Source organism: Cellulomonas sp. P22 (genome assembly GCF_044392165.1).
On the sequence record NZ_JBISBW010000003.1, the window covers coordinates 1 to 220,791 of the forward strand.

199 protein-coding genes, 6 tRNA genes, 1 other RNA gene and 1 riboswitch are annotated in these 220,791 nt (G+C 73.2%); of the genes, 68 read left to right on the forward strand and 138 right to left on the reverse strand.

Annotated elements, in window-relative coordinates:
* Positions 1–53 precede the first annotated feature (53 nt).
* Positions 54–233 (reverse strand): SPOR domain-containing protein, encoded by a 180-nt coding sequence (locus tag ACGIF2_RS03060; RefSeq protein ID WP_396043369.1) that lies wholly within the window; start codon positions 231–233, stop codon positions 54–56.
* 57 nt (positions 234–290) lie between these two features.
* Between ACGIF2_RS03060 and map the strand changes: the two genes are divergently transcribed.
* The 3 genes from map (at position 291) to ACGIF2_RS03075 (ending at position 3,019) form a co-directional block, all read left to right on the forward strand.
* Positions 291–1,163 (forward strand): type I methionyl aminopeptidase, encoded by an 873-nt coding sequence (gene map, locus ACGIF2_RS03065; protein WP_396043371.1) that lies wholly within the window; start codon positions 291–293, stop codon positions 1,161–1,163.
* Entirely contained in the window at positions 1,160–1,993 is an 834-nt protein-coding gene (gene ppgK, locus ACGIF2_RS03070; RefSeq protein WP_396043373.1) for a polyphosphate--glucose phosphotransferase, read from the forward strand. Before map ends, ppgK begins: the two co-directional genes overlap by 4 nt.
* A gap of 219 nt (positions 1,994–2,212) precedes the next feature.
* Positions 2,213–3,019 carry an MBL fold metallo-hydrolase gene (locus ACGIF2_RS03075; RefSeq protein WP_396043375.1) on the forward strand — a complete coding sequence of 269 codons (807 nt, stop codon included), beginning with the start codon at positions 2,213–2,215 and terminating at the stop codon, positions 3,017–3,019.
* 9 nt (positions 3,020–3,028) lie between these two features.
* Here ACGIF2_RS03075 and ACGIF2_RS03080 read toward each other — a convergent pair whose 3' ends face one another.
* The 3 genes from ACGIF2_RS03080 to ACGIF2_RS03090 all read right to left on the reverse strand — a co-directional run bounded on the left by ACGIF2_RS03080 (position 3,029) and on the right by ACGIF2_RS03090 (position 4,422).
* Positions 3,029–3,472, reverse strand: a complete 444-nt coding sequence (locus ACGIF2_RS03080; protein WP_396043377.1) for a VOC family protein — start codon at positions 3,470–3,472, stop codon at positions 3,029–3,031.
* 33 nt (positions 3,473–3,505) lie between these two features.
* Positions 3,506–3,685: a hypothetical protein gene (locus tag ACGIF2_RS03085; RefSeq protein WP_396043379.1), complete on the reverse strand. Its 180-nt coding sequence runs from the start codon at positions 3,683–3,685 to the stop codon at positions 3,506–3,508.
* A 146-nt stretch (positions 3,686–3,831) separates the two neighbouring features.
* Positions 3,832–4,422 carry a hypothetical protein gene (locus ACGIF2_RS03090; RefSeq protein WP_396043381.1) on the reverse strand — a complete coding sequence of 197 codons (591 nt, stop codon included), beginning with the start codon at positions 4,420–4,422 and terminating at the stop codon, positions 3,832–3,834.
* A gap of 218 nt (positions 4,423–4,640) precedes the next feature.
* Here ACGIF2_RS03090 and ACGIF2_RS03095 point away from each other — a divergent pair, with 218 nt between their 5' ends.
* The gene (locus ACGIF2_RS03095; RefSeq protein WP_396043384.1) at positions 4,641–5,474 is read left to right on the forward strand and encodes a pentapeptide repeat-containing protein; all 834 of its coding nucleotides are present in this window, start codon (positions 4,641–4,643) and stop codon (positions 5,472–5,474) included.
* Positions 5,475–5,512: 38 nt separating this feature from the next.
* Entirely contained in the window at positions 5,513–5,914 is a 402-nt protein-coding gene (locus ACGIF2_RS03100; RefSeq protein WP_396043386.1) for a RidA family protein, read from the forward strand.
* A gap of 33 nt (positions 5,915–5,947) precedes the next feature.
* Here ACGIF2_RS03100 and ACGIF2_RS03105 read toward each other — a convergent pair whose 3' ends face one another.
* Together ACGIF2_RS03105 and rnpB are read right to left on the reverse strand one after the other, a co-directional pair.
* Complete coding sequence (locus tag ACGIF2_RS03105; RefSeq protein ID WP_396043388.1) at positions 5,948–7,243, reverse strand: D-alanyl-D-alanine carboxypeptidase family protein; 1,296 nt, start codon at positions 7,241–7,243, stop codon at positions 5,948–5,950.
* Between the two features lie 57 nt (positions 7,244–7,300).
* An RNA gene (gene rnpB / locus ACGIF2_RS03110) (RNase P RNA component class A) lies at positions 7,301–7,685 on the reverse strand.
* Positions 7,686–7,787: 102 nt separating this feature from the next.
* Here rnpB and ACGIF2_RS03115 point away from each other — a divergent pair.
* On the forward strand, positions 7,788–8,564 hold the full coding sequence (locus ACGIF2_RS03115) for a YaaA family protein (protein WP_396043390.1): 777 nt from the start codon (positions 7,788–7,790) through the stop codon (positions 8,562–8,564).
* Positions 8,561–9,736, forward strand: coding sequence for an SLC13 family permease (locus ACGIF2_RS03120; protein WP_396043392.1), 1,176 nt, complete (start codon positions 8,561–8,563; stop codon positions 9,734–9,736). The genes ACGIF2_RS03115 and ACGIF2_RS03120 overlap by 4 nt, the downstream gene beginning before the upstream one ends.
* A 16-nt stretch (positions 9,737–9,752) precedes the next feature.
* Here ACGIF2_RS03120 and ACGIF2_RS03125 read toward each other — a convergent pair whose 3' ends face one another.
* The 7 genes from ACGIF2_RS03125 to ACGIF2_RS03155 all read right to left on the reverse strand — a co-directional run bounded on the left by ACGIF2_RS03125 (position 9,753) and on the right by ACGIF2_RS03155 (position 14,992).
* Positions 9,753–10,973, reverse strand: a complete 1,221-nt coding sequence (locus ACGIF2_RS03125; protein ID WP_396043394.1) for a bifunctional RNase H/acid phosphatase — start codon at positions 10,971–10,973, stop codon at positions 9,753–9,755.
* Positions 10,973–11,713, reverse strand: coding sequence for a zinc ribbon domain-containing protein (locus ACGIF2_RS03130; RefSeq protein WP_396043396.1), 741 nt, complete (start codon positions 11,711–11,713; stop codon positions 10,973–10,975). Before ACGIF2_RS03130 ends, ACGIF2_RS03125 begins: the two co-directional genes overlap by 1 nt.
* The gene (locus ACGIF2_RS03135) at positions 11,710–12,930 is read right to left on the reverse strand and encodes a Nif3-like dinuclear metal center hexameric protein (RefSeq protein WP_396043398.1); all 1,221 of its coding nucleotides are present in this window, start codon (positions 12,928–12,930) and stop codon (positions 11,710–11,712) included. The genes ACGIF2_RS03130 and ACGIF2_RS03135 overlap by 4 nt, the downstream gene beginning before the upstream one ends.
* Positions 12,931–12,939: 9 nt before the next feature.
* Positions 12,940–13,794 carry an MOSC domain-containing protein gene (locus tag ACGIF2_RS03140; RefSeq protein ID WP_396043400.1) on the reverse strand — a complete coding sequence of 285 codons (855 nt, stop codon included), beginning with the start codon at positions 13,792–13,794 and terminating at the stop codon, positions 12,940–12,942.
* Positions 13,795–13,963: 169 nt separating this feature from the next.
* Positions 13,964–14,037 (reverse strand) — tRNA-Val (locus ACGIF2_RS03145).
* 56 nt (positions 14,038–14,093) lie between these two features.
* Positions 14,094–14,567: a peroxiredoxin gene (locus ACGIF2_RS03150; RefSeq protein WP_396043403.1), complete on the reverse strand. Its 474-nt coding sequence runs from the start codon at positions 14,565–14,567 to the stop codon at positions 14,094–14,096.
* A 2-nt stretch (positions 14,568–14,569) separates the two neighbouring features.
* The gene (locus ACGIF2_RS03155; RefSeq protein ID WP_396043405.1) at positions 14,570–14,992 is read right to left on the reverse strand and encodes a DUF3052 domain-containing protein; all 423 of its coding nucleotides are present in this window, start codon (positions 14,990–14,992) and stop codon (positions 14,570–14,572) included.
* A 304-nt stretch (positions 14,993–15,296) separates the two neighbouring features.
* Between ACGIF2_RS03155 and aceE the strand changes: the two genes are divergently transcribed.
* Positions 15,297–18,041: a pyruvate dehydrogenase (acetyl-transferring), homodimeric type gene (gene aceE / locus ACGIF2_RS03160; RefSeq protein ID WP_396043407.1), complete on the forward strand. Its 2,745-nt coding sequence runs from the start codon at positions 15,297–15,299 to the stop codon at positions 18,039–18,041.
* A 143-nt stretch (positions 18,042–18,184) separates the two neighbouring features.
* Here aceE and ACGIF2_RS03165 read toward each other — a convergent pair whose 3' ends face one another.
* Entirely contained in the window at positions 18,185–18,874 is a 690-nt protein-coding gene (locus ACGIF2_RS03165; RefSeq protein WP_396043409.1) for a hypothetical protein, read from the reverse strand.
* A gap of 117 nt (positions 18,875–18,991) precedes the next feature.
* Here ACGIF2_RS03165 and ACGIF2_RS03170 point away from each other — a divergent pair, with 117 nt between their 5' ends.
* From ACGIF2_RS03170 to ACGIF2_RS03190, 5 genes are all read left to right on the forward strand, one after another.
* Positions 18,992–20,239 (forward strand): PucR family transcriptional regulator, encoded by a 1,248-nt coding sequence (locus ACGIF2_RS03170; protein ID WP_396043411.1) that lies wholly within the window; start codon positions 18,992–18,994, stop codon positions 20,237–20,239.
* 96 nt (positions 20,240–20,335) lie between these two features.
* Positions 20,336–21,322: an ACP S-malonyltransferase gene (locus tag ACGIF2_RS03175; RefSeq protein WP_396043413.1), complete on the forward strand. Its 987-nt coding sequence runs from the start codon at positions 20,336–20,338 to the stop codon at positions 21,320–21,322.
* On the forward strand, positions 21,319–22,323 hold the full coding sequence (locus tag ACGIF2_RS03180; RefSeq protein WP_396043415.1) for a beta-ketoacyl-ACP synthase III: 1,005 nt from the start codon (positions 21,319–21,321) through the stop codon (positions 22,321–22,323). The genes ACGIF2_RS03175 and ACGIF2_RS03180 overlap by 4 nt, the downstream gene beginning before the upstream one ends.
* A 91-nt stretch (positions 22,324–22,414) precedes the next feature.
* Entirely contained in the window at positions 22,415–22,663 is a 249-nt protein-coding gene (locus ACGIF2_RS03185) for an acyl carrier protein (protein ID WP_396043417.1), read from the forward strand.
* A 114-nt stretch (positions 22,664–22,777) separates the two neighbouring features.
* The gene (locus ACGIF2_RS03190) at positions 22,778–24,022 is read left to right on the forward strand and encodes a beta-ketoacyl-[acyl-carrier-protein] synthase family protein (RefSeq protein ID WP_396043419.1); all 1,245 of its coding nucleotides are present in this window, start codon (positions 22,778–22,780) and stop codon (positions 24,020–24,022) included.
* A gap of 64 nt (positions 24,023–24,086) precedes the next feature.
* On the opposite strand, the gene ACGIF2_RS03195 is transcribed toward ACGIF2_RS03190, so the two are convergent.
* Entirely contained in the window at positions 24,087–24,587 is a 501-nt protein-coding gene (locus ACGIF2_RS03195) for a DUF3145 domain-containing protein (protein WP_396043421.1), read from the reverse strand.
* Positions 24,588–24,755: 168 nt separating this feature from the next.
* Positions 24,756–25,244 (reverse strand): peptide deformylase, encoded by a 489-nt coding sequence (def, locus tag ACGIF2_RS03200; RefSeq protein ID WP_396043423.1) that lies wholly within the window; start codon positions 25,242–25,244, stop codon positions 24,756–24,758.
* 199 nt (positions 25,245–25,443) lie between these two features.
* Here def and ACGIF2_RS03205 point away from each other — a divergent pair, with 199 nt between their 5' ends.
* From ACGIF2_RS03205 to ACGIF2_RS03215, 3 genes are read left to right on the forward strand one after another with little or no spacing between them, the layout of a single operon-like run.
* Positions 25,444–26,241 (forward strand): AAA family ATPase, encoded by a 798-nt coding sequence (locus tag ACGIF2_RS03205; protein ID WP_396043425.1) that lies wholly within the window; start codon positions 25,444–25,446, stop codon positions 26,239–26,241.
* Between the two features lie 52 nt (positions 26,242–26,293).
* Positions 26,294–28,429 carry a YhgE/Pip family protein gene (locus ACGIF2_RS03210; protein WP_396043427.1) on the forward strand — a complete coding sequence of 712 codons (2,136 nt, stop codon included), beginning with the start codon at positions 26,294–26,296 and terminating at the stop codon, positions 28,427–28,429.
* A 12-nt stretch (positions 28,430–28,441) separates the two neighbouring features.
* The gene (locus tag ACGIF2_RS03215) at positions 28,442–29,047 is read left to right on the forward strand and encodes a TetR/AcrR family transcriptional regulator (protein ID WP_396043429.1); all 606 of its coding nucleotides are present in this window, start codon (positions 28,442–28,444) and stop codon (positions 29,045–29,047) included.
* Positions 29,048–29,142: 95 nt separating this feature from the next.
* On the opposite strand, the gene ACGIF2_RS03220 is transcribed toward ACGIF2_RS03215, so the two are convergent.
* A complete protein-coding gene (locus tag ACGIF2_RS03220; protein ID WP_396043760.1) occupies positions 29,143–29,331 on the reverse strand; it encodes a BldC family transcriptional regulator in 189 nt (62 codons plus the stop codon).
* Positions 29,332–29,390: 59 nt separating this feature from the next.
* A riboswitch (cyclic di-GMP riboswitch) is annotated at positions 29,391–29,465 on the reverse strand.
* A 238-nt stretch (positions 29,466–29,703) separates the two neighbouring features.
* Here ACGIF2_RS03220 and ACGIF2_RS03225 point away from each other — a divergent pair.
* The 6 genes from ACGIF2_RS03225 (at position 29,704) to ACGIF2_RS03250 (ending at position 36,856) form a co-directional block, all read left to right on the forward strand.
* Positions 29,704–29,777: transfer RNA gene (locus ACGIF2_RS03225), tRNA-Ile, on the forward strand.
* Positions 29,778–29,834: 57 nt separating this feature from the next.
* Positions 29,835–30,344 (forward strand): hypothetical protein, encoded by a 510-nt coding sequence (locus tag ACGIF2_RS03230; RefSeq protein ID WP_396043431.1) that lies wholly within the window; start codon positions 29,835–29,837, stop codon positions 30,342–30,344.
* An 80-nt stretch (positions 30,345–30,424) separates the two neighbouring features.
* A tRNA-Asn gene (locus tag ACGIF2_RS03235) sits at positions 30,425–30,497 on the forward strand.
* A 912-nt stretch (positions 30,498–31,409) separates the two neighbouring features.
* Positions 31,410–34,811 carry a VWA domain-containing protein gene (locus ACGIF2_RS03240; protein WP_396043433.1) on the forward strand — a complete coding sequence of 1,134 codons (3,402 nt, stop codon included), beginning with the start codon at positions 31,410–31,412 and terminating at the stop codon, positions 34,809–34,811.
* On the forward strand, positions 34,808–35,641 hold the full coding sequence (locus ACGIF2_RS03245; protein ID WP_396043436.1) for a hypothetical protein: 834 nt from the start codon (positions 34,808–34,810) through the stop codon (positions 35,639–35,641). Before ACGIF2_RS03240 ends, ACGIF2_RS03245 begins: the two co-directional genes overlap by 4 nt.
* A gap of 417 nt (positions 35,642–36,058) precedes the next feature.
* Positions 36,059–36,856 (forward strand): transglutaminase family protein, encoded by a 798-nt coding sequence (locus tag ACGIF2_RS03250; RefSeq protein ID WP_396043438.1) that lies wholly within the window; start codon positions 36,059–36,061, stop codon positions 36,854–36,856.
* A 9-nt stretch (positions 36,857–36,865) separates the two neighbouring features.
* On the opposite strand, the gene dnaG is transcribed toward ACGIF2_RS03250, so the two are convergent.
* The 6 genes from dnaG to ACGIF2_RS03280 all read right to left on the reverse strand — a co-directional run bounded on the left by dnaG (position 36,866) and on the right by ACGIF2_RS03280 (position 46,170).
* Entirely contained in the window at positions 36,866–38,854 is a 1,989-nt protein-coding gene (dnaG, locus tag ACGIF2_RS03255) for a DNA primase (protein ID WP_396043440.1), read from the reverse strand.
* A 65-nt stretch (positions 38,855–38,919) separates the two neighbouring features.
* On the reverse strand, positions 38,920–40,194 hold the full coding sequence (locus tag ACGIF2_RS03260; RefSeq protein WP_396043442.1) for a deoxyguanosinetriphosphate triphosphohydrolase: 1,275 nt from the start codon (positions 40,192–40,194) through the stop codon (positions 38,920–38,922).
* 166 nt (positions 40,195–40,360) lie between these two features.
* A complete protein-coding gene (locus tag ACGIF2_RS03265) occupies positions 40,361–42,214 on the reverse strand; it encodes a glycoside hydrolase family 13 protein (RefSeq protein WP_396043445.1) in 1,854 nt (617 codons plus the stop codon).
* A gap of 3 nt (positions 42,215–42,217) precedes the next feature.
* Positions 42,218–43,129, reverse strand: coding sequence for a sugar ABC transporter permease (locus ACGIF2_RS03270; protein WP_396043447.1), 912 nt, complete (start codon positions 43,127–43,129; stop codon positions 42,218–42,220).
* A gap of 1 nt (position 43,130) precedes the next feature.
* Positions 43,131–44,774, reverse strand: a complete 1,644-nt coding sequence (locus ACGIF2_RS03275) for an ABC transporter permease subunit (protein ID WP_396043449.1) — start codon at positions 44,772–44,774, stop codon at positions 43,131–43,133.
* A gap of 172 nt (positions 44,775–44,946) precedes the next feature.
* Entirely contained in the window at positions 44,947–46,170 is a 1,224-nt protein-coding gene (locus tag ACGIF2_RS03280; RefSeq protein ID WP_396043763.1) for an extracellular solute-binding protein, read from the reverse strand.
* A gap of 210 nt (positions 46,171–46,380) precedes the next feature.
* Here ACGIF2_RS03280 and ACGIF2_RS03285 point away from each other — a divergent pair, with 210 nt between their 5' ends.
* Positions 46,381–47,397, forward strand: coding sequence for a LacI family DNA-binding transcriptional regulator (locus ACGIF2_RS03285; protein WP_396043451.1), 1,017 nt, complete (start codon positions 46,381–46,383; stop codon positions 47,395–47,397).
* A 96-nt stretch (positions 47,398–47,493) separates the two neighbouring features.
* The gene (locus tag ACGIF2_RS03290; protein ID WP_396043452.1) at positions 47,494–49,230 is read left to right on the forward strand and encodes an alpha-amylase family glycosyl hydrolase; all 1,737 of its coding nucleotides are present in this window, start codon (positions 47,494–47,496) and stop codon (positions 49,228–49,230) included.
* A 144-nt stretch (positions 49,231–49,374) separates the two neighbouring features.
* Here ACGIF2_RS03290 and dusB read toward each other — a convergent pair whose 3' ends face one another.
* The 5 genes from dusB to ACGIF2_RS03315 all read right to left on the reverse strand — a co-directional run bounded on the left by dusB (position 49,375) and on the right by ACGIF2_RS03315 (position 54,273).
* A complete protein-coding gene (gene dusB / locus ACGIF2_RS03295) occupies positions 49,375–50,562 on the reverse strand; it encodes a tRNA dihydrouridine synthase DusB (protein ID WP_396043765.1) in 1,188 nt (395 codons plus the stop codon).
* 77 nt (positions 50,563–50,639) lie between these two features.
* The gene (locus ACGIF2_RS03300; RefSeq protein ID WP_396043454.1) at positions 50,640–51,257 is read right to left on the reverse strand and encodes a response regulator; all 618 of its coding nucleotides are present in this window, start codon (positions 51,255–51,257) and stop codon (positions 50,640–50,642) included.
* Positions 51,254–52,453 carry a sensor histidine kinase gene (locus ACGIF2_RS03305; protein WP_396043456.1) on the reverse strand — a complete coding sequence of 400 codons (1,200 nt, stop codon included), beginning with the start codon at positions 52,451–52,453 and terminating at the stop codon, positions 51,254–51,256. Before ACGIF2_RS03305 ends, ACGIF2_RS03300 begins: the two co-directional genes overlap by 4 nt.
* 45 nt (positions 52,454–52,498) lie before the next feature.
* Positions 52,499–53,302, reverse strand: a complete 804-nt coding sequence (locus ACGIF2_RS03310) for an ABC transporter permease (protein WP_396043458.1) — start codon at positions 53,300–53,302, stop codon at positions 52,499–52,501.
* Positions 53,299–54,273, reverse strand: a complete 975-nt coding sequence (locus ACGIF2_RS03315) for an ABC transporter ATP-binding protein (protein ID WP_396043460.1) — start codon at positions 54,271–54,273, stop codon at positions 53,299–53,301. Before ACGIF2_RS03315 ends, ACGIF2_RS03310 begins: the two co-directional genes overlap by 4 nt.
* A 261-nt stretch (positions 54,274–54,534) precedes the next feature.
* Here ACGIF2_RS03315 and ACGIF2_RS03320 point away from each other — a divergent pair, with 261 nt between their 5' ends.
* Positions 54,535–55,161 carry a TetR/AcrR family transcriptional regulator gene (locus ACGIF2_RS03320; protein WP_396043462.1) on the forward strand — a complete coding sequence of 209 codons (627 nt, stop codon included), beginning with the start codon at positions 54,535–54,537 and terminating at the stop codon, positions 55,159–55,161.
* A gap of 38 nt (positions 55,162–55,199) precedes the next feature.
* On the forward strand, positions 55,200–56,171 hold the full coding sequence (locus ACGIF2_RS03325; protein ID WP_396043464.1) for a DUF5692 family protein: 972 nt from the start codon (positions 55,200–55,202) through the stop codon (positions 56,169–56,171).
* A gap of 92 nt (positions 56,172–56,263) precedes the next feature.
* On the opposite strand, the gene ACGIF2_RS03330 is transcribed toward ACGIF2_RS03325, so the two are convergent.
* Together ACGIF2_RS03330 and ACGIF2_RS03335 are read right to left on the reverse strand one after the other, a co-directional pair.
* Positions 56,264–56,806 carry a DinB family protein gene (locus ACGIF2_RS03330; protein ID WP_396043466.1) on the reverse strand — a complete coding sequence of 181 codons (543 nt, stop codon included), beginning with the start codon at positions 56,804–56,806 and terminating at the stop codon, positions 56,264–56,266.
* 87 nt (positions 56,807–56,893) lie between these two features.
* Positions 56,894–58,276, reverse strand: a complete 1,383-nt coding sequence (locus ACGIF2_RS03335; RefSeq protein WP_396043468.1) for a glycine--tRNA ligase — start codon at positions 58,274–58,276, stop codon at positions 56,894–56,896.
* Between the two features lie 150 nt (positions 58,277–58,426).
* On the opposite strand from ACGIF2_RS03335, the gene ACGIF2_RS03340 reads away from it, so the two are divergent.
* From ACGIF2_RS03340 to ACGIF2_RS03355, 4 genes are read left to right on the forward strand one after another with little or no spacing between them, the layout of a single operon-like run.
* Entirely contained in the window at positions 58,427–59,353 is a 927-nt protein-coding gene (locus tag ACGIF2_RS03340) for a metal ABC transporter substrate-binding protein (RefSeq protein ID WP_396043470.1), read from the forward strand.
* Positions 59,350–60,126 carry a metal ABC transporter ATP-binding protein gene (locus ACGIF2_RS03345; RefSeq protein ID WP_396043473.1) on the forward strand — a complete coding sequence of 259 codons (777 nt, stop codon included), beginning with the start codon at positions 59,350–59,352 and terminating at the stop codon, positions 60,124–60,126. Before ACGIF2_RS03340 ends, ACGIF2_RS03345 begins: the two co-directional genes overlap by 4 nt.
* Complete coding sequence (locus ACGIF2_RS03350) at positions 60,123–61,043, forward strand: metal ABC transporter permease (protein WP_396043475.1); 921 nt, start codon at positions 60,123–60,125, stop codon at positions 61,041–61,043. Before ACGIF2_RS03345 ends, ACGIF2_RS03350 begins: the two co-directional genes overlap by 4 nt.
* Before the next feature lie 43 nt (positions 61,044–61,086).
* Entirely contained in the window at positions 61,087–61,659 is a 573-nt protein-coding gene (locus tag ACGIF2_RS03355; RefSeq protein WP_396043477.1) for a DedA family protein, read from the forward strand.
* Positions 61,660–61,722: 63 nt separating this feature from the next.
* Here the strand turns inward: ACGIF2_RS03355 and ACGIF2_RS03360 are convergent, their stop codons facing one another.
* The 19 genes from ACGIF2_RS03360 to ACGIF2_RS03450 all read right to left on the reverse strand — a co-directional run bounded on the left by ACGIF2_RS03360 (position 61,723) and on the right by ACGIF2_RS03450 (position 89,970).
* Positions 61,723–62,079 carry a VOC family protein gene (locus ACGIF2_RS03360; RefSeq protein ID WP_396043479.1) on the reverse strand — a complete coding sequence of 119 codons (357 nt, stop codon included), beginning with the start codon at positions 62,077–62,079 and terminating at the stop codon, positions 61,723–61,725.
* Between the two features lie 49 nt (positions 62,080–62,128).
* Positions 62,129–62,902, reverse strand: a complete 774-nt coding sequence (locus ACGIF2_RS03365) for an isoprenyl transferase (protein ID WP_396043481.1) — start codon at positions 62,900–62,902, stop codon at positions 62,129–62,131.
* The gene (gene recO, locus ACGIF2_RS03370; RefSeq protein ID WP_396043483.1) at positions 62,902–63,633 is read right to left on the reverse strand and encodes a DNA repair protein RecO; all 732 of its coding nucleotides are present in this window, start codon (positions 63,631–63,633) and stop codon (positions 62,902–62,904) included. The genes ACGIF2_RS03365 and recO overlap by 1 nt, the downstream gene beginning before the upstream one ends.
* Positions 63,634–63,640: 7 nt before the next feature.
* A complete protein-coding gene (locus ACGIF2_RS03375; RefSeq protein ID WP_396043485.1) occupies positions 63,641–65,227 on the reverse strand; it encodes a diguanylate cyclase in 1,587 nt (528 codons plus the stop codon).
* Between the two features lie 268 nt (positions 65,228–65,495).
* The gene (gene leuA / locus ACGIF2_RS03380) at positions 65,496–67,241 is read right to left on the reverse strand and encodes a 2-isopropylmalate synthase (RefSeq protein ID WP_396043487.1); all 1,746 of its coding nucleotides are present in this window, start codon (positions 67,239–67,241) and stop codon (positions 65,496–65,498) included.
* 174 nt (positions 67,242–67,415) lie between these two features.
* Positions 67,416–68,882 (reverse strand): PQQ-binding-like beta-propeller repeat protein, encoded by a 1,467-nt coding sequence (locus tag ACGIF2_RS03385; RefSeq protein WP_396043489.1) that lies wholly within the window; start codon positions 68,880–68,882, stop codon positions 67,416–67,418.
* 9 nt (positions 68,883–68,891) lie between these two features.
* A complete protein-coding gene (locus ACGIF2_RS03390) occupies positions 68,892–70,247 on the reverse strand; it encodes an RDD family protein (protein ID WP_396043491.1) in 1,356 nt (451 codons plus the stop codon).
* 31 nt (positions 70,248–70,278) lie between these two features.
* Positions 70,279–72,648 carry a transglutaminase family protein gene (locus tag ACGIF2_RS03395; RefSeq protein WP_396043493.1) on the reverse strand — a complete coding sequence of 790 codons (2,370 nt, stop codon included), beginning with the start codon at positions 72,646–72,648 and terminating at the stop codon, positions 70,279–70,281.
* Positions 72,645–73,790, reverse strand: a complete 1,146-nt coding sequence (locus ACGIF2_RS03400) for a DUF58 domain-containing protein (protein WP_396043495.1) — start codon at positions 73,788–73,790, stop codon at positions 72,645–72,647. Before ACGIF2_RS03400 ends, ACGIF2_RS03395 begins: the two co-directional genes overlap by 4 nt.
* Positions 73,791–73,792: 2 nt before the next feature.
* Entirely contained in the window at positions 73,793–74,749 is a 957-nt protein-coding gene (locus tag ACGIF2_RS03405; RefSeq protein WP_396043497.1) for an AAA family ATPase, read from the reverse strand.
* A gap of 73 nt (positions 74,750–74,822) precedes the next feature.
* Positions 74,823–80,864: an Ig-like domain-containing protein gene (locus ACGIF2_RS03410; RefSeq protein WP_396043499.1), complete on the reverse strand. Its 6,042-nt coding sequence runs from the start codon at positions 80,862–80,864 to the stop codon at positions 74,823–74,825.
* Complete coding sequence (locus tag ACGIF2_RS03415; RefSeq protein ID WP_396043500.1) at positions 80,861–82,495, reverse strand: serine/threonine-protein kinase; 1,635 nt, start codon at positions 82,493–82,495, stop codon at positions 80,861–80,863. The genes ACGIF2_RS03410 and ACGIF2_RS03415 overlap by 4 nt, the downstream gene beginning before the upstream one ends.
* Positions 82,492–83,835, reverse strand: coding sequence for an FHA domain-containing protein (locus tag ACGIF2_RS03420; protein WP_396043502.1), 1,344 nt, complete (start codon positions 83,833–83,835; stop codon positions 82,492–82,494). The genes ACGIF2_RS03415 and ACGIF2_RS03420 overlap by 4 nt, the downstream gene beginning before the upstream one ends.
* Positions 83,832–84,662 carry a PP2C family protein-serine/threonine phosphatase gene (locus ACGIF2_RS03425; RefSeq protein WP_396043504.1) on the reverse strand — a complete coding sequence of 277 codons (831 nt, stop codon included), beginning with the start codon at positions 84,660–84,662 and terminating at the stop codon, positions 83,832–83,834. The genes ACGIF2_RS03420 and ACGIF2_RS03425 overlap by 4 nt, the downstream gene beginning before the upstream one ends.
* 110 nt (positions 84,663–84,772) lie before the next feature.
* On the reverse strand, positions 84,773–86,269 hold the full coding sequence (locus ACGIF2_RS03430) for an acyl-CoA thioester hydrolase/BAAT C-terminal domain-containing protein (protein WP_396043506.1): 1,497 nt from the start codon (positions 86,267–86,269) through the stop codon (positions 84,773–84,775).
* A 65-nt stretch (positions 86,270–86,334) separates the two neighbouring features.
* Complete coding sequence (gene era, locus ACGIF2_RS03435; protein ID WP_396043508.1) at positions 86,335–87,246, reverse strand: GTPase Era; 912 nt, start codon at positions 87,244–87,246, stop codon at positions 86,335–86,337.
* Positions 87,243–88,523 carry a hemolysin family protein gene (locus tag ACGIF2_RS03440; RefSeq protein WP_396043510.1) on the reverse strand — a complete coding sequence of 427 codons (1,281 nt, stop codon included), beginning with the start codon at positions 88,521–88,523 and terminating at the stop codon, positions 87,243–87,245. Before ACGIF2_RS03440 ends, era begins: the two co-directional genes overlap by 4 nt.
* A complete protein-coding gene (gene ybeY / locus ACGIF2_RS03445) occupies positions 88,520–88,972 on the reverse strand; it encodes an rRNA maturation RNase YbeY (RefSeq protein ID WP_396043513.1) in 453 nt (150 codons plus the stop codon). The genes ACGIF2_RS03440 and ybeY overlap by 4 nt, the downstream gene beginning before the upstream one ends.
* On the reverse strand, positions 88,969–89,970 hold the full coding sequence (locus tag ACGIF2_RS03450; protein WP_396043515.1) for a PhoH family protein: 1,002 nt from the start codon (positions 89,968–89,970) through the stop codon (positions 88,969–88,971). Before ACGIF2_RS03450 ends, ybeY begins: the two co-directional genes overlap by 4 nt.
* 211 nt (positions 89,971–90,181) lie before the next feature.
* Between ACGIF2_RS03450 and ppdK the strand changes: the two genes are divergently transcribed.
* On the forward strand, positions 90,182–92,890 hold the full coding sequence (ppdK, locus tag ACGIF2_RS03455; RefSeq protein WP_396043517.1) for a pyruvate, phosphate dikinase: 2,709 nt from the start codon (positions 90,182–90,184) through the stop codon (positions 92,888–92,890).
* Between the two features lie 10 nt (positions 92,891–92,900).
* On the opposite strand, the gene ACGIF2_RS03460 is transcribed toward ppdK, so the two are convergent.
* The 4 genes from ACGIF2_RS03460 to ACGIF2_RS03475 are packed head-to-tail and all read right to left on the reverse strand — an operon-like array spanning position 92,901 to position 97,382.
* The gene (locus ACGIF2_RS03460) at positions 92,901–93,680 is read right to left on the reverse strand and encodes a 16S rRNA (uracil(1498)-N(3))-methyltransferase (protein ID WP_396043519.1); all 780 of its coding nucleotides are present in this window, start codon (positions 93,678–93,680) and stop codon (positions 92,901–92,903) included.
* 2 nt (positions 93,681–93,682) lie between these two features.
* Positions 93,683–94,807 carry a molecular chaperone DnaJ gene (gene dnaJ, locus ACGIF2_RS03465; RefSeq protein WP_396043521.1) on the reverse strand — a complete coding sequence of 375 codons (1,125 nt, stop codon included), beginning with the start codon at positions 94,805–94,807 and terminating at the stop codon, positions 93,683–93,685.
* Between the two features lie 39 nt (positions 94,808–94,846).
* Positions 94,847–95,866, reverse strand: coding sequence for a heat-inducible transcriptional repressor HrcA (gene hrcA, locus ACGIF2_RS03470; RefSeq protein WP_396043523.1), 1,020 nt, complete (start codon positions 95,864–95,866; stop codon positions 94,847–94,849).
* A gap of 52 nt (positions 95,867–95,918) precedes the next feature.
* Complete coding sequence (locus ACGIF2_RS03475; RefSeq protein WP_396043525.1) at positions 95,919–97,382, reverse strand: MFS transporter; 1,464 nt, start codon at positions 97,380–97,382, stop codon at positions 95,919–95,921.
* An 83-nt stretch (positions 97,383–97,465) separates the two neighbouring features.
* Here ACGIF2_RS03475 and ACGIF2_RS03480 point away from each other — a divergent pair, with 83 nt between their 5' ends.
* Positions 97,466–98,326, forward strand: coding sequence for a DUF3097 domain-containing protein (locus ACGIF2_RS03480; RefSeq protein ID WP_396043527.1), 861 nt, complete (start codon positions 97,466–97,468; stop codon positions 98,324–98,326).
* Positions 98,327–98,357: 31 nt separating this feature from the next.
* Here the strand turns inward: ACGIF2_RS03480 and ACGIF2_RS03485 are convergent, their stop codons facing one another.
* Positions 98,358–99,554 carry a hypothetical protein gene (locus ACGIF2_RS03485; RefSeq protein ID WP_396043530.1) on the reverse strand — a complete coding sequence of 399 codons (1,197 nt, stop codon included), beginning with the start codon at positions 99,552–99,554 and terminating at the stop codon, positions 98,358–98,360.
* Positions 99,555–99,770: 216 nt separating this feature from the next.
* Here ACGIF2_RS03485 and ACGIF2_RS03490 point away from each other — a divergent pair, with 216 nt between their 5' ends.
* Together ACGIF2_RS03490 and ACGIF2_RS03495 are read left to right on the forward strand one after the other, a co-directional pair.
* Positions 99,771–100,163: a DUF4870 domain-containing protein gene (locus tag ACGIF2_RS03490; protein ID WP_396043532.1), complete on the forward strand. Its 393-nt coding sequence runs from the start codon at positions 99,771–99,773 to the stop codon at positions 100,161–100,163.
* Complete coding sequence (locus tag ACGIF2_RS03495; RefSeq protein ID WP_396043534.1) at positions 100,160–100,543, forward strand: DUF4870 domain-containing protein; 384 nt, start codon at positions 100,160–100,162, stop codon at positions 100,541–100,543. The genes ACGIF2_RS03490 and ACGIF2_RS03495 overlap by 4 nt, the downstream gene beginning before the upstream one ends.
* A 72-nt stretch (positions 100,544–100,615) precedes the next feature.
* Here ACGIF2_RS03495 and hemW read toward each other — a convergent pair whose 3' ends face one another.
* Positions 100,616–101,854 carry a radical SAM family heme chaperone HemW gene (gene hemW / locus ACGIF2_RS03500; RefSeq protein WP_396043536.1) on the reverse strand — a complete coding sequence of 413 codons (1,239 nt, stop codon included), beginning with the start codon at positions 101,852–101,854 and terminating at the stop codon, positions 100,616–100,618.
* Between the two features lie 6 nt (positions 101,855–101,860).
* Entirely contained in the window at positions 101,861–103,720 is a 1,860-nt protein-coding gene (lepA, locus tag ACGIF2_RS03505) for a translation elongation factor 4 (protein ID WP_396043538.1), read from the reverse strand.
* A gap of 189 nt (positions 103,721–103,909) precedes the next feature.
* On the opposite strand from lepA, the gene ACGIF2_RS03510 reads away from it, so the two are divergent.
* The gene (locus ACGIF2_RS03510) at positions 103,910–105,760 is read left to right on the forward strand and encodes a putative bifunctional diguanylate cyclase/phosphodiesterase (protein WP_396043540.1); all 1,851 of its coding nucleotides are present in this window, start codon (positions 103,910–103,912) and stop codon (positions 105,758–105,760) included.
* On the opposite strand, the gene ACGIF2_RS03515 is transcribed toward ACGIF2_RS03510, so the two are convergent.
* From ACGIF2_RS03515 to ACGIF2_RS03525, 3 genes are read right to left on the reverse strand one after another with little or no spacing between them, the layout of a single operon-like run.
* Entirely contained in the window at positions 105,744–106,583 is an 840-nt protein-coding gene (locus ACGIF2_RS03515) for a transglutaminase N-terminal domain-containing protein (RefSeq protein WP_396043542.1), read from the reverse strand. The two genes, ACGIF2_RS03510 and ACGIF2_RS03515, sit on opposite strands and share 17 nt — an antisense overlap.
* On the reverse strand, positions 106,580–107,509 hold the full coding sequence (locus ACGIF2_RS03520) for an alpha-E domain-containing protein (RefSeq protein WP_396043544.1): 930 nt from the start codon (positions 107,507–107,509) through the stop codon (positions 106,580–106,582). Before ACGIF2_RS03520 ends, ACGIF2_RS03515 begins: the two co-directional genes overlap by 4 nt.
* Positions 107,503–109,098: a circularly permuted type 2 ATP-grasp protein gene (locus ACGIF2_RS03525; RefSeq protein ID WP_396043546.1), complete on the reverse strand. Its 1,596-nt coding sequence runs from the start codon at positions 109,096–109,098 to the stop codon at positions 107,503–107,505. Before ACGIF2_RS03525 ends, ACGIF2_RS03520 begins: the two co-directional genes overlap by 7 nt.
* 64 nt (positions 109,099–109,162) lie before the next feature.
* Here ACGIF2_RS03525 and ACGIF2_RS03530 point away from each other — a divergent pair, with 64 nt between their 5' ends.
* Entirely contained in the window at positions 109,163–109,690 is a 528-nt protein-coding gene (locus ACGIF2_RS03530; protein WP_396043548.1) for a type II toxin-antitoxin system PemK/MazF family toxin, read from the forward strand.
* A 162-nt stretch (positions 109,691–109,852) separates the two neighbouring features.
* Positions 109,853–110,113, forward strand: a complete 261-nt coding sequence (gene rpsT / locus ACGIF2_RS03535) for a 30S ribosomal protein S20 (RefSeq protein WP_396043550.1) — start codon at positions 109,853–109,855, stop codon at positions 110,111–110,113.
* Between the two features lie 82 nt (positions 110,114–110,195).
* On the opposite strand, the gene ACGIF2_RS03540 is transcribed toward rpsT, so the two are convergent.
* Together ACGIF2_RS03540 and ACGIF2_RS03545 are read right to left on the reverse strand one after the other, a co-directional pair.
* A complete protein-coding gene (locus ACGIF2_RS03540; protein ID WP_396043552.1) occupies positions 110,196–111,521 on the reverse strand; it encodes a helix-turn-helix domain-containing protein in 1,326 nt (441 codons plus the stop codon).
* A gap of 154 nt (positions 111,522–111,675) precedes the next feature.
* Positions 111,676–111,813: a hypothetical protein gene (locus ACGIF2_RS03545; RefSeq protein ID WP_396043554.1), complete on the reverse strand. Its 138-nt coding sequence runs from the start codon at positions 111,811–111,813 to the stop codon at positions 111,676–111,678.
* Positions 111,814–112,028: 215 nt separating this feature from the next.
* Here ACGIF2_RS03545 and ACGIF2_RS03550 point away from each other — a divergent pair, with 215 nt between their 5' ends.
* Together ACGIF2_RS03550 and ACGIF2_RS03555 are read left to right on the forward strand one after the other, a co-directional pair.
* Positions 112,029–112,757: an EAL domain-containing protein gene (locus tag ACGIF2_RS03550; RefSeq protein ID WP_396043767.1), complete on the forward strand. Its 729-nt coding sequence runs from the start codon at positions 112,029–112,031 to the stop codon at positions 112,755–112,757.
* Positions 112,758–112,820: 63 nt separating this feature from the next.
* A complete protein-coding gene (locus ACGIF2_RS03555) occupies positions 112,821–113,525 on the forward strand; it encodes an EAL and HDOD domain-containing protein (RefSeq protein WP_396043555.1) in 705 nt (234 codons plus the stop codon).
* On the opposite strand, the gene holA is transcribed toward ACGIF2_RS03555, so the two are convergent.
* The 13 genes from holA to ACGIF2_RS03620 all read right to left on the reverse strand — a co-directional run bounded on the left by holA (position 113,508) and on the right by ACGIF2_RS03620 (position 130,888).
* Complete coding sequence (gene holA / locus ACGIF2_RS03560) at positions 113,508–114,533, reverse strand: DNA polymerase III subunit delta (RefSeq protein ID WP_396043557.1); 1,026 nt, start codon at positions 114,531–114,533, stop codon at positions 113,508–113,510. The genes ACGIF2_RS03555 and holA overlap by 18 nt on opposite strands.
* On the reverse strand, positions 114,421–116,106 hold the full coding sequence (locus ACGIF2_RS03565) for a ComEC/Rec2 family competence protein (protein WP_396043559.1): 1,686 nt from the start codon (positions 116,104–116,106) through the stop codon (positions 114,421–114,423). The genes holA and ACGIF2_RS03565 overlap by 113 nt, the downstream gene beginning before the upstream one ends.
* Entirely contained in the window at positions 116,103–117,257 is a 1,155-nt protein-coding gene (locus ACGIF2_RS03570) for a helix-hairpin-helix domain-containing protein (protein WP_396043561.1), read from the reverse strand. Before ACGIF2_RS03570 ends, ACGIF2_RS03565 begins: the two co-directional genes overlap by 4 nt.
* Positions 117,258–117,346: 89 nt before the next feature.
* Positions 117,347–118,291: a DegV family protein gene (locus tag ACGIF2_RS03575; protein WP_396043563.1), complete on the reverse strand. Its 945-nt coding sequence runs from the start codon at positions 118,289–118,291 to the stop codon at positions 117,347–117,349.
* Positions 118,292–118,350: 59 nt separating this feature from the next.
* Positions 118,351–121,302 carry a leucine--tRNA ligase gene (gene leuS, locus ACGIF2_RS03580; protein ID WP_396043565.1) on the reverse strand — a complete coding sequence of 984 codons (2,952 nt, stop codon included), beginning with the start codon at positions 121,300–121,302 and terminating at the stop codon, positions 118,351–118,353.
* Positions 121,303–121,340: 38 nt separating this feature from the next.
* Complete coding sequence (locus ACGIF2_RS03585) at positions 121,341–122,354, reverse strand: fatty acid desaturase family protein (RefSeq protein WP_396043567.1); 1,014 nt, start codon at positions 122,352–122,354, stop codon at positions 121,341–121,343.
* 216 nt (positions 122,355–122,570) lie between these two features.
* Entirely contained in the window at positions 122,571–123,791 is a 1,221-nt protein-coding gene (locus tag ACGIF2_RS03590; RefSeq protein WP_396043569.1) for an MFS transporter, read from the reverse strand.
* A 93-nt stretch (positions 123,792–123,884) separates the two neighbouring features.
* Positions 123,885–124,586 (reverse strand): metal-dependent transcriptional regulator, encoded by a 702-nt coding sequence (locus tag ACGIF2_RS03595; protein WP_396043571.1) that lies wholly within the window; start codon positions 124,584–124,586, stop codon positions 123,885–123,887.
* Positions 124,583–125,572: a metal ABC transporter permease gene (locus ACGIF2_RS03600; protein ID WP_396043573.1), complete on the reverse strand. Its 990-nt coding sequence runs from the start codon at positions 125,570–125,572 to the stop codon at positions 124,583–124,585. Before ACGIF2_RS03600 ends, ACGIF2_RS03595 begins: the two co-directional genes overlap by 4 nt.
* Entirely contained in the window at positions 125,569–126,291 is a 723-nt protein-coding gene (locus ACGIF2_RS03605) for a metal ABC transporter ATP-binding protein (RefSeq protein ID WP_396043575.1), read from the reverse strand. Before ACGIF2_RS03605 ends, ACGIF2_RS03600 begins: the two co-directional genes overlap by 4 nt.
* A complete protein-coding gene (locus ACGIF2_RS03610) occupies positions 126,288–127,286 on the reverse strand; it encodes a metal ABC transporter substrate-binding protein (protein ID WP_396043577.1) in 999 nt (332 codons plus the stop codon). Before ACGIF2_RS03610 ends, ACGIF2_RS03605 begins: the two co-directional genes overlap by 4 nt.
* A 49-nt stretch (positions 127,287–127,335) precedes the next feature.
* Positions 127,336–129,033: a metallophosphoesterase gene (locus tag ACGIF2_RS03615; protein WP_396043579.1), complete on the reverse strand. Its 1,698-nt coding sequence runs from the start codon at positions 129,031–129,033 to the stop codon at positions 127,336–127,338.
* 55 nt (positions 129,034–129,088) lie between these two features.
* Positions 129,089–130,888 carry a hypothetical protein gene (locus ACGIF2_RS03620; RefSeq protein WP_396043581.1) on the reverse strand — a complete coding sequence of 600 codons (1,800 nt, stop codon included), beginning with the start codon at positions 130,886–130,888 and terminating at the stop codon, positions 129,089–129,091.
* A gap of 127 nt (positions 130,889–131,015) precedes the next feature.
* Here ACGIF2_RS03620 and ACGIF2_RS03625 point away from each other — a divergent pair, with 127 nt between their 5' ends.
* On the forward strand, positions 131,016–132,056 hold the full coding sequence (locus tag ACGIF2_RS03625; protein ID WP_396043583.1) for a glutathione S-transferase family protein: 1,041 nt from the start codon (positions 131,016–131,018) through the stop codon (positions 132,054–132,056).
* A 7-nt stretch (positions 132,057–132,063) separates the two neighbouring features.
* Positions 132,064–132,978: a CHAD domain-containing protein gene (locus ACGIF2_RS03630; protein ID WP_396043585.1), complete on the forward strand. Its 915-nt coding sequence runs from the start codon at positions 132,064–132,066 to the stop codon at positions 132,976–132,978.
* Between the two features lie 24 nt (positions 132,979–133,002).
* On the opposite strand, the gene ACGIF2_RS03635 is transcribed toward ACGIF2_RS03630, so the two are convergent.
* Positions 133,003–133,944, reverse strand: a complete 942-nt coding sequence (locus tag ACGIF2_RS03635; RefSeq protein ID WP_396043587.1) for a VOC family protein — start codon at positions 133,942–133,944, stop codon at positions 133,003–133,005.
* A 101-nt stretch (positions 133,945–134,045) separates the two neighbouring features.
* On the opposite strand from ACGIF2_RS03635, the gene ACGIF2_RS03640 reads away from it, so the two are divergent.
* Positions 134,046–134,390, forward strand: coding sequence for a DUF488 domain-containing protein (locus tag ACGIF2_RS03640; RefSeq protein ID WP_396043589.1), 345 nt, complete (start codon positions 134,046–134,048; stop codon positions 134,388–134,390).
* Here ACGIF2_RS03640 and ACGIF2_RS03645 read toward each other — a convergent pair.
* The 3 genes from ACGIF2_RS03645 to ACGIF2_RS03655 form a co-directional block, all read right to left on the reverse strand.
* Positions 134,375–135,697 carry an alpha-amylase family protein gene (locus ACGIF2_RS03645; RefSeq protein WP_396043591.1) on the reverse strand — a complete coding sequence of 441 codons (1,323 nt, stop codon included), beginning with the start codon at positions 135,695–135,697 and terminating at the stop codon, positions 134,375–134,377. The two genes, ACGIF2_RS03640 and ACGIF2_RS03645, sit on opposite strands and share 16 nt — an antisense overlap.
* An 89-nt stretch (positions 135,698–135,786) precedes the next feature.
* Complete coding sequence (locus tag ACGIF2_RS03650) at positions 135,787–136,416, reverse strand: NADPH-dependent F420 reductase (protein ID WP_396043593.1); 630 nt, start codon at positions 136,414–136,416, stop codon at positions 135,787–135,789.
* Between the two features lie 101 nt (positions 136,417–136,517).
* Complete coding sequence (locus tag ACGIF2_RS03655; protein WP_396043594.1) at positions 136,518–137,153, reverse strand: hypothetical protein; 636 nt, start codon at positions 137,151–137,153, stop codon at positions 136,518–136,520.
* 129 nt (positions 137,154–137,282) lie between these two features.
* Here ACGIF2_RS03655 and ACGIF2_RS03660 point away from each other — a divergent pair, with 129 nt between their 5' ends.
* Positions 137,283–138,083, forward strand: a complete 801-nt coding sequence (locus ACGIF2_RS03660; protein WP_396043596.1) for an MBL fold metallo-hydrolase — start codon at positions 137,283–137,285, stop codon at positions 138,081–138,083.
* A 9-nt stretch (positions 138,084–138,092) separates the two neighbouring features.
* On the opposite strand, the gene ACGIF2_RS03665 is transcribed toward ACGIF2_RS03660, so the two are convergent.
* Positions 138,093–138,746 (reverse strand): sigma-70 family RNA polymerase sigma factor, encoded by a 654-nt coding sequence (locus ACGIF2_RS03665; protein WP_396043599.1) that lies wholly within the window; start codon positions 138,744–138,746, stop codon positions 138,093–138,095.
* Positions 138,747–138,808: 62 nt separating this feature from the next.
* Between ACGIF2_RS03665 and ACGIF2_RS03670 the strand changes: the two genes are divergently transcribed.
* Positions 138,809–139,210, forward strand: a complete 402-nt coding sequence (locus ACGIF2_RS03670) for a VOC family protein (protein ID WP_396043601.1) — start codon at positions 138,809–138,811, stop codon at positions 139,208–139,210.
* 24 nt (positions 139,211–139,234) lie between these two features.
* Here ACGIF2_RS03670 and ACGIF2_RS03675 read toward each other — a convergent pair whose 3' ends face one another.
* The 6 genes from ACGIF2_RS03675 to ACGIF2_RS03700 form a co-directional block, all read right to left on the reverse strand.
* Positions 139,235–140,335 carry an ABC transporter permease gene (locus ACGIF2_RS03675; RefSeq protein ID WP_396043603.1) on the reverse strand — a complete coding sequence of 367 codons (1,101 nt, stop codon included), beginning with the start codon at positions 140,333–140,335 and terminating at the stop codon, positions 139,235–139,237.
* Positions 140,332–141,297: an ABC transporter ATP-binding protein gene (locus tag ACGIF2_RS03680; protein WP_396043605.1), complete on the reverse strand. Its 966-nt coding sequence runs from the start codon at positions 141,295–141,297 to the stop codon at positions 140,332–140,334. The genes ACGIF2_RS03675 and ACGIF2_RS03680 overlap by 4 nt, the downstream gene beginning before the upstream one ends.
* A 127-nt stretch (positions 141,298–141,424) precedes the next feature.
* Positions 141,425–142,111, reverse strand: a complete 687-nt coding sequence (locus ACGIF2_RS03685) for a response regulator (RefSeq protein WP_396043608.1) — start codon at positions 142,109–142,111, stop codon at positions 141,425–141,427.
* On the reverse strand, positions 142,104–143,429 hold the full coding sequence (locus ACGIF2_RS03690; protein WP_396043610.1) for a sensor histidine kinase: 1,326 nt from the start codon (positions 143,427–143,429) through the stop codon (positions 142,104–142,106). The genes ACGIF2_RS03685 and ACGIF2_RS03690 overlap by 8 nt, the downstream gene beginning before the upstream one ends.
* Positions 143,430–143,483: 54 nt before the next feature.
* Positions 143,484–144,011, reverse strand: coding sequence for a MarR family winged helix-turn-helix transcriptional regulator (locus tag ACGIF2_RS03695; RefSeq protein WP_396043612.1), 528 nt, complete (start codon positions 144,009–144,011; stop codon positions 143,484–143,486).
* Positions 144,008–144,478, reverse strand: a complete 471-nt coding sequence (locus ACGIF2_RS03700; protein ID WP_396043614.1) for a carboxypeptidase regulatory-like domain-containing protein — start codon at positions 144,476–144,478, stop codon at positions 144,008–144,010. Before ACGIF2_RS03700 ends, ACGIF2_RS03695 begins: the two co-directional genes overlap by 4 nt.
* Positions 144,479–144,604: 126 nt before the next feature.
* Here ACGIF2_RS03700 and ACGIF2_RS03705 point away from each other — a divergent pair, with 126 nt between their 5' ends.
* Positions 144,605–145,504, forward strand: coding sequence for a DMT family transporter (locus ACGIF2_RS03705; protein ID WP_396043616.1), 900 nt, complete (start codon positions 144,605–144,607; stop codon positions 145,502–145,504).
* 202 nt (positions 145,505–145,706) lie between these two features.
* Here the strand turns inward: ACGIF2_RS03705 and ACGIF2_RS03710 are convergent, their stop codons facing one another.
* Positions 145,707–146,687, reverse strand: a complete 981-nt coding sequence (locus ACGIF2_RS03710; protein WP_396043618.1) for a helix-turn-helix transcriptional regulator — start codon at positions 146,685–146,687, stop codon at positions 145,707–145,709.
* A gap of 118 nt (positions 146,688–146,805) precedes the next feature.
* Between ACGIF2_RS03710 and ACGIF2_RS03715 the strand changes: the two genes are divergently transcribed.
* On the forward strand, positions 146,806–147,204 hold the full coding sequence (locus tag ACGIF2_RS03715; RefSeq protein ID WP_396043620.1) for a VOC family protein: 399 nt from the start codon (positions 146,806–146,808) through the stop codon (positions 147,202–147,204).
* 135 nt (positions 147,205–147,339) lie between these two features.
* On the opposite strand, the gene ACGIF2_RS03720 is transcribed toward ACGIF2_RS03715, so the two are convergent.
* Both ACGIF2_RS03720 and ACGIF2_RS03725 read right to left on the reverse strand, forming a co-directional pair.
* Complete coding sequence (locus tag ACGIF2_RS03720; RefSeq protein WP_396043622.1) at positions 147,340–148,317, reverse strand: amidohydrolase family protein; 978 nt, start codon at positions 148,315–148,317, stop codon at positions 147,340–147,342.
* Complete coding sequence (locus ACGIF2_RS03725; protein ID WP_396043624.1) at positions 148,314–148,472, reverse strand: hypothetical protein; 159 nt, start codon at positions 148,470–148,472, stop codon at positions 148,314–148,316. The genes ACGIF2_RS03720 and ACGIF2_RS03725 overlap by 4 nt, the downstream gene beginning before the upstream one ends.
* A gap of 92 nt (positions 148,473–148,564) precedes the next feature.
* Here ACGIF2_RS03725 and ACGIF2_RS03730 point away from each other — a divergent pair, with 92 nt between their 5' ends.
* On the forward strand, positions 148,565–149,101 hold the full coding sequence (locus tag ACGIF2_RS03730; protein ID WP_396043626.1) for a TetR family transcriptional regulator: 537 nt from the start codon (positions 148,565–148,567) through the stop codon (positions 149,099–149,101).
* 724 nt (positions 149,102–149,825) lie between these two features.
* On the opposite strand, the gene ACGIF2_RS03735 is transcribed toward ACGIF2_RS03730, so the two are convergent.
* From ACGIF2_RS03735 to ACGIF2_RS03795, 13 genes are all read right to left on the reverse strand, one after another.
* Positions 149,826–149,898 (reverse strand) — tRNA-Ala (locus ACGIF2_RS03735).
* An 87-nt stretch (positions 149,899–149,985) separates the two neighbouring features.
* Complete coding sequence (locus ACGIF2_RS03740) at positions 149,986–150,660, reverse strand: histidine phosphatase family protein (protein ID WP_396043628.1); 675 nt, start codon at positions 150,658–150,660, stop codon at positions 149,986–149,988.
* The gene (rsfS, locus tag ACGIF2_RS03745; RefSeq protein ID WP_396043630.1) at positions 150,657–151,091 is read right to left on the reverse strand and encodes a ribosome silencing factor; all 435 of its coding nucleotides are present in this window, start codon (positions 151,089–151,091) and stop codon (positions 150,657–150,659) included. Before rsfS ends, ACGIF2_RS03740 begins: the two co-directional genes overlap by 4 nt.
* A 41-nt stretch (positions 151,092–151,132) precedes the next feature.
* On the reverse strand, positions 151,133–152,416 hold the full coding sequence (locus ACGIF2_RS03750) for a hypothetical protein (protein WP_396043632.1): 1,284 nt from the start codon (positions 152,414–152,416) through the stop codon (positions 151,133–151,135).
* Positions 152,409–153,011 carry a nicotinate-nucleotide adenylyltransferase gene (gene nadD / locus ACGIF2_RS03755; protein WP_396043634.1) on the reverse strand — a complete coding sequence of 201 codons (603 nt, stop codon included), beginning with the start codon at positions 153,009–153,011 and terminating at the stop codon, positions 152,409–152,411. Before nadD ends, ACGIF2_RS03750 begins: the two co-directional genes overlap by 8 nt.
* 245 nt (positions 153,012–153,256) lie before the next feature.
* Positions 153,257–154,585, reverse strand: a complete 1,329-nt coding sequence (locus ACGIF2_RS03760; RefSeq protein WP_396043636.1) for a glutamate-5-semialdehyde dehydrogenase — start codon at positions 154,583–154,585, stop codon at positions 153,257–153,259.
* Positions 154,586–154,683: 98 nt separating this feature from the next.
* Positions 154,684–155,715 (reverse strand): GNAT family N-acetyltransferase, encoded by a 1,032-nt coding sequence (locus tag ACGIF2_RS03765; protein WP_396043638.1) that lies wholly within the window; start codon positions 155,713–155,715, stop codon positions 154,684–154,686.
* Between the two features lie 44 nt (positions 155,716–155,759).
* Complete coding sequence (locus ACGIF2_RS03770) at positions 155,760–157,118, reverse strand: M20 family metallopeptidase (RefSeq protein ID WP_396043640.1); 1,359 nt, start codon at positions 157,116–157,118, stop codon at positions 155,760–155,762.
* On the reverse strand, positions 157,115–158,302 hold the full coding sequence (gene proB / locus ACGIF2_RS03775; protein WP_396043642.1) for a glutamate 5-kinase: 1,188 nt from the start codon (positions 158,300–158,302) through the stop codon (positions 157,115–157,117). The genes ACGIF2_RS03770 and proB overlap by 4 nt, the downstream gene beginning before the upstream one ends.
* A 57-nt stretch (positions 158,303–158,359) precedes the next feature.
* Entirely contained in the window at positions 158,360–159,874 is a 1,515-nt protein-coding gene (obgE, locus tag ACGIF2_RS03780) for a GTPase ObgE (RefSeq protein WP_396043644.1), read from the reverse strand.
* A 148-nt stretch (positions 159,875–160,022) separates the two neighbouring features.
* Positions 160,023–160,277 (reverse strand): 50S ribosomal protein L27, encoded by a 255-nt coding sequence (rpmA, locus tag ACGIF2_RS03785; protein ID WP_396043646.1) that lies wholly within the window; start codon positions 160,275–160,277, stop codon positions 160,023–160,025.
* Between the two features lie 61 nt (positions 160,278–160,338).
* The gene (rplU, locus tag ACGIF2_RS03790; protein ID WP_396043769.1) at positions 160,339–160,647 is read right to left on the reverse strand and encodes a 50S ribosomal protein L21; all 309 of its coding nucleotides are present in this window, start codon (positions 160,645–160,647) and stop codon (positions 160,339–160,341) included.
* A 176-nt stretch (positions 160,648–160,823) separates the two neighbouring features.
* Positions 160,824–164,372 (reverse strand): Rne/Rng family ribonuclease, encoded by a 3,549-nt coding sequence (locus ACGIF2_RS03795; RefSeq protein WP_396043648.1) that lies wholly within the window; start codon positions 164,370–164,372, stop codon positions 160,824–160,826.
* A 436-nt stretch (positions 164,373–164,808) separates the two neighbouring features.
* Here ACGIF2_RS03795 and ACGIF2_RS03800 point away from each other — a divergent pair, with 436 nt between their 5' ends.
* The 5 genes from ACGIF2_RS03800 to ACGIF2_RS03820 are packed head-to-tail and all read left to right on the forward strand — an operon-like array spanning position 164,809 to position 172,644.
* Positions 164,809–166,284 carry a cytochrome ubiquinol oxidase subunit I gene (locus tag ACGIF2_RS03800; RefSeq protein ID WP_396043650.1) on the forward strand — a complete coding sequence of 492 codons (1,476 nt, stop codon included), beginning with the start codon at positions 164,809–164,811 and terminating at the stop codon, positions 166,282–166,284.
* Between the two features lie 10 nt (positions 166,285–166,294).
* Positions 166,295–167,353 carry a cytochrome d ubiquinol oxidase subunit II gene (gene cydB, locus ACGIF2_RS03805; protein WP_396043652.1) on the forward strand — a complete coding sequence of 353 codons (1,059 nt, stop codon included), beginning with the start codon at positions 166,295–166,297 and terminating at the stop codon, positions 167,351–167,353.
* Between the two features lie 19 nt (positions 167,354–167,372).
* Positions 167,373–169,106 carry a thiol reductant ABC exporter subunit CydD gene (gene cydD / locus ACGIF2_RS03810; RefSeq protein WP_396043654.1) on the forward strand — a complete coding sequence of 578 codons (1,734 nt, stop codon included), beginning with the start codon at positions 167,373–167,375 and terminating at the stop codon, positions 169,104–169,106.
* Positions 169,103–170,944 carry a thiol reductant ABC exporter subunit CydC gene (gene cydC / locus ACGIF2_RS03815; protein ID WP_396043656.1) on the forward strand — a complete coding sequence of 614 codons (1,842 nt, stop codon included), beginning with the start codon at positions 169,103–169,105 and terminating at the stop codon, positions 170,942–170,944. The genes cydD and cydC overlap by 4 nt, the downstream gene beginning before the upstream one ends.
* On the forward strand, positions 170,941–172,644 hold the full coding sequence (locus tag ACGIF2_RS03820) for a GAF domain-containing sensor histidine kinase (protein WP_396043658.1): 1,704 nt from the start codon (positions 170,941–170,943) through the stop codon (positions 172,642–172,644). The genes cydC and ACGIF2_RS03820 overlap by 4 nt, the downstream gene beginning before the upstream one ends.
* A gap of 110 nt (positions 172,645–172,754) precedes the next feature.
* Here ACGIF2_RS03820 and ACGIF2_RS03825 read toward each other — a convergent pair whose 3' ends face one another.
* A complete protein-coding gene (locus tag ACGIF2_RS03825; protein ID WP_396043771.1) occupies positions 172,755–173,381 on the reverse strand; it encodes a response regulator in 627 nt (208 codons plus the stop codon).
* Between the two features lie 117 nt (positions 173,382–173,498).
* Between ACGIF2_RS03825 and ACGIF2_RS03830 the strand changes: the two genes are divergently transcribed.
* Positions 173,499–174,443 carry a phosphoglycerate dehydrogenase gene (locus tag ACGIF2_RS03830; protein WP_396043660.1) on the forward strand — a complete coding sequence of 315 codons (945 nt, stop codon included), beginning with the start codon at positions 173,499–173,501 and terminating at the stop codon, positions 174,441–174,443.
* A gap of 21 nt (positions 174,444–174,464) precedes the next feature.
* Here the strand turns inward: ACGIF2_RS03830 and mutM are convergent, their stop codons facing one another.
* The 11 genes from mutM to ACGIF2_RS03885 form a co-directional block, all read right to left on the reverse strand.
* Positions 174,465–175,391, reverse strand: a complete 927-nt coding sequence (gene mutM / locus ACGIF2_RS03835; protein ID WP_396043662.1) for a bifunctional DNA-formamidopyrimidine glycosylase/DNA-(apurinic or apyrimidinic site) lyase — start codon at positions 175,389–175,391, stop codon at positions 174,465–174,467.
* A 21-nt stretch (positions 175,392–175,412) separates the two neighbouring features.
* A complete protein-coding gene (rnc, locus tag ACGIF2_RS03840; protein WP_396043664.1) occupies positions 175,413–176,120 on the reverse strand; it encodes a ribonuclease III in 708 nt (235 codons plus the stop codon).
* Between the two features lie 69 nt (positions 176,121–176,189).
* A complete protein-coding gene (rpmF, locus tag ACGIF2_RS03845; RefSeq protein ID WP_396043666.1) occupies positions 176,190–176,387 on the reverse strand; it encodes a 50S ribosomal protein L32 in 198 nt (65 codons plus the stop codon).
* A gap of 2 nt (positions 176,388–176,389) precedes the next feature.
* Entirely contained in the window at positions 176,390–176,986 is a 597-nt protein-coding gene (locus ACGIF2_RS03850) for a YceD family protein (protein ID WP_396043668.1), read from the reverse strand.
* 132 nt (positions 176,987–177,118) lie between these two features.
* Positions 177,119–177,634: a hypothetical protein gene (locus tag ACGIF2_RS03855; protein ID WP_396043670.1), complete on the reverse strand. Its 516-nt coding sequence runs from the start codon at positions 177,632–177,634 to the stop codon at positions 177,119–177,121.
* Positions 177,631–178,131: a pantetheine-phosphate adenylyltransferase gene (gene coaD, locus ACGIF2_RS03860; RefSeq protein ID WP_396043672.1), complete on the reverse strand. Its 501-nt coding sequence runs from the start codon at positions 178,129–178,131 to the stop codon at positions 177,631–177,633. The genes ACGIF2_RS03855 and coaD overlap by 4 nt, the downstream gene beginning before the upstream one ends.
* A gap of 10 nt (positions 178,132–178,141) precedes the next feature.
* Positions 178,142–178,720, reverse strand: a complete 579-nt coding sequence (gene rsmD, locus ACGIF2_RS03865) for a 16S rRNA (guanine(966)-N(2))-methyltransferase RsmD (protein WP_396043674.1) — start codon at positions 178,718–178,720, stop codon at positions 178,142–178,144.
* Positions 178,717–180,378 carry a DUF6297 family protein gene (locus tag ACGIF2_RS03870; protein WP_396043676.1) on the reverse strand — a complete coding sequence of 554 codons (1,662 nt, stop codon included), beginning with the start codon at positions 180,376–180,378 and terminating at the stop codon, positions 178,717–178,719. Before ACGIF2_RS03870 ends, rsmD begins: the two co-directional genes overlap by 4 nt.
* A complete protein-coding gene (locus tag ACGIF2_RS03875; protein WP_396043678.1) occupies positions 180,375–181,067 on the reverse strand; it encodes an ATP-binding cassette domain-containing protein in 693 nt (230 codons plus the stop codon). The genes ACGIF2_RS03870 and ACGIF2_RS03875 overlap by 4 nt, the downstream gene beginning before the upstream one ends.
* Before the next feature lie 44 nt (positions 181,068–181,111).
* Positions 181,112–183,409, reverse strand: coding sequence for an ATP-dependent DNA helicase RecG (locus ACGIF2_RS03880; RefSeq protein WP_396043680.1), 2,298 nt, complete (start codon positions 183,407–183,409; stop codon positions 181,112–181,114).
* Positions 183,409–185,010: a DAK2 domain-containing protein gene (locus ACGIF2_RS03885; RefSeq protein WP_396043682.1), complete on the reverse strand. Its 1,602-nt coding sequence runs from the start codon at positions 185,008–185,010 to the stop codon at positions 183,409–183,411. Before ACGIF2_RS03885 ends, ACGIF2_RS03880 begins: the two co-directional genes overlap by 1 nt.
* A gap of 196 nt (positions 185,011–185,206) precedes the next feature.
* On the opposite strand from ACGIF2_RS03885, the gene rpmB reads away from it, so the two are divergent.
* On the forward strand, positions 185,207–185,398 hold the full coding sequence (gene rpmB / locus ACGIF2_RS03890; RefSeq protein ID WP_396043684.1) for a 50S ribosomal protein L28: 192 nt from the start codon (positions 185,207–185,209) through the stop codon (positions 185,396–185,398).
* 87 nt (positions 185,399–185,485) lie between these two features.
* Entirely contained in the window at positions 185,486–186,007 is a 522-nt protein-coding gene (locus tag ACGIF2_RS03895) for a GNAT family N-acetyltransferase (RefSeq protein WP_396043686.1), read from the forward strand.
* 31 nt (positions 186,008–186,038) lie between these two features.
* Here the strand turns inward: ACGIF2_RS03895 and ACGIF2_RS03900 are convergent, their stop codons facing one another.
* Positions 186,039–187,025 (reverse strand): thiamine-phosphate kinase, encoded by a 987-nt coding sequence (locus tag ACGIF2_RS03900; RefSeq protein WP_396043688.1) that lies wholly within the window; start codon positions 187,023–187,025, stop codon positions 186,039–186,041.
* A 134-nt stretch (positions 187,026–187,159) separates the two neighbouring features.
* On the opposite strand from ACGIF2_RS03900, the gene ACGIF2_RS03905 reads away from it, so the two are divergent.
* Complete coding sequence (locus tag ACGIF2_RS03905; RefSeq protein WP_396043690.1) at positions 187,160–187,696, forward strand: DUF3515 family protein; 537 nt, start codon at positions 187,160–187,162, stop codon at positions 187,694–187,696.
* Positions 187,697–187,756: 60 nt separating this feature from the next.
* On the opposite strand, the gene ACGIF2_RS03910 is transcribed toward ACGIF2_RS03905, so the two are convergent.
* A complete protein-coding gene (locus ACGIF2_RS03910; RefSeq protein ID WP_396043692.1) occupies positions 187,757–188,908 on the reverse strand; it encodes a D-alanine--D-alanine ligase family protein in 1,152 nt (383 codons plus the stop codon).
* 66 nt (positions 188,909–188,974) lie between these two features.
* Between ACGIF2_RS03910 and ACGIF2_RS03915 the strand changes: the two genes are divergently transcribed.
* Positions 188,975–190,132 (forward strand): trans-sulfuration enzyme family protein, encoded by a 1,158-nt coding sequence (locus ACGIF2_RS03915; RefSeq protein ID WP_396043694.1) that lies wholly within the window; start codon positions 188,975–188,977, stop codon positions 190,130–190,132.
* A 321-nt stretch (positions 190,133–190,453) separates the two neighbouring features.
* Positions 190,454–190,891, forward strand: a complete 438-nt coding sequence (locus tag ACGIF2_RS03920; RefSeq protein ID WP_396043696.1) for a hypothetical protein — start codon at positions 190,454–190,456, stop codon at positions 190,889–190,891.
* Positions 190,892–190,915: 24 nt separating this feature from the next.
* On the opposite strand, the gene ACGIF2_RS03925 is transcribed toward ACGIF2_RS03920, so the two are convergent.
* The 8 genes from ACGIF2_RS03925 to leuC all read right to left on the reverse strand — a co-directional run bounded on the left by ACGIF2_RS03925 (position 190,916) and on the right by leuC (position 199,791).
* Positions 190,916–191,974, reverse strand: a complete 1,059-nt coding sequence (locus tag ACGIF2_RS03925; protein WP_396043698.1) for an NAD(P)H-dependent glycerol-3-phosphate dehydrogenase — start codon at positions 191,972–191,974, stop codon at positions 190,916–190,918.
* Positions 191,971–192,696: a lysophospholipid acyltransferase family protein gene (locus tag ACGIF2_RS03930; RefSeq protein ID WP_396043700.1), complete on the reverse strand. Its 726-nt coding sequence runs from the start codon at positions 192,694–192,696 to the stop codon at positions 191,971–191,973. The genes ACGIF2_RS03925 and ACGIF2_RS03930 overlap by 4 nt, the downstream gene beginning before the upstream one ends.
* Before the next feature lie 34 nt (positions 192,697–192,730).
* Positions 192,731–194,032: a peptidoglycan-binding protein gene (locus ACGIF2_RS03935; RefSeq protein WP_396043702.1), complete on the reverse strand. Its 1,302-nt coding sequence runs from the start codon at positions 194,030–194,032 to the stop codon at positions 192,731–192,733.
* Between the two features lie 99 nt (positions 194,033–194,131).
* On the reverse strand, positions 194,132–194,653 hold the full coding sequence (locus tag ACGIF2_RS03940) for a GNAT family N-acetyltransferase (RefSeq protein WP_396043704.1): 522 nt from the start codon (positions 194,651–194,653) through the stop codon (positions 194,132–194,134).
* Positions 194,654–194,657: 4 nt separating this feature from the next.
* Complete coding sequence (gene murA, locus ACGIF2_RS03945; protein ID WP_396043707.1) at positions 194,658–195,974, reverse strand: UDP-N-acetylglucosamine 1-carboxyvinyltransferase; 1,317 nt, start codon at positions 195,972–195,974, stop codon at positions 194,658–194,660.
* Between the two features lie 72 nt (positions 195,975–196,046).
* Positions 196,047–197,483 carry an MFS transporter gene (locus ACGIF2_RS03950; protein ID WP_396043709.1) on the reverse strand — a complete coding sequence of 479 codons (1,437 nt, stop codon included), beginning with the start codon at positions 197,481–197,483 and terminating at the stop codon, positions 196,047–196,049.
* A gap of 148 nt (positions 197,484–197,631) precedes the next feature.
* Entirely contained in the window at positions 197,632–198,303 is a 672-nt protein-coding gene (gene leuD / locus ACGIF2_RS03955) for a 3-isopropylmalate dehydratase small subunit (protein WP_396043711.1), read from the reverse strand.
* 33 nt (positions 198,304–198,336) lie between these two features.
* The gene (gene leuC, locus ACGIF2_RS03960; RefSeq protein WP_396043713.1) at positions 198,337–199,791 is read right to left on the reverse strand and encodes a 3-isopropylmalate dehydratase large subunit; all 1,455 of its coding nucleotides are present in this window, start codon (positions 199,789–199,791) and stop codon (positions 198,337–198,339) included.
* 93 nt (positions 199,792–199,884) lie between these two features.
* Between leuC and ACGIF2_RS03965 the strand changes: the two genes are divergently transcribed.
* Together ACGIF2_RS03965 and ACGIF2_RS03970 are read left to right on the forward strand one after the other, a co-directional pair.
* Positions 199,885–200,604 (forward strand): IclR family transcriptional regulator, encoded by a 720-nt coding sequence (locus ACGIF2_RS03965; protein ID WP_396043715.1) that lies wholly within the window; start codon positions 199,885–199,887, stop codon positions 200,602–200,604.
* Between the two features lie 172 nt (positions 200,605–200,776).
* Positions 200,777–201,175: an HPF/RaiA family ribosome-associated protein gene (locus tag ACGIF2_RS03970; RefSeq protein WP_396043717.1), complete on the forward strand. Its 399-nt coding sequence runs from the start codon at positions 200,777–200,779 to the stop codon at positions 201,173–201,175.
* 93 nt (positions 201,176–201,268) lie between these two features.
* Here the strand turns inward: ACGIF2_RS03970 and ACGIF2_RS03975 are convergent.
* The 7 genes from ACGIF2_RS03975 to ACGIF2_RS04005 form a co-directional block, all read right to left on the reverse strand.
* Positions 201,269–201,341, reverse strand: a tRNA-Glu gene (locus ACGIF2_RS03975).
* A gap of 89 nt (positions 201,342–201,430) precedes the next feature.
* A tRNA-Gln gene (locus ACGIF2_RS03980) sits at positions 201,431–201,502 on the reverse strand.
* Between the two features lie 186 nt (positions 201,503–201,688).
* Entirely contained in the window at positions 201,689–202,426 is a 738-nt protein-coding gene (locus tag ACGIF2_RS03985; RefSeq protein WP_396043719.1) for an HAD family hydrolase, read from the reverse strand.
* The gene (locus tag ACGIF2_RS03990; RefSeq protein ID WP_396043721.1) at positions 202,423–203,352 is read right to left on the reverse strand and encodes a lysostaphin resistance A-like protein; all 930 of its coding nucleotides are present in this window, start codon (positions 203,350–203,352) and stop codon (positions 202,423–202,425) included. Before ACGIF2_RS03990 ends, ACGIF2_RS03985 begins: the two co-directional genes overlap by 4 nt.
* Before the next feature lie 124 nt (positions 203,353–203,476).
* Positions 203,477–204,994, reverse strand: coding sequence for a glutamate--tRNA ligase (gene gltX, locus ACGIF2_RS03995; RefSeq protein WP_396043723.1), 1,518 nt, complete (start codon positions 204,992–204,994; stop codon positions 203,477–203,479).
* A 65-nt stretch (positions 204,995–205,059) separates the two neighbouring features.
* Complete coding sequence (locus ACGIF2_RS04000; protein WP_396043725.1) at positions 205,060–205,845, reverse strand: fumarylacetoacetate hydrolase family protein; 786 nt, start codon at positions 205,843–205,845, stop codon at positions 205,060–205,062.
* A gap of 28 nt (positions 205,846–205,873) precedes the next feature.
* On the reverse strand, positions 205,874–206,695 hold the full coding sequence (locus ACGIF2_RS04005) for a methyltransferase domain-containing protein (protein ID WP_396043727.1): 822 nt from the start codon (positions 206,693–206,695) through the stop codon (positions 205,874–205,876).
* 163 nt (positions 206,696–206,858) lie between these two features.
* Between ACGIF2_RS04005 and ACGIF2_RS04010 the strand changes: the two genes are divergently transcribed.
* From ACGIF2_RS04010 to ACGIF2_RS04030, 5 genes are all read left to right on the forward strand, one after another.
* Positions 206,859–207,839, forward strand: a complete 981-nt coding sequence (locus ACGIF2_RS04010; protein WP_396043729.1) for a 3-methyladenine DNA glycosylase — start codon at positions 206,859–206,861, stop codon at positions 207,837–207,839.
* 392 nt (positions 207,840–208,231) lie between these two features.
* A complete protein-coding gene (locus ACGIF2_RS04015; RefSeq protein WP_396043731.1) occupies positions 208,232–209,722 on the forward strand; it encodes a methionine--tRNA ligase in 1,491 nt (496 codons plus the stop codon).
* Positions 209,723–209,957: 235 nt separating this feature from the next.
* Complete coding sequence (locus ACGIF2_RS04020) at positions 209,958–210,422, forward strand: hypothetical protein (protein WP_396043733.1); 465 nt, start codon at positions 209,958–209,960, stop codon at positions 210,420–210,422.
* The gene (locus ACGIF2_RS04025; protein ID WP_396043735.1) at positions 210,419–211,309 is read left to right on the forward strand and encodes an ABC transporter ATP-binding protein; all 891 of its coding nucleotides are present in this window, start codon (positions 210,419–210,421) and stop codon (positions 211,307–211,309) included. Before ACGIF2_RS04020 ends, ACGIF2_RS04025 begins: the two co-directional genes overlap by 4 nt.
* The gene (locus ACGIF2_RS04030) at positions 211,306–212,190 is read left to right on the forward strand and encodes a hypothetical protein (protein WP_396043737.1); all 885 of its coding nucleotides are present in this window, start codon (positions 211,306–211,308) and stop codon (positions 212,188–212,190) included. The genes ACGIF2_RS04025 and ACGIF2_RS04030 overlap by 4 nt, the downstream gene beginning before the upstream one ends.
* Before the next feature lie 18 nt (positions 212,191–212,208).
* On the opposite strand, the gene ACGIF2_RS04035 is transcribed toward ACGIF2_RS04030, so the two are convergent.
* The 6 genes from ACGIF2_RS04035 to ACGIF2_RS04060 form a co-directional block, all read right to left on the reverse strand.
* Positions 212,209–212,757 (reverse strand): RNA polymerase sigma factor, encoded by a 549-nt coding sequence (locus tag ACGIF2_RS04035; RefSeq protein WP_396043740.1) that lies wholly within the window; start codon positions 212,755–212,757, stop codon positions 212,209–212,211.
* On the reverse strand, positions 212,754–213,392 hold the full coding sequence (locus ACGIF2_RS04040) for a hypothetical protein (RefSeq protein WP_396043742.1): 639 nt from the start codon (positions 213,390–213,392) through the stop codon (positions 212,754–212,756). Before ACGIF2_RS04040 ends, ACGIF2_RS04035 begins: the two co-directional genes overlap by 4 nt.
* Positions 213,393–213,461: 69 nt before the next feature.
* Positions 213,462–213,923: a PTS glucose transporter subunit IIA gene (locus ACGIF2_RS04045; protein ID WP_396043744.1), complete on the reverse strand. Its 462-nt coding sequence runs from the start codon at positions 213,921–213,923 to the stop codon at positions 213,462–213,464.
* The gene (locus ACGIF2_RS04050; RefSeq protein ID WP_396043746.1) at positions 213,923–214,174 is read right to left on the reverse strand and encodes a PTS transporter subunit EIIB; all 252 of its coding nucleotides are present in this window, start codon (positions 214,172–214,174) and stop codon (positions 213,923–213,925) included. Before ACGIF2_RS04050 ends, ACGIF2_RS04045 begins: the two co-directional genes overlap by 1 nt.
* On the reverse strand, positions 214,171–214,446 hold the full coding sequence (locus ACGIF2_RS04055; protein WP_396043748.1) for a PTS transporter subunit EIIB: 276 nt from the start codon (positions 214,444–214,446) through the stop codon (positions 214,171–214,173). Before ACGIF2_RS04055 ends, ACGIF2_RS04050 begins: the two co-directional genes overlap by 4 nt.
* 49 nt (positions 214,447–214,495) lie before the next feature.
* The gene (locus ACGIF2_RS04060) at positions 214,496–215,287 is read right to left on the reverse strand and encodes a GntR family transcriptional regulator (RefSeq protein WP_396043750.1); all 792 of its coding nucleotides are present in this window, start codon (positions 215,285–215,287) and stop codon (positions 214,496–214,498) included.
* 253 nt (positions 215,288–215,540) lie between these two features.
* Here ACGIF2_RS04060 and ACGIF2_RS04065 point away from each other — a divergent pair, with 253 nt between their 5' ends.
* Positions 215,541–216,848: a PTS transporter subunit EIIC gene (locus tag ACGIF2_RS04065; RefSeq protein ID WP_396043752.1), complete on the forward strand. Its 1,308-nt coding sequence runs from the start codon at positions 215,541–215,543 to the stop codon at positions 216,846–216,848.
* Between the two features lie 16 nt (positions 216,849–216,864).
* On the opposite strand, the gene ACGIF2_RS04070 is transcribed toward ACGIF2_RS04065, so the two are convergent.
* Complete coding sequence (locus ACGIF2_RS04070) at positions 216,865–217,134, reverse strand: HPr family phosphocarrier protein (protein WP_396043754.1); 270 nt, start codon at positions 217,132–217,134, stop codon at positions 216,865–216,867.
* A 110-nt stretch (positions 217,135–217,244) separates the two neighbouring features.
* Between ACGIF2_RS04070 and ACGIF2_RS04075 the strand changes: the two genes are divergently transcribed.
* Positions 217,245–219,785 (forward strand): DEAD/DEAH box helicase, encoded by a 2,541-nt coding sequence (locus ACGIF2_RS04075; protein ID WP_396043773.1) that lies wholly within the window; start codon positions 217,245–217,247, stop codon positions 219,783–219,785.
* A gap of 53 nt (positions 219,786–219,838) precedes the next feature.
* Entirely contained in the window at positions 219,839–220,339 is a 501-nt protein-coding gene (ybaK, locus tag ACGIF2_RS04080) for a Cys-tRNA(Pro) deacylase (protein WP_396043756.1), read from the forward strand.
* 57 nt (positions 220,340–220,396) lie between these two features.
* Here ybaK and ACGIF2_RS04085 read toward each other — a convergent pair.
* The coding region (locus ACGIF2_RS04085; protein WP_396043758.1) for a PKD domain-containing protein at positions 220,397–220,791 on the reverse strand (395 nt) is incomplete at its 5' end.

Genomic DNA, 220,791 nt, shown 5'->3' on the forward strand with positions numbered 1-220,791 from the left:
GTGCGAGGGGCGGGTGACCGGTCGGTCACCCGCCCCTCGCACGTCCGGGACCGTCAGCGGTCCTCCTCGTTCTCCTCGTCCCAGGCCCTGGAGCGGGCCCGCGCGATGTCGAGCGCGTGCTGAGCGGCCTCACGTGTGGGGTACGGCCCCATCCGGTCCTGCCAGGCGGAGGCCTTGCCCTCCTCGACCTGGCCCGTCGCGACGTTGTAGTAGAACTCCACGTCCGAGGTCATGGTCCCCTCCCTGGTCCGGCCGCCCCTCGACGGCCCGTCCTCCGTAGACTGCCATCTATGCCCACCGTGCACGCGCCGAGAACAGCCCTGGTCCCGGGGACGGTCAGCCCTCAGCTGCACGTCCCGGCCTCGATCCCGCGACCCGAGTACGTGGGGCGCCCGGCGCCGGCGCACCACGCGGGCAGCGACGTCGTGGCACCCGAGACGATCGAGCGGATCCGGGTCGCCGCACGGATCGCCGCGCAGGCGCTCGAGGAGGTCGGCCGTCACGTCGCCCCCGGCGTCACGACGGACGCGCTCGACCGGGTGGGCCACGAGTTCCTCATGGACCACCACGCGTACCCGTCGACGCTCGGGTACCGGGGCTTCCCGAAGTCGCTGTGCACCTCGGTCAACGAGGTCATCTGCCACGGCATCCCGGACTCGACGGTGCTGCAGGACGGCGACCTGGTGAACATCGACATCACCGCCTACATCGGCGGGGTGCACGGCGACAACAACGCGACCTTCGGCGTCGGCGAGCTCGACGAGGAGTCCGCCCTGCTGATCGAACGGACCCGCGAGTCGCTCGAGCGCGCCATCAAGGCCGTCAAGCCCGGGCGTGAGATCAACGTCATCGGGCGGGTCATCGAGAAGTACGCGCAGCGCTTCGGCTACGGGGTCGTGCGCGACTACACGGGGCACGGGGTGGGCGAGGCGTTCCACACCGGCCTCGTGGTGCCCCACTACGACGCGGCGCCGCACTACGCGACCGTGATGGAGCCCGGCATGGTCTTCACGATCGAGCCGATGCTCAACCTGGGGACCCCGGACTGGGAGATGTGGGACGACGGGTGGACCGTCGTCACGGCCGACGGCCGCCGCAGCGCCCAGTTCGAGCACACCCTCGTCGTGACCGAGACCGGAGCCGAGGTGCTGACACTGCCATGAACCACCACGACCACAAGCGCGATCACGCGCACGACGGGCACGACCACAAGGAGAAGGCGCACCACCTGCTCGAGGCGCGGCCGCAGACGGCGTTCGGCGTCGACATCGGCGGCAGCGGCATCAAGGGTGCGCCGGTGGACCTGGGGACCGGGGAGTTCAGCGGCGAGCGCGTCCGCATCCCCACCCCGCAGCCCGCGACGCCCGAGGCGGTCGCGCGCACCGTCGCCGAGGTCGTCGACGCGTTCCACCTGCCGAGCGAGCTGCCGGTGGGGGTGACCTTCCCGGCGGTGATGCTGCACGGGGTGGCGCAGTCGGCCGCGAACGTCGACAAGTCGTGGATCGGCACCGACGTCGAGGACGTCATCTCGCAGGCGACCGGACGCCAGGTGGTCGCCGTCAACGACGCCGACGCCGCGGGGTACGCCGAGACGCTGTTCGGCGCGGCGAAGGGCGTCAAGGGCGTGGTGCTCGTGGTGACCCTCGGCACGGGCATCGGCTCGGCGATCGTGGTGAACGGGACGCTCGTGCCGAACACCGAGCTGGGCCACCTTGAGATCGACGGTCACGACGCGGAGAGCCGCGCCGCGGACAGCGCGCGCGACCGTGAGGACCTCGGCTGGGACCAGTGGGCCGAACGCCTGCAGCGCTACTTCTCGGTGGTCGAGAACCTGTTCTGGCCGGACCTCATCGTGGTGGGCGGCGGGGTGAGCAAGCACTACGAGAGGTTCCTGCCCCTGCTCGACCTGCGCACCCCGATCGTGCCGGCCACGCTGCGCAACGCGGCGGGCATCGTGGGTGCTGCGGCACTCGCAGCCGACGCGTCGTACTGACCGACCTCACGCCTGGTCGCGGCCTCCGGACGCACGTGACGGCGACATCCCTGGAGCGGGATGCCGCCGTCACGCTCGGTCCGGAAGACCGTGGCCTGAGCCTGCCGCGGGGGGGTGCGAGAGGCTCATGTCCGTAGCTCGACGATCCCAGAAGATGGCGCTCCCTGGGAACACTCCACGATGAGGGTGTTCTCATGTGCGCCGACCTAGGATCGAACGATGACGAGCGCGCAGACGTTCACGCAGGTGGCACCCGGCATCTGGACCGCGACCGCCGAGATCTGGTCGAGCCTGACCACCGCCGTCGTCGCCCCTGACGGCACCTGTCTGCTCGTGGACCCGGGCATCACGGTCGCCGAGGTCACCGCCCGGGCCGCCGAGACGCGGCGGCACGGCTGGCGCGTGACCGCGGGGTTCGCGACCCACCCCCACTGGGACCACGTGCTCTGGCACCAGGATCTGCCCGACGTCCCCCGGTGGGCCACCGCAGCTGCCGTGGCCGCGCAGGAGGCCACCCGGGCGGCCGACCTGGTCAAGGCCGAGGACATGGCACCCGGTCACGACCCTGCGCTCTTCGCACGCCTGACAGCGCTCCCCGCCGGCAGCGATCGGCTCCCCTGGCCCGGCAGGGACGTCGTGGTGGTCCGCCACGACGGCCATGCGGTGGGTCACGCGGCGCTCGTCGTGCCCGACGCCGGGGTGATGCTCGCCGGCGACATGCTCTCGGACCGCGAGATCCCGCTGCTCGACACCGACGCGGCCGACCCGATCGGCGACTACCGCACCGCGCTCGACGTGCTCGAGCAGGCCGCCACGGCCTACGACGTGCAGGTGCTGGTCCCGGGCCACGGCCACGTGGGCGACGCGGCCGATCTGCGCCGACGGCTCGACGCCGACCGCGCCTACCTCGACGAGCTGGCGTCGGGCCGTGACCCGCACGACCCGCGGCTGGCAGACCCGTGGCTCGCGGGCGAGCACCGGCGGCACCTCGAGCGGCTGCGGGGCGGAACACCCCGGGACGCCTGAGCGTCCAGGTCAGGAGCCGGTCGGGGCCGCGAGCGCGACCACCAGACCCCCGGGGGCGAGCACGTACGCGACGTCGTCTCCCCAGGGCTTGGTCTCGACCTCCCGCAGCAGGCGGGCACCCAGCGCGAGTGCCCGTCGCTGCGTCGACACGACGTCGTCGACCGCCAGGTACACCTCGGTCGCGGCGACCGGGCCGGCCGCCAGGTCGGCGACGTCGCACCCGAGGTTCACCACGAACGCGGTCCGGGCGTAGACGCCCAGCCGCACCCCCGACGGAGCCCGCAGCTCGCGGTAGACCGGGGCGTCCTCGGTCGTCTCCCACCCCGTGAGTGCGACCCAGAAGTCAGTCGCGGCGGACAGGTCGTCGACCGCGACGATCACCAGCGCGAGGTCGGGCGGGGTGAGAGCGGGCGGGGTGAGAGCGGGCGGTGATGCGGTCTGCGGCGTGGGCACGCCGCAGATGCTCCCAGAGATCCGCCCGGTGACCTACGGGTTCTTGTCGTCGCCGGACGACGTGAAGCCCTCGGCCTTGCTCTTGGCCGCGTCGCCGGCCTCCGAGGCCTTGTCCCGCGCCGCGTCGGCCGCCTGCTGGCCCTTGTCCTGCGCCTCGTCCTTGGCCTTGTCGGCCGCGTCACCCGCTCCGGACTTGATGTCGTCGATCCCCATCGTGCTGCCTCCTCGTGCTCGGCACACGGCCCGTTGAGGGCCACGTCCCATCGTCCGTCGACTCCGCGACTAGGGCACCTGGCGGAGACGAGCGGTGTCACTGTGCGAGACGGTGCGGGGTGCGGACGATCCGTGCAGGACGCACGTCACTCGTCGACGCCGCGTGCCACGGCCTCGACCCAGGCGGGGCTCGACAGACCCCGACGGCGGTCGGTCAGCACCTGACCGCGCGCGGCTGTCACCTCGGCCTGGGTGGGGCCGGTCGCCGCAGCCAGCGGGCGGACGCCACCGAGCAGCACTGCCCACGCCGCGTCGAACACAGCAAGGTCCTCGTCGGTGGCCAGGTCGCTCTGCGCCAGCCGGTACAGCACGGCGGTGCCGACGCGACGACGGGACGGGTCGTCAGAGAGCGCCTCGCCCAGCGCCCACTGCGTCCGTCGCCACCACTCGGCCGTCGCGTCGGCCCGACGCCGCTGGCCGAGCGCGAGGAAGGCGACCACCCCCGCGACGACACCCGCGCAGAGGGTGGCGGCGGGGCCGAGCAGAACCGCCCACGCGAGCCAGCCCGCCGACCCGCTCGTGGTCGCGACCGGGACGGCGACGGTCCAGGACGCAGGTACCGACGAAGACAGCACGGTCAGCAGCGGGGGCACACCGCGATCATCCCAGAACGGTCGCAACCGGACGCCGGACACGCGGTTGCCGACGACGTCGACCGTCCCTCTCGTCCACGTCATGGGACTCGTCGTGAGCCAGGTCGCGATCGACTGCGCCGATTCTCGTGAGCTCGCCGCCTGGTAGGACGAGGTGGTTCTGCCTGCTGCGCCTGACGCCGGCCCAGATCGCCGCAGACGAGGCTGCGGCCCGAGCGCTGCCCTGACCAGCTGCGCACGCGTGCGCCCCGCCCGGGCGCGGCGACGGCGTCCGTGGTGACGGGCACTGGTTGGATCACGACATGGTCCCCGCCCCGCTCCCCCAGCTGCGGGCCGACTGCGCCCGGTGCGCGGGGCTGTGCTGCGTCGCCCTGGCGTTCACGAGGTCGGCCGACTTCGCGATCGACAAGGCCGCAGGTGAGCCGTGCACGCACCTCGAGGGTGACCTGCGGTGCGACATCCACGCCCACCTGCGCGAGCGCGGGTTCCGGGGCTGCACGGTCTTCGACTGCTTCGGAGCGGGCCAGCGGGTCACACAGGCGTCCGGCGGGCGCGACTGGCGCGACGATCCGGAGACAGGCCGGTCGATGTTCGCCGTCTTCAGCGTGGTGCGCCAGCTCCACGAGCTGCTGTGGTACCTCACGCAGGCCCGCAACCTGGCGTTGCCGCCCGAGCTCAGGACCGAGGTCGAGCACGCGATCGAGGTGACGGACCGCCACGCGCAGGGTTCCGCCGAGGTGGTGCTGGCGCTCGACACGGGTGCGCACCGCGACACCGTCACGCAGCTCCTGGCACGGGTGAGCGAGGTCGTGCGGGCCGATGTCATCCGCCGAGGTGCGACCCCGCGCCGGATCCGGCCCGGTGCCGACCTGATCGGCGCTCGGCTGACCGGCACCCCGCTACGCGGCGCGAACCTGCGCGGGGCCTACCTCATCGCCGCCGACCTGCGCGGCGCGGACCTGACCGGCACCGATCTCATCGGGGCGGACCTGCGCGACGCGGACCTGCGCGGCGCGGACCTCTCCCAGGCCCTGTTCCTCACACAGCCCCAGGTCGACGCCGCCCGCGGTGACGCCGCCACCCGCCTGCCGCCAGACCTGACCCGCCCGGGCCACTGGGAGCGGACCGCCCGCTAGGCGCGTGCATGTCGGCGTCGTGTGGAACGGTGGATGCCATGGAGATCACCCGTCTGCAGCCTGCTGGCCTCGTCGCGAGCCCGGCGTTCAGCCACGTCGCCGTCGTGCCCCCGGGGGCGACGACCATCTACGTCGGCGGTCAGAACGGGGTCGACGCCACCGGTGCGGTCGTCTCGGACGACGTGGTCGAGCAGTCGGCCCGCGCGATCGACAACGCCGGCATCGCGCTCGACGCCGCCGGAGCCTCGCTCGCCGACGTCGTGCAGTGGACTGTGCTCATCGTCGCCGACGCCGACCTCGGCGCCGCGTACGGGGCCATCGCCCCACGGCTCGCCGTCGGTGGGGCCCCGCCGCTCGTCACCGCCGCCCGGGTCGCCGGGCTCGGTGTGCCGGGCGCGCTCATCGAGGTGAGCGCGATCGCCGCGGTGCTGCCGGCCTGACGCACACCTCCCCGGACGGGGTCGGCGCGCGCGTCAGCCGCCGTCGACGCTCCAGTGCCACGGCTCCGACGGCAGGTTCTCCAGGCCGTACTGCTCGGCGTGGGCCACGAGCCAGGCGAAGCCCGGGCTGTCCGCGGTGAGGATCCGGCCGTCCTGCGTGAAGTCGATCGCCAGGCCACGCTCGTGGCGCGACCGTCCCGGGTTGGCGGTGGCCGGGAAGCACTCCGAGGCCGCCTTCTCCCACACGTCGACCTCGCTCTCGCCGCAGTTGACCCGGCGGAGCTCGATCTGCGCCTCGGCGCTGCGCCACCCCCCGCCGCCGAGCTCGACGCCATCGACGAGCGCGTCGGCCACCAGCTGGTCCACCGCCCCGGCCAGGCACGGGTGGACCCGGAAGCCGCTGGCCACCACGGTGGACTCGCGCGGGACGGGACCGTCGACGTCGGCGCAGCTCGTGGCGACGACCTCGGCAGACGACGGAGCGAGCGTCGGGTGCGCGGGCGTGTGCCACCGCGCGGCACCCGTCAGGTCCGCCAGCACGAGCCGCCCGTCGTCCTCGAGCCGCAACGAGACGACCCCCGACCCCGCGGTGTTCGACCGCCAGACGATGCTCCCGTCGGCTGCGGTCAGGACCAGGTCACCGTCGGGCGCCACGGCGAGCCGCTCACCCCCCGACCCCCCGGTCTCCGACTCCCACGCCGGCCCCGCAGCGTCGCTCAGCACCAGGTTGCCGTCCTCGGCGAGCAGGAGCTCGTAGCCGCCGTCGGGCGACTGGAGTCGCTGATCCACGCCCAACGCGTCCCGCAGGCCGAGCCGCGCCGGGTGGTAGCTCGTGCCCGACGTCCACACGGGCTGGCCGCCGACCGCGACCACGTCGAAGCGGCCGTCGTCGTAGACCTGGAGGTACGCACCCGTGCCCACGGTGCCGCTCTGCCACAGGGTCTCCCCCGACGCGGCACGCACCACGAGGTTCCCGTCGGGCTGCATGACGAGCGTCGCCCCCGGGTGCCCACCCGTGCCCGCGCTCCAGCGTGGGGTGCCATCGGGAGCCTCGAGCACGACGTCACCGTCGGCCTGCACGACCAGGCTGATCGCACCGTTCGCCGAGGTGAGGAAGTCGTCGGCGAAGAGCCGATCCCCCGCGTGGAGGCGCGCCGCCGCCGCACCGGCCGGCGTCGCCGTCAGCAGCATCCCCAGCAGCCACACCACGACCACGAGCCCCGCTCCGCGACGCATCCAGCGGCCCGGCACGGGTCCGCGCACCTCGGTCATCCCAGCCCCCCGACCGGTGATCGCCCACGCCGACGAGACTCCGTCGTTGTGCACCATTTGTCAGGAATGCTACGTCAGGTCGGGCGAGGGCGCCGGGCCCGGCGACCGGGTGGGCGGATGAGCCAGTCGATACGCCGGGTTCTGTCCCCGCGCGCGGTTGCCCCCGCGCGGGTGGCGACCATCCATCTACGACGTACGTTGCCGCACGCCTCCAGCGGTCTACCCGGGAGCTCGGGCGAGCAGCCCTCGAACACTCCCTGTCTGACCTTGCTCCGGGTGGGGTTTACCTAGCCGCACCGGTCACCCGGCACGCTGGTGGTCTCTTACACCACCGTTTCACCCTTACCCCGCACGCTCCGAGGAGCGCACGTGGCGGTCTGCTTTCTGTGGCACTGTCCCGCGGGTCACCCCGGGTGGGCGTTACCCACCACCCCGCTCTGTGGAGCCCGGACGTTCCTCGGCGAACCCGAGGGTTCGACGCGGCCGCCTGACTGACTCATCCGCGGGGTCAGCCTACCCCGCGCGCAGGTCAGGCCTCCGACGTCGCCGCCGCCCGCGGCCACGTGCTGGGCGGGGCAGGTTCACCGCCTAGAGTCGTGGCGTGCTCGTGCTGCTGCCCCCGTCGGAAGGCAAGACCGCCCCGGACTCCGGTGCCCCCCTCGACCTCGGCGGGTTGTCCTCGCCGGGCCTGACGCCCTGGCGCGAGAAGGTGCTCGACGCCCTCGTCGAGGTGAGCGCCCGGCCCGATGGGGTGGCCACGCTGGGGGTCGGCTCGAGCCTGGCCGACGAGGTCGCCCGCAACGTGCGGCTGCGGACCTCCCCCACCGCTCCGGCCGCGCACGTCTACACCGGCGTGCTGTACGCGGCCGCGGGGCTGGCCGACCTGTCCGGCGAGCCGGCCGCGCTGGCCGCCCGTTCGGTGCGGGTCGTCTCGGCGCTGTGGGGGCTCGTGGCCCCCGACGACGCGATCCCCGCCTACCGGCTGTCGATGGGCACCGACCTGCCGGGCGTCGGCCCCCTGGCCCGCGCCTGGCGCGACGCGCTCGCCGACGAGCTCGACCCGCGGGCCGCCGACGAGCTGGTGGTGGACTGCCGATCGGCGGCGTACCTGGCGGCCTGGCGTCCGACCGGCGCGCCCGCGTGGGTCACCGTCCGGGTCGAGCGCGAGCTCGACGGGAAGCGGTCGGTCGTCTCGCACCACGCGAAGCACACCCGGGGGGTGCTCACGCGGCACCTCGTGACGCGACCGGGTCCGGTGCCCGCCGACGCCGAGCAGCTCGCGCACGCCGCGGGTGAGCTCGTGGGCTCCGAGCTCCACGACGTCGAGCTCGCGCCCGCCGGACGCGGCGCGCGGGTGCTCTCGCTCGTCGTCCGGTGAGGCTTCCCGGCGGCCGGCGCCTGCCCTGGTGGGTGCTCGCCGTGCTCGTCGTCGTCGGCGTGGTCGGCACGGGCGTGCTTCCGCTGCCCGACGCCCGCGAGCTGGTCACCCGGACCTTCCCGGTGCTGCTGTTCGTCGCCGCCCTGACTGTCGTCGCCGAGCTGTGCGCCGCTGCCGGGCTGTTCGACGCGGCGGCGGGGTTCGCCGCCCGGGTCGCGCGCGGCCGCAGGACACGGCTGTGGCTGCTGGTCGTGGGGATCGCGGTGGTGAGCACAGTGGTGCTCTCGCTCGACACCACGGCCGTGCTGCTCACGCCAGCGGTGATCGCGCTCGGCCGACGGACGGGCTTCTCGACACGCGTGCTCGCGCTGGCCGTCCTCGCGCTCGCGAACACAGCCTCGCTGCTCCTGCCGGTCTCCAACCTGACCAACCTCCTCGCGGACCACGTGCTGCGCACCCAGGGCGTGGGCTACGTCGCCCTCATGTGGGCACCGGCGCTGGCCGCGATCGTCATGACGGTGGTGTACCTGGCCGTCCGCGACCGTGGCGACCTGCGCGGCACGTTTGTGACCCTGCCCGCGCCCGCGGCGCCCGACGCGGTGCTGCTGCGCACCACGGCGCTGGTGACGGCCGCGCTCGGCGTGGCGTTCGCCGCGGGCGTCCCGGTCACGGTCGTCGCTGTCGTCGCCGCCCTGGTGCTGCTCGTGGTGACCCGGGTACGTCGCGGCGAGCTGCCGGGACCGGTGGGGCGCATGGTCCCGTGGCAGATGCTGCTGGTGGTGCTGGCCCTGTTCACCGTCGTCGAGGCCGCGCACGTGCACGGGCTCGGGGAGCTGCTCGCCCGGGTCGCCGGCACCGGCGACGGCCCGGGAGCGCTGCTGCGGCTCGCGGCGACCGGTGCCGTCGGCGCGAACGCGGCCGACAACCTGCCGGCCTACCTCGCGCTCGAGCCCACCGCGGGCGGCGAACCCCTGCGGCTTGCCGCGCTGCTCATCGGGGTGGGTGTCGGGCCGCTCGTGACGCCGTGGGGATCGCTCGCGACCCTGCTGTGGCTGCAGCGCTGCCGCCAGATGCTCATGCCCGTGAGCCCGTGGACAGTCGTACGGCAGGGCGCGGTCCTCGCCCCGCTCGCGGTGCTCGCCGCGGTGGGCGCGCTCGTCGCGACCCACTGACCGCCACCGGCACGCCTCAGCGCGCCCAGCCCTCGCTCGGCACCCCGACCACCGCCACCTCGCTGCGCCCGTCCTCGAACAGCCGCACGATGCTCACCGAGGCCGGCGCGACCCGCAGCTGGCTCCACGAGGACGGCTGGGCGCCCATCGCGGTGCCGACCGCGGCACGGATCGTCACGGCGTGGCTCACCACCACCACGGTCCGGTCGACACCCCCGGCGAGCAGGTCGTCGAAGACCTGCCGCACCCGTATGCCCACGTCCACGATCGACTCGCCGTCCGGGGGACGCACGTCAGCGCGCGAGTGCCACGGCTCCAGCTGACCGGGCCACCGCTCCTCGATCTCCGCGGCGGTCAGCCCCTGCCACGCCCCGAAGTCGGCCTCCTTGACGATCTCGACGACTTCCACCGGGAGCCCGAGCCGCGCACCGAGGATCGCCGCGGTCTCCTGGGTGCGCACCATCGGGGACGCGATGAGCTCGCTCGGGTACGGGATGTCGCCCCACATGTCCCGTCCGACGCGTTCGACCAGGTCCGCCGCCGCGGCGGCCTGGCGTCGGCCGTGCGCGCTCAGGGGCGGGCCCGGCTCGGACGACCCCGAGTACCCACCCGCGACGGTCATGGACGTCTCGCCGTGCCGCACGAGCACCACCGTCACCGGCTCGGCGTCGTCGAAGCGCGGCGCCGCACCCGAGGGTCGCCCGGCCCGTCGGTCCGTCGCGACGGCCGGTGCGGACGGCACGTCGCCCGGTGCGGACGGCACCGTGCCACCCGGCGCGGCTGGCACCGCGTCGCGCGCGATCGTGCGGCCCGAGTCCATGGCCTCGTTCGCGAGAGCGTCGGCCGCCGCGTTCTGCGCACGCGGCACCCAGGTGTAGAGGACCTGCTCGGCGGGCAGCACGCCCCGCGCGATCTCGGCGAGGCGACGCATCCCGTCCTGCTTGATCTGCCAGGTGCCCGACATCTGCTCGACGACCAGGCGCGAGTCGAGGCGCACCTCGACCTGGGCGGCCGGGTCGATCTCGGCGGCTGCCCGCAGGCCCGCGATGAGCCCCGAGTACTCGGCGACGTTGTTCGTGGTGCGGCCGATGTGCTCGGCGCGCTCCGCGAGGACCTCACCCGTCGAGGCGTCGCGCACGAGCGCGCCGTACCCCGCGGGGCCCGGGTTGCCACGCGAGCCACCGTCGGCCTCGACGATGAGGCGACGACGCCCGCGCGGCCCCCCGGTCGGGGTCATCAGTAGGCGTCCTCACCCCGCACGAGGATCCGACCGGAGTCCTCGCAGAACACGATCTCCTCGGGCGGGAGCGCCTTGATCCGCGCCAGCTCGGTGCCGGGGACCTGGAGCCCGCTGCCCTCCGAGCGCCCACGGCGCAGCGCCGCGACGGCGACACCACCCAGGCGTCCGCGCAGCCGCTCGTACAGCGCGACGAGCTTCTCGTCGAGGGGCGCGATGGTCTCGGCACGCTTGGCCCGGACCTGCTCGGCCTCGGTGTCGAGCTCCGCGAACGCGGCGTCCCGCTCGGCCTCGAGCTCGGTGCGCTGCGTGAGGAGCTCGCCGTGGGCCTTGGTGACCTCGGCGAGCGCACCCTCGTGCGCCTCGAGCCGCTCCATGACCTCGAGCTCGACGTCCTCGAGCTCGCTCTGCCGACGCCCGAGGGCGACGAGCTCGTGCTGCAGCGCCTGCAGGTCCTTGGGGCTGCCGGTGCCCGAGTTCAGCCGGGCCTGGTCCCGCTCGGCGCGCGTGCGCACCTGCTCGACGTCCGTCTCGGCCTTCTTCAGCTCGCGGCGGAGGTCGTTCGTGGCGGTGCGCGAGGTGACGAGGGCCGTCTCGAGGTCGGCGATGCGACCCTCGAGCTCGGTCAGCCGGGTCAGGACGGGCAGCGTACGGCGGCGGTGCGCGATCTGGTCCAGGCGCGTGTCGAGCTCCTGGACGTCGAGCAGTCGACGCTGCTCCTGGGGAGGTGCAGTGGTCACGGGGTAGGTCCTTCCGACAGCGGGGCATGGTCCGGGCTCGATACGCGGTCGGTCCACGGGTCGGTGCGCAGTGTGCTGACCCTGGTCTCCACCGTAGTCCCGGTGTTCTCGAGCGAGGTGCGGAGGTCGGCGGCGGCCCGGTCGAGCCAGGGCCACTCCGACGCGAAGTGGGCGACGTCCACGAGGAACGGGGTCGCGGGCCGCCCGGGGCCGGCCTCGTGCACGGCGCGTTCGCGCTGCTCGGAGGCCGGGTGATGACGCAGGTCGGCGGTGAGGTAGGCGTCGACGCCGCGGGCGCGGACCGCGTCGAACAGCGAGTCGCCCGATCCGCCGACCACGGCGACCGTCTCGATGAGCGCCCCGGGGTCGCCGGCGAACCTCACACCCTGCGGCGTCGCGGGCAGCGCCTGCGCGACACGCTCGGCGAAGCCGCGCAGGGTCGTGGGCTCGGCGAGCCGCCCGACACGGCCGGTCCCGGTCGGGCCGTCCCAGCGCGCCAGCTCGAGCACGTCGAACGCAGGCTCCTCGTAGGGGTGCGCGGCCCGCATCGCCGCGACGACGGCGTCGCGCAGGTGGCGCGGTGCGACCATCTCGACCCGCGCCTCGACCACGGCGCTCGCCTCGCCCGCCTGCCCGATGGTCGGCCGCGCGTCGGCGGACGGGGTGAACGTCCCCTCACCCGTGGTCTGCCACGCGCAGCGCGTGTACTCGCCCACCGCACCCGCACCCGCCGCCGCGAGCGCGTCGACCAGGCGCCCGGCGTCGGCCACGGGGACGAACACGACGTGCTTGTCGAGCGGCTCGGCGGGGAGCGCGACGAGCGGCGTCAGGTCGACCACGCCGACCGCGTCCGCGAGCGCCTCGGCCACACCGTCCGGGGCGGCGTCGGCGTTGGTGTGCGCGGCGTACAGCGCGACGCCCGCGCGGATCAGACGGTGCAGCAGCGCACCCTTGAACGTCGTGGCGGCGACCGAGTGCACGCCGCGCAGCAGCAGCGGGTGGTGGGTCACGACGAGATCCGCGCCCCAGGCGACGGCCTCGTCAACGACAGCAGCGACCGGGTCCACCGCGAACATCACCTTGCGCACCGGCTGCGCGGGGTCACCCGTGACGAGCCCCACCGCATCCCACGACTCTGCCGTGGCGGGCGGGTACAGGCGGTCGAGCACCCGGACGACCTCGGCCAGCGTCGGGGGTGCGGGAGGGGTGCTGCTCACGGGAGAACGCTACCTGGCGGACGGGACGCCGGGCACGACGACCGAGTCGCCCACAGCGATTGTCCCTGCCCGCACGGGGACGACCCGGATCCCGAACCAGACCTTGCCGTCCTCGCGGCGGTGCCGGGCCAGGGTGCGGAGCGGCTCGGGGCCCTTCCGCCGCGTCTCGGGGTCGATCGTGGTCAGCACGCACCGGTCGCATCGTTCGGCGAAGCGGTACTCGACGTCGCCGATGCGCAGCCGCGCCCAGGTGTCCTCGACGAACGGCTCGAGGTCGCCGTCGACCACCACGTTGGGCCGGAACCGCTCCATCGCGAGCGGGCCGGGAGCCTCACCACCGGCGGCGCCACCCCCGTCCGCGGCGTCGGCCACGCCCTGCGCGACCCACTCGTCCAGCTGACGCAACGAAGCCGTCGAGGTGAGCAGCAGCGGCCCGGTGTCGGCCAGGCTCAGGGGGTCGCCGGGATGTCCGCCGTGCACGGCGCTCATCGGGCGCCGGGCCGGGTCGTCGAGCCAGACAAGCCGCACGGCGCGACCGAGCACCTCGCTCAGCCAGCCGTCGGCCCGCGGACCCGCGGACGTGACCTCACCTACGCGCGAAAGCTGCACCGGCACGTCGGACGGCCCCTCCGGTTCGGGCACGACCAGCGGCTCCCGCCCAGCGGTCCGCAGCACCACGCCGCCGGGTGCAGGCGTAGCGGTCACCGCGAGCATCTCGGGGTGCTTGCGTGCAGTCAGGGTGCGACCGTCCTCGTCGACGACCATCCACCGCCGATCGCCACGCAGCCCCAGCCGCTCGACCTCGGCCACCTGGACCGAGCTGCCACGCAGCGACTTCACAGGAAACAGGTGGAGCGAGCTCACGTGCACGCCGGCGACCGTAGCAGGAGCGCGAACGTCCGATCGTGTTCTGGGCACCCCTGAAATCACGGTGTGATGAGCCACCGTCAAGCACGCTGGCGCCCCGGGGAGGGCTGCTCTAGCTCCGCTTACGGGCGCCGCGGACGGGTTGGTCCGGAGGTCGAAGACAGGGTGGGCCCGGCCGGTTTCGAACCGGCGACCTCCGCGGTGTAAACGCGGCGCTCTGACCAGCTGAGCTACAGGCCCCTTGGACGGTCGCACAGCCTATCGACCCGAAGGCTCGACAGGCCGTGCGACTGGTCTCAGCCCGCGAGGGCGGCGAGCGCCTCGCGGTATCCCGCCAGGTCACGCGCCTGACCGGCGGGGTTGACGACGCTCCAGCGCAGCACGCCGTCGGCGTCGATGAGGAAGCTGCCCCGGACCGCGCGGCCGCGCTCGGCGTCGAACACGCCGTAGGCGCTGGCGACGTCGCCGTGCGGCCAGAAGTCCGAGAGCAGGTCGAACGTGTAGCCCTCGTGCTCGGCCCACGCCCGCAGCGAGAACATCGGGTCGCACGAGACGACGAGCAGGCGCACGCCGGCATCGTCGAACGCCGCGATGTTGTCCCGCAGCTCGCACAGCTCACCGGTGCAGATGCCCGAGAACGCGAACGGCACGAACACGATCACGACGGGGGTGCCCCGGAGCGCAGAGAGCGTCACCGGGGTCCCGTGCGTGTCGGGCAGGGTGAGGTCGGGAGCGAGCTCACCGACCTGCGGCGACTTCTGCTCGACCACCGTCAACGTCCGCGCCCGCGGGTTCCCAGACGCGTCGCCGACCAGTCGGCGGCGATCGAGAACGTGCTCGTCACGTGCAGACCGGCCGTGGTGGCCGCCTCCTCGATCTCGCCGTGGTCGATGTGACCCGTGCGGCCCTTCTTCGGCGTGAAGATCCAGATGGTCCCGCCGTCGTCGAGCACGGTCTGCGCGTCGACCAGGGCGTCCGTGAGGTCGCCGTCGTCGTCCCGCCACCAGATGATGACGCCGTCAGTGACGTCGTCGTATTCCTCGTCGACGAGTTCGGCCCCAGTGGCCCCCTCGATCGCGCCCCGCAGGCCGCCGTCGACGTCGTCGTCATACCCGAACTCCTGGATCACCTGACCCGAGGTAAATCCGAGACGACCCGCCGCCTGCGTGGCCGCGTCGTCCGCGGTGGATGCCACGTCCTGACCCGTTCCCTTCCGTCACGACCGCCCGGGAGGGCGACCTGCTGATGCTCGCAAACCGTAGCCCACCGCACTCGACGGTGCTCTGGCAAGAGGCCCCGCCGTGTCGCAACGGGGTCGCTGTCGCGGACGTCACGTCCTCGGAAGGCGTGCCCGGTGTGACTTTCGGCCCATGGTGGACCGAGAATGGGTCGACTACCCGTACCCGTCCGAGGCGCCCCAGCGTGCCACGACGGGTCCGGGCCACGATGCGTGCCGAGGCCGACCGGGCCCCGCCGCAGACGAGAGGCGAGGAGCACAGGTGGCTTCGACCGAGGACAGGGGTCCGCTGATCAACGGCCTGCTGAGCCAGGTACCGGACATCGACCCCGAGGAGACCGGCGAGTGGGTGGACTCCCTCGACGGCCTGATCGACGACAAGGGTGGCCCGCGGGCTCGCTACGTCCTGCTCAACCTGCTCAAGCGGGCACGTGAGCGCAACGTCGCGATCCCCACGTCGCTGAACACCCCGTACGTCAACACGATCGGCGTGCACGAGGAGCCCTACTTCCCGGGCGACGAGGCCCTCGAGCGTCGTTACCGCTCGTGGATCCGCTGGAACGCGGCCGTCATGGTCACGCGAGCCCAGCGTCCGGGCGTCGCGGTGGGCGGGCACATCTCGTCGTACGCGTCGGTCGCGACGCTGTACGAGGTGGGTCTCAACCACTTCTTCCGCGGCAAGGACCACCCGGGCGGCGGCGACCAGGTCTACTTCCAGGGTCACGCCTCCCCCGGCGTGTACGCCCGCGGGTTCCTCGAGGGTCGGCTCTCGGCCGACCAGCTCGACGGGTTCCGCCAGGAGCTCTCGCACCCGGGTGGCGGCCTGCCGTCGTACCCGCACCCGCGTCTGGCCCCGGACCTGTGGGAGTTCCCCACGGTGTCGATGGGCCTGGGCCCGGCGTCCGCGATCTACCAGGCGTGGACGAACCGCTACCTGCACCTGCGGGGCATCAAGGACACGAGCCAGCAGAACGTCTGGGCGTTCCTCGGTGACGGCGAGATGGACGAGCCCGAGTCGCGCGGCATGCTCCAGCTCGCGGCGCAGCAGGGCCTGGACAACCTGACGTTCGTCGTCAACTGCAACCTGCAGCGGCTCGACGGTCCGGTGCGCGGCAACGGCAAGATCATCCAGGAGCTCGAGGCGCAGTTCCGCGGTGCGGGCTGGAACGTCATCAAGGTGATCTGGGGCCGCGAGTGGGACGTCCTGCTCAACGCCGACAAGGACCGTGCGCTCGTCAACCTGATGAACGTCACGCCCGACGGCGACTACCAGACGTACAAGGCGAACGACGGAGCCTTCGTCCGTGAGCACTTCTTCGGGCGCGACCCGCGCACGAAGGCGCTCGTGGAGAAGATGACCGACGACGAGATCTGGGCGCTCAAGCGCGGTGGTCACGACTACCGCAAGCTGTACGCGGCCTACGCCGCGGCAACCGCCCACACGGGTCAGCCGACCGTCATCCTCGCGCACACGATCAAGGGCTACGGCCTGGGTTCGGGCTTCGCCGGGCGCAACTCGACGCACCAGATGAAGAAGCTGAAGTCGGACGACCTCAAGACGCTGCGCGACTCGCTGCACATCCCGATCACGGACGAGCAGATCGACGAGAACCCGTACCTGCCGCCGTACTTCCACCCGGGGGCCGACGACCCGGCGATCCAGTACATGCTGGACCGTCGCCGCGCGCTGGGCGGTTTCGTCCCGGAGCGTCGCACCGAGCACACCCCGGTGAAGCTCCCCGACGCGTCGACCTACGACCTGCTCAAGAAGGGTTCGGGCACGCAGGAGGTCGCCACCACGATGGCGCTCGTGCGGCTGTTCAAGGACCTCGTCAAGGACAAGGAGTTCGGGCACCGCATCGTCCCGATCATCCCCGACGAGGCCCGCACGTTCGGGCTCGACGCGATCTTCCCGAGCGCGAAGATCTTCAACACGAACGGGCAGAACTACCTCGCGGTCGACCGCGACCTCATGCTCTCCTACAAGGAGTCCGAGGCCGGCCAGATCATGCACACCGGCATCAACGAGGCCGGTTCGGCAGCTGCGTTCCAGGCCGTCGGCACGTCCTACGCGACGCACGGCGAGCCGCTGATCCCGTTCTACTTCTACTACTCGATGTTCGGGTTCCAGCGCACCGGTGACCAGTTCTGGGCCGCCGGCGACCAGATGACGCGTGGGTTCCTGATCGGCGCCACCGCAGGCCGCACCACCCTCACGGGTGAGGGCCTGCAGCACGCCGACGGGCACTCGCCGCTCCTCGCGGGCACCCAGCCGCACGTCGTGCACTACGACCCGGCGTACGGGTACGAGATCCGGCACATCGTGCGTGACGGCCTCCAGCGCATGTACGGCGAGGACGACCCGCGCGACCCCGACGTCATGTACTACATCACCGTGTACAACGAGCCGATGATCCAGCCGGTCGAGCCGGAGGACGTCGACGTCGAGGGCATCCTGCGGGGCATCCACCAGGTCGCTCCGGCCGAGGGCGACGGGCCTCGTGCCCAGATCCTCGCGTCGGGCGTCGCGGTGCCGTGGGCGCTCGAGGCCCGTCAGCTCCTGGCCGACGACTGGGGCGTGCGCGCCGCGGTGTGGTCGGTCACGAGCTGGAACGAGCTGCGCCGCGACGGGCTCGCCGCGGACGCGCAGGCGTTCCTGCGTCCCGGCGAGGAGCAGCGCGAGGCGTACCTGACGCAGAAGCTGCGCGGGGCCGAGGGTCCGTTCGTCGCCACGACGGACTACGACCACCTCGTCGCCGACCAGGTCCGCGCCTGGATCCCCGGCACGTACGCGACGCTCGGGGCGGACGGCTTCGGCTTCTCCGACACGCGCGCCGCGGCCCGTCGGCACTTCAAGATCGACGGCCCCTCGACCGCGGTGCGCGTGCTGCAGCAGCTCGCGCGCGACGGTCAGGTCCCGGCGGACGTCCCCGCGAAGGCGATCGAGCGCTACCGCCTGCACGACGTGACGGCCGGGACGTCGGGCAACACGGGCGGCGACTCCTGAGTCGCTGACCGGCTGACGAACGAAGGGCCCGTACCGCCTCGGCGGTACGGGCCCTTCGTTCGTGCGGTCCCGGCTGCGTGCGGTCCCGGCTGGGTGCGGTCCCGGCTGGGTGCTGTCGCGGTGCGGTCGCACCGGGCGGCACCTCAGGTATCAGGGGTGGGCTGCTGCTCGGCGTCGGCGATGATCTCGACGAGCTCGACCCGCAGCGACGCGACGGCGCGCGCGTCGGGGTACATGTCGAGCGAGCCGAGGTGCTGCTTGGCCTCGAGCGGGCGACCGGCCTCGACCGCGGCGAGCACGAGCTGGCGCGCGACCTCGGGGTCGTGCTCGCGGGGCCGCCAGTGCCCGACGCCGAGCCAGAGGGCGTCGACCGGCAGATCGGCCTCCCGCAGCACCCGCAGGCCCTCGGCGAGCGCCCGGCCCGACGCCTCCCGCTCGGTGGCCGTCGTGAGGCGGCGCAGCGTCCCCTCGCGGTCGTCGCCGGCGGACAGCCGGGCGACCTCGATGAGCGGGTACCAGGCCCGCGGGTTGCCCGCGAGCTCCTCCCCGAGCGACCAGACGGCGAGGTCGGCGGCGCGCTGCCGTTCGCTCTCGGGCAGTGCCCGGACGAGCGGGTCGGTCTCGGGGTCCGGTTCGGCGGCACGACGCCGCACGATCTCGGCGAGGGCCCGGAAGGCGCGCTCGTTGTTGGGGTCGTCGCTGAGCACGGAGCGCAGCGCGTCCTCGTGCAAGGTGTCTCCGCGTCGTGCCGCCTTGGTCGGACGACGCGCGCCGACCCGGGACGCCGACGTGGGGCGCCTCATGAGCTGGCGGAGTCGGGGCAGCAGGGCCATGACGCGACCTTAGTCGCATCACGTCGCTGTGCGCTCCCCCAACGGGAGGCTTTCACACGGGACGCACCGACGACACCTTTGTCGACTTCCCACAACACGGCACCATATGCTCGGCCCATGGTCACGCAGCGCCGCCACCCCGCCAGCTCAGCAGCTGCGTCCCCGCTCGCCGCCGATCAGTCCACCGACGCCAGGGTCACCATCGCGCCGCCGCCGCCGGCCAGCAGCGAGACGCTGCGCCGGGTGCGGGACGGGAACGGGCTGCTCACCGCGGCGGCGATGCGACGCCTCGACGAGGAGCTCGAGTGGTACCGCGCACTCCCCGCCGAGGACCGCTCGTGGGTGGGGCTCGTCGCCCAGTCCGCCATCAACGCGTTCGTCACGTGGTTCAGCGACCCGACGAGCCCGCCGCACGCCGTGAGCGAGATCTTCGCGGCCGCCCCGCCCGAGCTGACACGGTCGATCTCGCTGCAGCACACGCTCCAGCTGGTGCGCATGATCGTCGACGTCGTCGAGATGCACAGCGACCAGCTCGCCGCGCCCGGGAGCGAGCGCGACCTGCGTGAGGCGGTGCTGCGCTATTCGCGCGAGGTCGCGTTCTCGGCGGCCGAGGTCTACGCCCGCGCGGCCGAGGTGCGCGGGGCGTGGGACGCCCGCCTCGAGGCCCTGGTGGTGGACGCGCTGGTGCGGGGCGACGCAGACGACTCGTTGCGCTCGCGCATCGCCGCGATCGGCTGGACCGGGCGGGGCTCGGCGATCGTCATGGTCGGCACCACCACCTCGCCGCTCGACGACGTGCGCGCCACCGACCTGCGACGGGCCATGCGCCGGGCCGCAGACGACACCCTCGTCGGGGTCCAGGGCGACCGCCTCATGGTGTTCCTCGGCGGTGACGGCGACCTGGTCGCCGCGGCGACCTCGCTCCTGCCCCGGTTCGGCCCCGGCCCCGTGGTGATCGGTCCTCCCGTGCCGCACGTGGCCGAGGCGGCCCGCTCGGTGCGCGCCGCGCTCGCTGGGCTGCTCGCCGCCCCCGCGTGGGACCAGGCCCCCCGCCCGGTGCAGGCTGACGACCTGCTCCCCGAGCGGGTCATGGTCGGGGACGTGGTCGCCCGCCGGGCGCTCGTCGCGCAGGCCTTCGTCCCGCTGGCCGCCAGCACGGGCTCGCTGCTCGAGACGCTCTCGGCCTACCTGGGGGCGGGGCGCTCGCTCGAGGCGGCCGCCCGCACGTTGTACGTGCACCCGAACACGGTCCGGTACCGCCTGCGCCGGGTCGCGGACGTCACGGGCTGGGACCCCCTGGACGCGCGCGAGTCGTTCGTGCTGCAGACCGCGCTCGCGCTCGGTCGGCTCGAGCCCGAGGCGTGATCGTCGGCTCTTTGTAGGGTCGACACAAGCGCCCCGTCGAAGGTTGGTGGGCGTCGTGGGGACCCTCCACGGCACGGAACACGGGATAGTCGACAAGTGCTCGCCATCGTGTGCCCAGGTCAGGGCTCCCAGACTCCCGGAATGCTCGCGCCGTGGCTCGACCTGGCGGGGGTCGCCGAGCGAGTCGACGCGTTCTCGCAGGCCGCAGGCCTGGACCTGAGGGCGCACGGCACCACGTCGGACGCCGAGACGATCCGGGACACCGCGGTCGCGCAGCCCCTGATCGTTGCCATGGCGCTCGTGGCCCTGCGCACGGTCCTCGACGGACGCGACGCCGCGGACGTGACGGATGTCACAGCAGGGCACTCGGTCGGCGAGCTCGCTGCCGCGGCGGTCGCCGGGGTGCTGAGCGACGAGGACGCCGTGTCGCTCGTGACGGTTCGCGCCTCGCTCATGGCCGCCGCCGCAGCCGCCACGCCGACCGGCATGAGCGCCGTCGTGGGCGGCGACCCCGAGCAGGTGCTCGCCGCGATCGAGGCCTTCGGCCTGTGGCCCGCGAACGTCAACGGCGGCGGCCAGGTCGTCGCCGCGGGCACGCTCGACGACCTGACCCGCCTCGCCGCCGAGCCGCCCGCCAAGGCGCGGGTCATCCCGCTCCAGGTGGCCGGCGCCTTCCACACCCCGTTCATGCAGTCCGCGCTCGAGGGCTTCGCGCCGGTCGCCGCGGCCCGCGACGCCCGCGACCCCCGGGTCGTGCTGCTCTCCGACGCCGACGGCCTGCCCTACGGCGAGCTGCCGGGCGACCACGGCCCGCTCGGCTCGGGCACCTCGGTGCTCGACCGCATCGCCCGCCAGATCGTGGCACCCGTGCGCTGGGACATGTGCCAGGCGACCTTCCAGCGCCTCGGCGTGACCGCCCTGCTCGAGCTCGCTCCGGGCGGGGTCCTCACGGGTCTGGCCCGGCGTACGCTGCCCGGGGTGGAGACGGTCGCGATCAAGTCACCGGCCGACGTCGAGGCCGCCCGTGACCTCGTCGCCCGCCACGCCCACCGGAGCCCGCTCAGCCAGGAGACCACCTCGTGACCCGACCGACCCTGACGCAGTCCACCGGACCCGCGCACTCCCGCATCCTGGGCCTGGGTGTGATGCGCGGCGAGCGCGTCGTGACGAACGACGACATCGCCGGCCCGATCGACTCGTCCGACGAGTGGATCCGCCAGCGCACCGGCATCGTCACGCGCCGTCGCGCGGCCGAGGGCACGGATGTGCTCGACCTCGCAGAAGAGGCAGCCAACGCGGCGATCAAGGACGCCGGGCTCACGGGTGCCGACATCGACGCCGTGATCCTGTCGACCGTCACCTACTTCCACCAGACGCCGTCAGCCGCCGCGATCCTCGCCGACCGCATCGGAGCGACCCCGGCGGCCGCCTACGACATCTCGGCCGCGTGCGCCGGCTACTGCTACGGCATCGGCCAGGCCGACGCCCTCGTGCGCTCGGGCGCGGCGCGCAACGTGCTCGTCATCGGCGCCGAGAAGATGAGCGAGTTCGTCGACCCGACGGACCGCAGCATCTCGTTCCTGCTGGGCGACGGGGCCGGTGCGGTCGTCGTCGGCGCGTCGGACTTCCCGGGCATCGGGCCCACGGTGTGGGGCTCGGACGGCAGCCAGGCCCAGACCATCCGCCAGACGCACTCGTGGCTCGACACGCGCGACAAGGGCGCGGGCTGGCCCACGCTGCGCCAGGAGGGTCAGAGCGTGTTCAAGTGGGCCGTGTGGCAGATGGCGCCGGTCGCCCAGCGTGCGCTCGACGCCGCCGGGGTGACAGCCGAGCAGATCGACGCGTTCATCCCCCACCAGGCGAACATGCGGATCATCGACCAGATGATCAAGCAGCTCAAGCTCCCCGAGTCGGTCGCGGTGGCCCGCGACATCGTCGACACGGGCAACACGTCAGCCGCCTCGATCCCGCTCGCCACCGAGCGTCTGCTCAGCGAGGGGCAGGTGTCGCGCGGCGCGCTCGCGCTGCAGATCGGCTTCGGCGCGGGCCTCGTGTACGCGGCACAGGTCGTCGTCCTGCCCTGACCTGATGAGCAGCGGCACCTCCGGGCTCTCGTCGCCCGGTAGCGTTCAGCACCGTCCAGACCCCCGTACCACCCACACCAAGGAGACACCGATGGCGCACAACGAGCAGGAGATCCTGGCCGGACTGGCCGAGATCGTCAGCGAGGAGACCGGCCTTCCCACCGACTCCGTCCTGCCCGAGAAGTCCTTCACCGACGACCTCGACATCGACTCGCTGTCGATGATGACGATCGTGACCCTCGCCGAGGAGAAGTTCGACGTGCGCATCCCCGACGACGAGGTCAAGAACCTCGCGACCGTCGGCGACGCCGTGAGCTTCATCAACGGCGCGCAGGTCTGAGACCCGCCTGCACCGCAGCATGACCGCGTCCGGGCCCCGGCCCACGGACGGACCCGTCACCGGCGACCGCCGACCGGGACCCGGACGCGTCCTCTCACCCCACTTGGAGCAGCCATGACCCCCGTCACCGACGTCGTCGTCACAGGCCTGGGCGCCACGACCCCGCTGGGCGGGGACGTGGCCAGCACCTGGCGCGCTGCCCTCGCGGGTGAGTCGGGTGCGCGCACCTTCGACAACGACTGGGCCGACACCTACGAGATCCCCGTGCGGTTCGCGGCGCAGATCAAGGTCCACCCCTCGGAGGTCCTGCCGCGCCCGGAGATCAAGCGCATGGACCCGTCGGCGCAGTACGCGATCATCGCCTCGCGCGAGGCGTGGGCCGACGCCGGCAGCCCCGAGGTCGACCCCGAGCGTCTCGGCGCGGTGGTGTCGTCCGGCATCGGCGGCATCTGGACCACGCTCGACGGCTGGGACACGCTGCGCGAGAAGGGCGGACGCCGCGTCCTGCCCATGACCGTGCCGATGCTCATGCCCAACTCCCCCGCCGCGTACGTCGAGCTCGAGCTCGGCGCACGGGCCGGTGCGCACGCCCTGGTCTCCGCGTGCGCGTCGGGCGCCGAGGCGATCGGGTACGCGGTCGACATGATCCGCTCGGGCCGGGCCGACGTCGTCGTGGCGGGCGGCACCGAGGCCGCGATCCACCCGCTGCCGCTGGCTGCGTTCGCGGCCTCGCGGACGGTGTCGCTGCGCAACGACGACCCGGCCGGTGCGTCGCGCCCCTACGACGTGAACCGCGACGGCTTCGTGCTGGGCGAGGGGGCCGGCATCGTGGTGCTCGAGAGCGCCGCGCACGCCGCTGCCCGTGGCGCCCGGGTCTACGCCCGGATCGCGGGCGTCGGCCTGAGCAGCGACGGGTACCACATCACGTCGCCCGAGCCGAGCGGCCGCGGGCAGGTCGCCGCGATGCGCCAGGCGCTCGCCGACGCGAAGGTCGAGACCTCGGACGTGGTGCACGTCAACGCGCACGCGACCTCGACGGTCGTGGGTGACCTCATCGAGGCCCGCGGGGTGCGCGAGGCGCTGGGGGCGGACGCCGACCGCGTCGCGCTCTCGGCGACCAAGTCCATGACGGGTCACCTGCTGGGTGGCGCGGGTGCGCTCGAGACGATCTTCACGGTCCTGGCCCTCGCCGAGCGCACAGCTCCCCCGACCATCAACGTGACCGACCCGGACCCCGAGCTGGTGCTCGACCTGGTCCGTGACACCCCGCGCGCACTGCCCGCGGGGCAGGTCGCCGCGATCAACAACTCGTTCGGTTTCGGTGGCCACAACGTGGCCCTGGTGGTCACGAGCGTCTGACCCCGCAGCATGACGAAGGCCCCCGACGCACAGGCGTCGGGGGCCTTCGTCGTGACCAGGTGGTTCAGCCGACGCGGTGCAGCCAGCGGACGGGCGCGCCTGCGCCCGCGTAGCGGAAGGACTCGAGCTCGTCGTCCCAGGCCTGTCCCAGCGCGAGGTCGAGCTCGGCCCGCAGCCGGGCCGGGTCGTGCGCGTGGACGAGCGCGGCGCGGATGCGGTCCTCGGGGACCACGACGTTGCCGTGCACGTCGGTCGCCGCGTGGAAGATGCCCAGCTCGGGGGTGTGGCTCCACCGCGCACCGTCGGAGCCGTGGCTGGCCTCTTCGGTCACCTCGTAGCGCAGGTGGGTCCAGCCGCGCAGCGCCGAGGCGAGCTTCGCACCGGTGCCCTGCGGCCCCTGCCACGAGTGCTCGGCGCGGTACATGCCGGGCGATGCGGGTTGCTCGGTCCAGTCCAGCGAGACGCGGGTCTCGAGGACGTTGCCGGCCGCCCACTCCAAGTGCGGGCACAGCGCACGTGGCGCTGAGTGCACGAAAAGTACACCGCGGGTGATCGCACCTGCCATGTCGCCCTCCTGTCGGATCGAGGTTCGTCTTCCCCAACGACCTCATCCCGTGACCGGGAGTGCGCACGGTCTCGCGGCGTGCTGAGCACAGCATGCCCGACGCGGGCAGCGGGGCGCCAGCGCTTGTCCGGATCGCCCCGCTCCGCCCGACGTCGCGGGCCGGTGAGGTCAGCCGAGCTGGTCGCGGATCGCGCGCATGGCCTTCTTGCGCACGGACCGGTCGAGCCGGTCGAGGTAGAGCATGCCGTCGAGGTGGTCCACCTCGTGCTGCAGGCACCGGCCCATGAGCTCGGTGCCCTCGACGATGACCTCGTTGCCGTCGAGGTCGACCCCGACGACCCGCGCGTACCAGGCGCGGCGCGTGGGGTACCACAGGCCGGGCACGGACAGGCATCCCTCGTCGCCGTCCTGGTAGTCCTCCGACAGCTCGACGATCGTCGGGTTGAGCACGTAGCCGACCTCGTCGTCGATGTTCCACGAGAAGGCGCGGAGGTTGACGCCGATCTGGTTCGCGGCCAGGCCGGCGCGACCCTCGAAGTCGACAGTGTCGACGAGGTCGGTCACGAGCGAGCGGACGCGGTCGTCGACGGTGGTGATCGGGTCGCAGGGGGTGCGCAGGACCGGGTCGCCGACCGTGCGGATCTCTCTCATCGCCATGCGTGGATTGTTTCACGGGTCGCGAGCACCTGGTCCGGGGTCGGGGCGTGGCGGACGGGTGGACCGCGACCCGGCCTGGGGCGGGCGCCGCGTCGTGTGACCCAGACAACAGGGGCACGACCCGCACGGGCTTGCTCTGGCCCGCACATGGTCCTACGTTTGTACTGACCGGTCAGTTTAACTTGCGAAGGGCACCTCAGTGCAGCACGCCATCCAGGGACGCCACGACGGCGCCGCCGCTCACCCCACCGAGCAGCTGGACCCCGACACCGGCACCCCGGCACCGGCACCCGAGAGCGCGCCCCTCGCCGTGACGGCACGCGCCCTGGCGCTGCACGGCAGCCGCGGCCTCGTGTTCGGCCCGCTGGACCTGGACGTCCGGCCCGGCGCGCTCGTCGTGGTCCAGGCCCCCCAGGGCGGCGGCCGCTCGAGCCTGCTCCTGACCCTCGCGGGACGCATGGTCCCCGACAAGACGAGCTCGCTCACGGTGCTCGGAGAGCCGCTGCCGGGCCGGCGCAACGCCGTGCAGCGGCGTGCCGCCATCGCGGGCTTCCACGGGATCGATGAGCTCGACGAGTCGGTCACCGTCGCCGAGACCGTGCGCGAACGGCTCGCCTGGCTCTCCCCCTGGTACCGCCGCGTACCCCGCGTCGACCAGCGCACCTTCGCGCGGCTCGCCACGCCGGTGTTCGGTGACCGGCCGCTGCCCCGCGTCGACAGCCTCGTGTGGGACCTCGACGAGGTCGACGCGATGCTCCTGCGCGTGACGCTCGCGATGGCCCAGCAGCCCGAGCTGCTCGTGGTCGACGACGTCGACCAGGTGCACGACTCGGTGCGCCGCCAGCTCGTCTGGACGCGCCTCGAGGCGCTCACGCAGCACGGCACCACGGTGATCGCCTCGGTCGCCTCGCTCGACGAGGTCACCCGCATGCGCTGGAACAGCCGCCCCGAGCAGATCACCCTCGCGACCGGGCCGCGCGCCCTGCACGCCGACTGACCCTCTTCCCCCGCCGCGCACCCCGTGCGCAGCCGCGTCCCGAAGGACCCCGATGCTCTCCCTCACCTCGACCGGAACCGAGCTCCGCCGGTTCCGCCGCGGCCGGCTCCCCCGGCTCGCCGTCGCCGCCATGATCCTCGTCCCCCTGCTCTACGGTGCGCTGTACCTCTGGGCCTTCTGGGACCCGACCGGCAACATGGACCGGCTCCCGGTCGCGCTCGTCAACGCCGACCAGGGCGCCGAGCTCGACGGCGAACCGCTCCACGCCGGCACCGACGTGACCACCCGACTGCTCCAGTCCGGCGACCTGGACTGGGCCGAGGTCGACGCCGACGAAGCCGCCGACGGCGTCGCCGACGGCACCTACTACTTCGCCGTCACCGTGCCCGAGGACTTCTCGGCCGACATCGCCTCGGCGGGTGGCGACACGCCCACCACGGCACAGCTGCTCGTGACGTACAACGACGCCAACTCGTTCCTGGCCTCGACGCTCGGTCGCAGCGCGATGACCCAGATCCAGTCCGCCGTCTCGACCACGATCGGCGAGCAGGCGGTGGACAAGGTCCTCGTCGGCCTCGGATCGGCCCGCGACGGGTTCGCCCAGGCCTCCGACGGCGCCCTCACGCTGCGCGCCGCGGGCGGCCAGCTCGCCGAGGGCGCGCACCAGGTGGCCGACGGCGCGACCAGCGCCGCCGCCGGTGCCTCGGCGCTGGCCGACGGCTCCCAGCAGCTCGTCTCCGGCTCGGCGTCGCTCGCCGACGGCTCGCGGCAGGTCGCCACCGGCGCCGGCGCGCTCGCGACCGGCGCGTCGTCCGCGGCCGACGGTGCCGCCCGGCTGTCCACCGGGGCGCAGTCCCTCGCCGAGGGTGCCGCGACCGCCGCGTCGTCCTCGACCACCCTCGCCGGCGGCGCCGCCGAGGTCGCCGCGGGCGTGCACACCACCGTCACGCAGGTGGGCGGCCTCACCGGGAAGCTGCCGGCGCTGCAGTCCGGCCTGACCCAGGTCGGCACCTACCTCGGGGCGCGCGCCGCCGCCGGGGACACCACCGCCGCGCAGCTGCTCACGGGGCTCCAGCAGGCGCAGTCCGGCCTCCCGAGCAGCGAGACGCTCACGTCGATGTCCGCGCAGCTCGCCCGGCTCGACGCCGGCGCCGGGAAGGTCGCCACGGGCGCCTCGGCGCTCAGCACGGGGCTCGGCACGCTCTCGGACGGAGCCGACGAGCTCGCCACCGGATCGCGCACCCTCGCCGACGGGACCGCGCAGGTCGCCGACGGCGCCCGGTCCCTCGCGACCGGTGCCGGGGCCCTGGCCACCGGCTCCTCGACGCTCGCGTCGGGCACCACCACGCTCGCCGCAGGCGCCGACGCGCTCGCCACGGGGACCAGCGAGCTCGCAGACGGCGCCGGCCAGGTCGCGGACGGCAGCGACCAGCTCGGCGAGGGCACCCAGACGCTCGCCGACGCACTGGCCGGTGGCGCGGACGCGATCCCCGACGACGACGCGAGCCTGCGCTCCGACCGCGCCGAGGTGATCAGCGCTCCGGTGTCGGTCCAGTCCGACCACGTCGCAGCCGCCGAGGGGTTCGGTGAGGGCTTCGCCCCGTTCTTCATCCCGCTCGCGCTGTTCGTCGGCTCGCTGATCACCTGGCTGCTGCTGCGGCCGCTCCCCTCGCGGGCCCTCGCGACCCGGGTCTCGGGCCTGCGCGTCGCGCTCGCCGGGTACCTGCCCGCGCTGCTCATCGGGCTCGGCCAGGTCCTGGTCATGCTGGGGGTGACGCACTACGGCGTCGGGCTCGAGATGCACACAGCAGCAGGAACCGTCGCCTTCACGCTCCTGATCGTCGCCGCGTTCCTCGCGCTGCAGCAGATGCTCACCGCGGTGCTCGGCGCCGCGGCCGGCAAGGTCATGATCCTCGCGCTGCTCATGCTGCAGCTGGCCTCGTCGGGGGGCACCTACCCCGTCGAGACCACACCGCTGTTCTTCCGGGTGATCCACCCGCTGCTGCCGATGAGCTACGCCGTGACCGGGCTGCGCCAGGTCATCACCGGCGGGGTCGACGCACGGCTGTGGGGCGCGGTGGCGTACCTCGGCGCGCTGCTGATCGGCTCGCTCGCCGTGACCGCCTGGCGCGCCGGCCGACTCCGGACCTGGAGCCTGGCCCGGCTGCACCCGGCCCTCGAGATCTGACAGGCTGCCCTCATGACCAGCGCGACTCCCGACCCCGCGGCCGCACCACGCCGACCCGAGCGTGGCGACCGCGGGGCCGGGACCCGCGACCTGATCGTGGACGCCGCCGTCTCGTTGATCGCCGACCGCGGCTTCTCCGCGACCTCGGTCGACGACATCGCGTCGGCCGCAGGGGTGGCCAAGGGCAGCGTCTACTACAACTTCGGCTCCAAGAGGGCCCTGTTCGAGGCCGTGATCGTCGAGGGCGTGGGCCGGCTCACCGCCGCCCTGCGGGCCGCCGCTGCGGGGCTCGACGGGCGCGAGGCGATCGAGGCGCTCGTGACCGAGCTGCTCGACCAGGTCCGGAACCACCCCGACTTCGCCAAGCTCATGGTCGCCGAGATCTTCCGGACCGGACGTGACTGGCAGGACTCGATCCGCCTGGTCCGGGAGGAGTCGATGGGCATCTTCGCCGGTGTGGTCGCGGCGAGCCGACCCGAGCGCGACCCGAGCATCACCGCCGCGGCGATCTTCGGCGCCACGCTCGTCACCGGTCTGGAGTGGCTCGCGTTCCAGCCGCACCGGCCGGCCGCCGAGGTGCAGCAGGCTGTGCTCGCGACGGTGCTCGACCGGTACTGACCCGCCCGGCCACCCACCACCACCCACGACACGCACGCACGACGAAGGCCCCGGGGTTCGTCCCCCGGGGCCTTCGACGACTGTGTGCGGCTGGCTCAGCTCTCGGTGCGCTGCTGCGGGACGCCCGTCAGCAGCTCACGGACCTCGGCCTCGTGGAAGCGGCGGTGACCACCCAGGGTCCGCACGGCGGAGAGCTTGCCCGCCTGGGCCCACCGCGTGACCGTCTTCGGGTCGACGCGGAAGAGGACTGCCACCTCACCGGGGGTGAGCAGCGCGCCCGGCATGGGAGCGGAGTTCTCGTTGCGGTGGGGGGAGGAAATGGCCATGACATGCGCTCCTGTCGTTCGGTAGCTCGGCTCACCCAGTGGGTTCCGTGGCTTTGCGTCCCCACCTCGCGGCGGGTTTGCCGTTGTCGCTAACGATGTGAACTATGCAGCAAACTGGACAACCGTGCAACAACCCCATCGGGTGAAACCACCCGGTCTGCCGCGCAACCGGTCGTTACCACCGCGCCTCCCCGGAACACGCGATGAAAACGGACACGCCCGGCACCCCTCGGCGACCCCGTCTCCGCGCCACGAGCGCACCTTCGGCACGCGACGCGGACCGGCGGTCATCTCGGCAGCGATGCCCGACCGGGTAGCCTGTGGCGTCGCGGGCCAGTAGCTCAGCCGGTCAGAGCAGCGGACTCATAATCCGTCGGTCGTGGGTTCAAGCCCCACCTGGCCCACCGTGCTCCTGAGGTCGCCGCGCCCGTCTGCTGTCCTGCGCGACTACGGTGGCCCTCGTGCCTCTGTTCTCGCGACGCCCTGCCCTGCCCGACGCGTACCGCCAGCGCCTGGCCCTGCCACGCGGCGACCGTGCCCTGGCGACGGTCGGGCTGGCCGACGGCCGGTGGGCCGTCGCGACACGGCTCGCCCTGTACGTGCTGACCGACGACGCCGTCGAGCGCCACCCGTGGCTCGACGTCGACCGGGCGAACCTCACGGCCGAGACGATGACCATCACCGTGCACCGGGTCGACGGCACGAGCGAGGACCTGCCGCTCACCGAACGGGGTGCCGAGACGTTCGCCCGCACCCTGCGCGAGAGGGTCCAGGCCTCCGTCGTGCACTCCGAGAGCATCGCGCTGCCGGGCGGCCGCACGGTGCGGGTGGCGGTGCGTCACGACGAGGACGGCTCGCTGTTCTCGCAGGTGGTCGGGGACCCCACGGTCGACCTCGAGGACCCGGCCGTGGCCCCGCTCGTGGACGCCGCCGAGCTGCGGGTGCGCCGGGCAGCAGGTTTGCGCGACTGACCCCGGAGCCGCCTCGCGCGCGCGTTTGCACGCGATTTCGGAGCACCCCCGGACGGCTGCTAGAGTTTTGCCCGCTGCAGTCCCTCGTAGCTCAATTGGCAGAGCATCCGACTGTTAATCGGACGGTTACTGGTTCGAGTCCAGTCGAGGGAGCAACGACCTAGGGCCCCTGACCTGCGAAAACGCAGGCGGGGGCCCTTCGCTTTGCCTCCGCGTGCAACAGCCGTGCCATAGGCAGGTTCCGGATCGCCGGTCATGGGCCGCTCCCGGGCCGTGTGGCCACCGGCTGTCAGACAGTGACGGCGCCGCGGTTGCGCACGGCCACCTCACCCTGGGGCGTCATCTGGCAGGCGGCCCGACGGGCGGTCCTCGGCGAGATCGTCTCGGCCAGGTACGGAATCGAGGAGTGCCAGGCTCGGAGCCTGGCCGCAGCGGCGAAGCGGGGCGAGCTGGCGCCGGCAGCGTCGCTCGACGCCCTCGCCGAGACGGGCTGGGAGCCCGCGAGCGCTGCTGTCGATCCGGTTGCCGGATTCGCGTGGCGGGAGACGCTACTCGCGTCGATGCGGCGCTCGTCGACGGGGGTTGGGAGCCGGCCATCGCATCGCGCATCGTCGACGCCGTGATCTGCATGCTCACCACTCCGGATGCGAGGTGCGCCATCGTGGGTTGGCGCCTGCTCGCTGTCGAGCTGGACGTCCCCAAGGCACACGCCGAGCGGCCCCACCGCGGGCGCGCCGGAGTTCAGAGGGGATCCCGGGTCGCCTCACGCCCCCGAGAACCGCAAGCCGTCAGGGTGAGTCTCGCCCGCTCCTGCGGAGCCCGGCTGGTCCGATCGGATCGCCGCGCATGGCAACCGGGTGAACCGCCAGCGTTGCTGCCACGCGGTGCGTCCTGGGCTGGCAGGTTCCCTCGTGCGGGCGGGGGGAGACGCGGCCGCAGGAGTACCTGGAGATCGCCGCGAAGGGAAGATCCATGCAGCTGCACGAACGTGTTCGCCGTCCGGTCCGAGGGATCGGTGCTGTTCTGAGCACCACACTCGCATTCACGTTGCTGACGTCCGTCCCCGTGGAGGCGGCAGAGCTGCCGGACGACCTCGCGGAGAGCGTGGTCGCCGGTCAGGGGTTCGATACACGCCTCGCCGCGTTGACGCAGCTGGCGGATCTGATGGGCGCGACCGGGGATGCGGCGGTGCAGGCGAGCCTGGAGACCGCGCTCGAGCAGTTCAAGACCGCGACGCAGTACGTCAGCGGTGACAGCGCGCAGGACGTTCAGCTGTTTGAGTCCGACATGCAGGCGCTCGCGACCCTGGCGTCGATCAGCGATGCGTCCGTGGCGGCAAGCATCGCGCAGATCACGAACGAGATCGTCGAAGCCGACCGCATCGCAGCGGTGCACGAGTGGCAGCTCGGCACCACACTCTCTGAGTCCGGCAGCTGCGGTGCCCCCGACCGGTGCGCTGACGCGCTGCGGCACTTCCGTCTCAAGTACGCCGAGGGCATCGACCTGGTCGAGCGCGGTGCGATCCGGGAGTCACTCGACCGGTTCCGCGACGCATGGCGACCGATCAGTCAACGAATCGACTCCTTCTTGCAGAATGCCGACAATGACCGGGACCTGATACCACGGTCTATCGAGAACCAGCTGGGTCTCGACGCCGGACGTGCCGACACCGACGGCGACGGTCTGGCTGACTCGATCGAGCTGTTCCGCACGATGACCGATCCCACGCTCACCGCCACCGACGGCGTCACCCGCGACGGCGACGCGGACGGAGACGGTGACAGCGTCACCAACGCGCGCGAGCTCGTCCTCGGCACCGATCCGGCCAACCCGGACACCGATGGCGACGGTCTGACGGACGGTCAGGAGGCACCGACTGCGTTCGACTCCGACCCGACGCTGGCAGACACCGACGCCGACGGTCTGGACGATGCGAGCGAGCAGCGTCTCGGCACGAACCCGCGCAACGCCGACACCGACGGCGACGGAACTCCGGATGGCCAAGAGACGTACACCTCGAGCATCGACGCCGCGAGCCTGGGAGTCGAGGGTGCGTCGCTGACCGTGGCGATGACCGGTGTCGGCGACGTGGCAGCGACGGTGCTCGCGTCCGACGAGAGCCAGGCCGTGGACTGGGACGGTGCACAGTCGCTGCTCTCCAAGCCCATCGATCTGCGCACCGACACCCCGTTCGACAGCGCTCAGCTGACGTTCGGGTTCGATCCCAACGCGGTGCCCGACGGGGACTTCGGGCACGTCGCGATCGGGTACCTCGACGTGCAGACCGGGATGCTCACGCCCATCGAGACGACCGTCGACGCGGCTTCAGGAACGGCAACTGCGACCTCGACCCACTTCACCACGTTCGTGCTGTTCTACGTTCCGAAGTGGCAGGCGGTCATGCTCGCCGAGGATCCGCGCGGAGACGGCGGCGGGGATGGCACCGCGAACGTCGACGTCATGCTCGTGCTCGACTCCTCGGGGTCGATGTCGAGCAACGACCCGACGGGGCTGCGTCGGACATCGGCGCAACGCTTCATCGACGCGCTCATCGCCGGCGACCGCGCGGGCGTGGTCTCCTTCGCCAGTTCAGCCAGCTTGCTCTCGCCCCTGACCGAGGACCTCGCCAGCGCGCGCGCCGCAGTCTCGCGGGTGGGCGCGAGCGGCGGCACAGACATCGGCGCGGGCGTCAGCGCCGCGCACTCCGAGCTGCTGAACAACGCGACGCCCGACCGGGCACGGATCGAGATCGTCCTGACCGACGGCCAGGGTTCCTACGACAGCACCCTGACCACCACAGCCGTGCAGAACGACATCACGGTCTACACCATCGGCCTGGGCAGCGCTCCGAGCGCCAGCCTGCTGCGCGGCATCGCCGATGCGACAGGCGGCCAGTACTTCGCCGTCGCTCAGGCGGCGGACCTGCCGAACGTGTTCTCCCGGATAGCCGACGACGTCGGCGCCGGCACCGACACCGACCGCGACGGCCTGTACGACACGTGGGAGCTCAACGGCATGCCCACCGGGACGGGGGTGATGATCCGATCCGACCCCACGCTCGCCGACTCCGATGGCGACGGGCTGCTCGACGGTGAGGAAATGCAGCCCTACCAGTACTACGGCGGGACCCTGTTCCGGATGGTCAGCCACCCCTACCGGGCTGACTCTGACGGCGACGGCCTGGCCGACGCCGAGGAGATCGATCTCGGCACCAACCCGCTCAACAAGGACATGGACCGCGACGGCGTCAACGACGGCGATGAGTACACCTACGGGTGGGACCCGGCCCTGGCGAACTCCGACGGCGACAGCTTCAACGACGGCGCCGAGCTCGCCCACGACCTCGACCCGTTCACCTACGACGCCACACTCCTCGAACAGGCACGCGCGTTCCTCGTCGGAGCCGTCCTCGGCGAGGTCGGCTACGCCCTCGCCGACCAAGGCGTCTCGGGTTCGACCAAGGTCGGCTGGACGACGATCGGTGGCCGCCCCTACCCGATCGCGGACATCGGCTTCGTCAAGCCGTGCTCGCTGCCCGGTGCCACATGCGTCGAGGTCGCGTTCTCGCCGATGCTCACCGAGCAGGTCACGTACGTCGTGGGGATGACGGTGGTCTCGTTCATCCCCGTCGCCGACGTCGTCGTCTCGGTCCGCGACGTCATCGGTCTGATCATGCAAGGCGATACCGTCGGCGCGATCATCGAAGCGGCCCTGGGCGTGGTGGGCCTGGCTGAGTGGGTCGGTGACGTCCCCGGCGTCATCGCCGACGTCACCCGTTGGGCCCGGCACGGCAAGAACTACCAGCGGATGATCGACGAAGCACTGACGTCCTTCGCTCGGATGGCCGACGACGCTGCGTCCGCACGTTCGGCTTCGGTGACGGTCTCCGCGGCCGGCGGGTCGATCGCGGACGATGCGTTCAGTGCGTCGGTCAGGGCCTTCCGCGGCTCCCAGCATGCCGTTCTGACCCAGCACCTCGCCGATGCCGACCTGCGCAAGCTCGCCGCTGGCCGACGCGGGGCCAGGTCGCTCGACGACCTCGCCAACGCGCTGAGCAAGGCCGACTCGGTACGCTCTGCAGGCAAGTGGTTCGACGACCCTGTGCCCACCGGGCTCGGGTTCGGACGACAAGCCGAGCAGCACCTGCAGAGCTTGTTCTCCGGGGTCGGCAAGCGGATCAACGTCAGCATTGGCGGGAAGACCGAGGCCCGCTTCATCGACAGCTTCTCCGATGTGGGCGGCACGCGCATCGCCCGTGAGTCGAAGACTGGCGACGGCAAACTGTCCTCGTTCGTCCGCCGACAGGTCGAGAAGGACAAGAAGATGCTGGCTGATGCGCAGGTCGCTGACGTGGAGTGGCACTTCTTCGCCAGCGGGCGAGGCAACAGCTTCGGACCGGATCCTGCACTCATCGACCTCCTGCAGGCGGGACCCAACCCGATCACGGTGGTCATATGGAACCCGTGAAGCAGCTGTTCTTCTCCGGGCCCGACTGGCCCGGCCCCCGTCGTCAGCAAGTCGCACAGGCGCGTCAGTGGTTCATCGAATGGCGCACTGCGCTGCCCGAACGACGAACGTGGCTAGCTGAGGAGCTGGCTGCGCGCGGCGGGCCGCCGGTGACCCGAAGGGTTGAGGGCCTGGACTCGATCGTCGAGTGGATCGAGCAACTCAGTGGTCCTTACGGAGCGCCGCCAGCCGACACGGACATCGCCTCGTTGCCTACAGCGCCGGAGTGGGGCAGCGGCAACGCTTGGTGGGACGCCGCTGCCGCGGGTTTGACCGCGCTGGTCGCCGAAGTGATGCAACGGGAGCGACCGCGGCTCGAGTTGGCGTTGTTCGAGCAGCGCGGCGATGCCGACGATCTGCGTCCGACCTGGGCCGGGCGGCCCGGGGTTCCCGGTCCTGCCACCCTCGTGGGAGGGTCGCTGGGAATGTTCCGACTTCGCGGTGCCCGCCGGTTGGAGACGGCTCTGCAGACCAATCTTCAGCAGATCGATCCGGGCACCTCATCGCCATCGAGCGAAGACGACTGCGTCACTGTCCAGGTGTACTTGGAGGTCGATCCGGCCGGTGACGACCCGCGCGAGGTTCTGGTCAACGTCGACGAGTGGGCGCAGGAAGCTCTCGGTGATGCGGTGTTCGTCCGGCTCGAGAACGTGTTCGCGTCGGTGGACGGCATCGAATCGATCGAGCAGACCGATCGCGACGAGTTCGAGGCCGTCCTGACCGCCGCCGGAGCGCTCGAGCTCGAGGCTGTGCGCGATCGACTGCAGGCAGCGCTCGACGCCCTGACCTGAAAGGCAGACCACCGCGAACGTCGAGGCACCGCGGAGGAGCCGGGCCCGATCCCGTCACTGCTGACCGTGGGCGGCGACGAACTCACCGACGCGCGCTGCTGTCGACCCACACCCGCACCGCGATGAACGAGAAGGTCGAGCCCGCGCAGCCACCCGCGCGACGTCGTCCACAGCGCACGGCTCGCTGACGTCTGTGCACAGTCCGCGACCACTGCTCTTGAAGGTTGCACCCGTTCGCGCCTACCTGTTCGTAGGGGGACACGACGAAGGCCGACCGCGGGCGCCCCGCTCCGCGCGTTCTGCTACTGGCGTGTACGCCCCGCTGGCCTCACACTCCAGGTGACAGGTGGTACATCCCGGTCCGGCACCGGCCGCCCGCTCCGCTCCCCTGCTCTCCCCGGAAGGACACCGACGTTCGTGCTGCGTACCGTCACGGCCCACCTCAGCCTCGACATCGGGGGCACACCCGACCTGTACCTCTCCGTCGCGGTCGCGGACGGCGCGTACGACCGCCAGGAGTACCTGACGGTGACGCACGAGAGCACCGCGCTCGACGTGGTCGAGCTCAAGGGCCCGCACGGTTCGCGGGTGCACAAGGTCAGCTCACCGCCCGGCCGTGTGGTCGTCGCGTACCGCGCGCAGGTCACCGGCGGTGCGGACCCGGCACCCGTCGAGGACGCGGCGCTCATGGAGTACCTGCGCCCGAGCCGGTACGCGCAGTCGGACCGGCTGCTGTCGTTCGCCCTCGACCAGTTCGACGGGCTCGCCGACGTCGAGCTGCTCGATGCGGTGGTCACGTGGGTCCGGGGGCACGTCACGTACCTGAGCGGGTCGAGCAGCCCGACCGACGGTGCGACCGACACGCTGCTGCGCCGGCGCGGGGTCTGCCGGGACTTCGCGCATCTCGTGGTGGCCCTCCTGCGGGCCCGGGACGTCCCGGCGCGGCTCGTGTCCGTCTACGCCCCGGGACTGCGTCCCATGGACTTCCACGCCGTCGTGGAGGCCTACGTGGCGGGGGCCTGGCACGTGGTGGACGCGACGGGCCTCGCCCCGCGCGGGTCCATGGTGCGGATCGCGACAGGGCGGGACGCCACCGACACCGCGTTCCTGTCGAACTACCACGGTCAGGTCACGCTGCGCTCGCTCACCGTCACGGCGACCGTCGAGGGCGATCTGGTGCTCGACGACGGGACCGCGCTCGCGACGCTGCGCTGAGGGCGAGCGTCAGGCGCTCTCGCGGAGCGTGCGGCGCCGGGCCTCGACCGCGACCAGCTCGGCGAAGGCCGCCTGGTATCCCGCGGGGTCGGCCGTCGAGTCCATGCGCTGCAACCGCCCCCGCAGGTCGGCGATGTGCCGCGTGAAGCCGATCTCGACGAGCGCGAGCACGACCCCGCGCACGTAGTCGGCCAGCGCCGCGGGACGGTCTTCGGGCAGCGGGGCCACCGCGAGCTCGGTGACGAGCCCGGTGACCGGCCCGGCGGCCTCCTCCTGGACGCGCGCGACCCAGGCGGCCGTCCCGGTCGCACCCGCCCCGGCGAGCACCTCACGGGCCCCCACGAGCCCGCCGGCTGCCCGGACGGCCTCGTGCACGGCCCGGTAGGCGGGGGCGGTGAACGCGTCGGCCTGGAGGTCGTCGAACTCGTCGGGCACCAGCAGCGGGTGCTGCAGGGCCACCTCGAGCACGGTCCGCTCGGTGCGGGCCACGGGGTCGCGCTGGTCGGGCTGCTGCATCCGGGCCACGGGCACCGGCACGCTCTCGCCGCGACGGTCGTCGGGGCGTCCGCGGTCACCGGCCCCCGGTCCGCCCCGCGCGTCCTGCGGTCGGCCGCGCGCCTCGTCGGGGCGTGCCGCTCGACGTCCGGCCGCACGCACGGCCTCGCTCACCGACGCGTGGTCCATCCCGAGCCACCCGGCGAGCAGCCGCGTGTACTCGGGGCGCAGCGCTGTGTCCCGGATCCCGGCGACGACGGGTGCCGCGGCCCGCAACGCGCCCACACGACCCTCGGCGGTGCCCAGGTCGTACGCGCGCAGCGTGGTGCGGATCACGAACTCGAACAGCGGCTGACGGTTGCCCACGAGCGCACGCACCGCATCGGGCCCCTGGGCCTGGCGCAGCTCGCACGGGTCCATGCCGCTGCGCTCGACCGCGACGAACGTCTGCGCCGAGAACGACTGGTCCTCCCCGAACGCGCGCATCGCGGCCTTCTGCCCGGCGGCGTCGCCGTCGAACGTGAAGATGATCTCCCCGCCGACGGACTGCCCCGAGGCGAGCTGCACGCCGCCGCTGGTCCCCGAGTCGCCGATGAGCCGCCGCACGATGCGCGCGTGGTCGGAGCCGAACGCGGTGCCGCAGGTCGCGACGGCCGTGCCGACCCCCGACAGGTGCATGGCCATGACGTCGGTGTACCCCTCGACGACCACGACCTGCTTCTCGCGGGCGATCTCCCGCTTGGCCAGGTCGATGCCGTAGAGCACCTGCGACTTGCGGTAGAGCGGTGTCTCGGGGGTGTTGAGATACTTGGGGCCCTGGTCCTCCTCGAAGAGCTTGCGCGCGCCGAAGCCGATCGTGTCGCCCGTGACCTCGCGGATCGGCCACACGAGCCGTCCACGGAACCGGTCGTACAGCCCACGGTTGTTCTGGCTGACGAGGCCCGACGCGGTGAGCTCGGCCTCGGTGAAGCCGCGGCCGCGCAGGTGGCGCAGCAGCGCGTCGAACCCTTGCGGGGCGTACCCGACACCGAACTGCTCGGCGGCCGTCCGGTCGAATCCGCGCTCGGCCAGGAACTGGCGCGCGGTCGCCGCACCCGGTGTCGTGAGCTGCTCGGTGAAGTACGCGGCGGCGACCCGGTGCGCCTCGAGCAGCCGCTGCCGTCGGCCGGGCTCCTCGCCGGGGCGTGGGGCGCCGCCCTCCTCGTAGCGCAGCTGCAGGCCGACCCGGCCCGCCAGGTACTCGACGGCCTCGGTGAACGGCAGACCGTCGATCTTCTGCACGAACGAGATGACGTCACCGCCCTCGCCGCAGCCGAAGCAGTGCCACAGGCCCACCTGGGGGCGCACGTGGAACGACGGCGAGCGCTCGTCGTGGAACGGGCACAGGCCCTTCGACGAGCCGACCCCGGCCGACTTCAGCGTGACGTGCTGACCGACGATCTCCTCGATCTGGGCACGCTCGCGGACCGCCTGCACGTCCTCCCGCCGGATCCGTCCTGCCACGGCCTGAGTCTAGGTGTTCCGGCTCGGGACTTCGGCGACGTTCCTGTGGGCACGGGTCGTGCGGCTCAGCGGCGCGGCGGGTGGACCAGCCGTGCGTGCATCTCGGCGGCCGAGACGTCGGTGAGCGAGGCGACCTGGTCGATCACCACGCGCAGGCGTGCGCCGTCGTCGGCCGCAGCGGCCCAGTCGGCCGCGAAGGGGGGTTCGAGGCTCGTGGGGGCGCGATCGGCCAGCACGTGCACCAGGTCCTCGAGGATCTCGCGCTGACGGTGGTAGAGCGGCTCGAGCTCGCGCGGCGCCATGACGTAGGCCACGGCCAGGCCCTTGAGCACGAGGATCTCGGCGACCGTCTCGGGCGGCACCACCAGGTCTGCGGCGTACCGCGTGAGCGGGCCCTCGCCGTACTCGGCGCGGGTCGCGGCCTGGGCGGCCCCGGCGAACCGGCCGATCAGCTGGCTCGTGGCGTCCTTGAGCATCGCGAGCGCACCCCGTGAGCCGTCGAAGCCGTTGACCCACAGGTCGGCCGCGTTGAGCCGGTCCATCGCGTCGAGCAGGCCGTCGCCGTCGATGTCGTCGCCGTACCAGGCCTGGATGCCCTCGACCACGCGGGCCCGCTCCTGCTCGCGGGTCAGCACCACCAGGTCGAGCCGACCGCCCACCACCGCGTCCTCGACGTCGTGCACCGAGTAGGAGATGTCGTCCGCGAGGTCCATGACCTGCGCCTCGAGGCACTTGCGACCCTGGGGAGCGCCCTCGCGCAGCCAGGCGAACACCGGGGCGTCGTCGCCGTACACGCCGAACTTGTGGGTGGGGCGGCCGTCGGGCATGAGCGGGCCCTGGCCCGCGGGCCACGGGTACTTGGTCGACGCGTCGAGGCTCGCCCGGGTGAGGTTGAGACCGACCGCCCTGCCGTCGGGCCCGACGACCTTGGGCTCGAGCCGGGTCAGCAGGCGCAGGGTCTGCGCGTTGCCCTCGAACCCGCCGATGTCACGGGCCATCCTCGCGAGCGCCCGCTCGCCGTTGTGCCCGAACGGCGGGTGGCCCAGGTCGTGCGCGAGGCACGCGGTGTCGACCACGTCGGGGTCGCAGCCGAGCGCCTTGCCGATCTCGCGGCCGACCTGCGCGACCTCGAGGGTGTGCGTGAGCCGCGTGCGCACGAAGTCGTCCGAGCCCGGGCCCAGGACCTGGGTCTTGGCACCGAGCCGGCGCAGCGCCGAGGAGTGCACGAGCCGCGCGCGGTCGCGCTCGAACGGGGACCGGGCGCGCGACTTGGGTGCTTCCTCGACCCAGCGCGCGCGGTCCACCTCGGTGTAGCCGTCCGTCAGGGTCTGTGCTGTCACGCGATCACCCTAGTTGGCGTGCCCTGGGAGGCACCTGCAGGGTCCACAGGCTGCGCCCGATCCGCAGGTCAGGACAGGCTCGCGTGCGCCAGGAGCACTCCCCCGGGCCGCACGCCGAGCGCGCGCAGGTCGTGCGCGAGCTGGGCGGGCAGCGCCGGGGCGGTCGTCACGCCAGGCGCCAGACCTGCACGCCGGGACCGTCGCCGGGCAGCACCAGGCCGTCGGGCAGCACCTTGAGGTCCGCGCCCCCGTAGAGGTTCTCGGCGTCCGCACCGGGCCGGAGCAGGTGCCGCGGCAGCACGACCCCCTCCCACGGGGCACGCGCGACGAGGACCAGCACACGTTCGTCGGCCGTCTCCCGCAGGTACGCCACGGCGTCGGGCTCGACGACCGCCCACCGCATGCCGCCCTCGCGCAGCGCCCGCGACGAGCGGCGGAGCGCGATGAGCGAGCGGTACACCTCGAAGGTCGCGGTGTCCCACCCGGGACCGCCACCCGCGTCGATCGTCGGCCACGGCATGGGCACGCGCGCGTGCTCGCCGTTCGTGCCGGTCAGGCCGCCCTCGTCGCCCGCGAACATCACGGGCGTGCCCGGGTACGTGAACAGCAGGCCCGCGGCGACCTCGACCTGCGCCGGGTCGCCGACCACCGTGCGCAGCCGCGGGGTGTCGTGCGAGCCGAGCATGTTCCACTGGTGGGTCGTGATCGACCACGGCACCGCCGCGTCGAAGTCACGCATGGTCGCGACCATCTCGGTGCCGTCGCGGCGCGGGATCGACGAGGGCAGCCCCAGGAAGCCCAGCGTGTTGTCCGGGTCCACGAGCCACGTCCACACCGGGCGCGTGAACGCCGAGTAGTTCATGTTCGTGTGCCAGCCACCGGCCCTCAGGTCGAGGCCCGCGTCGTGGAAGTGCTCGGAGACGAGCACGGCCTCGGGGTTGAGCTCGCGCATGGTCGCCCGGATCGCGCGCGCCACCTCGTGCGTGAGGTCGTCGGCGGCGTGGCGGCCCGTCATGTTCGCGACGTCGATGCGCCAGCCGTCGAGGCTCACCGGCTCGCGCAGCCAGCGGCCGATGATCGAGTCGGGTCCGGCGACCATGCGTGCCGCGAGCGTCGGGGCGTTGTAGTTGAGCTTGGGCAGCGAGTCGTGACCGAGCCAGCCGACGTAGCCGGGGGCCTCGTCCTGCCAGTAGTAGTACTCGGCCTCCTCGCTCGCGCGGTCGGCCTGCGCCCGGGCGAACCACTCGTGCCCGGCGCCCGTGTGGTTCGTCGTGAAGTCGCCGAGCAGCCGCATGCCGCGGGCGTGCACGGCACGGCTCAGCGAGGCCAGCGCGGCGTCGCCGCCCAGCAGCGGGTCCACGTGCGCGAACGTGCTCGCGTCGTACCGGTGGTTGGAGCGCCCCGGGAAGACGGGCGTGAGGTACAGCGCGTCGACGCCGAGCCGCTCGAGGTGGTCGAGCCGCTGCTCGATCCCGGGCAGGTCGCCGCCGTACAGCTGGGTCGCCACGCCCGGCCCGGAGCCGATCGGCTCGTCGGCCCAGTCGGCCGCCTGCGCCCACCCGGGCAGCTCGGCGGCCGGTGGCCCCTCGTGCCCGCTCGACCGCGCGAACCGGTCGGGGAACACCTGGTACACCACGGCGTCGTGCATCCACCCCGGGGCGGGGTCGTGCACCGTGAGGCGGAAGTCGTGCGTGTCGGGCACGTCGCGCGTGTGCACGCCGCGCCCGTCGAGCCAGCGGTACCCGCCGGGCTCGTCGAGGAACGCGCGGTAGCTCGTCACCGGGTTGTGCACCGGGACGTCCGCCACGTACCAGCGCTCGTGCTCGTCGGCGCTCTCGAGCCGGGCTGGCTCCATGCGCGGCTCGGCGTCCCGGACGGTGCGCACCCACACGGACCGCTCGGTGGCCGAGGCCGGCACCCGGAACCGCACGGGCACCACGTCGCCGAGCTGGGGGGTGCCCTGCGGGACGTACTGCTCCGACCCGTCGTGGTGCGGCTGGTCCAGGAGGTGACGCGCCACGCCTCAGCCCTTCACGGAGCCCGCGGTCAGGCCGCCGACGATGTACTTCTGCAGGTACAGGAACAGGGCGAGCACCGGGACCGCGGAGATCACAGCGCCGGCCGCGAACAGGCCCCAGTTGGCCTCGAGCAGGTCCGAGACCCAGTTGTACAGGCCGACCGCGAGCGTCCAGTTGCCCTCCGACTGCAGCACGGTGCGGGCGATGATGAACTCGCCGAACGTGCTGATGAACGAGAGCAGGCCCACGACCGCGAGGATCGGTGCGACCAGGCGCAGGATGATCGTCCAGTAGATCTGCGAGTGCGTGGCGCCGTCGAGCTTTGCGGCCTCGTCGAGCTCGCGCGGCACGGTGTTGAAGAACCCGTACATGAGGAACGTGTTGACCCCGAGCGAGCCGCCCAGGTAGATGCAGATCAGGGCGACCCGGCTGTTCAGGCCGAGCCCCGGCACCACGTTCCCGAGCGCGATGAGCAGCAGGAAGATCGCGACGAACGCGAGCATCTGCGGGAACATCTGGATGATCAGCAGCGTGGTCAGTCCCACGCGGCGACCGCTGAAGCGGAACCGCGAGAACGCGTAGGCCGCTGCCGCACCCATGAGCACGGTGCCGATCGCCGTGATCGACGCGATGAGCAGGGTGTTGCCGGCCCACTGCCAGAAGCGCGTGTCGCCCAGCGCCGCGTAGTTGGCGAAGCTGACCTGGGAGAACAGCTTGTTCGAGCCGGTCAGCGTCCCCTTCTCGCTGAGCGAGGCCGAGATGATGTAGACGATCGGGAAGGCGGCGTAGATCACGCCGATCACGCCCACGATGTGGCGCCAGCCCAGCTCCTTGAACCAGCGGCCGAAGCTCATCCGGTGCTTCAGCGCGGGTGCCGTGGTGCTCGTCGGGGCGGTGGTTGCGACGTCGGTGGCCATGTCAGCTGATCTCCTCGAGCGAGCGGGTCCGACGGAAGGCGATGGCCGAGACGGTCCCGACGATCACGAAGATCACGATCGAGAGCGCGCTGGCCAGGCCGAAGTTCTTCGGTGCCGTCCCGTCGATGCCGGAGACGGAGTAGACCATCGAGATCAGGATGTCGGTGTGCCCCAGCGGGACCGACGCGTCCGCGAACCGTGGGCCACCGCCCGTGAGCATGTAGATGAGCGTGAAGTTGTTGAAGTTGAACGCGAACGACGAGATGAGCAGCGGCGCGGTCGAGACCAGCAGCAGCGGCATGATCACCGAGCGCAGCGTGCGCAGCTTGCTCGCACCGTCGATCTTCGCGGCCTCGAGCACGTCACCGGGCAGCGACTGGAGCGCGCCGGTGCAGATGAGGAACATGTACGGGAAGCCGAGCCACAGGTTGACGCCGAGCACAGCGATCTTGGCCAGCCACGGGTCGGTGAGCCAGCCGATCTGCGCGCCGCCCAGCAGCACCTGGTTGATGAAGCCGTAGCTGCGGTTGAGCATGCCTGCCCACAGCAGCGCGGCCAGGAAGCCGGGGATCGCGTACGGGAGGATCAGCAGCGTGCGGTAGATCTTGCGGCCGCGCAGCCGCGGGTCGTTGAAGACCATCGCGAGGAGCAGCCCGAGCCCGAACGTCGAGACGACCGACAGGATCGCGAACGCGAACGTCCACGCGAGGATCTTCATGAACGGCTGCGAGTAGCGGCTGTCGGAGAACGCGGTGGTGAAGTTCTCGAACCCGACGCCCACCCGCCAGCCGACAGCGAGCTGGGAGCCGTCGGCCGCCTCGAACTGACCACGGTCGTTGGGCGTGTACACGGTGCCCGTGGTCGTGTCGGTCATCGTGTCGGCGGCCTCGTCGTGCACGAGCGTCGAGCTGTAGGCGTACCCGGTGCGGGCGTCCTGGGTGCGGATCGAGCCGTCCTCGGGGTCCTCCGAGATGGCGACCCGCAGGTTCGTGACGTCGTTCTGGCGCGCGAGGACCTGCTGGCGGTCGAGGACGTCGTAGCCCGGGACCTCGGTGACCGTGCCGTCGGTCACGACCGCGTCGTCGATCGTCTCGAGCGGCTGCTCGGCGCTGCCGACCCGGACGTCACCGTCCTGCGTGAGGATGCCGAACGCGAGCTCGTCGCCGTCGGCGAGCACCGTCAGCGGGTAGGAGTCGGAGCCCTCGACACGGCGCTCGTTCTGGATGAGCAGGGCCTCGATGGCCTGCTCCTTCGTCGAGTTGTGGCCGTCGCCGTAGTTGGTGAACGCGACGTAGCCGGTGTACGCGACGACGTAGATCTGGAAGACGAGCAGGAAGGCCAGGCCCGGGAGGATGTACTTCAGGGGCAGCGCCCGACGCGAGAAGTAGACCCAGTTCGCGGCGACCAGCAGGGCCGTCATCGCGGCGAGGATCCCCCACGCCTCGGCATTCCAGGCCGCGAACATCGCGTAGACCCCGAGCGCGTCCACGACCGCCATGACGACCATCTTGGCGACGAAGCCGCGCGTGAAGCTGCGGGCGTGGGAGCGGTCCGCCGGGCGGGAGCTCCGGGGGGCGGGCGGTTCACCGCTGCCGGGCGCGCCGGCAGTCACCGGGTCGACGACCGTGGGCTGGGGGGTGGACATCAAGGCCTCCGGGGCTGAGGTGCTGTGGTGCGGCGTGGGTGGTGCCGGGGGGACGGACGGGGCCGGGGTGCGGCGCAGGTCGCCGGTTGTTTCGCGCCGGTGGCGTGCGCGCGCGTCCGCGCCACGCACGCCACCGGTGGTCACGGTCGAGGACCGTGGTGGGGGGCCGTGATCAGGAGCCGATGGCGCCCTGGATGTCGACGACCATCTTTTCCCACGCCTCGACGGGCGCTGCGGCGCCGGAGATGATGTTCGCCTCCGTGACGCCCCAGAACGACCAGACCGAGTTCATGGCGGGGATGGACGGCATGGGCGCAGCGGTCGCGCCGACCTTGGCGAAGCCCGTCATGATCGGGTCGTCGGCGAACGTCTCGGCTGCGGCCGTCAGGGCCGGCGGGCGGTTGCCGGCCTCGGCCAGGGTGACCTGGGCCTCGGTCGTCGCCATGTAGTTGGTGATGAAGTCGTTCGCGAGGAGAGCGTTCTTGCTCTGCGCGCTCACGTAGAAGCCCTGCACGCCCGCGAACATCTCGGCGGGCTGGCCACCGGCCGACGGGATCGGGTCGATCGCCAGGTCGAGGCCCTCGAAGGAATCGATCATCCACGGGCCACCGATGATGAACGGCGACTCACCGTTCGAGAACGCCTCGACGGCGATGTCGTACGTGATGTCGGTGCTCAGCACGCCCGAGGCGCCCTGCGCCTGGAGCCACGTGGCGAACGCGTTGCCGTTCTCGCCGCCGAGCGCGAGCTCGTCGGTGTAGGAGCCGTCCGCGTTCTGCGTGAAGACGGGGGCGCCGAAGGACGTCTGCAGCGAGTAGTACGTGTAGGGGTCACCCTCGGTGCCGGTCTGGACCAGGATCGGGTACTTGGTGCCCGCGGCCTGACCGGCGGCGACTGCCTCGTCCCACGTCGCGGGGGCCGTGGCGGCCAGCGCGGTGTTGCGGATGAGGGCGATGTTCTCGACCGCGTACGGGACGCCGTAGACCTGGCCGTCCTGCGAGAAGGCCTCGACGGCCGTCGAGGTGAACTCGCTCGCCTTGTCGCCCAGCTCGACCGGTGCGACGACGCCGTTCTGCAGGAACGCGCCGAGCCAGTCGTGGCCGCCGACGGTGACGTCGGGGCCCTCACCCGTCGGGACCTGGGCGATGAAGTCCGCCTGGATGTCGCCGTAGTTCTTCAGGACGAGGTCGACCTTCGTGCCGGTCTCGTCCTCGAACGCCTTCGCGGCGTCGGCCACGGCCGCCTGACGGGTCTCGTCGACCCAGACCGTCAGCGCGCCGTCGTTGCCGGCGGGGGTCGTGGTCTCGGCAGCGGGCTCGTTGCTCGATCCCGAGCAGGCCGCGAGCGTCAGCGCGAGGCCGAGCGTCGCAGCGACTACAGGGATGCTCCGTCGCATCATCGTTCTCCAAGAAGTGGTGGGGAGATGCCGCCGCCGAGGGGACTCGCCCACCGACGCTGGCCTGATGGGCGGGACGCTAACGCGTTGGTGCACCGCCATGCAAACCGTTACGGTAACTTTCAGGCAACCGTTGCAGACGGCGATCGCGGGGCGTTCCGTCGGCCCAATCCCGGACGAGGAGGTCCTGTGTCCCTTACGCTGCCCCACGTGCGCACCCGTCTGACCGACCTGGCCGAACAGGCAGGCGTCAGCACCGCCACGGTCTCGCGCGTGCTCAACGGCAAGCACGGGGTGTCCGCCCAGACCCGCCAGTCGGTGCTGGCTGCCCTCGACCTGCTCGGCTACGAGCGACCCGAGAAGCTGCGCACCCGATCGGCCGGGCTCGTCGGGCTCGTGGTGCCCGAGCTCTCCAACCCCGTCTTCCCTGCGTTCGCACAGGTCATCGAGTCGATGCTGTCCGAGCGGGGCTACACGCCGCTGCTGTGCACGCAGTCGCCCGGTGGCACCACCGAGGACCAGTACGTCGAGATGCTGCTCGATCACGAGGTCGACGGCATCGTGTTCGTCTCGGGCCTGCATGCCGACACGTCCTCGAGCCTCGAGCGCTACCACCGGCTGCGCAGCCGCGGGATCCCGATCGTGCTGGTCAACGGCTACGCCGAGGGCGTGGACGCCCCGACCATCTCGAACGACGACCTCTCGTCGATGGAGCTCGCGTTCCGTCACCTCGTCTCGCTCGGGCACAAGAGCATCGGCCTCGCCATCGGTCCCGACCGGTTCGTGCCCGCACAGCGCAAGGTCGCCGGCTTCACGCAGAACCTCGAGCGGCACTTCGGCGAGACGGACCCCGCGCCGCACATCGTCACGACGCTGTTCACCGTCGAAGGTGGCCAGGCCGCCGCGGGCGAGCTCATCGACTCCGGGCACACCGCGATCATCTGCGGCTCGGACCTGATGGCCCTCGGCGCCGTGCGTGCCGCTCGTCAGCGCGGGCTCGAGGTCCCCGACGACCTGTCGATCGTCGGGTACGACGACTCGCCGCTCATCGCGTTCACCGACCCGCCGCTCACGACGGTCCGGCAGCCCGTGCTCTCGATGGGGCACGCGGCAGTCAGCGCGCTGCTCGCCGAGATCACCGGGACGAACGCCTCGCGCACCGAGCTCCTGTTCTTCCCCGAGCTCATCGTGCGCGCCTCGACGGGCGCCGCGCCCGTCATACGCTGACCAGCAGAACCCATCCCCCTTGCGCCGAGCTCCACCGGCGCGCGCTCCCCCCGGGCGAAGCAGCCCGAACCCTCCCCCGAAACGAGGCAGTTCTCCGTGACGACCACCGAAACCACAGCTCCGACCACGACCACGACGCTGGTTCACGCGCCGGGCTCGCCGTCCGGCGAGTGGTGGCGCCAGGCAGTGATCTACCAGGTCTACCCGCGTTCCTTCGCCGACGCCTCGGGCGACGGCATCGGCGACCTGCCGGGCGTCACCGCACGCCTGGACCACCTGGTCCGGCTCGGCATCGACGCGATCTGGCTCTCGCCGTTCTACCGCTCCCCGCAGGCCGACGCCGGCTACGACGTGGCCGACTACCGCGACATCGACCCGCTGTTCGGCACCCTCGCCGACTTCGACGAGCTGCTCGAGCGCGCGCACCGCCACGGCCTGCGGATCATCGTCGACCTCGTGCCCAACCACACGTCGGACGAGCACGTGTGGTTCCAGGCCGCGCTGGCCGCCGCCCCCGGCAGCCCCGAGCGCGAGCGCTACCTGTTCCGCGACGGCAAGGGCGAGAACGGCGAGCTGCCCCCGAACAACTGGGGCTCGATCTTCGGCGGTCCCGCATGGACCCGCACGGTGAACGCCGACGGGACGCCCGGCCAGTGGTACCTGCACATGTTCGACACGCGTCAGCCCGACCTGAACTGGGAGCACCCTGAGGTGCGCGCCGAGTTCGAGGACGTGCTGCGGTTCTGGCTCGACCGTGGGGTCGACGGCTTCCGCATCGACGTCGCGCACGGCATGGTCAAGGCCCCGGGCCTGCCCGACTGGGACGGCGACGTCGCGATGATCGAGGGCTCGATCGACGAGGAGGGCTCGACGGGTTCGGGCAACTCGGGCCCGATGTTCGACCAGGAGGGCGTGCACGACATCTACCGCGCCTGGCACAAGGTGCTCGCGGAGTACGACGGCGACCGCGCGCTCGTCGCCGAGGCGTGGGTCGAGCCCCTCTCCCGGCTCGCGCGCTACGTGCGCCCCGACGAGATGCACCAGGCCTTCAACTTCTCGTTCCTGACGACCACGTGGGACGCGCCGTCGCTGCGCACCGTCGTGACCGCCTCGCTCGTCGCGAGCGACGCGGTCGGCGCCCCGACCACCTGGGTGCTGTCCAACCACGACACCGTGCGGCACACCTCGCGCCTGGGTCTCCTCGAGGCGAACTCGCGCCCCAACGGCATCGGCCGCGGCGACGAGCAGCCTGACGAGCAGCTGGGCCTGCGGCGCGCACGCGCGGCGAGCCTGCTCATGCTCGGCCTGCCCGGCTCGGCCTACCTGTACCAGGGCGAGGAGCTCGGCCTGCCCGAGCACACGGACCTCGACGACGACCTGCGCCAGGACCCGTCGTGGTGGCGCACGGGCTACACCGAGCGTGGCCGCGACGGCTGCCGCGTGCCGCTGCCGTGGGCCGCTGCCGAGCCCGGCTTCGGGTTCTCGCCGACCGGCGCGGCGTGGTTGCCGCAGCCCGCGTCGTGGGCGGCCTACGCGGCCGACGCGCAGCGGGGCGTCCCCGGCTCGACCTACGAGACCTACCGTGAGGCGCTGCGCGTGCGCCGCGAGTTCCACCTGGGCACCGGTTCGCTGGGCTGGGTCGACGGCATCGGGTCCAGCGAGGCCGTGGTCGCGTTCACGAACCGCGAGGTGCTCGTCCTCACCAACCTGGGCACCGAGCCCGTCGTGCTGCCCGAGGGTGCGCAGGTGCTGATCGCGAGCGCCGAGCTCCCGACCCAGGACGGCCGCACGAGCGTGCCGACCGACGCGACCGTGTGGGCCCGCCTGGCCTGACCGGTCCGACCGCACGGACGACGCCCGCCGCGCCGACCTCCGGGTCGGGGCGGCGGGCGTTCGTCGTCGGGTGACGCGGGCGCCCGGCTCGCGGTGTGCACGTCCGACGCGTCCGAGGCACCGGACGCCTCCTCCGCCGGGCGGTCAGCCGCCCGAGACGCTGAGCTCGGCCTCGTGCAGCGCCCGGCGGAACGCGTCCGACAGGTCGCGCGACTCGAGCCACCCCTCGGGCAGGGACGGCCGCTTGGGCGAGCCCGCCCGGCCGCGCTGGCCCTCCGCCCCCTCACCGGGATACGGCTGGTCGAGGTCGAGGGCCGCGAGCCGGTCGTCGAGCTCGGCCAGGGTCGAGACGAGACCGAGCTTGGCCCGCAGCTCGCCCCCGACCACGTACCCCTTGAAGTACCAGGCCATGTGCTTGCGCATCTCCCGCAGCGCCTTGGACTCCTCGCCGAACGTCTCGACCATGAGCTCCGCGTGACGGCGCACCACCGTGGCGACCTCGCCCAGGCCCGGGCGGCGGCGCTCGTCGGACCCGGAGAAGGCCGCCGCGAGGTCCGCGAACAGCCAGGGCCTCCCCTGGCAGCCACGGCCGACCACCACGCCGTCGCACCCGGTCTGCGCGACCATCGCGAGCGCGTCCTCGGCCGACCAGATGTCGCCGTTGCCGAGCACCGGGATGTCCGTCACGGTCTCCTTGAGACGTGCGATGGCCTCCCAGTCCGCCGTGCCCGAGTAGTAGTCGGCGGCCGTCCGCGCGTGCAGCGCGACCGCAGCGACCCCGATCTCCTGCGCGACGAGCCCGGCCTCCAGGTAGGTCAGGTGGTCGGCGTCGATGCCCTTGCGCATCTTCACTGTGACCGGCACGCCGTACGGGGAGGCCGCGTCGACCGCGGCGCTCACGATCGAGCGGAACAGGTCCCGCTTCCAGGGCAGCGCCGCTCCCCCGCCGCGGCGGGTGACCTTCGGCACCGGGCACCCGAAGTTCAGGTCGATGTGGTCGGCGCGGTCCTCCGAGGCGATCAGGCGGACCGCGGCCCCCACGGTCACGGGGTCGACCCCGTAGACCTGCACCGAGCGCGGCTTCTCGTCGGGCTCGTGCGAGATGATCCGCATCGACTCCTCACCCCGCTCCACCAGGGCGCGCGAGGTGACCATCTCGGCGACGTACAGCCCGGCCCCCGACTCACGGCACAACCGCCGGAACGCGGCGTTCGTGACCCCGGCCATCGGCGCCAGCACCACGGGGATGTCGATGGTCAGGGGCCCGATGCGCAGGGGCGGGAGCACGGGCGCCGGCGTGGCGGCCGCGGGGTTCACGGGGGTCTGGGTCAAGGACGGCACCCGTCGATTGTCCCCCACCCGCCGCCGGGGTCGTCGTCCCGCGCTCGTCAGCGGCCCCGACCAGGGGGTCAGCCGATCAGCCAGCCGTTCTCCTCGGCGATCCGCACCGCCTCCGCACGGGTGCGGGCGCCGGTCTTGCCGATCGCCGACGAGAGGTGGTTGCGCACCGTCCCCTCGGACAGGAACAGACCGCGGGCGACGTCCGCGACGGTGCCCCCCGACTGCGCCGCCCGCAGCACGTCGAGCTCCCGGTCGGTGAGCGGGCTCACGCCGGCCGCGAGCGACTCGACCGCGAGGGCCGGATCCACGACCCGCAGCCCGGCGGCCACCCGGCGCACCGCGTCCGCGAGCTGGGCGGACGGGGTGTCCTTGACGACGAACCCGGAGGCCCCGACCGCGAGCGCGCGCCGCAGGTACCCCGGGCGCCCGAACGTGGTGACGACCAGCACGCGACAGGTGGGCAGAGCCGCCACGAGCGCGGCGCAGGCCGTGATCCCGTCGGCGCCCGGCATCTCGACGTCGAGCAGCGCGACGTCCGGGCGGTGCTCGAGCGCCGCCGCCACGACCTCGTCGCCGCGGGACACCTGGGCGACGACCTCCAGATCCGGTTCGAGGCCCAGCAGGGCGGCGAGCGCACCGCGCACGAGCGCCTGGTCGTCGGCGAGGAGGAGGCGCAGCGGGCTCATCGGGCACCCACCCGCAGCTCGAAGCCGCCGTCGGGGCCGCGGCCCACGCTCACGCCGGCCCCGACCGCTTCGGCGCGCTCACGCAGACCCACCAGCCCGTTCCCGGCGCCCTGCGTGTCGCCGGGTCTGGGGGCCGGGCCGCACCCGTCGTCGCGGACCAGGAGCGTGGAGGGGGTGATCAGCACCTCGCAGCGCCGCGCCCCCGAGTGACGCAGCACGTTGGTCACCCCCTCGCGCACCGACCAGCCGAAGAGGTCGCGCAGCCGGGGGTCCACCTCGTCCACGGCTCCCGGGAGCACGGCCTCGATGCCCGCTGCCTCGAGCGCGGCGCGGGCCGAGGCCAGCTCGTTCACGAGCCCGGTCGCCCGGATCCCCGAGACGGTGGCCCGCACGTCCGCGAGCGCGGCCCGGGCGAGCCGCTCGATGTCCGCGACCTCTCGCGCCGCACCCTCGACATCGGAGCCGAGGAGCCGGCCCGCGAGCTCGGCCTTGACGGTGATGACGGTGAGCGAGTGGCCGAGCAGGTCGTGCACGTCCCGGGCCAGGCGCTCGCGTTCGTGGCTCACGGCCAGGTCGGCGACCTCCTGACGGGCCCGCGCGAGCTGCGCGTTGCGGGTCATGAGCTGCGCGAGACCGAACACGGCGAAGGCCGCGAGGACGATCTGGATGCCGATCATGTCCGTGCTCTCCCACGTCGGGAGGAGCCGCGGCAGCCCCTCACCGGCCGCCGTGAGCACGACGACGACGGCGACCGCCTCCCGCCGGGAGAGCAGGAAGACCGCCGCGACGGCCAGGAACACCAGGCCGGCCAAGGCCTCCTCCCCCGCGGAGACAGCCATGCCCACGTTGAGCACCGCGAGCGCGGCCAGGTAGAGCACAGCGTGAGGCGCGCGCGGTCCGTGCTGCCCACCGCGTCGCCACCCGCGCATCTCGACGAGCGACGTGAGGAAGACGAGCGCGAATACCGCCACGCTGACCAGCGACACCACCCGCCCCGGGCCCGAGGGCGCCCGCCACGCCGCGGTCCAGGGGTAGGAGAGGTAGACGAGCCACATCGCGCCGAACAGCGGTGGGGTGATCGTGGACCGGGACAGGAGCCGTCGCAGGGCACCCTCGGAGCGCGCGCCCGGCGCGGGGTCGTCGGCCCCCCGCGGCGCGGTGGACGTGCGCGTCGGGACGGCCTCGCGGGTGCTCACGGCCGTCACGCTATCGCTCTGACCAGGACGTTCTGTGCCGGACCCTCAGGCGCGGGCCGTGTCACCACGGAACCGCCAGACCGCACCGGTGACGAACAGCCCGGCCCACACGGTCACGTTGACGACAGACGCGAGACCCACCCCGTCACCCGTGAGCGGGGCGCGCGTCAGCTCGGCCAGGCCGTACAGCGGCGTGAACTGGGCGATGGTGGCGAACAGGCCGTCACCGAGCGGCATGAACAGCCCGCCGGCGAACGCGAGCACGGCGATCCCCGGGCCGAGCACCTGCATCACGTTCTCCGCGGGGAAGACGAAGCCCAGGAACAGTCCGAAGGCCGCGAAGATCGACGAGCCGAGCCAGGCCGCGACGCCGGTCGCCACCCACACCCACGGCTCCGCCGACGCGCCAGACAGGGCCCCGACCACGTCGACGACGAGCACCGACGCGAGACCGAGGGTCATCGCCGCCACGATCTTGGTGAGCACGTAGGCCACGGGCCGCAGGGGGGTCATGCGCAGCTGCCGGCTCCACCCCTGGGCCCGCTCGACCGCGACCGACGCACCGCCGCTCGACGTGGCGAGCATCGCGCCGTACAGGCCCATCGAGACCGTCACGTAGAACGTCACGTTCCCGCGCCCGGCATCCATGGTCCGGTACTCCTCCTGGGTGCCGAAGAGCAGCAGGAGCACAGCGGGCAGTCCGAGCGTGATGATGGCCGAGCGCCGGTTGCGCAGCATCCGCCGCAGCTCGATCCGCAGGTAGGTGGGGTGCAGCAGTCGAGGCCGACGGGGCGCCGTCGCGGACGGCTGCACGGAACGGGGCGCGGCGGGTGCGGTCAGGGTGCTCATCGGTGGCTCATCTCGTGGGTCGGTGCGGCGAGGTCCGGTGCGGGGTCCGAGGTCAGCGCGAGGAAGGCGTCCTCGAGACCCAGGCTCGCGACCTCGAGGTCCGTGGCTGACGTCGCCGTGAGCAGGTGGCGCGTGACGGCGTCGGAGTCGGTGGTGTGCAGCAGCACCCGGTCGCCGCGCACCTCGGCGCGGTCGACGGCGGGCAGCGCCGCGAGCATCTCGGGCCGGGCCCCGGGGAGGGTCGCGGAGACGATGCGGCCCGCGGCCACGTTCTTGATCTGGGCGGCGCTGCCGTCGGCCACCACACGTCCGTGGCGCACGAGCACGATCCGGTCGGCGTACGCGTCGGCCTCGTCGAGGTAGTGCGTCGCGAACACGACGGTGCGCCCCCGAGCGGCGTCCTCCCGGATCGCGGACCAGAACTCACGGCGACCCTCGACGTCCATGCCGGTCGTGGGCTCGTCGAGCACGAGGAGGTCGGGATCGGGCACCAGGGCCATCGCGAACCGCAGCCGCTGCTGCTGGCCGCCCGAGCACGCGCCGACGCGGCGGCCCGCGATCTCGACGATCCCGGCCCGCTCGAGGACCTCGGCGACGGGCCTGGCGGCCGCGAAGAACGAGGCTGTGAGCTCGACGGTCTCCGCGACGGTGAGGTCCTTGAGCAGGCCCCCGCTCTGCATGACAGCCGACACCCGCCCCCGGGCGATGGCCTCGGCGGGCGTGAGCCCGAACACCCGAGCGGTGCCCGCGTCGGGCTTCGACAGCCCGAGCGCCATGTCGATCGTGGAGGTCTTGCCGGCCCCGTTCGGGCCGAGGAACGCGACGACCTCGCCCGGGGCGATCTCGAGGTCGAGGCCGTCGACCGCGCGAACGCTGCCGAACGACTTGGTCAGACCGCGGAGCTCGAGGGCGTTCGGAGGGCGGGAGCCGGACCGGTCCGGTGTCGCTGCGGGGCGGGGTGGTGTGGACATGGCACGAGCATCGCGTCCGCCGGGCGCCCGCTCCCCCGCCGTGCGTCACGCGTCTGCCGTGACAGATGTCATGAGGTCTCAGCGCCCCGCCGCGCGCGACGGAAGACGCGTGCAGCGAGTTTTCCCGCTGTTTCACCCAGGACCTAGGTCCCCATTTTCTCGCCATTGACGAATGTGCGTTGACACTGTGTCAATGGAATGCCATGGTGGGCGCACCGACGCGGCAGACGCCTCGGCCACCGGACGACCGAGGGAGGCACGATGACCGCGAAGGGGCCCACCCGGGACACCCCCGTCCGCACGGTCAGGACGCCCGACGAGCGGCGCGACGAGATCCTCACGGCGACCCGGCAGCTGTTCGCCGAGAGGGGCATCGCCAAGACGACCATCTCCGACATCGCCGCCCGCGTGGGAATCACCCGCGGGCTCGTCTACCACTATTTCGAGGACAAGGACACGCTCGTCGACGCCATTCTCGACGCGTATGTCGATGAATTCGTCGAAAGCGTCCAGGAATGGGATGCGTCGCGCGTCGAAGGTGACATCGAAGGCGCCCTCACTCGCTGCATCGAGCTGTTCCGCCGCCAGCTGCGCCCGACCGACCCGCTGCGTGCCGGGCTGCAGCGCGCCGAGAACGCGGCCGTCTACCACCAGTTCGTCGACCGTGCCGTCGAGGCCGTCGTCGACTGCTTCAGCCGCACGACGGTCGAGGCGTACGCACTGCGCCACGACATCGCGATCCAGCACGTCCGCGAGACGTTCTCCGTCCTCGTGTACGGCCTGATCGCCCTGGTGCGAGCCCACCCCGAGACCGAGGACCGCGTCCTCATCGGGATCGTCCGGCAGACCCTGGCCCTCGGGCCCCCGCCGTCCGACCCCACCGCATAGCACCCCCTCCATCCCCCTCCCCGAAGGACTGGACGACGATGTTCCTGTTCGAGTCGATCCCCTGGTACTCCGCGCTCATGTTCGTCGCGGTCGTCGCCGCCCTCATGCTCGCCAACGAGATCGCCCGCGCCAGCAAGTGGGCGAGCGTCGCGTTCTTCATCGTGCTGCCGATCGTGCTGACGATCTTCGTGTGGCCCACCACCGCAGGACCCGGCTCAAGCACCGGCAGCTGGTTCCACTGGGTCAAGGTCTACTCGGCGCTCGCCGGGTGCCTGGGCTTCATGGCGCTGCGCTTCAGCCCCCGCCTCGCGCGCAACAAGTACGCGCTGATGTTCCCCGCCGCGATCCTCGCGCTCAACATCCTCGAGGCCGTCATCCGCGACTTCCAGGTGACGACCATGGACGGCGTCGTCGACGGCGTCACGATGGTCGGCGGCAGCTGGAACGTCATGAACGGGATCGCTGGCCTCCTCAACCTGCTCACGATCTGCGGGTGGGCCGGCATCTTCATCGGCAAGGGCCGCAAGAAGGACATGATCTGGCCCGACATGCTGTGGTTCTGGATCATCGCGTACGACCTGTGGAACTTCGCGTACGTCTACAACTGCGTCGGCAACCACGCGTTCTACGCCGGCGCCGCGCTGCTCATCTCGTGCACGATCCCCGCGTTCTTCATCAAGAAGGGCGCCTGGCTGCAGCACCGGGCCCAGACCCTCGCGTTCTGGATGATGTTCACGATGGCCGTGCCGGCGTTCGTGACCGACTCGAAGTTCGCTGTCGACTCCACGCACGACCCGAAGGCGCTGTTCGTGGTGAGCGCGATCTCGCTCGTCGTCAACGTGGCCGTCGCCGTCTACCAGGTGCACCGCATCGCCACCACGAAGCGCAACCCGCTCAAGGACGAGCTCTACGTCGAGCTCGCCGCGTACCAGAAGGTCGCCCTGGCCAACCGGCCGACGACCGACGACGTCGCAGGCGCCTCGACCCCGGTCACCGCCGGCGCGCGCTGACCGGAAGACCCGCTCGACCCGCACGACCAGCACACGAGGCAGGGTCCCGTCCACGAGGGTGGACGGGACCCTGCCTCTGCGTGAGCCGCGCGCTACTCGCCGACGAGCCCGTCGACCGACTCCCGGAGCAGGTCGGCGTGGCCGTTGTGGCGGGCGTACTCCTCGATCATGTGGACCAGGATCCACCGCAGGCTCGGTGCCCGCCCGTCCGACCACGGCCGCCGGGCCGGGGTGTCCAGGCCGCCACCGTCGGCCAGGGTCTGGGCCACCAGCTCGCGAGAGCGCGCCACGGCGTCCTGCCACAGCGCCAGCAGCTCTTCAGGGGTGTCCTGGGCGGCCGAGCGCCACTCCCAGTCGGGGTCGCCCTCCCAGTCCACCGCGTTCCACGGCGCCCCCCGCTCGTTCCCGTGCAGCGACCGCGAGAACCAGTCGTGCTCGACGAAGGCCAGGTGCTTGAGCAGCCCGCCCAACGTCATCGACGAGGCACCGGTCGTGGCACGCAGCGCCTCCGCACCGAGCCCGGAGCACTTCCAGGCCAGCGTGGCGCGATGGAAGTCCAGGAAGCCCAGCAGGGTCTGCGTCTCGTCGCCCGAGAGGGGTGGCTCTGGGCGGCCTTGCTCATCCAGGTCGGTCACCGGCCCGACGCTACTCCGCCGCGACGCGTCGGTGCCGGTGCGGGCGGGGTGCCGTGACAGCACGGCCACCCCGCCCGCACCAGGACGTCAGGCGCCGACGAGACGCGTCGCGAGGTACGCCGTGACCTGGTCGAGCGCGACCCGTTCCTGCGACATGTCGTCGCGGTGGCGGATCGTCACGGCCTGGTCGTCGAGCGTGTCGAAGTCGACGGTGATGCAGAACGGCGTGCCGATCTCGTCCTGGCGGCGGTACCGGCGACCGATGGCACCGGCGTCGTCGAACTCCACGTTCCAGCTACGGCGCAGCTCGGCCGCGAGGTCGCGGGCCTTGGGCGAGAGCGCCTCGTTGCGGCTGAGCGGCAGCACCGCGGCCTTGACCGGCGCGAGGCGCGGGTCGAGCTTGAGCACGGTGCGGGTGTCGACGCCGCCCTTGGTGTTGGGCGCCTCGTCCTCGGTGTACGCCTCGACCAGGAACGCCATGAGAGAGCGCGTCAGACCGGCTGCGGGCTCGATCACGTACGGCACCCAGCGCTCGTTCTTGGCCTGGTCGAAGTACGACAGGTCCTGGCCGGAGTGCTCGGAGTGGGTCTTCAGGTCGAAGTCCGTGCGGTTCGCGATGCCCTCGAGCTCGCCCCACTCGCTGCCCTGGAACCCGAACCGGTACTCGATGTCGACGGTCCGCTTGGAGTAGTGCGAGAGCTTCTCCTGCGGGTGCTCGTACAGGCGCAGGTTGTCGCGGTCCAGGCCCAGGTCGACGTACCAGTCGGTGCGCGCGTCGATCCAGTACTGGTGCCACTGCTCGTCGGTGCCGGGCTCGACGAAGAACTCCATCTCCATCTGCTCGAACTCGCGCGTGCGGAAGATGAAGTTGCCGGGGGTGATCTCGTTCCGGAACGACTTGCCGATCTGGCCGATGCCGAACGGCGGCTTCTTGCGGCTGGTCGTCACGACGTTGGCGAAGTTCACGAAGATGCCCTGCGCGGTCTCGGGGCGCAGGTAGTGCAGCCCGGACTCGTCCTCGACCGGGCCGAGGTACGTCTTGAGCATCATGTTGAAGTCGCGCGGCTCGGTCCACTGACCACGCGTGCCGCAGCTCGGGCACGCGATGTCGCCGAGGCCGTTCTCGGGCGCGCGGCCCTTCTTCTCCTCGAACTCCTCGAGCAGGTGGTCCTCGCGGAACCGCTTGTGGCAGCTCAGGCACTCGACGAGCGGGTCGGTGAACACCCCGACGTGGCCCGAGGCGACCCAGACCTTGCGCGGCAGGATGACCGACGAGTCGAGCCCGACGATGTCGTCACGGCCGGTGACCATCGTGCGCCACCACTGCTTCTTGATGTTCTCCTTGAGCTCGACGCCCAGCGGTCCGTAGTCCCAGGCGGAGCGCGTGCCGCCGTAGATCTCACCGGACGGGAAGACGAAGCCCCGGCGCTTGGCCAGGGAGGTGACGGCGTCAAGACGGGACGGGGCCACGGCTCACACTCACTTTGTTCTCGCGTGCCCCCGCCTGGCTGGTGGAGGCTCCGGGACGAGGCTACCGGCGTGACGCGGGAGGCACCCGCAACAGCCACCCGTCGGTCGATCGAATTGACAACGATTCTCAGTCTAATGAGAATGATCCCCATGTCCTCACCACGACGCGCCCGTCGGGGCCTCGCCGTCACGCTCGCGCTGGCGGTGCTCCCGCTCGCCGCGTGCGGCACGACCCCGACCGACGAGGACGACGGTCGCCTCAGGGTCGCTGCCTCCTTCTACCCGCTCCAGTTCGTCGCCCAGCAGGTCGGCGCCGACCTGGTCGACGTGAGCTCGCTGACCCCGCCCGGCGCCGAGCCGCACGACCTCGAGCTCTCCCCCCGCCAGGTCAACGAGCTCCGCGACGTCGGCCTGGTGGTCTACCTCGCCGGCTTCCAGCCCGCGGTCGACGACGCCGTCGCCTCGACCTCCCCCGCACACGTGGTCGACGCGGCCCAGGTGACGCCGCTCGTCCCGTTCGCCGACGAGCACGTCGAGGAGGCAGACGGGCACGACGACCACGGCACGCTCGACCCGCACTTCTGGCTCGACCCGACGCTGCTCGTACCCGTCGCGGACGCGGTCGCCCAGCAGCTCTCCGAGATCGACCCCGACCACGCCGACGACTACGCAGCGAACTCCGCCGCCCTCACGCAACGGCTCGGCGACCTCGACGCGGACTACGCGCAGGGCCTGGCCACGTGCGAGCAGCGCGTCTTCGTGACCTCCCACACCGCGTTCGGCTACCTGGCCGACCGCTACGACCTCGAGGAGGTCGGCATCTCCGGCATCGACCCCGACGCCGAGCCCTCGCCGGCCCGGCTCGTCGAGATCCGCGACGTGGTCGCGCAGGAAGGAGTGAGCACGATCTTCTTCGAGACCCTCGTGAGCCCCAAGGTCGCCCAGACGTTCGCCTCCGACCTCGGGATCGAGGCCGCGGTGCTCGACCCGATCGAGGGCGTCACGGGCGACCAGACGTACCTCAGCGTGGCCGAGTCCAACCTCGACGCCCTGCGCACGGCGCTGGTCTGCGCATGAGCGCCGCACCCGTCGTCCAGGCCGACGAGCTCGGCGTGGCCCTGGGCGGCCACCAGATCCTGCGCGGCATCGACCTCACGATCGACGCGGGCGAGGTCGTCGCGCTGCTCGGGGCCAACGGCTCGGGCAAGTCGACGCTCGTGCGGGCGCTGCTCGGCATCGTGCCCACCGACGCCGGGACCGTCCGGCTGTTCGGCGCCCCGCTGGGCACCGCGACCCCGTGGTCGCGCGTCGGCTACGTGCCCCAGCGCCTGCCGGCGGCCACCGGGGTGCCCGCGACGGCGCTCGAGGTCGTCACCTCGGGCCTGCTCAGCGGTCGCCGCCTGCGGCCGCCCCGCGACGCGAAGGGCCGCGCACTCGAGGCCCTCACGGCCGTCGGGCTCGCGGACCGCGCGAAGCGCCCCGCGCACGAGCTCTCGGGCGGGCAGCAGCAGCGCGTGCTGATCGCCCGGGCCCTGGTGCGCGAGCCCGAGCTGCTCGTGCTCGACGAGCCCACCGCGGGCGTCGACATCCCCACCCAGGAGACGTTCGTCGAGGCCGTCCAGCAGCTGCACGGCCGCGGCGCCACGGTGCTGGTGATCCTGCACGAGCTCGGCGCGTTCGCCCCGCTCATCCAGCGCGCCGTGGTGCTGCGCCACGGCCGCGTGGTGCACGACGGCGCACCGCCGCAGGCACGCGACGAGCACGGCGAGCCCGGGCACGAGCACACCCACCCGCACTCTGACCCGGAACCGCCCGGCTCGGGCCCGATCACCATCGAGGTCACACCATGACGTGGGTCGACCAGCTCGTCGCGATGCTCGAGTGGCCGCTCATGCAGCGTGCGCTGCTCGCGGCCGTGCTCGTGGGCGCCGCCGCGCCCGTCGTCGGCACGTTCCTCGTGCAGCGCAAGCTCTCGCTCATGGGCGACGGGATCGGGCACGTCGCGCTCACCGGTGTCGCCCTCGGGTGGCTCGTGGGCAACTGGGCGCACCTGACCCCCGACGACACCCTCGCCGTGCCCGGCGCCGTCGTCGCGGCGATCGTCGGGTCGGTCGTCATCGAGCTCGTGCGCGAGCGCGGGCGCACCAGCGGCGACCTCGCGCTCGCGATCATGTTCTACGGCGGCATCGCGGGCGGCGTGCTGCTCATCAAGGTCGCGGGCGGGACGAACGCGAATCTCATGAGCTACCTGTTCGGGTCCATCTCGACCGTGTCGACCGGCGACCTGGGCTGGACCGTCGCGCTCGCCGCGCTCGTGCTGCTCGCGGGCTTCGGCCTGCGCACAGCGCTGTTCTCGGTGAGCTACGACGAGGAGTTCGCCACCGCGTCCGGCCTGCCCGTGCGCGTGCTCAACATGCTGATCGCCACGATCGCCGCGCTGACGGTGACGGTCGCGATGCGCGTGGTGGGGCTGCTGCTGGTGAGCGCCCTGATGATCGTGCCGGTCGCGATCGCGCAGATCTTCTCGCGCTCGTTCCACCGCACCATGGTGGTCGCGAGCGCGATCGGGGTCGCCGTGAGCGTGGTCGGCCTGTCGATCACGTACTGGCAGGACTACCCGCCGGGGGCCACCATCGTGGTGCTGGCGATCCTCGTGTACGCGGTCGCCGCGACGCTGCGCCCCTTCCTGCGCCGTCCACCCGCGCACGAGGACCCCCACCCCGACGTGCCCGACGACGTCCTGCTGGCGTCGACCGCTCGGGACTGACGGCCCGGCCGCCCCACAGACGCGTCTCGTAGGATCGTCGCCCATGACTGACGTCGCGGACTCGTACGGGCTGGGCGGGCGACCGTTCTGGCTGGTCGTCGTCGCGCTCGTCGTCATCGTGCTCGCGCGGTCGCACGCGACGTACTGGGTGGGCCGGGCCGCATCGGTCGGCGCCGGGCGGCTCGCGGCCACCGGTCGTGGTCCGCGCTGGTGGACCGCGACCCGGACCCGCGCCGCGAGCTGGGGCTCGACCGTCCCCGCGCAGCGCGCGACGCAGGCCGTGCACCGCTGGGGCCCGGTCGCCGTGACCCTCGCCTACCTGACCGTCGGCGCGCAGACGGCCGTGCTCGTCGCCGCCGGCGTGACCCGCATGCCGTACCTGCGGTTCACGCTCGCCTCGATCCCCGGCGCCATCGCCTGGGCCTTCATCTGGGGCACCGTGGGTCTCGGGGCCGTGTGGGCGGCCGCGGCGCTCGCCGCCGAGTCCCCGTGGGGGCTCGCCGCGGGCGTGCTCGTGCTCGCAGCGGCCGCGACGTGGTGGGTGCGACACCGCCGGTCTGCACGGGCAGAGGTCGAGCCGGTCCGTCAGGTCGCCCAGGTCGGCCCGCCGGACTGAGCCCTGGGGGTCGACCCCGGTCCGCTGCCCGTTGCCGAGGGTCGAGAGCTCAGGGCTGAGCGCTCAGGGCTGGGGGCTGGTGACGCAGAACTGGTTGCCCTCGGGGTCGGCCAGCACCGTCCACTCGAAGCCGTCCACGCGGTGCTCGGCCACGAACGCGGCACCGGCACCCCGGAGCCGGGCGACCTCCGCCCCGCGATCGGCCACCGAGCAGTCGAGGTGCACGCGGTTCTTGCCCGGGGTGGGCGAGGCCACCTGCTGGAACCCGAGCGTCAGGCCACCCGCCGGACCGGGCGTGACCAGAACGAAGGCCGGGTCGGGCTCGTCCTGCACCACCCCGCCGGTCTGTGCGGCCCACCACGCGGCCAGCGTGAGCGCGTCGGTCGCGTCGAACGTGATCGACTCCACGGTGAGTGTCATGCCCTGCACGCTAGCGGTGACCCCCGACCCCCTGTCGAGACCTGGTCGGCTACGCGACGGGCTGGTCGACCGCTCCCCCGAAACGCCGGTCGCGCCGCGCGTACGTCTCGACGGCGCGCCACAGGTGCCGACGGTCCACCTCGGGCCACGGCTCGTCGAGGAACACGAGCTCGGCGTACGCGGACTGCCAGATCATGAAGTTGGACGTGCGCTGCTCCCCCGAGGTGCGCAGGAACAGGTCGACGTCGGGCAGGTCCGGCTCGTCGAGGTGCCGGGCGATGGTCTTCTCGGTGATCTTGGCCGGGTCGAGCCGGCCCGCCGCGACCTCGCGCCCGATGGCCTGCACCGCGTCGGCGATCTCGGCGCGTCCGCCGTAGTTCACGCACATCGTCAGGGTGCACGTGTCGTTGCCGCGCGTGACCTCCTCGGCGGTCTCGAGCTCCTTGATCACCGAGCGCCACAGGCGGGGGCGACGCCCGGCCCAGCGCACCCGCACGCCCCAGTCGTTCATGGTGTCCCGCTGGCGACGCAGCACGTCCCGGTTGAACCCCATGAGGTAGCGCACCTCGTCGGGCGAACGCTTCCAGTTCTCCGTGGAGAACGCGTACACCGAGACGTGCTTCACGCCGATCTCGATGGCGCCCGCGACGACGTCGAGCAGCGACGCCTCACCGGCCGCGTGACCGGCGGTCCGGGGCAGGCCACGGGCGTTGGCCCAGCGCCCGTTGCCGTCCATGACGATGGCGACGTGCTGCGGGACGAGCTCCGCGGGGATGGCAGGGGGGCGGGCGCCGCTGGGGTGCGGCGGCGGAGCGATCGGCATCAGACCCTCTCGACCATGGGCAACGAGCGCAGCTGGCGCTCGAGGTGGAACTGGCAGTATGCCGCGACCAGCCCGTTGGCCTCACGCCGGTGCCGCTCGGCGCTCGCCTCGACCTGCCGCCAGTCACCGCCCAGCAGCGACGCGAGCAGCACGAACGTCTCAGGGGCCGGTGACGTCGCCCCGGGGGGCCGGCACGCCTGGCACACGGCACCACCCTGCGCGACGGCGAACGAGTGGTGCGGCCCGGGACGCCCGCAGCGGGCGCAGTCCGTGAAGCTGGGCGCCCAGCCGGCGATCGCGAGCGCACGCAGCAGGTAGGAGTCGAGCACCAGCCCGGGCGCGTGCTCACGCGCCGCGAGCGAGCGCACCGCACCCACGAGCAGCCAGTACTGCTGCAGGGAGGGCTCGTGCTCGTCCTCGACGAGCCGCTCGGCCGTCTCGAGCATCACGGCGCCCGCGGTGTACAGCGCGTAGTCCTCGCACACCGGGCGGCCGTACGCCCCGATCGTCTCGACCTGGGACACGATGTCGAGCGAGCGGCCGGTGCTGAGCTGGACGTCGATGTGCATGAACGGCTCGAGCCGCGAGCCGAAGCGCGAGGAGGTGCGGCGCACGCCCTTGCCCACGGCACGGACCTTGCCGTGGGTGCGGGTCAGGAGGGTCACGATGCGATCGGCCTCGCCCAGCTTGTGGGTGCGCAGCACGATGGCCTCGTCGCGGTAGAGGCTCACCCCGCCATTATCCTTCGGCGACGACCAGCTGGTCACGTCCGCCGCGCTTGGCGGCCCGCACGGCCCGGCTCAGGGCCGCGAACAGCTCCTCGCCGCGCCGGACCTGGGCGACGCCCACCGACACCGTGACCTGCAGGTCGACCTCGATGGACTCCCAGTCGAACGCCCGGACCTCGCGCACGATCCGGTTCGCGAGACGCTCGAGCTCGCGCACCGACGCACCGGGACCCGGCCCGGGCAGCACCACGAACTCGTCCCCGCCGAACCGCGCGACCGTGTCCCCGGGGCGCGAGACGGCCCGGAGCACCCCGGCGAGGCGGACCAGGACCGCGTCGCCGATCACGTGCGAGTGCGCGTCGTTGACCCGCTTGAAGTCGTCGACGTCCACGAACACGCCGGTCACCGGCGCGTCGGCCCCGTCCAGCACGTCGTGGATCACGCGCCGGTTGCCCACCCCCGTGAGCTCGTCCTGCGTGCTCAACGCGGTCGCCCGGGCGCTCTGCTCCCGCAGCTCGAGGATGTGGACCTTGTCGAGCACGGCCTCGAAGCGCGACTCGCGGTCCCGCCACGTCCGGTGCGCGAGGCGCCGGAACATGGCCGACGCGTGCCCGACCGCCGGGTGGTCGCCGTGCCGACCGAGCGCCGCCTGCAGGCGGACCGCGTCGGCGGCCTCCATCCACACCTCGCGGTCGAGGGCCACGGCCTCGAGCCGCAGCTCGACCATGAGCGCCTCGGCGCGCGCGTGGTGCCCGGTGAACGTCAGAGCCATCCCGTGCGCGCACGTGGCCATGAGCCACTCGATCCGCCCGCGCCGCAGCTCGAGCGCTGCCCCCGCGCGCCGTGCCAGCGCGAGCCCGCCGGCGTAGTCACCGAGCCCGACGCATGCGACGAGGTCGGACGCGTCCGCGAACGGGAGGTGCTCGACCTGCCCGGTCAGGGCGACCACGCGGCGCAGCAGCAGGGTGCGCGACGCGAGCAGCCGGAACGTCGCCGACGCCTCTCGCCGGAACCCGAGCACGAGCAGCCGGGCACCCCACTCCGCGAGCGTGCGCATCGAGTCGATCAGCACGCTGGGCTGCAGGGACAGATCGACGAGGGCGCAAAGCCGGAACACCAGCGCGTCGGACTGCTCGTAGAGCTCGGCGAGGCGCAGGGCGTCCGCGAGCACGACGGCGGCCGAGATCTGGTTGTAGATGCGACCGTCGGGCCGCCCGACCAGCACCCAGGCCTCGCCGAGCAGGTCCACGACCTCGTGCATCGCACCCAGCCGGGTCGTCGCGAGGGCCCGCACGCACAGCGCCTTGGCGCGCCAGTACGGGAACGCGTCGCCGTGGGTGCGGGCGAGCAGCTCGTCGGCGCACGCCACCGCCGCGTCGATCTCACCCAGCTCGGTCAGGCACCGGCCCCGCGTGAACAGCAGGTAGCGGACCGTCGCCTCGTCGCCCATCGCCTCCGCGACCGCGATGCCGTGCGCGCACAACGTCAGGGACTCGCGCTGGTCGCCATGCGCGTACACCCAGAAGGCCTGGGCGGCCAGGGTGTCGAGCGGGCCGAACTCGGACACCACGACGAGCTCTTGGTGGATGGGTCCCACCTCTCTGCTCCGCACGCTCAGGTGCGCCCTGGTTCCGGGCCGGACGACCATTCCGATCGGCAGCCTGCTCCCTCGCGAGCGACGTCGCGGACCAGGTTCACCCAGGTGGGGTCCCTGAACGCCGAGGATTCACCCAGACAGTCGGCGTCCACTACGTGGTCACACCCGTCTCAGGTCCCGCACGACGACGAGCCGCCGCGCCGGCCGCGACCCCGGCGGGTGCGGAACGGCACGGCGGCTCGGACCGTGCGGTGGACGTCGAGGGTGGTCAGCGCTCCGCGCGGTTGATCGCCGAGATGATGGCCTTGAGCGACGCCGTGGTGGTCGACGGGTCGATGCCGACCCCCCACAGCACCTGGTCGCCGACCGCGCACTCGACGTAGGCGGCCGCGGTCGCGTCGCCGCCCGCGGACAGCGCGTGCTCCGCGTAGTCCAGGACCGCGACCCGCGCCCCGAGCCCCGCGAGCGCGTCGAGGAACGCGTCGAGCGGGCCGTTTCCCGAACCCTCGAGCAGCCGGACCTCGCCGCGGTCTGCGACGTCGACGGCGAGCGTCACCGGACCGGCCTCGCTGCTCGTCATCCGCATCCCGTGCAGCGCGAACCGGCCCCACGGGGCCAGCCGGCCGCCCGGCTCGACCGGGAGGTACTCGTCGTTGAAGATCGTCCACAGCTCGTCGGCCGTGACCTCGGTGCCGTGCGCGTCGGTGTGCGCCTGCACCACGTGCGAGAACTCGATCTGCAGGCGTCGGGGCAGGTCCAGGTCCCGCTCGGACTTCATGAGGTACGAGATGCCGCCCTTGCCCGACTGCGAGTTGACGCGGATGATCGCGTCGTAGCTGCGCCCCACGTCCTTGGGGTCGATCGGCAGGTACGGGACGGCCCACACGAGGTCGTCGACCTCGCGGCCCGTCGCGACCGCCTCGACCTCCATCGCGTCCAGGCCCTTCTTGATCGCGTCCTGGTGCGACCCCGAGAACGCCGTGAACACGAGGTCGCCACCCCACGGGTGCCGCTCGCCCACGGGCAGCTGGTTGCAGTGCTCGACCGTGCGCCGCACGTGGTCCAGGTCGGAGAAGTCGATCTCGGGGTCGATGCCCTGGCTGAACAGGTTCATGCCGAGCGTCACCAGGCACACGTTGCCGGTGCGCTCACCGTTGCCGAACAGGCAGCCCTCGATGCGGTCGGCCCCCGCCAGGTAGCCGAGCTCGGCCGCCGCGACGCCGGTGCCCCGGTCGTTGTGCGGGTGCAGCGAGAGGATCACGTTCTCGCGGTAGCGCAGGTGCCGGCCCATCCACTCGATCGAGTCGGCGTACACGTTGGGCGTGGCCATCTCGACCGTCGCGGGCAGGTTGATGATCACCGGGCGCTCGGGCGTGGGTTCGAGCACGTCGAGCACCGCGTTGCAGATCCGCACCGCGAACTCGAGCTCGGTGCCCGTGTACGACTCGGGCGAGTACTCGTAGAGCACCTCGGTGTCGGGGACGAGCTCCTCGTACTTGCGGCACAGGTGCGCGCCCGAGACGGCGATGTCGACGATGCCGTCCTCGTCCGAGCGGAAGACCACCTGACGCTGCAGCGTCGAGGTCGAGTTGTACAGGTGGACGATCGCGCGCTTCGCGCCGGCGATGGCCTCGTACGTCCGCTCGATGAGGTGCTCACGGGACTGCGTGAGCACCTGGATGACGACGTCGTCCGGGATCCGGTTCTCCTCGATGAGCATCCGGACGAAGTCGAAGTCCGTCTGCGAGGCGGAGGGGAAACCGACCTCGATCTCCTTGTAGCCCATCTGCACCAGCAGCTCGAACATCTGGAGCTTGCGGGCGGGGCTCATCGGCTCGATCAGGGCCTGGTTGCCGTCCCGCAGGTCGACCGCGCACCAGCGCGGGGCCTTCGAGATGCGCTTGCCGGGCCAGGTCCGATCGGGCAGGTCGACGGCGATCTGCTCGTGGAACGGCCGGTACTTGTGCACGGCCATGCCGGAAGGCTGCTGCGGGGTGCTGTGGTGGTAGCTCATCGGTGGTCCTTCGCTGGGTCGGTGGGAGTCAGCCGGCACACCGAACGCCACGGCGAGGATCCGGCCTAGAAGGCCTCGCCGCGGCGACGAAGAAGGAGCAGCTCGAACGCCAGCACCCGGCCACTGTACCCCCGGGCCGGGCGTCGCCGTCCACCCGAACCGCGACTCCTCGGCTCAGCCGAGGACGTGCAGGTCGGCGTCGGTGCGGACCACCAGGCTGCCGCCCTGCGCGCTCACGTCGACCACCCCCGGCGGGATCTCGACCGACCAGTAGCGGACACCGTCGCCGAGGCCCACCGCCACGAGCTCCGGCGTCCCGTCGACCGCGGTGACGGGGACCAGCACGAGGGCGCCGTCCGTCACGGGCACCCATGTCGCCGCGGCGTCGGTCTGCACGTCCCAGACGACGTCGCCCGAGCGGATGTCGAGGCCCAGCGCCCGACCCGGGCCCGCGAGCAGCAGCCGGTCGGCGACGATGCCGCCCGGGTCGAGGTCGGTCGTGTGCCGCCACCGCACCGCGCCCGAGGCCGCGTCGACGACGCTGACGTCGCTGCCCCCGTCGAGCACGACCAGGTCGTCGGCCGAGCCGTCGTCCACCGCGGGCCGCTGCGGGAGCGACGGCAGGGCCAGGATGCGTCGACCCGACTCGCCGTGCAGCGCCCCGCCCCCGACCGCCGACCAGGTGCCGAACCGCCGACCGTCCGACACCGTGATCGTGTAGGTCAGGTGGTTCGCCTGGAAGAGCTCCTCGCCCGAGTCCACGTCCAGCACGACAGCGCCGTTGCCCCCCAGGTGCACGTGCGAGCCGGTCACCGCGGCCGTCGGGACGGTGGTGACCCCGCCCGACGTGCTCGCGACCTCGGAGCGGTACGTCCACACGACCGCACCGGACCGCGCGTCGAGGCGCTCGGCGAGCACGTGGTCGTCGACCGCGTGCGTCACGAGCACGACGTCGTCGCCCGCGCGCGCGACCGTCAGGACGTCGCCCGCCACGGCCCACCCCCCGACGGCGACGCCGTCGGCCGAGCTCAACGTCACGATCCGCACGGGCGCCTCACGCGCCGCGCCGAGAGCGCCGGCGGCGTAGACCGCGCTCGGCGTCTCGACGAGGCACACCAGGTCGGGGCCCACATCGGCCCCCGAGTGCGGGCAGACCACCCGTCCCCCCTCGGTGCCGCCCCACGCCGCGGTGCCGAGGGCTGTCCCCCACCGCTCGGCACCGGTGGCGGAGTCGTACGAGGTCACCGTCCACGTCCCGCCCTGCGACGAGACGACGGCCAGCCCGCCGCCGGCCGCGAGCACGTCGCCATCGGCCTGGACCGGCACCGACCAGCGCTCCCGCAGCGTGTTGTCGATCGGGTGCACGAGCCCCGCGACGCCGTCCAGCCGGTCGAGGCGTGCGCTCTCGCTCCGGGTCACGACGACCGCGCCGACCGCCAGGACGCCGACGACCACGAACGCGGCGGGCCACCAGCGCCGGACCTGGGCCAGGACCGCCGGACCGGCGACGACCCGGCGGGTCGCGCGACCCGGGCCGGACACCGGCTCGGGACCTGTGACCTGGGCACGGGCAGCGACAGGCACGGGTTCGTCCTCGACGACCTCGACCGCTTCCATGCGGCGACCGGGCAGCAGTGCCATGGCCCGATCCTAGGTGCGCGCGGCCTTCCGGGGACCCCGAACGAGCCGCAGACCGCAGTCGCCGAACGAGACCGTCGCCCCGATCGGGAGCCGCACCCGCTGCTCGGGCCCGCACACGATCTGCGCGCCGTCGGTCAACGTCACGAGGGTGCCGTTGGTCGAGCCACGGTCCGCGACCCACACGACGTCGCCCTCGACACCGATCTGCAGGTGGGTCTTCGACACCGAGCGCCCCGGGTCGACCACACGGATCACCTGGATCCCGTCGACCGCGACCGGGTTGCGGCCCACCAGGGCGCTGCCGTGCACCCGGACCAGGCGTCCGTCGTGCAGCTCGAGCTCGGCGCCGTGCTGGTCCTCGTCCGCGGGAGCCGTGACGGGTGCGTGCTCGTCGGCACGCAGCGGCGCGCGCCGTGTGGCCTCGAGCTCGGGGTCGAGGCCCGGGTCGAGCCCGGCCGTCGGGGCCGCTGCGGGCTCGTCGCCCACGAAGTGCACGGGCCGCACCACGGGCATCAGGCGGGTGTCGACGTCAGGGGCGACCCCCGGGGCGTGCAACGGTGGCAGCACGAGCGACCCCGTCGTGGGCCCTCGGCGCTCGCTCAGCAGCGCGTCGAGCCGGCGCGACGCAGCCGCGTGGGCGTCCTGGCGGGCCGGGTCCTGCGTACCCCCGCCCACACCCGCACCCGCACCCGCACCCGCACCCGCACCCAGCAGCGTCCAGTCGTCGACGGGCCCCGGGGTCAGGGCCTCGGCGGCAGGTCCGGCGGCGGAGACGGGCACCACGTGCACCTGTCCGGTCCGCTGCGGGGCGCCGACCGACGCGCGTCCCCCGGCACCACGGGGCGGAGGTCGCCGGGTCGTCGCGCGTCCCACACCTCGCAGGTCCACGACCTCCGAACCCGTCGCCTTGTCGTGCCAGCCGTGCCGGCGCCCGGTCGCGTCGAACAACGGGGACGCGAGCACAGCGACCTGCCCGACGCCGCAGACCAGCACCCCGGCGGCCACCACCAGGCCCCGCACGAGCACGCGCCAGAGCCCCAGCGGATCACCCGTCCGCACGTCGAGCGTGCGCACCGAGAGCAGCCGTCGGCCGATCGTCCAGCCGTGCGTGCCGTGCGTCCACCACTGGACCAGCACGAGCACCACGCCCAGGGACGTCGCGCCGACCAGGACGGCCGGGTGGGTCGTCGCCGCGGTCGGCGTCCGACCCGCGCGGAGCGCGTCGAGCGTCGGGGCCAGGCTCAGCACGAGCGGCACGCCGGCGACGAGCCACACGAGCAGCTGGTCCACGACGAAGGCCGTGGCCCGGCGACCGAGAGGGGCGGACGGCGCCGGGACCACGAAGCGCGGCGGGGCGGTCGTCATGGGATGGGAACCTCCAGCTCGGCGGTCGCGGTCATGCGGGGGTCCGGTCGCGTCGGTCCGGGAGCGGGCCCGAGGTGCCGGCACGGCGCGCGGTGCGGCGCGGGGGGCGCAGCGGCCGCCCGGAACGCGCCGAACGGGCCGCGCGGCGGCGTTCACGCACCGAGCCGAGCGACAGCCGTGCGCGCCACCAGCTGCGTCTCGGCACGCTGCCGCGCATGTGGGCGAGGGCCGCGTCGACCCGCGCCCAGTACGCCGTGACGGCGGCTGCCGGCGGGTCGTCCGGACCGAAGACCGCGGCGTCGGCCTCCTCGGCCAGCACCCGCACGACGGCGGCGACGTGCGCGCCCTCGACCGGCGCGGCCCCCGCGAACGCCGCACCGAGCAGGGCAGCGTTCTCGCGACGCGTCGCGAGCGGCGACGTGCGCCGCCGCAGGTCGTGCGCCGCGTCGAGCACCTCGTCCCAGCCGCCCGCGACCCGGGCGACGCCGTCGGGTGCGAGCCGGCGCCGACGCCGACGCCGGGCCTTGAGCACCAGCACCACGACGAACGGGCTCGCGAGGACCAGCAGCGGCACCGCCACCACCGCCACCACGGCACCCACGCGCATCCACAGGGGACTGTCGTCGGCGTCCGCGGCCGGGTCCTCGGCCTGCGGCTGCTCGGTGTCGTCGTCGGGGGCCTGCTCGGGCTCGGGGTCCGCGGGGGGCGGCTGCACGACCTGCGGCTCGGGGTCCGACGGGGTGGTCGTGGACTCCTCCTGCGGGGTCTGCGTGCGCGGCGGCGTCGGGTCGAACGCGACCCAGCCGTACCCCGCGAACGCGATCTCGACCCACGCCTCGACGGCGTCACCCGTGACCGTCAGCGCACCGCCGTCGGCCTCCGCGACCGCGTCCGCCGACGGGACGAAGCCCAGCACGACGCGCGAGGGCAGGCCCATCTGGCGGGCCATGAGCGCCATCGCCGAGGCGTACTGCTCCCCGTCGCCCACCATGAGGTCGCCACCCAGCAGCGTCGACATCCGGTCCGCGCCGTGCCCCGAGAGCGAGGGGTGGTCGCCGTCGAGCCCGTGGCTGAACCAGCCGCCGTCCGCGAGGGCCTTCTGCAGGCTGCGGGCGATCTGCACGGGGGTCCCCGCGTCCCGGGCGATCGAGGCCGCCGTCGCACCCACCACGTCGGGCACCGCGCTCACGCCCGGCACCAGCACGGGGGCCGCAGCCGCGTCACCGATGGTCGCGTCGTCGGGGACGGTCGGCACCACGACGTCGAGCGTGTACGTCAGACCGGGCTCGAGGCCGCTCGTGAGCACAGCCGCGCCGGTCGCGTCGTTGAAGCGGAGGTCGCCCTGGCGGCCGCCCCCGAGCTCGACGGCTCGCGCCTGCCCCACGGTGGGCAGCCACACGCCCGTGAGCTCGCCGACCTCGATCTCGACGGTGGCCTCCTCGCCGCGCACCGCCGTCTCGATCGTCTGCCCCACACGGCGGAACTCCCCCGAGGCGGCGGCGGAGCCGTCCCCCGCGACGTTCCACACCACGCCGTCGTACCGGTCCATCGTGGCCAGCCGGACGCGCGCACCCGCAGGCAGGCCGCGGACCGTGAACAGCGTGGTCTCGTCCTCCTTGACGAGCTTGCGGAACGCCGAGAGCGGGCTCGGGTAGTCGCGCGGGTCGAACGGCGGCACGATCTCGTCACGCAGCACGAAGCGCGTCGCGTCTCCCACGACCCACGGGGCACCGACCGCACCCCCGGCGACGGCGCACGCCCCCAGCACCACGACCGCCACGACCCGGCGCGCTCGCAGCGCCCCCGATCGCCACGACGCCCAGGTGGTGAGCACGAGGGCGAGGGCCAGTCCTGTGACGACGGGGGCGAGCGTCTGCCGCGTGCCGAGCAGCACGGCGGCCACGAGACCCAGCCCCGGGACTGCTGCCGCTGCCGACGCGAGCGCCGGACGCCGCACGCGCAGCGTCGTGGCCACAGCGGCAGCCGCGCCGACCAGCGCGAGCAGGAACGGGGCGACCAGCAGGTTCGAGCTCGCCCCGAGGGGCGGCTGCAGCGTCAGCACCTGCTTCCACGCCGTGGCCGCACCGCCGACGAGCAGCAGCAGCGTGCGTCCCGTGGGCAGCACCCCCGCGACCGTCGAGCCCGGGACCGCGAACGCCCCGCCGCACAGCAGGTAGGCGAGCACGAGCCCCGCGACGACGGTGAGCGCGGACCAGCGTCGCAGCGCCCCGAGCACAGCCACGCCCGCGCCCAGCACCAGGCCGCCCGCGAGCGCCGGCACCGCAGCTGCCGCGCCGAACACGGGCACCACGGGCACGAGCGCGACGGCGAGCGCGCCGACCAGGACGCCGACGTCGACGGCGAGCCGCCAGCCCGACCGGGGAGGTGTCGTGGCGCTCATCCGACCGACCGCCGCAGCACCCGGGGCAGGTCGTCGAGCGCGCCGAGGGTGGCGAGGGTCAGCGAGCCCTGCGTGCGGACCTGCACCTCGGCGTCGAGCGCGCACGTGAGCACGAGCGTGCGCGTCCCCACCGGCACGTGCCGCACCCCGGCGCGCAGCTGGGCGACCGACGGCACCGACCCCGTCACGAGGATCGCCACCGAGGCCTCGGGGGCCTCGCGTGCGACCCTGCGGCCCAGGTCTCCCGCACCCGCCGTGCCGAGAGCCACGTCGAGCGCCGCGCAGTCGTCGAGCAGCCGTGGGGGCGTCTCGACCCGCAACCGCCCGGGTCCGGCCAGCACCGCCAGGTCGCGCTCCTCGCGCAGCGTCTGGACCCCGAGCGAGGCGACGACCGAGACCGCGGCCTCGAACTCGTCGGCGTCCGCGTAGTCCCGGGGGTCGGTCGACAACGCCACGACCGTCTGGGTGCGGCGCGTGTCCTCGAACTGCTTGACCATGAGCACGCCGCGGCGCGCGGTGGTGCGCCAGTGGATGTACCGGCGGTCGTCGCCCGCCACGTAGTCGCGCAGCGCGTGGAACGACAGGTCGCTGTCGGACAGGTCGCGCGTCGACTGCCCCTCGAGGTCGCGCAGCAGACCCGCGCTGGACCCCGCGAGCGACACCAGCCGCGGGTGCACGAACAGCTCGACGGGCTCGGTCCACCGCAGCCGGCGCCGGGCCAGCCCGAGCGGGTCGCCCCGCACCGAGCGCACGGGCCCCACGACCACGACCGCGCGCCGCGACGTGGGGATCGCGAACACGTCGTCGTGCTCCTCGCCGCCCGCGAGCGAGGGCAGGGCGAGCTCGGCCGCCCCCGCACCCACGGGCAGCTCGATGCGGGCGGGCAGCGAACGGTGCCGCGACGCGTTGCGCACAGTGAGGCGTCCCACGGCCCGCTCACCCACGCGCACGCGCCGGTCGGCCAGGTGCAGGTCGACGACGTAGCGCTCACGACCCACGGTCATGAGCAAGCAGACCACGAGCATCGCGCCGAGAGCCGCCCCGGCGCCCGCGAGCTCGGCCCAGCCGAGCCACCGGCCCAGCAGGAGGCCGGCCAGGGCGCCCGCGACGGCGCCCCAGCCCACCGGGCTGATGCGTGGCACCGTCAGACCGCCCGCAGGGCCGGGGGCTGGGTGTCGGCCACGATCCGGTCGAGCACCTGCGGGGCGGTCACGCCAGCGAACTCGGCCTCGGTGTCGAGCATGAGGCGGTGCGCGAGCACGGGGGCGGCCAACGACTTCACGTCGTCGGGCACCACGTACGCACGGCCCTGCGACGCGGCCCACACCTTGGCGGTGCGCACGAGCGCGAGACCGCCGCGCACGCTCGCCCCGAGCGCTGTCTGCGCGTCGTCCCGCGTGGCCTCGAGCAGCCGCGCGACGTAGTCGAGCACAGCGGCGTCGATGTGCACGCTCGTCGCGAGGTCCGCCATGTCGCCGACCGCATGCGTCGTGATCTTCGGCTTGAGGGCCGAGGTGCGGTCCTTCGCCCCGGCCAGGATCTCGACCGCCGAGGCGCGGTCCGGGTAGCCGAGGGAGGTCTTGATGAGGAACCGGTCGAGCTGCGCCTCGGGCAGGCGGTACGTGCCGGCCTGCTCGATGGGGTTCTGCGTCGCGATCACCATGAACGGGCGACCCACCGCGTGGGTGACCCCGTCGACGGTGACCTGCCCCTCCTCCATGACCTCGAGGAGAGCCGACTGGGTCTTCGGCGACGCACGGTTGATCTCGTCCGCGAGCACGACCGACGCGAAGATCGGGCCCGGGTGGAACTCGAACCGGCCCGACCCCTGGTCGTAGATCGTCACGCCCGTCACGTCGCTGGGCAGCAGGTCCGGGGTGAACTGGATGCGGTGGTGCGAGCCCTGCACGGTTGCCGCGATGGCCTTCGCGAGCGAGGTCTTGCCCGTGCCCGGGGCATCCTCGAGGAGCAGGTGGCCCTCGGCGACCATCGCTGTGATCGCGAGGCGCACCGCGTGCTCCTTGCCGAGCACGGCGCGGCCCACGTTGGTCACGAGCGCGCTGAACGTCTCGGCGAACCACGTCGTCTGCTCAGGTGTCATGGGGGTGCTCTCTTCTGGACGGTGCGGGAGGTCGGTGCTCGTGCTGGGGGCCGTGCGGCGGGGGGTCACGGCGTCATCCGCTCGCGACCGGGACGATGACGTCGTCGGAGCTCACCCACGCGCTCCAGCCCGTGGCGTTCTTCGCGCGGACCTGGACGTGGACGGTGCCACCGCCGGGCACGTTCGTGGTGACGGGGGACGCGGGCACGGCCGCCGCGCTGCCGTTCGCGACCACCGTGGTGCCGCGCACCACCTGCCACTCGTAGCCCGTGACCGTCTGCCCGGGCGACGTCGCCGCGGCCCACAGGAGCTCGAGGACCTCGGCCCGCGGGGACGTCGCGGTCGGCTTCTCCGCTGTCGGGACGGCGCCTGCGCCCGTGGCGGCCGACGCGGAGCCCTCCGCGGACCACCCGGCGCTGTTGCGCACCCGCACGGTGACCGCGACCTGTCCCCCGCCCGACTGGGTGTAGAGACCGGTGGGCGGCGTGCTCTGCCGGGCGCCGTTGACCCTGTACTCGCGCTCGAGCACGGGCGAGCCGCCATCGGCGTTCTCGGTCACCGCGACGTCGACCTGCTCGAACCCGGCGGTGGTCACCCGCACCGTGGGGGCCTGCGGCGCCGTGACGACCGTGACGACCGGGAACGTGACCCACTCCCCCGCGACGTCGTGCGAGTTCCAGGCCCGGATGCGCAGCGTGGGCGTGTCGCCGCCGGTGAACCCTTCCAGGGTCTTCCGCCGGTCCGTCGTGGTGCCGTACCCCTCGATCTCGTAGTCGCGCACCGACACGCTGGTGCCGCCCGCGTCGGTCGGGGCGTTCCACTGCACCGTGATCGTCCCCTCACCCCACGCGCTGCGGGTCGACGCCGTCGCCTGCAGGTTCGTGGGCACCCCCGGCGCGCTCCAGGTCTCCCCGACCGTCAGGCCCCAGATAGACGGGCCGGCCTTGTTGATCGCGCGGACCCGCACCTCGTAGGTCTTGCCGCGCTCGGCGTCGGCGATGACGTAGCTCGTCGCCGTGCCGTTCGACACCGGGGCGCCCCCGTCGACCGACACCTCGTAGCCGCTGATCGCGTCGCCGTTCGCGGCCGGCGCGTCCCACGTGACGTCGATCCTGCCGTTGCCGAACCACCCCGTGAGGCTCCGGGTGGCCGTGGGCACCGGGGCGCCGGGGACCCCTGCGGGCGACATGGGCTGGGAGGGACGGCTCCATGCACCCGGATCGGGCAGCTTGTTGTACGCCCGCACCTGCACCGTGTACGCGGTGCCGTTCTGCAGCCCGCGGAACGTCGCCGAGGGCGTGCTCGTCGTCTGGGTCGCGCTGCCTGCCGCGGGAGCCGGCGAGATCATCACGTCGTAGCGCGTCACGGCCGAGCCCGAGCTCGCGGGCGCCGCCCACGTCGCGGTGAGCTGACCGTCACCGAAGGCGAGAGCGGGCGCGTCGGGCTGGTCGGGCACCGCGTCCGGGCGGGCGGTCGCCGAGGACGGGCTGGGCTCCGACCAGTCGACCGCGTTCTGGGCGGCGACCGTGAACGTGTACTCGACGTCGTTCGTCAGGTTGTCGATCGTGCAGGTCGTGCTCGCGCACGCCCGCACCACGTTGCCGGGCGAGGCCGTCACGCGGTAGCCCGTGATGGTCTCGCCCCGGTTGTCGGGCGCGTCCCACGACAGCACGACCGTGCGGTCGCGGACCTCGACGACCCGGGGTGCGCGGGGCGTCGCGGGCTTGCCCCGGACCTTCACGGTGATGCGGCCCTCGACCTGTCGGTCGGGGTCGCCCGTGGCGTCGCGCACCCGGAACCGCGTGACCATCGAGCCCACGAAGTCGGGCGCAGGCCGCACCGTGACGTTGCCGCCGCCCGAGGCCCCGGCCGTGCCCGCGCCGGGGGTCTCGACCGTGACGTCCACGATCGTCAGCGGCGTGTCGGGGAACGGGTTGCGGGCACCCGCGAGCGCGTCGACCACGGTGTCGCGGCCCTGCACCCCGTCAGGGATCTCCCGGTCGAGCACCTGGGCCACGGCACGGTTGCTCGCGGTGACCCGCAGCTCGACCTGCACCGGCATCGAGCCCTCACGCCCGTAGCCGAGCGTGAGGTCGAGCATCGCCCTGGTGCCCTTGCTGGTGGTCCGGGCCGCCGCGACCCGCAGCATTGTGCCCTCGAGCGTGACGGTGAAGCCCGCGGGCACCGCCGACGCCAGCTGGTACGTGTACAGGTCGGCCGCGCCGGTCGCCCCCTCGGGGCCCTGGGTGAACGCCCGCAGGTCCACGCCGAACGGCAGCTCGCCCGGTGCGACCGCGAGCGGCGTCGCCACGAACGTGGGCGGGTAGTCGTCGACCGCGTAGACCGTGACCGGCAGCGTGATGACCGACGTGCGCCCGGTCAGGTCGTCGACGCCGGTGCGGTCGGTCACGGGCACAGTGATCGACGCGGGGCCGGCGTAGCCCGCGGCGGAGGTGAACACGAGGGTCGTGGCGTCCTTGACGAGCGCTGAGCCGTCCGACTTGGTCGCCTGGACCGCTGTCGGGTCGGCCACCGTCGCTGTGCGCCCGGGCGCGACCTGCACCTGCTCGTCGAGCGGGATCACGAGCTGCTCGCCCGAGGCGACGCGCAGCTCGGGCGCCTTGGGCCGCGGGGTCGGGGGGAAGAAGCCGAGAGCGGGCACCGTGATGAACGCGTACGTGCTCACGCCGCCGCCGGTCACGGTGGTGTTGGTCAGCAGGTACGGGACGGTCTGCGCGTGGTCCACGAGCGTGATGACGACCCTGCCTGCCGGGGTCACTGTCGCGACCGACGCCGCGGACGCGGGCACCGAGACCTCGAGGTCGCTCAGCGGCCCGCTCGGGTTCTGCGCGACGGCGAGCACGTCGACCTCGACGCTCTCGCGCCCCAGGGTGTCGATCGCGGGCACCACCACGTCACGCGCGACGGGCGGGAGCACGGGCGCGTCCTCGCGCACGGTGACCGTGAGCACGGCAGAGTCGCGTCCGCCGCGCCCGTTGGTCACGGTGTACGCGATCTGCAGCACCGCGGGCGCCGAGGGCGCCTGGACGATCACGCGGCGCCCCTCGACGTGCGCGTCGACCTCGTCCCCGGTGTCGGACGTCATCTCGAGGGCCTCGTCGAGGCTGAGCTCGCCGCCGCTCGCGTCGATGTCGTTCGCGAGCACGCGCACCTCGACGCGCTGGCCCGGGCGCAGCGTGACCTCGTCGTTGCGCGCGACGACCTGGGTGCTGGACGTCGGCCGCGGGCTGATGCCCACCCGGATCGTGGCCACCGTCCGCTGACCCGTCCAGTCCTCGACCGCGTAGGTGAACTCGTCGGTGCCCGTCTCGCCCGGCAGCGCCTCGTACTCGAGCCAGTCCGCGCCGGAGTCGACCACCCGCCCCTTGGTGGGGGCGCCGGCCACCCCGAGCAGCGTCACGCCGTCGCCGTCGTCGTCGATGCCCACGAGCGGCACCGTGATGCGGATCGTGTCGCCCTCGAACACCCGAGCGGTGAGGTCGCGGGGCCGGGGTGGTGCCTTCGCGGTGGCGTCCGAGGCGTGCACGCGCACGGTGAGGGTGGCCGCTGTCTCGTTGCCCGTCTGGTCGCGCACGACGAACGTCGCGCGGGCGGTGAGCGGCTCGGACGGCGCCTGGTAGCGCAGCACGTCACCCGACACGAACAGCAGCCCCTGGCCGTCGCCGAGCCCTTCCGCGAGCTCGGTCACGAGCGTGAGCGCGTCACCGTCGGGGTCGTAGGCGTGATCGAGCACGGGCACCGTGACGACGCCACCGGTGCGGACGCTGACCTCGAGGTTCTCGACCACGGGTGGCTGGGACGTGGCCGACGCCGGCACCGGGTGCACGGCGATCTCCCCCACGCTCGACGCCGAGCCGTTCGACACCGTGTACCGGAGCATCACGGGGGCCTCGAGGGTGCGCGTGGCCGAGATCTGCACGAGCTCGTGGTTGAGGATCGCGACGCGCAGCCCCGACTCGGCCGGCACGTCGACCGTCTGCAGCACGAGCACGCCGCCTGCGGGATCGGTGTCGTTCGCGAGCGGGGCGGCGGTGACCTCCCGGCCGGGCGCCAGGTACACGCGGTCGCGCACAGCGACGGGCGGCTGGACCTGGGCGGGCCACTCGAGCACGTCGATGCGGGCCAGCCCGGTGGCCTGCTGCGGGGGCGCGGCGACGACGAAGGTCACGTAGTAGGTGCCGGGCCGCGCCGCCCGGAACGTGAACGTGCCCGCGGTGAGGTCGGTCGTGATCGTGGCCCCCGCGAGGTCGTCGACCCCGGCGAGCCGCGCGGGCTCCCTGCCGGTGGTGCGCACGGCGTCGAGCGGTGAGAGCAGCACGTCCTGGTCGACGTGCGTCACGGCGTGCACGGGGTCGATCTGCGGCGCGAGCGAGCCCGCCGCGCGCACGTCGACGTCGAGCAGACCCTCGGTGGTCTCGGTGCCGTCCGAGACCGTGACGTGCACCTGGGTGCGGCCGAGGCTGCCACCGTCCGCGACGTAGGTCAGGGTGCCGTCCTGCCGGAACCGCACGGTCCCCGAGTCGGCGCGGGCGCCGACCAGCACCAGGTCGTCGCCGTCCGGGTCGGTGAAGTCGGCGAGCACGGCGTGGTCGGCCTGCGCGCCCTGCTCGACGCGCATCGAGCCGACCCGCGCCTGGCGGGGCGGCTCGTTCGTCGCGGCGTCGCGCACGGTGAGCTGGACGGTCGCGGTCGAGGGCGTCGACGTGCCGCGGCCGTCGGAGATCGTGTAGGTGAAGGCCACGCTGCCGGTGGCCCCCTCGGCGACCCGGACCTGGAGCGCGCGGCCGCCGTAGACGGGCTCGACCACGCCGAAGTCCTCGGGCAGCGCGTCGTGCTCGCTGACCGCGAGGATGCCGCAGTCGGAGGACGTGTCGTTGTCGATCACCGGCAGGATCGTGGTGCGCCCGGCCCGGACACCGAACTCGTCGTCACCCGCCACCGGGGGGCTCGACTCGGTACCGCACTCGGCGAGCACGTCCTGGGTCGTCGTGGCGGCCTCGGAGTCCTCCTCGCTCTCCTCGGGCTCGTCCTCCGGGACGATGTCCTCCCAGTTCGGCTCCCGCAGCGCTGTGTCCTCGAGCGGCATCCACAACCGCCCGCGCAACGTGTCGTTGAGCACCACCACGCCCCGGTTCACCCGGAACCGCAGCTGGTCGGTCGTGGACATGCCCTCGAGGTCGAGCACCTGCACCGGATCGTCGCCGCAGAGGCGCAGGTACGAGCCGCCCGCCGAGGCCCACGCGCCGTGCGCGCACCCGTCGAGCCGCACGGGGGCCGCGGGTGCGCCCGACCCGGTGGTCGGGTGGCTCTGCGCGTCACCCCCGCCCAGCGGGACCTCGAGGAGGGCCGACGTGCTCGCGACGAGCACGGTGTCGTCGTGCGGGCCGGGCTGCTGGAGCACCAGGCCCGAGCCGGTCAGCGTGACGGCGGCCCGCCGGGTGCGCAGCGTGCTCCCGTCGAGCCCCACGGGCTCGTCGCCGACCGCCGTGAGCGTCGCGACCCGGCCCCCGAGAGTGCCCGCGGCCTCGGGCTCGGCCACCCCGTCGACGAGCGCGACCCGCGTCACGTCGCCGGTCTCGCCGGCGACGCCGTACGCGACCCCCTCGTCGGTGACCACCACGTGGCCACCCACCCCGAGCTCGAGGTCGGCGGGGTCGGTCGCGGGTCGCAGCGACCCGAGCTGCGCGATCGGCCGCACCCAGGCGTGGCCGCTCGGGTCCACCAGGGCGACGGTGCCGGCCGCCATCGCGACCTCGGTGCCGGTGGGCACGGGCAGCTGGGTCGTCAGGGTGACCGACGCGGGGTCCACGACCGAGATCGTGCCGGGCTCGACGAGCAGCACGTCCGCGGCGTCCTGCAGCACGTCGAACTGCGCGCCCGCGGTCACCAGGCCCGCGTTGAGCTCCTCGACCTGGGCGTTGAGCCGCCCGAGCCGCAGCGACTGCGTCGCGGTGAGCCACACGCCCGAGTCGTTCAGGTCGACCTGTGCGAGCGGGAAGCCGGGGTTGATGATCGCCAGCACCGCGAGCACCACGGGGGCCGTGACGAGCGCAGCGACCTGCGTGGTGCGCCGCCGAAGCGAGCGGGGGGTCACGGGGCGCACCCCTCCGCGGGCTGCGCGGACGACGCGCGGTTGGCCCGCACGATCGAGACCTCGATGCACACCTGCTCGCCCGGGGCTGCGCCCGCGACAGGCGGCACGGCCACGGTCGGGTCGGCCACGAGCGCGAGGTCGGGCCGCCCGGTCGCGGTGCGCACACCCCACAGGTACTGGTCGCCCTCGGCCGGCTCCGGGTTGTGCCACGTGAACACGACGGTGCCGTCCTCCCGGCGCTCCCCGACGAGGTCGGTGGGCGCGGGGACGGCCTCGACGACTCCCGGTGCGGACGGCGCCGCGAAGTCGCTCGTCGCGGGGCTCGGACCGGGCGTCGCACCGCCGGACAACGTCACCACGGCAGCGGTCGCGAGCGCACCGACCACCACGACCCCCGACAGGACCCCGACCACGAGGGGGCGGCTCGCCCGGCGCGGTGTGACGACCTGCGGGATCACGGTCTCGTGGACAGCGGAGCTGTGCTCGGGGCCCGGGCCCGCGACCGACCCGGGCGCATCGGTCGGTGCGGGTGCGGGAGCAGCGACGTCGACCGACGCGGGACGTGCGGCGGGCTGGTGCCCGACGTCGGCCGGCTCGAGCGCGTGCAGGCGCACCGCGGGCACCGCGCTCGCCCGGCGGCCCGAGACGGGCCGGTCCTCGGGGTCGATGCTCACGACCGGCCGCAGCCGCGTCGCGCCGTCGTCGGCGGAGGATGAGGCAGCGGCGGCGGACGGTGCGGCGGGACCGAACCCGCGGTGGTCGTCGGGCAGGTCGAGCGGGGTCACGGCGAGACCCATGGCCGCCTCGACCTGCTGCAGCGCCCGCGCGAAGGCCGCGGCGCTCGCGAAGCGGTGCGCGGGGTCCTTCGACATGGCCCGCACCAGCACGGCCTGCAGCGCCGGGGGGACGTCGCCTCGCCCGGTCGAGGTGAGGGCCGAGCGCTCGATGCGTCCCACCAGGTCGGCCGCGCCGTTCGCGCCTCCCGGCACCTCGAACGGCGTGCGCCCCGCGAGGAGCGAGTACACGGTCGCGGCCAGCGAGTACACGTCCGAGCGCACGTCGCCGTGCGGGTGGGCCGCGAGGAGCTCGGGCGGCGACCACGGGATCGACATGCCCAGCGTCGCGCCCGCACCGGCTCCGGTCGTCGCGGCGATCCCGAAGTCCGTCAGCGCCGGCCACCCGAAGTCGGTGGTGAGCACGTTCGCGGGCTTGATGTCACGGTGCAGGATCCCGGCCCGGTGGGCGGTCTCGACCGCCGAGCCGAGCCGCACCCCGATCCGCAGCGCCTCCGCGACCGAGATGCGCTCGCGCCGGTAGCGCTCGGCGAGCGGCGGTCCCGAGCAGTACTCCATGACCAGGTAGGGGCGACCGTCGGGCGCGATGTCGGCATGGTGGATCGTGACGATCGAGGGGTGGTGCGAGAGCTGGGCCATGAGGTTCGCCTCGGTGCGGAACCCCGAACGCACGTCGTCGTCGATCGCTCCAGCGAGCAGCACCTTGACCGCGACGGACCGACGCGGCAGGTCCTGCTCGTACAGGAACACGTCAGCGAACCCGCCGAGGCCGAGCACCCGGATGAACCGGTGCCCGGCGATCTGCGGCGGGGTCGAGGCTTCGCGGCGTGCGGTCACGTACCCCGCTCCACGGTGAACGTCACACCGTCCCCGAGATCGACGAGCTCACCGAGCTGCACCACCGTCGCCTCGCCGGGGTGCAGCCGACGGGCCCGCTCACCGGGACGCGAGACGAGCACACCGTTCGTCGACTCGAGGTCGGTGACCAGCACGTCGCCGCCCTCGGTCCGCACCTCGGCGTGGGTCCGCGAGATGTCCTGCTGGGGCGAGGGGACGCTCACCAGACGGGGCAGGTCCCGGTTGGTGACCCGCAGAACCTGGGGCGCACGGCCCAGCAGCACCGACCGGTCCAGCGGGACCACCGTGCCGGTCGACAGGACCAGCCGCACCTCGGGCACGGGATCGGGCGCGACGACCCGGAACGGCCCGGGCACCTCGTCCCCCGCCCACGACGGCAGCTGGTCGCGGATCGCCACGAGGTCGCTGCTGAGGATCGTCAGGCCGTCGTGGTCGTCGCCGGGCTGCGCCTCGTCCACCGGGTCGGGGCCCCACGTGCCGGCCCCGAGCGCGGCCTCGGCCTCGGCCACCACGTCCGCCGCGAGCTCGGGCTCCAGCTGGGGCTCGGGCGTCGCCGGGACTGCGAAGAGCTGGGGCACGTCAGGGGTCGACGGCGCGGCGACGGGTTCCACGAGCCACGACGGAGCGCCCTCGATGAGCGGGCCGGCTCCGAGCTCGTCGGCCACGGGCGCGTCCGCGGGGACGTCCTCGACCGGCGGGTCGGTCGGCGGGTCGTCCCCGAACCGGGAGTCGTCGAGCGCAAGAGAGTCGTCGAGCGCAGGAGAGTCGTCGAGCGGGAGCGCGTCATCCACCGGGAGCGCGTCATCCACCGGGAGCGCGGCGTCCGCCGGGAGGACGTCGGCGACCGGCACAGCTGTCGTGCCTGGACCCTGGTGGTCCGCGAGCGCGACGCGCACGCCGTCGGCCCGGACGACCCCGGCCGCGACGGGCATCACGGTCGCGGCGTCCCACCGGGACGTCAGGCCGGCCACGCGTACCGTCATGACCTCCGCGCCCTCGGCGACACGCTCGGACCAGGTCGTGACCTCACCCGGGGCCAGCACGCGCACGCCGTCGCTGCCGCTGACCTCGACCTCGACGTCGCCGCGCAGCGCGGCGTGGACCCGCCCGCCCGTGACGTCGACCAGCGCGAAGGGCTGGAGGCCTGCGATGCCGCCGCGCAGCAGCACCTCGAGCTGGTCGGCGAGGCCGCCGTTCGCGGGCACCGCGTCCCACACCGCACGGACGACCTCGGGGGCTGTGGTCGGGGCGAGCAGCGCCACCACGCCCCCCGCGACGACGGCGTTCCACTGGCCAGGTACGTACTCCGGCACGATCACGGCTTGCTCCCAGTCGTCGTGGCCCGCGGCACTGTCGCACCGTCGAGCATCTCGTCCCACGCCCCCGCACCGAGCCCGGCACCCGCACGCGGCAACGTCATGTGCACGTCACCGCCGCCCGAGGTCGCCACGTCCACGACCACGGTGCTGACGTTGTCGTGGCCGCCCGCCTCGACCGCGAGCTCCACGAGCTGCTGCGCCGCGTCCTGCGCGTCGGCGAGCTCGGCGAGCACCTGGGCGATGACGTCGTCCTCGAGCTCGCCCGTGAGTCCGTCCGAGCACACCAGGAGCCGGTCGTGCGGGCCCGCGGGGAGCAGCCAGTAGTCGGGCTCGGGCAGGGGGCCGCTGCCGAGCGCGCGGGTGAGCACGTGGCGCTCGGGGTGGTTCCGGGCCTCGTCCGGGGTGATCTCGCCGCGGTCGAGCATCTCCTGGACCACCGAGTGGTCCACGCTGATCTGCCGCAGCTGCCCGTCGGCCCAGCGGTAGACCCGCGAGTCGCCCACGTTGAACACGAGCCAGTACGCGCTGCCCTCGTGCTCGGTCACCGCGACGCCGGCGACCGTCGTGCCGCACGGCCGCCCGTCGAGGGCCTCGCGGATCCGATCGGCGGTGCGGATGAAGCAGCCGTGCACCTCGTCGGCGCTCGTGGTGGGACGTCCGGCGAGCTGCGCGAACTCCTCGACCGCGAGCCGGCTCGCGACGTCGCCCGCGTCGTGGCCCCCCATGCCGTCCGCCACCAGGAAGACCGGCGGGAAGGCGAGCAGCGCGTCCTCGTTGACCGAGCGCACGCGACCGCGGTCGGTCGCGGAACCCCACGACGTGCGCACCGGCTCACCCCCAGGACTGTCGGGGCGCGGCACAGCACACCCGATCCACATGTATCGGCCCACATCGTGCCCTACATGAGGTGCCGATGGGTAAACCGACCCTCACCTGGTCAGATGCCGAGCTGGTAGGCACCCCAGTAGGCCAGCACGACCAGCAGCGCCGCCGACCCGACGAGGGTCGACCACAACGCCCCGACACCCACGGCGCCGCGCGCCACGGGCTCGTGCGCGTCCCGCAGGCGGCGTACCCGGTCCAGCAGCATCACGGCCGCGACGACCGCGCCGATGCCCAGCGCACGGACCCCGATCCAGCCCCCCTGGACGATCCACACGTTGCGCTCGTAGCCCAGCGCGAGCCGGGCGACGGCCACCAGGTACCAGACGAGGGCCGCGACGGTGAGCAGCGCGAACACGCCCAGCGCGCCCGTGCGAGCGCCGACCCCGGGGCCGAGCCGTCGCACGGCCGCCCGGCCCCGCACGCGCCGGACCCCGGCCGCGAGCACGAGCGCGACGGGTCCGAGCAGGATGAGCGCCGCGGCCCCCGCGACGATCGCGATCACGGCGTCGCCGTCGCCGAACCAGCGCGGCGTGGGCACCGGGCCCGCCCAGTAGACCTGCTGCGGGTCGGCCCCGGCGATCCGGGGGGCGGCCCCCGCGCTGTCGGGCAACGACGTGACCCAGTCGGACAGGTCACCGAGGAACGTCTGGTCGACCTTCCCGTCGATCCGCAGCCCGTGGTCCGCGCCCTCGTAGTAGCGCACGGTGATGTCGGTGTTCCCCACGATCGCGGTGTCCCGCAAGATCTGCTCGGTCCCCTGCACCATGGGCATCGACGCGTCGGCCGTGCCGTAGACGACGAGCACCGGCTGCGTCATCTGACGCTGGAAGGGGGCGACGTCGAAGTCGGCGTAGTCGAAGCCGCCGCCGGGCAACGACATGCCGACCGCGCGCGGGATCGCGCGGAACACCCCTCCGGGCACGCCGGTGCGGCGCAGGTACGAGTCGGTCGCGTACGCGGCCTGCTGGCGGGGTGGGACGACGGGCGCCGACACGAGCACGACGAACGCGATGTCCTGGTCGCGGGCGGCCATGACGGGGGCGATCCAGGCGCCCTCGCTCTCGGCGTAGACACCGACCTCGTTCCCGTCGACGCCGTCGACGCCGCGCAGGTACACGACCGAGGCCTCGTAGTCGTCGGCCATGCGCTCGTAGTTGCGGTAGCGCGTGGAGTACGTGTCGAGGCGCTTGCTGGGCACGAGCGTGACGACGCCGGACTGCGCGAGCGTCTGCGCCTGGGCCGCGAAGGCCTCAGACGAGTCGTCGGTGCCCGCGCCGTGCACGAACACGACGCCGGGTCGCCCGTCGGGCGCCCCGACGGGCTCCATGAGGCGGGCGTCGACATCGGTCCCGTCGAGGCTCACCGTCACGATCGACGTGCGCACCGCGTACGTCTGGCGGGGGGTCGCACCACCGATCGCCGTCGACGTCGTCTCCCGTGGCAGCGGGTCGGTCACGGGCGACGGGTCCCACTGCGGCCCCATGATCGCGCCCACGAGGGCCAGGAGGATGATGCCCACGGCCGTGTTCCCCGCGATCCGGAAGGGCATACGTCGAGTATCCCGCGACGGCTGGTCGGTGGCCCGCCGACCGTCGCGTGGTGCGTGCGGCACCCTCAGAAGCCGAGCTTGCCGAGCTGCTTGGGGTCGCGCTGCCAGTCCTTGGCCACCTTCACGTGCAGGTCGAGGAACACGCGCGTGCCCAGCAGCGCCTCGATGCCGTGCCGCGCCTGGGTGCCGACCTCACGCAGCCGCGAGCCACCCTTGCCGATGATGATGGCCTTCTGGCTGTCCCGCTCGACGAACAGGTTGACGCGCACCTCGAGCATCGGGCGCTCGTCGGTCGAGCCCTCGCGGGGCACCATCTCGTCGACGACGACCGCGAGCGAGTGCGGGAGCTCGTCGCGCACGCCCTCGAGGGCCGCCTCGCGCACGAGCTCGGCGACCATCACGGCGACCGGCTCGTCGGTGAGCTCACCCTCGGGGTACAGCGCGGGCCCCTCGCTGAGGTGGCTCACGAGCACGTCCTCGAGCACGCCGACCTGGTAGCCCGACTCGGCCGAGACGGGCACGATGTCGGCCCACTCACCGAGCTGGGAGATCGCCAGCAGGTGCTCGGCGAGCCGCTGCTTGCCGACCAGGTCGGCCTTGGTCGCGATCGCGACGACGGGGGTGTGCCCCGGACCCGACGCGAGAGCGGTGAGCTGCTCGGCGATGTACCGGTCCCCCGGGCCGACCTTCTGGTCCGAGGGCAGGCAGAAGCCGACCACGTCGACCTCGGACAGGGTGTCCCGCACGAGCATGTTCAGCCGCTCGCCGAGCAGCGTGCGGGGCCGGTGCAGCCCCGGGGTGTCGACGAGCACCAGCTGCGCGTCGTCACGGTGCACGATGCCGCGCACCGTGTGCCGCGTGGTCTGCGGGCGGCCGGAGGTGATCGCGACCTTCTGCCCGACGAGCGCGTTGGTCAGCGTCGACTTGCCGGCGTTGGGCCGGCCGACGAAACAGGCGAATCCTGAGCGGAAGGTCATCGGGGTGCTCCAGTGTCAGCGTCATGGGGGAGGTCGTGGTCGTCGTCCTCGAGCGGCACACGGCTCGCGAGGATCGTGGAGATCTGCTTGCGGCGGCCCTCGGTGCGCTCGGCGACGAGCCGCAGACCGTGGATCTCGCCCATCGAACCGGCGAGGGGCACCTTGCCGAGCGCCTTGGCGAGCAGGCCGCCCGCGGAGTCGACGTCGTCGTCCTCGACCTCGAGCCCGAACAGCTCGCCGAGCTCGTCCTTGCCGAGCCGCGCGGGGACGCGGAACGTGCCGTCGCCGAGGTCCTCGACGACCGGACCCGAGCGGTCGTGCTCGTCGGTCATCTCGCCCACGATCTCCTCGAGGGCGTCCTCGATCGTCACGAGCCCCGCGATCCCGCCGTACTCGTCGACGACGATCGCGATGTGCGACGACCCGGCCTGCATCTCGCGCAGCAGGTCGTCGACGGGCTTGGACTCGGGCACGAACACAGCGGGGCGTGCGATCGACGCGGCGGGGGCGTCCGCGGCCTGCGGGTCCTGCGCGAGCCGGTGGACGAGGTCCTTGAGGAACAGCACGCCGCGCAGGTCGTCGACCGAGTCGCCGACCACGGGCACCCGCGAGTAGCCCGAGCGCAGCAGCAACGACTGCGCCTTGCGCAGCGTCGTGTCGGCGCCCGCGGTGATCATGTCGGTGCGCGGCACCATGACCTCGCGCGTGAGGGTGTCGCCGAGCTCGAGGACCGAGCGGAACATCTCGCGCTCCTCGTCCTCGATGACCTCGGACTCGCTCACGCGCTGGACCATCTCGCGCAGCTCGTCCTCCTCGGCCATCGTGGCCCCGGGCGCGGCCCGGGCGATGCCGCCGACCACGGCCGACACGCCGACGAGCAGGCGCGAGAGCGTGACGAGCACAGCGACCGGGTGCTGGCGACCGACCGTGCGGGGGCTCACCCGCACCAGCAGGAACGCGACGAGCGCGCACACGGCTCCCGCCACGACCAGCACGACCCACCACGGCCAGCCGCTCGACGCGACGACGAGCGTGATGCACACGGTCGCTGTCATCTCGCCGATCAGCCGCACGAACGCGGCCGAGGACGACACGCGCACGGGGTGCTCGAGCAGCTTCTGCACGCGCTCGGCGGCGGCGTGACGGGTCGCGAACAGCTCGCTGACGGCGGACCGGCTCACCCGCAGCACCGCGACCTCGCCCGCGCTGAGCGCGGCGGCCAGGACGATGCCCACGAAGGCGACGGCGACGAGCAGCCCGACGGGCGGCTCCGTCATCGGCTGGCCAGGAAGGTGAGCAGGAGCTGGCGCTGGAGCGCGAACATCTCCTTCTCCTCCTCGGGCTCGGCGTGGTCGTAGCCGAGCAGGTGGAGGATCCCGTGCGTGGTCAGCAGCAGCAGCTCCTCGGCGGTCGAGTGCCCGGCGACCCGGGCCTGCTCGGCGGCCACCTCGGGGCAGAGCACCACGTCGCCGAGCAGCCCGGCAGGTGTCTGCTCGCCCGCGCGCCCGGGACGCAGCTCGTCCATCGGGAACGAGAGCACGTCGGTGGGCCCGGGCTCGTCCATCCACTGCACGTGCAGCTCGGACATGACGTCCGTGCCGACCAGCAGGATCGACAGCTCGGTCTGGGGGTGGACGTGCATGGCGTCCAGCACGTAGCGCGCGAGCGCGGCGAACTCCGCCTCGTCGACCTCGGCGCCGGACTCGTTGTTGACCTCGATGCTCATGACCTGTCCCAGCGCGCGTACGCGTCGATGATGTCGCTGACGAGCCGGTGACGGACCACGTCGGACGACGTCAGCCGGCAGAACTCGACGTCGTCCACGTCGGCGAGGATCGACTCGACGACCCGCAGGCCCGAGGGCACCGCGGCCGGCAGGTCGACCTGTGTCACGTCTCCCGTGACGACCACCTTCGAGCCGAAGCCCAGGCGGGTGAGGAACATCTTCATCTGCTCGCTCGAGGTGTTCTGCGCCTCGTCGAGGATGATGAAGGAGTCGTTGAGCGTGCGCCCGCGCATGTACGCGAGCGGCGCGACCTCGATCGTCCCGGCCTCCATGAGCCGCGGGATGGTGTCGGGGTCGAGCATGTCGTGCAGCGCGTCGTAGAGCGGGCGCAGGTACGGGTCGATCTTGTCGTTGAGCGTGCCGGGCAGGAAGCCCAGCCGCTCGCCGGCCTCGACCGCGGGCCGTGTCAGCACGATGCGGTTGACCTGGCGGGCCTGCAGGGCCTGCACGGCCTTGGCCATCGCGAGGTACGTCTTGCCGGTGCCCGCGGGGCCGATGCCGAACGTGACCGTGTGCCGGTCGATCGCGTCGACGTAATCCTTCTGCCCGGCGGTCTTGGGGCGGATCGTGCGCCCGCGCGAGGACAGGATGTTGAGGGTCAGCACGTCGGCGGGACGGGTCACGGTGCCCGCCGTGAGCATCGCGACCGAGCGGCTCACGACGTCGGGGGTCAGGGGCGTGCCTGCGAGCGCGACCTCGACGAGCTCGTCGACGAGCCGCGCGACCAGCGCCACGTCGCCCGCGGGGCCCGAGAGGGAGATCTCGTTGCCGCGCACGTGGATGTCGACGCCCGAGAAGCCGGCCTCGATGGCTCGCAGCACCTGGTCGCCGAGACCGAGGAGCTCGACCATCGGCACCTCGGGCGGGATGGTGATCCGGTGCCCGACGCGTGCGGCGGCACCGGCGTTCGGGCGCTGTGCGGGTGTGCTGTCGGCCATGTGCTCGGCTTGCGCCTCTGTGCTCCTCGGTTCCACGCGGTGGTGCGGCTGGTCCCATCCTACCGAGGGCGCCGGACCACAGGGCGCGCCGCGGTCGATGGCACGTCGCGCGGGTCTCGCCGTGGGCCCTTCGTCCTTGCGCGCGAGCGTGCCGTGGGGCGGAGACTGCTCATGAGGTGGTCAGGACCCCCGACATACGCGGAGGTGCGACGTGGCGACGTACGTGAAGGACTTCAGCGAGGGCGACAAGGACCAGAAGGACCTGCTCGGTGGCAAGGGCGCCAACCTGGCGGAGATGACACGGCTGGGCCTGCCCGTCCCGCCGGGCTTCACGATCACGACCGAGGCGTGCCGGGAGTTCCTGCGCACGGGCGAGGTGCCCGCCGAGCTGCGCGTCGAGGTGACGATGGCGCTGCGCCGGCTCGAGGACGCCCTGGGTCGCCAGCTGGGCGACTTCCACGAGCCCCTGCTGGTGTCGGTGCGCTCGGGGGCCAAGTTCTCGATGCCCGGCATGATGGAGACGGTCCTCAACGTCGGCCTCAACGACGCGTCGGTGCAGGGCCTGGCCGAGTACAGCGGCGACGAGCGGTTCGCCTGGGACTCCTACCGGCGCCTGATCCAGATGTTCGGCCGCACCGTGCTCGACCTCGACGGCGAGCTGTTCTCCCAGGCGCTCGACGACGCGAAGGCCGCGCGCGGCGCCACCTCCGACGTCGACCTCACGGCCGAGGACCTGCGCGGGCTCGTCGAGACGTTCAAGGACATCGTGCGCCGCGAGACCGGGCGCGACTTCCCGCAGCACCCGCGCGAGCAGCTCGACATGGCGATCGTCGCTGTGCTCGCGTCGTGGGGCACCGAACGGGCCCGGCTGTACCGGCGCAAGGAGCGCATCCCCGACGACCTCGGCACGGCCGTCAACGTGTGCTCGATGGTCTTCGGCAACCTCGGCCCCACGTCGGGCACGGGCGTGGCGTTCACGCGCGACCCCGCCACCGGGAAGTCGGGCGACTACGGCGACTACCTGGTCAACGCGCAGGGCGAGGACGTGGTCGCGGGCATCCGCAACACCGCGACCCTCGCGGACCTCGAGCAGATCGACCCGACCGCGTACGCCGAGCTGCGCCAGGCCATGCGCCGCCTCGAGACCCACTACCGCGACCTGTGCGACATCGAGTTCACGATCGAGCGCGGCAAGCTGTGGATGCTCCAGACCCGGGTGGGCAAGCGCACGGCGGCCGCCGCGTTCCGCATCGCGACGCACCTGGTCGACGAGAACCTCATCACGATGGACGAGGCCCTCTCGCGCGTGACGGGCGCGCAGCTCTCGCAGCTGCTGTTCCCCCAGTTCGCGGCGGGCAGCGACGCGACGCTGCTCACCACAGCGATGGCGGCGTCGCCCGGCGCGGCGGTCGGTCGCGTCGTGCTCGACTCCGCGACGGCCGTCGAGCGTGCCGCGCAGGGCGAGGACGTGATCCTCGTGCGGCGCGAGACGAACCCCGACGACCTGGGCGGCATGATCGCGGCCGTGGGCGTGCTCACGGCGAGGGGCGGCAAGACGTCGCACGCCGCCGTCGTGGCGCGCGGCATGGGTCGCACGGCCGTGGTGGGTGCCGAGGCCGTCGTGATCGACCTGACGTCGCGGAGCTTCACCGTGGCCGGACGCACCGTGCGCGAGGGCGACCTCATCGCGATCGACGGCTCGACCGGCGAGGTGTTCTGGGGCGACGTGGACGTGGTCCCCTCCCCCGTGACCCGCTACCTCGAGGACGGGCTCGACGCGGCGCTCGCGGCCACCGACGACGAGGAGGTCCGTGACCTCGTCCGTTCGGTCGACCGGATCCTGCGGCACGCCGACGCGACCCGTCGGCTCCGGGTGCTCGCGAACGCCGACACCCCCGAGGACGCCGCGCGGGCCCGGCGGCTCGGCGCGCAGGGCATCGGGCTGTGCCGCACCGAGCACATGTTCCTCGGCGAGCGCCGCGAGCACATCGAGCACGTGGTGCTGGCCGAGGACGACGCGGCCCACCTGGCGGCGCTCGACGCCCTGCTGCCGCTCCAGCGCGAGGACTTCGTGGGGCTGCTGCGCGAGATGGACGGGCTGCCCACCACCATCCGGCTGCTCGACCCGCCGCTGCACGAGTTCCTGCCCGACCTCACCGAGCTGTCCGTCAAGGTGGCGCTCGCCGAGGAGCGCGGCGAGGTCGACGAGGGCGACGTCCGGCTGCTCGCGGCCGTGCGACGCATGCACGAGGCGAACCCGATGCTCGGGCTGCGCGGCGTCCGGCTCGGGCTCGTGGTGCCCGGGCTGTTCGCGCTGCAGATCCGCGCTGTGTGCGAGGCCGTGGCGATCCGCCGCGCCGAGGGCGGTGACCCGCACGCCGAGATCATGGTCCCGCTGGTGGGATCGGTGCAGGAGCTGCGGCTCGTGCGCGAGGAGGCCCTGCGGATCATGTCCGAGGTCGGCGCCGAGCACGGCATCGAGATCGACCTGCCCGTGGGCGTCATGATCGAGCTGCCGCGGGCCGCGCTGACCGCCGACCGGATCGCCGCGCAGGCCCAGTTCTTCTCGTTCGGCACCAACGACCTGACGCAGACGACGTGGGGCTTCTCGCGCGACGACGTCGAGGGTGCGTTCTTCGCGCAGTACACAGCGAACGGCGTGCTCACGGTGTCCCCGTTCGAGACGATCGACGCGAAGGGCGTGGGGCGGCTCGTGCAGATCGCGGTCGAGGAGGGGCGCGCCACGCGTCCCGACCTGGTGATCGGCGTGTGCGGCGAGCACGGCGGCGACCCCGAGTCCATCCGCTTCTTCGACGCGGTCGGGCTCGACTACGTGTCGTGCTCGCCGTTCCGGGTGCCGGTGGCCCGGCTCGAGGCGGGACGCGCCGCGGTCACGGGGGTCGACGCCGACACCCGCTGACCGGACGGGCTCAGCCCCAGCGGCCCAGCCGCTGCTCGAGCAGGGCGAGCGCCACGGGGCCCGCGGTCGAGGTGCGCAGCACGTGCGGGCCCAGCCGCACCGCGACCGCACCTGCGTCCCGCAGGGTGTCGAGCTCACGCGCCGAGATGCCACCCTCAGGGCCGACGACCACGAGCACCTCGGGGGCCGGGTCGCCGGGGGCCGCGGGCACGGGCAGCGCCGCCTCGGCGATCGGCACGGTCGCCTCCTCGTGCAGCACGAGGGCGGCACCGCCGCGCCCGACGACCTCCCGAACGGCGTCGGCCAGCGCGCGCCCGTCGACCGCGAACCCGACCTCGGGCACCCGCGCCCGGCGCGCCTGCTTGGCCGCGGCCCGCACCGTCCCGAGCCACCGCGCGCGGCTCTTGGCGGCACGGTCCCCGCGCCACACCACGATCGAGCGCTCGGCCTGCCAGGGCAGCACGGCGTCGACGCCCACCTCGGTCGCGGCCTCGATCGCGAGCTCGTCCCGGTCCCCCTTCGCGAGGGCCTGCACCAGCACCAGGCGCACGGCGGGCTCGGGCTCGCGCACCACGTCGAGCACGTCGAGCCGCACCCCGTCGCCGCCGACAGCCGCCACCGTGCACACGAGGCGCACCCCGGCGCAGTCGACCACGTCGACGCGCTCACCCGGGGCACGCCGCTGCACGACCCCCGCGTGCCGGCCCTCGGCCCCCTCGAGCACGTACGTGCCGCCCGCGGCGGCCGTGTCGAACGAGCCCGGCTCGGCCAGGAAGACGGGAGCGCTCACCCTCAGCGCCCGGCGAGCTTCTCGCGGAGCTTGGCGAACACGCCCGAGTGCGACGACGCGAGCCGCGTGTCGGGACGCTCCTCGCCGCGCAGCACCGCGAGCTGGCGCAGCAGCTCCATCTGCTCCTCGTCGAGGTCGGCGGGCACCTGGACGTCGACGTGCACGTGCAGGTCGCCACGTCCACCCACGTGCAGCCGCCCCACGCCGAGCCCCTTGAGCGTGACGATCTGCGCGGGCTGGGTACCCGGTCGCAGGTCGACCTCGCGCGGGCCGTCGAGCGTGTCGAGCGTCAGCACGGTGCCGAGCGCCGCAGCCGTCATCGGCACCTCGAGCGTGCAGTGCAGGTCGTCGCCGCGACGCACGAACGTGTCGTTCTTGCGCTCACGGATCTCGAGGTACACGTCGCCCGCCGGGCCGCCGGCCGGGCCGACCTCGCCCTGGCCGGTGAGCTTGATCCGGGTCCCCGTGTCGACACCCGCCGGCACGTCCACCTCGAGCGTGCGACGCGAGCGGACGCGCCCCTCGCCCGAGCACTCGGGGCACGGCTCGGGGATCACGGTGCCGAAGCCGTGGCACGCGGCGCACGGCTGCGACGTCATGACCTGGCCCAGGAACGAGCGAGCGACGCGCTGGACGCTGCCGCGACCGCCGCACACGTCGCAGGTGCGCGGTGTGGTGCCCGGACGGCAGCACGACCCCGAGCACGTCGGGCACAGCACAGCGGTGTCGACGTGCACCTCGCGGTGCACCCCGAACGTGGCCTCGGCGAGGTCGATGTCGAGCCGCACGAGCGCGTCCTGGCCTCGCCGGGCGCGCGGGATGGGCCCACGCTGGGCGCTCTGACCGGTCGCGGCACCGAAGAACGTCTCGAAGATGTCCTGGAAGCCGAAGCCACCGCCCATGCCGCCCGACGGCGACGACGGGTCGGCGCCCAGGTCGTACATGCGGCGCTTCTCGGGGTTCGAGAGCACCTCGTAGGCGCGCGAGACGTCCTTGAAACGGTCCTCGCCGGCGTCCGGACCTGCGACGTCGGGGTGGTGCTCGCGTGCGAGGCGTCGGTAGGCCTTCTTGATCTGCTCGGGCGTCGCGTCGCGCGGCACCCCGAGGATCTCGTAGTAGTCGCTCACTGATCGCTTTCTCTGTGGGAGGCGGGGGGCCGGGACCGGTCAGCCGGCAAGGATGCGCGACAGGTAGCGCGCGACCGCACGCACCGACGCCATGGTCCCGGGGTAGTCCATGCGCAGCGGCCCGATCGAGCCGATGCGTGCCACGGCGGTCCCGTCCGCGCCGTAGCCGGTGGTCACGAAGCTCGTCTCGACGAGCCCCTCGTGCTGCGTCTCGCGCCCGATGCGCATCGACACCGCCGCGGCGTCCTCGGACATCTCGGCGAGGAGGCGCAGCAGCACCACCTGCTCCTCGAGGGCCTCGAGGACCGGGCTGATCGAGTGCGAGAAGTCCATGCCGCCGCGGACCAGGTTGGCCGTGCCCGCGAGCACGATGCGCTCCTCGCTGTCCTCGGCGAGGGTCTCCTCGACGATCCCGACCACAGACTTGACGAGCGCCTCGTCCTCGGGCGCGAACGCGTCGGGCAGGGCCGACAGCACCTCGTCGAGGTCGGCGAGCCGGTGACCGGCCGCCGCGACGTTGAGCCGCACGCGCAGCCGGGCGACGACCCCCTCGTCGGGCGGGCCCGCGAGCTCGAGGGTGCGCTGCTCGACGCGCCCGTTGTCGGTGATGATCACCACGAGCAGGTGCCGCTCGCCCACGGGCACGAGCTCGAGGTGGCGCAGGGCCGAGCGGCGCAGCGACGGGTACTGCACCACGGCGACCTGCTGGGTCAGCTGGGCGAGCAGGCGCACCGCGCGGTCCACCACGTCGTCGAGGTCCACGGCCTCGTCGAGGAAGGACTGGATCGCCCGCCTCTCGGGACCCGAGAGCGGCTTGACGCCCGCGAGCCGGTCGACGAAGAGCCGGTAGCCCTTGTCGGTAGGGACACGCCCCGCGGACGTGTGCGGCTGCGCGATGTACCCGCTCTCCTCGAGCGCCGCCATGTCGTTGCGGATCGTCGCGGGCGAGACGCCGAGGGCGTGCCGCTCCGCGAGCGCACGTGAGCCGACGGGCTCGCGGGTGGCGACGTAGTCCTCCACGATCGCGCGCAGCACATCGAGCTTGCGGTCGTCGCTCATCTCACCTCCAGCCCCTCCGGTAGATGGCACTCCTGAGTCGCGAGTGCCAATTCTACGCGGTCGCCGAGCCGGCTCGCCCCGCCTTCGGCGACGCCTGCGCGCTCCGGGTCCGCAGGTCGACGAGAGCGACCACGAGCGCCGCCAGGACGAGGGCCGAGGTCACCCGCAGGGCCCGGTCGACGGCGAGCGCGCCCGAGCCACCGGCGGCGAGCGTCGCGTAGAACACCGCCACGTTGACCGCCACCCCCAGGGCGGACCCCACGCGCTGGCCGAGCTGCAGCATGCTGCCCGCGACCCCGGCCGACCCGACCGGGACGCGCTCGAGCGTGAGCGTCTGGTTCGGGGCGATGACCAGCCCGCTGCCGGCCCCGGTGACGAGCTGGGTCGCGGCCACGGCCCAGCCGACGCCCGGCGCGTCGAGCTGACGGACCACCACGTACGTCCCGGCGAGCCCGACGAGGACCAGGACCAGCCCCACCACCACCAGGCGGCGCCCGCGCGCGACGACGAGCCGGCCCGCGAGCTTCGAGGACACGGCCGACGCGACCGCGAACGGGGTGCTCACGAGCCCGGCCTGGAGCGCGGTGAAGTGCAGCACGGTCTGCAGGTAGAGCGTGATCACCAGGAACACCGACGTGAACCCCGCGAAGTACGCGAGCCCCAGCAGGGCCCCGTTGCGGAACGACGGCTGCCCGAGCACGTCAGGGTCCAGCACCGCGGCGCCCGTGCGGCGCTGGAACCTGCGTTCCCACAGCACCGTGGCCGTGCCCAGCACGGCCGCGACGAGCAGCCACCACCAGCGGGCCGGGTCGTCGCCCACGCCCGTGGTGGTCACGAGCGGCAGCATGAGCGCGACCGTGGTCAGGGCGATGAGCAGCAGCCCGACGTGGTCGAAGTGGGCGGTCCCCCGCGGGTGCGCCGCGCGCGGCAGCCACCGCCACGCGAACGGCAGCACGAGCGCGATCACGGGCACGTTGACGAAGAACACCCAGCGCCAGCCCGACTCGGTGCCCGCGGCCTGGATGATGGCGCCGCCCAGCAGCGGGCCGATCGCGAGCGAGACCCCCACCGTCGCCCCGAACGTGCCGAACGCACGGGCCCTCTCGGGTCCCCGGAACAGCTCCTGGATGAAGCCGGTGACCTGGGGGTTCAGCATCCCGGCACTCAGCCCCTGCAGGAGCCGCATCCCGGCGAGCACCCCGCCCGTGGGCGCGAGGCCCGAACCCAGGCTGGTGAGCGCGAACAGGACGAGCCCGACGAGCATGACGGTGCGCCGACCCCGGGCGTCGCCGTACCGTCCCGCGGGCACGAGCGCGAGGCCGAAGGCGAGCGTGTAGCCCGCGACGACCAGCTGCAGCTGGCTCGAGCTGGCGCCGAGCGCCTCGTCGATCGAGGGCAGCGCGACGTTGACGATCGACACGTCGAGCAGCGTGATGAAGCCGACGGCCAGGCAGACCCACAGCGCGCGCCAGCGGCGCGGGTCCGGCTCGTCCGGGGCGGCCGCTGACGACGTCACCCGTCCAGTCGTACCGTGCAGGCCCGAGGGTGGCGACCTGGGTCGGCACCCGGGCGTGGCCGGGACGGCCCTAGGCTCTGCGGGTGACCCACGACCGTTACGGCCAGGACGTCCTCGCGAGCACAGCGGGCTCGACGCACCACCGCGTCGCGCGCACCTCGCGCCCCCAACCCGCCGAGGCGGACCTCGTGGTCGAGGAGGTCACGACGGGCTGGGTCGGCGCCGTGGTGCGCGTCGAGAAGTCGGGCGGCCAGCACGTTGTCGTGCTCGAGGACCGGCGGGGCCGCACCCGCACCTTCCCGCTCGGCCCGGGGTTCTGGGTCGACGGCGAGCCCGTCGAGCTCACTCCCCCCGTCGCCGCTCCCGCCCCGGCTCGGCCCACGCGCACCGCGTCGGGCTCGGTCGCGGTGCACGGCTCCCGGGCGCGGGTCGCGCGCGGCAGCCGCATCTGGGTCGAGGGCAAGCACGACGCCGAGCTCGTCGAGAAGGTGTGGGGCGACGACCTGCGGCTCGAGGGCGTCGTCGTCGAGCTGCTCGACGGGGTCGACAACCTGACCGACGCGCTCGCCGACTTCGAGCCGTCCCCCGACCGGCGGGTCGGGGTGCTCGTCGACCACCTCGTGCCGGGCTCGAAGGAGCAGCGCATCGCCGACACCGCGCTGCGCACCGTGCCTCGCGGCACCGTGCTCGTGCTCGGCCATCCCTACGTGGACGTCTGGCAGGCCGTGCGCCCCGAACGGCTGGGGCTCGCCGCGTGGCCGACCATCGAACGGGGCACCGAGTGGAAGCTCGGCATCCTGCGCGAGCTGGGCTGGCCGGCCGACGAGCAGGCCGACGTCGCCCGTGCCTGGCAGCGCATCCTGCGCTCGGTCCGCTCGTACGCCGACCTCGAACCCTCGCTCCTGGGCCGCGTGGAAGAGCTCATCGACTTCGTCACCACCTGACCCGTCCCCCCACCCCCACGTTCGCGGGTTGTCAGGGGGCGACGGGTTCGCCGAGGAGGCGTCGGTACAGGTAGGTCTGGGCCAGGATCACCACGGGGATGGCCACGACCAGGCCGATGCCGCACAGGAGAGCGCCGATCAGCACCGCGACGATCGCCGCGATGCTGAACAGCAGCATCGTCGCGGCGTTCTTCGTCACGAGCTCGAAGCTCGAGCGCAGCGCGTCGATCGCGTTCTGCGCCTTGTCGATCACGAAGAACAGCGTGAACTGCACGAAGAACCCCACGACGAGCGCGCCGACCCCGCACACGAGCGAGCCGATCGAGGTCAGCACGCTGACCAGCAGCGCCGCGAGCAGCACAGCCCCGAGGTTCGGGAACTGGAACATGGTGCGCAGCTCGAGCCGCTGCCCGTAGCTGATCACGAGCGCGCCGCGCGTGATGGCTGCCTGGAGCACATACGTCACGAACAGCACCACCACCGAGAGGATCACGCTGGCCAGGAACGCCCCGAACGCCCCCGCGGCCGCGAGCCCCGTCCGGTGCCCGTACTGGTCCACCTGGTTGACCCCGAGGTTCGCAGCGCCCAGCGCCAGGTTCCACAGCAACGAGATGATCGCGGCGACCACCAGGTACGCCAGGACCGCCACGATGATCGGCCCGAGGTTCGCGACGAACTTGTTCCACCCCCAGCCGAACGAGTCGCCGACCGCGGCAGGCTGCGGCGGCGGGGGCGGTGGCGGCGGGGGCGGCGGCGGGGGCGGCGCGCCCCACCCCGCGGACGGTCCCGACTGCCCGGGCGGCGGGTACCCGCCCGGCGGCGCGTACCCGGGGGGCGGCGGGGGTGGTGGCGGACCGCCCGACCCGGGCCGGTCGGACGGCGACGCGCCGCCCGCGGACGAGGCGGCCCCCGACTCCGCGGATGCTCCCGATGCCGCAGCCGTCGGCGCGGTCCCGGCTGCCTGCGGGTGTCCGCTCTGCGGGGCGTATCCGCCCAGCGGCGGGTACCCGCCCGGGGGCGCGAACCCGGGCGGTGGTGGCGCCCCAGCCCCCGGTCGCTCCGGCGACGGGCTCGTCGGCCCGGTCGACCCAACGCCTGGGGGCTCGTCCGTGACGTCGGGCTCGGGCTCGTCCGGGACGTCCGGCGCGTCGGGCGACGGCACGTCCGGCACGTCGGACGAGGGCTCCTCCGGGACGTCGTCGGGGGGATGCGGCGTTCGCTCGCTCATCGTCGACCTCCGGTGTGGGTCGTCTCGCCCGGTCGGGGCAACGGGTCAGCCGGACGGCGAGCGCCCGTCCTGATCAACGTACGCCGACGCCTCGCGTCGTGCCCGGCCGGGACCGGGCAGCGCTCCCGCGCGGCCCGACGGATGGATAGAGTCCTCCCGCGCAGCCGGGCGCGCACCGCGCCGCCCGTTCCCCCGACGCACGCACCGAGGAGCCCCATGACGAGCGAGTACCCCACACCGCCGCCCGCCGCGCCGCGGGCCGTCACCGAGAGCGAGGCGCGCACCTGGGCGAGCCTGGCGCACCTCGGCGGCATCTTCGCCTACACAGCGCTGGGCTGGGTCCCTGCCCTGGTGATCTGGCTCGTGTACCGCGACCGCAGCGGGCACGTGGCCCAGGAGGCCAAGGTCGCGCTCAACTTCCAGCTCACGCTGCTCATCGGCGTGGTGGTCTGCCTGGTCGTCGAGCAGATCCCGTTCCTCGGTTGGGTGGGTCACATCGCGCAGGCCGCGATCGGGATCGTGAGCATCGTGCTCTCGATCCTCGCGTTCGTCGCCGTGCAGCGCGGCGACCGTTACCGCTACCCGTTCTCGCTCGAGCTCGTCCGATGACCGGCCCGGAGGGGTTCGCGCCCCAGCCGATGTACGCCGGCCCGCCGCCGCTGCGGCCCGACGAGGAGCGCACCTGGGCGATCGTCTCGCACCTGGGCGGCGTGCTCGTCAGCTTCGTCGTGCCGCTCGTGGTGTGGCTCGTCTTCAAGGGTCGTGGTCCGTACCTCGAGGACCAGGCCAAGGAGGCGCTCAACTTCCAGATCACCGTGATGATCGCCAACCTCGCAGGGGGTGTCCTGACGGCCGTGACGTTGGGCTTCGCGTTCCCGGTCCTCGGGGCCATCGGCATCGCCAACCTCGTGCTCGCGATCCTCGCGGCTGTCGCGTCCAGCCGGTACGAGTGGTACCGGTACCCGCTCTGCCTGCGACTGGTCCACTGAGAAGTCCCGCGCACCGAGCGACGCAGGCCCCGACCGTCCGGTCGGGGCCTGCGTGCGTCCGCGAACCGGGCGTCAGTCGGTGAGCGCCCGGACCACCGCGTCGGCCAGCAGCCGTCCGCGCCGCGTGAGCACAGCACGCCGCGTGCCGTCCACGCCGAGCGCGGCGCGCCCGTCGAGCAGGCCGTCAGCGACCAGGCCCGCGACCACCGGCCGGGTGGTCGGGCTCAGCTCGCCGACGGGCAGCCCCTCGGCGAGCCGCACGCCGAGCATGACGCGCTCGAGCTGCGCCGACTCGCCGACGACGACCTCGCGTCCGGCGGCCGGGCTGAGCCCCGCACCGAGCCGGTCGGCGTACGCCCGCGGGTGCTTGACGTTCCACCAGCGCACCCCGCCCACGTGGCTGTGCGCTCCGGGGCCCACGCCCCACCAGTCGTCGCCGCGCCAGTAGGCCAGGTTGTGCCGGCACCGGTCGGCGTCCGTGCGCGCCCAGTTGCTCACCTCGTACCAGTGCAGGCCCGCCGCGGTCAGGGCCTCGTCCGCGAGCTCGTACTTCGCGGCCTGGTCGTCCTCGGACGGCAGGCTGATGGTCCCGCGGCGCACCTGGGCGGCCATCTTCGTGCCCTGCTCGACGACCAGGGCGTACGCCGAGACGTGGTCGACCCCGGTCGCGAGCGCCACGTCGAGGCTCGTGCGCCAGTCGTCGAGCGACTCCCCCGGCGTGCCGTAGATGAGGTCGAGCGAGACCTGCAGCCCGGCGTCGCGGGCCCAGCGCACCACGTCGGGGATGCGCGCGGGGTCGTGCGTGCGCTCGAGGGTCGCGAGCACGTGCGGCACCGCGGACTGCATGCCGAACGAGACGCGGGTGAAGCCCGCCCGGGCGAGCTCGGCGAGCGAGGCGGGGGTCACCGAATCGGGGTTCGCCTCGGTCGTGACCTCGGCGCCGGGGGCCAGGCCCCACGTCGCGCGAACGCCCTCGAGCAGGCGGGCCAGGTCGCCCGGGGGCAGCACGGTCGGGGTGCCCCCGCCGACGAACACGGTCGACGCGGCCCGCTCGGGCAGGCCCGCCTCACGCAGCACGCGTCCGCCCAGGTCGATCTCGCGCAGCGCCGTGTCGGCGTAGGACGCCTGGCTCGCACCGCCGCCGAGCTCGACCGCGGTGTAGGTGTTGAAGTCGCAGTACCCGCAGCGCACCGTGCAGAACGGGACGTGCAGGTACACCCCGAACGCTCGCGCGCCGGCGCCCTCGGCCGCGGAGGCCGGCAGGGAGCCGTCGTCGGGGGCGACCTCGCCGTCAGGCAGAGCGGGAGGCACGCGACATCACTTCTTCGCCTTGTCCTTCGTCTCGGTCTGCTCCGAGGTCAGCGCCGCGATGAAGGCCTCCTGGGGCACGTCCACGCGGCCGATCGTCTTCATGCGCTTCTTGCCCTCCTTCTGCTTCTCGAGGAGCTTGCGCTTGCGCGAGATGTCGCCGCCGTAGCACTTGGCCAGGACGTCCTTGCGCATCGCGCGGATCGTCTCGCGGGCGATGACGCGGGCGCCCACGGCTGCCTGGATCGGCACCTCGAACTGCTGGCGCGGGATCAGGTCCTTGAGCTTGCCCGTCATCATCACGCCGTAGGCGTAGGCCTTGTCCTTGTGCACGATCGCGCTGAACGCGTCGACCTGCTCGCCCTGGAGCAGGATGTCGACCTTGACCAGCGCGGCCGCCTGCTCGCCGTTGACCTCGTAGTCGAGCGACGCGTAGCCGCGGGTCTTCGACTTGAGCTGGTCGAAGAAGTCGAAGACGATCTCGGCGAGCGGCAGCTGGTAGCGCATCTCGACCCGCTCGGCCGAGAGGTAGTCCATGCCCTGCAGGTCGCCGCGGCGCTGCTGGCACAGCTCCATGATCGCGCCGATGTACTCGGCCGGGGCCAGGATCGTGGCGCGCACCACGGGCTCGCGCACCTCGAGGATCTTGCCGCCCGGGAACTCGCTCGGGTTCGTGACGGTGATGACCGAGCGGTCCTCCATCGTCACGTCGTAGATGACGTTGGGCGCGGTCGAGATGAGGTCGAGGTCGAACTCGCGCTCGAGCCGCTCGCGCACGATCTCGAGGTGCAGCAGGCCCAGGTAGCCGACGCGGAAGCCGAAGCCGAGCGCGACCGACGTCTCGGGCTCGTAGACGAGCGCCGCGTCGTTGAGCTTCAGCTTGTCGAGCGCGTCGCGCAGCACCGGGTAGTCCGAGCCGTCGATCGGGTACAGGCCCGAGAACACCATGGGCTTGGGGTCCGAGTAGCCGCCGAGCGACTCCGAGGCAGGCTTCGCGAAGTTCGTGACCGTGTCGCCGACCTTCGACTGCCGCACGTCCTTGACGCCCGTGATGAGGTACCCGACCTCGCCGACGCCCAGGCCCTTGGTGGGCTGCGGCTCGGGTGACGTCACGCCGATCTCGAGCAGCTCGTGCGCGGCGCGGGTCGACATCATGATGACCCGCTCGCGGGGGCTGAGGTGGCCGTCGACGACGCGCACGTACGTCACGACGCCCCGGTAGGTGTCGTACACCGAGTCGAAGATCATCGCGCGGGCCGGTGCGTCGGCGTCGCCCTGCGGCGCGGGCACCCGCTCGACGATGCGGTCGAGCAGCTCGGTGACCCCCACGCCCGTCTTGCCCGAGACCTTCAGCACGTCGGCAGGGTCGCAGCCGACCAGGCCGGCGATCTCCTCGGCGTACTTCTCGGGCTGCGCGGCCGGCAGGTCGATCTTGTTGAGCACCGGGATGATCTCGAGGTCGTTCTCCATCGCCAGGTACAGGTTGGCGAGGGTCTGCGCCTCGATGCCCTGCGCGGCGTCGACCAGCAGCACCGCCCCCTCGCACGCCGCGAGCGAGCGCGAGACCTCGTACGTGAAGTCGACGTGGCCGGGGGTGTCGATCATGTTCAGCGCGTACGGCGTGAGCGTGCCCGACGCGTCCTCGACGCCCCACGGCATCCGCACGGCCTGCGACTTGATGGTGATGCCGCGCTCGCGCTCGATGTCCATGCGGTCGAGGTACTGCGCGCGCATCGCGCGGGAGTCGACGACGCCGGTGAGCTGGAGCATGCGGTCGGCCAGCGTCGACTTGCCGTGGTCGATGTGCGCGATGATGCAGAAGTTGCGCAGCAGCTCGGGCGGTGTCGCGGCGGGCTGGATGCGCTGCATGCTCGCTGCGCTCGGGATCGGGGACAAGACGGGTGCACTCCGGCTTCGAGGTGGACGGTGGACGGCGGAGACCATCGTCCCATGCCAACCGTGCGGCATGCTCCCGGGTCGGGACCGGTCACGTCCGACCGCCGAGGACCAGCACGTGCAAGCCTTCATGTCCTGGGTACAACGACCGATAGCAAGATCGTGATCCCTGAGGAACAGCCCGGCGATGCCCTGACGCCCGACACCACCGTGCCGCGGTCCCCCGAGGGCTCGCCAGCGCTGCCCCACGACGCGACGCCGCAGACGGCCGCGATGGCGCCGGACGGCGATCCGCACCGCGACCAGGAGCTCTTCCGGGTGGCGTTCGACCACTCGCCCATCGGCATGGCGCTCCTCGGGCTCGACGGCCGCATCACGCAGGCCAACCGTGCGCTCGCCCACGCGTTCCTCATGACCCGCGCCGAGCTGGTGGGCCGCAACCCCGACGACCTCTCGCACCCCGACGACCGGGCCAACGGCCACGAGGGCGTCGCCCGCCTGCTCGACGGCTCGGCCACGTCGTGCCACGTCGACAAGCGGTTCGTGGCCGCGACGGGCGCGCTGCTGCAGACCCGGCTCACCGTCTCGCTGGTCCGCGACGAGCACGGCATCCCCGAGCAGCTGCTGCTGCAGGTCGAGGACGTCACGGCGATCCGCCGGGCGCAGGACCTCCTCGAGTGGCGCGCCCTCTACGACCAGCTGACCGGCCTGGCGAACCGGCGCCTGATGCTCGACAGGCTCGCGCACGCGCTCCAGCAGCACGTGCGCTCCGACGAGCTCGTCGCGGTGGCCTTCGCCGACCTCGACGACTTCAAGCGCATCAACGACTCGCTGGGCCACGACGCGGGCGACCTGATGCTGCGGGTCGTGGCCGACCGGATGCGCTCGGCAGTGCGCCCCGGCGACACCGTGGCCCGGGTGGGCGGGGACGAGTTCGTGGTCGTCTTCGAGCAGGTCGCCTCGGCCGAGCACGCGGGCGAGCTGCTCGACGCTGTGCTCAGCGCTGTCGAGTCACCCCTGCACGTGGGCGGGCACGACGTGGTGCCGCGGCTCAGCGCCGGGCTCACGGTGAACGACGGCTCGCGTGACGCCGAACGGGTGCTGCGCGACGCCGACACGGCGCTGTACGTCGCCAAGCAGGCCGGCAGCTCGCGCTGGGAGGTCTACCGCGACGTGTACCGACGCGACGCCCTGCACCGCATCTCGGTCGAGGCGGAGCTGCGCGGCGCGGTGCAGCGGGGCGACTTCGTGCTGCACTACCAGCCCATCGTCGAGCTCAGCGGCGGCGAGGTCGTCGCCCACGAGGCGCTCGTGCGCTGGCAGCACCCCGAACGTGGCCTGCTGCTCCCGGGCGAGTTCATCCAGGTGTGCGAGGACACGGACCTGATCGTGGGGCTCGGCGCGTGGGTCGTCCGTGAGGCCGTGGCGTTCCTCGCACGTCACCCCGACCTGCCGGGCCGCGTCTACGTCAACGTCTCGCCGCGCCAGATCGGTCGCGTCGGGGACTGTGCCGGGACGCTCTCGGAGACCGTGGCGAACGCCCTCGCGACGTCGGGCGTGTCCGGCGAGCGGCTGGGCATCGAGATCACCGAGAGCGGTGTGCTGCAGGCCACCGACCACGCCCTCTCGGACCTGCAGGCCCTCACCGAGCTCGGCGTGGTGCTGGTGCTCGACGACTTCGGCACGGGCTACTCGGCGCTGTCCTCGGTCCTGTCGGCACCCATCCAGGGGCTCAAGCTCGACCGGTCGTTCACTGTGCGGCTGGGCGACGGCGCGGCGTGCGACCGGATCAGCGTCGCGATAGCGGCACTCGTCGACTCGCTCTCGAGCCACGGTGTGGTCGAGGGCATCGAGACCGAGGAGCAGCGCGTGCTCGCGCTCGCGCACGGCTGGACGCACGGTCAGGGCTGGCTCTTCGGGCACCCCGTGCCCGAGTCGGCCGTCGAGACGGGGGCGACCGCGCCGGCGGCGTCCGAGACCGGGCGCCGCGCCGCGCTCAGGACTCGCGTGTGATGCGGACCTGCACGTCGAGGTCCTCGGTGCTCGCCCCCGCGTAGATCCCCCGCAGCGGCGGCACGTCGTCGTACGAGCGTCCCCTCGCGAGCACCACGTGGTGCTCTCCGGCCGGGGTGCGGTTCGTGGGGTCGTACGGGAACCAGTCCCCGGCCCACCACTCGACCCACGCGTGCGACTCGCCGACCAGGCTCTCGCCCACGGCGCCGTCGCCCCGCGGGTAGAGGTACCCCGAGACGTAGCGCGCGGGGATGCCGGCGCTGCGCAGCGCACCCGCGGCCAGGTGGGCCACGTCCTGGCACACTCCGGAGCGCGCGGCCCACGCCTCGCTCGCCGGGGTGTGCACCGCTGTCGTCCCGGGCACGTACTCGACCTCGTCGCGCAGCGCTGCGCAGATCGCCACGGCCGCGTCGACCGGTTCCAGGCCGTGCCGGGCGCGGGTCGCGAGCTCGACGACCTCCGCCGGGACCAGGGTCGTGGGGGTGTCGGCGAGGAACTCCGCGAGCCGGTCGCGCAGGTCGGGGGCGGCGAGCGTGTCCCAGCCGCACGACGGCCGCGGCGCGGGACGCTCGGACACCTCGATGCGGTGCTCGGCCGTCAGCTCGAGCTCCTCGTGGGGGGTCAGCACCTCGAAGGCCGTCACGGCGGTCCCCCAGTAGTCCCGGTACTCGGCCGCCCACGTCGAGGGGCGGATGTCGAGCCGCGACTCGAGCACGGTCTGGCCGGGCTGCGTCAGCGGGGTCATGCGGGCCTCGTTGTACGAGGCCGTGACCGGCGACGCGTACCGGAACGACGTCGTGTGCACCACGTGCAGCCGGCTCACAGCAGCTCCCCCACCCAGGTCGTGACGTGCCCCGACGGGAAGTAGCGCCCACGGATCGCGTCGCTCGCGGCCGAGCAGGCGCGCTGCACGCGCTCCATCTCGGCGGGCAGCTCGTCGAGCACGTCGACGAGCGGGCGGTACTCGAGGCTCATGCGGGCCAGCCCGAGGTGCCGGCGCGCGTCGTCGACCGCGGACCGGTCGGCGACCGGTTCGAGGGCCGCGAGGCACGCCTCTGCCTGCCCGATCGCGTGCACGACCGAGCGCGGGAACAGGCGGTCGAGCAGCAGGAAGCCCGCCGCACGCTCGTCGGAGGCGATCCCCCGGTACGTGCGCAGGTAGGCCTCGTGCGCGCCGCACGAGCGCAGCAGCGTGGTCCAGCCCGGCCCGGACGAGCCCGCGAGAGCGCGGGTCGTGAGCAGCCGTGCGGTCATGTCGGCGCGCTCGAGCGAGCGGCCCAGCACCATGAACTGCCACGTGTCGTCGCGCGAGGTCACCGAGTCCACGAGCCCCGCGACGATCGCCGCACGCTCGCGCACCCACGTGAAGTAGTCGTGCGGGCGGCCCGGGCGCACCTGGGCGGGCAGCTGGTTCCACGTCGTGTTGAGGCACTCCCACAGCTCGGTCGAGACCGTCTCCCGCGCGCGCCGCGCGTTCTCCCGGGCCGCGGCGAGCGCGCCGGCGATCGACGCGGGGGCCCGACGGTCGTACGCGAGCACCTCGAGCACCTGCTCGCGGCCCACGGGGAGGCCGGCGACGGGCAGCGGCCGGTCCATCACGGACAGCAGCGAGCGGCACGAGAGGTCCTCCTCGGACCACGGGTCCTCGAGCAGGGACTGCAGGTGCACGTCGAGCAGGCGTGCGGTGTCGTCCGCACGCTCGACGTAGCGCCCGATCCAGAACAGCGACTCCGCGATCCGGCTCAGCACCTGCCCACCTCCGTCTCGAGCGTCCGCGACTGCTGCTGCTGCATGACCTGCGCGGTGAGCTCGTCGGTGGGGTTCGCGTCGATGGGCACCGACGACGAGACCTGCACCGCGTGCGGCTGACCGGCCTGCCCGCCGAGCGGGTCGGCGCCGCGTCGGGGATCCGCCGCGCCCAGCACCCAGGTGTCCTTCGACCCGCCGCCCTGGGAGCTGTTGACCACGAGCTGCCCCTCGGGCAGCGCCACCCGCGTCAGACCGCCGGGCAGCACCCACACCTGCTCGCCGTCGTTGACCGCGAACGGCCGCAGGTCGACGTGCCGCGGGCGCAGGCTGTCGCCGACCAGGGTCGGCACGGTCGAGAGCTGCACCACGGGCTGCGCGATCCAGCCGCGCGGATCGGCCACGAGCCGGGTCCGCAGCGCGTCGAGCTCGCGACGGCTCGCCTGGGGCCCGACCACCAGCCCCTTCCCGCCCGAGCCGTCGACGGGCTTGACCACGAGCTCGTCGAGCCGGTCCAGCACCTCCTCGAGCGCGCCCGGGTCCTCGAGCCGCCACGTGTCGACGTTCGGGAGCAGCGGCTCCTCGCCCAGGTGGTAGCGGATGAGGTCGGGCAGGTAGGTGTACACGAGCTTGTCGTCCGCGACGCCGTTGCCCACCGCGTTGGCGATCGTCACGGTGCCCGCCCGGGCGCACATCATGAGGCCGGGGCTGCCGAGCTGGGAGTCCGAGCGGAACACGACCGGGTCGAGGTAGTCGTCGTCGACCCGGCGGTAGATCACGTCGACCCGTCGTCGCCCCTGGGTCGTGCGCATCCACACCCGACCTCCGGCGCAGAACAGGTCGCGGCCCTCGACGAGCTCGACGCCCATGGTCCGCGCGAGCACAGTGTGCTCGAAGTACGCGCTGTTGTGCACGCCCGGGGTGAGCACCACGACGGTCGGGTCGTCGACGCCCGACGGCGCGGCCGCGGTGAGCGCGGCGAGCAGCCGGCGCGGGTAGTCCTGGACGGGCCGGATGCGCAGCGTCGCGAACAGCTCGGGGAACGTGCGGGCCATCGCCCGGCGGTTGGACAGCACGTAGCTCACGCCGCTGGGCACGCGCACGTTGTCCTCGAGCACCCGGAAGTCGCCGGCCTCGTCCCGCACCAGGTCGATGCCCGAGACGTGCACCCGCACGCCGTTCGGGGGCTGGATGCCCCGCGCCGCGCGGTGGAAGTGCGTCGAGGAGACCACGAGCCCGCGCGGGACCACCCCGTCGGCCACGGCCTTCTGCGGCCCGTACACGTCCGCGAGGAACGCCTCGAGGGCCCGCACGCGCTGCGCGACGCCCGGGGCGACGTGGTCCCACTCCTGGCCCGTGAGCACGCGGGGGGCGACGTCGAGCGGGAACGGGCGCTCCTCGCCCGCGAGGTCGAACGTGACGCCCTGGGCGAGGTAGGACCGCGCGAGCGTGTCGGCCCGGGCACGCAGGTCCTCGGCCGAGAGCTGCGCGAGAGCCGCGTGCAGGTGCTCGTACGCCGGGCGCACAGTGGCTCCGTCGAGCATCTCGTCCCACGCGGCACCCGCGGGGTAGTCGTCGAACAGGTCCGCCATGCCCGGAACCTACCTCCCTCGTGTGACGTGCGTGTGACGGGGCACCCGCTCCTAGGGTGTGCGCATGGCGATCAGCAGATGGGCTCGCGCGGTCCGGTCGGCCCTGGGGGGTTCATGGCGGCGGGCGGGCACCGTCGCCGCCCGCCCACCCGCGTCCCCCGCCCCCGGACGCGCCGTCCGCGAACCTGCGGCGGTCGGGGTGGCCTACCCGGGCGACTTCACCGGCACCGTGCGCGTCGAGTACTCCCCCGACCTGGACGGTGCGGCCGACCCGGGCGAGGTCGTCTGGACGTGGGTGCCCTTCGAGGACGACCCTTCGCGCGGCAAGGACCGGCCTGTGCTCGTCGTCGGGCGGGACGGGGCCTGGCTCCTCGCCCTCATGCTCACGAGCAAGGACCACGACCGGGACGCGGCCGACGAGGCGCGGCACGGGCGACGCTGGACTGACATCGGGACCGGCGGCTGGGACCCGCGCTGCCGGCCGAGCGAGGTCCGTCTGGACCGGGTGCTGCGGATCGACCCGGCCGCGGTCCGCCGCGAGGGGGCTGTCCTGGACCGCGCCCGCTTCGAGGCGGTTGTTCGATCCCTGTGAGCGCCAGCTGGGCTGCTATGATGTCTCTTCGCGTGTCCGCCCAGGTCGGCGGGCACTCGTCCAGCTCCTCTCCGCGGGTATCCCCACGCCCAAGTCCCGGTGCTGGACAAGCCCTCTACGACCTCATCGATCGCTCAGGCGAACACACCAGAAAGTCCACACGTGGCGAACATCAAGTCTCAGATCAAGCGCATCGGCACCAACGAGAAGGCGCGCCTTCGCAACAAGGCCGTCAAGTCGGAGCTCAAGACGCACGTGCGTCGCGTCCGCGAGGCCGTCGCCGGTGGCGACAAGGAGGCCGCTTCGGTCGCCCTCGTGTCCGCGTCGCGCAAGCTCGACAAGGCAGTCTCGAAGGGCGTCATCCACGCCAACCAGGCTGCCAACAAGAAGTCCGCGCTCGCGAAGGCGGTCGCCTCGCTCTGACCGAGCGAGACAAGGGACAACGAAGGCGTCACCCCCCCTGCGGGGTGACGCCTTCGCCATGTCCGGCGGGTCGCGCCGAGGCCTACACCTCGGCGCTCCACACCTCCCGCAGGACTGCCGGGACGGCGGGTCGGATGCCCGCCTCGCGGAGTGCGCGGTCGAACGCGTGCGCGGCGCCGGCGATGTCCCCGGTGCCCAGGAAGCGGTCACCGAGCTGCCGCCAGGCCGCGGCCGACTGCCGGTTGGCGGACATCATGCCGAGCATGTCCGCCGCCCAGCCGTGCGCCTTGGACGCACCCTCGACATCACCTCGGGCGTGCAGCGCGTCACCCAGAGCGAGGTGCGCGACGGCCGTCTCGAGGCGCGGCTGCTCACCGAGCCGGGCCAGGGCGTCCCGGGCGCACGCCTCGGCCAGGATCGGGTCGTGCAGCACCAGGTGCGCGCGCGAACGCAGCACGTCGACGCGTGAGAGCTCGATCTCGGAACCCCCCGCGACCAGGTACGGGATCGCCCGGTCGAGCTGACGCAGCGCCTCGTGGGGCTCGGGCGGCTCGCTGTGCACCAGCAGCGACGCGTAGTTGAGCCGCAGACGCGGCAGGTCGCGGCCCTCGCCACCCTCGCCCAGCAGGGCCAGTGCCCGCTCGGTGTACCGCTGGGCGAGCTCGTAGTCCCGACGGTGCTCGGCCACGACAGCGGCGTTCCAGTAGACACTGCCGCGCCCTCGCGGGCTGCCGAGCGCCTCCGCCTGCCGGATGAGCTCCGAGGCGCGGTGCGTCGCGTAGAGCAGGTCGCCGCGCTCGACGTAGGCCCACAGCACGGTCGAGGCCAGCCGCAGGTACTCGTCGGTGCCCGTGAGCAGAGCGCTGTCGAGGTCGCGCAGCGTCCTCTCGCCGACCTCGACGCTGCGGTGCAGGTCGCCGGCCTCGAGGTAGGAGGCCACGAGACCGGTCGCAACGATCGCGGCGTCCAGGTGGTGCCCCCGCGACCGGGCGTCGACGAGCAACGGCTCGAGGATCCCGACGGCGTCCTCGAGGGCGCCGAGCGACTCGTTCGCCCGCGCGAGCGTCAGCAGCCCGTCCACACGCAGGGCGTGCGTCACGGCATCGAGGTCGAGCCTCTCGAGGCGCACCTTGGCGGCCGCGGGCTCGCCCGACGTCAGCTCGAGCTTCGCGTAGTCGATCTCCAGACGCGTGCGCGCCTCGTTGGGTCCGTCGTCGCCGTGCTTGAGGTACTCGACGGTGGAACCCAGCCGCGTGGCGAGGACCGCCAGCGCCGCGTCGGTCGGCTCACGCCTGCCCGCCTCGATCAGCGAGATGTAGCTGGGCGAGAAGGCATCGCCTGCGAGGGCTGTCTGCGAGAGACCTGCAGCGAGCCGTGCCTGGCGCACCCGGTCAGCGATCTTGGTCATAGATGATGACTCTACCTGTGACCCCTGGCGCAAGTCTGCCCTCGTTCGGGGGACATCTGGCAGCCGGCGGCAGACGCCGAGGGGTGCCGACCCATGGTCGGCACCCCTCGGACGAACGACGTGCGGCCTCGTCTGCCTCAGCGGCGCGGCGCAATCACTGGATCAGGCGGCAGCACCCCGTCGAGCCGAGCGGCGACACGCCGCTGCCACCTGCGGTCGCGGTGACCGACAGTCCGACGGTGAGGAGCGAGGCGAGGGCGATGGCGGACGCGGCCTTCAGGAAGCGGGTCACGGGGTATCTCCTGTCACAGTGGGGTGACTTGCTGTCAAGGGTATGATGACGGAACACCTCGTCGAGATCCAGCACATTAGGCCGTCCGGGGAGAAGTCCACCCCGTTCGGCTGTACCGCTCACGTCACCCCCGCACCTCACGGCGCTCGCGATGCTCGCCATGTCACGCGGAAGGGCGAGTGTCATGGGCCCGTGTATATGCTGTCATGGTGTTCATGACAGACGACGAGCGCGCAGCAGCCCTGCTCCAGGCTGCAGTCGACGAGGCGTTCCCCGCCGATCTCCAGAGCGCGTGGGCACGCCACGTGGCCCGCGAGCAGGTGCTCGTCGGCCGGCAGGGCATCTTCACGCGACGGATGCGGCCGTTCGGCTACGAGTTCTCGTTCCGCGCCCCAGGGACCGACCACGCGGCAGCCAGCGCCTGGAGCGCGCTCCAGCACGAGCGCGCGACCGGGCACGTGCTGCGGGCGACCTTCGGACGCGCGGACCTCGAGCAGGCCGCGCACGGGCGATGGCTCTTCGTGCGCATGCCGCGCAGCTACCTGGTGGGCGACCTGCCCGTGCCCGCACGGCCCGACCGGCTCGTGATCGAGGTGGCCGACCACGTCGAGATCACCCCCGAGGTGCTCGCCGGGGTGCGCAGGCTGCGCGAACGCGGCTACCGGATCGCGATCCCGGGGTTCGTCAGCCGACCGGGTCAGCGCCTGCTCCTCCCCCACGCCGACTTCGTCAAGATCGACGTGCGTGACCTCGACGTCGAGGGTCAGCCCGTGGTCGAGCTCGCACGCTCGTACGGAGCGCTCCTCGTGGCCGAGTTCGTCGAGGAGCACTGGCTGCTCAGTCACAGCCGTGACCTCGGTTTCGACCTCTTCCAAGGCAACCTGCTCGAACAGGCCACGGTCGTCGACCGGTCGGCCGCAGGCCTCGCACGCCAGCTCGGTTGAGCCGTTCGGGTGAAGAGAGCCCGTCCCGCGTCATCGGCGGCCGTGACCCCGCTCTCCTCGAGAGTGACAGGTCTGCTCCCTGAGTCCGTCCCCGGGCTGAGTCAGGTGCTCGTCGGCGCCCCCTCCCACCCGACCCCGACCGCACGGCAGCGACTGCTCGGTCGTCAGCCCATCGTCACCGCCGCCGGCAGGACGCACGGCTTCGAATTCCTGTACCGGTCGCACGCCCGGCCCGCCGTCCGCGTCGACACCTGGCCACCGGCTCTCCAGGACCACGCGACAGGGCTCGTGCTCGAGTCGGTGTTCCGCGACGGCGTCGACCAGGTCGCCGGGGCGCACCTGGCTTTCGTGAACATCACCCGTTCGTACCTGGTGGGTGACCTGCCGCTGCCGGCCGACCCGGCTCGGCTGGTGCTCGAGGTGGTCGAGTCGGTGGTCGCCGACCGCGCCGTCGTCGCCGGCGTCGCGCGGCTGCACGCCGAGGGGTTCCGCATCGCGCTCGACGACTTCACCGCGAGCCCGTCCCAGCTGCCGCTGCTCCCCTACGCCGACTACGTCAAGATCGACTTCCGCGACCTCTTGCACCAGGGGACGGCGCTCGTGCGGACCGCTGGTCGGTGCGGAGCGCTGCTCGTGGCCGAGCGGGTCGAGGACCGGTCCGACCGAGACCGCTGCGTCGAGGCGGGTTTCCATCTGTTCCAGGGCCACCTGTTCGCGGCAGCCACGCTGCTCGGCCGAGGGGCCGTGCCGTCACCGCGCGCCGGCTGAGGCGACCCGCAGCACCGCGCGCTCGACGGCGAACTGGGGGTCGCGGCTCGCGCCCTTGACCTCGGCGTCGGCCTGCGCGACGGCGCTGATCGCCTCGGCCAGGCCCTCTGGCGTCCAGCGCGACAGGTCCTTGAGCGCACGGTCCACCTGCCACGGGGCCAGCTGAAGGTCCCGCACCGCGGCCGAGCCCCGGCCGCGCGTCGCGGCGACCTTGGCGAGCGTGCGCAGCTTCATCGCGAGCGCAGCGACGACGGGCACCGGGTCGACACCGGTCGCAAGGGCGTGCCGCAACAGGGCCACCGCCTGCCCCGCGTCGCCGTCGACCGCGGCGTCGGCGACCCGGAAGCCCGTGGCCTCGATCCGCCCGCCGTAGTAGCGCTCGACGACCTCGGCACCGATCACCCCGGTGGTGTCGGCCGCGAGCTGTGCGCACGCGGCGGCCAGCTCGCGCAGGTCGCTGCCGACCGCGTCGACCAGCGCCCGCACCGCGCGGGCATCGGCTCGGCGCCCGGCGCGCCGGAGCTCGGCCGTCACGAACGCGGTCTTGTCGGAGTCCTTCTTGAGCGGCTCGCACGAGACGACGGGCGCGCCCGACGCGCGGACCGCGTCGAGCAGGCGCTTGCCGCGCTGGCCGCCACCGTGCCGCAGCACGAGCACCACGTCGTCCTGCGGGGCCTCGAGGTACGCGAGGGTGTCGGTGATGAGCTCGTCGACGGTCCGCTCGACGCCCTCGACCACGACCACGCGGTCCTCGCCGAAGAGCGACGGGCTCGTGACGACGCCCAGCACGCCGGTGCCGTAGAGCGCCGCGTCGAGGGTCGTGACCTCGACGCCCGCGTCCCGTGCCCGGGCCAGCCCCACGAGCCGCTCGACCGCACGCTCGGCGAGCAGACCCTCAGCCCCCGCCACGAGCACCACCGGGGCCAGCTCGGCCTCGTCCCACGCGATGCCCGTCGATGCGCCCCCGCCACGGGAGCTCTTGCCGGTCGCACGCTGAGAAGGAGGCACGGGTCCAGCCTGCCACGGACCGCCGACGTGCCGTGCCCTCGGCGACTGTGGCGCGGGCCGCACCCGCAGGTTCCGACCCGGCCGCCCACGTCGTGGTGCGCGACGGTGCCCGCAGCAGCAGCACGAGCAGGGCCAGCGTCGCGAGCGCGAGCAGGAGCGCGCCGACGGGTCCACCCACCCAGGCGACCCGCGAGCCGGGCAGCCGCTCGGTCACGCGTGCCACCGCGCCGATCCACCAGCACCCCGCCCCCGCGGCCCATGCGAGCACTGTCGCGCCCTGGGTCCAGGCCGGGGCCACCAGCGCTGCCGCCAGGCCGAGCACCGTGGTCGGTGCCACCACCGGGGCGACGAGCAGGTTGGCCGGCACGGCGTACGCGCTCACGCTCGGGGTCAGCAGCAGCAGCACGGGCGCACACAGGCTCTGCGCGGCGAACGGCGCCGCGAGCGCGTGGGCCGCCGTCGTGCGCCCGTGCCGCGACCACCGGGCCGCCAGGGGGCCTGCCAGCAGCACGAGGCCCGCGGTCGCCAGCACCGACAGCGCGAAGCCCACCTCGCGCGCGAGCCACGGGTCCACCACGAGCAGCACGACGACCGCCGTCGCGAGGGCCGGCAGCGCACGGGCCGGTCGGCCGACGGCGAGCCCGACGAGCCCCACGGCCCCCGTCGCGGCGGCCCGCAGCACGCTCGGCCCCGGCTGGACGAGGACGACGAACCCCACGAGCACGGTGGCTGTGACGACGACCCGCACGACGCGGGGAGCCCCGAGCAGCGCCGTGCCCGCGAGCACGACCGCGCCGACGAGCGAGAAGTGCGCACCCGAGACGGCGGTGAGGTGCGTCAGCCCGGCGGCCCGCATCGCGTCGGCCAGGTCGGTGGGCAGCGCCGAGGTGTCGCCGACCGCGACGCCCGGCAGCAGCGCGCCCGCGTCGCCGGGCAGCCCGGCGGCCACCTCGACCAGTCCCGCGCGGATCCGTGCGGTGCCCCGCAGCAGGGCCGGTGCCCGCGCGACGGGGTCAGGCGGGGACGACGTGAGCAGGACCGCCACGGCCCGGCCCCCGGCATCGGACGCCGCGAGCCGTCCCGCGACGGCGACGCGCTGCCCCACCGCGGCATCGGCCCAGGATGCCGGGCCCACCACGACCAGCGGGGCCGCGGTCGTGGCGGTCGCACCCCGGGCCTGCACGACGCCGACGTCGAGCACCGTGCGGTACCGGGGTGCGGCACCGGGCCACGCGCTGCGCAGCAGCACGGGCGCGGTGTGCACCGTCCCCTCGACGTGGACGCTCGCCCGCTCGCGCGCCAGGTCCGCGATCCCGCCCCGCGCCCGCACCCCGAGCTGCACGGCACCGGCCGCCAGCACCGTCGCGAGCACCAGGCCGACCAGCACGACCTGTCCCGCGACGCGCGCCGAGCGCACACGCGGCACCGCCAGCGCGAGGAGCGCTCCCCCACCGGCGACGGCGGCCGCGGCCACCTCGAGCCGCACCGGGAGACTCACCAGCAGCGCCGCGCCGGCCCACGCGGCGAGCGCCGCGGGGACGAGGCGCAGATCGAGCGGCGGGTGCACGGTCACACCCGCACGAGCGGACGCAGCCGGTCCAGGACCGTCGGCCCGATGCCAGAGACCTCCCCCAGCTCCTCGACGTCCGTGAACCGGCCGTGCTCGGTACGCCACGCCACGATGCGCTCGGCGAGCACCGGACCGATTCCTGGCAGCGCGTCGAGGGCCGCGACGTCAGCCGTGTTGAGGTCGAGCGACGCCGACGCGCCCTGGCCCGAGGCGGCGGCAGCGGACGCACCGGGCGCCGGGACCGGTGACTCCCCGGGTCGGGGCACGAGCACCTGCTCGCCGTCCACGAGCACCCGCGCGAGGTTGAGGGCCGCGAGGTCGGCGGTCTCGGTCGCCCCTCCGGCCGCGGCCACCGCGTCGGTCACGCGCGAGCCGGCCGCGAGCCGGACGACCCCGGGCGACACGACCTGGCCCACGACGTGCACCACGAGCACCGCCGCGGGGGTGGCCTCGACCGCCGCCACCCCCGCGGGCACCGCGGCAGACGACCCCTCCCCGGAGGTCGCCGGGGCAGGGTCGGCCGGGCTGCCGCTGCCGTCCGGCCCGGCGACCTCGGGCAGGGGCTCGGCGACCTGCGGGGCGGGCGGCGCCGACAGCGCGTGCGCGGCCACGGCGCCGCCGATGAGTAGGACAGCGAGGGCCGCACCGAGGGCCACGCGCACCGGCACGGCCCAGCGGCCCCGTGGAGCTGCTCCGTGCGCGAGCGGGTGCCCGTAGGCGTCCGAGTACAGGCCGCCCACGCGGGCAAGGGCCCCGACCCGCCACCGGTCGGAGAGGTCGTCGACGTCGGGACCGGCAGGGTCGCCCGCCGCACCCGCGGCGCCGACGCTCGGGGGCGCCGCACCGCTGTCCGCAGGCAGCGCACCGGTGGTCGGGGCCAGCGCACTGGTGGTCGGGGGCAGCGCACGGGTGGTCGGGGGCAGCGCACGGGTGGTCGGGGGCAGCGCACGACCGTCCGGGAGCGCCGCACGGCTGTCCGGGGGCAGCACCGCTCGAGGTCGGCGGTCGCGCGGCACCCAGGCCGGCGCAGGGTCAGTCGGCAGTGCGGGGTCCGTCGGCAGTGCGGGGTCGGTCGGCAGTGCGGGGTCGGTCGGCGGTGCGGGCACCAGGCTGAGCAGGCGTCCACGGGCGGGGTCGTCGGGGCGCGCGGTCATGGCGGCACGCTAGGGGTCGGGCGGGGCCGCGACGGCCGGACCACCGCGTCCTGCCGCAGTCGCGGGCCAGGCCCCTACCTGGGGGTGGCTCAGGTGTCGGCGACGACCACGGCGAGCAGCCCGGGGCCCACGTGCGCACCGAGCACGGCGCTCACCTCGCAGACCTCGATCTCACCCACGACGTCGCCCGACCACGCCTCGATCTGCCGTGCGACCTCTGCGGCGACGTCGGGCTGGCCCAGGTGGTGCACAGCGACGCGGGCCCGACCGCGGCGGCGCACCTCGGCGACGACGAGTGCCTCGAGCCGGTCCCGCGCGGCGCGGCGCGTGCGGACCTTCTCGGCGACCTCGATCCGGCCCTCGCGCAGCGTGAGGATCGGACGGAGCCCGAGCACGGTCCCGAGCGCTGCGGCAGCGGTGCCGAGCCGGCCACCACGCCGCAGGTGGTCGAGCGAGTCGACCAGGAACCAGACGCTCGCCTGCGACGCGATCTCGCGCGCGCGGCTCGCGAGCTGCACGCCGTCGACCGGCGGCACCGTGACACGCGGGCCCAGACCGACCAGGTCGCGCAGCCGCCGGTGCATCGGGTCACCCTGGCCGGGCTGACCGGGCGAGCCCGGGGGCACGGGCGACGCCTCGGGCAGACCCCGGGCGGCACGCGCCGCGGAGACGACAGCGAAGCCGAGCCCCATGGCCACCGAGCGCGAGTCCACGACGTGCACCGGCACGGGTGAGGTGAGGGCCGCGAGCTGGGCGGCCCGCACCGTGCCCGACAGGTCGCCCGACAGGTGCACCGACACGATCTCCCGTGCACCCCCGGCTGCCGCGCGTGCGTAGGCCTCCGCGAACGCCGCGGGGGCCGGCTGCGACGTCGTGACGCGCACGCCCGCCGTGAGCGCAGCCGCGAGCTCGTCGGCACCGAGGTCGACGCCCTCCTGGCGTTGTTCGCCGCCCAGCACGACCTCGAGCGGGACGACCTGGATCCCCCACCGCTCGATCTCGTGCGACGGCAGCGACGCGGTCGAGTCGGTCACGACCGCGACGGTCGGCCCGGGACGCCGCCCGCGCCGACCGTCGCCCCGCGTGGACGGGCTCAGGCCGGCACCACGTTGACGAGCTTGGGTGCACGCACGATCACGGTGCGGATGCCGCGCCCGTCGAGGGCCCGCTGCACGCCGGGGTCGGCGAGAGCGATCTCGCGCAGCGTGTCCTCCGAGACGTCGGCGGGGACCTCGGCGCGGCCGCGGACCTTGCCCTGGACCTGGAGCACGCACGTGACGGTGTCCTCGACCAGGTACGCCTCGTCGGCCACCGGGAAGGGCTCGTCGGCGAGCGACTCGGGGTGCCCGAGCCGGTCCCACAGCTCTTCGGCCAGATGCGGGGCGACGGGGGCGGTCATGAGCACGAGCGGCTCGACCGCGGCCCGCGGCACCGACGTGAGGGTCGTCAGGTGGTTGTTGAGCACGATGAGCTTGGCGATCGCGGTGTTGATGCGCATCGCGTCCATGTCGGCGCGCACGTCCGCGATGGTGCGGTGCAGCACGCGCAGGGTCTCGACCGACGGCTCGTCGTCCGTGACCACGACCTGGCCCGTGGTCTCGTCGACCACGTTGCGCCACAGCCGCTGCAGGAAGCGCTGCGCACCGACCACAGCGCGGGTCTCCCACGGGCGCGACAGGTCGAGGGGGCCCATCGACATCTCGTAGACCCGCAGGGTGTCCGCGCCGTACTCGGCGTACATCTCGTCGGGCGTCACGGAGTTCTTGAGCGACTTGCCCATCTTCCCGTACTCGCGCGTGACCTCCTCGCCGTTCCACCGGTAGCCGGTCGACGACGACGCGTCCTCCTCGACCTCGCCCGCGGGGACGTACACCCCGCGCTCGTCGGTGAAGGCGTACGCCTGGATGTAGCCCTGGTTGAAGAGCTTGCGGAACGGCTCGACGCTCGTCACGTGGCCCAGGTCGTACAGGACCTTGTGCCAGAAGCGCGCGTACAGCAGGTGCAGCACGGCGTGCTCGACGCCGCCCACGTACAGGTCGACCCCGCCCGCGCCGTGCGTGTCGGCCGGGTTGTGGCCCGGGCCCATCCAGTACGTCTCGAGCGCGGGGTCGGCGACCGCGTCGCGGTCCTGCGGGTCCAGGTAGTGGAGGTAGTACCAGCACGACCCGGCCCAGTTGGGCATGGTGTTGGTGTCGCGGCGGTAGGTCTTGGGCCCGTCGCCGAGGTCGAGCGTGACGTTGACCCAGTCCTCGTTGCGGCCCAGCGGCGCCTCGGGCGAGGAGTCGGCGTCCTCGGGCGCGAACGTGCGCGGCGAGTAGTCGGGCACCTCGGGCAGGTTGACCGGCAGCGCCGAGTCGGGCAGCGCGATGGGCAGGTCGTTCTCGTCGTAGACGATCGGGAACGGCTCGCCCCAGTAGCGCTGCCGGCTGAACAGCCAGTCACGCAGGCGGTAGGTGACCTTGCCGGTGCCGAGGCCCTTGGCCTCGAGCCACTCGGTCATGGTCCGCTTCGCGTCGGCGACGCCCAGCCCGTCGAGGCTGATCTCGTCGTTCGACGAGTTGATCGCCACGCCGTCGCCCGTGTACGCCTCGCCCTCGAAGCCCTCGGGCGGCTGGACGGTGCGGATGATGGGCAGCTCGAAACGCGTCGCGAACTCCCAGTCGCGCACGTCCTGCGCGGGGACGGCCATGATCGCGCCCGTGCCGTAGCCGGCCAGGACGTAGTCGGCGACGAACACCGGCACCGACGCGCCGTTCGTGGGGTTGGTCGCGAAGATGCCGGTGAAGACGCCCGTCTTCTCACGGCCCTCGCTCTGGCGCTCGATCTCGGTCTTCGCGGCGGCCTGCGCGCGGTAGGCGGCGACGGCCTCGGCGGGCGTCGCGTACCCCCCGGTCCAGACGTCACGCGTGCCCTCGGGCCACGCGTCCGGGACCAGGTCGTCGATCAGCGCGTGCTCGGGGGCCAGCACCATGAACGTGGCGCCGAACAGCGTGTCGGGACGCGTGGTGAACACGTCGATCCACGTCCGCGGCTCGTCGGAGCCCGCGGGGTGCACCGGGAAGCGCACCTGCGCACCCTCGGAGCGCCCGATCCAGTTCCGCTGCATCGCTGTGACCTTGTCGGGCCAGTCGATGAGGTCCAGGTCGTCGGCCAGGCGGTCCGCGTAGGCGGTGATGCGCATGTTCCACTGGCGCAGCGTGCGCTTGAACACCGGGAAGTTGCCGCGCTCCGAGCGCCCCTCGGAGGTGACCTCCTCGTTGGCGAGCACGGTGCCCAGCCCGGGGCACCAGTTCACGGGGGTCTCGGAGACGTACGCCAGGCGCTGGGTGTCGATCACGCGGCGACGCGCGACCTCGTCGAGCTCGGCCCACGACGCACCGTCGGGCACACCCTCGATGCCGCCGGGCACGGCTCGCGTGCCCGCCGCGTACTCCTCGACGAGCTCGCTCACGGGACGCGCGCGTCCGCGGCCGCCGTCGGGGCGCACAGCGTCCGCGTCGTACCAGGACTCGAAGATCTGCAGGAAGATCCACTGGGTCCAGCGCACGTAGCCCGGGTCGATCGTGGCGAACGTGCGGCGCGAGTCGTAGCCCGTGCCCAGGCGGCGCAGCTGACGCGCCATGATCTCGATGTTGGCCTCGGTGGTCACGCGCGGGTGCGTGCCCGTCTGCACCGCGTACTGCTCGGCCGGCAGGCCGAAGGCGTCGTAGCCGAGCGCGTGCAGCACGTTGTCGCCCTGCATCTTGCGGAACCGTGCGACCACGTCGGTCGCGATGTACCCCAGGGGGTGACCGATGTGCAGGCCCGCGCCCGACGGGTACGGGAACATGTCCATCACGAAGAAGGGACGCGCCGCCGGGTCCGCGTGCCGCCCCTTGCCGTCGGTGAGCGCGCCGGTCGGGTTCGCGGCGAAGAACGTGCCGCGCTCCTCCCACGCGTCCTGCCAGCGGAGCTCGATCTGCTCCGCCATCGCGGCGTTGTAGCGGAAGGGCACGTCGTTTCCGGCGCCCTGGGCGTTGGGCTGGGTCGGGGCCTGCGAAGTCACCCTGCGAGTTTACCGGCGGCCGGGCACACCGCCGACGTTCAGCGCGCCGAACGCAGCTCGAGCGTGAGCGGGCACTGGAACGGGTCGCGGGCCGCGAGGCCCACCTCGTTGAGGTAGCGCACCACGATGCGGTACGACTGCACGAGCGTCGTCTCGGTGTAGGTGATGTCGCGCGCGGCGCAGAACTCCCGCACGATCGGCTGCACACGGCGCAGCGAGGGCCGCGGCATGCTCGGGAACAGGTGGTGCTCGATCTGGTAGTTGAGGCCGCCCATGAACAGGTCGATCAGGCGACCGCCCTTGATGTTGCGGCTCAGCAGCACCTGCCGGCGCAGGAAGTCGATCTTGAGCGACGCGGGGACGATCGGCATGCCCTTGTGGTTCGGCGCGAAGCTCGCCCCCATGTACAGCCCGAACAGCCCGAGCTGGACGCCCAGGAACGCGAAGCCCATGCCGACCGGGAGCACCCAGAACACCAGGGCGAGGTAGCCGACGAGCCGGACCGTCACGAACGCGATCTCGACGGGGCGACGCTTGACGGGGCCACGACCGAAGATCGTCTTGATCCCCGAGACGTGCAGGTTCATGCCCTCGAGCAGCAGCAGCGGGAAGAACAGCCAGCCCTGGCGCTTCGCGAACCAGGCCGCGGCGCCCGTGCGGGCCGCGGGCAGGTCCTCGGTCGTGAACACCAGGGCGCCCGAGGCGATGTCGGGGTCGGCGTCGACGGTGTTGGGCTTGGCGTGGTGACGGCTGTGCTTGTGCGTCCACCAGCCGTAGGACATGCCCGCGTACAGGTTCGCGATCACGAGGCTCGCCCAGTCGTTCCAGCGCCCCGAGACGAAGATCTGCCGGTGGGCGGCGTCGTGGCCCAGGAACATGACCTGGCCCAGCAGCACGGCCAGGACGGCCGCGACAGCGAGCTGCCACCACGAGTGCCCGATGAGCACGAACGCGGCGCCGGTCGCGAGCAGCAGGAGCGTGAGCACCACGAACCGCGTCCAGTAGTAGCCGTAGCGCCGGCGCATCAGGCCCGACTCCTGGACCGTCCGCATGAGGTCGGTGAACTCGCTGACGTGGCGATCGCGCGGCGAGGTTCGGTCCCCTCGCCCGGACGGGGAGGTGGGTTCGGGGCCGTCGTCGATCAGCGTGTGCGACAAAGGAGGGCCTGTCTGCTCGGCGGAGAAGCACTACGGGTGGCAGCGCACCGGTCGGGTGTGCCCACAGTAACCGGACAACTCGTCTCGCACGGGCTCACGCGACCGCGGGTCTCAACCGGCGGGCAGCGCAGCCGCCGGCGCCGGCCCCCGACCGGCCGTCAGGACGACGAGGAGGCCTGCCGCGGTCAGCGCGGCGCCGACCCATGCGGGGGCGAGGTAGCCGTACCCGGCGGCGATGACCAGGCCACCGGCCCACGCCCCGCTCGCGTTGCCGACGTTGAGCGCCGAGTGGCACAGCGCGGCACCGAGCGACGGCGCCGCGGGCGACAGGTCCATGAGCCGGCTCTGCAGCGCGAGACCCAGGACCTGGGAGGTGATGCCGAGTCCCACGAGCGAGGCGATCGCGAGCACCACGTGGTCGCCCGTGAGCGCGATGACAGCCAGCACCCCCACCGTGCTGCCGAAGCCGATGTACAGGGTCCGCATGACCGACCCGTCCGCGAGCCGGCCGCCGAGCAGCGTGCCGATCGTCATGCCGATGCCGAACAGCGCCAGCACGATCGGCACGGTGGCCTCGGCCATCCCGGTGACCTCGGTCAGCAGCGGGGAGACGTAGGAGTACACGGCGAACATGCCGCCGAAGCCGATGCCTCCCGCGCCGGCCGCGATCCACAGCCGACGGTTGCGCAGCGCGGCCAGCTCGGTGCGCACCGTCGCGTCGGGGGCGACCGCGAGGCCGGGGATCCAGCGCCACAGCGCGGCGAGGGTCAGCAGCCCGAGCGCGCCCACCACCACGAACGCCGCGCGCCAGCCGAGCGCCTGGCCGAGCACAGTCGTGCCGGGGACGCCGACGACGTTCGCGATCGTCAGGCCCGCCATCATGATCGCGACGGCTCGACCGCGCCGACCGGGCCCGGCGACGTGGGCCCCGAGCACAGCGCCGACCCCGAAGAAGGCGCCGTGCGGCAGCCCGGCCACGAAACGGGCCGCGACGAGCCAACCTGCGGTCGGCGCGAGCGCCCCCAGGACGTTCGCACCGGTGAACGCGACCATGAGCCACAGCGCGAGCGTGCGCCGGTCGACCTTGGCGGCGAGGGTCGTCAGGAGCGGCGCCCCGACGACGACGCCGACGGCGTAGGCGGTGATGACGTGGCCGGCCTGCGGGATCGTGACGGACAGGCTGCGCGCGATGTCGGGCAGCAGGCCCATGGTCGCGAACTCGGTGGTGCCGATCGAGAACCCGCCGAGGGCGAGCGCGAGCAGCGCGGTCGACGCGGCACGGGGCCGGGTCGCCGGGGGTGCGGCGACGGACTCGGTCGTGGCCTGTGCCATGGGGCTCCCTGCATGTGCCCCGGACGAGGCTGTCGAATCGATTCGAGGAGGAGTGGCGACACAGCCGTCGACTCCATGGGTGATGCCGCGAGACTACCCGGCAGGCACGAGCCAGATCGCGGAGGCCGCGCTCTGGCCCAGCTCGACGCCCCTGCCTGCCGCGGCGTCCGAGCCCGGCGGACGCACCTGCACCGCCGCGACGCCCGCGACGTGCCGACGCTCGGCCACCTCGACCCGCGCGTCGAGCACGAGCCCGACCGACGCGAGGTAGCGCAGCAGCTCAGGGTCCGCGTCCGAGATCCGCGCCACGACCCACTCCCCCTCGGACAGGTCCCACAGCACCTGCGCGGGCGGCGACGGCACCAGACCGTCGGGCGTGGGGATCGGGTCGCCGTGCGGGTCGCGCGTCGGGTGGCCGAGGCGGGCGTCGATCCGGTCGATCATGAGGTCGGACACCGCGTGCTCGAGCACCTCGGCCTCGTCGTGCACCTCGTCCCAGCCGTAGCCGAGCTCGCTCACCAGGAACGTCTCGATGAGGCGGTGCCGGCGCACCATCGCGACCGCGTGCCGGGCCCCGGCCTCCGTGAGCTCGATCGACGCGTACGGCGCGTGCGTCACGAGCCCCTGGTCGGTCAGCCGGCGCACGGTCTCCGAGACGGTCGACGCGCCGACGCCGAGGCGCTCGGCCAGCATCTTCGTGGTCACCGGTGCGGACGACCACTCGCGCGCGGACCAGATGACCTTGAGGTAGTCCTGGGCGACGGACGTCAGGGGGATCGGCTCCGCGGGACTCACCCCGGCAGTGTAGGCGGGAGGGCGTGGCGCGCCGCAGGCACGACCACGTCCGGCCCCGGCACCCCGGCGCCGCCCGGCACCCCGGCACCCGCCACGCGCGCCGCGCGTCGGGCACCCCGTCCCACGGCTCCTGCGCCACCCGCACGACCCCGCGCCCCGCGCCGCAGCACGCCCCGGCGCGGGGCGAGCAGGTAGACGAGCACGAACACCAGACCCTGCGCGAGCACGACCATGCCGCCGCTCGACGCGTCGAGGTAGTAGCTCGCGTACAGGCCCACGACCGCGCACCCGACCGCCAGCGCCGGGGCGATCACCAGCATCCGGCTCATCCGCTCGGTCAGCAGGTAGGCCGTGGCACCCGGGGTGATGAGCATCGCGACCACGAGCACGACACCGATGGCCTGGAGCGCGACGACCACCGTCAGCGCGAGCACGCCCAGCAGCAGCGCACCGAGCACCCGCGGCGAGATCCCCACCGCGTGCGCGTGCGTGCGGTCGAACGCGTACAGGGTCAGGTCGCGGCGCTTGAGCACGAGCACGAGGAACGCGACGGCGCCGAGCACCACGACCTGGAGGATGTCCGCGTCGGAGACGCCCAGCACGTTGCCGAACAGGATGTGGCCCAGGTCGACCTGGCTCGGGGTGACCGAGACGAGCACGATGCCGAGCGCGAACAACGTCGTGAACACGACCCCGATCGCGGTGTCCTCCCGCAGCCCCGACGTCTCGCGCACGAGCCCGATGAGCGCGACCGCCCCGAGCCCGAACACGAGCGCGCCGACCGCGAACGGCAGCCCCGCGAGGTAGGCCAGCACCACGCCGGGCAGCACGGCGTGCGCGACCGCGTCGCCCAGCAGCGACCAGCCGATGAGCACGAGCCAGCAGCTGAGCAGCGCGCACACGAGCGCGGCCACGCCGGTCACGAGCAGCGCGCGCTGCATGAACTCGTACTGCCAGGGCTCCGCGAGCCAGTCCACGACGGTCATGCGGCACCTCCGAAGGCCAGCGCGAGGTTCTCGGGTCGCAGCACCTCGTCCGGGGTCCCGGCCGCGAGCACCCGGCGGTGCAGCAGCACGGCGTCGTCCGCGAGCGCGGGCAGCGCACCCAGGTCGTGCGTCGAGACGAGCGCCGAGACGCCGTCGGCCACCAGATCGCGCAGCAGTGCGGTGATCGACGCCTGGGACGAGATGTCGACCCCGGCGAAGGGCTCGTCGAGCAGGAGCACGCGGGCCTCCTGCGCGAGGCAGCGGGCCACGAACGCGCGCTTGCGCTGGCCGCCCGACAGGCGCCCCACCTGACGGTCGGCCAGGTCCGTGAGCCCGACCCGGGCGAGCGCGTCCGCGACGGCGACCCGGTCCACGGCCCGGGCCCGGCGCAGCGGGCCGAGGTGCCCGTAGCGGCCCTGGGCCACCACGTCGCGGACCGTGAGCGGGAACGTCCAGTCGACGTCCTCCGACTGCGGGACGTAGCCCAGCAGCGCCTCGCGGCGGGCCTCGTGCGGCGCCCGGCCGAGCACGCGGACCGTGCCCGCGTCGGCCCGCACCATGCCCATCACGACCTTGAGCAGCGTGGACTTGCCCGATCCGTTGATGCCGAGCAGCCCGGTCAGGTGGCCCGCGGGCACGGTCAGCGACGCGCCGTCGAGCGCGAGGACGTCGCGGTAGCGCACCGTGAGGTCGCGGACCTCGAGCGCGGGCGCGCTCATGCGCCACCGCCCGCGGGGGCCAGCGCGTCGGCGTCGAGGTCGGTGCCCGTGAGCCCCGTCCCCGTGAGCCCGCCGACGATCGTGCGCACGTCGTGCCGCAGCAGGTCCAGGTAGGTGGGCACGGGACCGTCGGGTCCCGACAGCGAGTCGACGTAGAGCACGCCGGCGAACCGGGACCCGGTCTCGGCCGCGACCTGCCGCTGGGCGGTCGCGGAGACCGTGGACTCGCAGAAGACCGCCGGGACCTCGTGGTCGCGCACGAAGTCGATGGTCCGCGCGACCTGCTGCGGGGTGCCCTGCCGCTCCGCGTTGACGGGCCAGAGCCAGGATTCGGCGAGGCCCGTGTCGCGCGCGAGGTAGGAGAACGCCCCCTCGCAGGTCACGAGCGCACGCTGCGACGCGTCGAGGTGGGCGAGCTCGCCCTCGAGCTCGTCGCCCAGCGCGAGGACCTGCGCGGTGTACGCCGCGGCGTTGGCGCTGTAGTCGGCCGCGTGCGCGGGGTCGAGGTCGGCGAACGCCCGGGCGATGTTCGCGATGTAGACGGTCGCCGCCCGGGGCGACATCCACGCGTGAGGGTTCGCGTGCCCCTGTGCCTCGCCGGTCGAGATCGCGATGGTCTCGATGCCGTCCGTGATGGTGACGTGCGGGGCGTCGAGCCGCGCGACCAGCTTGTCGAACCACGCCTCGAGGCCCAGCCCGTTGTCGAGCACGAGGTCGGCGCGGGCGGTGCGGCGCAGGTCGTCGGGCGTGGGCTCGTAGCCGTGGATCTCGGCGCCGACCTTGGTGAGCGACTCGACGCGCAGGTGGTCCCCCGCCACGACGCGGGCCATGTCGGCGATCACGGTGAACGTCGCGAGCACGACCGGGCGTCCGTCGTCGCCGGCCGTGGCGTCATCGTCCGCAGCGCGCGCGGCCGCGCTGCCGCAGCCCGCGAGGAGCAGCACCGCGAGCAGCGCCACGGCTGCACGAATCCCAAAGTTCGGCACACCGAACATTCTGGTGCCCCAGGGGTGCGCAGGGCAACCACAGCACCCAGATGGCCGCTCAGCCCGCGGAGGTCGTCGCGAACATCGGGCCCGACGTGGCGAACTTCGGCGCGGGCGTGAAGAAGGGCGAACGGACCGGTTCCGGCCACGCGGTCCGCGGCTCGACAGCGACCGACGCGTCCGTGGCGACCCGGACCACCTGGTAGTCGAGGAACCGGCGCCTGTCCGGGTCGAAGCGCAGCACGGTCAGCTCGGCCGTGCCGTTCAACGGCCCGACGGTCGCCTGGCCCAGCGACGCCCCGGCCGTGCTCGAGCTGCCGTAGCGCACGCCCTGGCCCACCGCGAGCGGCCCCACCCGTCGGTGCAGGTGGCCCGAGACCTGCGCGGGGACGCACCCCTCGTCGAGGGCGGCCTGCCCGACCCGCGGGGTGTGCACGAGCAGCAGGTCCACGCCCGCCTCGTCCCGGCACGCGACGTCCGCGAGGCGCCGACCGGCCTCGGTCACCGTCTCGGTGTCCGCCGACGACGTGCCCGCTCCGAGCCGGGTCTCGTTCGGGTCGCTGTCCCCCAGGATCCGCAGGCCCGCGACCTCGACGACGTCGCCCGAGAGCACCGTCGCCCCCGCCTTCGCGTACATCGCCGACGTCTCGCGTGAGTCGTGGTTGCCGGGTGACGTCACGATGGGCACCCCGGCGGGCGCCGCCTGCGCGAACGTCGTCACGCAGTACTGCTCCACGCTGGTGCCGTTCATCGCCGTGTCGCCGGCGTCGAGGATCACCTGCGCCCCGGAGATCTCGGCGAGCCGGCCGATCACGGTGGCCATGCCCACGTTGCAGTGCAGGTCGGAGACGACCAGCAGGACCACCGGCTCGGCAGGCTCCTCGGACGGCGACGGGGTCGGCGACGGGGTGCCGGACGGGGTGGGGGCGACGGTCGGTGCGGGCTCCTGCGCCTCGGTCCACGCGACGTCGAGCGACGCCGACGCCGCGTCGTAGAACGCCGTGTTCGAGCGGTACGCGTCGAGCACGTACCCGCCGTACGTGTCGATCACACCGCCGAGCCGCCCGGTCACCCGCGCACCCTCGAGCGCGGTGCCGTCGAAGACCGCGGACGCCCGGGCCGCCTGCCGGGGCCGGTCGGCGGCACCCAGGCTCGACGTCAGCACGCCCAGCGCGAGGCACACGGCGAGCGAACCGGCGACGACCTGGAAACGGTGCGGTGCGACACGGGCCGCGAGCTCCTCGCGGCGAGCAGCGCCGAGCAGCCACCCGAGCCCGAACCACGCACCGAGGAGCACCACGAGCGCACCGGCGGTCCGGCCCGCGGCGTCGGTCACGAGCGCGCGCGTCACGTCGTGCACCGTCGCCTCGGGACCGGCGAAGAACTGCAGGTAGCCCTGCAGGTCGCCGCTGAGCGCCTGGAGCGTGGTCGCGGCGTCGACCGCCGTGAAGGACTCCGGGATCTCCTGCACGGTGGCGTGCACGCCGAGCGTCAGGGGCAGCGGCGAGTCGATCTGCAGGGTGCCGAGCGGACCCAGGTCGAGCGTGACCGTGCTGTCGGTCGTGACGTCGTAGCGGGCCTCGTGCGGGCCGAGGCTCAGCTGGGCCGAGGCGGTCGTCACACCGAAGACCACGGCGATCAGGACGGCCACGACCACGGGCAGGCCGACCCGCCACCAGCGCGACGGCCGACGCGCACCGGGTATGCGGTCGGTGGGATCGGGAAGCCGCTCGGAGGCGGCCGACGGCTCGCTCATCGGTCGAAGCCTAGGCGCTGGCCCTGTGCGCCACGAATCCGCCCGGCGCGGCCGGCTACTGGTAGGTGACCAGGTCAGGGACGGGTTGGACCCGGTATGTCTGGGCCGGGTCGAGCATCGGGACGTCCTCGTCGACGAAGTTCTTCCACCCCCACCGCACCCCGGCCGGCGCCGTGGCCTGCAACGCCTGCCACGTCCCCGTCTTGGCCGGCTGCGTGCCCTGGCCGTCCACGTGGATGAGCAGCGCGAGCTCGTCGCGGCTCGTGTCGAGCCGTTCGCGCTCGGAGATCATGCGCGGCGAGAACTGGTGCAGCACGAGCATCTTCTGCGGCAGCGCCCGGTCCCGCGTGAGGTCGGCGAGCCAGGTCACGACGGTGTTGACCTCGTCGATGCCCACCGAGCCGATCTGGCGCAGGTGCACCTGGTCAGGGCCGAGCCGCCACTCGGGGTCGAGGGCGAGGCTCACGTGCGGCAGGACGAGCAGCTCCTCGTACGCCTGGGCCTGGGTGAGGAAGTCGGTACGGCCGGGCTGCAGGTCGAGCACCACGGCCATGCCCGCGGCCCCCGCCGCATCGACCAGCGGACGCAGGTCCTCGACGGGGCGGCGACGCGAGTAGCTGCCGTCCTCGGGGGCGGCCGAGGCGATCGTGGCGATGATCTCGAGCATCGGCACCACGGTGTCGGTCGTGAGGGCGCGGTACTGGTCGGCGGTCTGCTGGGCCCGCACGACGGTCGCCGGGACGTCCTGCTCGCCGAGCACGCCCAGCGCGCCCGAGCCGGGTGAGCCGTACAGCGCGACGTACCGCTTGCCGGGCGTGCCGAGAGCGGAGGGGAACACGAGCTGTCCGCCGCCGGGCGCCTGCACCCCGGTGGTCGCGGCCGCGGTGCGGGTCGCGACCAGCTCGGACGTGCCGAACGACGAGCCGAGCGCGAGCACCGTCGTCGCGTCGAGCGCCCCGAGCGCGTCGACGGTCGCTGCCCGGGTGCGCGGGTCGCCGTCGGGCACGACCTCGACGGGTATGCCCGCGGCCCGGGCGGTCGCGACCGCGGCGACGTGCTCGGTGCGACCGTCGGTCAGCACCACCGCCCCGGCGGGCGGCTCGGGCGGCTCGACGCGCGGCAGTGCCGTCCGGGCGGCGAGATCGGCGGGGACCGACGCCGTCGCGGTGTCGGTGCGGGCGGCTGAGGTGGCCGTGGTCGCGGCGCCGGCCGGGGCGGTGCCGGCCTGGAGAACCGCGGTGGTGGGCCGGCCGAGCGACAGCGCCACTGTGGTTTCCGCCGCGACCGCGGTGGTCTCCGTCCCCGCGGCGACCGCCTGCGCGGCGCCGAGCGCGAGCCCGGTCGCCTCCGCGAGCGCAGCCCCGAGCCCGGCGTCGGCGTCCGGTGCGCCGAGCGTCACCACGTCGAGACCGTCGGGTACGACGGCGTCGCCGAGCCGCAGGGCCGACGTGGCGCCGAGCCGGGCGACCTCGTCCGCGACCTCGCCCGCCGTCACGGTCCCCCCGGTGAGCAGCACGGGCGCCCCGAGGGCCACGGCCCCCGACGCGGCGGCCAGCTGCGCGGCGACGTCGGCGGCCGGGGCGAGCACGACCACGGGCGCCCGCTCGTACAGCGCACGGCTCGTCGTGAGCGCGAGGACGTCGGCGGCCGCGTCGGGCACGAGGGTCGCAGCGGCCGTGAGCGGACGCGTCGCCGCGACGAGGGCCGCGGGGCTCGGGGTGGCCGTCGCGTCGGGGCTCTTGTCGGGGGCGGGCGTGACGGTGCACCCGGTGACCGCGAGACCGAGCACGAGCCCGACGACGAGCTGGGCGCGGGCCTGCGGTCGGCGCCGCCGCGGGGCGGAGGGGTGGTGCACGGGGCTCCCGGTGTCGGCGGCTGGCGGACCCACACTGTAGGCCGCACGCCTGAGGGCCTCCTCGCCCGGGATCCCTGCGACAGCGCGGAGCGGGCGCCGGACCGTGCGACACGGCAGGATCTGACCCATGGAGCACGCGCACAGCACGGCCGGCGCCTACGTGACGTCGGGAGCGGAGTTCACGCGGGACGACCGCTACATCGCCACCCGGATCACGGCCGACGGCCGGGACGGGTACCCCGTCGAGCCCGGCCGCTACCGGCTCGTGGTCTCGCGCGCGTGCCCATGGGCCAACCGCGCCATCATCGTGCGCCGCCTGCTCGGGCTCGAGGACGCCCTGTCGATGGGGATCGCGGGCCCGACGCACGACCGCCGCTCGTGGACGTTCGACCTGGACCCGGGGGGCGTGGACCCGGTGCTCGGCATCCCCCGGCTGCAGGACGCGTACTTCGAGCGCTTCCCGGGCTACCAGCGGGGCATCACGGTGCCCGCGATCGTCGACGTGCCGACGGGCCAGGTGGTCACGAACGACTACGCGCAGATGACGCTCGACCTGTCGACGCAGTGGCGTGAGCTGCACCGCGAGGGCGCTCCCGACCTGTACCCCGAGCACCTGCGCGACGAGATCGACGCCGTCGCGCGCGAGGTGTTCCGGGACGTCAACAACGGGGTGTACCGGTGCGGCTTCGCGGGGTCGCAGCAGGCCTACGACACCGCCTACACCCGGTTGTTCGCGCGGCTCGACCGGCTCTCGGAGCGGCTCGAGCACCAGCGCTACCTGGTCGGTGACACGATCACCGAGGCCGACGTGCGCCTGTTCACCACGCTCGTGCGCTTCGACGCCGTCTACCACGGCCACTTCAAGGCCAACCGCTCGAAGCTCACCGAGATGCCCGTGCTGTGGGCGTACGCGCGCGACCTGTTCCAGACGCCCGGCTTCGGCGACACGATCGACTTCGACCACATCAAGCGCCACTACTACGAGGTCCACGAGGACATCAACCCCACCCGCATCGTGCCGCGGGGTCCCGACCTGCGCGGCTGGCTCACCCCCCACGGCCGCGAGGAGCTCGGTGGCCGCCCGTTCGGCGACGGCACCCCGCCCGGGCCGGTGCGCCCGGGCGAGGAGGTCCCGTTCGAGCACACAGCGGCCGGGATGACGGGCTGAGGTCGCCGTGACGGTCGGGGACGCACCCGGGTGGTCGACCGGCGACGCCGGGACGCTCGTGCACGGGTACCTCGCCGCGCAGGTGGCCGAGCTCACCGCGCACGAGCCCGGCGTCCGGGCACGCGACCCCGAGGCCGTGCACGACATGCGGGTCGCGACGCGCCGGCTGCGCAGCGCGCTCTCGACGTTCCGCCCGGTGCTGCGCCGTGAGCGCACCGACCCGCTGCGCGCGGCGCTGCGGCGGTGGGGACAGGTGCTGGGTGAGGTGCGCGACGTCGACGTGAGCCATGCGGCGCTGGCCGCGCTGCTCGACGAGGAGCCCGCGGGCCTGGTGCTGGGGCCGGTCCGGGACCGGCTCGGTGCGGACCGTGCCGCGGCCCTCGACGCGGCGCACGAGCACGTGGTCGCCGAGCTCGACGGTCTCGCCGCGGCGCACCTGCGCGCGGACCTGGCGGCGCTGGTCGCCGACCCGCCGCTGGCCCCCGAGGCCGCACGCCCGGCAGCCGAGGTGCTGCCGGCCCGGGCCCGGCGCGAGTTCCGGCGGCTGCGCCACGCGCTGCGAGCGGCCCGGGACGAGCCGGGCGGCCCCGCGCGGGACCACGAGCTGCACGAGGCGCGCAAGGCCGCCCGGCGCGCGCGGTACGCCGCCGAGGTGCTGGTGCCCGCGGCCGGTCAGCCCGCGGAGCGCAGCGCCCGCGACGCGCAACGGGTCCAGGACCTGCTCGGCGCGCACCAGGACGCCGTGGTCGAGCGCGCTGTGCTGCGACGCCTCGCCGCCGAGGCCACGGCGACGGGCGAGAGCGCGTTCAGCTACGGGCGCCTGCACGAGCAGGCGCACGAGCGGGCGGTCGACGCCGAGCGTCGGCTGCCGCGCGCGGCCCGCCGGGTCACGGACCCGGACCGGTTGGACTGGACGCGCTGACCCGGCGGCGGGTGCTCGACCCCGTCAGCCCGCGGTCACAGCGATGACGTTGCGCCACGGGTCGGCGAACGTGAGCGTGAGCCCGTCGTGCCGGCTCGGGATCCCCGCGTGCGCGAGTCGGTCGCCGAGCGCTGCCACGTCGTCCGCGGTGGGCACCAGGATCGCCATCTCGCCGAGCCCGAGCGCCGAGGCCCGCGGTCCGGCTCCGGCCGTGCTCCAGGAGTTGACCGCGACGTGGTGGTGGTACCCGCCCGCGGAGACGAACAGCGCCCCGTGGAACTCGGCCATGACGTCGAAGCCGAGCGCGTCGACGTAGAAGCCGCGCGCCGCGGGCACGTCGCCGACCTGCAGGTGCACGTGGCCCACGGACGCACCGGGGCGGGTCCCGGCGGCGAGGCCGAACGGGTCGACGGGCGTGGCGGCGTCGGGCAGGTGCGCGCGCAGGAACTCGTTCGGGTCGAGCCGCAACGAGTCCATCCGCACCTGGCCCTGCGCGTCGAAGGCCCACTCGGCGCGGGGCCGGTCCCAGTAGAGCTCGACGCCGTTGCCCTCGGGGTCGGTGACGTAGAAGGCCTGCGAGACCAGGTGGTCGGCGCTGCCGGCGTAGGTCTGCGGCGCGTGCCGGGCGAGCGAGGCGATGGTGGTGGCCAGCCCGGCCCGGTCGTCGAACACGAGAGCGGTGTGGAACAGGCCCGCCGAGCCGCGCTGCGCAGGCGGCAGGTCGGGGGTGTGCCGCAGCACGACGAGCGGCGTGGTGCCGCGGCCCAGCGTGACGACGTCGGGGCGGGTCGTCGCGGCGAGCCGGTCGACGGGCTGCTCGAGGACGTCGAGCAGCAGCACGTCGCGGTAGAAGCGCTCCTGGGTGTCGAGGTCGCCGACCAGGAGCGTGACCGCGTCCATGCCGGTGCCCGCGGCGATCGCGTCCGTGCGGGGTGCGGCGGGGGTCGTGACGGGGTGGGTGCTCATGGGTCTCTCCTCGGTGGACTGCCTCCAATGTAGTTGATGCTTCAACCTTTTGCCAGTGCGTACCCGGAGGCGCCACGACCCCGGGCACGAGAGGCTGGGGCATGGACATCCGCACCAAACGGGTCTACGCGGCCCCCTCCGGGGACGACGGGTACCGCGTGCTGGTGGACCGCCTGTGGCCGCGCGGCGTGCGCAAGGCCGACGCCGAGCTCGACCTGTGGCTGCGCGACGTGGCCCCCAGCCCCGCGCTGCGCACCTGGTGGGACCACGACCCGGCCCACCTCGCGGAGTTCGCCGCGCGCTACGACGCCGAGCTCGACCACAACCCGGCGGTCGACGAGCTGCGCCGGGTGGCCCACGACCATCCGCGCGTCACGCTGCTCTACGGAGCGCGCGACCCGCACGTGAACCACGCGCAGGTGCTGGCCGACTACCTCGCGGGCTGAGCCCGCCACACCGCCCACGCGTGCGGCGCCACGACGCCGTCGGGCACGTGCGCACCCGGGTCGCCCGAGCGGAGCACCACGTCACCCACCGTGACGCCCGGCGCCCACGGCTGGTCACCGAGGTTGAGCGCGAGGACCAGACCTTCGGTGCCGTCGGGCGACGACGCGCCCAGCACCAGGTGCGCGTTGCCCACCTCGAGCGTCTCGCCCGGGGCGTGCACGAGCCACGGGTGCCGACGGCGCAGGCCGATCAGCCGCTCGAGCTCGCGGTACCGCGGCCAGCCGTGCGGGGCGAGCCCCTCGGGCGTCGGGGGGAACTCCGGGCGGATCGCGTCGTCGCCGCCCACCCGCTCCTCCTTGACCCCGCGGAAGCCCTGCTCGTCACCCGCGTACACCGACGGCGTCCCGGCGACGAACAGCTGGACCGCGAGCGCGTGCGTCACGTGCCGCGCATCCCCCACCTGGTCCGCGATCCGCGTCACGTCGTGGTTGCCCACGAACGTCTGCGGCAGGAACACCTCGAGGAACGACCGGTGCCGGTCGAGCGCCCACGCGAGCTCGTAGAGGTTGACGTCCGCGAGGGAGCTCCAGACCGCCTTCCACAGCTCGTACTGCGTGACCGAGTCGATGCCCGACTCCTCGACGTACGCCGCGTAGTCGCCGTGGATCATCTCCCCCAGCACCCAGACGTCGGGGTGAGCGGCCCGCACCCGCGGCAGCACCGCGCGCCAGAACGCCGGTGGCACCGCGTACACCGCGTCGAGCCGCCAGCCGTCGGCCCCCCGGTCCAGCCAGTGCGTCATGACCTGCGCCACGTGGTCGGCGACCTCGGGGTGGTCGTGGTTCAGCACCACGAGCTGGTCGTGGCCCTCGAAGACCTCGGGTCTGGCCTCCTCGCCCGTCCCGCTCCACCGCAGCCACGCACCGGCCTCCGTACCGGGACCGGCCGCGAGCGCGGCCTGCACGCGCGGGTGGTCGCGGCCCACGTGGTTGAAGACGCCGTCGAGCACGAGCCGCACGCCGCGGGCCCGGGCGGCCGCGACCAGCGCGTCCCAGTCCCCCTCGTCACCGAGCCGCTCGTCGATCCGCGTGTGGTCGAGCGTGTCGTAGCCGTGCGTCGCCGAGGCGAACACGGGGCCCAGCAGCAGCCCGTTGCAGCCGAGCTCCACCACGTAGTCGAGCCAGTCGACCATCCGCGCGAGCCGGTGCCGGACGCCCGGCTCGGGGTCGGGACCGTGCACCGGGGCGCCCGTGAACCCGAGCGGGTAGGCGTGCCACCAGATGGCGTGGTCGACCCAGGCGGGCATCGTCTCTCCTTGCTGCGGGGGCGCCCGGCGGCTGCGGGCTCCGCTGATCCTCTCGCGGTCGGGCGGCCCGCGTGCGCGACCCGCGGGTGTCACCGCACGACGGCGAACCCGCCCGTCCACGGGACCCGCTGCGCCGAGGCCAGCGTGATCTGCAGGAACCCCAGCTGCTCGAGCTGCTGGGCGCGCGAGAGCACGCCCGCGTCGATGCCGACCAGCCCCCCGGCCTCGACCACGTCGATCAGCGTCTGCTTCGCCGTGGGGTCGTCGCCCGCGACGAGCACCGTGGTCGGCAGCCCGCCGATCCTGCCGGACTCGAGCGTCGCGGCGAAGGTCGTGTTGAACGCCTTGAGCACGTGCGCGTCCGGGGCCCACACCGCGACCTGCTCGGCCGCCGAGCTGCCCTGCGGGACGACGAGGCCGTCGAACGTCGCGAAGTCGATCGGGTTGGTGATGTCCACGAGCACCTTGCCGCCGAGCTGGGCGGCGTACGTCTCGACGACCTGCCCGAGCGCCGTGTACGGCAGCGCGAGCACCACGACGTCGCCGGTCAGCGCGTCGCCGACCTGTCCCGGGGTGACGAGCTCGCCGAGGTTCGCGGCGAGCTGCACGCCCTGGTCGACGTTGCGGGACAGCACCTGCACGCTCGTGCCACCGCTGACACCGACGGTCGCGATCGCGGTCGCCATCGTGCCCGCACCGATGATGGTCAGGTTGGTCATGACTACCTCCGCCGGGTGGCCGCGCGTCCGCGGCACGGGATTCGTCCTCCCACTGTCCGCCGATGCGCCGCCGGGCGCCCTTCGGACACCCCCGGCACCCGCTACGGGTGCTCGAAGCGGTTGATGCCGAGGCTGTGCAGGAACCGCGGCCCCTGCGAGGCGAGCTCGGCCGCGTACGCCGCGGCCCAGCCCGAGAACGGGTTCGCGCACAGCGAGTCGTTCGCGAACCGGCGGTCGTCGGTGACCTCGCTCACGCAGAACGCCGGGATCTGCAGGTCGGTCACGGGGCCTCCGCGCTCGCACTCCGCGATGACCAGCGGACGGTTCGCGCCGCCGAACACGTCGACGACCCAGCCGTCGCCGCCGAGCCACAGCGAGTACCGGTTCTTGACGATGCGCAGACCGCCGCGGCGGATCATCTCGATCCCGGTCGACACGTCGAGCTCGCGCTCGGCCTCGTACCGGGTGCCCTCGACCATCGGGCCCTTCGCGGTGAGCGCGCAGAAGTCGAACTGGTCGGCGAAGCGGTCGAGGACCTCGAGCTCGTCCTCTGAGCCGTCGAGGTCGACCGAGGCCGTGGAGGACTGCACCCGCAGCCGCAGCGCGTACCCCTGGTCCGCCAGGTAGTAGCTCTGCACGATGAGCACCGGGTCGGGCTCGGCGAGGGCCTCGCGCGGCACCTTGCGCACGAAGAAACGACGCTCGAACTCGAAGTCGCCGTACCCGTTGTCGCTCATGGTCCGGGTCCCTCCCGCGCTCACGGACCTGTGGCCGGCCCCTGGGCACGAGCGTAACGTCGATCGCGACGTCCGACCGGGACCAGGGCTGAGGGGTCGCCCGGCCCTGGTCGCACGCAGGGGGCAACGATGGCAGACCTGGCGTTCGACGTGCTCGACTCCTCGGAGACCGCGCTCACCAAGACCAGCACGCTCGTGTACGGCGACGACGAGCTCATGGTGGTCGACGCCGGGTTCACGCGGGCGCAGGCGCACCGGGTCGTGGCGGCCGCGCTCGACACGGGACGCCGGGTGACGCGCGTCTTCGTGAGCGGCGGCGACCCGGGCTTCTACTTCGGCGTCGGCATCGTCGCGGACGCCTTCCCCGCCGCGCGCGTGTTCGCCACGCCCCGCGTGGTCGACCACATCCTGCGCACCTACGAGGACGAGGTCACGCAGTGGGGGCGCCTGGGGAGCAACCTGCCCACCCGGCGGTCCGCGATCGACACCTGGGCGGACGGGACGTTCGAGTTCGAGGGCCACCAGTTCGAGCTGCACCCGGGCGACGACACGCTGTCCTGGCGCGGGGACTACGTGTGGCAGCCGCAGACGCACACCGTGCTCGGCGGCGCGCTCCTCTACGGCGGGGACCACGTGTGGACCGCCGACACCCCGACGGCCGCCGAGCGTCAGGCGTGGGAGGAGCGGCTGCGCGAGGTCCACGGCCTCGGTGCCCGGCAGCTCGTGCCCGGCCACCGCCGGAGCGGGTGGAAGGGCGACCCCGCGACGTGGACCCTGGAGTACCTCGACATGTTCGACCGGGTCGTCGCGGAGACCACCGACCCCGACGCCGCGGCGCGCGCGCTGCGCGAGCAGTTCCCCGAGGCGGGTCTGGTGACGGCGGTCGAGCTGGGCACCAAGGTCGCGCTGGACCGCCTGACCTGGCAGTGACCGCGCCGATCAGACCGCGAGGTGCGTGACCGGTCGCCGGTCGAGGACCGCCGCGAGGTCGTCGGCCTCGAACGCCCGCGTGTACGCGTCGAGCAGCCGGAGCAGGCGCACGTCGTGCAGGGGCCCCGTGGCGTCGCGGTCCAGGTCCCGCACGCGCGAACGGGCCCGCTGCAGGGTCGAGTTCACGCCCGCGACGGTCAGGTCGAGCGCTCCGGCGACCTCGCTCGCGTTCCACGCCAGGACGTCGCGCAGCAGCAGCACAGCGCGCTGCTGGGCCGTGAGGTGGCGCAGCGCCGCGACGAACGCGAGCCGCACCGACTCACGGTCGACCACGACCGTCGCGGGGTCGGCGGCGACCTCGCCCCACAGCACCGCATCGAGCGCACCGTCCAGGTCCGTGGGCTGAGGTCGGCGCCCGCGCCCCGCGAGGTGGCTGAGGCACGCGTTGGTCGCGATGCGGAACATCCAGGTGCGCAGCGACGCCCGGTGCTCGAAGCCGTGCACCGACCGCCACGCGCGCAGGTACGTCTCCTGGGCGAGGTCCTCCGCGTCGTGCACCGAGCCGGTCATGCGCAGGCAGTGGGCCGTGATCTCGCGCCGCAGCGGCTCGGTCAGGACAGCGAAGTCACGCTCCGCGTCGACAGACCCTGTGACGGAGGACACACTGCGACGGTAGCGGCCGTTGCCGACCCGCGACACCTCGCCCACCGACCGAGGAGACCCCGATGGACCGCATGATCTTCGTCAACCTTCCCGTGAGCGACCTCGCGACCTCGCGGTCCTTCTACACCGGGCTGGGCTTCACGACCGACGAGATGTTCAGCGACGACCAGGTCACCTCGATCGTCGTCTCCGAGACGATCGTGGTCATGCTGCTCGCGCACGAGCGCTTCACGACCTTCGCGCGCACGCCGATCGCCGACGCGACGAGCACGACCCAGGTGCTCAACGCCCTGTCGGCCGAGTCTCGCGAGGAGGTCGACGAGCTCTTCGCGCGGGCGCTCGCGCACGGTGGCGCCGAGTACCGCGACACCCAGGACGAGGGGCCGATGTACGGCCGCGCGGTCACCGACCCCGACGGCCACGTCTGGGAGTTCGTGCACTACGACATGAGCCAGGTCTCCTGACGCGCCCGCCCACGACGAGCCGGGTCAGACCTCGGCCCGCAGGGCGTCGCGCACGGTGACCCGCGCACCCATCCGCAGCAGCGAGCCCGTGTAGATCCGTGTCGCCACCAGGATGACCCCGAACGCCGTCGCGGCGAGCAGCACGAGCGAGAGCAGCGGCTCCCACCACATCGCCTCGCCGAGGAACAGCCGCACCGGCATCCCCACGGTCGCGCTGAACGGCACGTAGGACATGACCGTCATGACCACGGCGTTGTCGTTGAAGATCAGCACCAGGAAGTACGGGAACATCGTGAGCATCATGACCGGGGTGAGCACCGACCCCACGTCCTCGAGGCGCGCGACCAGCGAGGCGCTCGCGGCGAAGATCGCGGCGAGCAGCACGAACCCGACGAGGAAGAACACGACGAACCACACGAGCGCCGCCCCCAGCACCCCGAGCAGATCGTCCTGACCCGTGACCACCAGCCCGATCACGCTCACCGCAGCGATCGAGGCCGTCTGGCCGAACGCGACCACCGAGTTGCCCAGGATCTTGCCCGCGAGGAGCGAGCGCGCGGGCACGGCCGAGAGCAGGATCTCGACGATGCGCGTCTGCTTCTCCTGGACCGTGTTCTGGGCGACCATGCTGCCTGACCCCATCGCGGACATCATGAAGACCATCCCGAACGCGAGCGAGACGAGCATCCGCAGGTCGTCGCTCGTGGCGTCCGGCTCGATCACCTCGACGGGCGGCGAGACCGAGAGCGCGGCGACCACGTCGGCCGGTGCGCTCGTGCGGGCCAGCACCTTGAGACCGATCACGCCGGCGTCAGGCAGGATCGCGGCTTCGACCTCCTCGTCGGCGACGAGGCTGCGGGCCGCGTCCTCGTCGGCCACGAGCACCGGTTCGAGCCCGTCGACCTGTTCGACCACCGACGCGGTCTGGGACACGACAGCGACGCGGGTGGCGTCGTCGTCGCCCCCGAGCAGCGCCCCGCCGACGATCGCGGCGAGCACAGCGCCGAGCGTGATCGCCGTCGAGACGAGGAACGACTTCGTCCGGACCTGGGTGGTGATCTCGCGCTCGGCGACGAGGAGCGTCGTGCTCCACGGCGTGGGGGCGGACGGGCGCTGCGTGCTCATCGGACGACCTCCTGCAGGTGCGTGGCGGACGTGCCCGGGGCGGACGTGGCCACCTCCGGGTCGTGGTCGGGGTCGGGGGCGTCGGTGACGATGTCACGGAAGATCTCGCCGAGCGTCGGGCGGACCGGGCCGAAGGACAGGACGGGGCCGCGCTCGAGGGCGGCACGGAGCACGTCCTGCACCACGGCGTCCGGCGCCTCGAACAGCGCGGTGCCGCCGTCGAAGTCGACGACCTCGACCCCCCGGACGTCGCGCAGCCACCCGACGTCGTGACCTGCCACGAGCTCGTGGCGCACGGCCCCGTGCGTCTGGCGCAGCACCTCGCGGCTGCCAGCGGCCCGGATCCGGCCGCCGGCGATGATCACGAGGTCGTCGCACAGGCGCTCGACGAGGTCGAGCTGGTGCGAGGAGAACAGCACCGGGACACCCGTCGCCGCGTACTCGGCGAGCACCCCGAGCACCACGTCGACGGCCATCGGGTCGAGCCCCGAGAACGGCTCGTCGAGGATCAGCACCTGGGGGTCGTGCACCAGCGCGGCGGCGATCTGGGCGCGCTGCTGGTTGCCGAGCGACAGGCTCTGGACCGGGTCGTCGGCACGCTCGCCCAGCCCCAGCCGTTCGAGCAGCTCTCGCGCCCGGGCCGTCGCGGCAGCCTTGCCGTAGCCGTGCAGCCGCGCGAGGTAGGCGAGCTGCTCCGCGACCTTCATCTTCGGGTAGAGCCCGCGCTCCTCGGGCATGTACCCGAACAGGCGGCGCTGCTCCGCGCCCAGCGGGACCCCGCCGAGCGTGACGGTGCCCGCGTCCGACGCGAGCACGCCCAGGATGATGCGCATCGTCGTGGTCTTGCCTGCGCCGTTCCCCCCGACGAAGCCCGTCAGGCGGCCGGTGCCGACCCCGAACGTGACGTCGTCGAGAACCTTGCGTTCGCCGAACGACCGGGTGATGCCGTCGAGCTGAAGCATGTCGCCCTCTCTGGTGGACCTGGAGCGGACGTGCCGTCCGCGCTGGTCCAACGGTAGGGGCGTCACCGCAGGTCAGGGCTCCGGCCCGAGGCGGATCCCTGGCTCCGCCGCAAGGCGGAGGGCGTTCTCAGGCGCGGGTCACCAGGCCGTGCTCGTGCGCGAAGACGACCGCCTGGACGCGGTCGCGCAGCGCGAGCTTCATGAGCACGTTCGACACGTGGGTCTTGACCGTCGCGCGCCCCACGACGAGCTCGGCCGCGATCTCGTCGTTCGACAGCCCGCGCGCCAGGAGCCCCAGCACCTCGAGCTCACGCTCGGTCAGCGCTGCGACCTCCGCCGGCAGCCCTCCGCCCGCGGGCGGAGCCGGTGCCGTGGCCGGCGGGCCGGCGACGGCGCGTGCGATCACCGCACGGGTCAGCTCGGGGGCCAGCAGCGCGTCGCCCGCGGCCACCGCCCGCACCGCGTCGACGAGCTGGGACGGGCGCGAGTTCTTGAGCAGGAACCCGCTCGCCCCGGCCCGCAGCGCCTCGACCAGGTAGTCCTCGCGCTGGAACGTCGTGAGCATGAGCACCCCGGCACGCACCTGCGGGTCGGCGACGATGCGCCGGGTCGCCTCGAGCCCGTCCATGTCGGGCATCTGCACGTCCATGCACACCACGTCCGGGTCCAGGCGCCGGGCCTCGGCCACCGCCTCGGCGCCGGTCGACGCCTCACCGACGACGCACAGGTCGGGGTGGGCGTCGAGGATCGTGGCGAACCCGCCACGCACCAGGGCCTGGTCGTCGACGAGCAGGATGCGGACCGGCTCAGACATCGGCCGTCTCCCGTCGCAGCGGCACCTGGGCCCGGACCACGAAACCGCCGGTGCGGCGCGGGCCGGTGAGCAGCGTGCCCCCGTCGGCCGCGACGCGCTCACGCATCCCGATGATGCCGAATCCTCCGGCGCCGCGCGCGGTCCCGGACCGGCGCCTCCCCATGCCGTCGTCGGCGACCTCGAGCTCGACGGTGTCGTCGAGGTAGCGCAGCCGCACGTCGGCGCGGGCACCGGGGCCTCCGTGCTTGCGCACGTTCGTCAGCGCCTCCTGCGCGATGCGGTAGAGGTTGAGCGAGACCAGCGGGGGCAGCGGGACAGGGTCCCCCACCACGAGGAAGCTCGCCGGCACGCCCGCGGCGACGGACTCCGCGACGAGGGCCGGGATCCGGTCGACGTCGAGAGACGCCACGGCCTCCTCGGGCCCGACGCCCGGGTCCTGCTCGCGGAGCGTCACGAGCAGGCCGTGCAGCTCGGTGATCGCGTCGCGCGCCGAGTCCTCGACGTGCTCGAGCGCCGTCCCGGCCCGGGCCGTGTCGGAGCCGAGCAGCGTGCGTGCGGCCGCGGCCTGCACCCCCATGAGCGAGACGTGGTGCGCGACAGCGTCGTGCAGCTCACGGGCCAGCCGCAGGCGCTCGATCGTCACGGCCTGCGCCTCGACCCGGGCCCGCTCGACCTGCAGCTCACGGGTGCGGCGCTCGGCGCGGGCCCGGTCACGTGCCGACGCCCAGGCGTGGTCGCCGAACCACCACGCGCCCGCGAAGTACAGGACGTTCGTGAGGATCTGGATCAGCATGTACGCGACGAGCGGCGAGAACGCGCCCACCTGGTCGAACTCGGCCAGCACCTCCTGGTCGGTCGAGGCCTGGAACAGCGAGACCACGAGCCAGACGAACATGCCCACCACGACCGCGCCGCGCACCCACGCCGCACGTCGACGCGAGGGCTCCCACGCACCGACCGAGTACAGCGCCATGAACAGCGCGATGTTGATCACGAGCATCTCGGGCACCGACAGGCTCACAGTGACCCCGAAGGCCAGGGCCACCACGACGAGCGTCGCGGCGGGCCACCGGCGCCGCCACGCGAGCGGCGCGGTCGTGGCCAGCAGGCACGCGAGCGAGACCGGGCCCGACGCGGGCTCGTCGTAGACCCCCGCCGTGCGGTACAGCACGAGGCTCAGGACCGCGCCGGCGAACAGGGCCCCGGCCGCGGCGGCGTCGGCCCGGCGGTGGTCCGCCGAGGGAGGCTCGCGCCGCCAGCCCGGGGCGTCCGGGTCCGGGGGCAGCGCCGGTGCGGCAGGTGTCGTCGCGAGGTCCACGGCGTTCACCGTAGCGGCGGCGATCTCGCAGGTCACGGCCCAGGCTCACCCCGATCAGCGCGCCGGCCCGCTGCCGCGCGGTTCGTCGACCTCGTAGACGCTCAGCCACCGGGTGAGGATCGGCTCGAGCGCGACCCGGTCCTCGGCCGAGAGCTGCTCCACCAGGCGTCGCTCGTTGTCCATGTGCTCGGCGAACGCGGCCTCGATGGCCGCGAGCCCGGCCTGCGTGAGCGCGACGATCCGACGTCGACCGTCGCCGTCGGCCGCTCGACGCTCGACGAGCCCCGCGGCCTCGAGCCGGTCGAGGCGTTTGGTCATGGCGCCGGTGGTGACCATCGTGTGCCGGGCGAGGTCCACGGGCGCCCGCTCGTAGGGGGCACCGGCACGACGCAGGGCCGCGAGCACGTCGAACTCCCCTTCCCCGAGGCCGTGGCGCGCGTAGACGGCGACGAGCTCGGCGGTGAGATGGGCGGCGAGCCGGTGGAGCCGCCCGATGATCCCCTGGGGTGCGACGTCGAGGTCGGGCCGCTCGCGCCGCCACTCCGCCTGGATGCGGGCCACCCGGTCGTTCGCGTCGCTCATCCGCCGACTATAACTTCCGAGGAAGTTACCGTCTCCGGTGAGCCTGTCGGCACGGGTCGCCGGTCTGCGCCGTCGCTCGACGCGAACGTGAGGTCGACCGTCCGCGCCTCACCGGCGGAGACGTCCACGGTCTCCTCCACCGTCCCGTCACCGAAGGCGCTCACGGTGTACCTGCCGGCTCCGGGCACCTCCCAGCTGTAGGACCCGTCGTCACCGGTCATCTGTCCGACGTCGTTCATCGCATGGTCCCGCGTCGAGATCCCCAGAGTGCAGCCGGTACACGGCTCACCGGTCGCGAGGTAGACGGTGCCGCTGATCACGGTCGGCGCCTCGGGCTCGCGCGAGCACCCCGCGGCGGTGCCGACGAGCACGGCGACCGTGAGGATCAGGCAGACGCGGTCGCGTACGCCGCGAGTGCGCGTGCGACGCCGTCGTCCCCACATGCCGTCCCCGCCTCCAGCCGCCACGCAGCACCACCTGGACGCAACGTAGTCCGCGACCCCGCCGCTGGGGGCCCGTCTGGATCCGGCCACCCGGTCGCTTCACTCGCTCATCCGTCGCCGATCGCTTCCTGGGAAGTTATAGTCGCTTCTATGGAAGCGAGATGGCGATGGATCCTGGTCACCGCGATCGCCCCGATCGCGTGGGGATCGAACTACTTCGTGACGCGCCAGTTCCTGCCTCCCGACTCCCCGCTGTGGGGCGCGGCGCTGCGCGCGCTGCCCGCCGGAGCGTTGCTGCTGCTCGTGGCCCGCCGGCTCCCCCGCGGCTCGTGGTGGTGGCGGTCGCTCGTGCTGGGCACGCTCAACGTCGGCGCGTTCTTCATCCTGATCTACGTCGCCTCCCAGCTGCTGCCCTCGAGCGTGGCGTCGACGATCATGGCCACCTCGGCCGTCGTGCTGATGCTGCTCGCCTGGCCTCTGCTGTCCGAACGACCCGCCGCGCCGGGCGTCGCGGGGGCGCTGGTCGGCGTCGTGGGCGTGGGCGTCCTGCTGCTCGGGGACGGCGCCGCCGTGCAGCCGTGGGGCGTGGCCGCCTCGATCACCGCGATGTTCATGTCGTCGTTCGGCTACGTGCTGACCAAGCGCTGGGCGCCCACCGGGTCGACGGTCGCCGTGACGTCCTGGCAGCTCATCGGCGGCGGCATGCTGATCGTGCCGTTCGCCGTGATCGCCGAAGGCCCACCGCCGGTGCTGGACGCTCCCGCCCTGCTGGGGTTCGGGTACGTGACGATCGTGGCGACGGCACTGGCGTACGTCGCCTGGTTCGCGGGCCTGCGTCGACTTCCCGCCGGCACCGTCGGGGTCGTCGGGCTGCTGAACCCCGTCGCCGGCGTGCTCCTCGGGACGCTGCTCGCGGGCGAGGTCTTCGGGCCCCGCCACGCGGTGGGGACTGTGCTCGTCCTCGCCGGAGTGCTGATCGGCCAGCAGGGGGCGGTCGTCGTCGCGAGGGTCCGTCGACCCGCACAACGGCTACCGCCGGTACGCACCTGAGCACGACGACGCTCGTATGCCAGTCAGCGGACGGCCCTGACCGCTGGATCGTGCTGACCCACCTGGAGGGCGACTTCCCCGGCGGCACCGTCGACCTGTGGCTCCGCTTCCGCCTCGAGCACGACCGCATCGCGGAGCTCGTGATCGCCCCCTGACGTCACACGGCCACTGCGGACGCCCGCAGCGGCCTGTCGCGGGCACGTCACTCACCGAGAGCCGTCCGCATGAGCTGTGCGGCCGCGTCCCTGACGAGATCGCGCAGCTCTTCGGGTTGTTCGATCACCACCGGGCAGCGCAGGGCGAGGATGACACCAGGGATCCAGTCCAGGTGTGCAGCGTGGATCTCGGCGACGCGCCACGGTGCGGCTGTGTCGTCGGCGTGGGCGTGGAGCCGGGCGACGCTCGGTGGCAGCTGCGCGCGGATGTGCTCCTCGGTGGCCTGGATCCGCAGGACGACGTGCCACGGGCGCTCTGCCCGCTGCAGGGCCGCCACCAGGTGAGCCTCCGCGTCGCGTACCGGTGGATCAGGGAAGGTGCCGGGCAGGGTCCGAGCGGACATCATGCGGTCGAGTCTGAACATGCGTTCCTCGTGCTTCCCGACGTCGAGCGCGAGGAGGTACCACCTGCCTGCGTACGCCACCAGGTCGTAGGGATGGACCTCACGTCGGGACAGCTGGTCGCTCGCTGATCGGTAGCGCAGGGACAGCACGCGGCGAGCCTGGACCGCGTCGGCCACGGTGAGGAGCAGCGAGGAGTCGACATCGGCCGAGCGTGCCGCTGGCTCAGCACCGGCGAAGGTGACCGCGCTGGCGAGTGCGTCGAACCGGCGCCCCGTCGCATCGGGCAGCGCGCGTCGGATCTTCGCCCGGGCCGTCGCCGCGGCGGATTCCGTGACTTCCGCCCTCGGGTCCGCCTCCGCTCGCAGCAGACCGAGGAGGAGAGCCACGGCCTCGTCATCGGTGAGCACCAGGGGTGGCATCCGGTACCCCGACCCCATGCGGTACCCGCCGTACCGGCCGCGCACCGCCTCGACGGGGACGTCCAGCTCGCGCAGGTGCTCGACGTCACGGCGCACGGTCCGTTCGTCCACCCCCAGGTGCGAGGACAGCTCGCTGACGGTCCGCATGCCGCTGGACTGCAAGAGCTCGAGGATCTGCAGCGCGCGCGAGGTCGGACGGGACATCGACCGATCATCCCAGTTCATACAGGGCGAGAGCTGCCCGGTATCGAATCTAGCCTGAGGAATCTGATGAGACGGCACACGCACCGCGGTGTCATCCCCACCACCCCTTGGAGCAACTGTGCGACTGGCAGCCACCCGCATCATCACCGACGACCTCGACCGCCTGGTCACCTTCTACGAGCGCGTCACCGGTACGCCCGCGCACCGGTTGCACCCGCTGTTCGCCGAGCTCCGCACCCCGTCCGGAACGCTGGCGATCGCCAGCTCGCAGACCGTCCCGCTCCTGGGTGACGGCTCGGCGCAGGCTCGCGCCAACCGCTCCGTCATCCTGGACTTCCTCGTCGACGACGTCGACGCGCTGTACCCGACGCTGCGGGACGCCGTCGAGGAGTTCGTCAACGAGCCGACGACGATGCCCTGGGGAAACCGGTCACTGCTGTTCCGCGACCCGGACGGCAACCTGGTCAACTTCTTCACTCCGGTGCCGTCCGACGCCGGATCACGATCCGCGACGTAGCCCCGGGTGAGGTTTCGAGTCGGTTGAGCTGGGCGCGAGTGAGCTCGTCGAACTGGGTGACGTTCCCGAGCCGCTCCGCCCGACTGAGGGACCAGCGCCGTCGGGCGGTCCCTCTGCGCGACTCGCCAGGTCGGTTCAGTAGATCCCGTAGAGCTCTCGAGCATTGCCGGCGGTGAACGCTGCGCGTTCGGCATCACCGGGGAGTGCTGTGAGGAACGCGTCGATCTCCTGCCGACTCGGTGACTGGAAGGGGTAGTCGGTGGAGAACAGGATCCGGTCCGGGGTGGTGACGGCGAGGGCGTGGTTCAGCATGGCGGTGTCGAGCATGCCGGACGCGGTGATCCAGACGTTCTGGCGCAGGTACTCGGTGATGGATCGTTCCAGGCGCGCAGCCCGGGCGAGGCCGTCGGCCCGCTGGTGCCAGAACAGCAGGAGCTCGCCCCAGTGCCCGAGGACCAGCCGCAGGTCGGGGTGACGATCGAGGGCCCCGCTGGCCATGAGTCGCAGCGCAGCCGTTCCCGCTTCCAGGTGCCAGCCCCACGAGAAGGTGGCGAGTGCGAGTTCCGCGACGTCGCCAAGACCCCGGTAGGACGCCTCCCGGATGGCGTGGGGTGGGATCTGGGGGTGGATGAAGATCGGTTGCCGCAGTCGGGCTGCGACTGTCCAGAGGTCGTCGTACCGGGGGTCGTCGAGCATGACGTCACCGGTTCGGCCGTGGACCATTGCTCCGGTCAGGCCGAGCCCGACGGATCGCTCAAGTTCGACGGCTGCCGCCTCCGGGTCGACGAGCGGGAGCGTGGCCATCGCGCGGAACCGACCGGGGTCGGCGCGAACGAGCGCGGCTGCGACGTCGTTTGCATCCCGGGCAAGGAACGTGGCATCGGGACCGGTGAGCCCCTGGGCGCCGGGAGGCGCCAGCGAGAGGACGTGCATGTCGACGCCCTGCTCGTCCATGGCGGCGGTCCTGATGGGGCCGACGTCGGCGAGACGGGTTGCGGCGTCGCCGTGGTCGTTCAGGATCAAGCTGTCGTCGCGCAGCTCAGGCGGTTGCGCGCGAAGGGCTTTGTCGATGCGGTCGAGTGTCCAGTGCTCCTCGATCCCGATGAGGGTCACCAGGTCACCGGGTGCCCGTGGCGGTCGAGGTACTGCAGGCCGGGGACCCCGCGTTGGGCATCGATCACGTCGACGACGATCGCCTCCCCCAACCCTCGGGAGGCTCCGATCACCAAGACGTTCGCGTGTGCTGGTGCTTCTGTTGGTGCGGTCATGGGGTGTTCCTTCCGCGAAGGCCGAGGAACGCGTTTCGCTCATCGCTCGTTGAGTTAGCGTAGCACTGGCTCAACGCCGGTAGAGTGAAGAGATGCAGGAGCGCAAGAGCCGAGCCGAGAAGCGGGCCGCAACGGCCGCACGGATCCTCGACGCCGCACGATTCGAGTTCGGGGCCCACGGTGCCGTCGGCGCGACGATCCGGGGCATCGCCAGCCGGGCCGGAGTGGATCCCTCGCTCGTCCTGCAGCATTACGGCTCGAAACAGGCGCTTTTCGCGCTGGCGGTTCGACCAGCGGACGATCTGACGGCAGATGGCGTTCCCGCGCACCTGGCAGAGGTGCTCGATCTCCGACTGCGCGAACTGCCGCCGGCGACCCGGGCGCTGATGCGGTCGATGCTCACGTCGCCCGAGGCCGCCACGGTCGCGCGCGACTACCTCCAGGAACGGACCACGAACCTCTCCTCGACGATGGTCGGCGACGACTCCGAAGTGCGGGCGGCTGTGATCGTCTCGAGCATCCTGGGCGTGACCATCGCCCGGCACTTCCTGGACCTCCCCGCCTTGGCCGACCTGACGAGCGACCAGATCGCCGCCGTCACCGACAGCTGGTTGCGACCGCTCAGCTGAGCCAGCCGGTCCAACTGCACGGCCGAACCCAGACCCGCTCTCGCCAGACCGGCGCGCTTCGGAGCGGAGGTCGGTCCTCCGCTCCAGATCCATCCGCTGCATGAAGCCCGCGTCATGACGCGCGCCAGCGGCGCGAGTCGATCGAGCTGAGCCGGGGCAGACGCGCTACAGCCCCCGGGCAGGAGCACTTCTACGACGCGGCGCCGGGCGTGTTCATGGAGCATCGCGATGCTTGAGAACGGTGAGGACCCCTCCGCCACCACGACGTGGCTCGAGCACCTGAACTCGACGCAGCCGGCCGTTCACGTCGCGATGCGAGTAAGTGCCCGATACCGGCCGCCGATGTCCGTGACGGCGATCTCGCCGAACGTCCCGGTGGCGGTACGTGGCCGACCAGGGCTCACGGTCAGCCTCTGGGGCGTGCCGGTCATCGTCGGCGGCCTCCATGCGCGCCAGCCACGCCTCGATCTCGCTCGTCCGAAAGCGCAGCTGGCGCCCGACCGGAACCCGCGCGGACCGCGGCGCTGGGACCGCAGGTCGTGCAGCACCTGGGGGGTGACCGAGAGATACGCGGCGAGCTCGGACAGGATCATCGCCGGCTCCGTGACCGGCATCACAGTCGTATCCGTGCCCACAGGTGCGCGCAAAGTCCAAAAAATGGCCGATGGCCACGTCGGGCTCCCATGTTCAGGATCCCGGCGTGGCCTCTGACCAGCACATTCGGTGGAGCTGAGGGGATTCGAACCCCTGACCCCCTGCATGCCATGCAGGTGCGCTACCAGCTGCGCCACAGCCCCGTGAGATGCCTTCCGGGACGTGTCCCGGGCGGATCTCCCGTGCCCTTGCGGGCGTGGACAACTGTAGGTGAAGAAGGCCCCAGAACGCTAATCGGGGTCTCTGACCTCCTGGTCGGGGCCCGCGTTCCAGTCCGCGGAGGCGTCCGTGGGCCCCAGGTTGTACCCCGTGAGGCGCCACCGACCGCCGTGCGAGACGCGCCCGGCGTGCAGCTCGCCCCAGTGGGCGTTGCTGGGTCCGGTGATGCCCCGCCAGGCGGCCGGGAGGCCGAGCAGCGCGCCGACACCCAGGCTGATCGCGGCGCCGTGCGAGACGACCACGAGGGTGTCCCCCGCGCCGAGCCCGTCGGCGTGCTCGGTCACGGCGTCGTCCATGCGCTGCGCGACGTCGGCGCGGCTCTCGCCACCGATCGGGTCGGGCTCGCCGCCCTGGGCCCACACGGCGTGCTTGTCGGGCCAGCGCCCGGCGATCTCCTCGGAGGTCATGCCCTCCCAGTCGCCGAACGAGCGCTCACGCACGCGCGGGTCGAGCACGAGCTCGAGCCCGACCTGCCCGGCGAGGGCCTCGGCGGTCGCACGGGCCCGCGCGAGGTCCGAGCTCACGATGAGCGCGGGACGGTACCGGGCGGTGAGCGCCGCGGCGGCCGTGCGGGCCTGCCAGCGCCCCACGTCGTCGAGCGGGATGTCGACCTGGCCCTGCAGACGCCCGGCGGCGTTGTGAGCGGTGCGACCGTGCCGCCAGAGCAGCACCCGACCTGCGGTCACTCGGCCGTGGCCTCGTCCGCCGGGGCCTCGTTCGCCGTGGTCACGTCGGCAGTGGTGCCGTCGCCGCTGCGGATGTCTGCGGGCAGCTCGATGACGGGGCAGTCCTTCCACAGCTTCTCGAGCGCGTAGTACACGCGGTCCTCGGCGTGCTGGACGTGGACCACGATGTCGCCGAAGTCGAGCAGGACCCAGCGGCCCTCGGCCTTGCCCTCGCGGCGGATGGCCTTCGAGCCGGCCTTGTGCAGGGCCTCCTCGACGGCGTCGACGATGCCGCCGACCTGCCGCTCGTTGGTGCCCGACGCGATCACGAACGCGTCCGTGAGGACGAGCTGCTCGCTCACGTCCAGGGCGATGATCTCGTCGGCCTTGAGGTCGGCTGCGGCACGGGCTGCCAGGATGGCGAGCTCGATGGCGCGTTCGGTTGCCGGCACGGGACTCCTCGGTGTGATGGGTTGGTGGTGCTCCTCGCCCGTCAGAGCGGGAGCGGCGTGCTGGGTGTCACGACGGAGGCCATCTGGTCCGCGGCCACCGGGATGGTGACCTGACCTGCGGCGTCGTCGGTCGCCTTGCTGCCGAGCAGCATGATGAGGAAGCCCAGCACGAACGCGACGAGCGCCAGCACGATCAGCTGGAGCCAGGTGTAGGGGTGGGACGGCCGCTCGTCGTAGTGCTCGAGGTCGTCCTCGTCGTCGTCCTGCTCAGAATACGGCCTCGTGCTGCGCACCGGGTCCAGCCGCTCGTGCGGCTCGGCGCCGGCGCCGCCCATGAGCGAGCCCCACTGCGGCGCGCCCGGCTCGTCGGGGGCTGACGTCGCGGGTGCCGGGGCCCACGACGGCGCACCGGTCGCGTGCGGCGTCGGCGCCGCTGCGGGAGCCGGGGCCACCGCAGGGGCTGCTGCCGCGGGCGCTGCCGCGCGGGTCGCGCCGGCCCACGAGGGGCCGGTGGGGCCGGCCGGTGCGGCTGCGGGGCGCCACTGGGCGCCTGCACCGGGGTTCTCGACGGGTGGCTCGGTCGGAGCAGCCCCCCACTGGGGTGCGTGCGGCGCGTTGCTCGTCCGAGCGGGCGGCCCGGCCTGTGCGGGCGCGGTGGGCTGCGCCGTCGGGTAGGCGGGCTGTCGTGCCGCGGGGGCGGTGGCCGGGGTCGCGGCGGCCCCCCACGCGGCGGGGCCTGCCGACCAGCTCGGGGTCGGCGCGGGTCCCTGTCCGGCGGGGGCGGCCCCCCACGGGCGCCCCTGGTCGTTCTGGCGTGCCGGCGGCGGCGTCGAGGCGGTGCGGGGTGCGGGCGGCGCCGCGGCGGCGCGCTCGACGTAGCTCTGCCGCGCCGGGGCGGGCGACTGGGCCGCGGCGGGCGGCTGGCCCGGGGCAGGCCGCTGGGCCGGTGCGGGCCGCTGGGCGTCGGGACGTCCCGGACCTGCGGGGGCCTGACCGGCGTGGGCACCCCGCGCGGACGGACCACCCGGGTTCGGGGCGACCGGCGACGACGCGGCGGGGTGCGCGGTCCCTGACGGCTCGAGCGACGTGTCACGGATCGAGCGGCGCGAACGCATCGGCCCGGAGGGCTCGGGGGCGAGCCCGGGCACCTGGTAGGGCCCCTGGGCCCCGCCGTTCCCGTCGGGTCCGACCGACTGCACGGGCTGGCTGCGCAGGGCGCGCCGCGAGACCGGCCCGCCGGCCTCGGGCGGCTGACCCGCGAAGGGGGCAGGGTCGTTCGAGCTGTCCATCTCGCGACGGCGTCGACGCTCTCCGGGTTCACTCATCATTACCTCGATACAGGCCGTGCTTCGCGATGTACTGGACCACCCCGTCGGGAACGAGGTACCAGACGGGCTGCCCGGCACGCGCGCGCGCACGGACGTCCGTCGATGAGATCGCCAGCGCGGGGATCTCGTGCTGGCTCACCCTGTCCTCAGGCAGACCGGCGATGGACAGCGTGTGGCCGGGACGGGTGACGGCGACGAAGTGTGCCATGCCGAAGAGCTCGTCCGTGTCCTTCCACGTGAGGATCTGCTCGACGGCGTCCGCCCCGGTGATGAAGAACAGATCGGCACCGGGACGCTGGAGGTTGAGGTCCCGCAGCGTGTCCACGGTGTAGGTCAGGCCGGGCCGGTCGATGTCGACGCGGCTGACGGTGAACCGGGGGTTCGAGGCGGTCGCGATGACCGCCATGAGGTACCGGTGCTCGGCGGCCGTGACGGCCTGGTTCTGCTTGAACGTGGGGTTGCCCGTGGGGACGAAGACGACCTCGTCGAGGTCGAACTCGGCGGCGACCTCGCTCGCAGCGACCAGGTGGCCGTGGTGGATGGGGTCGAAGGTGCCACCCATCACACCGAGCCGTGGTCGTCGCGGCGTCATCGGCTGCAACCTCGTTCTCCTCCTGGTGTGCTCGGCGGCGCTCAGTGGCGCGTGCCCACGCTCCGGAACGCATAGGTGGTCAGGAGCAACGCGAGGAGGCTACCGAACGCGGCGAGCCCGAAGACGATGGGCGGGAACTCGAGGCTGTTCACGACTGCTTCCTCAGCAGCGAGCAGGGCAGTGTGCACGTCATCCTCCAGTCAGGGCCTACGAGAGGGTCCAGTGTCGCACGTCGGGGCAGGCGGTCAGGCGCGGACGTGGCCGTCCCCGTGCACGACCCACTTGGTCGTGGTGAGCTCGCCCAGACCCATCGGACCGCGGGCGTGCAGCTTCTGCGTCGAGATGCCGATCTCGGCGCCGAGGCCGAACTGGCCGCCGTCGGTGAAGCGCGTCGAGGCGTTGACGATCACGGCGGCGGAGTCGAGCTCTGCGACGAACCGCTCGGACGCCGCGAGGTCGCGCGTGACGATGGCCTCGGTGTGCCCCGAGGTCCACGTGCGGATGTGCTCGAGCGCCGTGTCGAGGTCGTCGACCACCCGCACCGCCAGGTCGAGCGAGAGGTACTCGGTCGCCCAGTCCTCGTCGGTCGCGGGCACCACCTGGATGCCTTCGGGCGCGAGCGCGGCCGTGGCCTCGTCGACGTGGAGCGTCACGCCGGCCTCCGCGAGCGCGGTCAGGGCCGAGGGCAGGAAGCCGGGGGCGGCGTCGGCGTGCACCAGCAGCGTCTCGGCCGCGTTGCACACGCCCACGCGCTGGGTCTTGGAGTTCATGACGATGGGCAGCGCCATCGCGGGGTCGGCCGACGCGTCGACGTACACGTGGCAGTTGCCCACGCCCGTCTCGATCACGGGGACCGTCGACTCGCGCACGACGGTGCGGATGAGGTCCGCTCCCCCGCGCGGCACGAGCACGTCGACCAGTCCCCGCGCGTGCATCAGCGCCACGCCACCCGGACGTCCGTACGCGTCGATCGACTGCACCAGGTCGGCAGGCAGCCCCTGGGCCTCGAGGGCCCGGGCGAGCACCCCGACCACGACCTCGTTGCTGCGAGCCGCCGCTGAGCCGCCACGCAGCACCACGGCGTTGCCGCTCTTGAGCGCGAGGCCCGCCGCGTCGACGGTCACGTTGGGGCGCGCCTCGTAGATCATGCCGACGACGCCCATCGGGACACGCACCTGTCGCAGCCGCAGGCCGTTGGGCAGGGTCGAGCCGCGGACGACCTCACCGACCGGGTCGGGCAGCGTGGCGAGCTCGCGCAGCGCGTCGGCGATCGCGGCGATGCGTGCATCGGTCAGGGCGAGCCGGTCGAGCAGCCCCGGCGACGTGCCGTTCTCGCGGCCGCGCGCGAGGTCCTCGGCGTTGGCCGCGAGGATCTCGTCGCTGTGCGCGACGAGCGCGTCGGCGAGCGCGTGCAGGGCCGCGTCCTTGGTCGCCCGGGTCGCGGTCGCGAGCGCCCGCGAGGCCGTCTTGGCGCGGCGGGCGACGGCCAGCACCTGCTCGGTGACGTCGTCCGCCGGGGCGCCCGCTGCGGTGCCCGGGGTGGTCGCGACGGGGTGCTCGAGCGAGGCTGTCATCCAGCCAGCCTAGACCGGCGTCCGTGGCGCGTCCGAGCCCCGTCTCGGCCCTCGACCACCAGCGCGCACGCGCGGCGGCATCTCGACCACCCGGGGTCTCAGGGGCATGCCCCGTCGTCCACCTCCACCGGGACGGAGGGCGTCAGGTCGAGGCCGAACGCGTAGAGCGGGCGCCCCTCGACGACGCGGGTCTCGCGCTCGGCCAGCCGCACGAAGCCGAGCTTCTCGTACAGCCGGTGCGCAGGGACCATGTGCGCGCCGGAGTTCAGCACCACGCGCCGGAGACCGCGTTCGTGGGCCAGGGCGACGACGTGGCGGGTGAGCAGGGCGCCGACGCCCCGACCGCGCGCGGCGGGATCCACCGCGAGCTGCCGGAAGTCCAGCTCCCCCTCCTGCCCGAGCGCGGAGATGTGGGTGCCGGGCCGCGGTGTCGCGACGGCGCCCAGCAGCGCGCCGGTGGCCAGGTCCTGCGCCACCCACACCTCGTGCTCGCGCGCCCGCGTCGGGACGTCCGCGAGCACGGCGCGGTACTGCTCGGAGAGCTCGTAGTCGTGGCTGTACGCCGCGACGGTCAGGGCGGCGACCCGGTCGTGCTCGTGCGCCGCGACGAGGCGGACCAGCACACCGCTGCGCGAGAGGTCGTAGCGGTAGAACACGATGCGGCCGATGCCGTGACCCACCACCGTGGTCTCGCGCTCGATCTCGCGGATGAACCCCAGCCGTTCGTACAGCCGCCGCGAGGCGGAGTTGGCCGGACCGGTGTTCAGGACCAGCGCGTCCGCACCCCAGGCACGGGCCCGGGCGACGCACTCGAGGACCAGCGCCGCTCCGACGCCGCGGCCGCGCCCGGCAGGGGCGACCGTGAGCAGCCGCAGCTCGGCCTCGCCCTCCCGCGCCTCGCGGGCGTGCTCCGTGCCGGCCCGCAGCAGGCTGGCCGTGCCGAGCAGCTCGGCGCCCTCGGCGGCCACGAGCAGGTCGCCGCTCGCCGCACGTCCCGCGGCGTCGCGCAGCAGCCGCAGCCGGGCCTCGTCGTGGGTGTGCCCGTACGGTCCGGCGGCGAACCCGCGCTCGGTGAGCTCGGCCACGGCGGGGTGCTCGGCGACGTGAGCGGTGCGGATCTCGATGGTCATCGTCCCGTCCCCTCGTCCCGGGGCGGCCCCCGGGAACGTGCTGCTCACTCGAAGTAGCCGGGCACGTCCACCGGACCCCCGGCGTCCTCGAAGTCCTGGCGGACGGCAGCCCGCAGCTCCGGGTCGGCCAGGTAGTCGAGGGCCGTGAGCGCGAGCCCGACCGCGGCGTCGAGGGCTGCCCGGTCCCCGGCCGGTCCACCGGCGGCCTGGGCGAACTCGCGGGTGTGCAGGGCGACGTCGGGAGCGCTCACGGCGATCATCGGGTGGATGCCGGGCAGCCGCTGGCTCACGTTCCCGAAGTCCGTCGACGCGGCGAGGATCTCCGGCACCACGCCGCCCGCGAGCGCCGTCCGTCCCTGACCGGCCTGGTGCTGGGCCCAGCGCTCCGCGAGCGGCGCGTTGGTGCGCAGCGGCAGGCTGAACGGCACCGGGTCCCAGGTCACCTCGGCGGTGGTGCCAGTGGCCAGCGCGACCCCGTGGGCGATGTCCGTCAGGCGCTCCGACAGGTCGCGGAGCGTCGCGGCGTGCGCCGATCGCACGTAGTACTCGACGGTCGCGCGCTCGGGCACCACGCTGGGCCGCTCCCCGCCCTCGAGCACGATGCCGTGCACGCGGTCCGAGGGCGGGATGTGCTGCCGCAGAAAGCCGACCGCCTGGTAGTTGAGGGCGACGGCGTCGAGCGCGTTGCGCCCCATGAACGGGCTCGCCGACGCGTGCGCCGCGACACCGTGGTACGTCACGCGCAGCCGGCGGCGACCCAGGAACGGGTGGTCGGCCACGTCGTAGCCGAACGGGTGGACCATGATCGCCGCGTCGACCCCGTCGAAGAACCCGGCCCGCGCGAGGATCTCCTTCCCCGAGTTCCCCTCCTCGGCCGGGGTGCCCAGCAGCAGCACCCGGCCGGGCAGCACGGCACCCTCGGCGACCGCACGGTGCAACGCGAGGAACGCCCCGACGGCCGCCGCCGCGATCACGTTGTGGCCGCACGCGTGCCCGATCCCCGGCAGCGCGTCGTACTCCGCGACGATCGCCACGGTGGGTCCGGCCGCCGGGTCCGGCGCCCCCGCGTCGGGTCCCGCCGACGTCAGCCCGGCGCGCAGCGCGGTGGCCAGCCCGTGCGAGCCGACCGTCGCGGCGATCCCGTGCCGGGCGAGCAGGTCGGCGATCTCGGCGACCGCACGGTGCTCCCGGAACGCCTCCTCCGGGTGCGCGTGGATGACCCGGGCGAGCCCGACGACGTCGTCCTGCTGCGCCTCGGCGGCTGCCCGGACCTTCGCCGCGTCCCGCTCGTCGGCGCCCCGGTGGGGCGAGGCCAACGGCACGAAGGCGGCTTGCCGCCGCACTGTCTGCGCGCGGAGCTGCTCGAGGTAGGCGGTGCTCGGCGGAGCCGGTCGCTCGGTCATCGTCGAACTCCTCGGTGGTGGGGTGCGGTCGCCTCCGCGCGACGACGACGCACCAGCACCAGGTCGTCGCGGTGCACGAGCTGGCGGTCGTACCCGGGGCCCAGGTCGGCGCGCAGCTCGGAGGTCGTGTGCCCGATCAGGTCGGGGATCTCCGACGAGGAGTACGCGACCAGGCCCCGCGCCACGACGACGCCGTCCTCGGAGGCCAGCTCGACCGGGTCGCCCGCCTCGAACGTCCCCTCGACGCGCGTCACCCCCGCCGGGAGCAGCGAGGTGCGGCGATCCACCACCGCGTGCACGGCCCCGTCGTCGAGCACCAGCCGGCCGCGGGTCCGCGCGGCGTGCGCGAGCCACATGAGCCGCGTCGAGGCCCGTCGCCCGGTCGCGGCGAACCAGGTGCCGACGTCCTCCCCCGCGAGCGCCTGCGCGGCGTTGTCGGCCGAGGTCAGCACCACGGGGATGCCCGACCCGGTCGCGATCGCGACCGACTCGAGCTTGGTCACCATGCCCCCGGTACCCACAGCGCTGCCGCGCGAGGTCACGTCGACGCCGTCGATGTCGGCCAGCCCCCGCACCTCGGGGATGCGCACCGAGCCCGGGCGCGACGGAGGGCCCGTGTGCAGCCCGTCGACGTCGGTGAGCAGCACGAGCGCGTCGGCGTGCACCAGGTGGGAGACGAGCGCGGCGAGCCGGTCGTTGTCGCCGAAACGGATCTCCTCGGTCGCGACCGTGTCGTTCTCGTTGATCACGGGCACCACGCCGAGCTCCAGCAGCCGGGTCAGGGCCCGCTGCGCGTTGCGGTAGTGGCCGCGTCGGACCGTGTCCTCGGCCGTGAGCAGCACCTGCCCCACCCGCAGGCCGTGACCCCAGAACGAGCGCGTGTAGTGCGCCACGAGCAGCCCCTGGCCCACCGACGCGGCGGCCTGCTGGGTCGCGAGGTCACGCGGCCGGGCGGCGAGGCCGAGCGGGCCGAGCGCCGCCGCGATGGCGCCCGACGAGACGAGCACCACCTGGTGGCCGGCGGCCCGCCGCGCCGCGAGCACGGTCACGAGCGCGTCGAGGCGCGCGGGGTCGAGCCGGCCGTCCGCGCCCGTGAGGGACGAGGAGCCGACCTTGACCACGACGCGCGGGGCATCGACCAGGTCCCGACGTTCTCGCAGTGCAGCAGCGCTCACGGGGAGCATTCTCCCCCGCAGAGCGCCACGATCACGCGAGTGCCCGCCCAGCGGACCACGCGCGGCTCACTCGTCGTCGGTCCAGAACCCTGCTTCGCGCTCGGTCCACAGCTCCGCGCGGGCCTCGGCCTTGGCGTCCATGCGGTCCTTGTACTCGACGCGCTTCTCGCCACGCGTCGGGCGGCTACGGTCCTCGATGCGCATGTCGGTGCCGCGCGGGCCCCCGAGCAGCTCCGAGCCCGTGAGCAGCGTGGGCTCCCAGTCGAAGACGACGCCGCTGGGGCCGTCGCCGATCACGACGGTGGCACCCGAGACGGCACCGGCCGCGAACAGCTTCTCCTCGACGCCGAGCCGCGCGAGGCGGTCCGCGAGGTAGCCGACGGCCTCGTCGTTGCGGAAGTCCGTCTGGCGGACCCAGCGCTCGGGCTTGGTGCCGAGCACCTGGAAGTAGTCCTTGACTCCGTCGTTCCGTCGCGTGACGGTGAACCCGGCGTCGTCGACCGCCTTGGGCCGCAGCACGATCCGCGTCGCCTCGGGCACCGGAGCCTCGCGGCGGGCGCGGTCGACCATCTCGCCGAGGGCGAAGGTCAGGGCGCGCAGACCCTCGTGGCTCGCGGTCGAGATCTCGAAGACCTGCAGGCCACGGGCTTCGAGCTCGGGGCGCACCAGCTCGGCGAGCTCACGCGCCTCAGGCACGTCGATCTTGTTGAGCACGACCAGACGCGGACGCTCGTTGAGCGGCACGCGACCACCCTCGATGCCGAGGTCGCCCGAGTACGTCGCGAGCTCGGCCTCGAGCGCCTCGAGGTCGCTCAGCGGGTCGCGGTCGGGCTCGAGCGTGGCGCAGTCGAGCACGTGCACGAGCACCGCGCAGCGCTCGATGTGCCGCAGGAACTCCAGGCCCAGTCCCTTGCCCTCGCTCGCACCCGGGATCAGGCCGGGCACGTCGGCGACGGTGTAGCGGGCCGACCCGGCCTGCACCACGCCCAGGTTCGGGATCAGCGTCGTGAACGGGTAGTCGGCGATCTTGGGTCGCGCGGCCGAGATGGCGGCGACGAGGCTCGACTTGCCCGCGCTCGGGAAGCCCACGAGGGCCACGTCGGCGATGCTCTTGAGCTCGAGCACGACGTCCCGCGCCTCACCGGGCTCACCGAGCAGCGCGAACCCGGGGGCCTTGCGCCGCGGCGACGCGATCGCCGAGTTGCCGAGGCCGCCGTGGCCGCCCGCCGCGACGACGTACTGCGCGCCGACGCCGACCAGGTCGGCCAGCACCTCGCCGTCGGTCGACTTCACGACCGTGCCGTCGGGCACCGGGAGGACCAGGTCCTCACCCGAGGCGCCCTGGCGGTGGTCGCCCATGCCCTGCTTGCCCGAGGACGCGTGGCGGTGAGGTGCGTGGTGGTAGTCGAGGAGGGTCGTGACCTGAGGGTCGACCACGAGCGTCACGCTCCCGCCGCGGCCACCGGTGCCGCCGTCGGGGCCCGCGAGCGGCTTGAACTTCTCACGGTGGATCGAGACGCAGCCGTGACCGCCATCCCCGCCGCTGGCGTGCAGGACGACACGGTCGACGAATGTCGCCATCGTTCACCACTCTCCTCGGGTCGGCCCCTGGCCGACCATCTGCTCGTGCTGGGTCATACGGTTCGTGCGGGTCGTGCTCATGTGCTGCTGCAACGACGAAGGGACGCACCGCACCGGTGCGCCCCTTCGACGAACAAGTTGTGCTGCGTCAGGCCGCCGACACGATGTCGATGACCTTGCGGCCGCGGCGCTGGCCGAACTCGACCGCACCGGGGGCGAGGGCGAACAGCGTGTCGTCCTTGCCGCGGCCGACGTTGATGCCGGGGTGGAAGTGCGTGCCGCGCTGACGGACGATGATCTCGCCCGCCTTGACGACCTGACCACCGAAGCGCTTGACGCCGAGGCGCTGCGCGTTCGAGTCGCGACCGTTGCGCGACGAGCTCGCGCCCTTCTTGTGTGCCATGACGTACCTGCCTTCGTGCTCAGATGGATGACGCTCCGCGGACGACGGCCGCGGCGCAAGCTCAGTTGATGCCGGTGACCTTCAGGCGGGTCAGCTTCTGGCGGTGACCCTTGCGGACGCGGTAGCCGGTCTTGTTCTTGTACTTGAGGATGTCGATCTTCGGGCCCTTCTCGTCCCGGACGACCTCCGCGGTGACCGAGACCTTCGCGAGGTCCTGAGCATCGGTGGTGACCTTCTCACCGTCGACCAGCAGCAGGGCGGGGAGCTCGATGGTCGAGCCTGCCTTGGCGGCGAGACGGTCGACCACGACGACATCGCCGACGGCGACCTTCTCCTGGCGGCCGCCAGCCTTCACGATCGCGTACACCACGTTGCTGCTCATCTCTGCTCGTCGAACATCAGTCAGGGGGCGCGCTCTACGTGATGGATGCGGAAAAGACCCTCACATCACGGGCACGCACGTCGGTACGCCACAGGTGTACCGACGTTCAAGAGTACGGAACGCCCCTGGCCCGGTCAAATGAGCCCGGGGCGCTCCGTACCCGTTCAGGCCGTCGGCGACTCCTCGTCGCTGTCGACCTCGAAGAGTCCGGGGTCCACCGGGGTCAGCTCGAGCGGCTCGGCGGCCTCGTCCTGGTCCGAACGGCCCGACTCGTCCTGGGTCTTCGGCTCGGGCTCGGGGTCCGTGCTCATGGGAACGGTCGCAAACGCCGCCAGCACGTCGAGGACGGGGGCCGGGGCGTCGGCGGGCGCCTCGTGAGCAACCTCACGCGCCGCCGGGGCCAACGCCTCGAGCTCGGCCGCGGTCGCCCGCGGGGCCGCCGCGGGCTCCTCACCGTGCTCGTGGGCGTGCGCCGCCGCTGCCGCGATGGTCGCGAGCGTGGCCTTGACGGCCTCGCGTGCCTCGGGCAGCACCGGCACGGCCGGGAGCGTGGACGCGGGGGCCGGGGCGGCCTCCTTGGCACCACGCTTGCGGCGCGAGCGCTTGGGCTCACCCTCGGCGGCGGCCGGGGCCGGCGCCGGGGCGACCTGCTGCTGGGGCGCGCCCGCGTCGGACCGACCGTTCTTCTCGATCGGGTCGGTGTGCACGATGAACCCACGACCGTGGCAGTGCTCGCACGTCTCGCTGAACGCCTCGACCAGGCCCTGACCCACGCGCTTGCGGGTCATCTGCACCAGGCCGAGCGAGGTGACCTCGGCCACCTGGTGCTTGGTCCGGTCACGGCCCAGGCACTCGACGAGGCGACGCAGCACCAGGTCGCGGTTCGACTCGAGCACCATGTCGATGAAGTCGATGACGATGATGCCGCCGATGTCCCGCAGCCGGAGCTGGCGGACGATCTCCTCGGCCGCCTCCAGGTTGTTGCGCGTCACGGTCTCCTCGAGCGTGCCGCCCGAGCCCGTGAACTTGCCCGTGTTGACGTCGACCACCGTCATGGCCTCGGTGCGCTCGATGATGAGCGAGCCGCCCGAGGGCAGCCAGACCTTGCGGTCCATGCCCTTGGCCAGCTGCTCGTCGACCCGGTGGGCCGAGAAGACGTCGCCGTTGCCCGTCCAGCGCGTGACCTTCTGCGCCAGGTCGGGGGCCAGCTCGCCGATGTAGCCGGAGATCGTGGCCCACGCCTCGTCGCCCTGCACCACGAGCGAGCTGAAGTCGTCGTTGAAGATGTCGCGGACGACGCGGATGGCCATGTCCGGCTCACCCTGCAGCAGCGCCGGCGCGGACGCCGACTTCGCCTTCTTCTCGATGGCCTCCCACTGGTCCTGCAGGCGGGCGATGTCGGCGCGCAGCTCGTCCTCGCTCGCGCCCTCGGCGGCGGTGCGCACGATGACGCCCGCGGAGTCCGGGACGATCTCGCGCAGGATCTTCTTCAGGCGCGCGCGCTCGTTCTCGGGCAGCTTGCGGCTGATGCCGGTCATGCCGCCGCCGGGCACGTACACGAGGTACCGGCCGGCGAGCGTGATCTGCGACGTCAGGCGGGCGCCCTTGTGGCCGATCGGGTCCTTGGTGACCTGCACCAGCACCGAGTCGCCGGACTTGAGCGCCTGCTCGATGCGGCGCGGCTGACCCTCGAGGCCCGCGGCGTCCCAGTTGACCTCACCGGCGTACAGCACGGCGTTGCGCCCCTTGCCGACGTCGACGAACGCGGCCTCCATGCTCGGCAGCACGTTCTGCACGCGGCCGAGGTACACGTTGCCGGCCATCGACACCTGCGCCTGGCGCGAGACGTAGTGCTCGACGAGCACGCCGTCCTCGAGCACGGCGATCTGCGTGCGGCCACCGGCCTCACGCACGACCATCGAACGCTCGACGGCCTCGCGGCGGGCCAGGAACTCCGACTCGGTGATGATCTGACGGCGACGGCCCGCGTCCCGGCCCTCACGCCGACGCTGACGCTTGGCCTCGAGGCGCGTGGACCCGCGCAGCGCGGTGACCTCGTCGTTCGACGAGCGCGAGCTGCGCGTGCGGGTGGGCGCCGCAGGCTCGTGCTCGGCCGACTCGCCCCGGCCGCTGCGACGACGACGCCGACGCCGACGGCTCGAGCCGCCCTGGTCGTCGCCCTCGGCCGCACCGGTGTCGGTCTGGTCGTCCTGGTCGGCATCGTGCTCGTCGTCACCATGCTCGCCAGCGGTCGCCTCGTCGGCGCCCTCGGCGGTGTCGGTGTCGGTGTCGGTGGTCTCGGCGTCCTGCTCGTCGGTGCTGCGACCACGGCGGCCACGGCCACCGCGACGGCGACGACGACGCTGGGCCGACTGCTCGTCCTCGGACGTCTCGTCGACCTCGATGGACTCGGCCTCGGTCGCCTCGGTGGACTCCTCGTCCTCGGGAGCCTCCTCGACCTCGGGCACGGGCGCGACCTCGGCCTGCGGCGCGCGACGCCCACGGCGGCGCGAGCCACGCTCGGGAGCGGCGACCGTCTCGGCAGGTGCGAGGGCCTCCTCGACCTGCTCGGTCGGCTGGGGCTGCACGTCCTCGGTGTGCTGCGCGGCGGCGACCCCCGAGATCATCTGCGGGGTGCCGGCGGGCGCGACGGCCCGGCGGCGGCGGGGGCGGGAGTCGGTGTCCGGCGCCTGGAACAGCAGGGCGGTGGTCGCCAGGCGGGGCGACCCGCTGCGCTGCTCGGGGGGCGCGGTGCGCGAACCTCGGTCGGACGAGCCGGTCGTGCGCTCGGGCGCCGTGGTGGTCGCGGTCCGGGCGGGCTTCGTGCCGGTCGACCGCTCGACCGACGCACCGAGCTCGGCCAGGACGTCGAGGTTGCGGGCGGTGGCGGTGGTGGCCTCGGCGGTCGTCGCCTCGTCCGACTCGTCGTCCGTCTCCTCGGTCTCGTCGACCTCGGCCACGGGCGCGGGGGCGGGTGCCTTGCGGGTACGGCGCGCGGGGCGCTTCGCGGCAGGCTCGGCGGCGGGGGCCGGCTCGGCCTCGGCGGCGGGCGCGGCCACGGGCTCGGCGACCACCGACGTGTCTGCGGCGGCCGGGGCCGTGGTCGGGCGGGTCGAGCGGCGGCTGCGCGACCGGGCCGGCGGCGCGGCGGGCGCGTCGGCGGGCGTCTCGGTCGGCGCGCTGGTGGTCGGCGCGTTGGTGGTCGGCGCGCTGGTGGCCGGCTCGTCGTGCACCGGGGTGGCGGCGACGGTGACCGGCGCGGCCGCGGCGGCACCCGGGGTCGTGGGTGCCGTGCGGACCGCACGACGCGAACGGGTCGTCCGTGCCGGAGCGGTGGGCTCGGCGACGGGCGCCACGTCCACCGGGGCGGCGACGGGGGCGTCGGACGTGGGTGCCGGGGCCGCGGGGGTCTCGGCGGCCGGTGCGGCAGCCTTCGTGGCACGCCGGGACCGGGTCCGCGGTGCGGCGGCAGGCTCGGAGCCGGCCTCAGGCCCGGTCGCCGCCGGAGCCGCTGCGGCAGCGGGCGCTGCGGCAGCGGGTGCCGCGGCGGAAGGCGTCACGGCGACCTCCGTCACACCGGCCGCGTCTGTCGGCGGAGCGGTCTTGCGGGTCGCGCGTCGGCGAGCAGGCTTGGTCGGTGCAGCCTCGGGAGCGGTGCCCCCGCCTCCGACGTTCGCGCTGTCGTTGTTCTCGGGGGTGAAGTCGAGCGTCACTCGTGGTACTCCTGCATGCCCCTCGGGGAGCCGGCCACACTCCTCGGCGCCCCAGTGGCGGTCAGTCGTCGCTCGCGCTGTGCGCTGCGACGGAAGTCGTCGGTGGCGGCTGCCGGATCACGGTCGGCGCCATCGCCTGCCAGCGTGTCCAGCGAGTGCCCCACGGTGGGGTCCTGCTGGCACCCGGCGGCGCCTGGCGAGCGCGATACCCTGGTTCGGCGAGCTCGGTCACGGAATCAGGACGGTGTGGGCGTCCCGGAATCCGCAGTCAGTATCGCACAGGCCCTCCGAGCTAGCGTGGTGACACGACGGCCCACGATCTGACAGTTCTTCATCTCGTGGGACCTAGGTCCCGGGACCATTCAGGCTTGGGTCCTACCGTTCGCTCAGGCCGCATCGGTCCGATCCCCCCTCAGTACCGTGACGGAGACATCGCGTGGAAGCCCTCGACCTGGCCCGGTGGCAGTTCGGCATCACCACCGTCTACCACTTCATCTTCGTTCCCCTCACGATCGGGCTCTCGACGCTCGTCGCGATCATGCAGACCTTCTGGGTCCGCACGAAGAACGACCGCTGGCTGCGGCTGACCAAGTTCTTCGGGAAGCTGATGCTCATCAACTTCGCGATCGGCGTCGCGACCGGCATCGTCCAGGAGTTCCAGTTCGGGATGAACTGGAGCGAGTACTCGCGCTTCGTGGGTGACGTGTTCGGCGCCCCGCTCGCGATGGAGGCCCTCGCCGCGTTCTTCGTCGAGTCGACCTTCCTCGGCCTGTGGATCTTCGGCTGGGACAAGCTGCCCAAGAAGATCCACCTCGCGTGCATCTGGGCCGTGGCCCTCGCGACGAACCTCTCCGCGTTCTTCATCCTGGCCGCGAACTCCTGGATGCAGCACCCGGTCGGCACGGTCTTCAACCTCGAGACCGGCCGCGCCGAGATGGTCGACATCGGGGCCGTGCTCACGAACTCGACGCTCCTCGCGGCCTTCCCGCACACGATCACGGCTGCGTTCCTCACTGCCGGCACCTTCGTCGCCGGCATCTCCGCCTGGTGGATGGTGCGGCTCGTGCGGCGCGGCGAGGTCGACAAGGCCCGCGACGTCTACCGCCCGGCCGTCATCCTGGGCGTGGTCACCATGCTCATCTCCGGTGTCGGCGTCGCAGTGAGCGGCGACACCCAGGCCAAGCTCATGTTCGAGCAGCAGCCCATGAAGATGGCCGCGGCCGAGGCGCTGTGCGAGAGCACCGACGGGGCATCGTTCTCGATCCTGGCGGTCGGCGACCTCACGAACGACTGCGAGGGCGTGAGCCACCTCATCGAGGTCCCCGGCTTCACGTCGTTCCTCGCGACCAACGACTTCAACGCCCCGCTCGAGGGCGTCAACCAGATCCAGGAGCGCTACGAGGAGCTCTACGGGGCGGACGTCGACTACTCCCCCAACCTCGCTGTGACGTACTGGAGCTTCCGGCTCATGATCGGGCTCGCCGCAGGGTCGGCCGCGCTCGCGCTCGCTGCGCTGTGGCTCACCCGCAAGGGCCGGGTCACGGACAACATCTGGTTCTCTCGCCTCGCGCTCGTCGCGATCCCCATGCCGTTCCTCGCGTGCTCGTTCGGCTGGATCTTCACCGAGATGGGTCGCCAGCCGTGGGTCGTGGCCCCCAACCCCACCGGGGTGGACGGGGTGTGGCTGCTCACGCAGCGCGGTGTGAGCGAGGTCGTCAGCGCCTCGACCGTCATCCTCTCGATGGTCGCCTTCACGGCGCTCTACGGCGTCCTCGCTGTCGTCTGGTACAAGCTCATGCACCGCTTCGCGATCGAGGGCGTCGCCGACAGCGAGAAGGACGTCAGCCCCGACAACCCCGACAACGACCACTCCGACGACGCCGGCGACCGCCCGCTGTCGTTCGCGTACTGAGGTAGGAGTCATGGAGCTCACGACGGTCTGGTTCCTGCTCATCGCGGTCCTGTGGACCGGTTACCTCGTCCTCGAGGGTTTTGACTTCGGTGTCGGCATGCTCCTGCGCCCGCTCGGGCGCAGCGAGAAGGAGCGCCGGGTCATGATCAACACGATCGGGCCCGTCTGGGACGGCAACGAGGTGTGGCTGCTCACCGCGGGAGGCGCGACGTTCGCCGCCTTCCCCGAGTGGTACGCCACGCTGTTCTCCGGGTTCTACCTGCCCCTGCTGCTGATCCTGCTCGCTCTGATCGTTCGTGTCGTCGCCTTCGAGTGGCGCGGCAAGATCGACGACGACGCCTGGCGCAACCGCGCCGACTGGGCGCTGACGATCGGCTCGTGGGTCCCGGCCATCCTGTGGGGCGTCGCGTTCGCGAACATCGTGCGCGGGGTCGAGCTCGACGCGAACCACCAGTACGTGGGTGGGTTCTTCGCGCTGCTCAACCCGTTCGCGCTGCTCGGCGGTGCGACGACCGCGCTGCTCTTCCTCACGCACGGTGCCGTGTTCCTCGCGCTCAAGTCGGCCGGTGACGTGCGCGAGCGTGCGGGCTCGCTGGCCTCGCGGCTCTCGGTCGTCACGCTCGTCGTCGCGGCCCTGTGGGCCGTGTGGGCGCAGGTCGCGTACTCGGTGCCGTGGACGTGGGCCGCCGTGGCCGTCGCCGCTCTCGCGCTCGTCGGGCTCGTCGTCGCCACCCGGGCACGTCGCGAGGGCTGGGCGTTCATCGCCTCGGCCGTGACGATCGTCGCCGCGGTGGTGCTGATCTTCGGGTCGCTGTTCCCCGACGTGATGCCCGCGTTCGACCCGGCGAACTCGCTCACGGTCGACAACGCGTCCTCGACGGACTACACGCTCGGGGTCATGACGTGGGTCGCGGCGATCCTGACCCCGCTCGTCCTGCTCTACCAGGGCTGGACGTACTGGGTGTTCCGCAAGCGCGTCTCGGCCGACAGCATCCCGGACTCGATCGGGCTCACCTTCGGGCGCCCGAAGGCCGACGTCACGTCGGGCTCGAGCCGCGAGACCCATTGAACATGAGGCACTCTCCAGCGTGAAACCGCTCGACCCCCGGCTCCTGCGCTACGCGCGAGCAGCCCGGACGTACCTCGCTCTGACCGTCGTGTTCGGGCTGGTCATCGCCGGACTCGTCATCGCTCAGGCCCTCCTGCTCGGCCGCACGCTCGGTGCGGCCGTGCAGGAGGGCGCTCTGCTGCCCGACGTCGCCACGCTCGTCGTCTGGCTCGCCGTGGTCGTGGCCCTGCGCGCCCTCGTCTCGGGTGCGCAGGAGCGGTACGCGCACCGGGCCGCGACCCGCGCGATCGCCCAGCTCCGCGTGCAGGTCGTCGAGCGGGCCGCCGCGCTGGGCCCACGCTGGCTCGCCGGCGGTGAGGGTCCCCGCGTCGTGACGCTCGCCACCCGCGGGCTCGAGGCGCTCGAGCCGTACTTCGTGCGGTACCTGCCCCAGCTCGTGCTCGCGGTGACGGTGACGCCGCTCACGCTGCTCGTGGTGCTGCGGCTCGACTGGATCTCGGCCGCGATCATCGCGGGGACCATCCCGCTCGTGCCGATCTTCATGGTGCTCGTGGGGCGCCTGACGCAGGGGCGCTCGGACCGGTGGCTGCGCGTCATGCAACGGCTCGGCTCGCAGGTGCTCGACCTGCTCGCGGGGCTGCCCACGCTGCGCGCGTTCGGACGGGAGCGGGGAGCCGCTCGCCGGGTCGCCGAGCTGGGGAGCGCGCACCGCCGGGCGACGATGAGCACCCTGCGCATCGCGTTCCTCTCGGGGATGGTCCTCGAGCTGCTCACCACCATCTCGGTCGCGCTCGTCGCGGTCGGCATCGGCCTGCGGCTCGTCTACGGCGAGATCGACCTGGTCACGGGCCTGACGGTGCTCGTCCTCGCGCCCGAGGTGTACCTGCCGCTGCGCCAGGTCGGCGCGCAGTTCCACGCCTCGACCGACGGGGTCGCGGCGGCCGACCGGGTCTTCGCCGTGCTCGAGACCCCGGTGCCGACGCACGGCACGCTCCCCTGCCCCGACCTGCGCACAGCGACCGTGCGCCTGCGCGACGTCAGCGTGCGGGCACCAGGACGTGGGGTCCTCGCCCCCGCCGGCCTCGACGTCGACGTGTCCCCCGGGCAGGTGCTCGCGCTCACCGGGCCGAGCGGGTCAGGCAAGACCACGGCCGTCGCGGTGCTGCTCGGGCTCCTGCGCCCCGATGCGGGCACCGTCGAGGTGACGGCCCCCGGCGTGGCACCCGTGCCGCTCGCCGACGTCGACCCCAGCACGTACTGGCCCCAGGTCGCCTGGCTGCCGCAGCGTCCCGTGCTCGAGCCCGGCACGATCGCCGACGTCGTCTCCGGCCCGTCCGGCGACGCACATGGCCGCCGCGACCGCGCGGCCGCCCTCACCGGCCTCGACGCCGTGGTCGCGACGCTCCCCCTCGGGTGGCAGACCCCGCTCGGACGCGGCGGGGCGGGTCTCTCGGTCGGCCAGCGCCAGCGGGTCGCCCTGACGCGTGCGCTCGTGTCGGACGCCCCTCTCGTGCTGCTCGACGAACCGACCGCCCACCTCGACGCCGCCTCGGAGGACGTGGTGCTGCGCACAGTCGAGGCCCTGCGCGACGAGGGACGCACGGTCGTCCTCGTCGCGCACCGCGCCTCGCTCATGGCCCTCGCGGACCACGTCGTCGAGGTGCACCCGGCGGCCGACCCGCTCGCCGACCCGCTCGCCGACGCCGACACCGGACCGACCGCCGACGCCGACCCGACGGAGGCCCGCCCGTGACCACGACCACCACCCCCCGCCCGGCGTCCGACCGGCGCCCCGGCCTGCTCGCGCGCAGCCGCGACCCGCTGTGGCGGGCTGTCGCGCTGCTCGACGTGCGACCGACCCGGGTCGCCCTCGCTGTGCTGCTCGGGGTGCTCGGGCTGGGCTGCGCCGTGGCCCTCGCGGGCGTCTCGGCGTGGCTCATCGCCCGGGCCTCGCAGATGCCGCCCGTGCTGACGCTGTCGATCGCGACGGTCGGTGTGCGGGCCTTCGGCATCGGGCGCGGGGTGTTCCGCTACGTCGAGCGGCTCGTCTCGCACGACGTGGCCCTGCGGGGCATGGCGAACCTGCGCACCTCGCTCTACCGCCGGCTCGCGGTGGGACGCCCCGAGGCCACCCTCGGCCTGCGCCGCGGCGACCTGCTCACCCGGGTCGGCGCCGACGTCGACGCGGTGGGCGACGCAGTGGTCCGCGGCCTGCTGCCCGCCGCCGTCGCGACGGTGCTGGGCCTCGGGACGGTCGTGGCGATGGGCGTGCTGCTGCCCGCCGCGGGGCTGAGCCTCGCGGTCTGCCTCGTGCTGGCGGGTGTCGTGGCGCCGTGGCTCGCAGCGCGTGCCGCCCGGACGAGCGAGCAGCGGGCGACCCAGGCCAAGGCCGCGATCTCGACCGTCGCCCTCGGGCTGCTCGACGACGCCGGACCGCTCACGGTGCAGGGCCGCGCCCCGGCCGAGCTCGACGCCCTGCGCGCGGCCGACCGTGACCTGGCCGCGGCGACCGACGCCGGCGCCCGTCCCGCGGCGCTGGGCGCGGCCCTCGGCGCGCTCGCGGTGGGGCTCGCGGTGCTCGCGGCCCTGCTGCTCGGCATCCCGGCGGTCGAGGCGGGTGCGCTCTCGCACGTCGCGCTCGCCGTGATCGTGCTCACACCGCTCGCGTCGTTCGAGGCCACGTCGGTGCTGCCCACCGCCGCGATCCAGCTCCAGCGCTCGCGCGCGGCGGCGCGCCGGATCATGGCGCTGCTCGACGAGGCCGCACCGACGGGCACCACCGACCTCGAGCTGCTGGACGCCGGACCGCTGGCCGGACCTGCGGCGACGCTCTCCCCCGGTGCGGAACGTCCCGCCGACCTGCGGGCCCGCGACCTCGTGTGCGGCTGGCCCGGGCGCGAGCCGGTGGTGCAGGGGCTCGACCTCGACGTGCGGCCCGGGCGCTCGATCGCCGTCGTGGGGCCGAGCGGCACGGGCAAGACGACCCTGCTGCTGACCCTCGCCGGCCTCATCCCCGCGCGCGGCGGCGAGCTGGCGCTCGACGGCACCCCCCTCGCGGGCCTCACGCGCGACGAGATCGCGCGCAGCGTCGTCCTCACCTCCGAGGACGCGCACGTCTTCGAGACGTCGGTGCTCGAGAATCTCCGGGTCGCCCGCGGCGACGTGACCCCCGCCGAGGCCCGCGACGCCCTCGACCGCGCAGGCCTCGGCCCGTGGCTCGCCGGGCTGCCCGACGGCGTCGACACCGAGCTCGGGCCCGACGCCCAGAGCGTCTCGGGCGGCGAACGCCGCCGGCTCCTGCTCGCCCGCGCGCTGCTCTCCCCCGCCCCGCTGCTGCTGGTCGACGAACCCGCCGAGCACCTCGACGCGGACACCGCCGATCGGCTCGTCCGGGACCTGCTCACGCAGCGCGGCGGACGCGGCGTCGTGGTGGTCACCCACCGGCTCACCCCGCTCGACGCCGCGGACGAGGTCGTCATGCTCGACCGGGGACGTGTCACGGCGCGCGGCACGCATGTGGCGCTGCTCTCGTCGGACCCGGGCTACCGTGAGGGCTTCGCACGTGAGCACGAGGACCCGGAGGACCCATGAGCGCGAGATCGCCGCGCGGTGGCACGATCGTCGACGACGGCGTCTCAGGAGAACGGCTGACCGAGCTGCTCGACGCTGTCCTCTCGGTCGCGAGCGACCTCGACCTCCCGGGTGTGCTCGAGCGGTTCGTGCACGTGAGCGCCGAACTCACCGGTGCCCCGTACGGCGCGATCAACGTGCTCGACAAGCGCGGCGCCTCCACCACGTTCGTGCAGACCGGCGTCCCCGCGGCGATCGCCGCGATGCTGGGCCACCCGCCGCACGCCGTCGGCGTCCTCAGCAAGATCCCGTCCCAGGGCGTGCTGCTCCTCGACGACCTGACCCAGCACCCCGCGTTCGAGGGCTTCCCCGCCGGGCACCCGCCGATGGGCTCGTTCCTGGGGGCGGCGGTCCGGGTGCGCCACCAGGTGTTCGGCTACCTGTACCTGTCCGACAAGCCCGGTGGCTTCACCGAGCACGACGCCACTGTGGTCGTGGCGCTCGCTGCTGCGGCCGGGGTCGCGGTGTCGAACGCCCAGCTCTATGCCGACGCCGCGCGTCGCGAGCACTGGCTGCGTGCGGGCCAGGACATCACCACGATGCTGCTCTCGGGGGTCGACGAAGAGGACGCGCTCGCGCACATCGCCGCCACCGCCCGCGACGTCTCCGACGCCGACACCGCGGCGCTCGCCCTGCCGGGCATGAACGGCGAGCTCATGATCGAGCTCGCCGACGGCCATGCGGCCGACAGCCTGGTCGGCCAGATCATGCCGCCCGACGGACGGTCGTGGTCGGTCATGACCGAGGGCCGGGGACTGCTCGTCGAGTCGCTGTCGAGGTCTCGCGTGGTGCGGGTCGTGCCGATGCGGGCGTTCGGCCCCGCGCTGTTCGCGCCCCTGCAGACCTCAGGGCGCGGCGTCGGCGTCCTCATCCTGCTGCGCCGCATCGGCAGCGCCCCGTTCGACCCGAACGACCTGATCAAGGCCGAGTCGTTCGCCTCCCAGGCCGCCCTCGCGTTCGTGCTGGCCGAGGCACGGCACGCGCAGGACGTCGCGGCGCTGCTCGACGAGCGGGAGCGGATCGCGCGCGACCTGCACGACATGGCGATCCAGCAGCTGTTCGCGACGGGCATGCAGCTCGAGACCGTGCGGCGTCGGGCGGCCCGCGGGGTCGACGCGACCGAGCTCACGAGCATCGTCGAGGAGGCCCTCGACAACGTCGACGGGTCGGTGCGGCAGATCCGCCAGATCGTCTACGCGCTGCGCGACCCGGATGCCGCCACGAGCCTCGTGGAGCGCCTGCGCCGTGAGGCGAGCCTCGCACGCACCGGGCTCGGCTTCGCACCGTCGCTCGTGCTGAACCTCGACGACGTCCCGCTGCCCGACGGCGACTACCTCGAGGTCGACCAGCTCGACGCCCGGGTGCGCGCCGACCTGGCCGACGACGTCGTCGCCGTCGTGCGTGAAGGGCTCGCGAACGCCGCCCGCCACGCCCACGCCTCCTCGGTCACGGTGCAGATCGCGGTGCGGGGCACGGGCCCCTCGGGCACCGTCACCGTCGAGGTCGAGGACGACGGCGCGGGCCTGCCCACGTCGCGCGACCGACGCTCGGGCACCGGGAACCTCGCGGCCCGCGCGCGTCAGCACGGCGGCACGTTCAGCCTGGGGGTGCCGCCCTCGGGCACCGGCACGCTCCTGAGCTGGTCGGCCCCGCTCGCCTGATCCGGGACGTCCGGCACCCACGCACGACGACGCCCCCGGGCCGTCGCCCCGCCCCCGAGGGGTGCAGGGCGCGAGCCGGGGGCGTCGTCGTGCGGGTGCGGCAGGTCGGCTCAGCGACCCGTCTCGGCGCGCCAGCCGCTGTGCTTGCGGGCCGAGACCCACGCGGCGACCTGCGTGCGCCGCTGAAGACCCATCTTCGCGAGCAACGACGTGATGTGGTTCTTGACCGTCTTCTCGGCGACACCGAGCCGCTCGGCGATCTCCCGGTTCGACATGCCCTCGCCGATCAGGTCCAGCACCTTCATCTCGCTCGGGGTGAGGTTCTCCGTCGGGTCGTCGTGGCCGGCCCGACGTCGCGTGACCGTCCGCTCGTCGAGCAGCGTCCGACCCGAGGCGACCGCACGGACCACGTCGGTGATCTCGGCGCCACGCACGCTCTTGAGCAGGTACGCCGCCGCACCGGCCTCGAGCGCCGCCGCGAGGGCGTCGTCGTCGTCGAACGACGTCAGGACGATGGCCCGCACCTCGGGGTGCTGGGCCCGCACGGCCGTGATCAGGTCGATCCCCGTGCCGTCGGGGAGCTGGAGGTCGACGAGCATGACCTGGGGCTGGACGAGCGAGGCGCGGCGCAGGCCGTCGGCGACGGAGCCCGCCTCGGCGATCACCGTCATCCCCTCGGCGCGTTCGACGACCTCGGCGATTCCTCGCCGGACGACCTCGTGGTCGTCGACGATCATGACGGTGATCGGACCGTGACGTTCCGGCTTTGGTGCAGTGTTCATCGGGGGCACCGTGGCATCGTATCGAGCGCACGCGCCTGCACCGACGTATGACCCACCGAACGACGAGGACACATGGTCAAGGTTCTGCTCCCCACGAGCATCGAGCTCGCTCCGGAGCTTCCCGACGGCGTCGAGACCGTCGCGTACGACGTCCGGCAGCCGATCCCCGAGGAGCACACGGACGCCGAGGTCCTCGTGTCCTGGACCAACCCTCCCCGGCTGCTCGCGGCCGAGGCTCGCCGCCTGCCACGGCTGCGATGGGTCGCGGCGCTGCCCGCGGGCCCGGACGCCGTCCTCGAGGCGGGATTCGCCCCCGACGTCGTGATCACCTCGGGACGCGGGCTGCACGACGGCCCGGTCGCGGAGCACACCCTCGCCCTGGTGCTCGCGGTCGCGCGCCGGCTGCCCGAGCTGGTCCGCGCGCAGGACGCGCACCGGTGGGCCCGAGAGCTCGGGGGCGCGCAGCCCGTGCGCGAACGCGGCTCGTTCCGCACGCTCGACGGCGCACGGGTGCTCGTGTGGGGGTTCGGGTCCATCGCGAGCCGGCTGGCCCCGCTCCTGACCGCGCTCGGCGCGGAGGTCACGGGTGTCGCGACGACCGCGGGCGAGCGGGCGGGCTACCCCGTGATCGCGTCGTCCGACATCACGCAGGCGCTCCCCACGACGGACCTGCTCATCGGCATCCTGCCCGCGACGCCCTCGACCCGCGACGCGATCGGCACGGACGTGCTGGCCGCGCTGCCGCCGCACGCCTGGGTCGTCAACGTGGGGCGCGGCTCGACGCTCGACGAGGCTGCGCTGCTCGCGGCGGTGCGCGCGGGATCGGTCGCCGGCGCGGCCCTGGACGTCTTCGCGACCGAGCCCCTGCCCGCCGACTCGCCGCTGTGGGACGAGCCGCGCATCCTCGTGTCCCCGCACGCCGCGGGCGGACGCCCCACGGGGGCCTCGGAGTTCCTCACGACCAACCTCGCGGCGTTCGTCGAGGGTCGACCGCTGGCCAACGCCCTCACCCGCTGACGACGCCCGGGCGGGGTCGGGTCACCAGTGCGCGTTGCGGGGCCGCGGCTGGCAGACGGGGCAGGTGTAGGACGAGCGGTTCATGAACTCGTCGCGGCGCACGGGCGTCCCGCAGCGGGGGCACGGCCGACCCTCCTGCCCGTACACCGCGAGCGAACGGTCGAAGTAGCCCGAGGCACCGTTGACGTCGACGTACAGCGCGTCGAAGCTCGTCCCGCCCTGCGCCAGGGCCTCGCGCATCACCTCGGCGGCCGCGTCGAGCGCCCGCTCGACCTCGGCGCGGCGCAGCGTCTCGGTGGGGCGCGCGTAGTGCAGACGGGCGCGCCACAGGGCCTCGTCGGCGTAGATGTTCCCCACCCCCGACGTGAGGGTCTGGTCGAGCAGCGCCCGCTTGAGCCCCGTGCGTCGGCCGCGGATCCGTGCGACGAGCGCGGGCCGGTCCAGCGCCGGGTCGAGCAGGTCGCGGCCGATGTGCGCGGCCGGCTCCGGCACCACCGGCCACGGCGACCCGGCCCCGCCTGGCGCCCCGTCGGGGGTCGGCACGAGCTCGGTGACAGTCAGGTGCCCGAACGTGCGCTGGTCCACGAAGTCGAGCGCGCCACCGTCGTCGAGCCGTAGCCGCACGCGCAGGTGGGGGTGGACGTCCGCGGTGCGTGCGTCGTCAGCAGTGGTGCGCACCAGCAGCTGGCCGCTCATGCCCAGGTGCGCCATCAGCGCGGCGTCCGGCACCTCGCCCGTCGGGGTGTCGAGCAGCAGCCAGAGGAACTTGCCGCGGCGTACAGCGGCGTCGAGGCGGCGGCCGGTCAGCTGACCCGCGAAGTCGAGGGGACCGCCCTGGTGCCGGCGCACGCTGTAGTCGCGGCGCACGTCGACGCCCGTGACGGTGCGGCCCACCACGTGGCGGGCGAGGCCGTCACGGACCGTCTCGACCTCAGGCAGCTCCGGCACGGCGCGCGACCCGGTGGCGGCTCAGGCGGACGGCGCCGTCGTGCGCGGCAGGGCCTCGAGCGCCCCGTAGGCGTCCGCAGCGGCCTGCTGCTCGGCGAGCTTCTTCGCGGGTCCGGTGCCGGTGCCGCGCACCTGCCCGCCCACCACGGCGTGGGCCGTGAACGTGCGGGCGTGGTCGGGGCCCTCGCCGACGACCTCGTACACCGGTGCGCCCAGGCTCAGCTCGGCGGCGAGCTCCTGCAGGCTCGTCTTCCAGTCCAGGCCGGCGCCCAGGTCGGCTGCGGCCTCGAGGGTGGGACCCACCAGCCCGAGCACGACGCGGCGTGCGGGCTCGAGACCGTGCGCGAGGTAGACGGCGCCGAACAGCGCCTCGAGCGTGTCGGAAAGGATCGAGTCCTTGTCGTTGCCGCCGGTCGCGAGCTCGCCCTTGCCGAGCAGCACGTAGGAGCCCAGGTCGAGCTCACGGGCCACGAGGGCCAGACCCCGCTGCGAGACCGTCGCCGCACGCATCTTGGCTAGCTCACCCTCGGACTGCCCGGGGTGGGTGCGGTACAGCTCCTCGGTCACCACGAGACCGAGCACGGTGTCACCGAGGAACTCGAGCCGTTCGTTGGTGGGGATGCCACCGGCCTCGTGCGCGAAGGACCGGTGGGTCAGTGCCAGCACAAGAAGCTCGGGGTCCAGCTGGACCCCGAGCTTCTCGACGAGCTGGTCGGCTGCGCTGCTCATCACGTCGTCAGAGAGTCGGAGAACGGAGCGTCGACAGCCAGGTGTGCGTCACGGTCGGACGACCGCGGTTCAGCGAGCTTCGTGCTCGGTGCGAACCGCTTCGGCGTAACGACGGTTGTTGTACGCACCGCACGACGGGCAGGCAATGTGCGGCTGCTTGTCGGCCTTGCACTGCGGGCAGGTCGTGAGCGTCGTGGCAGTGGTCTTCCACTGCGACCGACGCGCACGGGTGTTGCTGCGCGACATCTTGCGCTTCGGAACAGCCACGGCTAGCTCTCTTTCGTCTCGTCGAACGGGCCCTGGAGGCGCCCGAGGGCGGCCCACCGAGGGTCAAGGATCTCATGCTTGTGGTCCGGGTCGTCCGCCAGGCGCGCACCGCACTCGGAGCACAGGCCCGGGCAGTCGGGCCCGCACAGCGGTTGAAAGGGTAGCGCAGGCACCACCGTGTCCCGGAGCGCGGGCTCGAGATCGACAAGGTCTCCGTCGAGCTCGCGCACGTCCTCCTCGTCGTCGCCGTCCTCGACCGCGACCGCCGCACGCTCAGGGTAGACGTACAGCTCCTGGAACGGCACATCGATGTTCTCGACGACCTCTCCCAGGCAGCGCACGCACTCCCCGACCGCCCGGCCGCGGACGGATCCGGTGACCAGGACCCCTTCCATGACCGCCTCGAGCCGGAGATCCAGCGCGAGATCGGTCCCAGCAGGGACGCCGATGACGTCGGTACCGAGGTCCTCAGGGGCGGGCACTGTCCGTTGCACGGTCCGCATCGATCCCGGACGTCGTCCGAGCTCGTGGGTATCGAGCACGAAGGGCGAGCGGGGATCGAGGTGAGGCGCGCGCTGCACGGTCCAGGTTCCCGTCATGAGGTGGCTCGGTCCGCACGAACCGGCAGGACCAACGAGCAATCCTACGTCACGTCAGGACCGAGCCCAAACCGGCTGACGACCCGCCTCGCGGTGCCAGGTGACCGAGGCGCCTCGTGCCGGTCTGGGGGCTCAGGGCGCCTCGGTGGCTCCCAGGCGACCTGCGAGCTTGGCCCGGCCCGCCTGGACCTGGCTGAGGACCTTGCCGAGGTCGATCTCGAAGTCCGCGAGGCGCCGGTCGCAGTAGTCGTCCGCGTCGCGGCGCAGCCCTTCGACCGTCGCCTCGGTCTCGGCGAGCAGCTGGTCCGCGCGCTGGCGCGCCTGGACCACGAGCGCGTCGGACTCGACCAGCCGGTCAGCCTCCTCGCGCGCCCGGGCCACGAGCGCGTCGGCCTCGGCCTGCGCCGCTGCACGCGCCGCCCCCGCGTCGGCCAGCACCTCGTCGGCCCGCACCAGCTGGGTCGGCAGCGCCTCGCGCGCCTGCTCGACCAGGTCGAGCAGCTCGGCGCGGTTCACCAGCACCGAGGACGACATCGGCATCGCTCGCGCGCCCTGCACCGCGGCGGCCAGCGCGTCGAGGACGCCCAGGAGCCCTTCAGGCTGCGTGCTGCCGGTCGTGCCGTCCGAGAATCCGTCGGCGGTCGTCATACGTCCCCTCCCCCCGCCGGGCCCACGCCCAGCGCTTCACGGACCGCCCGGGCCACGCCGGGCGGTACCAGGTCGTCGATCTGCCCGCCGAAGCGGGCCACGTCCTTGACCAGCGAGGACGCGATGTGGGCGAGGGCCGTGCTGCCGATCACGAACACGGTCTCGACCCCGGTCAGGTGCCGGTTCATGAGGGCCATGGGGGTCTCGGCGTCGAAGTCGGCGCCGCCCCGCAGGCCCTTGACCACGGCTGTCGCCCCCACGTCCCGCACGAAGTCGGCGAGCAGCCCGGGGATGGGCTCGACCCGCACCCCGTCGACGTCGGCGAGCGCCTCACGGGCCAGGGCGACGCGCACCTCGACGGGCAGCAGCGCGCTCTTGGACGAGTTACGGGCGACACCCACGACGACCTCGTCGACGAAGGACCGGGCACGGCGCACCACGTCCACGTGGCCGAGAGTGATCGGGTCGAAGGACCCCGGGCAGACGGCTGTGGTCACGGGTGCCAACCTACGCGAGCGCCTCGTCGGTGGCCGGGACGACAGGCTGGGCGAACCACACCCGGGTCTCTCCCCAGGACCGGTCGTCGAAGCGCTCGAGCCCGGCGGGCCAGGAGGGTTCCGGGCTGCGCGTCGAGCGCTCGACCACCACCACGGCGTCGGGCGTGAGCGTCCCGGGCAGCCCCGCGAGCACGTCCGCGAGGGCGGGCTCGTCGACGTCGTAGGGCGGGTCGAGCAGCACGAGGTCCCACGGGTGCACCGGGGGGCGCGCCGTGAACCGTTCGGCCCGCTCGACCGCGACCGTGACCCGGGCCGTGAGCCCGAGCGCACCGACGTTGCGGCGGCACACGTCCGCCGCGACCCGGGCGGCCTCGACGAGCGTCGCGTGCTCGGCGCCACGGCTCAGGGCCTCGAGCCCCAGCGCCCCCGAGCCCGCGTACAGGTCGAGCACGCGTGCCCCGTCGACCACGTCGAGGTGCTCGAGCCGTGCGAACAACGCCTCACGGACCCGGTCGCTCGTGGGCCGGGTCCCCTTGGGTGGCACCTGCAGCGTGCGGCCACCCACGGTCCCCGCCACGATCCGCGTCATCGGCGCGCCGCCCCGCCGGTCGGGTGCGCGGGGTCCTGCCCCATCGCGTCGTTCATGCGGTCCATGAGCGTGCGGGTGCCCTGCGAGATCGCGACGACGATCACCGCGAGGACGGCCTGGATCGTGATGAGGACCGGGTACACGGTGCCGAGCAGCACCGCGATGAGCACCGGGATCATGCCGATGACCACCACGTCGGGTCCGCGCGAGAGCACCGCCGCGACGCCGGTGGGCAGCGCGCCCATCGGCGTCGAGACGAGGGCGCCGCCCCAGTCGGGGGCGGGCCGGTAGGCCGAGCGGATCGCGGCGCCCGCCCACACGGGTGCGGACGCGACGCCGAGGGCCAGCCAGCCGGGCAGGTCACCGGCCCACGAGGCCACGGCGGCGAACGCCACGAGCGACCACAGCACCATCACGGCGAAGGGCACGAGCATGCGCCAGCGGCGCACGTGCGCGGCGGGCATCGGCAGCAGCCGGTCGAGCACCGGGGCCATCTCGGCCCGGCGGGCACCCTCGCCCGTCGCGCTCATCGCGACCGAGCCGCCGACGACGATCGCGATGAGGAAGCCGACCGGGCCGGCGAGCTCCGGGACGAGTGCGACCAGCACCGGGACGAGCGCGGCGACCACGAGCTGCACGAGGTGGCGCGTCGAGCGCGTCAGCACGACGAGGTCCGCGGTGACGAGTGCAGCGGGAGCGCCGGACACACCACGGAACCGCACCGAGCGGCGCCGCCGCGGACGGGCAGCACCATCGGTCAGGGCCCGGCCGAGCTCGCGCGAGTCGAGCGAGACGACAGCACCGACGGCCTGGCTGGCCACCGACCCGCTCTCGCGCAGCGACCGCGCCGGGATGCGGTCCAGGCGCCGGTCGAGGAGCCACGCGAGCACCACGACGACGACCAGCAGAACCGCGCTCAGCAGCAGCGGGGCCTCCGGGAGGGCGTCGAGGTGCCATCCGGCGAACGCGCCCACCAGGGCCACCACCGGTGCCGCGGCGAGCAGCAGGTCGCCCACGAGCGCGATCGCGCGCCGGGACACCAGCAGGCTCTGCGCGATGCCCGCGCCGAGCACCACCACGGCGCCGCTGAGCGCCGCGACCAGCACGGTGTGCCCCACGCGCGGCAGGCCGTCGTTCCCGAGCAGGCCCGCGTCGAGCAGCGTCACCACGACCGCACCGGCCCCCGCCGCGACGACCGGGAGGCGACGCGCGGCCGGGCGCAGGAGGCCTCGACGGTCGACCGGGAGCGAGAGCCACCACGCGGCCTCGGCTCCCCCGGCCCCGACCGGCCCGAGCCGTCCGGCGAGCGAGAGCAGCACGCCACCGAGCCCCAGCACGAGCACGGCGACGAGGGCCGGGAGGCTCACGCCCGCATCGGTCGTGGCGGTCGGCGGCTCGGGCAGCGACTCGCGCAGCGTGCCCGCGATGCCGAGGGCCATGCCGATGCCGATGGCGATCGAGATGACTGCGTAGTACACGTCGTTGAGGAGCTCGCCGAGGTGCGCGCCACCGCGCTGGTTCGCGGCGGCCGCGGTGTAGCGACGGATCGACCGGCCGCCGGGCACGTCACCGACCTCGGCGGGCCCCACCAGCAGCGGCTCGTCGAGCTCGCCCACGAGGTCGGCAGCGCCGTCGGTGTTCAGCTCGGGGTCGCTCACAGCACGCCCGGGGCGATCGCGGCGGCGGCGTCCTCGGCGCTCAGCAGCCGCGACTCGTCGTCCGCGACGAGCACGGCGCGATCGGCCACTGCCCGCAGCAGGTCGGGGTCGTGGGTCGCGAGCAGCACAGCGCCGCCCGCTGCCTTCTCGGCGACGAGACGCTCGGCGAGCCGCGTGCGCATGTTGAGGTCGAGCCGCTGCTCGGGCTCGTCCAGCACCAGCAGCCCGCGGGGGCGCACGAAGCCCGCCGCGAGGAGCAGGCGCCGGCGCTGGCCCGAGGACAGCGCGACGGGCAGGGACGTGGCGTGCTCGGTGAGCCCGAAGCTGTCGAGCGCGTCCGTGACGACGTCGTCGGCCCCCCGCACGCCGTGCCCGCGGGCCGTGAGGTACAGGTGCTCGGCGACAGTGAGGGCCGGGAAGTACGCGTCGTCGTCGAGCACGCTCGCGACGCGGGTGCGGAAGCCCACCTCGCGCTCGTCGACCGGGCGACCGAAGACCTCGACCGAGCCGCCCGCGGGGTCGAGCAGGCCGAGCACGGCGCGCAGCACCGTCGACTTGCCCGATCCGTTGGCCCCGACGAGGGCCAGGACCCGGCCCGGGGCGAGCGTGAACGTCACGGGGGCGCACACGGGTTCACCGCCGTAGCCGACGAGGAGGTTGCGGGCACGGACCACGGGAGCCTTCGACACGCGCGCCAGACTACGCACCTCGGATGGACGCCCGCACAGGACCTTCAGGTGCGGTCCAGGAACTCCTCGCGCTCGCCAGCGAGCTGCCGGTCGATCGCCTCGCGCAGCGCGGGCCAGCCCTCGAGCTCGGGGTCCTGGGCGACGAGCTCGCGCGCGTCGGCACGGGCCTGGGCGATGACGTCGGCGTCGCGCGTGACGCGCAGCAGCCGCAGCGAGCTCGCCGCCCCCGACTGCGCCGCACCGAGCACGTCGCCCTCGCGCCTCAACCCGAGGTCGACCGCCGCGAGCTCGAACCCGTCGGACGTCTCGGCGAGCGTGGCGAGCCGGGTCGCGGCCGGGGTCCCCTCAGGCGCGCTCGCGACCAGCAGGCACAGCCCCGCTGCGCTCCCCCGCCCGACGCGGCCGCGCAGCTGGTGCAGCTGCGAGAGTCCGAAGCGGTCGGCGTCGAGCACGACCATCGCGGTGGCCTCGGGCACGTCGACACCGACCTCGATCACGGTCGTGGAGACGAGCACGGGCACGCGACCCGACGCGAAGTCCGCGAGCGCGCGGTCCTTCTCGTCGGGGCTCATGCGTCCGTGCAGCTCACCGACCGCGACGCCCGCGAGCGCGGGCCGTGCCCGCAGCTCGTCGGCGACCTCGAGCACGGACCGCAGGCGGCGCGGCGGCGGTCCGCCGCGCCCGGGGTCCGCGCCCTCGTCGGGGGCGCCTTCGTCGACGTCGAGGGCAAGGAGGTCGGCGCCGTCCTCGTCGCGCACCCGGCGGGCGCCCGTCGGCTCGTCGTCCGGGTCGATGCGCGCGCACACGACGTACGCCCGCCCGCCGCGGTCGACCTCCTCGCGCACCCGCTTCCACGTGCGCTCGACCCACGCCGCGTTGTCCGCGGGCACCACGTGCGTCGTGACGCCGCTGCGTCCGGCGGGGATCTCGCTCAGGGTCGACGTCTCGAGGTCGCCGAACACAGTCATCGCGACGGTGCGCGGGATGGGCGTGGCGGTCATCACGAGCAGGTGCGGGGTCTGCGCGGCCTTGGCGCGCAGCGTGTCGCGCTGCTCGACGCCGAACCGGTGCTGCTCGTCGACCACCACGAGCCCGAGATCGGCGAACTGCACGTTCTCCGAGAGCAGGGCGTGCGTGCCCACGACGATGCCGGCCCGGCCGCTCGCCGCGTCGAGCAGGTTCTCGCGGCGGGCCGCCGCACCCTGCGACCCGGTGAGCAGCGCCACCCGCGTGCTGTGCTCGGCTCCCCCGAGGAACCCGCCTTCGGCGAGGTCGCCGAGCAGCGACCGGAGCGTGCGCGCGTGCTGTGCCGCGAGCACCTCGGTCGGCGCGAGCAGCGCGGCCTGGCCGCCCGCGTCGACCACCTGCAGCATCGCGCGCAGCGCGACGACGGTCTTGCCCGAGCCGACCTCGCCCTGCAGCAGCCGCTGCATCGGGTGGGCACCCGCGAGCTCGGCAGCCAGCTGGGCGCCGACCTCGCGCTGCCCGGCGGTGAGGGTGAACGGGAGCCGCTCGTCGAACTGGTCGAGCAGCCCGCCGGGGACGTGCGGGCGGGCCACGGCCTCCTGGTGCGCCGTGCGGGCCCGGCGGCGGGCGAGCTCGGCCTGCAGCACGAACGCCTCCTCGAAGCGCAGGCGCTCCTGGCCGCGTCGCCACTGCGTGTCGTCGTACGGCTCGTGCACGTCCGCGAGCGCCTGCCGCAGGTCCACGAGGCGGTGGCGCGCCCGCACGGGCTCGGGCAGCGGGTCGGGCACGTCCGCGTCGGTCAGCGGGTCCAGGACCGTGCGCACGCAGCGCTGGATGCGCCAGGTGGGTGCGGCGGCCGAGGCCGGGTAGATCGGGATCGGCCGGCTGACCTCGACGAGCGCCGCGGCCTCGTCGTCCGCGTCCACGCCGATCAGCTGGTAGTCGGGGTGCGTGAGCTGCCGCTGACCCCGGTAGTCGGAGACGACACCGGTGAACATCCCGGTCCGGCCGGGGACGAGCCGCTGCTCGTGCACCCGCAGGGCACCGCGCCGCTTGGCGAAGAACGTGAGATGCAGGTTCCGGGTGCCGTCCGTGACGACCGCCTGCAGCATCGCGCCGCCCCGAGATCGCATCTCGCGGACCGTCGCCTGCACGACCCGCGCCATGACCGTCACGTGCTCACCGACCGTCAGGCTCGCGAGGTCGGTCAACGTGCCCGGCTCGGAGTAGCGCCGCGGGTAGTGCCGCAGCAGGTCGCCGGTGGTGTGCAGTCCGAGCTTCGCGAGCGGCGCAGCGGAACGTTCACCGAGAACCCGGCCCAGCGCCTCGTCGAGCCGGGCCCCGGGACGCACCACGGCGTCGTCGGGCACGCTCATCAGTCGACCCCCAGCCACACGGCGGGCAGCCCGTCGACCGGTCCCGCCACGAGCACAGCGAGCCCGGGGTGGTCGCGGGCCGTGCGCGCCACCAGGGACTCGCCGACCTCGGCCGTGCTGCCCGTGCCGAGCAGCACGGTGAGCGACTCGGGGTCGCCCTCGTGCTGCGCGAGGAGGGCGTCCAGCGCTGCCTGCACCTCGTCCGGCTCAGGTCGCGCCAGCTCGGTGCCCCGCAGGCGTCGCAGGGCTCCGCGGCAGGCCTCGAGCCGTCCGGCGAGGTCACCCGCACCCGATCCCTGGAGCGCCAGGACCCCGACGAGCACCCGCAGCTCGTCGAGCGCGTCCTCGGCGACCGAGACGTGGACCCCCGTCGGCTCGAGGGCGTGCGCCGCCGCCCGGGCCGCCTCGGCGGTCTCCGCGTCGCCCGGGAGCACGACCACGCGCGGCGCACCGGTGTCGGTGATCGCGCGCACCAGGTGGCGCACCCCGACGCCGGTGCCGTCGCAGCGCACCACCGCGACCGCCCCCGTGGACGCGTGCGCCGCGGCGAGGCCGGACGTACCCGTGCACGCGACGACGCCGAGCACAGCGCCCGCTCCCGGGCCGCCGGCGCCGCCGGTCCCGGTGCGTGACGCGAGCAGCCGCACCACCACCTGCTCGCGCGCCCCGCACGACGCCTGCTCGATCGCGCGGGCCGGGTCGTCGGTGTGCACGTGCACGTTCCACAGACCGTCGTCGCCCACCACGGCGACCGAGTCGCCGACCGCCCGCATGCGCTCCCGGAGCGCCGGGCCGAGGTCCTCGTCCGCCGCGGACCGGACCAGCAGCATGACCTCGAACGCACCCTCGCCCTCCGGGTGACCGCCCGCGCCGTGCCCGTGAGCATGGTGCCCGTCAGCCCCGGGACCGCCCGGGTCGTGGCGGTCGTCGCGCGGCCCGGCCGCGGTGGGCAGCCACGCGAGGTCGGCCGGTGCGTGCGCCCTGCCCTCGACAGCGCGGGCGAGCGCGTCGAGCACGACGAGCAGCCCGCACGCGCCGGCATCGAGCACGTGCGAGGCGCGCAGCACGGGGTGCACCTCGCTGATCGCGCCCAGGCTGGCGTGCGCCTCACGCAGCGCGGGACGCAGCACGGCGACGAGGCCGTCGGAGTCCGCACCGCCGTGCGTCACGGCGTCGGCCGCGACCTGCGCCACGCTGCGGGCGAGCGTGAGGACGGTGCCCTCCTGCGGGTCGGCCACCGCACCGGTCGCGGCGCGGCTCGCTGCCCCGAGCGCCGCCGCGAGCTGCGCGGCGTCGGCGTCGTCCGGAAGCGCCGCGGCGAACCCCGCGAGGTACTGGCTGACGATGATCCCGGAGTTGCCTCGCGCGGCCAGCAGCGCTCCGCGTGCGAACGCCCGGGCGACCTCGTGCGCGCCGGCGCCCACCGGCACCGTGCCGAGCGCGGCAGCCCCACCGCCGACGGTGAGGTGCACGTTGGTGCCCGTGTCGGAGTCGGCGACCGGGAACACGTTCACCGCGTCGATCCGATCGCGCGCCTCGTCGAGCGCCACCTGCGCGGCGAGCGCCCAAGCCCGCACCGCCGTCCCGTCCAGCCTCTCCACGCCGCTCCTGTCCTCGTTCGTGCTGCGCCCACGATGCCTCATCGCACCCACATTTGGGTCGCACCCGTCGCGTGGGCTAGTCTGTAGCGGTTGCCCGGCCGCGTCCGGGCACGGGTCGCGCCCCCTCCCGGGTGGCGCATCCGTCATCAGAACTTCGCCGCACCGCGGCGTGCCAAGACCGAATCAGGAGAACACCGTGGCTGCCAACTGCGAAGTCTGCGCCAAGGGCCCGAGCTTCGGGCACAGCATCTCGCACTCCCACGTGCGCACGAAGCGTCGCTGGAACCCGAACATCCAGCGTGTGCGTGCGGTTGTCGCGGGCACCCCGAAGCGGCTGTACGTCTGCACGTCGTGCCTGAAGGCAGGCAAGGTGCAGCGCGCCGTCTGAGCGCAGCCCCCAGGATTTCCACGAAGGCCCACGAGAACATCTCGTGGGCCTTCGTGCTGCTCCGGGCGGTATGGCAGGGTGTGGGCCATGGTGGAGGATCTCGACGAGGTGACCATCCGCATCGCCCGGGTGGACGACGCGCCCGCGATCGCCCGGGTGCACGTGCGCTCGTGGCAGGAGGCGTACGAGAGCATCGTCCCGGCCGCGCACCTCGCGGCCCTCGACCCGCTGACCCGGGCCGAGGAGTGGACCCAGCACCTCGCGTCGGGCCCGCACGACCACGTCCGCACCTGGCTCGCCGAGTCGGACGGGGCCGTGCTCGGGTTCGCGACCGTGGGGCCGTGCCGTGACGAGGACGCCAGGCGCGGGGACCTCGAGATCTACTCGATGTACCTCGACCCCGGCATGTGGGGGCGCGGCGTGGCCCGTCCCCTCGTGCGGACGATCGTGCAGGAGTCCGCGGCCCACACCCTGTCGCTGTGGGTGCTCGCCGAGAACGACCGCGCCCGCCACTTCTTCCGCCGCAACGGGTTCCAGCCCGACGGCACCGAGCGCTACGACGACGTCGGGGGCGCCGAGCTCCTCGAGGTGCGCTACCGCCGCGGCTGACCGCCTGGCGCTGTGACCGGCGCCGACCGGTTCACCGCGCGAAGTGGTCCCAGCCGGTCGAGCCCACCGTGGGTGCCGCACCGTCGACGGTGACGCGTGGCGTACCCGGGTCGGCCGCGAGCACGCGGCCCACGACCCTGAACGGCGCCGGCACCGCGACGTCCGCCGGGAACGTCGCGAGGAGACCGTGGTCCTCACCACCCGCCAGGACCCACTCCTGGGCATCGGCGCCCAGGGCCCGCGCAGCGCCCGACAGCCGGGCCAGGTCGTCGCCGAAGGCCAGCTCGACCGGGTCCAGGTCGATGCGCACACCGCTCGCCACCGCGATCCGCGACGCGTCCCGCAGCAGGCCGTCCGAGACGTCGAGCATCGCGCTCGCGCCGGCGTCGGCTGCGACCGGGCCCGCGGCGAGCGGCGGGTCGGGACGCAGGTACCCGGTCACGAGGCCCGGGTCGAGCTCGGCCAGGCCCGCGTCGAGCAGCGCGAGCCCGGCAGCGGAGCGCCCGCGGACGCCCGCGTGCGCCACGACGTCGCCCGGGCGGGCCCCCGAGCGCAGCACGGCTTCACGCCCTCCGAGGTCGCCGAGCACGGTGACCGAGACCACGACCGCCGGGCCGCCCGACAGGTCGCCGCCCACGACCCCGGCGCCGTGCGGGGTGCAGGCCGCCGCCAGGCCGCGGGCGAGCCCTTCGACCCACGCGGCGGGCAGGTGCCCGGGCACGACGAGTGCCACGACGAGCGCCGTGGGCCTCGCACCCATCGCGGCGACGTCCGCGAGGTTCTGCGCGGCGGCCCGCCAGCCGACGTCCTCACCGCTCGACCACGGCAGCCGGAAGTGCTGCCCCTCGACCAGAACGTCGGTCGAGACGACGACGCGCGCATCGGGCGCACGGACGACCGCGGCGTCGTCGCCCGGGGCCACGAGGGTGCCGGGCGGCTGCGGCAGGTGCGGGAAGATGCGGGCGAGGAGGTCGTCCTCGGACAGGTCGGCGACGAGGGGACCGTCGGGAGCGCTCACGGCGTCACGGTATCCCGCTCCGGCACCGGTGACCGCACCGGCGACCGCACCGGCGACCGCACCGGCGAGGCCATCACGCGACCGGCTGTCGCACCGTTTCCGTGGCACCCAGCCCAGCGGGCTAGCGTGAGCGGATGCACCCCGAGCCCGACCTGCTGCCGCGCCCCGCGGGCCGACGACGCCGCCCCTCCCGACGGGCACTGCTGCTCGCGTCGGCTGCGGTGGCCACCGGCCTGCTCGCCGGCTGCACCTCGGCCGTCAAGGTCGCCGTGGCTCCCGACGCGGCCGACCCCGCGTGCGCGAGCATCGTGCTCGCGCTGCCCGAGCAGCTCGGGGACCTGGCCCGGCTGACCACCACGAGCCAGGCCACCGCCGCCTGGGGGGAGCCCACCGCGCCCGTCGTGCTGCGGTGCGGCGTCGAGGTGCCCGGTCCCACGACCGACACGTGCGTGACGGTCGAGACCCCCGGGGGGCCCAGCGTCGACTGGGTCACGGTCGCGGGTGAGCCCGACGCCGACGGCAGCACGGACTGGACGTTCACCACGTACGGCCGCGACCCCGCGGTCGAGGTGCAGGTCCCGGCCGAGGTCACGGCCCATCACTCGACGAGCTTCGTCGACCAGCTCGGTCCTGCGGTCGCGGCGGTCGAGGCCACGGGCGCGTGCCTGTGACCGCCTCGCCCCGCTGACGCCGCGCGGATCAGCGCGGCGCGGCTCGGTGCAGCAGCCCGGTCAGCGCAGCCCGGTCGGGCGAGCGAGCGCGAGCTGCAGCAGCTCGTCGATCAGCTCGGGGTAGCTCAGGCCCGAGGCCTGCCACATCCGGGGGTACATCGAGAAGGGCGTGAAGCCCGGCATGGTGTTGATCTCGTTGACGACGACGTCCCCGCCCTCGGTCACGAAGACGTCGACCCGGGCCAGGCCCTCGCAGCCCACGGCCTCGAACGTGCGCACAGCGGCGTCCTGCACCCGCTCGACGACCTCGGGAGGCAGGTCCGCCGGGCAGCTCAGCTCGACGTCGGCCTCGGCGAGGTACTTCGCCTCGAAGTCGTAGAAGTCGTGCGTGGCATCGGTCACGACGATCTCGCCGGGCAGCGACGCCCGCGGACGCCCGCCGTCACGGCTGCCGAGCACAGCGCACTCGATCTCGCGGCCCACGATCGCGGCCTCGATCACGACCTTCGGGTCGTGGCGCTGCGCCTCGGCGACGGCCGCGGGCAGGTCGGCCAGGTCGGTCACACGCGTGATGCCCAGGCTCGATCCGGCGCGCGCGGGCTTGACGAACAGCGGCAGCCCGAGAGCCTCGACGCGGGCGGCGACCCCGGCCGGGTCGCGGTCGAGCTCGCCCGGGCGCAGCACCGTGTAGGGGCCGACAGGCAGCCCCTGACCGGCGAGCACGAGCTTCATGTAGTGTTTGTCCATGCCGACGGCGGACGCGAGCACCCCGGCACCGACGTAGCGGACGTCGGCGAGCTCGAGCATGCCCTGGAGCGTGCCGTCCTCACCGAAGGGGCCGTGCAGCAGCGGGAAGACGACGTCGATCGCCCCGATGTCGCGCGGCGGCGCACCGTCCTCGAGCACGCGCACGGTGCGCTCGTCGGCGGACTGCGGCAGCAGCACCTGCTCGGGGCCGTCTGAGACCTCGGGCAGGTGTCCGTCGGTGATCGCCCAGCGGTCGGGGTCGCCGTCGACGGCGACCCAGCGTCCGCTCGGGGTGATGCCCACGGGGAGCACGTCGTAGCGCGTGCTGTCGATCGCGCGCAGCACGCCACCGGCTGTCGCGCAGCTGACCGCGTGCTCGCCGGAGCGTCCGCCGAACACCAGCAGCACGCGCGGACGCGCACCCGGGGTCGGGAGGTTGTCGGGGTGCTGCGGGCTCGTCTCCATCGCGTGCGACCCTATCGCGCGACCCCGACTGGTCCTCACCCGATGCCGTCCCGCTAGCCTGGCGGCGTGCCCCACGAGCCCGCTGACCTCGCCCCGTCCACCGTCGCCGTCACAGCGGGTCGCCCGCCGCGCACGCAGGGTGCCCCGGTGAACCCTCCCGTCGTGCTGTCCTCCACGTACGTGTCGACGGGGGTCCCTGCTCCCGGCGAGCTGCTGTACACGCGCGGAGGCACCGAGACGTGGCAGCCGTTCGAGCAGGCGCTGGCCGCGCTCGAGCGCTCGACGCTCCCGGCACTCGTGCTCGGATCGGGCATGGCGGCCATCGCGGCGGCGTTCTCGCTGGTCCCGGCCGGCGGCCGCGTGGTCCTCCCCCGGCACTCCTACCAGGTGACCCTCGGGTACGCACGCGACCTCACGGAGCGCTCAGGCGTCGAGGTCGTGCTGGTCGACATCGACGACACCGACGCGGTGCGTGCGCAGCTGCTCGCGGCCCCGACGTCGATGCTGTGGGTCGAGACACCCACGAACCCGATGCTCGAGGTCGCCGACCTGCCCGCGCTCGTGGCGGCGGCCCACGAGGTCGGGGCGCTCGTCGGTGTCGACAACACGTTCGCCACGCCGCTCGTGCAGCGCCCGCTCGAGGTCGGTGCGGACGTCGTGGTGCACTCCGTCACGAAGTACCTGGCCGGGCACAGCGACGTGGTGCTCGGCGCGGTGCTGACCGACGACCCCGCGCTGCACGCCCGGCTGCTCCAGCACCGCACCGTGCACGGCGCGATCGCCGGGCCGTTCGAGGTGTGGCTCGCGCTGCGCGGGCTGCGGACCCTCGCCCTGCGGGTCGAGCGCGCGCAGGCCACGGCGGCCGAGCTCGCGCGACGGCTCGCGACGCACCCCGACGTGCTCGAGGTGCGGCACCCGAGCCTGCCCGACGATCCCGGCCACGAACGGGCCACGCGCCTCATGGACGGCTACGGGTCGATCCTCGGGGTGCGCCCGCGCGGCGGGGCGGACGCCGCCGACGCCGTGACCCGGGCCGTGAACCTGTGGGTGCCGGCGACGAGCCTGGGCGGGGTCGAGTCGAGCCTCGAACGGCGGCGACGGTTCACCACCGAGTCGGCCACCGTCCCCGAGGACCTGCTGCGGCTGTCGGTGGGCATCGAGGACGTCGAGGACCTGTGGGCCGACCTGGACCGGGCGCTGCGCTCGACGCGTCCGACCAGCTAGGTCTTCCCCTTCTCCGGTCCTTGTGCCCCCGTGACCGGGGTGCTAACTTCACCCGCAGCCAGCACGCAGGACGTGCTGGCGACGGCAACGGCGCGGCCCCAGGGGATGGCATAGATGGAAGCTCTCTCACGCCGGCTGTCGACTCTTGCCGTACTGGCGGCGATCGGGCCTGTCGCCGGCTGTGGGGGCTCGCCCGAGCCCGCGGCGACCTCCCACAGCCCGAGCCAGACACTGAGTGCGGAAGATCACGCCGATATCGCAGCGACACTCGCGCAGACCGCGACGAGCTTCGGCATCACCGACCCCCCGCAGGTCGACCTCGTGCGCGTCGTGTCCGTCGCCGACTACTTCAGCACGCAGGTCACCTGCCTGCACGACGAGGGCTTCGGCGGGGCCACGCTGAACGCCGGCGGCAGCGGCGTCGAGATCGAGCTCGCTGGCGCCGAGCAGCTCGATGCCTACAACCTGGCGACCTACACTTGCAGGGCGAAGTACCCCAAGGACCCGGCCCAGGACGAGTCCCGCATGACCCGCGAGCAGAAGCTGATCGCCTACGACTACGTCACCACGTCCCTGGTCGAGTGCCTCACGGAGCACGGCTACACCATCCGCGACATCCCGAGTCAGGAGACCTTCTTGGCCTCGTGGGACACCGGCGCCTGGAACCCGTACACCCAGCTCGCCGACGTCGCCACGCCCGAGGACGTCCTTCGGGCGTGCCCACAGGACACCCCACCAGAACTCATCTGGGGGAAGTAGAGGCTGACGTCGGCGATTCGCCGGCTAGACCCGTTCGGGCTTGTGGGGGCGGGCCAGCAGGAGCGGGGCCAGCTCGTCGACGGGCAGCCCCTCGTGGAGCACCTGGACCACGGCAGCCGTGATGGGCATCTCGACGCCGACCGAGCGGGCCAGCTCGAGCACCGAGCGCGAGCTCTTGACGCCCTCGGCCGTACCGCCGGTCGCGGCGATCGCCTCGGGCAGCGTCATGCCCTGACCGACGTGCACGCCGAGCGTGTGGTTGCGCGAGTCGGGAGACGCGCACGTGGCCATGAGGTCGCCCATGCCTGCCAGGCCGGGGAACGTGTCCGCATCGGCCCCGAGCGCCAGGCCCAGCCGCGTGATCTCGACCAGGCCCCGCGTGATGACCGTGGCCATGGTGTTGTAGCCGAGCCCGCGTCCCTGCGAGATGCCGACCGCGAGCGCGATGACGTTCTTGACGGCGCCGCACAGCTCGACGCCGACCACGTCGTCGTTGGTATAGGGCCGGAAGTACGACGAGGCGCAGGCCCGCGCGACGAAGCGGGCGGTCTCGGGGCTCGTCGAGGCGACGACCGTCGCGGTGGGCTGGTGCTCGGCGATCTCTCGCGCGAGGTTCGGGCCGGAGACGACGGCGACCTGATCGGCGGGCAGGTCGAGGGCCTCGGCGACGACCTGGCTCATGCGGCGGTCGGTCGCGAGCTCGACGCCCTTCATGAGGCTCACCGCGACCGCGTCGCGACCGAACGCGTCGCGCAGCGGCTCGAGCGTGGCGCGGGCGCTCTGCGAGGGGATGGCGATCGCGACGAGGTCGGCGCCGTCGAGCACGGCCCGGGGGTCGGTCGAGGCCGTGAGCCCGGCCGGCAGGGCGACGCCCGGCAGGTAGCGCTCGTTGCGGTGCTCGTCGGTGATCTGCGCACACGTCGCGGCGTCGCGACCCCACACGCGCACGTCGCAGCCCGCGTCGGCGAGCACGGCCGCGAACGTGGTGCCCCAGCTGCCCGAGCCCAGGACGGCGGCCCGGATCCCGGTGCCGCTCGCGCCCGCCGCGCTCGTACCTGCCGCGCTCGTGCCTGCCGCGCTCATGCCTGCCCCTGCGGACGGTTGCGTCGCGGGTCGAACCGCTCGACGGGGGCCCGCTCGCCCCGGATCTCCTCGAGGAGCGCCGTGATGGCCACCATGACCCGCTCGGTCGCCTCGCGCAGCGTCGCGGTGTCGAGCGGCCGCTCGTACAGGTCGTCGAGCACGACCGGGGGGCCCGCCACGACCGTGACCTTCTTGGGCGGCAGGGGCCGGAACATCTTGGAGTACCGCCCCAGCACGTCCTGGGCTCCCCACTGCGCCACGGGGACGACCGGGGCTCGCGTGCTCAGGGCGAGGCGCGCGACGCCCGTCTTGCCGAGCATGGGCCACAGGTCGGGCTCGCGCGTCAGGGTGCCCTCGGGGAAGACGGCGACGCACTCGCCGGCGTGCACGGCCTCGACCGCCGCGTCGAGCGACTGCCCGGCCTGCACGCTGTCGCGGTGCACGGGGATCTGGCCGGTGGCCCGCAGCACACGGCCCAGCACGGGCACCTTGAACAGCGAGGACTTGGCCAGGATCTTGGGCGCGACGCCGTTGTCGTACAGGAAGTGCGCGAACGTCAGGGGGTCGAAGTTCGTCATGTGGTTGGCCGCGGCGATGTACCCCCCCGAGGCGGGGAGGTGCTCGGTGCCGCGCCAGTCGCGGCGGGTGATCGCCAGCAGGACCGGACGGATCACGAAGGCGACGGCGCGGTAGGCGCGGTTGGAACGCTGCGGTGCTCGCACGGTCAGGGATGCTACCCGCCCGGCCCGGGCGCCCTCAGCCGGTCCCACCGGGCGGTGCGGTGGCACCGACGAGGATCTCGTCCCCCTCGGCGAGACCGTCCGCGAGCACAGCGACGAACCCGTCCCGCTGCTCCCCCACGTCGACCGCGAGGCGGGTGGGGCTGCTCCCGGCCGGGTCGGGCACCAGGACGTAGCGGCCGCGGGAGTCCTGGTGGACGGCGGCGACGGGCACCACGAGCTCCGCGGTGGGCGGCCGTCGTGCGGGGGTCACGGCGATCTGGGCGCCGTCGGCGAGCCCCGACTCGGCGGCTGCCGGCACCGCGACGACGACGTCGAGCGTCGCTGCCCCCTCGGTCGGCGCGACCCGCTCGACGACGCCGCGCGCGCCGTCACCGCCCGCGGCCGGGTTGACCTGGACCTCGGCGCCCACCCGGAAGTCGTCGGCCAGCGCGGCGTCGGCCCGCACGGTCAGGACCGGGGTCCCGCCCACGAGCTCGGCGACGCTGGTCTGGTCGGCGGGGAGGACGGTGCCGAGCGGGGTGATGCGCGTGACCATCGCCCCGGCGTCGGGCACCTGCGTGACCTCGTCGAGCGGCAGCCACGTCCCCGCTGCGTCTTGTGCCCGGCGGAGCTCGCGCCGGGCACGCTCGACGACCTCGTCGGCGGGCCCTGCCGCCGGGTCCGGGTCGTCGGCAGCGGACCGGCGTGCGAGCTCCACGTCGTCCCACGCCTCCTGCGCACGGCTCAGGGCCTCGGCGCGCTCGGCGTCGGGTTCGGGGGTCGTGAACCCCACCTGGGAGTAGAGGGCCGCGACGGCCTCAGCGGTGCGGGGGCCGTACACGCCGTCGACCTCGTCGGTGTACAGGCCGAGGTCCGCGAGCGCCCGCTGCACCTGCCACACGTCGTCGCCCGTGTCACCGGGGTGCAGCGAGCGGAAGAGCGGCAGCGAGGTGCTGAGCGCGATGATCGGGCGGCCCGAGACCCCCACGAGCAGGTCACCCGACGAGACGACGGTGCCGACGTCGGCAGGGGCCGACGTGACGACGGAGCGTTCGACGGGCGCCGCCAGGGTCGGCACCGCGACCTCCAGGACGGAGCCGCCTCGCAGCGTGCCGCGCAGCACCGGCACCTCCTGCTCCCACGCCCTGCGCTCCACGACCGCCGTCGTCACTGTGGTCGGGTCGGGCGAGCGCGTCGCGGGGTCGCGGCGTGCCGTGGGGCTCAGCAGGGCGCCGGCGACGAACGCGGCGCTCGCGGCGACCACCACGAGCGCGACCCACCGGGCCGACCGGTGCGGGGCTGCGACGCGTGCGTGCGAGGGGGGAGTCGACTGCACGGGGCCTCCCCACGCCGGAGTGCACGGACGTGGCCGGGGGGTGCCACGTCGCACGCTACCCCCGAACACCTCGGGCGGCGCTGCGGGAGGGACCGGCCCTCAGGGGTCGAGAACCTTGGCGTGCTGCACCACGTCGACGTCGAGCCCCATCACGGGGTGGACCGCATGCAGACCCGTCGAGGCCCAGCCCGAGCGCTCGTAGAACCGGCGTGCGCGGGCGTTGGTGGGCAGCACCCACAGCACGGCCTCGTGGTGCCCGAGCACCCTGAGCTCGTCCTCGGCGGCGGCCAGCAGGGCCGGGCCTGCGCCCGTGCCCCACGCGTCCGGCTCGACGTAGATCGCGTACACCTCGCCGTCGGGCACGCTCTCGAACGCGGGGCCCGCGTTGACGAAGCCGACGACGCGCCCGTCGAGCTCCGCCACGAGCTGGTGGGGGCGCAGCCCGTCGGCCAGCAGCCCGTCCCACCTCCGCTCCATGGTGGTCACGTCCAGGGCGTCGAGGACCGCGTCGGGCAGCAGGCCCCGGTAGGCGCCGAGCCACGCGGTGACGTGCACCCGCGCCAGGGCCGCCGCGTCCTCGGCACGCGCGCGGCGCACCTGCACCCGGGACGCGGCGGCCACGACGTCAGTCCCGGCTGAACTCGGCGCCGAGCGCCGTGAGCTTCTCGGTGAAGTGCTCGTAGCCCCGGTCGATCAGGCTGATGCCGCGCACAGCGGACGTTCCCTTGGCCGCGAGCGCCGCGATGAGGTGGCTGAAGCCGCCCCGCAGGTCGGGCACCTCGATGTCGGCGGCCGCGAGCGGGGTCGGGCCGGAGATGACGGCCGAGTGGTAGAAGTTGCGCTGCCCGAACCGGCAGGGGCGCCCGCCCAGGCACTCCTTGTAGACCTGGATCGTGGCGCCCATGCCGCGCAGCGCGTCGGTGAAGCCGAAGCGGTTCTCGTACACCGTCTCGTGCACGATCGACAGGCCCTTGGCCTGGGTCAGCGCCACGACGAGCGGCTGCTGCCAGTCCGTCATGAAGCCGGGGTGCACGTCGGTCTCGAGCACGATCGAGCTCAGGTCGCCGCCCGGGTGGAAGAACCGGATGCCCTCGTCGTCGACAGCGAACTCGCCGCCGACCTTGCGGAAGGTGTTGAGGAACGCCGTCATCTCCGGCTGGGTCGCCCCGCGCACGTAGATGTCGCCGCCCGTGGCGAGCGCCGCCGAGGCCCACGACGCCGCCTCGATGCGGTCGGCGAGCGCGGTGTGCTGGAAGCCGACGAGCCGGTCCACGCCCTCGATGCGGATCACGCGGTCGGTGTCGACCGAGATGATGGCGCCCATCTTCTGCAGGACGTTGATGAGGTCCATGATCTCGGGCTCGATCGCGGCGTTGGCGAGCTCGGTGATGCCCTCGGCGCGCACGGCCGTGAGCAGCAGCTGCTCGGTGGCCCCGACGCTCGGGTACGGCAGCGCGATCTTGGTGCCCTGCAGGCGGCGCGGCGCCCGGATGTGGATCCCGCCCTCGCGCTTCTCCACGACGGCACCGAACTGCCGCAGGATGTCGAGGTGGTAGTTGATCGGCCGGTCGCCGATCCGGCAGCCGCCCAGGTCGGGGATGAACGCCTCACCCAGCCGGTGCAGCAGCGGCCCGCAGAACAGGATCGGGATGCGGCTCGACCCGGCGTGCGCGTCGATGTCCGCGACGTGCGCCGACTCGACGTTCGACGGGTCGAGACGCAGCGTGCCCGCCGCGTCGTCGACCTCGACGTGCACGCCGTGCAGCTCGAGCAGCCCGGTGACGACCCCGACGTCGCGGATCTGCGGGACGTTGCGCAGCACGCTCGGGGTCTCGCCGAGCAGCGACGCCACCATCGCCTTCGAGACGAAGTTCTTGGCACCACGGACGGTGATCTCACCCGAGAGCGGGGTCCCGCCGTTGACGTAGAGGAGGTCGTTCATGCACCCATGGTGAACCATCAGGGTGCAAGGGATGAAACGGGACGCCTCCGGGGCCGCCCGCCCGCAGAACCTTCACCGCTGCGGCCTGCGCCGTTCCCGCAGGAAGCCCACCAGGTCCACCCCGACCGGGACCAGCATCAGGGCGAGGAAGCCCGCAGACATCGCCATGCCTGCCGACAGCGCCCGGTCCCAGTCCGCGCGCACGGTCGAAGCGGCCCCGCTCGCGCCCAGCACGGCGGCGAACACCGCACCCACGGTCGAGGTGCCCACCGTGGCGCCGACCCGCGCGGACGTCTGGCGCACCGCGTTGCCGCTCCCCGCCTCGTCGGCCGGCATCGCGGCGTTCATCAGGGCGAGGTTCATGGTCATCACGAGCGAGCCGCCCACGCCGATGCCGATCAGCGGCACCACCAGGCACCACAGCAGCGTCGCGATCCGGTCGCCGAACACCTCCGCCAGGCCCCAGGTGATGAGTGCCCCGACCACCATCAGCACCACGCCGATCAGCTGCACCACCCGTGGGCGGCCCGACCCGCGTCGCCCGATGATCGGGGCCGCGACCGCGGCACCGACCGCGACCGGGAGCTGCATCGCCCCGGCCTGCACCTGGCTCAGGCCGAGGCCCGAGCGCAGGTAGAGCGTCAGCACGTAGAACAACGCGGTGTAGCCCGCCATGTAGGCCACGTTGAGCCCAGCGCCCGTGCTGTACGCGCGCTTGGCGAACAGCCGGAGGTCGACCACCGGATCGCCTCCGCGGCGGTGCACCCGTTGCTCCCAGGCCGTGAACACGGCGAACAGCACGACGGCACCGGCCAGGCTGGCCACCACGACGCCTGCGGGGAGGTCGCTGAGCTCGAAGACGGGGACGAGCAGCGCCGCGAGCCCCGCCCACAGCAGTGCCACGCCCACCACGTCCGCACGACCGGAGACGGTGGCGGGCTTCGGCTCCGGCAGCCACCGGGCGCCACCGGCGATCACGAGCAGGCCGATCGGCACGTTGACCCAGAAGACCCACCGCCAGCCCGAGGGGCCACCGCCCAGCTCGGCCAGGACGCCCCCGATGAACGGGCCGACGGCGATCGCCGCGCCCGCGACGGCCTCGTACCACCCGAACACGCGCGCCCGGGAGGGCGCCGGCACGAGGTCGCGGATCAGCGCCGTCGCCTGCGGGTTGAGGAACCCGGCGCCGAAGCCCTGCACGAGACGGGCGACGAGCAGCACCTGCGCGTCGGGAGCGGTCGCCGCCACCAGGCTGCCGGTGGTGAACACCGCGGCGCCGGTGAGGAACGTGGGCCTGCGTCCCCACACGTCACCGAGCCGCCCCGTGACGACCATCGCCAGGCCGTAGGCGAGCAGGTAGCCGGAGACGACCCACTGCAGGTCGCTCGTGGTGGCTCCGAGGTCGCGCCGCAGGTCGGGGAGGATCGAGTTGACCGTGGTGACGCTGATGATCGCCAGCGCGACGCCGACCTCGACGACGGCGAAGCCGGGGCCCCAGCGGGCCGCCACGGTCAGACCCGCCCTTCGGCAGCAGGGGGCGCCTCACGGGGGGCGACGCGCGGTGCCACGGCCATGCGTCGACGGTAGGCCGGTGGCGGGCCGCCCGCGCGGGGGCGGCCCGTGGGCGACGACGAGCCGCCCGCCTGCGTGACGCCTGTCAGACGGTGCGGGTGGGGCCCAGATCGACGGGGACGCCCACGGGCCGGGCCGCCTGGATCTCGACGGTCGGCAGGTGCTTGGCCGGCAAGGTCTTCGGGCGCCATGCGGCGCGTGAGGCCTCGAACTCCGTGATGTCGGCCTCGTGCTGGAGGGTCAGACCGATGTCGTCGAGGCCCTCGAGCAGACGCCACCGCGTGTAGTCGTCGACCTGGAACGGGACGACCACGTCGTCGCACACGATCGTGCGGCTCTCGAGGTCGACGGTCACGGCGGTGCCGGGACGGGTCTCGAGGATCTTCCAGATGAGCTCGATGTCCTCCTGCGACGCCTGCGCGGCGAGCAGGCCCTGCTTGCCGGAGTTGCCGCGGAAGATGTCGGCGAAGCGTGCCGAGACGACGACCTTGAAGCCGTAGTCCTTGAGCGCCCACACGGCGTGCTCACGGGACGAGCCGGTGCCGAAGTCGGGGCCCGCGACCAGGACGGAGCCGGAGCGGTACGCGTCCTGGTTGAGGACGAACTCCGGGTCGCCGCGCCACGCGGCGAACAGGGCGTCCTCGAAGCCCGTGCGCGTGACCCGCTTGAGGTACACGGCAGGGATGATCTGGTCGGTGTCGACGTTGCTGCGGCGCAGCGGGACCCCGACGCCGGTGTGCTGGGTGAACTTCTCCATGGTGCGTCTCTCGTTCTCGTGGGGCCGTCAGGGTCAGACGAGCTGCAGGTCGTCGAGGGGGCTGCCGTCGGGGGCAACGACGTCCGGGCCCAGGTCGGAGACCGACGAGAGCGTGCCCCGGATGGCCGTGGCGGCCGCGACGAGCGGCGAGACGAGGTGCGTGCGTCCGCCCTTGCCCTGGCGACCCTCGAAGTTGCGGTTCGACGTGGACGCCGAGCGCTCCCCCGGGGCCAGCTGGTCGGGGTTCATGCCCAGACACATCGAGCAGCCCGCGTTGCGCCACTCCGCGCCGAAGTCGAGGAAGATCCGGTCGAGCCCCTCGGCCTCAGCCTGCAGGCGCACGCGCGCCGATGCCGGGACGACGAGCACGCGCACCGAGTCGGCCTTGGTGCGGCCCTTGACGAGCTTGGCCACGGAGCGCAGGTCCTCGATGCGACCGTTCGTGCACGAGCCGATGAAGACCGTGTCCACGGCGATGTCCCGCAGCGGCATGCCGGGCGTCAGGCCCATGTACTCGATGGCGCGCTCGGCGGTCTGGCGCTCGTCCGCGTCCGCGATCTCGGCGGGCACGGGGACGTTCGCCGACAGCGGCAGGCCCTGGCCCGGGTTGGTGCCCCAGGTCACGAACGGCTCGAGGTCGGACGCGTGGAGCACGACCTCGGTGTCGAACTGCGCGTCGTCGTCCGAGCGCAGCGTCTTCCAGTACTCGACGGCCTCGTCCCAGTCCGCACCCTCGGGCGCGTGCGGACGGCCCTTGAGGTACTCGAACGTGGTCTCGTCGGGGGCGATCATGCCGGCGCGGGCACCCGCCTCGATCGACATGTTGCAGACCGTCATGCGGGCTTCCATCGACAGCTTGCGGATGGCCTCGCCGCGGTACTCGAGCACGTAGCCCTGACCGCCGCCCGTGCCGATCTTGGCGATGATCGCCAGGATGATGTCCTTCGACGTGGCGCCCGCGGGCAGCTCGCCGTCGACGGTGATCGCCATGGTCTTGAACGGGGTCAGCGGCAGCGTCTGGGTCGCGAGCACGTGCTCGACCTCGCTCGTGCCGATGCCGAACGCGAGGGCACCGAACGCGCCGTGCGTCGAGGTGTGCGAGTCGCCGCACACGACCGTCAGGCCGGGCATCGTCAGGCCCAGCTGCGGGCCGACCTGGTGGACGATCCCCTGGTCCGCGTCGCCGAGCGAGTGCAGGCGCACGCCGAACTCGGCGGCGTTGTTGCGCAGCGTCTGGATCTGGGTCCGGCTCGTGACGTCCGCGATGGGGCGGTCGATGTCGAGCGTCGGGGTGTTGTGGTCCTCGGTCGCGATCGTGAGGTCGGGTCGGCGCACCGGGCGTCCCGCGAGCCGCAGCCCCTCGAACGCCTGCGGGCTCGTGACCTCGTGCACGAGGTGCAGGTCGATGTAGAGGAGGTCCGGCGCGCCGTCGCTGCCGCGGCGCACGATGTGCGCGTCCCAGACCTTCTCTGCCAGCGTGCCGGCCATGTCGTGTCCTCTCGCGTGTCCCTTTGGGGGGTTACGGGGTGGTATCCGTTCGAGCTACTTGCGTCTCAGCCTACGAGACGGCAATATCGACCTATGGACAACTCTAGCGGAGTCGGCGTGCTGGACAAGGCCGCGTCCGTCCTCAGCGCCCTCGAGGCGGGCCCGGCGACTCTCGCCCAGCTCGTCACCGCCACTCATCTCGCCCGCCCGACGGCTCATCGGCTCGCCGTAGCCCTCGAGCACCACCGGCTCGTCGCCCGCGACATGCAAGGCCGATTCGTGCTCGGCCCGCGTCTCGCGGAGCTCTCCACCGCCGCCGGTGAGGACCGGCTCCTCGCGGCCGCAGGGCCAGTGCTGACAGCGCTGCGCGACCACACCGGCGAGAGCGCCCAGCTCTACCGTCGCCAGGGTGACCAGCGTATCTGCGTGGCCGCCGCGGAACGGCCGATCGGCCTGCGGGACTCGATCCCCGTGGGCGCGACCCTCACGATGCAGGCGGGCTCCGCGGCCCAGATCCTGCTCGCGTGGGAGGAGCCCGACCGCCTGCACCGCGGGCTGCAGGGCGCCAAGTTCACGGCCACGATCCTCTCGGGCGTGCGGCGGCGCGGCTGGGCGCAGTCGGTGTCCGAGCGCGAGGTCGGCGTCGCGTCCGTCTCCGCGCCCGTGCGCGGCCCCTCGGGACGCATCGTGGCGGCCGTCTCCATCTCCGGACCGCTCGAGCGGCTGTCGCGCCAGCCCGGCCGTCTGCACGCCGGCGCGGTCGTCTCGGCCGCCAACCGCCTCACCGAGGTGCTGCGCCGCACGGGCGAGTAGCGCAGACCAGACCCGACCAGCAGGCCGAGGACCGCAGGACGGCACGACCGTCCTGCGGTCCTGCTGCGTCCGGCCCCGGTGCGGGGCGGCTCACGGTGCGGGCCGGTTCGTGGTGCAGGGCCGTGCGCACGCGCGGACGATGGCAGGACGACCGCTGCCGGAGGTGGGAACCGTGACCGAACGTCCAGAACGCCCGCGCTCGCCCGAGCCGGAGCCCCGGGCCCCCGACCCGCACGCCCCCGCGACCGTCGACGGCTCGCTGCGGCTGGTCAAGGGGTTCAGCGACGCCGAGCGTCCCGAGATCGTCGCCAAGCTGCACCGCCTCGAGCCGCTCCTGGAGGGCTACACGGCCGAGCAGGTCGACCTGGCCCTGGACCGCAAGGACGCGACGCACCGCGGCCAGGCGGTCACGCTCGTGGTCAGCATCGCGGGCTACCCCGAGCTCGTGGCCGACGCGGAGGACGAGGACGTGGACCGCGCGCTCGGCAAGGTCCGCGACGAGATGGACCGTGAGCTGCGCACCCGGAAGAACAAGCGCGAGCAGCACGAGCGCGACCCGTACCGTCGCTGACGCGCGTCGTGACACAGATCACGTCAGCCCGTGGCGCCGGGCCCCGCGGGCACGAAAAAGGCCCGGTCATCTCGCGATGACCGGGCCTTGACGTACCCCCGACCGGATTCGAACCGGCGCTACCGCCGTGAGAGGGCGGCGTGCTAGGCCGCTACACAACGGGGGCCTGCAACACTTGAGCCAGCATCCTGCGAGTTTCCTCGTCGGCTGCCGGGTGACAACTCTACCGGATGTTCTCCGGAGCCTTGCCAACCGCTGGGGTACCAGGACTCGAACCTAGACTAACTGAACCAGAATCAGTCGTGCTGCCAATTACACCATACCCCATGGGGGTAAGGACCTCCGCGCCGATACCGCCCTCCACCGGGTCAAAGACCTGGTCTCAGCGGCATCCCGTGGATGCCCCACCGGTCGAGAACATTACCGGAACGACGGGGCCTCACCAAACCACGCCTCGAGCGGTCGCCGGCCGACGACCCCGGCCCGCGAGGCCGAGGCCGGGCCTGACCCGCATCAGAGCCCCAGCAGCCCCGGGATCTCGCCCAAGGAAGTGACGACCATCACGCCCTGGTTCACCGCCGCATCGACGTCCGCAGCGTCGACGAGGCGACGCCGCGGTCCAGGTCGGTCCAGCCAGATCCCCCGGAGCCCGGCCCGCACGGCGGCCACCGCGTCCCCGTCGAGCTCGTCCCCCACGTAGACGGTGCGCGCGGGCTCGGTGCCCAGGCGCCGGCACGCCTCGAGGAACACCTCGGGGTGCGGCTTGCCGAAGCCGAGGGTGTCGACCCCCACGAGCATCGGGACACGGTCGCCGAGGCCCGCCCGGGCGAGCTTGCTCGCCTGGTAGGCGCTCCCGGCGTTCGACAGGGCACCGACCGCCAGCCCGGCCTCGAGCAGCAGGTCGACGACCTTCTCGGCGTCCTCGATCGCGGTCCACGACGACGAGAACCCCTGCTCGAACAGCTCGTCCCAGGCCGCGTAGGCCACCTCGTCGAGCTCGGGCCCGCCGAACGCGTCGTGCAGCGCGTTCGCCCGGGCGTGGCGCTGCTCTCGGTAGCCGACCCGTCCGTCCGCGTACGCCTGGAAGTGGTTGCCGGCGTCGGCCCGCCAGGCCGCAAGGACCTCGTGGTCGCGGTCCGGCCCCACCTCGGGCAGGTAGCGGCGCGCGATCCCCGCGAGGGCGGGCCCGAACGCCCCGCGCGTGTCGACGAGCGTGTCGTCGATGTCGAACAGCACTCCGTCGACGGTCATGGCGTCCTTCCTCCGGTCGTCGTCTGGTGGTCGGGGGTGCGGGGCGAGGCCCGGCCGGCGCGCCCGACCCAGCCGCCGGGCACCTCGCGCCGCACGCCCGAGCGGGTGGCCCAGCGGGCCGCGAGGAACGCCGCGCCCGCGAACGCGAGCACGTCGAGCACCACGACCCAGGGTGCGGCCTCGGTGGCCGCCAGCGAGTCCGCCAGACCGCCGTACGCGATGGCGAGGGCGAACGCGGCGACGTTGTTGACCGTGTGCACCGCGATCGACGCCTCGAGCCCGCCCGTGCGCCACACGAGCACGCTCGCGACGAGCCCGAACGCGAAGCGGTCGGCGAACAGCCACGGGTCCTGGCTGCCGTGCGCGAGCGCGAACACGGTGGCCGACACGAGCGCGGGCAGCACGAGGGCCACGAGGGGTCGCGCGCACCAGCTGCCGATGGCCTGCGTGAGCCAGCCGCGGAAGAAGTACTCCTCCCCGGCGGCCTGCAACGGGGTCGTGAGCAGCACCACGAGGGCCAGCGCGGCCCACCGCGGCTCGGGGTCGAACGCCGTGAGGTCGCCGAGCGTGCCCGTGAACGCGGCGTCGACCACGACCGTGACGAGCAGGGCGGGCACGAGCACGAGCGCCGCCCGCGCCGCCGAGCCGAGCAGCACCCTCCACCGCAGCCGGCCCACGACCGACGACACGTAGCCGGGGCGCCACCGGTGCCCCACCCGCACCGCGAGCATGGCGACCGGGATGCCGGCCGCGAGCAGCAGGTTCGTCGCGAGCATGCCCCACGGCGTGACGAACCACGCGTCGTCGGGCAGGTCGAGCAGGCCGGTCCCGCCGGTGGCCATCGCCACGACGGCGAGCACCGCGAGGACGAGCACGACCGTGAGGAGACCCACGAGGCCGGTGCCCAGCACCACCGCGAGCCCCACCAGCGGCCGCCACCAGCGGTGCCACGGACCACGCAGGGCCTGCGGATACGCCCGCGGCCCCCCTGCCGCGGCAGGACCGGGCAGAGGGGCCGCAGGCGTCGTCACGGGTGCGGGCGGCAGGCCGTCAGAGGCTCGCGCGGAGCGCCGCGATGCGGACGAGCGTGGACTTCTTGCCGAGGATCTCCATCGACTCGAACAGCGGCGGCGAGACCCTGCGCCCCGAGAGCGCGGTGCGCAGCGGCGTGTAGGCGAACCTCGGCTTGATGCCGAGCCCGTCCACGAGGGCCGCCTGCAGCGCGGTCTGCGTCGCCTCCGTGGTGAACGCGTCGACGGGGATCGCCTCGAGAGCCGCGGTGGCCGCGTCGAGCACCGCGGGGGCCTCGTCGCGCAGCCCCGCGCGGGCGTCGTCCTCGACCACGACCGCGTCGTCGGCCGCGAAGAAGAAGCCGAGCATGCCGGGCGCCTCGCCGAGCAGCGTCATGCGCTCCTGGACCAGCGGCGCCGCGACGTCGAGCAGCGCACGGTGCTCGGGGGCCAGGTCCGCGTACGACCCGGCCGGCACGAGGCCCGCGGCGTGCAGGTACGGCACCAGACGGTCGCGGAAGTCGTCGGCGGCCAGCAGGCGCACGTGCGCCGCGTTGATGGCCTCGGCCTTCTTGAGGTCGAAGCGAGCCGGGTTCGGGTTCACGTCCGTGATGTCGAACGCCGCGACGAGCTCGTCGACCGAGAAGATGTCGTTGTCGGGCGAGATCGACCAGCCGAGCAGCGCGAGGTAGTTCAGCAGGCCCTCGGGGGTGAACCCGCGCTCGCGGTGCAGGAACAGGTTCGACTCGGGGTCACGCTTGGAGAGCTTCTTGTTGCCCTCACCCATGACGTACGGCAGGTGCCCGAACACGGGCATGACCGTCGCGACGTCGATCGCGAGCAGCGCGCGGTACAGCGCGACCTGGCGGGGCGTCGACGAGAGCAGGTCCTCGCCGCGCAGCACGTGGGTGATCCCCATGAGCGCGTCGTCCACCGGGTTGACCAGCGTGTACAGCGGCTGCCCGTTGCCGCGCACGATCACGAAGTCGGGCACCGAGCCGGCCTTGAACGTGATGTCGCCGCGCACCAGGTCGGTGAACGTGATGTCCTCGTCGGGCATCCGCAGGCGCAGCACCGGGTCGCGCCCCTCGGCGCGGTACGCGGCCTTCTGCTCGTCGGTCAGGTCGCGGTCGAAGCCGTCGTAGCCGAGCTTCGGGTCGCGGCCGGCGGCACGGTGGCGGGCCTCGATCTCCTCGGGGGTCGAGAACGACTCGTACGCGAAACCGGCCTCGAGCAGCCGACGCGCGACGTCGCGGTAGAGGTCCATGCGCTGCGACTGGCGGTACGGCTCGTGGGGGCCACCCACCTCGACGCCCTCGTCCCAGTCCAGCCCGAGCCAGCGCAGCGCGTCGAGCACCTGGAGGTAGCTCTCCTCGGAGTCGCGCGCGGCGTCGGTGTCCTCGATGCGGAAGACGAACGTGCCGCCCGTGTGCCGCGCGTAGGCCCAGTTGAACAGGGCCGTGCGGATCAGCCCGACGTGCGGGGTGCCCGTGGGCGACGGGCAGAAGCGGACACGGATCGCGGAGCCGGTGGGCGTCTCAGAGGCAGCAGAAGTCACGGCCCCAGCCTAGCCACCGCGCCGCCCCGACCCCGCGGCACCCGCTGCGGGGTCGGGCGCGGAGGTCAGGCGCGGCGGATGACCGGGTTGCGCAGCGTGCCGATGTCCTCGACCTCGACCTCGACGATGTCGCGGTCCACGATCGGGCCCACGCCCGCGGGCGTCCCCGTGAGGATCACGTCGCCGGGCAGCAGCGTGAAGATCTCGGAGACGTACGAGACCAGGTACGCGACGTCGAAGACCATCTGCGACGTGCTGCCGTCCTGACGCAGCTCACCGTTGACCCGTGCACGCACCGCGAGGTCCGCGACGTCGAGGCCGGGCACGATCCACGGTCCGATCGGGCACGACGTGTCGAAGCCCTTGGCGCGCGTCCACTGCGGGTCGGCGCGCTGCGCGTCCCGCGCCGTGACGTCGTTGGCCACGGTGTAGCCGAACACCTGGTCGAGAGCCCGCTCGAGGGTGACGTTCTTGGTGACCTTGCCGATCACCACGGCCAGCTCGGCCTCGTGGTGGACGTCCTCGGTCCAGTCGGGAAGCACGATCGGGTCGTCGGGCCCGATCACCGAGGTGTTGGGCTTGAGGAACAGCAGCGGGGCGGACGGCAGCTCGTTGCCCATCTCGGCGACGTGCGCGGCGTAGTTGCGCCCGACCCCGACGATCTTGGACCGCGGGATCACGGGGGCGAGCAGCCGCACCCCGTCGTCGTCGAGCGGGATCCGCTCACCGGTCGGCTGGACCGGGGTGTAGATGGGGTCTCCGGTGATGACGACCAGCTGCTCGGAGCCAGCCTCTCCGTCGACCAGGGCGTAGCGGGGGTCGTCCCCCGTGGTGAACCTCGCGATGCGCACGTCCCCACCCTAACCAGCGGGCGGCGGGTCAGACGCGCGCGAGGACCTCGCCGTGCAGGATCGAGAACCAGCCGTCCTCGGCCCGGCCCCAGTCGCGCCACGCCTCGGCGAGGTGCTCGAGGCCCACGTCGTCGGCCAGGCCGTACTCGATCGCCTGCGCGGCGAAGTTCGACGCGACAGCACGATCGGCCCACAGGCTCGACCACCAGGTGCGGTCCTCGGGGGTCGCGTAGCACCAGACCCCGGCGCCGGGGGCGATGCCCGCGGGGTCGAACCCGGCCTCGCGGACCCAGCCGAGCAGCCGCCGGCCCGCGTCGGCCTCGGCGTGGTTGGCCTGCGTGACCTCGTGGTAGAGCGCGAGCCACTCGTCGAGCCCCGCGGACGGCGGGTACCAGGTCATCGCGCCGTGGTCGGCGTCGCGGACCGCGACGTAGCCCCCGGGGCGTGCGACGCGCCTCATCTCGCGCAGCGCGGCGACGGGGTCGGTGAGGTGCTGGAGCACCTGGTGGGCGTGCACCACGTCGAACGACGCATCGGGGTACGAGAGCTCGTAGACGTCCCCCACCACGAACGACACGTTCTCGGCACCCGCCTCGGCCTGGGCCTCGCGGGCCGCCTCGATCACGGCCGACGAGCGGTCGAGCCCGATGACCTCCCCCGGGGCGATGCGTGCGGCGAGGTCGATCGTGATGGTGCCCGGACCACAGCCGACGTCGAGCACCCGCAGGCCCGGGCGCAGCACCGGGAGGAGATAGCCGGCCGAGTTCTCGGCGGTGCGCCACCGGTGCGAGCGCAGCACGCTCTCGTGGTGACCATGGGTGTAGACGTCCTGCGGGGCTTTGGTGCTCACGTCGCACTGTAGACCGATCGGGTGTCCGCGTTTCAAGCCTTGGACCGATCCGTCTCTCATCGCAAGATTCGTCGCGGTTCCACGCCCGCGCCACCGGCAGGCTGCCGGGAGGCCGCCACGACGACCGGCGTCCGCGCTCGGGTGGCGCGCCTACCCTGGTCGGGTGACAGCGCCCACCGAGACCCAGGCGCTCGCGCCGAGCACCTGGCTCCCCCGGGCCGCCGCGCACGCGACCCGCGCCGACGAGCTCACCGCGGGGCACCGGGCGCGTCGGGCGGCCGGCGAGCGGCACCCGATCGACGACTTCCTCTACGACTACTACAACGTCAAGCCGTCGCTGCTGCGCCGCTGGCACCCGGGCGCAGGCATCTCGCTCGCCCCGAGCGCCGAGGGTCCGGCCGAGCACACCGGCTGGCGCTGGTACCGCACCGCCGCCGACGGCACCGTGGGGCTCGACGTCGACGCGTTCCTCGCCGACCGCGGCGACCTGGTGCGCCACGTCCACGCCCTGCTTGCCGCGACCGCCGCGCGCACTCCCCTGACCGGCTGCTTCGGGCTGCACGAGTGGGCCATGGTCTACCGGCAGGACGACACCCGCCGACGCCACTCGCTCCCCCTGCGGCTCGGCCGTGAGGGCACCGACGCCGTGGTCGAGCAGCACCCCGTGCGCTGCACACACTTCGACGCGTTCCGCTTCTTCACCCCCGACGCGATCCCGCTCAACCGCACGACGCTCACCCGCGAGACGCAGGTCGCGACCGAGCAGCCCGGCTGCCTGCACGCCAACATGGACAGCCTCAAGTGGGCCCTCAAGCTCGGGCCGGCCGTGCCCGGCGAGCTGCTGCTCGACTGCTTCGAGCTCGCACGCGACATCCGCACGCTCGACATGCAGGCGTCGCCCTACGACGTCACCTCGCTCGGCGAACGAGCGGTCGCGATCGAGACGCCCGAGGGCAAGGCCGAGTACGTCGCACGGCAGCGGGAGTTCGCGGCCCGCACCGCTGTGCTCCGCGACCGCCTGCTCGACGTGTGCGCGCAGGTCCTCGGGACGTCTGCGCAGCCGACGCGCCCGACTCGCCTACCGGACGAGCAGGAACAGCAGGGCCAGGCCGATGACCACCGGGAGCAGTCCGAGCAGCAGTGACCGGGCCGAGGCGGGCACCGTTCGGGGGCCGTCCCTGAAGCTCGCGCCCACGGGGTTCTGGTTGAGGCGGGGCGCTCCCCCAGCGGCCGCTCGTCCTGTCCCGGACCCCGGTCGTCGCCTGACTGCATGTCCGCCCCTGTCTCGGGTTTCCTGGCGCCGCCCAGCGTGTCAGCGCGCGGCAGGCGCGTCCACACCCTGTGACTTCTCTGAGGCGATATGGTCCCTCTATGACCGCCACGCTTGCTGTTTCGATGATGCGCCTCCATCAGGGGGCTTAGTCATCGCGCACTCGTGACGCTCAGGCCCTCGCTCTGCGGGGGCCTTCTTCTGTTCCTGGCCTCCGCGCCCGCCCAGGTGTCCACGTGACACCGCGCCCCGACGGAGGACTCACGATGAACGACCTGTACATCACCACCTCGATCCCCTACGTGAACGGCAGCCCGCACCTGGGCCACGCCCTCGAGCTCGTCCACGTCGACGTCCTGGCCCGGCACCGACGACGCCGAGGCGGCGCGGTCCGGGTGCAGTCCGGGACGGACGATCACGCCATCAAGAACGTCAGCGCTGCGGCCCGCGCGGGCGTCGCGGTGGCCGACCTGGTCGCGACGAACGGCGACAGGTTCATCGAGCTCGCGGCTGCGCTCGGAGTGAAGACCGACGAGTTCCTTCGCACCAGCAGCGACCCGCGGCACGCGCCCGGCGTCACCGCCCTGTGGGATGCCTGCAGGGCCGCTGGCGACATCTACCAGAAGGACTACGTCGGTCTGTACTGCCCTGGCTGCGAGCAGTTCTACGCCCTCGACGAGCTTGTCGACGGTCTGTGCGCAGAGCACCGGGCGCCGGTCCACGAGGTCATCGAGACCAACTGGTTCTTCCGCCTGTCCCGCTACCGCGACGAGCTCGTCGAGCTCATCAGCAGCGGCACGCTGGCGGTCGAGCCCCGGCAGCGTCGCAACGAGCTCCTCGGCTTCCTCGCCGGCGAGGTCCACGACCTGTCCGTCTCCCGTCCGTCCGCACGGGCCAACGGATGGGGCATCCCCGTCCCCGGCGACCCGGACCAGGTGGTCTACGTGTGGTTCGACGCCCTCGCCAACTACCTCACGGGCCTCGGCTACGGCACCGACGACGCCGACTACCAGCGATGGTGGGCGCCCGACGTCGAGAACATCCACGTCATCGGCAAGGGCATCGCTCGCTTCCACGCGGTGCACTGGATCGCGTTCCTGCTCTCCGCAGGTCTCCCTCTCCCCACCCGCGTCCTTGTGCACGACTACCTCACGGTCGACGGGTCCAAGATCGCCAAGAGCGGAGCACAGGCCGCCGACCCGACCACAGTGGTGCGAAGCCACGGCGCGGACGCTCTGCGCTGGTGGCTGCTGCGCGACCCGTCCCCGGTAGGGACGACTGACTTCACCGAAGAGCGCCTCGTCGCCTGCTACAACCGTGACCTGGCCAACGCCCTCGGCAACCTCGCCTCACGCACCCTGACCCTCGCTGGCCGGGAGCGGACCTGGCACCCGGCACCCACACCAGACGTCGGGGACGACCTCCGCGCAGCCGCGGATGCCCTGCCCGCCACCATCGACGCGGCACTCGCCCGCTACGACTTCAGGACCGCGTGCGAGGCCGTCGCGGGACTCGCTGAAGAGGGCAACAGGTTCATCGAGAACGAGGCTCCGTGGCGCCTGGCCAAGGCCGCCGACAGTGGAGACACCGAGGCAGCCGCCAGGTTCGAGGCCGTCATCGACACCCTCCTGCACATCTGTCAGGTCGCGGCAGACGAACTAGAGCCGTTCGCACCCGACGGCTCCGCCCGGCTGACCGACCAGCTGGCCGCACCCGCCGGCACCCCGACTCCTGCCTTCCCTCGTGTCGTCGCCTAGACGCCAAGGCCGAGCATGACGTGCGGCGGCGGGAGTCCGCAGAGCGGGCCGCACATGTCCGCACGCGCCTTCTCGAGTTGAGCGACGGGCTCCCGTGAACGTGCGCCCTCGTCCGCGATGTCTGAACGTGGGCTGTGGATGTCAGCAACTGCCTGACAGCCGCTGGACCTGCGGCTAGCGTCGTCGTCGCCAGGGGGCACGGGGGTGTTCCCGCGCATCACAAGGGGTGGCGCGGATGTCGACGACGAGATGCGCGAGACCTGCCGTGCTGGCCGCAGTCATGCTCGCGGCGATCGCCCTGACGGGTTGCTCGGCCGGTCAGGACGAGGGCGGTCCGGTGACGATCGGGGTCCGGGATGCTTCAGTCATCCAGCCTGTTGGCTTCGACGAGATCGCCGCCGGCGACTGCATCGGGGGAACCGGACCGATCGACGGGAAGGCGCCGTCGGTCTCGTGCGACGAAGCGGGAGCGATGCCGGTGCAGGCCGTCGTGGTGCTGGGTGAGGACGCCCCTGCCGAGCGACCCGCACCGAGCGTGGTGAACGGGTACGCGATAGCCGCGTGTCAGGACACCTTTCAGCAGTACGCCGACGACCTCGGGGTTCCCCTCACGGGTCTGCTCCAGATCACGGTCATCTCTGACACCGACTGGCAGGGGCCCCAGACGCCGGTCGTGTGCGCGGTCTCGGGCACCGAGTGAGTGCGGCGGTCGAGTTCAGCGCCGTGTCGGTCGACCGCCGTGGCCGTCGTCTCGTCGACTCGGTGACGTTCGCCGTGCCCGCGGGCACGGTGCACGCGCTGCTCGGCCACAACGGTGCGGGCAAGACCACCTTGATGCGCGCCCTGAGCGGTCTGGTGCCGGTGGCGAGCGGCAGCATCCGCACGAGCAGCGAACCGTCGGTGCTGTTCGTGGGCACCCGGCTGCCGGGTGATCTGGCCGTCGCCCAGATCCTCGAGCACCGGCGTCGCCTTCTGGGTTCAGCCCCCTCGGCCGTGGCGACCGCCGTCGAGCACACCGGGATCGCACCGTTCATCGACCGCCGGGCAGGCGCCCTGTCGACCGGGATGATCCAGCGGGTCGCCATCGCGACGGCGCTCATGGCCGACGCGCAGACCATCGTCCTCGACGAACCCACGACGGGCCTGGACCCGCAGGGCGTCGATGCCCTGCTCACCCTGATCCACGGTCTGCGCGACGAGGGGCGGACCGTCATCATCTGCTCGCACGACCTGGCACAGCTCGAGCTCGTGTGCGACGGGGTCACGTGCCTGCGCGACGGGCAGCTCACCGCCCACGGCACGGTCCGCGACGTCGCTGACGACCTGCCCGCTCCGGGACACGTCCTGCGCACCTCGGACGACGCGCAGGCCACCAAGATGCTCCTGGCCGCCGGCATCGACAGCACCGCGACCGCACGAGGCATCCAGGTGGGGCCCACCGCCACGCTGTCGACAGTGCTCTCAATCCTCGTCGACCAGGTGGAAGTCACCGAAGCCACCGTCGACCACGGGCTCTTCGCGCGCATCTACGCGAAGTTCGCCTCCGCACCGGAACGCGGCCGGCCGCGCAGAAGGGGTCGAGCATGAACCAGGCATTGAGTGCGGAGGTCTACCTCCAGCTGCGTCGCCGCACAGTCGTGGTGGTCGCCTCGACGGTGCTCGGGCTGGTGGCGGTGTTCGTCGGCTTCCGGTTCATCACCAGTACGGCGGACACCGGCCCCGCGGTCCAGGCGGCGACCGAGCTGGCCGCCACGCTCGCGGCGCAGACCGGCGCGCCCATCGACCCCGGTGCCACCTACGCCGAGCCCCGGTACATGTTCGCCAGCCAGTACCCGTACGACCTCGCCGGCGCAACAGTCGCGATCGCCCTGATCACTGCGGTCGGCGGCGCGATCCTGGCCGGAGGGGACTGGCGGACCCGAGCCGTCGGGGTCACGTTCCCCGACTGGCGGCGACGCGCACGACCGGCCGCGGTACGGATCGTGGTGTGGGCCGCGCTGAGTGCGGTGCTCACGCTCGTCGCGCTGATCGCGCTCAGCGGGCTCCTCTTCCTGACGGCCGCCCTCAGGGGATCGACCTCGGGGGCCGACGCACTCACGATCGCCTTCCTGGTGGGACGCGGAGCCGTGCTCGGTGGTCTGGGTGGTCTCGTCGGTGCGTCCGCGGCGACGGTGCTGCGGTCCGACGTGCTGGTCGTCGTCGCCGTCCTCGCGTACGTGCTGGTGGTGGAGACGCTCATGCCGGCGCTCCTGCAGAACGGATGGCGCACACCGGGCAGCAGACTCATCGACCTCGTCATCTCGCCCGACCCTGGCAGAGAGCTCTCCCTGGCGTGCGACGTCCCGAGGTGTGCCGATCCCCTGGCAGCGGGGCCCGGGCAGCTGACCCCGTACCTGCTCGCCTGTGGCCTCGGCCTGCTGCTCGTCCTGGCGGGCGCCCGCGCGGCTCGTCGCCCGATCTGGACCTGACCAGCGGCCGCTCGCGGCTCAGCGCCGCGTCGCTGCACCCACCCCGCTTCTGTCCGTGGGCGGGGCGGCAGGCAGCAGGACGGCACGGAGCTCGGTCCGGGCGCGTCCGTAGCGGCTGCGCGCGGTCGACGCCGGGATGCCGAGGATCTGGGCCGCCTCGGCGAGGGTGAAGCCGTCCCAGTGGACAGTGCGGACGAGCTCGGCCAGGTCCGGGTCGAGGCGTGCGATGGCGTCGCGCACCTCGAGCCCCTCGTCGGCCCCGCCGTGGTGCACCGGGTCGGCGGGGCGCTGCTGGCGGAGCCGGTCGGCCAGGCCCAGCCGTCGACGCTTGCCGCGCTGGACGTTGAGGACCACGTTGCGGGCGATGCCGAACAGCCACATGCGCGCGCCCTGCCCGTCGGCCGGCAGGTCGTCGCAGCGCCGCCACGCCGCGACCATGACCTCGCCGAGCGCGTCCGGGGCGTCGTCGGCCCCGACCCGCCGCTCGAGGTACCGCAGCAGGTGCGACGCGTTCAGGCTGAGCGCGTCGATGAGCAGCGCGTCGGTCCGTTCGCGGTGCGAGCTCACCACTTGGCGCCTGGGCAGTGCGCCTCGCCCATGAGGCTGAGGTCCGTGTCGGGGCCGAAGCCCCGGCGCTCGAGCTCGCCGAACACCAGGTGAGCCACAGCCTGGGAGACGGCCTGCTGGTACTCGGAGTCGGGGCTCGGGTAGTACTCGCTGGGGTACTCCGCCCGGTGACCCTCGAAGGTGCGCTCCTCCGTGCGCATCTGGGTGATCGCGCCGTCGACGTCTGCCAGGGCGAGGACGTCGTGGGTGCTGACGTACTCCTGCAGGGCCTCGACCCGCGCCTGATCGGAGCTCTCGACGTTCCCCAGTCGCTGCTCGCAGACGGCACCGCTGGGCAACGTGTAGGTGAGGGTGGCATCGGGCTCCTGCGCCCAGGGCGACCAGGGCAGGTCGACCCCGGTGACCGCCGCCGCGGCGACACCCACGCCGCCGAGCCCCAGCCCCAGGGCCGCGGCGAACCCAGCCGTGCGCCGTGCGGTCCGCGGCCAGCGCACGGGCCGCGCCTCGCCCCGGGCCGCGAGCGCCATCTGGTGCAGCGCCTGCCCGTCCGCCTGTGCGGCGAGCATGGTCGGCGGTGCCGACCTGTCCAGCAGCCCGTCGAGGCGGGGGTCGTCGTCGTGCGTGGCGGTGTCCATCACGGCTCCTTCGTCAGGTGGTCCCTCACCCCTGACATGTCCACCACCACGTCCTGACGACGACGCGTGTCACGACCAGTCGAGGAACGGCTGCCCGGCCGTCACGTGCGCGCCCGGCTCGTGGTGCCGTGCGAGCGACCCGGGCTCGGCCTCGAGCACCACGACGGGGCACACCGCCGAGCGGCCGCCCTGCTCCACGACGGCTGGGTCCCACGTGACGAGGAGCTGCCCGGCCTCGACCTGGTCGCCCTCCGCGACGTGCAGCGCGAAGCCCTCCCCGCCCAGCTGCACGGTGTCGATGCCGAGGTGGACTAGCACAGCCGCACCGGTGCCGGACTGCACGACGAACGCGTGGGGGTGCAGCTTGACGACCTGGCCCGCGACCGGCGCGAGCACAGTGCCGCCTCCGTCCTGGTCCGGCGCGATCGCGAGGCCGGGCCCGACGAGCTCGGCCGAGAACACGGGGTCGTCGACGTCCGCGAGCGCCGTGACGGTCCCGGACACCGGCGCGAGGAGCGTGACCTGGGCCATCAGCGCAGGTCCTCGATGTCCGACGCGAGGGTGTCGGCCTCCGGGCCGACCACCACCTGCACGGCGTTGCCCGACGTCACGACAGCGACGGCACCCGCGGCCCTGAGCGCGCGGACGTCGACCAGGCCGGCCTCGACGACCTCGACGCGCAGCCGGGTGATGCAGGGCTCGAGGTCGAGGATGTTGGCGTCACCGCCCAGGCCCCGGACGATCTGCGCCGCCTTGCTCGTCCCGTGCACGTCCGCGCTCACAGGAGCTCCTCGAGGTCGGTGGCCAGCGTATCGACGCACGGCCCGACGACCACCTGGACCACGCGTCCGGAGATCATCACCCCATAGGTCCCGGCGGCTCGCAACGCGGCGACGTCCACCAGTCCGGGCTCCTTGACGAGCGACCGGAGCCGCGTGGTGCACGGCTCGATCTCCTCGATGTTGGTGACCCCGCCGAGCGCGGCCAGGATCGCTGCGGCCTGGCTTCGCTGGCTGTCCACCACGTCGTCGTGCGGGCTGCCCACCACGTCCATCGTCGCCACCTCGTCGTCGAGTCGGTCGTCGCCATCGAGCACGTCGTGCTCAGGGGGTGTCGTCCTCGGCCACGCGGGGGGCGCGGGGCACGAGCACGGGTCGGGGGGCGCCGAGCGGCACCCAGATGCTGTACCGGTCGCCGCGGTAGCACGCCCGCGAGAGCATGCTCGGCCCGGAGTCGGAGAACGTGCGCCGCTCGGCGCGCATCACGGCGCGCTGGTTGCGCATGTCCAGCAGCGACGCCTCGTGCTCGGTGGCCTCGGAGGCGGTAAGCGTCTCCTCGCCCCAGACCGGGGCGAGCCCGAGCCGGCGCAGCGCGTCGTACACGCTCGCCGGAGGGTCAGCGGCGAGCAGCCCCGGGGCGAGCGCGACGGGGACCCAGAGCTTCTCGATGCTCATCGGGGTGCCGTCCGCGTACCGCACCCGGCACAGGTGGTGCGTCGGCGCCCCGGCGGGGATCCCGAGCGCGTCGGCGACGTCCGGCGCGCACGGGACCGTCTCGGCGGCGAGAACCTTGGAGTCGGGCACCATGCCGCGGCGGCGCATCTCCTCGCCGAACGTCGTGAGCCGCATCTCGAAGTCGACTCGACGCGGCGCCACGAAGGTGCCGCGTCCCTGCTCACGCAGCAGCGTCCCCTCGGCCACGAGCGCGTCGATCGCCTGGCGCACCGTCATGCGGGAGATGCCGAAGTGCTCGGCCAGCGCGCGCTCGGAGGGGATGGCGTCGCCGACGTCGAGCTCGCGCGCGACGAGCCGGTTCAGGTACTCCCGGACGGCGAGGTACTTGTGGCCTGCGGACGCGTCGAGACCGGCCGTGGCGTCGGGCGTGCCGCTGGTCACGTGAGCCCGTCCCTTCGCGTCGTGGGTGGACGGACCATCCCGTGCACCGGCGCTGTGCCATCCCTGTGCGATCTCTTGACACATCTTGAGGTCTAGACCACCCTGGCGCAACTGGTTCAGACATTTCGCAGGCCTGACGCCGCGCACCGACGCCGGCGTCGTCGGAGCACGACCCGCGTCTCGCGGCCCTGGTCTTCGTCCCCCCGGGTCGCTCCCCCGCCCTCGTGGCACCCGTGCGCAACCAGGAGCACCGATGACCGTCCCCGTCGACACCGCACCCTCGACCCGACGCGGCATACCCGGCCTCGCCCAGCTGCAGCGCATCGGACGCTCGCTCATGCTGCCGATCGCCTCGCTGCCCGCCGCAGCTCTGCTGCTGCGCCTGGGGCAGGACGACATGCTCGGCGCCGATGGCCTCGCCCGGCACGCTCCCTGGCTGCAGCCCGTCGCCGACGTGCTCGGAGCAGCTGGCAACGCCCTGTTCGCCAACCTGGCCATGCTGTTCGCCCTCGGCGTCGCGGTCGGCTACGCGCGCAAGGCCGACGGCTCGACCGGCCTCGCCGCGCTCATCGGGTACCTCGTGTTCACGGGGGTGAGCGACGCGCTCTCGCCCTACGTGCTGGGCGAGGCACCCGAGGGCGAGACGCAGGAGCTCATCAGCTACGGCGTGCTCGGCGGGATCGTGATCGGCCTGGTGACCGCACTGCTCTACCAGAAGTACTACCGGATCAAGCTCCCGCCGTACCTCGCGTTCTTCGGCGGCCGACGCTTCGTGCCGATCGTCACGGCGGTCGCGGCCATCGGCATCGCGGTGGTCGGCGCGCTCGTGTACCCGGTCTTCGACGCCGGCCTGGGCGCGGTCGGCAGCTGGGTCACCGGCAGCACCGTTCTCGGGGCGTTCGTGTACGGCACGCTCAACCGGCTGCTGGTGCCGTTCGGGCTGCACCACCTGCTCAACTCGCTGCCGTGGTTCCAGTTCGGGGAGTTCACGGACGCGAGCGGCAAGGTGTGGAACGGCGACATCGCGCGGTTCCTGCACGGCGACCCGACGGCGGGCACCTTCATGACGGGCTTCTTCCCGATCATGATGTTCGCGCTCCCGGCCGCCGCGCTCGCGATCGTGCACACCTCGCACGCGAGGAACCGCCAGCTCATCGCGGGGATCATGGGATCGGCGGCCCTCGTCGCGTTCGTCACGGGGGTCACCGAGCCGCTCGAGTTCGCGTTCGTGTACGTCGCCTACCCGCTGTACGCGATCCACGCGGTGCTGACCGGGACGTCGCTCGCCCTGGTCAACGCGCTCGGCATCCGGGACGGCTTCGGTTTCTCGGCCGGGGCGATCGACTACCTGCTCAACTTCCGCATCGCCGAACAACCCCTGCTGCTGATCGTCGTCGGGCTCGCCTACGCGGCCGTGTACTACGTGCTCTTCCGCTGGGTCATCATCCGATGGAACCTGCGGACACCGGGGCGTGAGCCGGATGACGAGCCCGGGCAGGGGCAGCTGGACGAGCCGGACGCCGCCGGGGTCTCCCGGGACACCGCGCGCCGCGCGAACTGAGTCGGCGGCCCGGGCGTCAGCTCGCGCCGGCCCGCTCGAGGAACGCGACGAGCGCGTCGAGCGTCGCGCTCGCCTGCTCGTCGTCGGTCTCGGTCGACAGGACCACGGTGTCGCCGGGCATCGCGCCGAGGGTCATCACCCCGAGGATGCTCGCTGCGGAGACCGGCCCGCGGGTCGCCGTCCGGATGGTCACGGGCACGGGCTGGCGTGCGGCCTCGGCCACGAGCTGTGCCGCGGGCCGTGCGTGCAGACCGCCGTCGACGGTGACGACGTGCGTACGTTCCATGCGGCCCACCGTACTGGTCCAGACCAGGGCAGGCGACACCCGAACCCGGCGAAGTCGGCACGCAGACCTGGGAGACTGGTCGGGTGCCCGACTCCGCCCGCCCCCAGACACTGACGCTGACCGAGCGGATCCCCGCCGACCCCCACGACCCGGACGCGCTGTACGAGGCGTTCGTCGGCTGGGCGACCGACCAGGGCCTCTCCTTGTACCCGCACCAGTCGGAGGCGCTGCTCGAGCTCGTCACGGGCTCGCACGTCATCCTCTCGACCCCCACCGGCTCGGGGAAGTCGCTCGTCGCGGTCGCGGCGCACTTCGTCGCCCTCGCCCAGGGACGGCGCACGTTCTACACCGCGCCGCTCAAGGCCCTGGTCAGCGAGAAGTTCTTCGACCTCGTCGCCGCGTTCGGCTCCGAGAACGTCGGCATGATGACGGGCGACTCGGCCGTCAACCCGTCCGCGCCCATCATCTGCTGCACCGCGGAGATCCTCGCCAACACCGCGCTGCGCGAGGGCTCGGCCGCGGACGTCGGGCAGGTCGTCATGGACGAGTTCCACTTCTACGCCGACCCGCAGCGCGGCTGGGCCTGGCAGGTGCCGCTGCTCGAGCTGACCGACGCGCAGTTCGTGCTCATGTCCGCGACCCTGGGCGACGTCAGCTTCTTCGCCGAGGACCTCACGCGGCGCACCGGCGGCGAGGTCGCCGTCATCGCCAACGCCGAGCGTCCCGTGCCGCTGACCTTCAGCTACGCGGTCGAACCCCTGCACGAGCTGCTCGAGGAGCTCGTCACGACCCGGCGCGCGCCCGTCTACGTGGTGCACTTCACGCAGAAGGAGGCCGTCGAGCGCGCGCAGTCGCTGCTGTCGATGAACCTCGCCACCCGCGAGCAGAAGGACGCGATCGCCGACGAGCTCGGGGCGTTCCGCTTCGGCCCCGGCTTCGGGCGCACCCTGTCGCGGCTGCTGCGCCACGGCATCGGCATCCACCACGCCGGGATGCTGCCCAAGTACCGCCGGGTCGTCGAGCGCCTGACGCAGAAGGGGCTGCTCAAGGTCGTGTGCGGCACCGACACCCTGGGCGTCGGCATCAACGTGCCCATCCGCACAGTCGTGCTCACCTCGCTCGTCAAGTACGACGGCGTGCGCATGCGCCACCTCTCGGCCCGCGAGTTCCACCAGATCGCCGGACGTGCCGGACGCGCCGGCTACGACACCGTCGGCGAGGTCATCGTCATGGCCCCCGACCACGTCATCGAGAACCGCAAGCTGCTCGCCAAGGCTGGCGACGACCCCAAGAAGATCAAGAAGATCGTCCGCAAGAAGGCCCCCGAAGGTGCGGTCAACTGGACCGACAAGACGTTCGAGCGGCTGCGTGACGCACCGCCCGAGCCGCTCACCTCGTCGTTCACCGTGAGCCACGCCATGGTGCTCAACGTCCTCGCCCGCGAGGGTGACCCGGTCGCCGCGATGAAGCGTCTGCTGACGGACAACCACGAGCCCGAGTCGGCCCAGGGCGCCCACGTGCGCCGGGCCATCTCGATCTACCTCTCGCTGCGCACCGCCGGCGTGGTCGAACGTGTCCCCCTGCCCGACGACGGCACCCGCCCCACACCCCGCACCGTGCGCCTGACCGTCGACATCCCGGCCAACTTCGCGCTCAACCAGCCGCTGTCCCCGTTCGCGTTCGCGGCCCTCGACCTGCTCGACCGCGAGGACCCGTCCTACGCGCACGACGTCGTCTCGGTCATCGAGGCCACGCTCGACGACCCCCGCCAGGTGCTCGCCGCCCAGCAGAACAAGGCCCGCGGCGAGGCCATCGGCGCCATGAAGGCCGACGGCATCGAGTACGACGAGCGGATGGCGCTGCTCGAGGACGTCACCTACCCCCGCCCCCTGGCCGAGCTGCTCGGCGCGGCGTTCGCGATGTACCGCAAGACCAACCCGTGGGTCGCCGACCACGAGCTCTCCCCCAAGTCGGTGGTCCGCGAGATGCACGAGAAGGCCATGACGTTCGCCGAGTACGTCTCGGCGTACTCGCTCGACCGCACCGAGGGCGTGCTGCTGCGCTACCTCGCCGACGCCTACCGCGCCCTGCGCCAGACGGTGCCCGACGACGCCCGCACCGAAGAGCTCCACGAGATCGTCGAGTGGCTCGGCGAGCTCGTGCGCCGCACCGACTCGAGCCTGCTCGACGAGTGGGAGCGCCTGCGCAACCCGCTCGACGAGGAAGGGGCCGACGCCCCCGGAGCCGTCGACGACGACACCCCGCCCCCGCTCACCACCAACCCCCGCGCGTTCCGTGCCCTCGTGCGCGGCGCCATGTTCCGCCGCGTCGACCTCGCCGCACGCGAGGCCTACGGCGCCCTGGCCGCGCTCGGCGACCAGGACCCCGACGGTGTGGCGTGGGACTCCGACCGGTGGGCGCAGGCCCTCGACCCGTTCTACGACGACCACGACGAGATCCTCACCGGCGGCGCAGCCCGCGGTCCCGCGCTGTTCGTCGTGACGCCGGGCAACGGCACCTGGCGCGTCCGGCAGATGCTCGACGACCCCGAGGGCGACCACGACTGGCGCATCGAGGCCGTCGTGGACCTCGCGGCGTCCGACGCCGCCGGGGAGGTCGTGCTCCGCATCACCGACGTCGGGCCGCTCTGACCGGCGGCGCCGCTGCCCCGACGCCCGCCGGGGCCGCTGGTTAGGCTGGCCGGGTGGCCAAAGGTTCGAAGCACGGTCCGACCGGCACCCCCGCGCTCGTCGCGCTCGCGGAGGCCGGCGTCGAGCACACAGCACACCCGTACGAGCACGACCCGTCGAGCGACCTCGGCTACGGCCTCGAGGCCGCCCAGGCGATCGGCGTGCCACCCGAACAGGTCTACAAGACCCTGTTGGCCGACATCGACGGCACCCTGACGGTCGCCGTCGTGCCCGTGACCGGAACGCTCGACCTCAAGGCCCTCGCGCACGCCGCCGGGGGCAAGAAGGCCGTGATGGCCGACAAGCAGGCCGCCGAGCGGGCCACCGGCTACGTCGTGGGCGGCATCTCGCCGCTCGGCCAGCGCCAGCCGCACCCCACAGTGATCGACGAGACGATCTGGCTCTTCGACACCGTGTTCGTCTCGGGCGGGCGGCGCGGGCTCGACGTCGAGCTCTCCCCCGACGACCTCGTGCGCCTCACCTCGGCCACCGTCGCCGAGATCGGTCGCGACTGACGCTCTTCTCTCACTCACCGCGGTCCTCGTGACCGCTCGTGTCAGCAGCCGGGGTTCTCAGCAGCCGGGGCCGGTGGGGTTCTGGTGGCAGTTCTCGGCGACGAGGTGGGTGCGGGATTCGAGGACGGTCACGGGGGTGTGGGTCGTGGTGGTGGTCGCGGTGCCGGTGACGGGTAGCCAGGTGGTGGTGCCGGCGACCTGGTACTGACCGGCCCAGGTGGTGGTGAGGGTGATGGTGAAGGTGCCCAGGTGGGGGTAGGGGTAGCCGATGACGCCGTCGGGGTAGCGGCCGGCGTCCACGTGCCCGTCGGCGGGGAACGGGGCGCCGGGGTCGGTGGTGGTCAGTGGGGTGGAGCCGTCGCCGAAGTCCCAGGTGTACTGGGTGGGGGTGGCGCGCACGGTGATCGGGAAGTCGAGCAGGGTGGTGGTCAGCTCCTGAGGCTGGTCACCGG

Bases quoted from the DNA above. Each gene is read 5' to 3' on its own strand.
- ACGIF2_RS03830 (WP_396043660.1), top strand. From the start codon at position 173,499: ATGGTCAAGGTTCTGCTCCCCACGAGCATCGAGCTCGCTCCGGAGCTT.
- ACGIF2_RS03570 (WP_396043561.1), bottom strand. From the start codon at position 117,257: ATGACCGCGCGCCCCGACGACCCCGCCCGTGGACGCCTGCTCAGCCTG.
- def (WP_396043423.1), bottom strand. From the start codon at position 25,244: ATGGCGATGAGAGAGATCCGCACGGTCGGCGACCCGGTCCTGCGCACC.
- ACGIF2_RS03600 (WP_396043573.1), bottom strand. From the start codon at position 125,572: ATGACCGTCGTGGACTGGCTCGCGGAGCCCTGGCAGTACGAGTTCATG.
- ACGIF2_RS03530 (WP_396043548.1), top strand. From the start codon at position 109,163: ATGGCGATCAGCAGATGGGCTCGCGCGGTCCGGTCGGCCCTGGGGGGT.
- cydB (WP_396043652.1), top strand. From the start codon at position 166,295: ATGGAGCTCACGACGGTCTGGTTCCTGCTCATCGCGGTCCTGTGGACC.
- hrcA (WP_396043523.1), bottom strand. From the start codon at position 95,866: ATGAGCGACGACCGCAAGCTCGATGTGCTGCGCGCGATCGTGGAGGAC.
- ACGIF2_RS03880 (WP_396043680.1), bottom strand. From the start codon at position 183,409: ATGAGCGTGCCCGACGACGCCGTGGTGCGTCCCGGGGCCCGGCTCGAC.
- ACGIF2_RS03625 (WP_396043583.1), top strand. From the start codon at position 131,016: ATGGAGCACGCGCACAGCACGGCCGGCGCCTACGTGACGTCGGGAGCG.
- ACGIF2_RS03185 (WP_396043417.1), top strand. From the start codon at position 22,415: ATGGCGCACAACGAGCAGGAGATCCTGGCCGGACTGGCCGAGATCGTC.
- ACGIF2_RS03675 (WP_396043603.1), bottom strand. From the start codon at position 140,335: ATGAGCACGCAGCGCCCGTCCGCCCCCACGCCGTGGAGCACGACGCTC.
- ACGIF2_RS03615 (WP_396043579.1), bottom strand. From the start codon at position 129,033: ATGAGCGAGCCGTCGGCCGCCTCCGAGCGGCTTCCCGATCCCACCGAC.
- leuD (WP_396043711.1), bottom strand. From the start codon at position 198,303: ATGGAGAAGTTCACCCAGCACACCGGCGTCGGGGTCCCGCTGCGCCGC.
- ACGIF2_RS03430 (WP_396043506.1), bottom strand. From the start codon at position 86,269: ATGCCCTTCCGGATCGCGGGGAACACGGCCGTGGGCATCATCCTCCTG.
- ACGIF2_RS03340 (WP_396043470.1), top strand. From the start codon at position 58,427: ATGTCCTCACCACGACGCGCCCGTCGGGGCCTCGCCGTCACGCTCGCG.
- ACGIF2_RS03760 (WP_396043636.1), bottom strand. From the start codon at position 154,585: ATGACAGCCTCGCTCGAGCACCCCGTCGCGACCACCCCGGGCACCGCA.
- ACGIF2_RS03060 (WP_396043369.1), bottom strand. From the start codon at position 233: ATGACCTCGGACGTGGAGTTCTACTACAACGTCGCGACGGGCCAGGTC.
- ACGIF2_RS03220 (WP_396043760.1), bottom strand. From the start codon at position 29,331: ATGCCGGGCGCGCTGCTCACCCCCGGTGAGGTGGCAGTCCTCTTCCGC.
- ACGIF2_RS03165 (WP_396043409.1), bottom strand. From the start codon at position 18,874: ATGGCCCTGCTGCCCCGACTCCGCCAGCTCATGAGGCGCCCCACGTCG.
- ACGIF2_RS03355 (WP_396043477.1), top strand. From the start codon at position 61,087: ATGACTGACGTCGCGGACTCGTACGGGCTGGGCGGGCGACCGTTCTGG.
- ACGIF2_RS04070 (WP_396043754.1), bottom strand. From the start codon at position 217,134: ATGGAACGTACGCACGTCGTCACCGTCGACGGCGGTCTGCACGCACGG.
- ACGIF2_RS03965 (WP_396043715.1), top strand. From the start codon at position 199,885: ATGGACAACTCTAGCGGAGTCGGCGTGCTGGACAAGGCCGCGTCCGTC.
- ACGIF2_RS03105 (WP_396043388.1), bottom strand. From the start codon at position 7,243: ATGGTGCACAACGACGGAGTCTCGTCGGCGTGGGCGATCACCGGTCGG.
- ACGIF2_RS03215 (WP_396043429.1), top strand. From the start codon at position 28,442: ATGACCAGCGCGACTCCCGACCCCGCGGCCGCACCACGCCGACCCGAG.
- ACGIF2_RS03095 (WP_396043384.1), top strand. From the start codon at position 4,641: ATGGTCCCCGCCCCGCTCCCCCAGCTGCGGGCCGACTGCGCCCGGTGC.
- ACGIF2_RS03190 (WP_396043419.1), top strand. From the start codon at position 22,778: ATGACCCCCGTCACCGACGTCGTCGTCACAGGCCTGGGCGCCACGACC.
- ACGIF2_RS03905 (WP_396043690.1), top strand. From the start codon at position 187,160: ATGCACCCCGAGCCCGACCTGCTGCCGCGCCCCGCGGGCCGACGACGC.
- ACGIF2_RS03825 (WP_396043771.1), bottom strand. From the start codon at position 173,381: ATGATCGTCGACGACCACGAGGTCGTCCGGCGAGGAATCGCCGAGGTC.
- ACGIF2_RS03695 (WP_396043612.1), bottom strand. From the start codon at position 144,011: ATGAGCGACGCGAACGACCGGGTGGCCCGCATCCAGGCGGAGTGGCGG.
- ACGIF2_RS03345 (WP_396043473.1), top strand. From the start codon at position 59,350: ATGAGCGCCGCACCCGTCGTCCAGGCCGACGAGCTCGGCGTGGCCCTG.
- ACGIF2_RS03770 (WP_396043640.1), bottom strand. From the start codon at position 157,118: ATGACCGAGCGACCGGCTCCGCCGAGCACCGCCTACCTCGAGCAGCTC.
- ACGIF2_RS03390 (WP_396043491.1), bottom strand. From the start codon at position 70,247: ATGACGACCGCCCCGCCGCGCTTCGTGGTCCCGGCGCCGTCCGCCCCT.
- ACGIF2_RS03280 (WP_396043763.1), bottom strand. From the start codon at position 46,170: ATGCGACGGAGCATCCCTGTAGTCGCTGCGACGCTCGGCCTCGCGCTG.
- ACGIF2_RS03750 (WP_396043632.1), bottom strand. From the start codon at position 152,416: ATGAGTGAACCCGGAGAGCGTCGACGCCGTCGCGAGATGGACAGCTCG.
- leuC (WP_396043713.1), bottom strand. From the start codon at position 199,791: ATGGCCGGCACGCTGGCAGAGAAGGTCTGGGACGCGCACATCGTGCGC.
- ACGIF2_RS04065 (WP_396043752.1), top strand. From the start codon at position 215,541: ATGACCGTCCCCGTCGACACCGCACCCTCGACCCGACGCGGCATACCC.
- ppgK (WP_396043373.1), top strand. From the start codon at position 1,160: ATGAACCACCACGACCACAAGCGCGATCACGCGCACGACGGGCACGAC.
- ACGIF2_RS03525 (WP_396043546.1), bottom strand. From the start codon at position 109,098: ATGGCGGACCTGTTCGACGACTACCCCGCGGGTGCCGCGTGGGACGAG.
- ACGIF2_RS03085 (WP_396043379.1), bottom strand. From the start codon at position 3,685: ATGGGGATCGACGACATCAAGTCCGGAGCGGGTGACGCGGCCGACAAG.
- ACGIF2_RS03640 (WP_396043589.1), top strand. From the start codon at position 134,046: ATGGACATCCGCACCAAACGGGTCTACGCGGCCCCCTCCGGGGACGAC.
- nadD (WP_396043634.1), bottom strand. From the start codon at position 153,011: ATGACGCCGCGACGACCACGGCTCGGTGTGATGGGTGGCACCTTCGAC.
- ACGIF2_RS03585 (WP_396043567.1), bottom strand. From the start codon at position 122,354: ATGCGGACGGTCCAGGAGTCGGGCCTGATGCGCCGGCGCTACGGCTAC.
- ACGIF2_RS03090 (WP_396043381.1), bottom strand. From the start codon at position 4,422: ATGACGTGGACGAGAGGGACGGTCGACGTCGTCGGCAACCGCGTGTCC.
- ACGIF2_RS03985 (WP_396043719.1), bottom strand. From the start codon at position 202,426: ATGACCGTCGACGGAGTGCTGTTCGACATCGACGACACGCTCGTCGAC.
- ACGIF2_RS03680 (WP_396043605.1), bottom strand. From the start codon at position 141,297: ATGCTTCAGCTCGACGGCATCACCCGGTCGTTCGGCGAACGCAAGGTT.
- leuA (WP_396043487.1), bottom strand. From the start codon at position 67,241: ATGAGCTACCACCACAGCACCCCGCAGCAGCCTTCCGGCATGGCCGTG.
- ACGIF2_RS04030 (WP_396043737.1), top strand. From the start codon at position 211,306: ATGAACCAGGCATTGAGTGCGGAGGTCTACCTCCAGCTGCGTCGCCGC.
- ACGIF2_RS03325 (WP_396043464.1), top strand. From the start codon at position 55,200: ATGTTCCTGTTCGAGTCGATCCCCTGGTACTCCGCGCTCATGTTCGTC.
- ACGIF2_RS03100 (WP_396043386.1), top strand. From the start codon at position 5,513: ATGGAGATCACCCGTCTGCAGCCTGCTGGCCTCGTCGCGAGCCCGGCG.
- ACGIF2_RS03540 (WP_396043552.1), bottom strand. From the start codon at position 111,521: ATGACCAAGATCGCTGACCGGGTGCGCCAGGCACGGCTCGCTGCAGGT.
- ACGIF2_RS03650 (WP_396043593.1), bottom strand. From the start codon at position 136,416: ATGACCAACCTGACCATCATCGGTGCGGGCACGATGGCGACCGCGATC.
- murA (WP_396043707.1), bottom strand. From the start codon at position 195,974: ATGAACGACCTCCTCTACGTCAACGGCGGGACCCCGCTCTCGGGTGAG.
- ACGIF2_RS03350 (WP_396043475.1), top strand. From the start codon at position 60,123: ATGACGTGGGTCGACCAGCTCGTCGCGATGCTCGAGTGGCCGCTCATG.
- ACGIF2_RS03910 (WP_396043692.1), bottom strand. From the start codon at position 188,908: ATGGAGACGAGCCCGCAGCACCCCGACAACCTCCCGACCCCGGGTGCG.
- ACGIF2_RS03670 (WP_396043601.1), top strand. From the start codon at position 138,809: ATGGACCGCATGATCTTCGTCAACCTTCCCGTGAGCGACCTCGCGACC.
- ACGIF2_RS03590 (WP_396043569.1), bottom strand. From the start codon at position 123,791: ATGGCACAGGCCACGACCGAGTCCGTCGCCGCACCCCCGGCGACCCGG.
- ACGIF2_RS04055 (WP_396043748.1), bottom strand. From the start codon at position 214,446: ATGGACGTGGTGGGCAGCCCGCACGACGACGTGGTGGACAGCCAGCGA.
- ACGIF2_RS03855 (WP_396043670.1), bottom strand. From the start codon at position 177,634: ATGACGACCGCCGACGGATTCTCGGACGGCACGACCGGCAGCACGCAG.
- ACGIF2_RS03850 (WP_396043668.1), bottom strand. From the start codon at position 176,986: ATGACGGGAACCTGGACCGTGCAGCGCGCGCCTCACCTCGATCCCCGC.
- ACGIF2_RS03730 (WP_396043626.1), top strand. From the start codon at position 148,565: ATGCAGGAGCGCAAGAGCCGAGCCGAGAAGCGGGCCGCAACGGCCGCA.
- ACGIF2_RS03660 (WP_396043596.1), top strand. From the start codon at position 137,283: ATGGCAGACCTGGCGTTCGACGTGCTCGACTCCTCGGAGACCGCGCTC.
- map (WP_396043371.1), top strand. From the start codon at position 291: ATGCCCACCGTGCACGCGCCGAGAACAGCCCTGGTCCCGGGGACGGTC.
- ACGIF2_RS03765 (WP_396043638.1), bottom strand. From the start codon at position 155,715: ATGACCATCGAGATCCGCACCGCTCACGTCGCCGAGCACCCCGCCGTG.
- ACGIF2_RS03610 (WP_396043577.1), bottom strand. From the start codon at position 127,286: ATGTTCGGTGTGCCGAACTTTGGGATTCGTGCAGCCGTGGCGCTGCTC.
- ACGIF2_RS03365 (WP_396043481.1), bottom strand. From the start codon at position 62,902: ATGCCGATCGCTCCGCCGCCGCACCCCAGCGGCGCCCGCCCCCCTGCC.
- ACGIF2_RS03450 (WP_396043515.1), bottom strand. From the start codon at position 89,970: ATGGCCGACAGCACACCCGCACAGCGCCCGAACGCCGGTGCCGCCGCA.
- ACGIF2_RS03645 (WP_396043591.1), bottom strand. From the start codon at position 135,697: ATGCCCGCCTGGGTCGACCACGCCATCTGGTGGCACGCCTACCCGCTC.
- ACGIF2_RS03655 (WP_396043594.1), bottom strand. From the start codon at position 137,153: ATGAGCGACAACGGGTACGGCGACTTCGAGTTCGAGCGTCGTTTCTTC.
- ACGIF2_RS03360 (WP_396043479.1), bottom strand. From the start codon at position 62,079: ATGACACTCACCGTGGAGTCGATCACGTTCGACGCGACCGACGCGCTC.
- ACGIF2_RS04040 (WP_396043742.1), bottom strand. From the start codon at position 213,392: ATGGACACCGCCACGCACGACGACGACCCCCGCCTCGACGGGCTGCTG.
- ACGIF2_RS03440 (WP_396043510.1), bottom strand. From the start codon at position 88,523: ATGACGGAGCCGCCCGTCGGGCTGCTCGTCGCCGTCGCCTTCGTGGGC.
- ACGIF2_RS03710 (WP_396043618.1), bottom strand. From the start codon at position 146,687: ATGTCCCGTCCGACCTCGCGCGCGCTGCAGATCCTCGAGCTCTTGCAG.
- lepA (WP_396043538.1), bottom strand. From the start codon at position 103,720: ATGCAGCGCATCCAGCCCGCCGCGACACCGCCCGAGCTGCTGCGCAAC.
- ACGIF2_RS03320 (WP_396043462.1), top strand. From the start codon at position 54,535: ATGACCGCGAAGGGGCCCACCCGGGACACCCCCGTCCGCACGGTCAGG.
- ACGIF2_RS03395 (WP_396043493.1), bottom strand. From the start codon at position 72,648: ATGAGCGCCACGACACCTCCCCGGTCGGGCTGGCGGCTCGCCGTCGAC.
- ACGIF2_RS03820 (WP_396043658.1), top strand. From the start codon at position 170,941: ATGAGCGCGAGATCGCCGCGCGGTGGCACGATCGTCGACGACGGCGTC.
- ACGIF2_RS04015 (WP_396043731.1), top strand. From the start codon at position 208,232: ATGAACGACCTGTACATCACCACCTCGATCCCCTACGTGAACGGCAGC.
- rpmA (WP_396043646.1), bottom strand. From the start codon at position 160,277: ATGGCACACAAGAAGGGCGCGAGCTCGTCGCGCAACGGTCGCGACTCG.
- ACGIF2_RS03125 (WP_396043394.1), bottom strand. From the start codon at position 10,973: ATGACCCCGACCGGGGGGCCGCGCGGGCGTCGTCGCCTCATCGTCGAG.
- ACGIF2_RS03495 (WP_396043534.1), top strand. From the start codon at position 100,160: ATGACCGGCCCGGAGGGGTTCGCGCCCCAGCCGATGTACGCCGGCCCG.
- proB (WP_396043642.1), bottom strand. From the start codon at position 158,302: ATGCTCCCCGTGAGCGCTGCTGCACTGCGAGAACGTCGGGACCTGGTC.
- ACGIF2_RS04045 (WP_396043744.1), bottom strand. From the start codon at position 213,923: ATGGCCCAGGTCACGCTCCTCGCGCCGGTGTCCGGGACCGTCACGGCG.
- ACGIF2_RS03485 (WP_396043530.1), bottom strand. From the start codon at position 99,554: ATGAGCGAGCGAACGCCGCATCCCCCCGACGACGTCCCGGAGGAGCCC.
- ACGIF2_RS03925 (WP_396043698.1), bottom strand. From the start codon at position 191,974: ATGAGCGCGGCAGGCACGAGCGCGGCAGGTACGAGCGCGGCGGGCGCG.
- ACGIF2_RS03315 (WP_396043460.1), bottom strand. From the start codon at position 54,273: ATGTCCACACCACCCCGCCCCGCAGCGACACCGGACCGGTCCGGCTCC.
- rsmD (WP_396043674.1), bottom strand. From the start codon at position 178,720: ATGACGCGGATCGTGGCGGGGACCGTGGGTGGCCGCACGCTGCAGGTG.
- ACGIF2_RS03195 (WP_396043421.1), bottom strand. From the start codon at position 24,587: ATGGCAGGTGCGATCACCCGCGGTGTACTTTTCGTGCACTCAGCGCCA.
- ACGIF2_RS03895 (WP_396043686.1), top strand. From the start codon at position 185,486: ATGGTGGAGGATCTCGACGAGGTGACCATCCGCATCGCCCGGGTGGAC.
- ACGIF2_RS03725 (WP_396043624.1), bottom strand. From the start codon at position 148,472: ATGACCGCACCAACAGAAGCACCAGCACACGCGAACGTCTTGGTGATC.
- ACGIF2_RS03490 (WP_396043532.1), top strand. From the start codon at position 99,771: ATGACGAGCGAGTACCCCACACCGCCGCCCGCCGCGCCGCGGGCCGTC.
- ACGIF2_RS03075 (WP_396043375.1), top strand. From the start codon at position 2,213: ATGACGAGCGCGCAGACGTTCACGCAGGTGGCACCCGGCATCTGGACC.
- ACGIF2_RS03605 (WP_396043575.1), bottom strand. From the start codon at position 126,291: ATGAGCGCGCCCGCGCTCGAGGTCCGCGACCTCACGGTGCGCTACCGC.
- ACGIF2_RS04020 (WP_396043733.1), top strand. From the start codon at position 209,958: ATGTCGACGACGAGATGCGCGAGACCTGCCGTGCTGGCCGCAGTCATG.
- ACGIF2_RS03275 (WP_396043449.1), bottom strand. From the start codon at position 44,774: ATGTCCACCCCCCAGCCCACGGTCGTCGACCCGGTGACTGCCGGCGCG.
- ACGIF2_RS03635 (WP_396043587.1), bottom strand. From the start codon at position 133,944: ATGAGCACCCACCCCGTCACGACCCCCGCCGCACCCCGCACGGACGCG.
- obgE (WP_396043644.1), bottom strand. From the start codon at position 159,874: ATGGCGACATTCGTCGACCGTGTCGTCCTGCACGCCAGCGGCGGGGAT.
- ACGIF2_RS03385 (WP_396043489.1), bottom strand. From the start codon at position 68,882: ATGGCACTGCTGCCCGGTCGCCGCATGGAAGCGGTCGAGGTCGTCGAG.
- rnc (WP_396043664.1), bottom strand. From the start codon at position 176,120: ATGAGCAGCGCAGCCGACCAGCTCGTCGAGAAGCTCGGGGTCCAGCTG.
- ybeY (WP_396043513.1), bottom strand. From the start codon at position 88,972: ATGAGCATCGAGGTCAACAACGAGTCCGGCGCCGAGGTCGACGAGGCG.
- ACGIF2_RS03550 (WP_396043767.1), top strand. From the start codon at position 112,029: ATGACAGACGACGAGCGCGCAGCAGCCCTGCTCCAGGCTGCAGTCGAC.
- ACGIF2_RS03170 (WP_396043411.1), top strand. From the start codon at position 18,992: ATGGTCACGCAGCGCCGCCACCCCGCCAGCTCAGCAGCTGCGTCCCCG.
- ACGIF2_RS03705 (WP_396043616.1), top strand. From the start codon at position 144,605: ATGGAAGCGAGATGGCGATGGATCCTGGTCACCGCGATCGCCCCGATC.
- ACGIF2_RS03300 (WP_396043454.1), bottom strand. From the start codon at position 51,257: ATGAGCCCGCTGCGCCTCCTCCTCGCCGACGACCAGGCGCTCGTGCGC.
- ACGIF2_RS03405 (WP_396043497.1), bottom strand. From the start codon at position 74,749: ATGACACCTGAGCAGACGACGTGGTTCGCCGAGACGTTCAGCGCGCTC.
- ACGIF2_RS03685 (WP_396043608.1), bottom strand. From the start codon at position 142,111: ATGTCTGAGCCGGTCCGCATCCTGCTCGTCGACGACCAGGCCCTGGTG.
- era (WP_396043508.1), bottom strand. From the start codon at position 87,246: ATGACCTTCCGCTCAGGATTCGCCTGTTTCGTCGGCCGGCCCAACGCC.
- ACGIF2_RS03270 (WP_396043447.1), bottom strand. From the start codon at position 43,129: ATGGCCACCGACGTCGCAACCACCGCCCCGACGAGCACCACGGCACCC.
- ACGIF2_RS03310 (WP_396043458.1), bottom strand. From the start codon at position 53,302: ATGAGCACCCTGACCGCACCCGCCGCGCCCCGTTCCGTGCAGCCGTCC.
- ACGIF2_RS03210 (WP_396043427.1), top strand. From the start codon at position 26,294: ATGCTCTCCCTCACCTCGACCGGAACCGAGCTCCGCCGGTTCCGCCGC.